Origin of the sequence: Nitrospira moscoviensis (genome assembly GCF_001273775.1) — a bacterium.
GTDB classification, from domain to species: domain Bacteria; phylum Nitrospirota; class Nitrospiria; order Nitrospirales; family Nitrospiraceae; genus Nitrospira_D; species Nitrospira_D moscoviensis.
In genome coordinates, this window is sequence record NZ_CP011801.1 from 2,224,629 (window position 1) to 2,451,021 (window position 226,393).

The window sequence follows — 226,393 nt, forward strand, 5'->3', positions numbered from 1 at the left end:
TCAACACTGCGCCGTCCGTCACCCAGGTCGGCGTGCGCACCCGCCCCGTCGGCATGAAAGCCGTCTGACTCCAATCGTGCAGCGCCTCGAACAGCGGGCGGGACTCGGGATCGATGGCGGTCCACGCTTGCCGGAGGGCGGAAAGGCCACATTCCTTCACCCGGTCATACGATCCGGCATCGATCATATAAAACAGATAAACCTTGCTGCCCGCAGCCGGGAATATGCCGAGTATGGTTTTCTTGCCGACAAAATACTTGGCCTCGGCGAGCGGTACCGGCGCATCCAGTATGGCGATCAGGTAACCCTGCGGATAGAGGTGCAGATCGGCCGGGATCGCGAGGGCCTCTCGGACTTTGGAGAAGGCTCCGTCGGCTCCAACCACCACTTTGGACTTCACCGTCACGGTATCGTGGCCCCGGGTGGCGGTCAGCCCAATGACTTGCGCGCCGTCTCGCAGCAATCCCGTAAAGCTGGTCCCATACCGCAACGACACGGACGGTTCGGTCTGGAGGGCATCGAGGATCGCGTGGTGCGCCACGTTCGGCAACGTCACGACGGCCCGATTGTAGGGCGGCGGCAGATCGCCGTAATCGACGGTGCAGAGCCGTTCGCCGCCGGCCCGGCAAAAGTGGAAGGTCCGGACGATGCGGGTCGATTCGGGAGGCAGCTTGTTCAGCAGGCCGAGGCGGTCCAGCACTTGTTGCCCGTTCGGCTGGAGAATCTCCCCGCGCAGCCCGTGGGGCGGCCCGGAGGCCTGTTCCAGCACGATCGTCCGGATGCCTTTCTGCGCGAGCGCCAGGGCCAGGACCGCTCCGCCTCCGCCGGCGCCGACAATCGCGATGTCGGTCTCTTCAACCATCAATCTCGGCCTGTTCTTGCCCGAACTCCACCGGACCCTCGGCCTTCTTCATTTCCCGCTTTTCCACTCTCCGTACCGCGTCTCGTCCTTCCACATCGACAGAAACTTGTCACGGGCTTTCACTGACACGGCGCGGTCGCGAATGATATCCACACGCTCGTCATTGTAGCGATTGCCGCTGGTCGTATGGTTCATCGAGCCGTGCATATTGATTTCATCGTCGACGACCACCTGTTTGAGGTGCATGAGGTTGTCGTGCTGATTCACCTTGACCGGGATGCCGGCCAGCCGCAAGGCGGCCAGTGCCGTCTCCTGCTTCTCGTCGGCCGCGCGTTCGCGGTCGGTCAACACCCGTACATCGACCCCGCGCTTCTTCGCTTCCACCAGCGCCTTCACCGCCATGGGAGCAGTGAGTCCATAGACCGCGACAAAAATATAACGCTTCGCGTGGCTGTAAATCTCGACCACGCGGGTGAGCGGTTCGTCCTCCGGGGCGTACCACACCTCCAGGGGCAGTCCGAATACGGGCTCGTTTCCGGTCACCGGCAGCAACACCGGACTTCCGAGGAGCAACACGAGAGCGAGGGATCTGTACGCGCAAGGAAACCGGGACTGGTTCATTCCGTTTCGAAGAGTTCGCGGAAGTGGTCTTCGGACGTCTCCCAAGCCTGAGGGGCGTGGGTTTGGAGCCAGTCGCGGAGGAAGTGCTTCTGGCCGGGGGTCAGCATCTGTTTGATCTGGTGGGATCGGCCCTGCAAGGGCTGGAGAAATCCGACGTGTTTCCGCACATCGAGCGTCGCGGTGCGGACATAGACATTGGTAAAAGTCACGGGCTTGTCCTCCTCGCCGTCGCCCTGGACCCAGACGGACAAGAACTTATCCAACGTCAGGCCGGCGCTGTCCATCGCAGGTTCGGTGTCGTGGAACAGCTCATTTTCCGATTCCGTGAGGGGCGTCGCATCGGTGGCACGGAAAAGGAAATTCTTTTTCCACATAGCCATACACTCCAAAAAGAACGGCATAGTGCGGCGTGGCCTCTGTAATGTCAAGCAAGAGCCGGATGAGGAGTGAATCCTTTGCCCGGTCTCCTGCCTCTCAGAACCACACCGGCCGTTGACAATGCAAGCACGCCTTTGCTACCTTGCAGAATTCCTTAATCTCTAGGCCAACTTGGGAGAATCCATGCAGGTCAAGATCAACGGGAAGGCGGAGGAGATCCAGGGCGGGACCGTGCTGGATTTGCTCAAGACCAAGAAGATCGAACCGCAGATGGTCGCCGTCGAGGTCAACGATAAGATGCTGGAGCGCGATCATCTGGCCACCACCCATCTCAATGATGGGGACCAGGTCGAGTTCCTCTTCTACATGGGAGGGGGCCTGTGAGCGCGATCCTCCACAAAGAGATTACCGAGCTCATCGGCAAGACTCCCCTGGTCAGACTCAATCGCCTTTCAAAGCCGGGCGCCGCGACGATCTATGGCAAGGTCGAGTTTTTCAACCCCGGCGGCAGCGTGAAGGACCGTATCTGCCTCAACATGATCAACGAGGCGGAGCGGCAGGGCAAACTGAAGCCGGGCGGCACGATCGTGGAGCCGACCAGCGGCAACACCGGCATCGGACTCGCGCTCGTCGCCGCGGTGCGCGGCTACAAGCTGATCCTCGTCATGCCGGAGAGCATGAGCATGGAACGGGCAAGCCTGCTCTCCTCCTACGGCGCGCAACTGGTCTTGACGCCCGCCTGGGAAGGCATGAAGGGCTCGATCAAAGAAGCGGAAAGCATCCTGGCGCAAAATCCGTCGTATTTCATGCCTGATCAGTTTTCGAATCCGGCCAATCCGGCCATGCACCGCATGACGACCGCGCCGGAAATTTGGGACGCGTTGGAGGGCAAGATCGACGCCTTCGTCGCGGCCGTCGGCACCGGCGGTACGATCACGGGCTGCGGCGAGGTGTTCAAGGAACGAAATCCCACCATCAAGGTGATCGCGGTGGAGCCGGCCACATCGCCGGTGCTGTCGGGCGGCGATCCGGGCCCGCACAAGATCCAGGGCATCGGCGCGGGATTCATTCCGAAGGTCTTGAACCGGAAAATTCTGGACCGCGTCATGACCGTGACGGACGACGAAGCTTATCAGACGGCAAAGCAGCTCTCGAAGAAAGAAGGCCTGTTGGTCGGCATCTCGGCCGGCGCCAATGTCTTCGCCGCGCAAAAGGTCGCCGAAGAACTCGGGGCCGGCAAAAATGTCGTCACGGTATTGTGCGACACAGGCGAGCGGTATATCAGTATCGAAAAATACTTTAATATCTAGTGAACAGTGATGAGTGAAGGGTGACCAGCAAGGCCGCGAGCAATCGACTCATCACACATCACTGATCACTCATCACATCCACCATGGAATTCACCGAAGAGCAGATAAACAGATACAGCCGGCACATCTTGCTGCCCGAGGTCGGCGGCAAGGGGCAGAAGAAGATCGCCAAGGCGAAGATTCTGCTCGTCGGCGCGGGAGGCTTGGGCTCCCCGGCCGCGCTGTATTTGGCGGCGGCGGGCGTCGGCACGATCGGCCTCATCGACAGCGACGTGGTCGATCTCACCAATCTGCAGCGGCAGATCATCCACCATACGGCGGACGTGGGCCGTCCGAAAGTGCTGTCCGGCAAGGAGAAGATCCAGGCCTTGAACCCGGACGTCACCGTCTCGATGTACGAAGAGCGGCTCACCGCCGGAAACGCGTTGAAGATTTTTCAGGACTACGATGTCATCATCGACGGCGTGGACAACTTCACGGCGAAATTTTTAATCAATGACGCCTGCTTTTTCGCCGACAAGCCCCTGGTGCACGGCGGCATTCTCCGGTTCGACGGCCGCGTGACGACCATCATCCCGAAAAAGTCGGCCTGCTATCGCTGCGTGTTCAAGCAGCCGCCCCCGCCCGGCCTCGTCGCCTCCTGCCAGGAAGCGGGCGTGATCGGCGTGCTCGCGGGCATCATCGGGACGATCCAGGCGACCGAAGCCCTCAAGCTGGTGCTCGGCATCGGCCGGCCCTTGACCGACCGCCTTTTGGACTTCGACGCGAAGAAAACGCAGTTCCGTGAGATCAAAGTGAAGCGCAATCCAAGCTGCGCGCTGTGCGGCGAACATCCGACGATCACGGACCTGTTCGACGACGGAGATCCCTATGCCGGCTGTGCTGTCCGTCCTTCATTAACCTGACGTGGTGTGGCTATGAGTAAAATGAAAGCTCTGGTGTGCCGGGAGTGCGGGAAAGAGTATCCGACGAAAGCCATTCACGTCTGTGAGATGTGCTTCGGCCCCCTCGAAGTGAAGTACAACTACGAGGAGATCAAGCAGGTCATCTCCCGCAAGAAGATCGCCGACGGCCCGAACAGCATGTGGCGGTACGTCGATCTCCTGCCGGTCGAAGGGACGAACTTCGTCGGCCCCCATGCGGGCTTCACGCCGCTGGTGCGGGCCAAGAACCTCGGCGCCTATCTGGGTCTGGACGAGTTGTACATCAAGAACGACACGGTGAACCACCCCACCCTCTCGTTCAAAGATCGCGTCGTGGCCGTCGCCTTGACCCGCGCACGCGAACTGGGCTTCGAAACCGTGGCCTGCGCTTCCACCGGAAACCTGGCGAACAGCGTCTCCGCCCACGCCGCCGCCGCGAACCTCCACTGCTATGTCTTCATTCCCGGAGATTTGGAAGCGGCCAAGGTGCTCGGGAATTTGATTTACAAGCCCAACGTCGTGGAAGTGGAAGGCAACTACGACGACGTGAACCGGCTCTGCAGCGAAATCGCCGGCGAGCACGGCTGGGCCTTCGTCAACATCAACATCCGCCCGTACTATGCCGAAGGGTCGAAGACGCTGGCCTATGAGACCGTGGAGCAATTAGGCTGGCGGACACCGGACCAGGTCGTGATCCCGATGGCCTCCGGATCGTTGCTGACCAAGATCTGGAAAGGCCTGAACGAGATGCACAAGCTCGGGCTCGTGGACGAGGTACGGACCAAGATCAACGGCGCCCAGGCCGAGGGCTGCTCGCCGATCTCGACCGCGTTCAAGGCCGGGCGCGACTTCTTCAAGCCGGTGAAGCCCAAGACCATCGCCAAGTCCCTCGCGATCGGGAATCCCGCCGACGGCTACTACGCGTTGAAAGCCACGGCCGAATCCAAGGGCGCCATGGACATGGTGACGGACGACGAAGTGGTGGAAGGGATCAAGCTGCTGGCGCAGACCGAAGGGATCTTCGCGGAAACGGCCGGCGGCGTCACGATCGGCGTGCTGAAGAAACTGGTGAAGCAGGGCGTCATCAAGAAACACGAGGTGACGGTCGCCTATATCACCGGCAACGGGTTGAAGACGCAGGAGGCGGTCATCGACGCGGTCGGCCGGCCGACGCGCATTCAGCCGAGCCTGGTGAGTTTCGAGAAAACCTTCAAGATGGGAAAGAACGGTGGTGGTGACGCATGATTAAAGTCCGCATTCCGACGCCCCTGCGTCCGCTGACCAAAGGCCAGGGCGAAGTCGAAGCCAAAGCCGGCAGCATCGTGGAAATGATCGAGACGCTGAACGACGCGCATCCCGGGCTGAAAGATCGTCTGTGCGACGAGTCGGGCGAATTGCGCCGCTTCGTGAACATTTACGTCAATGAAGAAGACATCCGTTTCCTGAAGGGCAAGGAGACTTCCCTCAAGGACGGAGACGAGGTCTCCATTGTCCCTGCCATTGCAGGAGGCTGACCATGTCGAGCTTACGCTTTCATATTCGCTTCCCCGAAGACAAGATCAAGGAACCGGTCATCTATGAGATCGGCCGCGAGTACAAGGTCGTGACCAACGTCCGGCGCGCCGACGTGCGGGAAACTACGGGCTGGATGGACGTCGAATTGAGCGGCGAGACCCCGGAGATCGAACGGGCCGTCGAAGGACTCCGAAAGAAGGGCGTGCTGGTCGACCCGATCGAACTGAACGTGGTGGAGTGAGGAGCGGTGAACTTGTAATCGGCGATGAGGGCGAGGACGGACCCTTGCTCAGTTTTGACTTCAACTCATCACGCATCACTCGTCACTGATCACGAATCTTATGGAACTGACCGAACAGCAAATCGAGCGCTACAGCCGGCATATCATCCTGCAGGACGTGGGCGGCAAAGGCCAGATGAAGCTGGCCAAAGCCAAAGTCTTGTTGATCGGCGCGGGAGGGCTCGGCTCACCGGCCGCTCTGTATCTGGCCGCGGCCGGCATCGGCACGATCGGCCTGGTCGACGGCGACGTGGTCGACCTGTCGAATCTCCAGCGCCAGATCATGCATTCCACGGCCACGGTCGGCGTCCCGAAAGTCGAGTCCGGCAAGCGCACGCTCTCCGCCATCAACCCCGATATTACGATCAACACCTACCATCAGCTCGTGGACGCGGACAACATCATGGGCTTGGTGTCCCAGTACGATGTCGTCCTCGACGGGTCGGACAATTTCACTACCCGCTTTCTGGTCAACGACGCCTGCTTCTTCGCCAAGAAAACGTTGATCTCGGCCAGCATGTTCCGCTTCGAAGGACAATTGACGACGATCAAGCCGCACGAAGGCTACCCCTGCTATCGCTGCTTGTATCCGGAGCCGCCTCCCGCCGGGCTCGTGCCGAACTGCCAGGAAGCGGGCGTGCTCGGCGTGCTGGCCGGCACCATGGGCATCCTCCAGGCCTCGGAAGCGATCAAGGAGATCCTCGGCATCGGTGAAACCGTCGCCGACAAGCTCCTCATCTACGACGCGCTGGAGATGAAATTCCGGAAGGTCGGACGCCCGAAGGACCCCGCCTGCCCGCTCTGCGGTCCGAATCCCAAAATCAAGGACCTGAGCTTGGACTACACGGTCTCCTGCACCATCTAGCCGCATGAGCGCGAGCCACCCGAAAGCTCTCTCGACCTTAGCCTCAACCTCGGCCTTCCTTTCCTAACCGTGGCTGACCTCGTCATTCCTCAGCGCATTCTCGACGACATCGTCGCCCACGCCAGGGAGCTGGCGCCCCACGAATGCTGCGGGCTCCTCGCCGGCACCGATAGGACCGTCACGACCCTCTATCGGATCAAGAACATCGTCGCCACGGAAGGGGCTCAGAACCTCTCGTCCTTCGATCCGGCCAAGGTCGCCCATTTGGAGCGATTGTCGCCCGCCGAGCGGGCCGAGATCGCCTTCGTGATGGACATGCACGACTTTTCGGCGGCCAAGAAAGACATGCGGAACAAAGGGCTCGACCTCCAGGTCGTCTACCATTCCCACCCCCACGATCCGGCCCGGCCCTCCGTGACGGACATCAAGATCGCGACCGACTATGAAGAAATCTGGCCCAAGATCAACCTCCCCGCCCCCGCCTACCTGCTCGTCTCTCTCATGCACGAGAAGCCGGATGTCAATACCTACTGGATCAAAGGCGGCCGCGTCTCCAAGGCCGACGTCCGGATCGTCTGACCGGCGTTTTTGCAGTTTCCTTCTCTTCCGCGGAGTGCAATAATACCGCCCATTATTAACCCGGCCGAGGAGTCGTTATGCGCTCATCCGCTCTTCTTTTCTTGGTCGTGTGCGCCCTGGCTCTTTTCCTCCCGGCAGCCGCCCACGCCGAGGACAAGAGCTTCTACAGCCCGGTCATCTTCATCGACAAGGACCACAACCGGATCCTGATTTCCCAGCTCGGCGGCGTCTTCTATATCGAAGCGCCGGAGGCCGCGAAACCGCACATCGAAAAGCTGCCGATCTCCGGATTGGTGGACTTCGTGGTGGAGATGCGGGGCGACAGTCAAATGCCGTTGATCAAAACCTGGAAGGTCAAATCCGGCGAATCGACCTGCATGTACTTCAACGGGAAGGAGTGCAAGTAGGACGGGCGCCGCTACTCCGAGCTCCCCAGCATGTCGTCGACCAGGGGGCGGTTGATGTCGGTGCAGCCGGGGCAGATGGTGTCGAAGAGGGCTTCGTGGTTGGAGACGAAATTCCTGGAGTCGGTCAGTTTTTCGGCGATCACTTGATCGTAGCAGGTATCGCAGAGCATCATCAGCCCCCGCGCGACACCCACGGTTTTCCGTCCTGAGCTGCTCGGCATCTTAGAACCCCTGATCGGTGATGAGTGATGCGTGATGAGACGGACTGAACACGCGTGACGCCTCCAGCCGGCTATACACTCCCCTTCTGCATGGCGACGAAGAAATCCTCTGCTTCCAGGTCGATGCCGCACTGCCGGCATTCGAGCGGCTGTTCAACGGGCGGGATCGTCAGCGGCGTGCGGTCGATCCGGCCGCGGCAGACATGATAGAACCGCCCGCGGGCATGCTCGTCATCAAGGGGATCGTTTTCGTAGATCAAGACCATAGGACTGTCTCCCGAGCGAAAAGTATAGCGAGCCGCTCGCGCGATCCGCAACGTCAGCATCCGGCTACAGCTGAAACTGCGCGTCGTACAGCCCCGCGTACACCCCGCCGAGGGCCAACAACTCCTCATGCCGCCCCTCCTCCACCAATCGTCCGCCATCCAACACAAGGATGCGATCGACATCCTGAAGGGTCGATAAGCGGTGAGCGATGATGAAGGTGGTGCGGCCCTTGGTCAGCTCGTGCAACGCTTCTCTGATCTGCACCTCCGTCTCCGTGTCGATGTTCGAGGTCGCTTCATCGAACACGACGATCGGCGGGTCCTTCAACAGCACGCGGGCGATGGAGACGCGCTGCTTTTGGCCGACGGAAAGCTTCACGCCCCGCTCGCCGATCCAGGTATCGTAGCCTTCCGGCAGGGCGGCGATGAACTCGTGCGCGCGCGCCGCCCGCGCGGCTGCCTCGATGCGGGCCTGAGTGGCCGTACCGTCACCGTAGAGAAGATTATCGCGAACAGTGCCGTTGAATAAAAACGGCTCCTGCTGAACATAGCCGATCTGCTTCCGGAGATAGGCCAGCGGAACGTCCCGAATATCCGTCCCATCGATCAGAATCGCCCCTTCGGTGACGTCGTAAAACCGCATCAGTAATTTGAGCAGTGTGCTTTTGCCGGCTCCGCTCGGGCCGACGAGGGCGACGCGTTCCCCCGGTGTCACCGCAATCGTGAAGCCTTTGATCACCGGCACATCGGGCCGATAGTGGAATTGCACGGAGTCGAACACGACCGCGCCTTGTACTTTTTGGATGGGGGCGACGGCGCCGGGCCGGTCTGCGACTTCCGGGACCGCATCCAACACCTCGAACACCCGCTCGCTCGCCGCCAGCGCGTGCTGCAACATGTGGTTCACGGAATGGATTTGGTTGATCGGCACATAAAACAAGCCCAGATAGGAGAGGAACAGCACCAGTTCGCCCAGCGTGAGCCGTCCGTTCGCCACTTCGCCGGCGCCGTACCACAGGATCAACACCGTCCCCAGGCTGCCCAGGAACATCATCCCCGGCGAGTAGAGCGACCAGAGGTACATCGCTCTCAAGTTCGACTCGCTGTACTCGCGGCTCAACCGGTCAAAGCGTTTCTGCTCGGCCGCCTGCCGTCCGAATCCCATCGTCTCCCGGATACCCGACAGGGCGTCTTGCAGATAGCCGCTCAGCTCCGCCGATTTCCTCCTGATCACCTGGTAGTAGCCGTGGACGGTCCGCGTGAACCAGCCGGCGGACAGCATCAACAGAGGAATCGGCAGCAGGGCGAGCGCGGCCAACCGCCAGTTCAGGGAGAAGAGCATGATCGTGATGCCGGTGAGCGTGAGCGAGGCGGTCAGCGCGCCCTCCAGGCCGTCGATGAAGATGCGCTCCACATGTTCGGTGTCGTTCGTGACCCGCGACATGATCTCGCCGGTCGAGCGGTTTTCAAAATAGGTGATCGACAGCCGCTGCAAGGCGGCAAACAGGTGGCTGCGCAGATCGTGGACCACGGTCTGCTCCAGCCGGTTGTTGAATCGAATCCGCAGCGAGGCGAAGACGTACTTCAACCCATAGGCCGCCACCAACCCGCCCGCCACCCAGGGCAGCAACCAGAGCTGCCCGGCCTGAATGACGTCGTCGATGATGATCTTGATCACCCACGGCGGAACGAGCTCCATCGCCGTGGCGCAGGCGGCGCACAGCAACGTGGCCGTGGCGAGGCCTCGATGGGGCCGCAGGTATTGGAGCACGCGCAGGAGGGGTTTCACAGATGATGCGAGGGAGCGCCCGGGCTAGATGATCGTCGCCGGCTCCTTCTGTTCCTTCTGCCAGTATTGGGCAAACTCATGGAGCTGCGTCAGCGTCGACAAATCGGTCATGCGGTCCAGGAAGACTTTGCCGATGAGATGGTCCATTTCGTGCTGGATGCAGACGGCGTAGAGCCCGTCCGCCTCGATATCGACGGTCTTGCCGTCGCGGTCCAGTCCCTTCACCCGCACGACGGACGGCCTGGTGACCTTTCCCCTCAAGCCATCCACACTCAAGCAGCCTTCCCAGTTCTCCACCTGGTGAGGACCATAGTAGAGAATCGAGGGATTGATCAGCACGGTTTCAGGAAATCCCCCCTCCCCTTCGCATCCCATCACGACGAGTTGGATCGAACGGCTCACTTGCGGAGCCGCCAGTCCGATGCCCGGCTCGTCGTACATGGTCTCGAACATCTCGTCGATCAGCCGTTGGATCTCCGCCGACTTGATGTCGCGCGGATCCACCGGCGCGGCGATCTTGCGCAGGATCGGATTACCGAGCTTGGCGATTTTGAGAACGGCCATGACGTGCCACGCTGATGCTTTCGTGCGTATACACCTAACACAGGGCTCTACGGGCCCGCAACCGGCCTCAGGACGCCCGCCCCGAACGCTTCGGTTCCGGCACTTCGAACGTCTCCTTGTTCGCTTCCCACCACTCCACCCATTCGCTCGACCACGCCTGGCGATCCTGCTTGGTGGACGTGTCCCAGTCATGGAACTCCGTCTCGTGCCTGGTGAGAATCCAGAGCGAATGCAGCGCCGACATGGCCACGAACCGCTCGTCGTCCGAGATCATGGGGATCAAGATCGGAATCACCGCCTTGTTGCGGACGTACCGCGCCTCGAAGGCCGCCGACTTGCGCACCGAGGGATTCTGGTCCCTCGCCATCACCTCGATGGCTTCCGGAGTCTTGGCCGGATCCAGCCGGATGGCGACGCGCAGCGCATGCTCGCGCACGCGGGGCAACTCGTTCGGCTCTTTGGCCGTGACGAGCAAGGCCGGCACGGCGGAGACGCCCCGCATCATGGAGAGGGTTTCGATCGCATTGTACCGAATACGGGGGCTCGGCATCGTGAGGGCCTTCACGAGTACGGGGACCGACGACTCGCCGAGATGGACAAATTCGCCCATGGCCCAGAACTCCTGCTTGCCTTCGAGCAGCGGCAGCAACGCCTCGGCCCGCTTGAGCTCTTCCTCGCTGAGCGGCGCCGTGTTCGGCGGAATCGAGACGTCGGGGACGTCCTGATTCTTGGGAGGCGCGTCGTACGGCATCTGGACCGGAACGGCGCGCGAGCCCCCCGGAGGCCCTGCCCAGAGCGTCGAGGTCCCGCCGATCAGAGCGATCGCCAACACAAACATGCTTCGTGTGATGTGGTGTCTCATCGCGTATCCTTCAACTCCTTTTCTGCAATCAACTTCTCATTCCTCCCGTTCTTCATCCACGTCATGGCGGTGCACGATCTCATACAACACCGGCAAGACCACCAGAATCAAGAAGGCCGCGGTCAACATCCCGCCGACGACCACGCGGGCCAGCGGCTTCTGGGCCTGCGACCCGATGCCGGTGGCCAACGCCGCCGGCAGCAGCCCGATGGCCGCGGCCAACGTCGCCATGAGAATCGGCCGCATCTGCACGTCGGCGCCGCGCAAGACCGCTTCGCGAAGGTCCAAACCCGTCCGGCGGAACTCTTCGATGCGCGAAATGAGCAGCACGCCGCCGAGGATTGCCACGCCGAGCGTGGAGATCACGCCCACCGCCGCCGAGATACTGAAGTGCGTCTGGGTGGCCGCCAGGGACAGCACACCGCCCACCAGGGCGAAGGGCACCGTCACCAGCACCAGCAGCGCGTTCTTGAGCGAATCGAACGTCGTATACAGCAGGAAGAGGATGATGACCAGGCTCACCGGCACCACCTTCGCCAACCGCTGCTGCTCGTCCTTGAGTTGATCATACTGCCCGGCCCACTCCATGCGATAGCGTTCCGGCAAGGTCACCTGGGCGCCGAGTTTGGCCTGCGCCTCCTCGACGGTGCTTTGCAGATCCCGGTCGCGCACGCTGAATTTGATGGGGATGTAGCGTTCGTTGTTTTCCCGATAGATGATGAACGCGCCGGTTTGCGTCGTGATGGTGGCGAGCTGCTTCAGCGGAATTCGCGCGCCTTCCGGCGTACTGACCAGGATGTTGCCGATCGATTCGACATCCTGCCGGTACTCGGGGAGGAACCGCACCACGAGATCGAACAACCGCTCGCCCTCGTAGACCTGCGTCACCGCCTGGCCGCCGACGGCCGCCTGCACGACCGCGTTGACGTCGGCCACCTGAAGACCGTAGCGGGCGCTGGCTTCCCGGTCCACCTGGATCAGCAAATTGGGCTGCCCGACCAGCCGGAAGATGCCGAGATCCTTCACGCCGCGGATGCCTTTCATGACGCCTTCAATCTCGACCGCTTTGGCCTCCATCGTCTTGAGATCCGTGCCGAAGAGCTTGATGCTGTTCTCGCCCTTCACGCCCGACATGGCTTCCTCGACGTTGTCCTGGATGACCTGCGAGAAGTTGAAAATCACCCCGGGAATGCTCCTGAGGCGGGTTTCGATCTCTTCGATCAAATCGTCCTTGGACAAGTGTGTGCGCCATTCGGACTGCGGTTTCAGATTCGCCAGGAACTCGGCGTTGAAAAAGCTCGTCGGATCCGTGCCGTCGTCGGGACGCCCCAACTGCGACACGATCGTGTCGATTTCGGGCGACTCGCGAAAGATGCGCCGGATGTCGGTGGTGAGGCGGTCGGCCTGGTCGAACGAGATGTCGACCGGCATCGTGGCCCGCACCCACAGGTTGCCTTCTTCCAACGCCGGCATGAATTCGCCCCCCACGAATTGCAGCAGAAGGAACGTCAGGACCAACAGGCCGGCGGCGAACCCTACCACGGCGGTGCGATGGTTCAGCGCCCACGTCACCAGCGCACGGTACAGGCTCCGGATGACGCGGACGACCACCGTATCGGTCTCGCTGATCGGGCCGCGGAGGAGGAACGAACAGAGCACCGGGGCGAGCGTGAAGGCCATGAGCAGCGCGCCGACCAAGGCGAAGCCGTAGGTGATCGACATCGGCGCGAAGATCTTTCCCGGCACGCCGGTCATGGTGAACAGCGGAATGAACGCCACGACGATGATGGCGGTGGAATAGAAAATCGGCTGGCCGACCTGCCGCGCGGCGCGCACGATCTGCTGGTGAATCGTCAAGCCGTGCGTCTTGCCGTGCGCCAGGTGGTAAAAAATGCTCTCCACCATGATCAGCGTCGCATCGACGATGATGCCGAAGTCGATCGCGCCGAGCGAAATCAGATTCGCCGACTGTCCGATCAACACCATCATCGTAAAGGTGAAGAGCAACGACAGGGGAATCGTCAGGGCCACGATGAGAGCCGCCCGCAAATGCCCGAGGAACACGAAGAGAATGACGAACACCAGCACCATCCCGCTGATGAGAATGTCCGTGACGGTTTCCACCGTCGTGTGGATCAGCGCCGTGCGGTCGTAAAACGTCTTGATTTTGACGCCGGACGGCAGCTTCCATCCGTTCAGATCGGCCACCTTGGCGCGCACCCGGTCCAACACGGGCAAGGCCTTGTAGCCGCGCTGCAGGAGCACCACCCCTTCCACCACGTCGTCGCGGTCGTCGATACCGACCTTGCCGAGCCGCACGCGATGGCCCACGGCCACCTTGCCGAGCGTCTTGACGAAGATCGGCGTCCCTTCCTTCTCCGTCACCATCACGTTTTCGATGTCTTCCAGGCGGTTGATCAGTCCAAGACCCCGGATGTTGTAGCTCTGCGCGCCCACGGTCAGGTAGTTGCCCCCCACGTTGGCGTTGCTGTTGGCCAGGGCGGTCATGACCTGGGAAAGGCTGACTCCGTAGCTGATCAGCTTTCCGGGATCGATGTCGACGTGGTACTCTTTGGTGGTTCCGCCGAATGTCGTCACGTCGATCACGCCCGGCACGCGTTTGAACTCGCGCCGCACCTGCCAGTCCTGAATGGTCTTCAAGTCCGTGAGGCTCGCGTCGGGAGGGCCGGTCAGTTCGTAGCGGTAAATCTCGGCGATCGCCCACCAGGGCGACAACGTCGGCTGCGCCCCGGGCGGCAGCGTGACCGACAGCAAGCGATTGAGGACTTCCTGCCGGTCCCGAAAAATATCCGTATCGAAGTTGAAGTAAATCTTGATGTCGCTGAGCCCGAAGATCGACAGCGAGCGGATATCGGTCAAGCCGGGCATGCCGTTGAGCGCCACCTCGATGGGGATGGTGATCTGCCGTTCGATTTCCTCCGCAGACCACCCGGGATACTGGGTGATCAATTCGACCATCGGAGGGGACGGATCGGGATAGGCGACGATGTCGAGGAGATGAAAGGCGTAGAGTCCGCCGAACAGCAGGACAAAGCCGAGCGTGAGGACGAAGAACCGTTGGACCAGCGAAAACTCGACGATGCGCGCGATCATCGAGTGCGGATGTCCGACCGGTGCGGGGAAACCACGAGCGCGACCAATTACGTTCCTTTCACTTCTTGGCCCTTGATGAGCACGGCGCCCTTCGTCACGATTCGCTGCCCGCGCGTCAGCCCTTCCACCACCCGGACCTGGTCCGGCGAAATGTTGCTGACTTTGACTTCGCGTTTCACGTACCGGTCCTGATCCTCGACGACGTACACGAACTGCTTGCCGTCGACTTCGAGCACCGCTTCCCGCGGCACGGCGATGAACTGCGCCGCGTCGCCCACTTCCAGATGCAGCCGGGCGAACATTTCCGGCTTCAGCTTGTGCGCCTCGTTATTGACCCAGGCCCGGACTTTGATCGTCCGCGTGGCGGGATCCACCACGTCGCCGATGGCCGCCACCGTGGCGGGGAAATCCATACCCGGATAGGCCTCCACGTTCACCACCGCGAACTGCCCTTCTTTCACCAAGGCCAAATCCCGCTCGTAGAGATCGGCCAGCACTTGCAGCATGTCCAGATCGGCCACGGTAAAGAGGACTTGAGACGAATCGCCGCCGACCGACTGGCCGGGCGTGACGGCGCGCTCGACGACGATGCCCGTCAACGGGCTTTTCATTTCAAAACGCGACGTGATCTTTTGCTTGTCGAGCGGCTTGTTCAGCTCCTCCGGCGGGACCCGCAGGGACAGCAGGCGCTCTTTCGCCCGCCGGAACTCGGCCCGGGCTTTGACCAACTCGTTCTCCGCCTGCTTCAGATCTTTGAGCGGCATCGCCTTGTTCTCGTAGAGGTCCTTGGCGAGCTCGTGGGCCCTGGTGGCATATTGCAGCTCGGAATCCTCCTTCACGTATTCGGAGTAGGCCTGGGCGATATCGGGACTGTCGACGACCAGAAGAATGTCCCCGGCTTTGACGCGATCGCCCAAGTGCACCCGCACTTCCACGACACGCCCCTGGACCGGGGAGGAGATCCGCGAGTACCGGTCTTCGCCGTAGGCCACTTTTCCGGACAGCGTCAGCGCCTGGTGGGACGGGCTGAAATCGACGACGGTGGTTTCGACGCGCGGGTGGGTGTCGGGCTCCGCCGGAGCCTTCTTCGCCGTCGTCGGGGTGGCGGCGTCGAGGCGGGGCGGCTGCTCGCCGCGCCCGCAGGCGGCTACAACGAGGAAGGTTGAGGCGAAGGTCACGATTGAGCCGAAGCCCAATGCGGCGAGGAGCCGGCCGGCGCCCTTCATCGCACCCTCAACCTGAACCTCAGCCTGCCTCACGACGCAATCTCCTGTCCGACGGCGCTCTCCAATTGAATCACATTCCGCTGGTAACTAAACAGCGCCTCGATGAAATTCTGTTGTATCGTCCGGGAGGTGCGGGCGGCGTCCAGCAGGTCGAGAATCGTGGCGCCGCCCCGTTCATAGGCGCGCTCCACGATCGTCAAGGTGGAGCGGGCGTCGTCCAAAACGCCCCCGAGAAACGCTTCCACCAGCCGGCGGCTCTGAATCAGGTTTCGATAGGCGATATCCACCTGATTCTCTACCTGGTTCAAGGTTCGGTTCAGGTCGGCCTCCGCGGTGCGCACCGCGACCTCCGCCTGCATGATACCGCCTTGATTGCGATTGAACAATGGCAACGGCACGCCTACGTTGAGGGCGGCTTGCTGCGGGTTGTCGGGACCTTGAGGTCCCTGAATGGCATACCCGGCTCCGACGGTCACATCGGGAATCCGATACGCCTTGGCCAGTTTGAGGTCGGCCTCCCGCTGCGAATAGACCAGCCGCTTGACCCGTACATCGGGACGGGCGTCGAGCGCCACGGTCCGCAAGCGGGCGATGTCGGGATCCACACGCTTGTAATCCAACTCGGTGGTGAGCTCCAGGTGCACGGCGGGAGAGAGCCGCAGCAGCTGGCGCAGATCGGCGCGGGCCGTCTCGGCTTCCTGGATGAACTGAATGACTTGCGACTGGAAATCGATGAACTGGAGGCGGATCCGGATCAGGTCGATTTCGGCGATATACCCTTTCTTGAATCGGATGGTGTTGACTTCGAGAATCCGCGAAAAGCGGTCGCGATTTTCCTCCGCCAGGACCAGGCGCCGCTGCGCCAACTGGATGCGATAGTAGGCGTCCTTGACGGTCAAGCCGAGTTGGCGGATCGCGTCCTCAAACGCCGCTTCCGCCGACTGCGCGCCGAATCCGGCGCTTTCGATGCGGTAGCCGCGTTTGCCGGCCGTTTCGAACAATTGCTGGACCTGCGTGAAGAGCTGTCCGCTGTTTGAGATGGTGCGGCCCTGTGTGAAGGAGCTGATCGTCCCGACGGCGAGCACCGGGTTGGGGAACAGGGCGGCGGTGATCCGCTGGCCCGCGGCATAGTCGATGCCGTACTTGGTAATGACGAGATCGAGGTTGTTCCGGAGAAAGAGCCCGACCGCCTCGTCCAAGCTCAATCGGAGCGCCTGAGCCGCCGGCGCGGGAGCAGGTTTACTCGGCGTCTCCCCTCCCGCAGCCGACGCGCACGGAATACGATTCGGAAGTCCGTCACAGAGAAGAAGGACGAGGAGGAGCGCCGCGACTACAGATCCCTGGTGGAACGTGCTCACATCCCTCTCGTCTGCGGTGAGGTGCGACGCAGTGCCGGTGCACGAACGGCGCCATTATACTGGGTTTACCGGGACTTGGAAACATCCTCACGGAATCGGCGCCGGTCGGCTTCGAAAAATCCGAATGATGCGGCGGTGCGGGGGGAGATGTCTCCTCACCGAGAGACGCGGTCAATTATCGAAGCCGACTTTCGAGTTGGCTTCCCGGAGATGCTTGCGGACACGGACCTTCTCATGGTGCTTCCGGAGCAATTGCCGGCGGATGACGTCGCGATCCTCCGCGACGATGCGCACGAGGCGGTCGACGTCTTCGGCGTGCTCGCGCACGAGCTCCGACAGTTTTTGGAGCTGCCCTTCCAACCGCTCCAGGCGCCACACCATGTCGGCCAACGAGGCGGCGGATCGATTCGCCGGCCGGGCGGCCGGCTTGCTGTTGCGGCGCGGGAGCGCCGCGACGATGACATCTCGCTTCATGCTGCTTCCCTTTCTCGTGGGTGACATGGCGGCTAGTATCGTCCGCGTCGGCGGGGAAGTCAACGTTTCCACTTCCTTTCTATTTGGTACGGCTCCTGCTAAAATTCGCGTCCATGAAGAGCATTTTTACGATGGTGCTGGCCGGCGGCAAAGGCGAGCGGCTGTATCCCCTCACCGATCAGCGCGCCAAACCGGCCGTGCCCTTCGGCGGCAAATACCGGATCATCGACTTCACGCTCAGCAATTGTCTGAACTCGGGGCTCCGCAAGGTCGCCGTGCTGATTCAGTACAAGTCGCACTCGCTGGACCGCCATATCCGGGTGGGCTGGGACATCCTGAACGCCGAGCTGGGGGAATACATCGCCTCCGTCCCGCCGCAGCAGCGTATCAGCGAAGATTGGTACCGCGGCACGGCCGACGCCGTCTATCAAAACATGTTCCTCATCGACGGCGAGCAGCCCGAGTTTCTCCTGATTCTCGCCGGCGACCACATTTATAAGATGAATTACGCCGAGATGTACCATTGGCTCCTCGCCAAGAGCGCCGACGCCGTGGTCGGCGCCATCGATATCCCGATTCAGGACGCCCACCGCTTCGGGATCGTGAGCGTGGACGAGGACTACCGGATTACGCAGTTCACCGAAAAGCCCGCGGTCCCGGATTGCATTCCCGGCGATCCGGCGCACGCATTCGTGTCGATGGGCATCTATCTGTTTCGGACGAAGGTGATCCGCGAGCACCTGATCGAAGACGCCCGCGAAGGCACGGCCCACGACTTCGGCAAGAACATCATTCCCCGCATGATCAAAGACAGCCGCGTCTACGCCTTCAAATTTCAGGACGCCAACAAGAAAGCCGTGCAGTATTGGCGGGACATCGGCACGCTGGACGCCTATTGGGAAGCCAACATGGATCTCGTGGCCGTCGACCCGCAATTCAATCTGTACGACGGCAACTGGCCGATCCGGACCTATCAAGGCCAATATCCGCCGGCCAAGTTCGTCTTCGCGCAGGACTACCAGGGGGGCCGCATGGGCGTCGCGCTGGACTCCATCGTCTGCGGCGGGTGCATCGTGTCCGGAGGCCGGGTCCAGAACTCCGTGCTCTCGCCCAACGTCCGGGTGCAGGACCATGCCGACGTGCGGGAATCGATTCTCATGGAAAACGTCGTCATCGGCGAGCACGCCCGCATCCGCCGGGCCATCATCGACAAGGACGTCGTCATCCCGCCCCATACGGAAATCGGCTACAACCGGGATGCCGACGCGCAACGGTTCACGGTCACGGAGTCCGGGCTCGTCGTGATTTCAAAGGGAATGAAACTGCATGCCGCCGTCGATTCATCCGGTTGACCTCGTCGCCGCGCTCCGTCAGAAGCACCTGACCCCCGCCATCGTGTTTTTGACGTCGCGCCGCGCCTGCGACGAGGCGATGGACTCCTTCGATCACGCCGACGTCGTGCTCCCGCCGGCCCGCCAGGACCAGATCGCCGCCGCGCTGGAGCGCGTCATCGCGCAATTCCCCAGCATCGCCGAACACCCGCTGATCGACACGGTGAAACGCATCGGCGTCGCCGCGCACCATGCCGGCCACCTGCCGTCCTGGAAGATCGCGGTGGAAGAGCTCATGCGGCAAGGCTGCCTCGACGCCGTCTTCGCGACCACCACGCTGGCCGCGGGGGTGGATTTTCCCGCCCGCACCGTCGTCATTACGCAGTCGAGCATCCGCAAATCGCGCGACTTCACCGACCTCACGATCGGCGAAGTGCAGCAGATCGCCGGCCGGGCCGGCCGGCGCGGGAAAGATCAAGTCGGCTTCGCCATCATCACGCCCTCTCCCTACATCGATTTGGGCGTGCTGACCAAAGGCCTGACCGGGCACCCCGAAGCCATCGACAGCCAATTCACCATCACCTACCCGATGGTGTTGAATCTGCTCAAAGCGCATCCCCACGAACAAATTCAAGCGATCCTGGCCAAGAGCTTCGCGCAATTCCAGTTGAACCAGCGGGCCGAGCTGCTGGAGCGCAAGCTGGATGACATCCATGCGCAGCTCGAACCGTATGGACCGCGCGTCTGCACGGATTGGATCACGCAGTGGCAGACCTTCGACCAGGCCCGCCGGCAAAAATCCCCGCGCCATCAAATCCGGCGCGAGGAGGCACCGGAAGTCTCGGCGCGGTTCCATTTTCTGACGCCGGGCCGGGTGGTGGGACTCACGCGCGGCCGGGGCATCGTGCTGCGTCAATATCGCAGCAAGGGGCAAAAAAATCCGATGGTCACTGTGTTGCGGCCGGACGGCGCCGTCACGGAATGTCCGGCGACCACCGTGACCGATGTGTTCGACCGTGTCTTCGATTGCGAGGAAACGTCGACCTATCCCTGGTGTACGGCGGAGTCGTTCGACGCACTGTCGCATCAGCTCACGGAGTTGCCGGGACGTCTGCCGGTCCTGCCGATTCTGGTATCGAAGGACGCGGAACCGCTGCCCGATGCCATCGTGCAATCCCTCGGCGATTTTCCCTGTCCGACCTGTCCGTCCCGCCCCGCCTGCCAGAAGGACTTCGCCCTGGCGTCGCGGCTCCGGCAGGAGCAACAGCGGCATATGAAATCCATTCAGGCGCTCAGGACGAGTTTGTGGCATCGGTTTCAGGAGCGGGTGGAAGTGCTCCAGCAGTTCGGCTATTTGACCCCGCACGGCCAGCTGACCGCGGAAGGCGAATGGGCCAGGCTGATCCGCATCGACCACTCCCTCTTGATCACCGAGCTGATTCGCGCCGAGGCGTTTTCCGGCGCGGACCCGGCCGTCTTGACCGGCGTGATGGCCAGCATCGCGCACGACGACGACCGGCCCGGCGCCTTTCCGCGCATCAGCACGGGGCTCAGCTCGCTGCTGGGGCAGGTGCGGAAACTGGCGGAGAGCTTGTCGCCCTACGAAGATCCGCCGCTGCTGCGCGGCGACGTGGCGGCCTTGGCCGAGCGGTGGATCGCCGAGCCGGCGCTGACCTGGATCGGCCTCTGTCGGCTGACCACCATGGCGGAGGGCGATATCTACCGGCTGCTCGCCAGGACGCTGGAGTTCTTGTCGCAGATCCACACCCTCAAAGCGACGCACCCGAGCCTGGCCGAATCGGCCGCGAAAGCCATCGCCCTCATCCGCCGAGGCGTGCTCGAAGAGTTACCGTGATGAGTGATGAGAAGGCACGGTCAACAAAAGATAAGACCTCCATACCGTTCACGCATCACCCATCACCGATCACCGGAGTTCTATGACCACCGACGAACTTGAACAATTGCTCGCCCAGCAGCCGGTCGCGGTGCTGCACCGGCTGGCGCGCGGGCGCGTGCACCGGCATTTCAGGGCCGGAAAGCGGCGACTGATCGAGCTGCTGCTGCAACATTCCAGTCAGAACCGCGCCGGGCTCGAGTCCGATCTGCAGGCTCTGATCGAAGACCGGCGGTCGCGGGCCCAGCCGCCCGCCCCTGCCGTACAGCCGGCTCGCCGCCACGGCGGACCTCCGCCGCGCAGACCGCCAGGGAGACCGGCGGAGCCGGAGACGGGACCGGCGGTCTCGCTCGCGGCGTGGCTGGAGGGCCTGGGCGTGCCGGAAGCGCAACCGTTCGTGCCGGATCCTTGGCAAGTCGAAGCGCTGGAAGCCTTGAACGAAACGGATGTCGTCGTCAGCGTGCCGACAGGCAGCGGAAAAACCTATGTGGCGGTGGAAGCCGCGCGCCGCGCGATGGAGGACAATCGCACGGTCATCTACACGTCGCCGCTGAAAGCCTTGTCCAACACCAAGTACACCGAGTTCTCGCGCATCTTCGGCGCCGAGCGCGTCGGCATCCTGACCGGCGATCGGCAGGACAACGGCCAGGCGCCCTTGCTCATCATGACGACGGAGATTCTGCGGAACCTGCTCTACGACGCCGCCAGCGGTGAGATCGACGTGCGGCTGGATACGCTGGGATTGGTCATTCTGGACGAATCGCAATACATCGCGGACCCCGAGCGCGGCGTCGTCTGGGAAGAGACGATCATCTTCTGCCCGTCCCAGGCCAAGCTGCTGCTCCTCTCCGCCTCCATCGGCAATCCGCAGGACATCGCCGACTGGCTGACCTCCATCCGCCCCACGGCCTGCCAACTCGTCCGGCACAGCCAGCGCACGGTGCCGCTGCGCGCCGGCTATCTGCATCCGAACGGCAAGCTCATCCCGCTCTTCAAAACCGCCGGCATCCCCTACGGCCATCCGAACCAGCTCCACCCCGAAGCCCGGCGGCTCTTCGCGGAATACGAAGATGAGACGCTGCCCTCCGGGCGGCCGAGACGCTAGAAGAATGCTGTGAGGCCAACCGTGGCCCCGTGGCGGAAGGTTTGAAATTCAGTAAGGGGAGCGGTTTCTGAAGAACCACTCACCGGGTGGTTTTCCCATCCGCCGGCGTAAGTCCGATTCCACCAGATCCGATAGCCGCCAGTCAGCGCAACATGTCTCGTGAACATAATCTTCAGGCCTGCTTCCGCATTCGCACTGACACCGACTCCCCACATTGTGAAACTAGGATCTTTGAGTGCGTCTTGCGCCGACACTTGACCAACTTGCCTCAAATGGTGAGTGTCTTCGTTATAGACAACGCTCACCGGACTCACAGCCACTTTTCCTTGCACACTGAGGCGCCGAGTCAGCCAATATTCGGTGTCCACGCCCACACGCACCGGAGTGATCCAGTGCGTTGTATTGGTAATGGCCAACTGTCCTTGATTTGAGGTCGTCCCAGCCGGATTACAGGCGACGCCGAACCCGGATGAGCTGCATTCGATCTGCCGCACGCTCCTCGCTTCGTACTTTGTCCTCCAGTATTGAAACCCACCGAACAGATCTAGGTATCCCCGATTGCCCGCATACTCAACTATCCGCCGACCGGCATCGAGATTCACATACCACGTGCCGTGCCCCGTCACGTCGCTATGAGTTCGCGACCATAGCCGTTGTCCGCCGACGGCCGTATAGTCGTCATCGATCAAGACACCCCGATCGAAATCAACGGAAAAACCCACGTCGCCACGCACAAACCAGCGACGCGATAAGTGGACCTTGGCGGACAGCTCTACGATATGGGTATCGTTGTCTTTATACGTCAGTTTGGATGTGGGATTCCCTAGCCTCGAATCCAGCCCTGATGCATCGTGGCTCCACTTCGTTTCTCCGCTGGTGAACATCCAGGAACGGAGCGATAGTTCCACCCGCGGTTTCTTCTCACGCTGCGCCTCACCGATTTCTTCTGCGAGACACGGAACCGCCCCCACAGTACACAGTGCCACCATCGTGCAGAGAACCCACCTTCTCATCGCCTCACGCCTCCCCGTTGGATCACGACGGTGTCGAAGCAGCGGTCGGACGTTTCCGGCATCGCGCGTTGGCAGGCGGCCCGGATGTCCTCTTCGGCGAATTTCCGTTGGAGGAACGCCGACAGCCAGACGAACCACGATCCGATCAAGAGCGCCAACACCGTCCCCGCGATCCACGGCCAGACCGACGCCCACAGACGACGGTTGGCATCCGGCATGGCCGGTGATTCCGCCTTCTCGACCGCTCTCAGATTCTGCATGCCGACTTCCATAGCGCGATATTCCGTAAGGCCAAGCTGACAATCGGCTCGATTCTACAGGAGCCGTCTCCGGCCGGATAGAAAAAATCGCCGATCCGATCGCCCACACAGCCCTGCGCGTCCGAGCGCGCCGGGCGATCACTTCACACATCGTTTACACCGGCCTTACATCGCGCTTACTCGTTGCGAGAGACGTCTTTGCAGGCGCGTGCCTACGAGTGTACGAGCGCGGCCATGCAGGCATCCGCCGACAATCCGCGATGATTGACACGAATGTGCCCGGTTTGTGTGTAGGGAGTTTCGTTGCCGCCATCGGCACAGGGGTTGCTCCACCGGCGCGCTTGTCGACCATCACACCACCAAGGAGTTTGACATGGCGCACACGCGGATCACGCCGACGACTGACAAGACGCTCTCGCTTCCTCGGCGCAGCCTCTTGCTGGCGCTCGGTCTTGCGCTCATAGGCGGCCTCGTCGCGCCGATGAACGCCCTGGCCCTCCAGTTAAGCCCTTCGTCACTAAATTTTTCGGCCACGCAGGGCGGTGGCGCGCCGTCGTCGCAAACCTTGACATTCTGGAAAAACAGCCAAGCCTCGCGTAGCTGGACGACCACCGCGCGCGTACCGTGGCTCTCGGCCAGCCCATCCTCCGGATCGCTCACGACAGAACGGGATCAAGTGCACGTGATGGTCAACCCCGCAGGGTTGGCTCCAGGAGCTTACTCGTCCAGTCTCATCATCACGACCACCGGCGCAGACGGCACCATACGCAAGACCGCGGTTCCCGTCAGTCTAACCGTCACCTCCGGCTCAAGCGGCGGCTTCACCATCACACCTCCGAGTTTGTCCTACACGGGCACGGTGAACGGGCCCAACCAGGTGGCCGGCGTGGTTGTGACCAATACCGGCTCGAGCCCTCTGACCGTCACCTGGCACGACAACATCGGCTGGCTGATCGCCACGTCCGGCGATACGGTCACCATGCCGCCCGGGGGCAGCGCGACGATCTCGCACACCGCCTCACCGAGCTTGTGGGGCGTCGGGACCTTCACCGGCGTGGCCACCATTACCGGGGGAGGAGTGACCAAACACGTGCCGGTCACGATGACGGTCACAAAGGGAAGCACGACTCCGTCGATCGGGCTCAGTCCTGCGAGCTTGGCCTACAGCGGCACCGTCGGCGGCGCCAATCCGGCGCCGCAGGTCATCAACGTCTCCAATTCCGGAGGCGGGACACTCACGTGGACGGCGACCGACAACGCCGCCTGGCTGACCGTCACTCCGGCAACCGGCACGAACAGCGGCACGCTGACCGCGTCAGTCAATCTCAGCGGACTGGCGGCCGGCACGTACCATGCGGCGGTCACCATCAGCGGTTCGGGGGTTACCGCCAAAACGGTGCCCGTGACGCTGACGGTCTCGGCGGCCGCCGCCCCCGCCATTGGCCTGAATCCGACGAGTCTGTCCTTCAGCGGCACGGTGGGAGGGGCCAATCCGGCGGCAAAGAGTATCGGCATCTCGAACGCCGGTGGGGGCACGCTGACCTGGACGGCGAGCGACAATGCCGCATGGCTGACACTCAGTCCGACGTCCGGCACGAACAGCGGGACCGTCAGCGCCTCGGTGAACCTGAGCGGACTTGCGGCGGGGACCTATAACGCCGCGGTGACGATCAGCGCGACCGGCGCCGCCGCCAAAACGGTGCCCGTCACGCTGACTGTGAACGCTCCCACGACCTCGCCGTCCATCGGATTCAGTCCCACGAGCCTGACGTTTTCAGCTACGGCCGGCGGCTCGAATCCGGCCGGCAAATCGTTCATCATTACCAATCCCGGCGGCGGCACCCTCACCTGGTCCATCAGCGACAACGCCGCCTGGTTGAGCGTGACACCGACATCCGGCACGACGACCACCGAGACCGATACGCTCACCGCGTCGGTGAATCTGAGCGGTCTGGCGGTCGGGACCTACAACGGCACGATTACGATCACAGCCGCCGGCGCTTCCAACAGTCCGCGGACCATCCCGGTGACACTCACCGTGTCCGCGGCAACGGCGGGAGGAACGGCGACCTTGTCGTGGAATGCGAACGGCGAATCGGATCTCGGGGGCTACAAGATTTACCGGGCCACGGCATCCGGCGCCTACGGCGCGCCGATCGCCACCCTGAGCAAGACGACCACGAGCTATGTGGTGACGGGTCTGCAAGCCGGCACGACGTATTTCTTCGTGATTACGGCCTACGATTCGGCGGGCCACGAAAGTGTGTTCTCGAACGAAGTGAGCAAGAGCATCTTCTAGCTGATCCACGCGGGCCCTCGGAACCGGCGCTCACGCCGGTGTCCGGGGGCCTCCCCTTGACCCCCTCTCCCCGAGAACTGTATAACGTGCTGCTATCCAGCCGGTGCTGAGAAGCTCCTGCTGAGGCAGAAGGTCCTCGCTGACCAGTTGGGAGCCCTTCTTCAACTCAGCACTAAGCCCTCAGAACTCACGATTCTTCACTGCGCCCGTAGCTCAATGGATAGAGCACCAGACTACGGATCTGGGGGTTACAGGTTCAAGTCCTGTCGGGCGCGCCACTGCTCTTCCGTTAAGGCCGAACTGACCCTTTAAAGCTAGCGGTACGATCCCTCTATGTCTACTCCCATGCACCTGTACACAGACATCGCCAGACGGTATGGCAACGTCGATCCCCACGACCAGGCCGCGGTCCGCAAGTTCTTTAGGCACACACTGCTGACTAAGCCGGACTCGGTTCGAGAAGAAATCTTCAACGAACTTCTATCCCGTGATGGAGAAGCGGCTCCTAAAGAAGACAACTCCTTGCGCACAGGCGAACTTTCGCCGGGTTCAGGCCCCAGGCTAAAGATGACTGTTTAGCGTCGGACTGAACGGATCTGCTACGATTTGACGGATCGCCTGACTGAAGGTCCATAATTGGCTAGGAGGGGTGTCATGCGAGCACGACGGAAGTGTTCAGCGGAGTACAAACGAGAAGCGGTGGCCGTGTTCGAGTTTTGGGATGAAGTCTCTTCAAAACGTCAGGACTTTGTCGGCCTCCACCACCGATTGCGCGAGCCCGCTCACGGTTCCGACTTCGACGCCCTCCACTAGTTTCAGTTCTTGGAGACCCCTCGCCTCGGCGCACGTGCCGCAGGCATGGACCGCGCCTTTCTTGCTCACCACCGCCTTCAGCATGCGCTCGATGTTAGTAGCCGTTTGGTGTCGTCCGATTGGGAAGGGCGGCCGTGACGGCATCCGCCATCAGAAAGATCCGCACTTCCGCTCCGGCATGCTCCTGCTGAAGCTTCATCGCGAGCCGGAGGGCGTTGTAGCTCTTCTCCGAGCCGTTGCGTCACCTCGCCTGCTCTGAGGACGTCTTGTTCTTTCGAATGAGGGGATATCTTCCTAACGTCCCCTGGAAGGGCAACAGAAGGGACCCCATGAGCGTCAGCCGTCGAGGCTCGCGAAACTGTTCCAACCCCATGACCATCCCCGTTTGTCCGTCTTTGGGCTCAGGGCGATACGTGCCAAACAGACGATCCCACCAGGGCAGATTAAAGCCGAAATTCGAATTGGTCTCGTTCGGAAGGATCGAATGGTGAATGCGATGCATGTCCGGCGTGACCAGAAACCATCGAAGAGCTCTGTCCAGAGCAGGCGGCAACCAGACGTTACTGTGGTTAAACATGGAGGTGGCATTCAAGAGCACCTCGAAGGCGAGGACGGCAGCCGGAGCCGGCCCAATCACTAGGACCGCGCCCAGTTTAATCCCCATGGAGAGGACGACTTCTACCGGGTGGAATCGAAGGCCGGTGGTGACGTCACAATCCAAATCGGCGTGATGCATCATATGGAAGCGCCAGAAGAGAGGAACGGCGTGGAACATCACATGTTGCCCATACAGGACAACATCCAACGCCACGATTGCCAGGAGGAACTCCAGCCAGCTCGGTCCACTGAGCTGATTGAGAACGCCCCAGCCTCGCTCGGCCGCCAGCAGGCTGGCGCCCACCGCTCCGGCGGCGAACAGGGCGCGAATCAGGAGGGCATCCAAGACCACGATAGAAAGATTGGCGGTCCAGCGGCCCACTTTCGGCCTCGACAACGCCCGTCGCGGGAACAGCAGCTCCCACGCGCTCATCAGCGCCAGCACTCCGACGAATACCGACAAGCGGATCGCGACATCCAGATTCACAAGCAGTCTCCCTGGCCTGGTTCGATGGCCTCGCTTCGTGCTGTACCGCCGGCGCTTCCTCTCAGGCCCTATTCCCGGCGCGATCCGGAATTCATTCCTCTACCGTCGCAACGACGAGGGCGGGTCGAGCTCAAGGATTGGAGAGATCAACCAAGTTCGGGCGCTTACCGGCGAAGCTGAGCGAGAACTGCCGCACTGTCCCAGTAGGCCCACAATGCTGTAATCAGGCCGGCCTCGTTAAACTCGAAGACGTCGATACCTACAACCTCGACCGGTTTTCCGTTCTTCCCGATCGCTTTGCCCCGAAACTCCACCGCCGCCCGGTTCCCCGCAGTATGAATCGTGTCGGCCTCGATCCGCACTTCTTGGAGCGCGTTCGCTATACCGGTAAAGAATTTCCGCAACGCTTCCGCCCCTTGATGAGGCGTGCTGCCGTAGGGGTCATACACGCTGGCGTCGGCAGCGAACGCGGCGACGTAGGCAGACGGATCGAGACTCGTCCAAGCGGCAAAATACCGATTGGCGGCATCTCGCATGTGCTCGTGAGAGAGTGGCATGGCTATTCGCTCCTTGGATTTCACGTCATTCGCAACTCGCCAATCCTTCGGCAGCACCTTTTAGAAGCATACCCTCTACCTCACGGTCGAGTCGCGGCGCGATTCAGCTCGGTGACCTGGCGCCGCAGGTGGACCAGCAACTGCTTCAACGGTCCGAAGATTCTCCCCGCACGCTTCCCGGAGCCCACTTCCATTTCCCAGATCCAATCTTCGTCCGGAGTCTCTCTGAACAACTCCCTCATGGGTTTCTGGTGGTTTAACTGATAGGGCACCTTCTCATAGATCTCCTCGAGGATCTCGGCCGGCGCCCTCCCGTTGACCTTTCCGTGTCTCACGATGTCGGCGGTTTTGGAGCAGTCATCGATGCGGAGATCGAGTTTCGCAATCTCCTGATCCAGCAACCGCTCCTGGCGCTCGACGTACCGCCGAAGATCGAGCCACTGGCGAATCTCGAGCTTCATGGCATCCGTATACAGCACCCCGGCGTTCACAATGAGCGTTTCGATGCGATCGCGATAGCTCTCGAGAAAATAGTGGACAAAAAAGAATTCCTCGATGGGCCACCAATGAGAACGATGCACCAAGTGAGACAGATGCTCCATAAGGCCGACCCGTGTCAATTGATAGCGGGGCGGCTTCTCTCTTCCCACCTGTCTCGCCAGCCCTTCGTTCATCATGGTCGCGAGATAGCGGGCGATCTGGGTGTTTTCCACGCTCAACGTCGGACCGTCCAACGTGGATTGCAGCCAATTGGAAAATAATTCAATCAGAAACCGGAGGTCTTTTTGTCGGAATCCCTGCTTGCCAAACCGGGCATGCGCCCCGATCGCCGCCGCATAAAACAGGATTTGATGGCGGGCGAGATACGTCTTTTTGGTGCGCTTCTTCGCACTCATGACAGTGTCACAAGATATCACCTTAGCCAAACCCTAGAAAGCACATGCGGGATTGGCGCGCTCGGCGGTCGCACGCCTTCGCGCCATGACACTGTCACGAGACAGCGCCTCCACGCTCGTCTCGGTCGAGCTAGACTCGGCGCCAGACAGTCACTTTCACCAGGAGGCTCACATGCGACTCTTCAAGCGACTCAATGCCACGATCCAATCCAACTTCAACGCGTTTCTCGACCAGATCGAAAACCACGAGGCCTTGGTGACCGAAGCGATGCACGAGGTCAAAACAGCTGCGGCGCAAGCCGGCGCCCGACTCGCCAGGCTGCAACAGGACGAAGACAAATTGGCCGCCCGCTTGAACGAGCTGCGCAAAGAGATCACGCAATGGAAGGAGCGCGCCGTCCAAGCCGGGACAGCGGATGAAGCGCGGGCGCTGGAATGTGTGCGGCGGATGGCGCGGGCCACGAGCGAAGAAGCGTCGACCGAGGCGCAATTGAACAACGCGCGCGAGCTGCGAGCACGGCTCGTCGAGGACCTTCGCGGCATTCAAGGCAAACTGGACGAACTGCAGCGGAAAAAGCACGCCCTCGCCACGCGCCAATTTCGTGCGGAAGCCATGAAAGCCATTCAATCCGACGGAGCCAGCGCGTTGGACGAGATCACCGGCATCTTTGATCGCTGGGAGACGCGGGTGACCGAGGCCGAGGGGTACGTGGCGGGACCTGCCCTCCTCACGGACGGCTTCGAGCAGGCGTACCGGCACAAAGAGGATCAGGAAGCGCTCCGGACGACGCTCCAAGCCCTGCTCGCGGAATCGAAAACGTCGGCGTAACACCCAAACGGAGGAAGATCATGGAACGCTGGATGGATATCCAAAAACTCGGACAGCTCTTACGCTGGATGGGATCCCTGTTGCTCCTGGGCGCCAGCGCCAGTTTCATGCTGGAAGGCTGGCAGGACTTCGGTTCAGAGCTCCGGTACTTCCTCTTTTTGAGCTATGTGCTCGGCTTGGCCGGCTTGGGGATCGTGCTGGGCTGGCGCGTCCGGGAGGACAAAGGCGCCCGAACTCTCTTAGGGCTTGCCGTTGTCGGCATCGCAGCCCAGTATTCCCAACTCGGGGCCATGATCCACTCCTTGGTGTCCGGCGAACAGGGCACCCTGCCCGATTCGCTGCTATTTGATGTCACCAACTGGGCCACCGTGGCCGTCAATGCCGCGGCGATCCTTGCGCTCGCCCCCGTCGCCTATCTGGGATTTTCGGCACTCAACCGGCCGCACGCGCTCCGTCTCACAGCGATGTATCTGTTCGCGTGCAGCACGCTCCTCATCCCTGTTCGACAGGGTCTCCCCCTGGCGGGCATCTTCATCGGCGCGGCACTGCTCGTCCTGTGGTTCGATTCCCGCTTTCTGGCCGGGACGACCACCGGAGGGACTGCTGAAGGAATGGCCAGCCGCCTTCTGTTGCTTGTCCCGGTCGGCATCCTGGTCGCCCGGTCGGCCTTCTATCCGCAGACTCCGCTCTTTGTAGGAGTCACCACAATCTCGGCCGGCTTGGTGTGCTTCGAAATGCTGCCGAAGTTGGTAAAAGATGACGCGGCGCGAGTGCGGGTGCAGGTCTTCGCAACCGCGCCAATCATCGCAGGTTGGTGTGTCATCACGTTCCAATACCTCCCGACCGTGTTTCGTGCGCTTCCTCCTCTCTGGACGTGGCTCCCGCTCAGCCTGATATTGACCGGCCTCTCGTTTCGAGCGTCCGGGGGAGCCCGGCTGTATCGCAACGCGGCAGCCTCTGTTGCGGTGCTCGCCGTGATGGGTCAACTCGCCGCCCAGGCCACGATCTTCACGTCATTCTTTTGTCTGGCGTTCTCCATTGCGATGGTCGTGGCGGGATTCCACTATCAGGAGCGTATCGTTTTCACGGCGGGGATCGCCGCCACAATCCTGTCCCTCGGCTATCACCTGCGGTTCGCCGCACAGCTCTATGCCTACAGTCCCTGGGGACTGCTTGCCGGCCTGGGGCTGCTCATTCTGGTGTCCGCCTCCTACATGGAGAAGCACGCGACACGACTGTTTGGCCGCCTCGTGCTCCTTCGGCAAGAGATGAAAGGCTGGCGGTAGCGAATCAGGGAGCGGCGGACCTTCCACTGGTCCGCCGCTCCTCGCCGCTCTCTCCTCTCGACCATTACCTTTGACTAGGAATTCCCCCGCTATCCCGGCGGTCGCCGACTATCCTACAATCCCCTATGGCCTTGAACCACCTGGCGCCCAAGCTGTACCGCGTGCGCGTGTTGGCGTTGCATTGTGTGAGTCTGGGAGCCGAGACGGAGCCCCTCCTGCGAATGCTCGTCCGGGTGCGGCACCACCTCAGAATGGAACAGCCGCGTGAGGCGGAGCGGCTCCTTGATGTCCTGCTGGCTCGGCTTCGACGCGCCGATGTCGCCTCGACGGTGCGACGAGACTCGGCGGCCTGAGCGCCGTGACTGCCGCGTTCGGCTGAGGGACGTATGAGGTGAGCCGTGCTGGTGCACATCGTCGCCGATTATGGACCGGGTGACTTGGCGTTCGCCGAAGTGGCACAGCGCATCAAGCTGCACCTGCCGGACGCCGAGCTTGTGCCCGTGTCGGTGCCCGCCTTTTCGACGTTGGCCGCTGGTTTCTGCATCGCTCAGCTGGGCCTCCATGCCGCCCCGCCCGGCACGTTGATCTACCACAACGTGGCGCCGCGCGAGGACGATCCGACGGCCCGGGCAGGGAACGCGGGAGAACGGTTGGCCTACGCGCGGCTGCCGACCGGCGTGCGGGTGATCGGCGTGAATGCCGGCTATGCCATGTCCTTCATCAAGGACGAGGCCGAAAAGCTGCGCTGGGCGGCGTCCCCGGCGGAAGGCAGCCAGTTCCGTTCGAGGGATGTCTTTCCTCAGGCAGCCGCCGCGATCGCGTTGGGACTGCCCGCCGCCTTGGGTGACGAGATCGCCGCTCGCACCGTGCCGGAGCCGCCCTCGTCGGTGATCGCCTATATCGACGGCTATGGCAACCTCAAGACCACCATCGCCTACGACGCCAAGAAAGTCCGGCCGGGGAAGCGCATCGGCCTGCGGATCGGCGATCGCCGGCATGAGGCGACGGTCAGTGACGGCGCGTTTGCCGTTCGCCACGGAGAATTGGCCTTTGCACCCGGCAGCAGCGGCTGGCCCACACGCCGCGGCGGCGACGTACAGTGGATGGAGATTTTCTTGCGCGGCGGCAATGCGTGGCACCTCTTCGGAGGACCGGCGATCGGCTCACCCGTGGCACTCCACTGATTCGGGAGTCTCCCCCTCTACCCCTTGTCCTCCTCATTTGGCATAATGCGCTCCGTTCCGGCCATGGCGTCCACGACTTCCCACCTGTCCGAATCCACGAGGCTGAGCCAGGCCTGGCAACAGCTCACGGCGGAAGCCCAAGCGGAGATCGAACGCAGGGCGAAGGCCAACGGTTTGCCCTTGATCGAGCAGCTGCGCTTGAGCCTCCCCGCCATGCTCGACGCCTCCGTCTCGATGCCGGAGGCGCCACCGGAGGCCCGGGCAGTGCCGCCGACCATGCGCGAACTGATGCAGGCGCTTGAGGAGTTGATCGCGCTCATGAAACGGCCACCCGGCGCGCCGTAGTCGATCACCCGGCGCCGCATCGACCAGGCGGTCTTCGGCTGTTGACTTCGCGGCCCCTCCTTTCTACACTGTCGCCGCTTTGGGCACGTGAGGAGAGTGATGGCTCCGCTGCGCTCGACTTCGATTCCTCCGGTCTCGACTCTTTTCCACGTCCTGCTGTGCTTCGTCGTCCTCATGCAGATGCTCGGCGCGCCGCTGTCACTGTGGCAGCCCGACGTTCCGAGTGATCTCGTGAAAGCCTCGCTGCTCGAAGGCTTCTCGCTCATCCCAAGTCGCTGCACGGTTCCGCCGACGATCGCGCTGTACCGGTCGCTCGAGCGTTTCATGACGCGGCCGTCGGTGCTGCTCGGTGACAGTCCTTTTCGTCCACCTCTTCCGTATCATCCCCCGATGTCCCTCGCCTGAGCCTTACGAGCGTCCGGGTCCGCTTGCCTGAGGCCTCGCGGCGCAGATCGACGTGCATGTCTCAATGGAGGGTGTGATGGCCGGTCTTCACTTCGTGTTCAGTTGCGCGGTCTGCCGGAAAATCCGAGACGATCACTGGGACGGGGCCAACGAGCAAGCTTGGTGCAGCCTGGTCGACTTCCTCAGGCGCCATCAGACGCATGCGGAGGACGTCATCCTGTCGGAATGTTACTGCCCGGACTGTACGCTTTCCTACGACCGCTTGATGCGTTACGGTCAAGCGCAGCTCGACTTCATGTGATGGGCAGGGCAGTTTCAGAAGACGCCGGTCAGCGCAGGAACAAGAGCCACATATAGAGCGAGCTCAAGAATACCGTCCCCAGCATGACCGGAAAGCCGAACCGGAAGAATTGCCAGAACGTAATGGGATAGCCGGCCTTCCGCGCCAAATCCACGATCACCACGTTGGCGCTCGCGCCGATGAGCGTCCCGTTGCCCCCTAAACAGGCTCCCAGGGCCAAGGCCCACCATAGCGGCATGATGTCCGGCTGGTGCACCAGCGTGGCATAATCGGTGATCTCTGGGTGGAGCGACCGCGCCAGATCGACGATCAACGGATTCATCGCGGCCACGTACGGGATATTGTCGACGGCCGAAGATAGCACGGCCGAGCCCCATAGGACGGCGAGCACCGCTCCGGTTTGATTGCCCCGCGTCGCCGTCACCAACTGATCGGCCACCATACTGATGGCGCCGACCTTCACCAGCCCGCCGACCAGAATGAACAAGCCGATGAAGAAGAAAATGGTCTTCCATTCCACTTCGGCCAAATAGGACAGCTCTTCCCCGTTGTGCTTGGCGCCGCGCCCGTGGCCCATCAACATAAAGAGACTCGCGCCGAGCAAGGCGATCGTGGCCGGCTCCTGATGAATCACGGAATGCAGGCAGAAACCCATGTTGACGAGGGCCAGCATCCACAGGCAGCGTCGGAGAAAGGCCCGGTCGCGGACGGCATCCCGTGGGTCCAGCGCCATCACCGCGTCCCGCAAATGGGGAGCCACCCGCATGTGCCGCCCGAAGAGCAGCCAGAGCATGCCGATAAATACGGCCATCATGACGACGACGACGGGGCCGAGGACCACCAGAAAATCCAGATAGCCGAGCTCCGCTTTGCTCGCGATCATGATGTTCGGCGGATCACCGACCAACGTCGCCGTACCGCCGATATTGGACGCCACCGCCTGGACGATCAGGAACGACACGGGGTTCAGCTCCAGCCGTTTGGTGATCGACAGGGTCACGGGCGCCATGAGCAGCACGGTCGTCACATTGTCCAGCATGGCCGACAGCGCCGCCGTGAGCAGCGCGAGCAGGACGAGCAGGCGAAACGGCTTCGCGTCGGCCCGCCGCGCCGCCCAGATCGCCAGCACCTCGAACAGGCCCGTCTCCCGGATGATGTTGATGATCACCATCATGCCGATGAGGAGAAACACCACGTTGTAGTCCACGCCGTATTCGTGGGAATAGAAGGCCTCGTCCTGCGACACGATGCCCAGCCCGATCATCAAGGCCGCGCCGAACAAGGCCACAATGGTCTTGTGGATGCGCTCCGTCATGATGACGAGGTACGCCAGACCGAAGATAAGGAGGGCGAGGGTGAAGGACGACATCAGGGCGTCGGAGGATGCTGTGGCATGGGCGGGGTCACAACGGCATTATCCGGTCGAGCCGGTGCGCAATGCAACGAAAGAACGCGTTGTGGCGGGAAACGGGGGGGCGATCGAGAGACCACGATCTCTTCAACCTCGACGAGGCGGCGTGGGGCACAAGCGACGCCGCCATCGTGCAGCAGTGGAATCGCGGCCTTGTTTAGGAGGGTTTTTTCGCGGCTGGCCTCACATCGAGCACTTTGATGTCGAAGAACAGCGTCTTGCCGGCTAAGGGATGGTTGAAATCGAGTACGATCGTGTCGGGCTTGACCTCCGCCACGCGCGGGAACATGGATTGGCCGTCGGGGCTCTTGGCTTCGAGCTGCGTGCCCACCTTCCAGGCCTGTTCGGGGATCTGGCTCTTCTTCACTTCCTGAAAGGCTTTCGGATCCACTTCGCCGTACCCGTCGGCCGGTTTCACCTCGACATGTTTCTTGTCGCCGATCGCCAGTCCCTCCATCGCCTTTTCCAGCCCCGGCACGATCTCGTGCGCGCCCTGCGTGTAGGTCATCGGCTCCTTGCCCACGTTCGACTCCAAAACCGTTTTCTTATCCAGCGTGAGGGTGTACTCCAACGAGACTTGCTTCCCGTCGGACACCCGTGGCTTGCCGCCCTTGGCCGACTCACCCGCCCATGCTCCCTGCACCAGCAGCCCGAAGGCCAGCGCGCTCATGCCGATCATTCCACCTAAGCGAGTCATCTCATCCTCCCGGGTCGGTTCGTTCAGTTGATGGCATCCAGCAGCCTACCACGACTGGTTCACAGGCGACTACGGGGAACAACACGGGCGAGGAGCACGGGCGGGCGCTTACCAACTGCGGAAGGGACCGCTATCCAAATGCACGAATTTCGAGCGGGGGTAGTAGCCGACTCCGCCGAAGCCGAGTTCGAGCGCCGCTTGCCGTATGACCTTGGGATGGACGCCGGGCATTTGTAGATCGACCGCCTGGCCCTGCATGTGCAGGCTGTTTCTGGCGGCCCGCCGTCCTGTTCGCACGAGCATGGCATTGTATTGTGGGGACCGGAAGCCAGAAATGATATGGATCTCCCGATCGCCGCCCACCCGCTTCTGTACCAAGTTGATATGCTCCAGCACTCGCACGTCGATGGCCGCCACCTCGCCCGTGTAGTGGCAGCGCAGGATATGGTTCACATCGTCCAGGGCGCCGAGATCGTACCGTCCCTGTTCGTCGCGATAGACGACGCCCAAGCGCTCATTGGTCCAGACATTCATGAAGGAGAGCCGGCCTTCCGGCAGAGACTGCGCCCAGCCGATCAAGGGACAGAGCCATCGGCCGCCGAGCCACGCAAGACCCGCGAGCGCGGTCCGCAGAACCGTTCTCCGCGTCCAGATCCCTTGGCCGACAGGAGGGGCGATCACGACAAGTACTCCACGAAGAGGGCTGCAACAGTTCGATGATTTTTTCTCGCAAACCGCCGCGGCTCGGTCAATCTGAAATCTTTCGGCCCCTGTCGGGCCGCGCAGGCATTTGGCGACTCAGGGATTGTCCTCTCGTAATAATTTCTTCCTAGACAGGTAGACACCGGCCAGGTAAGATCGTGAACATTCGTCACAGGTGGATATGGCAACCATCCTCGTCATCGACGACGAACAATCGATCAGAGGCCTGCTCAAGGAAGTGCTGGAAAAGGCGGGGCATCGTGTCCTCGAAGCGGGGGACGGCCGGGAAGGGCTTGCCGTCTATCAGCGGCAGCCGGTCGATCTCGTGATTATGGATCTGCTGATGCCGGATACCGACGGGTTGGAGGCCACGCTTCAGCTGACCCGCGAATATCTCGACGCGAAAATCATCGCCATCACCGGTGCGCAGGGAGATCGCAATTTCCTCGACGTGGCGAAACTCTTCGGCGCCCGCCGTACCTTCGAAAAGCCGTTCGACCTCAATAAGCTGCTGGAAGCGGTCAACGAAGAACTCGCCTCCTAAGCACGCTGTTCAAAAAGCCCGCCAGCTGCGTTCTCGACTCGCATGAATCCTCAACGTACCCCAGAGGGTACGCCTGCGGTCGTGCCGCGTCTGCGGCCTTGCTGACGGACTTTTTGAACAGCGTGCCACCGGCTATCTCAAGCTCCCTCATTGTTCAGCCGAGACAGGACCATGCGCGACACCAGGAAAGACCCCCGCTTCCCCGTGGACTTCGGCAGCAGTTTTTCAGGAGAGCAGGTGGCGGGACGAGGCATGATCGCCAATTTGTCGGTGGGAGGATGCCGACTCGAATCGAACGTGACGCTCGCGCCCGACACTCGGTTGGCCCTCAATATCCGTCTACCGGATTCACGTTGGCCGCTTCAGATCGACCAGGCCGTCGTACGTTGGGCTCGGCACGGCACCGTCGGAGTGGAATTTCAAACCATCAGCCGTACCGAATTGAATCGCCTCCAGCATTTGCTCCAGGACCTTGAGCAGGGCCCGCTGGTGCTCATGCAGCGCACCAAGGCCTAAGCTCAGCGTCGCCCCTCCAGCCGATTCACGTCTTTGATCCGGAGGTTACGTCCCACGGATCACGCGTCCGCTGCTCTAGCGCTTTCGGGTTATGGACAACAACGCCGGCGCGGAGGCATAATCGGGCCCGCCATGGGAGAGATCATCCGCATACTCTTTACCCCCGCTCCGCTGAGGCCCAGGCCGTTGCTGCTGTGGATGTGGGTCTTCTTCCTGGTCATCACTCCGACCTTTCCCTGGAGCGACTTTGTCGGGCATTCACATTGGGACAAGATCAACTGGATTCCCTTCCAGGACTTCGCCTTCGCTCCGCGCCTCCTCATCGACATACTCGGAAATTTCGGCTGGTTCGCCGTCTTCGGGTATCTGTTCCACTACCGGCATGAGGATCGCGCGTTCGCCTCGCTGAAGCCGGCGATTATGGTCGCCTTCGGGCTCTCGCTTCTCCTCGAAGGCTTTCAAGTGTTCTGCCACAACCGCTTTCCGTCCATGACCGACGTCACCTGCAACGTGCTCGGGGCGGCGCTCGGATCGCTCGTCGCGAGCCGGCACCAGCCTATTCCCATCCAACAGGGTCATACCCTCGTTCTCGCAGACAGCGACTGACAAACTGCTTGTAGGCTTCGCTCGGTGGGGATCGGCGGAAGAGGCCGCGGAGCAAACCGCCGGCGGCCCCGCCGGCCGCGCCGATCATCGCGCCGCGGCCCGCATGACCGACGACCGCTCCGCCGACTGCGCCCGCCGCCGATCCGATGGCCCCGCCGGCGACCGTACCGCCGGCCATTTGACCGGCCTTGCCTTGACCAGGCTTCGCACCGGCCTCTTTCGCCATATCGGAACATTGCGCGATATCCTGTTCCGCTCCGGCTTCCCCCACCTGCTGGTAATGCGTGTTGGGATAGAGAATCGGCTTCGGAGGGGCGCAGGCCGGCAAGACCAGCGCGCAGATGGCGGCAGAAAGCCATCGGAGGGGCTTCATGTGGAGAACAACGTAAACACCGGCCTCCCGTTGACCGATCATCGTCCGCCCGTGAGCTCTTTGCGCATGAGCCCGCGCATCATCGCGGGATCGTTATAGCCGACTTCGCTCAACGCGTCCATCACGTGCAATCCTTTGCTCGCCATCAGTTCTTTGGCCTTCGTGTAGTGTTTCGCGCTGAAGCGGGCCACCGCCGGCTGTCCGTTGACGATCTGGCAGGCCAGCACTTCGCCGTCGACTTCCAGTATCCCGCCCTGCTCCACCAACGTCTTGGCCTGAGCCACCGTGATGCCGTGGAGCTGCGCGAATTCTTCCAATCCACCGGTCTCGACCAATCGGCCGTCCGGCATGATGCAGAGGCGCTTGAAGTGCGGCGACCAGTCTTTACGGAAATCGATGTACTTGATGTCGCCGCCCTTGGCGACGGCCCGATCCAGCGTCCGGTAGTCGATGCCGAGATTCTTTTGCCGGAGTTTCGTCTGTAATTCCTCGGGCAACGTGCGATGAAAGACCTGAACGGCCGCGTCGAGCAGCGGCAATGCCCGCGCTCTGGCCCATTGTTCGGCTTCGGCGAACTGCACGAGGTCCAACACAAACGTCTGTTTCGGTTGTCCGCCGGCCGGATCGGCGGAACAGGCGAACAACCCTCTCGTGAGCAGGCCGCCGACGTGCGGATACACATAGACTCCGCCTTCCGCCAACAGCTTCGTCATGGTCTCCAACGGCACGTCGTAGCTCTCGGACAACACCTTGGCGTGGGCGGGAAGGTCTTCGGGAAGCGTCATGGCGCACGCCGTCACGTTCCCCGGCGCGTCGAATTCCGAATAGTCCTCGATGATGTTATAGAGGACGGCCGGCTTCTGCTTCTCGGCTTTTTTCTTGATCTTGAACATGTGTCAGGTCGTCCCTCGTATCTCGTCTACCCGTGATTCTGGTTCTGCAGGTGATGGTACGGTGGCAACGTCTGCAAGCGGCGATCTTCCACCGGACCGCCGATCGTGAAGTGATAGAGCGATTGCAGGCTCAACCCCTGGATAGCGACGATTTCGTGCACCGGGTCATCGAAGAAACAGCCGATCCCGGTCGCCCTGACGCCGGCCGCTTCCGCCTCCAGATACAACACCTGCCCCAGCAAGCCCGACTCCCAGAAGAGACGTGGATACCACCAGGCCCCCTCTTGCCGCAAGCGGCCTTCGAATTCGGCCAGCATGCCGAACGAAAAGGCGCTGTCGCCGGCAATATCCTGATGGCAACTGACCTGGGCCGCAAGTTTGCGCGCATCGCCTTCCAGCAGCCAATAGAGCGGGAGGCCGTCGGGGCATCCGGGCGGAGTGGTCCATACGAGCTCCGGATTCATCGCCTGCTGCACGAACGACAGTTTTCGGGGATCGCGGATCAAGACATACAACCCCGGCGTCAGCCCCTCGACACGATGCACGAACAACATCAAATGAACCGCCGGATCGTACGGCCAGCTGTCCCAGGGCATCGGGCGGTCTAATTGCGACCGATCGGCTTGCGGCATCACCCGCTTCAGCATGCGGAAGAAGACCGCGGCTGTGATTGAAGTCTTGCCGTCGAACGCCACGGCGCTCCGGCGCTGGCGAATGATCTGGCCGGCCGAGAGAGAGTGATGAGTGACGTGTGCCGAGTGCCGCGCATCGGAGATGTCCGGAGAATCTGTCGGCCTCGAAATGGTCCGCTGCTCGGATGGCACCTTCCAACTCGCCTCGGCCGCCTCATCGATCACCTCCCAATGTACGGCATGGTCACGACTCAAGCGATTTGCCTTGCCATGCCAAGGTCCGCCGGCCAATTCTTTGACCAGCGACGCATCGAGATACAAAGGGATTATTCCCGATTCTTGCCGCTTCACGCCTAACGCGTCACGTTTCACGTCCTCATGCGGCCAAACCACTGCCAGACAGTCCGGATGCTCCGGTTCCACGTCCTGAAAGTCGCCGGCGCGATTTGTGCCTAAAAGTACGGCGACAGTATTTTGCTCCACGCCGTCCAGCAACGCCATGTTCCAACCGAGCGTGGCCGCCGCAATGCGGGCGGTGCCGATGGCATGCCCCACGTCGTGATTGCAATATCTGAAGGCCCGTTCTCCGTACTTCCACGCTTCCCGCCAGTGAACCGACGTGAGGCCGAACAGAAACGCGTGGGGCGGAAACAGCGCAAGCAATCGAGCCGTCCGTTCGATCGGAAACTCGGCCCGCAACTCCAAGCCATGTTCTTTCGGCGCATAGTGGTAGAGGCCCGGCTTCATATCGAGTCCGCCGATGTGCGGCAGGAGGACATAGCCTTCCGTCGGGTGCAGATTACCGGACGAGGGATTGCTCCGCAGCGCCCATTCCGACTCCCCTGCCTTCTTCCAAGCCGACAGCGCCAAGGCGTATTCAAAAAAGCGGGACAGCGTCCGCACGGTCACCGGCCGACCGGGCACCGCGCCACGCTCATAGATCGCGTCATACGAGGGCGCGACCGGCTCCTCGCCGGGCGTCAGCAACGGAAGCGCCGTCAGCTCGGCGCCCGCAAACCGCCGGAACGGATCCGGTTGATTGGCCCAATCGAGAAACCCGAGCGACCGCGCGTAACGGTTGAAATGATGTTTCGTCCGGATGTGATACCGGATAACCTGATCGACCGGATCGTTCGAGAGGGATTCAGCTAATTGAGCAAAGACCGGTTTCTCGGTGTTCATCGGTGCTGCCCGGCAGTCTACAGAGCCGCAGGAAGGAAAGTAAACGGACGGCGGTCAGTCACGAACACAGGCGGAACGAATTGACCTGAGTTTCGGTTCCCTCGTATGCTGCCGTCTGAATAGGAGACGAGGAGAGGATGCAGTTCGACCCCGCCCTTGCCGCGCAGGCGGCGTTCGAGGAAGCGGAAACGGAGCTCGGCTCCGATTGGGAGACCGCCGTCGAGTTGGAAGAGACGTTCTCGTCCAATGCCGGCTCCGCGGCGCGAGACGCCTATGAAAACTTGCTCGCGCTCGCCGGTCGCCATCCGAATGCGCACTCGTTTCACGCCTTCTGCATCTACATCACCTGGCAGCAGGTGACCGAAGAAACGATCCCGCGGCATTTTGAAACCGGCCGGCGGCTGGCGGAAGCGTATCTGGCCCAGGCCGCCGGGAAAGACGAGCGGCATCTCTTGTGCGTCGCGGAGCTGCTTGGTTCATTTCGCGCCGGGCTCGGCTTGGACGAGGAAGACGAGATTCAGGTGGAATATCGGAAAGACACGCCGAAGGGCGGCGACTAGCGCCACGCGTATCTCGGGGTCCCGCCTCATCGCTTCACGCTTCACGAGATACGCTTCACACAAACATGTCCGACGACCACAAACATCGCGCGCGCATTTTTCTCCATCGCGGCGATCTCATCCAAGCGCGCGCCGCCTGGGAAGCGGCCGTCGCCGGCGACCGCGCGGCCGACAATCCCCGTGAACTGTCCGCCTCGCTCGGCAACCTCGGCAACACCTGCGCGCTGATGCAGGACTTCGAGGCCGCGGAGCGGTGCTACCGAGAGGTGCTCGCCCTCCAGCGGACGGAACACGACCCGCACGCCGTCGCCCATACGCTGGTCAATCTCGGCAATCTGCACATCGGCGCGGACCGCCCCGAGAAAGCGCGTCCCTATTATCTCGAAGCGTTGGACCTTCTGCGCGAGCTGAAGGATGACCGCGGCCTCGGCATTCTCTACAACAACCTGGCGCTGCAGGACGCACGCGAGGGACGGTGGGAACAGGCGGTCGGGTCGTTCAAGCAAGCGTTGGACTATCACCGAGCGGTCGGGAACGAAGAAGGACTGGCGGTCACGTACAGCCAGCTCGGCAAGTGCTATCTCGACCACGGCGATCTCGTCAGAGCCGAACGCTGCCTCAACAACGCCTCGGAACACTACATCAAGCTCGGCAACGAGCCGGCCGAAGCCGCGGTGCTCCGGCTGCTCGCCGGCCTGTACGAGACGCGCGCCGACGCCGTCTCCGCCCGCCGCTGCCTGGAGCGCGTGGTGGCCCTCGATCTGCGATACAAGCTGCCCGACTTGCAGACGGATTCCGCGCGCCTCGCCAAATTGACGGCCTCCGCCTAGCGCTCTCTCATCTTCTGCGTCCCCCTGATTTCGCTCCGCCGAACATCCGGGATTTTCTGGACAGTCGTTTTCTTCCTGCTACCTTGGTGAGGTCACTCCTGTTACGTCAAGTTTCACCGGCGACGAGCCGACAGGATCATGACGTGGATATCACATGCCATTGCTTGTCCGGTTGTGTGCGCTAGCGGTTCTGGGATCGGTCATGAGCGGTGCCTCCGCCTGGTCCTCCGATGTGTCGCCGGCCATCACGGTCGGCACACAGGAGGTCGGGCTTACGGCCGGCTATCTGCTGCCCCATCGCCTCACCACGGACCACACCACGAAGCAGCAGGGTCCGGCCTTCATGCCGTCGTGGATGATGACCCTCACCGATCCAGTCGGCGACGGCTGGTACCGCGGGCAGGTCCTCATCGGCGCGGAAATGGTCTATCTCCAGTTCCGCGAGCCCGTCTTGACGCACGGCGTCGGCTTTACCCCGAAGATCAAGTACATGTTCGCCGCGCTGGACCGGGTGCGCCCCTACGTCGAATTCGCCGGGGGGCCGTTCTGGACCGATCTCGGCGGCCGCATTCCGGAAGAATCGTCGCAATTCAACTTTGTCCTGACCGCCGGAGTCGGCCTGTCGTATTTCATCACGTCGCAGACTGCGCTGAACGTCGGGTATCGCTTTCACCACATTTCGAACGCGGGCACCCGCTATCCGAACCTCGGGCTCAATGCGAGCCTGCCGTTCGGCGGGTTTTCCTTTTATTTTTGACGAAAGGTTCCACGATGACGCACCGTCTGCTTCACGCCGCACTCGCGAGCGCCGCCGCATCGGTCCTCCTGACCGGCTGCGCCCGTTGGATCGAGCTCATGCCGCCGGCCGGCGCGCCTCAGGAACTCACAGCCCGATCGATTGCGGATGACGACCGTGTCCCGCTCGTCATGGAGGCGTTTCACGTCGTCCAAAATGGAGCCGCACAAAATCCTTCGGTCGAGCTCGAACGCCGCATTCTGAATCGGGTCCAGGAAACGCGGCTCTTTTCTTCGCTGGTCCCCTTCGGCGCGGCCCGCCCCGGCGGCGACAAAGCCGTCGCCGCCCGCATCGCGATCGAAGAAACGGTCGACCCTCGCGCCGGCGAAGCGGCGTGGAAGGGATTCATCATCGGCGCCTCGATGTTTCTCCTCTCGCCCGCCATCGAATTGGACTACGACTACGCCGCCCGGACGACCCTCGAGCTCGAACGGTGGGACGGCGCGGTGAAACGCTACGAGGCGCGCTCGACAGGGACCGCCCACTACAACCTGTTCGGCGCGACGCCGATCGTGCTCGACGAGCTCAGAGGACAAGTGACCGAGGCCTGCTTGACCGATCTGATGGACCAGTTGGTCCGTGATACCGGCTTCTACGTCGCCAGCGGCACGCCCCTCCCGGACGGGGCGATCCGCACCGTCACCGTGAAGGCACGGAAACCGGCTCCCGCTCCCGGCGTCCTGCCGGTGTCCAGCGTCCCCTCCCCATAGCCTCGCATTGCGCGCCCCTCTCTGGTCCAGGCGCTTCCCATAGTGCTATAGTCCCTCCATCGCAGGGACGCCGTTCGATGGACATCGAAGCATTTCGTCACATGGTCGCGAAGAATCCCAAGGGATTTCTCGGCCGCTACGGCTTGGGGAACAAGATTCTCCAAGAAGGCGGCAACATGGCGGAAGCCGTGGAGCACCTGACCGTCGCCGTTCAATTGGATCCCACCCATGTGGCGTCGCATCTGGCGCTCGGGCGCGCGCTGATCGGGCTCGGAAAGCCGGGCGAGGCGAAGCCCGTCTTGGCCGCCGGCATCGACGCGGCCCTCTCCGGCCGCTCCAACGGCGGACGGGATCTCGTGCCGGAGATGCAGCAGTTGCTCCGCACGCTGGGCTGAGAGCGAACCCGAGGAGAGGTGTGCCATGAATCTACACGAGGCGCGACAACGCATCGAGACGGCCGTGACACAATACGGCCAGCATGCCGCCCCGGCCATCGATCTCGTGCTGAACGAAGTGCGCTCCGACCTGGGCGCGCGGGCGTTCAATGAATTGGTGGAGGAGTTCGATCTGGAGCTGCTCTACAACATCGCGCCGATGGAGTCCGACCATTCGAACAGCTGACCTTGTCCGCTTTTTACCTTTTCCATTGTCCTGTTTCTTTTCGAGCTCATGCCGCTGATCTGGGCTGCGATTTCCGCGCACGGGTACGGACACGCGGCGCAGGTCGTGCCGGTGCTCAACGCCCTCGGGCGGCTCATCCCGAACGTGCGCGCGCTGCTGCGCACGACCGTCTCCGCCTCCTTCTTCAAAGACCGCCTCCTCGTGCCTTGGGAGTTGAGTCCGGTCCAACAGGACATCGGCTGCATCCAGGACGGGCCGCTGACCATCGACGTGGAGGCCACGTGGCGGGAGCACCTCCGGCTGCACGAGCACTGGCAGGAGCGGATCAAGGCGGAAGCCGCCGTCATGCAGGCGATACGTCCGGACGTGATCCTGGCCGACACCCCCTATCTCCCATTGGAAGCGGCGCGGGTCGCGGGACGTCCCTCCGTCGCGCTAGTCAGTTTCACGTGGGATCTTATTCTCTCCGGCTTGGCGCCTCCGTCCGACATCTCCCGCGAGCCTCTCTTGGCCGGCATCCGGGCGGCGTATGCACAGACCGACCTCGCCCTGCGTATCACACCGGCGCCCCGTATGGACCAGTTCCGGCGGATCGTCGATATCGGACCGATCACCGAACCGGCGGCTCCGGCCCGCGATGAACTGGCCAACGTTCTCCACTTGGCACCCGGTGAACGGACGGTCCTGGTCGGATTCGGCGGCATCCCGTTGACCTCGCTGCCGTTTGAGGCGGTCGAACGGCTCACCGGTTATCGTTTTCTGTTCGACGGCGCGATTCCGACCGGCAGCCGAAACGTAGTATCCACCCAGTCGTTGCCGTTTTCGTTCAAGACTCTCATGGCGTCGGTGGATCTCATCATGACGAAGCCCGGCTATGCCACGCTCGTGGAGGCGGTGGCCCTGCAGGTCCCGCTCATCTATGTGCGCCGCTACAATTTCGCCGACGAGCAGCCCTTGGTGGACTACCTCCATCGGCATGGCCGCGGAGTTGAATTGTCGCGGAAGGATTTCTTCGCGGCCGATTGGGACGCCGCCTTGCGGAAGGCGTCGGAGCTGCCCGCACCCGCAACGCCGCCGCCTCCGGCGACCGGCGCGGCAGAGGCGGCCGACATCCTGACGCCTTATCTCGACACGTAATGAGACTCCCATGTCTTGGATCGGTCATCTGTGCCGCCACATCGCGCAAGGCCTTCAATGGATCAGCACGGCGGCGCACCGCGGCGGCCATTTCGCCGGGCACTTCGTGCCATTGTTTCTCTCGCCCGGCCAGCTCAACGCCCAGCACCGGGCCTACTATGAGCGGTGGTATGCCGGCCGCGTGTCGATAGATGGCATCGCCGCGGAGGACTGCAGGCTGGAACCATGGGAGCGGGCGTTCGTGGAGCAATACGGGTCACCTCAAAGCCGGTGGCTGGTGTTAGGCTGCGGGTGGGGTCGCGAGGCCTTGCCTATCGCTCAAGCCGGAATGACGGTGATCGGGGTGGATCTCAACCGGAAGGCGCTGGTGGCCGCGCAACGTTGCGCCGACCAGGTGCGCGCCAGCGCAGTTTTTCACCAGGCGGACTTCTTCAAGTTGCCGTACGCGGCGGCGAGCTTCGACGTCGCACTGTTGACCGACGCCATGTACAGCGCCATCGCCGGGCGCGCCTCCCGCCACGCATGGCTACAAGAAGTGCGCCGCGTCGTCTCCCCCGGGGGAATGATCGCCCTCAGCTTCATACCGGACCGGTATGCGCGGACGTTCCTTCGACGAGTGTCCCGGGCATTGATCATGATGCTGCGCGGGTTACCGGGGACGAACGTGCAATGCGAGCTGGGCGACGAATATACCTCCGGGCATTTCTTCCATTTGTTCCAGGACCCGGACGAACTCCGCTCGGAGCTCGCCGCAATCGGCGCACGTCTTCATAAGCTTGACTGGCGACAGGGCGTGGTCTGGCTGTCCTTCGCGGCGAATCAGCCGGACGTCCTCGCCGACAACCCGGGGCGCCCTGTTTCTTGACAGCGCCGCATGGAGGGGGTAGAGTCGCGACCCGCAACGGCAGTGAGGGGTCTCCACTCGCTATGGCTCCCATCCTGACGCTTGATTCTCCCGTTCGACCGGCGCCCCATGTCCTGGCCGAAATCCTCGACGGTGAGCAGGTCATGCTGGACCTGAAGACGGGCATCTATTACGGACTCAATACCGTCGGCACCCGCGCTTGGACGCTCCTCGCTCAGGAACGATGCTCGGTGCGGCACATGGCAGCCGTGCTCTCGAATGAATTTGAGGTGACCGCAGAGCGCTGCTCGCAAGATCTTTTGGATCTCATTGGAACGATGCATCACAAGGGGCTCGTCGAACTCTGTGATGAACCGGATCCGTAAGCTACTGGCCTTACCGCACCACGAGCGTATTGCCTTGATCGAAGCCTGGTTGCTGCTGGGCTGGGCCGAAATCCGCCTGCGGCTTCCGCACGGCGCGCCTCCGATTCCACCGGCTCACGCCGGCACGAGCAGGCACTCTCACAGCTGTCTTTGCCGGGTACGCCGCCTGTCGGAGCTGGTGCGGCTCGCCGCCGCGCATCACGTGCTGCCTTCCAGCTGCCTCAAGGAGGCCCTGGCGCTGTCATGGCTGCTGCGCAAGCGGGGCATCAACAGTCGGCTGCGCATCGGCGTGGCCCGACAAGCGGACGGAGCGATGTGCGCGCATTCCTGGGTCGAATGTGCGGGAGCCGTGGTGATCGGCGATCCGCATCACGCCGGCTATGTCGCACTCCAATCGACCATCGAAACGTGAGACGGCATCCATGAGCGGCCTGGCAGGCATCTATCGACGTGACGGCGCCGCGGTCGACGCGCGGTCATTAGGACGGATGGCCGACACCCTGGCTCATCGCGGTCTCGCCGACTCCTGGGTCTGGCGGGACGGCGCCGTCGGCATCGCCTATCGTGCCCTCAGCCCTTCGCCCACATCAGACTTTCTCCAGGCCTATCCCTCAGCCCCTCATGTGACCATCGCCTTTGACGGCCGGCTGGATAACCGAGAGGAATTGCGCGCGCTCCTCGCCGATGAGGGAGCCCTGCCTCCGGAGAGCTCGGATGCGGCCTGCGTCGCGGCGGCGTACAGGGCGTTCGGGACGGAGTTTCCCGCGCGTCTGGTCGGGGATTTTGCCCTGGTCCTGTTCGACCGTCGAGCCCGTACGCTGCTATTGGCCCGCGATCCTCTTGGGATCCGCCCGCTCTATTACCTGGCTGTGAAGGGCGCCCTCCTCTTTGCGACGGAAATCAAGGCCCTGTTGGCCGGGGCTCCCGACGCCGCGCGACCGGATCGTGAATCTCTGGCGCGCGCCATGATCGGAACCGGGGCAGCGGCTGACGGAGAGACCTGCTTCGCCGACATCAAGTCGGTTCCGCCGGGACAGGCGGCCATCGAGACACCAGACAGTTTTGCCCTCCGCGTCTTTTGGGATTTCGACCCGGCCCACCGTGTTCATTGCTCATCGCTGGGAGACTATGCGGAAGGTTTCCGGTTTTATTTTGAGCAGGCGGTGGCGCGGCGTCTCGCCTCTACCAGACCGGTGGCCGTGGCGGTCAGCGGCGGGCTCGATTCGTCGTCGATCCTTGCCGTGGCGCATGGTCTGCATCAGGGCCGGCCGGGCTCCTTCGCGCCTGTCATCGGCCTCACCTACAGCCCCGCGGACGGCTCTCCAGCCGATGAGCAGGCCTTCCTCAAGGCGCTTGAGGCATGCGGCCCAGCCATTGCTCATTTGCCCGCGCCGCCTCCCGGCTCGCTGCACGCCGCCCGTGAAGTCGTTCGGCTGGTAGAAATGCCCCTGCTTGACCCGCTCTGGAACGCGACGCATTCAGTCCACGCGGCCGCGGCCGCGCGCGGTACCGGCACCCTGCTCACCGGTCACTGGGGAGACCAGGTGGTCGGCTCACCGGCGTACCTCATCGACCTGTTCCGCAGGTTCCGTTGGACGACCCTGCTAGGCCATCTCTTGCAGCGCGTACAATGGTCAGTGGATGTTCCACCGAGCCGGCATCTGCACGCCTTTTTCGCCGATGTCCTGCGTGCTCACGTCCCGGACTGTCTCGTCTCCCTGCTTCGGCATGTGGTTCCCACCCCGGGGTGGCAGGATCTCCCCCGATCACTGCAGAGACGGCTGCTGCTCGATGGGCGCAACGACGGCCGGCGATGTCGTTCCGGTGAGTTCGAAAGCCTCCACGCGCGAAGCCTTTACCAAGAACTGCGCTCCGCGTCGACGGTGCGATGTCTCGAATGGAACAACAAGATAGGGGCGGCCTACGGACTGGACGTCTCGTTTCCATTTCTGGACCGTGACTTCCTCGCCTTTGTCCTCGGCATCCCCGGCGACATTCTCAATACCGGTGGCACCCCGAAAGGATTGCTCAGGACTGCGCTCCGATCCTCCTTGCCGCCCTGCATCGCTCAACGCCGGTCCAAAGGGAATTATTCCCACATTGTCAATGCGGGAGCGAGCCGTGACCTGCCACAGGCGCGGACATGGCTGACGCAGCGGGCTCGATCGCCGGAACTGGGTCTTCTCGCGCCCGAGGCTCTGCGTTCCTGCCTGTCCGGCGGGCCGGACCGGACGAGCGACAACTGTCTGGCCGCTTGGCGTATCCAGCGGTTGGCGGCGGTTGAACTGTGGCTGGACGTTTTTTGCCCTGACACATCATCAGCCAAAGAAACGACGTCTGTCTCACTCGGCGAGATGGTCCCCTCGTCATAGATGTTAGGAGAACCGCTATGCCCGATCAATCCTATCCGGAACAGCCTCTCAGCGAAGAGAAGCGACCCTATGAGCCTCCGGCGTTACGCATTCATGGAGATCTCCGCACGTTGACGCAAATGATGCTCAATGCGAAGGGCGGCAACCGGAACGACGGAGGCGGGTTGCCCCGCACCAGGCTCTAACAGCTGCGATGGCTGCTCCTGCCGCTTCCTCCAGGCGTGAATTGTCCGGCATCCTGTCCGTTGACACGCCCTCTCTCTACGGTGCGGTATTGCTGGACGGCACCGTGTCCCCGAATCAAGACTCCACCGGCCCGTCCGTTCGGTTGATCGCCGCCCCTCCGAGCCTGTTCGAACAGGTGGCTCGGCGGATGGGCGCATGGGACGTCACATCTTCATGGTTTCGATATGGCGCGCTCGGAGACGGGCGCGCGTATCTTCATTGGGACCGTCTCTGCGATTTCCTCGTGTCACCGGACGGCCGAGTCATCGAGTACAATCTGATGCGCAGAGACGCTCAAGAGTCCTTCGAAAACTATCTTTTTACCCACGCCATGTCGTTCGCCCTCCTCAAACAAGGGGTGGAATCGCTGCATGCCACGACTATCTTTGTCGACGGGCATGGCATTGCCTTTCTCGGCGATTCGGGAGTGGGAAAATCGACGTTGGCCGCCGGATTTCTCCAGGCCGGCGCCCGCCTGGTCACGGACGATCTTCTGGTATTCTTCACACCGGACGGAGTGCCGTCTCCGCGCTCCTCGTTTTACGCCTGTCCCGGGCCTGCGCGCGTGAAACTTTTTCCCCACACAGCGCAGGCACTCTTGGGTCTCCCGCCGGCCGCCCCCCCGATGCATCCGGACACATCGAAGATCGTTCTCCGGCTCACGTCCGAGCAGCATTGCATAGACCCGGTGCCGGTTTCCGTACTCTATGTCATCGAACCGCCGCTTTCCCTAGGAGGCGAAGACGTGACCATAGAGCCGCTCGGTCGCGCCGACGCGTTCCTGGCAGTCCTGCGAAACACCTTCAACGCCATGGTGACCGACACAGTAAGACTGACGGGGCAATTTCGGTTCGCCTCTTCATTGGCCAGGTCACTGCCTGTCCGCAGATTGCGCTACCCCCGGACGCTTTCCCGGCTTCCCTCCGTCGTCTCAGCCGTTCGGACGAATCTTCGATGCTGATCCCTTCCTACCACCCTACCCTGGTGCAGCTTCTGCGTGACTGTTCCACCTGCACCATCCCTTCCCTACCGTCTTCGGCGGAGGAGTGGGACCGCCTGGTTTCCGCCGCTGAAAAGGAGGGGCTGTCCGCGTATCTCCTGGCTCGCCTCCCGCAACGGCAGGGCCGGACGGACATGCCCTCCACCGTGGGCGCCAGGTTGCGGGATAGTGTGAGCGCGACGACGGTCCGCTGTATACGATTTGCCGAAGAACTGCGCGCGATCCTTAAGGTCTTCGCGACGCACGATATTGCCGCGCTTCCTCTGCGCGGCCTGGCGCTGCCGCAACAGATTCCCGGCCTTCCCGCCGCCCGGCCCATGGGAGACATCGACCTCTTGGTCAAACGGCAAGACCTGGAGGCAGTGGCGCTGGCGCTGAAACGGCTTGGCTACCGTGCCATGGACCGACGCCCGGGCTTCGCTGCCTCCTTCTCATACACGTTGGAATACGTCAAAGAGGAGCACGGCTGGATCATCGTAGAGCCTCATTGGACTCTGGGGTATCCCCCTGCCGCCGGATGGTTCGATATGGACGCGGCGTGGCGGCGCGCCGAACCGCTGATGCTTCTGGGCGCGCCGACTCTCCGGCTCGCGGATTCGGACCTGTGCTTACATCTCTGCTTGCATCTCGCGCACAAGGGGCTGAGTGCGCGGCTGCTCTGGTGGTACGAATTGGATCGCTTGATCCGGTTCAAGCTTTCCGGCGACGACTGGGCTCGCTGCCGGGAGACCGCCTCGTCGAGTGGGCAAACCCGGCTGCTCGGCGGCGTGCTGTCGGCCCTGCATCGGCTCTTAGGAACGCCGCTACCCGATCTGACAGGCGGTTCGCAGGCGGAAACGTCTCTCCTGACCCGTGGCGACCGCCTGCTGACTGAGACTGACCTGGATGGCAGAGAGCCCCTCACGCAGTTCTTCCATATCAAAGGACTGACGGCAAGGCTGCGCTTCGTCTGGGGCATGGCGCTCCCGTCAAAACACTTTATGCGCTTGCAGTATCCCACTACCCATGCGCCATTGCCCCTCCTGTATTGCCTTCGGATCTCGAGTCTACTTGCACTGACCGCCATGATGATGGCCCGCATCCTGCGTCTTCGTATGATCGACACGGTACGGGCCGTAAGCGGAACCTCCCGTCGCTGACCGGCCCACCCCTTGTGCCACCTCGCTGTGTCCAAAGAGACATCTCTTTGGAGGTCTCCTCCGTAGAGTGCTATAGTTGTGGCTGGTTTGTGACCTATTCGAGACTTCACCTGGTCTGCATGGACAGTCCGTCTCAACCAGCCGCCTCGGCGATCGATCCGAAACTGCTGGCTCGCGTGGTCAAAGGTGATCAGCAGGCCTTCAGCCAACTGTACGATCAATCCAGCACGCTCCTGTACACCCTGGCCCTCCGCATCTTGGGCCATCGGGAGGAGGCTGCGGAGCTGCTGCAAGAGGTGTATCTCGAAGTCTGGAGAAAAGTCGCCCGCTACGATGTAGGCCGCGGCACGCCGGTCGCCTGGCTCATCACGCTGACACGGAGCCGCGCGATCGACCGGCTGCGCGCTCGCGGCGCCCGCGCGCAGGCCAACGAATCGCTCGATGGTCCTTCGGCCGTCCAGGTGGCGGATCGCCACCCCGGACCGTTCGAAGCGCAGGCCGATCAGGAAATGCGGCGGCTCGTCGGCCAGGCGCTGAGCAGCCTGCCTCCGGCGCAGCAGGAGGCCATCGAATTGGCCTATTATGAAGGCCTGACGCACATGGAAATCGCCGCCCGCCTGAACCAGCCGTTGGGGACGGTGAAAACCCGCATCAAGCTCGGGATGTCGAAGCTGCGCGAAACGCTGCGCGACAGTTGGGACCAGGGTGACCGCGCATGACGCACGAAGAATTGGAAGACGCCGTTCCCTTGTACGCCGTCGGTGCGCTGGAACGCGTCGAACGGCAGGCGCTCGAAGCCCATCTGCTGTCGGGCTGCGCCTCTTGCCATCAGGCCCTGAAAGAATACCAGTCCGTCGCGGCCGTCCTGCCCTTCGGGCTCAAGAGCACCGCGCCTCCCCGCGCGCTGAAGGCGAAGATCATGGCGGCTCGGACCCCGGCCTCGGTCGCCGCGGAGCCGGCTCCCAAAGCGCCGAGTTTGGAGCCGGGGGAGTGGATGAACCATCTCTTTCCGCCCGAGACGTCGGCCCGAACCCGGTCGCTCGGCTGGGCGCTCGGATTCGCGGCGCTCGCCGCCGTGGCCGTCGGCGGCTATCTCGCATGGACCTCCTACACCCGCCTGGCCGACGACACGGCCAAACTGGCGCAACTCGAAGCCCAGGCGGCCGCCGCCGGCTCCAAACTGGCCGCGCTGCAGCAGCAATTGGCCGAGCGGGACAAATCACTGCTGCAATTGCGGGATGAATTGCAGCAACGCATGTTGGAAGCGAACGAGTTGAGGGATCAGTTGATCCAGCGGGAAGCGGAGCTGGAGGACACCAGGGTTCAACTCACCCAACGCGGCGGCCGGCCGCGCACGCCGCATGACGAGCTCGCGGCGTTGCTCCGCATGCCCGACGTGAAAGCCGTCTCGCTCACCGGCACCGACATGGCCAAAGGCGCCTCCGGCGTCCTGCTCTATGACGACCGCACCCACAAAGTGTGGCTGTATTCGGTGAATCTCCCGGAATGTCCCAACGGCACGACCTATCAACTGTGGGCCATTCAGGACAAGCCCGTCAGCGTCGGCATGTTCCACATGGACAGCGGCGAAACGGCGCACCTGCTCGTGAAGCAGCTGCCCACCTTCCTCAGCGCCAAGAAATTCGCCGTGAGCCTCGAACCGCCGGGTGGACGGCCTCAGCCCACCGGCCCTCTGTATCTCGTCAGCCATTCCTAGCCAGCGTCGTCTCTGCTCCTCCTTGTGATAGCATACGACCCGCCATGGACGAACAAGCGGAACAGGATCGGCGTTACATGCAGCGGGCGCTCGAAGAAGCGGCCCGGGCTCCCGCGCTCGGGGAGATCCCGATTGCCGCCGTGCTGGTGCACCAGGACAAAGTCCTCGCCTCAGCGCATAACGTCCGCGAGATCCGCCAGGATCCGACGGCGCATGCGGAGCTGCTCGTCATCCGGCAGGCGGCCGAACGACTGGGCAGCTGGCGGCTCACCGAGACGACCCTCTATGTCACGCTGGAACCCTGCGCCATGTGCGCGGGGGCGATCGTGCTGTCCCGCATTCACCGCCTGGTCTTCGGCGCGTACGATCCCAAGGCCGGCGCCTGCGGGTCGATCTTCGACATTCCCGCCGAACGGCAGCTCAATCATCGCGTCGCGGTCATCGGAGGAGTGCTGGAACAGGACAGTCGGCGGCTGTTGCAGGAGTTTTTCCGGAGTCTGCGCGTCGAGCCGCAGCCCTGACGCGGTCCCCGCTCATGTCGGCGAAGAAGACGCCCACCGCCATTCCGTCCCTTCCGCGGCGACCGCCCCGACCCAATCGCCCGCAAGAGGGAGAAACCGCGCGGTGAAGACATCCGCCGCGCCCGCCGGCATGCATCCGGATTGAACCAGAGCCGTCTGTCCATCCGTGAATCGCAGCTCGCATTCGTGGAGCGGAACACGCAGCCCGGTCCCGCGCGCTTTGAGGATCGATTCTTTTCCGACCCAGTGCCGAAAAAATTCGCGTCGCTGCCCGTCCGGCTCCGCCGCCATGATGATCCGGCACTCGGCGGGCGAAAAAAACCGCCGGGCCAACGCGGCATAGTCCACGTTGTGCCGCATCCGCTCCAGATCAACACCTACATCGAACCCGACTGCGGCGGCCACGAGAGCCCGTCCGTGGCTGTGCGTGAGACTGAACCCGATTGACTGGGCGCCCTGCCCTTCGCCGACGAGGATCGGTTTCCCGCCGGTTCGCTCCCGAAATTCCAGGGATGCCGGCGCCTTGCCGCAATAGGCGCCGAGCAGATGGCGGAGGTAGCCGTGCGCGACCATATAACGCCCGCGGTCTTCTTCGAAGCGAAACCGCTGAGCGCGCTCGTGCTCGGCTTGTGACAGCCATTGCCCGCAACGTTGCCGCACATCGGGCGTCGTGTCGAGCATGAAGGCGTGCACCTGAATCACGCCCTCGGAGAGCCGGAACCGCGGAGAACGGTCCTCCACATCCGCAAGGGTGAGGCGGACAAATTCCAGGCTTCCAGCGCTGGATGACGGATGGCCCATCGATCAACCACTTTCCGAACCGCCGAGGTGTGCATGGACGATGCGCGGGCTCCAGGTCTTCACGATCCGTCCATCCTCGAGCTTCACCACGCGATCGCCCACATGATAGTACCGATCGTCGTGCGTGATCACCACAATGGCCTTGCCCCGGGCGCTCAGATCCGGGAGCAGCCGGTTGTAAAATACGCCCTTATAATGTGGGTCCTGGTCCGCCGCCCATTCATCGAACACGTACACCGGCCGGTCTTCCAGGTACGCCGTCAACAGGGCCAGCCGGCGCCGCTGGCCCTGAGATAGATTGACGGTCGAGAACCGGCCGTCGGCCACGGTGACTTTGCCCTCCAGTTCCAGCCAATTCAGATACTGCTGCACGACCTCGTCGGCCATGTGGCTGTCCGCAATATGCAGGCCTTCGAAGAGATGATAGTCGGAAAACACCGCGGAAAAATGCTGCCGATACCACGCGCGATTCTCATCCGTCACCGGAACTCCCCCTATGCGGACCGTTCCGCGGTCGGGCCGGTACAGTCCGGTCAAGAGCTTCACGAACGTCGATTTGCCGGAGCCGTTGCCGCCGACGATGAACACCAGCTCGCCGGGGCGAATCACAAAGTCCAGCGGTCCCAGCGTGAATCCCTGTTGGTCTCCGGTCGGCTCGTACGCGAAGGTCACGCCCTCCATCGCGATCATGGGATACGGCGCGGCAGCCGGTTGCGAGGACGCCATGCCTTTGGAATCGGCCTCATTCGCCTCCAGCGACATCCCGAGGGCTTCAATCCGCGCCAGCGCGATCCGGCCCCGTGACACGGCGGGGAACGATCCGATGATGCTCCACACCGGATTCATGAGATAGAGCATCGCAAACACAAATCCCGTCAGCGACTCGGGAGGCAACGCCAGGAAGGAGGGAAACACCACCAGGATGATGCCGATCAGAAGATAGTACAGCGATTGCGTCCAACTCTCCCCCGCCAAGTGATGCTGAAAGGCGGTCAGGTTGCAGCGCCGCAACGTCGCCATGGCATCCCGCACGTCGCGCTCGACAAAGCGGCGCGCGCGCTCCGCATTCATCAACAATTCCTTGACGCCGGACGTCAACCCCCGGAACTGCTGGAACGTTCGGCTCTTGGCGTCTCTGGAGGCGCGGATCGCCGAGAAGGACTTCCGGTGGAGCCAGTAATAGCCCGCCGCGCCCGCCGCCGTGATGCCCGCGACGCCCAGAAAGGCGCCGGGTGACAACCACAGAAGATAGACACCGCACCCGGCCACCATGGCGCCGTTCATCGCCAGATTGGGAACGCATTGCGCCGCCCAGACCACCGAACCGACGTCGTCCGTCAACGTCGTGAAGACCTCGTCGGCGCCGGCCCGCTCGAGGGCACGCAGGGACGAGCCGACGATCCGTCTGCACAACGACATGGTGACGTCCATCACCGCATCCTGCGCAAAACGGACCAGCCATAGTTGAGAGAGCAGGTTGGCCGCCACCTTCCCGGTCACCAGGCCGGCGAAACCGGCCGTCAGCAGGACCAGCTGGCCGTCGTGCGGATGCAGCAGCCGGTTGATCACCGCCACGACTGCCGCGCTGAACAGGCCCGAAAGGCCGCCGGCGGCCAAGACGAGGACGAGCACGCCGCGGTGCCGGCGCAACAGCGTGTGTAGAGACCCCAGCGAAGACGAGCCGATCATGGTGGTGTCCTGCCCACATGATTCATGGCGGTTCGTGACGAAACCGCCGAGACGCCAGGCGAGACGGGCAAGCACAGCCACGAAGGAGGGAGGCATACTTGCAACAGTATGTTGACCGACTGAGTGGCGAGCACGCCCGCCAGCATGCCCGGCAGGAGCATGTTGGCTTGTCGCAGCGGCGTATCGGCGGTTGCAGTAGAAGCGTTCATGAATAATGTGGGCTAAGCGCGATCATTCGTCACGGTGCGGTCGTGCGCGGCGGCCCGCAACGACCGCTCTTTCCGGATGTAGTCCCGCAGAAGGTCCGCCAACGCTTCGACGTGCGGCGAGACGAACAATTGACCGGAATTGCCGGCCGGTATGCCGGCCGATTCGGCGCCGCCGCGGGCGAGAAATTCCCACAGCGTCCTCGTATCCCGCGCCGGATCGTCGACCACCCGCTTCGACGCCGTGACGTTGAGCAATCTCCCCCGATATTCCTGTGGACGATACGAGGCGACGGCTTCGAGCGTCGCTCCCGCGACGCGCTGATTGCTGAACTCTTCTCCCAGAATCGGCGCGGCCGACGCCGATCCGATTCGCTCCACTCGCCGGATCAGGTTTGAGAGCCCCAGGCGCACCCGTTCCGACAGGGACAACCGGCGGGAGGAGCCCAGAAACCGCAAGGCGCGGCTCCATCCATAGAGAAGAGGCCGCGCGTACCGTTTCATCCGCAAGGCATAGCCGTTGTAGGACAGCGGGTGCCAGGATTCCAGAATCATCAGAATCACCGGTTCATGGACGGCCGACAGTTGCTGCGCCATTTCATAGGCCACCACGCCGCCGGTGCACGTGCCCGCGATGACGAAAGGGCCGTTCCGCTGAATCGTGCGGATCTCCTCCACATAGTGCGCCGCCATGTTGACGATCGACGTAAAGGGGGCTTCCCGACCGTCGAGTCCCCTGGTTTGCAAACCGTAAAACGGCTGGTCCGGTCCCAGCAATTGTGCCAACTTGGCGAATCCCAGGACGTTGCCGCCCACGCCCGGCACGGCAAAAACGGGAGGGGCCGCCCCCGCCGGCTGAATGGCGACCAGGGAACGCCACGGCGCCTCCCACTGCGAGGCGGTCAGGATATCGCTCAGCTGCGCGATGGTGGGTGCCTGGAACAGCGTCGCCAAGGGCAACTGCTTTCCGAACACCCGCTCCAAATGCGCGAACAACTGGACGGCCTTGAGCGAATGCCCTCCCAGGTCGAAAAAATTGTCGTGGATGCCGATGTCCGGCACGCCCAGCACCTGCTGCCACAAGGCCGCCAACTGGACCTGGACCGGCGTCATAGGCCGCCCGGACGGGCCGGCATGCGATCGGGGTGGCGGGTCCGGAACCGGCAGCGCCGAGACGTCGACCTTGCCATTGGCCGTCAGCGGCAACTGCGGCATGACGACGAGATGAGCGGGCACCATGTAGTCCGGCAGGCTTCGCCGCAGGAAGGTGTGCATCTCGCGCACGTCGAAACCGGCATCCTGTTTCAGGACCGCATAGGCCACGAGCTGCTTGGTGCCCGACGCATCAGGCCTGGCGCCGACCACGGCCTGGCGAACCACGGGATGCCGGAGCAACGCCGCTTCGATCTCCCCGAGTTCGATACGGAATCCTCGAATCTTGACCTGATGGTCCAATCGTCCCAAGTGCACCACGTGCCCGTCCGACCGATAGCGCACCAGATCGCCGGTCTTGTAGAGGCGCGCAGCCGGATTGAAGGGAGACGCGATGAACCGTTCGGCGGTCAAGTCCGGCCTCCGGTGATAGCCGAGCGCCAGCCCCTCCCCGCCGATGTAGAGTTCTCCCGGTACGCCGATGGGCACGGGGCGGAGAGCCGCATCGAGCACGTAGAGCTGCGTGTTGGCGATCGGCCGGCCGATGGTGATCTCCGCGTCGCCGCGCGCCACCGGCGACACCGTCGACCAGATGGTCGTTTCGGTCGGCCCGTACATATTCCAGAGCGACCCGGCCCGCTCCAGGATGCGATCGGCCAGATCTCGCGACAAGGCTTCGCCGCCGCACAATACCGTTAGGTCGGGAGTCGCCTCCCAGCCGGCGTCGATGAGCATCCGCCAGGTCGCCGGAGTGGCCTGCATGATGGTGGAGCGCGAGTTCTTCAGCAGCGCCTTCAGCGCATGGCCGTCGGTCGCGGTGCGGCGGTCGACCAATTCAACCGTTCCGCCGACGATCAGCGGCAAATACAACTCCAGCCCGGCAATGTCGAACGACAGGGTCGTGACGGCCAGCAGGCGGTCGCGTGACGAACAGCCGGGGACGGATTTCATGGACCAGAGGAAATTGACCAGCGAGCGATGGCAGATCGCCACGCCCTTCGGTTTGCCGGTCGATCCGGATGTATACAGAACATAGGCGAGGTCGGACGGCTCGGGTGCCGCCGGAGCCTGCATGGATTCCTGCTCCACAGTGCGCTGCTCACGATCGAGGCAGATCACTTCCCTGCCGGTCTCGGGCAGCCGGGACTTCAGCGCCTGCGATGTGACCACGAGGCCGGCGCCGGACTCCTCCAGCATGTAGTGGAGGCGGTCGAGCGGATATTCGGGATCGAGCGGAATATAGGCGGCCCCGCTTTTCAGGATGCCCAGGGCGCCCACGAGCAAGCTCGGCGTCCGCTCCAGGCAAATCCCCACGCAGGCGCCCGGCCGAGCCCCTCGCCGGCGCAGATAGTGCGCAAGCTGATTGGCGCGGCGCTCCAACGCCCCATACGTCAGGCGGTGCGCGCCCTGTGCAACGGCGACGGCGTCCGGCGTCCGAGCGGCCTGCGCCGTGATCAACTCGGGCAACGACAGGTTGGACGGATAGTCCGCCTCGGTTCGGTTCCATTCGATCAACAGACGCCGCCGATCGGCGGGACTCATACAGTCGTACTCGGTGATCGTCCGATGCGGGTCGGCCGCGACGGCTTCGAGCAAGGCGACATACTCCCGGACCATCCGCTCGACGGTCTCTCCTGTGAACAAGTCGGTCCGGTAACTCAGATAGACCTTCCGGGACACCTCGGTGTCGATGGTCATCGTCAGATCGAACTGAACGGTGCCTCCGTCGAATTCAAACGGCGCCCACGTCAACCCGTCGAACTCGATGCGGCCGAGGGGCGCGTTCGCCACGTTGAACAACACCTGCACCAGCGGAGAGTGGCTCAAATCGCGTCCGGGCGCCACGGCGCTCACCAGGCGCTCGAACGGCAAATCCTGATGGGCATACGCGCCGAGCGCGCTGTCCCGCACGCGGCCGACCGCTTCCGTAAACGAGGGCCGATTAGACAAATCCGTCCGCATCACCAGCGTGTTCACGAAGGTTCCGATGATGTCTTCCGTGAACCGTCGAGTGCGGTTGGCGATCGGCACCCCGACGGCGATGTCGTCCTGCCCGGAGTAGCGGCTCAAGAGAATCTGAAACGCCGCCAGCAGCCCCATGAACAGCGTGCCGCCCTGTTCGGCGCAAACCGTGCGCAGCCGCGCCAGCAACGCCTCGGGGAGCTCCATGGATCGGTACGAGCCGACAAAGCTCTGGCGTTGCGGGCGCGGATAGTCGGTCGGCAAGGTCAACACCGGCAGTCCGGCCAACTTCTCGCGCCAATAGGCCAACTGGCCGGCCAGAGCGGTGTCCGTCAATGTCCGGCGTTGCCACACCGCCACGTCGGCATACTGCAGTGCGGCGTGCTCCGAGACCGGACGGCGCCCCCGGCGATATTCATTGTACAGCCGCGCACACTCCCGACCGATGACGCCGAACGACCATTGATCTCCGATGATGTGATGCATGTTCAGCACGAGAATATGGTCCGCCTCGTCGATCCGGATGAGACTGAACCTCGCGAGCGGACCCCGGTGAAGATCGAACGGCCTCCGCGCCTCCTCGGCTACCAGGCGTGCGGCCTCCGCCACCCGGACGTCCATAGGCATGCCGCGCAGATCCACGTCGTGCACGTCGACAGGCTGCGCGCCATGAATCTGTTGTGTGGGACCGTCCGGCGTCAGGCTGAAGGTCGTCCGAAAGGCCTCGTGACGTCGCACCATGTCATGCGCGGCGGCCAGCATGGCCTCCCGGTCCAGCGGACCGAGCAGGCGCGTCGCGATCGGCATGTTGTAGGCCGTACTCTCGGGCGACAGCTGGTACATGAACCACATGCGCTGCTGAGAGAACGACAACGGCAACGGGCGATCGCGGGGGACCGGAACCACCGCCGCCCCTGCCGTCGCCGGGGCTTCCTGGCGGAGCCGATCGATCGCGTCGGCCAACTCGGCGATTGTGGGAAGCTCAAACACCGTCCGCAGGGGGCAGTCGACCCGAAACGTCTCCCGCACTCTGGACACGACTTGGGTCGCGAGCAACGAGTGCCCTCCCAATTGAAAGAAATTGTCGTCCACGCCCACCTGTGGAAGATGAAGGATCTCTTTCCATATCTGGATCAACGCCGCTTCGGTGGGGGTGCTCGGCGCGTCGGCCGGCCGGGGCCCGCTGTCCACATCGTGCGGAGCCGGTAGCCTACGCCGGTCGACCTTGCCGGCGGCCGTCCGCGGCAAGGTGTCTACGTGGATCAGCAGCGCGGGAACCATATACGAAGGCAGGCGCGACGCCGCATACGTCCGCAACGGCCCTTCCGCATCCTGCTCAAGCGCGCCGGTGTAATAGGCGACCAGCCGTTGTTGCCCCGGTGTATCCTCTCTCAACACCGCAACCGCCTCGTCGACGCCGGGGTAGGCACGGAGAACCGCGTCGATCTCCTCGAGCTCGACGCGATACCCCCGCAGTTTGACTTGATGATCGGCGCGGCCGAGGAATTCCAGATTTCCATCGGAACGAAACCGCGCCAAGTCGCCGGTCCGATAGACCTTCGCCTGCGGCTCGAATGGATGGGGCACGAATTTCGCGTCGGTCAACGCCGGTTCATTGAGATAGCCGAGAGCCAGGCCGGCGCCCGCCACGTATAGCTCACCGGGCATCCCGACAGGAACCGGCTGCAGGCGGGCATCGAGCACGTACACCTGGACGTTGGGGATGGGCTTTCCGATCGGAACACGCGCGGCGGACTCGCCGGGCGTGGTTCGATAGACCGTGCACCAGACGGTCGCTTCGGTGGGCCCATATTCGTTGTACAGGGCCGCTCCGGGCGCGACCTCATAGTGCCGGCGAACGAGCTGGGGCGACAGGGTCTCTCCCGCGGAAATCACTACGCGGAGTGAGGCCACCTTCGAAGCCGACACCCCGCGCAGGACGGCTTCATACAACGACGGGACCGCCACCAGGTGGGTGATCCGATGCCGGCCGATCAATTCGCGCAAGTGGGTCGGATCCCGGTGTGCCGCCTCGGAGGGAATCACCAGAGCGCCGCCCTGCAAGAGCGTCCAGTAGATGCCTGTCACCGAGCCGTCGAAAGCGAACGGAAACGTCAGCAGAAAACGGTCCACCGGCTCGTGGTAATACCGCACGCGGGCATCCAGCGACGACCGCAACGACCGGTGTGAAATCTGGACTCCCTTGGGCTTTCCCGTCGAACCGGAAGTATAGACCACATAGGCCACGTCATCGAGGCTGGTTCGTTCGATGGCGGGCACCGTCTGCGCATGGCTGACATCGAGCGCGTCGAGCGTGAGTACCTTTCGGCCGTAGTCTCGAACGCGTTCGCGCAGTTCCCGATGAGTGACGATGACGGACGGGTTTGCGTCTTCACACATCGAACGGATGCGCTGATCGGGCCACGTCGGATCGAGCGGCACATAGGCGGCGCCGGCCTTCAATACGCCCAACAACGCGATGATGCCGGCGGCCGAGCGTTCGCAGATCAATACCGCTCGGTGGCCCCGCCCGATTCCCATGCCGGCCAGAACGGACGCCAGTCGATCGGATTGCCGATTCAATTCGCCATAAGTGAGGGTGTCCGAACCACAGATGACCGCCGCGGCATCCGGCGTCCGTTCCGCTTGCGCCGCGATTTCAAGATGGATACAACGCATGCCGGACAAAGGCGCCTGCGTCCGGTTCCACTCCACCAGGACGGTCCGTCGCTCCTGTTCCGATAAGAGGGGCAGGGAAGACAAACGGGCATCCGGCTGTCGGATCATGCCGGCCAGCACCGTTTCCAGCTGAGCCAGCATCCGGGTCGCCGTGTCGGCCGTGAAGAGATCGGCATCGTAGGCCAGGGCCAGTTCCGTTCCTTTGGGCCCTGCCAACATCATCACGACCAGGTCGCATTCCAGTGCCGGAACCTCCACCGGCAAGGCCGTCGCCGTCACGCCCGGCAGCAGAAGCTCGGCCACGGGATCGTCTTCGAGGACGAGCATGACGTTGAACAGCGGGCGGCGCGCATCTCTCCGCATCTTCACGGCATCCAACACGGTTTCGAACGGCACATCCTGATGATCGTACGCCTCCGTGACGACCTGCTTGACGCGGCCCAACAACTCGCGACCCGTGCCTGCCTCGGCGGCATTGAGTCTGAGCGCGACGGTGTTCACGAAATAGCCGAACGCGCGTTCAAACCGGGTGCGCCGCCGATTGGCCACGACCGACCCGACCACCGCATCCTCCGCGCCGGTACAGCGCCAGAGCCACGCGGCGAGGGCGGCATATCCCACCATGAATTTCGTCACCGCATGGTCCTGGCAGAATCGATTCAACGCGGATGCCAGATCGGGCGGCAGAAGACGGTTGCGCACCTGACTGTTCCTGGGCCCCGGTCGATCCACCCGCGGATAATCGGCCGGTACTTCGACCGGCGGCGGGAGATCGGTCAATCGGCTCTTCCAGTAGGCTTCCTGCACTTCACGGTCGGGACCGGCAAGCCAAGCCTCTTGCCAGTCGACGTAGGCCGCATAGGCTTGGGCGCAGGCCGGTGGCACCGGAACGGCAATTCCCTCTCCCGCGTGATATAGCTCGGTGAATTCGCGGCAGAACAATCGAAGAGACCAGCCGTCGGCAATCAACCGATGGGCCGTCACCACCAGAAGATGGTCTGTCGGGGAACCGGTAGCGAGGAACACTCGACACAGCGGTCCTTTTTCCAAATCGAACGGTCTGGCGACCTGCTCCTTTGCCAGCCGGCTGAACAGCCTTTCGACATCCGTCGCCTCTGGCTCGACGAGGTACCGTTCGACGGCAATCATTCCATCCGGCTCGATTCTGGCCATGACCTCCCGGTCGTTCCCGATAAATCGGGCGCGCAGCATGTCATGGCGGCTGGCGAGCGCGGCCACGCAGCGCTCGAGGGCCGCCACGTCGATGGCGCCGCGCAGCCGGATGCCGACGGAAATATTGTTCATTGCCGTGCCGGGATAGATTTGCTCCAGAAACCAAATGCGCCGTTGGTTGGCCGACAACGGCCGCAGCGCACCGCAGATGAGTCCATCAGTCTCGCTGTCGCCGTGGTCCGCCGGTGGCCGCCTGCCGTGGATCACCATATGCCGGGCAAGATCCCGAACGGTCCACTCGCTCATGATCTGGGCGAACGACGGACTGACGCCGTACCGTTGCTCCAACCGGTTCCGCAGAATGCTGACCATCAGCGAATCCAGCCCGAAAGCGGCCAACGGCGCATCGGCGCGAATCTGCTCGGGGACGACCTTCAATTGTTCCGCGAGAATATCGCGGATCGACGCTTCGGCTGCCGCCGCCTCGCCGGTTTCGGGCGGGAGCGCACTGGTCGGTTCGGAAACCGCGCGCGGCTGTTCCCTCAGAACCGATCCCGGCGCTCGGCTCCTGCCGACGATCGGCAAGCGGTCTCCCAGATAAGCGTCCCGGCAGGCGCGACGTTGCACTTTTCCGCTCGAGGTTTTCGGAAGACTTCCGGCTTTGATCAGCACCACCTCGAAGACATGCAGCTCGTGCTCGTCGGCGACGTGACGCCGGATATGCGAGCAGATGTTTTCTCCATCGACGGGCTTGGCCAACCGCTGGACTTCCTGCACCACCACAAGCTGCTCACCGAGGGGACCTTCGACCGCAAAGGCCGCACCCCCGCCGGGCCTCAGCGCCGGGTGGCAGAACTCCACGGTCAACTCGATGTCCTGCGGATAGTGATTTCGTCCGTGGACGATGATGAGATCCTTCAATCGCCCGGTGATGAACAGCTGGCCGTCCTGCAGAAAGCCGAGATCGCCGGTTCTCAGGAACGGTCCCTCGCCGGTCCCGGAGATGAACGCGCGAAAGACCGCATCGGTGTCGGCCGGCCGATTCCAGTATCCCCGCGCCACGCTTCCTCCGGACAGCCACACTTCGCCCACCACATCGGGCGCACATCGCTCCCGTGTGTCCGGATTCACAATGACCACCTGCATGTCGCCGATCGGCATGCCGCAGCCGACGACCGCACGGAGGCTTCCCGCGCCCTCGGCCTTCGCAATCCGACCTTGCTGGAGACATTCCGTGTCGAGTCTGGAGACCGTGGGGGGCACGCCGTACGCCTTCAGTGACACGACCAATGTGCACTCGGCCATGCCGTAGGCGGGGCTAAAGGCCTCGGGCCGGAATCCATAAGGTCGATACGCGTCGATGAATCCGGCCATCGTCGCCTCACGGATCGGCTCCGCGCCGCAGCTCGCCACATTCCAACGGGCCAGGTTCAACGCCGTTCGCTGCGCCGGCTCGATGCCGCGCAAACAATGCTCGTAACCGAAGTTGGGCGCGCCACTGTGAGTGATGCCGTGGGCGGTCATCGCTTCGAGCCATCGGACCGGCTCTTTCAGAAACAGTAGCGCCGGCATCAGATAGGAGGGATGTCCGGCAAAGACCGGCGCCACAAGTCCATGAATCAGTCCATAATCGTGAAAGTACGGCATCCAGGTCAGGCTGCGGCTGTGTTCGGTGCTCCCCGCCGCGGCGTGAAGGTCCCGGCATTGGACGAGGAGGTTCCCGTGGGCCACCATCACGCCCTTGGGGTCCGCGGTTGAGCCGGACGTGTATTGCACAAACGCGAGATCCGTCTCCGCCGATCGATGGACGGCCATGTCACCGGCCCACTGCGGGGACACCGCGCTCGTATCGACAATCCGGCATCCCGGCGGCAACCCGAGATCTGCGGACAGCGCGCGTACATGATCGAGCGCCGCTCCGCTGCTCAAAACCAGGCAGGCGTCGCTGTCCTCGGCGATGCGTTTCAGTCTGGGAATCCGTCGCTTGAGGCTGACAGGATCGGGAGGAGGCGCCGGCACCGCGATGATGCCGGCATACAGGCAGGCCCAGAAGGCCACGGCGACATCCAATCCACCGCCATACACCAGAAGCGCCCGATCCTCCCGTCGGGCATGCCGCTGGAGCCACCCGGCCAGCACATAGGCCCGTCGATGCAGCTCGCCGTACGTCAGGCGATCATCGACTTCTATGCCTTGCTTGATGAAGAGGTAGGCGGGACGTTCCGGCTCGTGCCGGGCTCGCCATCTCACGACATCGACGAGAGTTTCACCCGGCGGCACACCGCTGAACCGGCCGGGCTGATTCGACGATCCTGGCGCACCTTCACTTATTGCCATAGCTTGAGAGCGAGAAAGGCCTGGCGGTACTCCGTATCCATCGCTGTGCGGGCACTAAACTAAGGAACACACATCCCAAATGGAATACCGCTTCCTGGACAACGTTACCCCACTAATGGGGAATAGCTTTTGATCGTCGATCCGATCCGGAAGTGCGCGCCGGACGGCGCCCGCTTGTCGCTGACCGCACTCGATTAGGTTGACGCGGACCGGAGGAATGGTCGGGGAAGAAATTCGTTTGAAAACGATTCGCCGCTCACGTTAGACTCACCACATTTTCCGCCGCACAGTGCATTCGGAGAGGTGCGAGAGCGGCCGAATCGGGCAGTCTCGAAAACTGCTGTCGGGGTAACTCGACCGTGGGTTCGAATCCCACCCTCTCCGCCAAACCACACTTCGTGCGTGCCGCCCGCTCTTTTCGCTTTTATCGAATTGCGCGGGCGGATACACACCAGCAGTGGTTTAATCACAAGACGGTTGTGTCGCGCGCAAGGCAAAAGTAAAAAGACTACAGGGAAAGGTTCCTCGCCCTCTCCCCCAGCGCTCTTCTCAATTCCACCATCGCCAACGTATCCCGCGCGCAGTACCGAAGCAACGCCTCTTTGATCGCGGCCTGCTCGATCCAGTCCGTTTCGACGAAGACCATCCGGTAGTATTCGCTCGCCGCCTGGCCCCCTTCCTGGATCGCCAGGTCGTCATAGCCCATCGAAGGGACGATGGCGGGCAGCACCGACTTGATCGAGTAGGAGCCGCCGAACGCCGGATGGTAGTAATGGTCGCGGACGATCGGGAACAAATCCCACAACCGCTTGATGATGTGATTGAACGCGGACCGATATTCCGGGAAGACCTCCACGAGCTGCTCCATGACGGACCGCTCGTAGGCCGAATAGACGCAGATGCTGCCCTGCTCCCCGAGCGATTCGATCAGAGCTTCCGCCCACCGCCTGCGGGGCTCGGTCGCCAGATCGTGCAGGAACTCCCGATGGACGAGTTCCCCGGACTCCTCCTCGATGTGGTTGGACCATTGCACCGGAATGGCCTGATAGGGCCGCGTCGACGAGAATTTCGGTACCGGCAACATCACCGTTTCAAAATCCAGGTGATGGACGGGATACCGGACCGACTGCAGAATGTCCGCCAGAGCCGGCGACACCCATTCCACATTGTCCTTGACCCGCCGCTGCGTCGGCGACAGGGCCGCGCTCGGCGGAATCTCGTCGATGAGTGTGATTCCCTGCGCCGCCCATTGGGTCACCTGATGTTTGGAACCCGGCAAGCGATAGATCCATCGCACCGGCTTGTCGGCCGTGCAGTGATTCCAGAACGGGCATTCGTAAGGAGTCCGGCACTGGAGTCCCGGGTCGATGGGCGGCGGATCCGGCTGGAGGAGCGTGGACCTCATGGCGCCGAGTCGGTCCGGGACGAGTGCCCGGCGGGCCAGTACCGCCTGGGTCACGTCTTGCAGGGTAAACAGCTGTGCGAGGTCGACCTCTCCGTCCTTATAGACATAGCTCGTGTTGATATGCATCAGGCAGACGGCCGCGAGCGACAGGCCGGCTCCCAACAGGACGTGACTTTGGATCGCAAGATCGTCGAGGTGGACGTCTTTGATCTTGGTGGAGGACTTCACCTCGATCAGTCGCCAGCGCACCGGTTCCCCGCTCTCCGCAGGAACCCGCTCCAGAACATCGACGCGAATCAACACGCCGTCGTGGAGAAACGCCGCTTCGAACAGGGCCGGCACCGCCGCGTTCCGCATCAACTCGGCGGTCTCTGTGAGCGCGGCCTCGCGCCGCCGATGGCTCGCGGCGACCAACACACCGCCGGGAAACCGCCGCCGAGCGACCGCGCCGATCTCCGTACCCATATCGAGGATCGCCTGAGTCGACAGGTCGGGCGTCGTCGCCAACTGCGGGTGGTGCATCTCCAGATACAGCCGCTTGAGACACTGCAACCCGGACACGAATTTCGACTTGGACAGCCGCGGTATGATGGCCGGCAGCGTGGCGAGCGGTTCTGCGTCCATGGTGATGCAGAACGTAACCAACCGGCCGGCGTTTGTCCAGGTGCCATGCCGCGCGATCTGTTAGGATAGGCCTTCATGGCCGGTGTCGCGCAGATCAGACGCTCCGTGATGGCGCTCGCGCTCCCCGTCACGGTGAGCAGCCTCCTCCAACGGACGGAAGGCATCGTGGCCGTGTTCCTCGTCGGAGGACTCGGAGCCGCCCCCATCGCCGCGGTGGGCTTGGGACAACTGCTCGCGTTCATCGCCACGACGCTCGTGTCCGGCCTCTCCGTCGGCGCCAACGTCATCGTCGCCCAGCTCTGGGGTGCCAGGCGCCATCGTGACGTCGGCGAAGCCGCCCGCCATTTCCTGGGACTCTCCATCCTCGTGTCCCTGGCAGTGGCTGTCCTCGGCATGACGCTCAATGATCTGGCGATGCGTGGATTGGGAGCCGAATCCGGCGTCATTGAACTGGCCCTCCCCTATTCAACGCTCATTTTTCTCGTCATGCCTTTTACGGTGCTTATCCAGGTTTTGTCGTCGATTCTCCAGGGCACCGGCGATACCCGCACGCCGATGTACGGGATGATCCTGGTCAATCTGCTGCACGTCCTGATCGCCTATCCCCTCATTTACGGGCGCTGGGGCCTCCCCGCCATGGGAGTGAAAGGCGCCGCGGTGGCAGTGGGATTGGCGGAAGCGACAGGCGTCGCCTATCTCATGATGCGCTGCGGCCGCTTGTTCAAACCGTCGATTCGTCTACGCGGCGATTTGCTCCGGATGCTCTGGGATGTCGGCGCGCCGGTCTCCGGCGAGCGCATCGTCCAACAGGCGGGCATTCTGATCTACACCAAGCTCGTGCTGCTGTATGGGACCATCTCCTACGCCGCGCATCAAGTGGGGCTGTCAATCGAGTCCCTCTCGTTCTTGCCTGGGTATGGATTTGCGATCGCCGCCGCGACGATGGTGGGACAAAGCATCGGGGCCGGCAAGTACACGCGCGCGAAGCTGGAAAACTGGGAAGCCAACCGGCTCGCCATCTACATCATGGCCAGTATGGGGATCGTCTTTTTCTTTTTCCCTTATGTGCTGCTGCGGGCCTTTACGACGGATGAGGCGGTCATCGAGCTCGGAACGGTGTTCCTGAAAATCGTCGCGCTGCTCCAAATTCCGCTGGCCCTCACGATGGTCTTGGCCGGCTCCCTGCGCGGCGCCGGCGACACGCGCTTCATCATGAGCGCCACCATGGTCGGCATGTGGGGCGTGCGCGTGCCGATCGCGCTAGTCGTGGCGCTCTGGATGGAGTGGTCGGTGTTTTACGTCTGGTCGGCGATGATCGCCGACTGGACGGTGCGGATGGCGCTCTTGCTGTGGCGCTATCAATCGGAGCGCTGGAAGGTGATCCGGGTCATTCGAGAGACCGAACAGGCGTGACCTAACAATGTGTTCGTTCTTCCGCCGTCGGCCTGGTGTCTTTCCCCGAGCCGACTCGCACCTCGATTCGTCCCACGCCCTTCACGTTGGCGCAGAGGTCGCCGAGCCCCGGGGTGATGAGGCGGAACGGGCCGCCCTTGCCGTCCGGCAGCGGCTCGCCGTTCAGCTCATAGAGCAGCAGGCCGAAATCGCGGGCCTGCTGGAGCGTCAGCGTCGCGGCATAGTTGCCGTCCAGCGAATGAAATGTCACATGGTCGGCATCAAGGGTCAATGCCGGCACGTCCAACAATCCCTTCACTTTGATCGCCCTCCCCGCCATACCAGGCATGACCGTCCCGACATCCTCTACATGATGTTCTGCGGGAAGCTGCTGCATCGCCGCTCGATCCAGTGACACCGGCTGCACCACCGCGCCATCGATCCGGACCACCCCAGGCCCGCTCTGTTCTTTCTCGGTGATCGTCTTGATCATGGCGGTCAACGCTTCATTGACGGGAGTCGGGATCCCGAGCTCGCGTCCCAACCGGACGATGTATCCGTTCAAATAGTCGATCTCGGTCCGGCGTCCAGTTTTCCAATCGTCATACATGGAGGTGTGGATGTCGCGGATTTCCTGCGTCGCCTTCACCACTCGTTCGGGCATGTTGGGCGGCAACGGAACTTTGACGGCCGCGGCGACGGCCGTGATTTCGTCCACAATCTGATGGATCACCCGCATCATCTCGGGGTGCTCCAGGGCCTTCGCGACACGATCGTCGACGAGCACGGTGATCGGATTGAAGACGCAGTTCCAGCACATCTTCTCCCACTTGCTGCGGCGGATGTCTTTGGACAGCTGGCAGGGAATGCCGGCCGACGTAAAGAGATCCCGGATCGCGAGCACCCGCTCGCTCTCGTGCCCCATCAGCTCGCCGATCGCGACGGCCCCCTTCTTATAGTGGTCGATGACACCCGGCTCGGCGATTTTCGAATAGATGAAGGCCACGCCGCCGACGACACAGTCCCGCTTCAGTCGAGCGATGAGGCGGTCTTCGGTGTCGATGCCGTTTTGTAGGGTCAGGATGACCGTGCGGGCCGTCATCACCCGCTCGATCTGAGCCATAACCTCGTCCAGGTCGTAGGCCTTCACGCCCAAAATGATCAGATCGGGCTGCGGAAGCTCGCGCGGGTCGGAGGCGGCCGGCGGCCAGACGGTAAACGTGCCGCCCGCGCTGCGCACCGTCAACCCGTTCTGTCGGACGGCAGCCAGCGTCCTTGGTCTGAGCAGGAACGAGACGTTGGGATTCGACTTCGCCAGATGCGCGCCGAAAAATCCTCCCACGGAACCGGCTCCCACCACTAAGATCTGTTTCATCCTGTCCCCCAAGTTGCGCCGACATGCGCCGTACTATAGCATGGGCCGGCAAGACGACGCAGCGCCCGGACCTTCGAATACAGCCATGCAGCCCGGCTCCGATCTGGCCATTCTCAGACGTCGAATCGCCGCCGCTCAATCCATCACCGTCCTGACGGGCGCCGGCATCTCGGCCGACAGCGGCGTGCCGACCTTCCGCGGAGCGGACGGACTCTGGCGGAATTTTCGCGCGGAGGATCTCGCGACGCCGGAAGCCTTTGAGCGGGACCCACGCCTTATTTGGGAATGGTACAACTGGCGGCGGGAGCTGATCGCGACGAAGCGGCCGAACCCGGCCCATGAAGCGGTGGCAGAACTCGAACGGCGCTGCGAGCGGTTCTGGCTGATCACGCAGAATGTGGACGGGCTCCACCGGGCGGCCGGCTCGCGGAAGCTGTCGGAGATTCACGGCAATATCTGGACGGTGCGCTGCACCGGCTGCGGCACGATCGCAGACAACCACGACGTGCCCATCGCCATCCTCCCCTTCTGCCAGTGCGGTTCGTTGCTCCGCCCGCACATCGTCTGGTTCGGCGAATCCTTATTTCCGGATGACCTCTCGCAGTGCGCGGCCGCGCTTCGACGCTGCGACGTGTTGCTGGTCATCGGCACGTCCGGCGTCGTCTATCCGGCGGCCGGGTTCGCATCGGTCGCCAAAGAGACGGGGGCATTCGTGGCGGAGATCAACCTGGATCCGACGCCGCAGTCTTCGCTCGTCGACCTGTCGCTCCAGGGGCGCGCCAAAGAGATCGTCCCGTTATTACTCGAGCCGGTCTAGGAGCGGAAGCAGCTCATCCAAAGTGCGTATGACGGCGGCGCCGCTCGCGCGCTGGAGTCCCTTGCGATCGAGCAGCGCCGCATGCAGTCCGGCTTTGGTCGCTCCCTCCACGTCGTCCCGCACGCTGTCTCCGACATGCAGCGCTTCATCCGGATCGACCGCATGTTTTTCCAGGGCGACCTGAAAGATCTTCGGAGCCGGCTTGGCCGCCTGCGCCAGACTGGAGATTGTCACCGTATCGAAGGAGTCCGCGATGCCGAGTCCGCGCATGACGGTAAACAGGCGCGAGTCGAAGTTGGAAATAATCCCGAGCTCCAATCCCCGGTGTTTCAGGCGCGCCAAGGCCTCCGCCGTCTCGGGATACAAGCGCCAGGATTGCGGGTCTTCGAACACCTGAAAAACCCGATCGAAGAAGTCGTCGAACCGCTCGAACATCCCGACCCGATAAAAGACATTGTGGACGATATCGAACCACCACAATCGCTCGCTCTGTTTGATCTGAGCCGGTTCCGTCGCGGCAAACACGGGCGGGGGGGCCTCCCGAAAGGCCCGGCTGAAGGCCTGTCTGATCGACGCGAGCGACTCGGGGGTCTTCGGAAAGCCGAAGCGGACGGCCTCTTCCAGATAAATCTCCGCCACGGATCCGTTCACATGGAACAGAGTGTCGGCCGCGTCGAAAAAGACGACCCGGATCGATCCACTCATGGTCGGATTTTCCTTTCGGGATCCCGATGTGCCGGGCTCACCGAAATACCCTCATGATAACAATCGTCTATCGACCGATTTCTTGACAAAGCATACCCCCCCTGCTAGCTTCGAAACATCCAAGAAAACCGGAGATTTCGATGCCTTCTTCCATCTTCATCGTGGACAGCAGTCCAGCCGTCAGGCGGATGGTGGAGCAGATCTCGACTCCGGAAGGGTTCGAAGTCGTCGGCTTCCAGGACGGTCCTGCGGCGCTGGAGGCCGCCCGCCGTATCAGCCCCGCGCTCATCATCGCCGATTACCATCTCGACAATATGACCTTTTCTGGCTTCTGCAAAGAGGTGCACAAGCTCGACAACTTGAGCGACACCTATGTCATCTCGCTCATCAATCCGGCCGATCGACCGGATGAAAACCATTTGCGCACCTTGGGCGTCAAGGCGTTCCTCAAGAAACCCTTCCAGTCCGAAGACCTCCTCGACGTCATCAAGTCGCTTCAGCAGAAACAACAGGGCCAGGCCGGCGGCACGGGCCTGAAACGCCGCCAGTGGCCTCCGGTGTCCACCGCGACCGATTCCGATGACGACGCCGAATCGGCGGACCGGCAGGACCTCTCGGATGAGCACGAGGACCAGTCCATGAATCACATGGATCTGCCACCAGCCCCCCCTGCAACCCGCCCTGCCGTTCCGGAACCGGAAGATGCCATGAAGGGCCTCTTCGGGCAACTGCTCCACTCCATGACCGAGCGGACCGAAAAACGATTGGCCGATCTGCTCCCGGCGGCCATCGAGCAAAAGGTCGCGACCCATATCCGTCCGATCGTGCAGCGGGAATTGGACGGCCAGCTCGGCGAGATCCTGTCGCAGGAACAGCTCGCGGCCATCCTTCAACCGCTCGTGGCGCAGGAGCTGCCCGCCCTTCTCAAAAAAGAACTGACGGCCGCGCAACCGATGATTCGCCAGGTCGTCACGGAGCTGACGGGATCGATGATCAAGGAGCGCGTGGACGCCGCCGTGCGCGAGCAGGCCGAAGCCGGCGTCCGCAAACATCTGCCGGACGTGGTCCGGGAACATCTCGGCGCGATTGATTTGATCGTGCAGGACGAGGTCCGCCAGGCGACGTTGAAGCAGGCGCCGCTGCTCGCCGATGGCATCGTCCGGGCGACCGCCGAACAAACCGTTGAACAGGCCGTGCAGCGCATCGTGCCCGAGCTCGCCGAGCAGCACATCCGAGCCGAACTGAAACGGCTCACCGAAGAGGCCGGCGACGGCCCCTCCCCCGCCTAGCTTTTCTTGCCGCGCTTGGCCGCAGCGCGCCGGGCCTTCGCCAGCGCCTTCACCCGCTTCACATTCTTCCGATGCTTCTTCCTCGTCTTGCGATCCTTCTCACGTCCTCGCGCCATGATTGCTCCCTACGGTCAGATGAGGTGAACGGTCCGTTGCGCGCGACTGTATAACATAAGCCCCACCGCCTCACAAGAAGCGCGGCACCATTTTCCGGCCCGCGGCGAACATGATAAGATGCGCGAATTCGTCACGGCACAGGATCATGGCAACGCGGCATCTGGATAAAACGTACGAGCCGAAAGCGGTCGAAGAACGCTGGTCCAAGGAATGGATCGAACGCGGCTATTTCCACGCGTCACCCGACCATCCCGGAGAACCTTATTGCATCGTGCTGCCGCCCCCGAACGTCACCGGATTTCTCCACGTCGGCCACGCCCTGAACCATTCCTTACAGGACATTCTGATCCGTTGGCGCCGGATGCAAGGCCGCAACGTGCTGTGGATGCCGGGCACCGACCACGCCGGCATCGCCACGCAAAACGTGGTGGAAAAACGGCTCATGCAGGAAGGCACCTCGCGTGAAGCACTGGGACGGGAAAAATTTCTTGAGCGCGTGTGGGAATGGAAAGCCACGTCCGGCGATACGATCGTGCGCCAACAGAAGCGCCTCGGCGAATCGTGCGACTGGGACCGCCAACGGTTCACCATGGATGAAGGCCTGTCGCAGGCGGTGCTTGAAGTCTTCGTACGCCTCTACGAAGACGGGTTGATCTATCGGGGCGAGCGGCTGATCAACTGGTGTCCCCGCTGCCTGACGGCCCTCTCCGATATCGAGGTCGAGCACGAAGAGGTGAAAGGGAAACTCTATTCCATCGACTATCCGCTGGTAGACGATCCCTCCATTCACCTCACGGTCGCCACCACGAGGCCGGAAACGCTGCTCGGCGATACGGCGGTCGCCGTGCATCCGGAGGACCCCCGCTACAACCATCTCATCGGCAAGCGGGTGTGCCTGCCCTTGACGATGCGGACTATTCCGATCGTCGGCGATGCCATCCTCGTCGATCGCGAGTTCGGCACCGGCGCAGTCAAAATTACACCGGCGCATGACTTCAACGACTATGAGGCCGGCCTACGCCATCAACTCCCGCGCCTCGCCATTTTGGATCAACAAGCCCTGCTGGATCCCGCCCGTCTTGAGCAGGCGCAAGTTGAGACGGATGTGCGGGAGCAACTGTCGGGACTGCCGGTCGCTAAAGCGCGGCCGAAAGTGGAAGAAATGCTTCGCGCGCGCGGCGCGCTGGTCGCCGTCGAAGACCACAAGATGGCCGTGGGGCGCTGCTACCGCTGCAAGACCGTGGTAGAGCCCTATCTTTCCCCCCAGTGGTTCGTCGATATCAAGCCGCTCGCCAAGCCGGCCATCGAAGCGGTGGAGACGGGCAGAATCCGCGTCATCCCCGAAGGCTGGGTCAACAACTATTTGGGCTGGATGCGGGATATCAAGGACTGGTGCATCTCGCGTCAGATTTGGTGGGGGCACCAGATTCCGGCCTGGTACTGTCTGGCCTGTAACGCCGGTCACATGATCACCGCCGGCAATCGAACGACGATTCTGCAGGGCGCTACGCCGATCGTCGCCAAAACGGCGCCGGCTCGCTGCCCGTCGTGTGGCGGCACGGAGCTGCTCCGCGACCCGGACGTGCTCGACACCTGGTTCTCCTCCGGGCTCTGGCCCTTTTCCACCTTGGGCTGGCCGGACCGGACCGTCGAGTTGAAAACCTATTATCCGACATCCACGCTCGTCACGAGTTTCGACATTCTCTTCTTTTGGGTCGCCCGCATGATCATGTTCGGCCTGAAATTCATGGGGGACGTGCCCTTCAAGGACGTCTACATCCACGCCCTCGTCCGCGACGCCGAGGGCCAGAAGATGAGCAAGTCCAAGGGCAACGTGATCGATCCGCTCCACATGATGGAGCAGTTCGGCACGGACGCGTTGCGCTTCACGCTCGCCTCGATGGCGTCGCCGGGCCGCGACATCAAGCTGGCCGAAGAACGTATCGAGGGCTACCGGAATTTCGCGAACAAGATTTGGAACGCGGCCCGCTTCGCCCATCTCTATCTCGACGGACCGAAAGAAGCGCGCCCGCCGGCTCAGCGCTCGTTCCCCGACCGCTGGATTCTGAGTCGCGTGAACCATGCGATTCGCACCGTCACGGGCGAGCTGGAGGACTACCGCTTCGATCGCGCCGCGAACGCGCTCTATCAATTCTTCTGGCATGAGTACTGCGATTGGTATTTGGAGCTGATCAAGCCCGTCCTGCAGAATCCGGATCACCCGGACGCTCCGTCCGCCCGCCGGACGTTGGAAGACACGCTGGAAATCTGGCTCCGCCTGCTGCACCCGTTCATGCCGTTCATCTCCGAAGAGATTTGGCAGACGCTGCCTCACCGTGGCGAGACCATCGTGCTGCAGCCCTACCCCGCCGTCGTACCGGACCGTCACGATCCGGAGGCGGAGGCGCGCTTCCGCCTCCTCGAAGACAGCGTCGGTCTGGTGCGCACCGCGCGCGTGCTCTTGAATTATCCGCCCGGGAAGGACGTGCGATTCTTCGTGGCCCAGGATGACTCTCACTCAGCGGGGTCGTTGGCGGCGCTGCAACCGCATCTGGCGCACCTCGGGCGAGGCCGGGCCTCGATCATGCCGGTCTCCGACTGGCCGAAAGATCGCGTCCTGCGTTTGGTGAGCGGCGGGGTGACGGTCGGCGTGGAGGTCGAAGGCGACGTGGATCTCAAGAAAGCGCTCGAGCGCCTGATCAAACAAATCGGAGAAACCGACAGGGAAACACAGCGCCTCGCGGCCAAACTGAAGAACGAAGACTTCGTCGCCAAGGCGCCGTCGGACGTCATTGCCGACCATCGACAGCGGCTCGATTCCCTCTCGGGCGACCGTACGATGCTGGCGAGCAGCGAGCGGCAGTTGCGGGCCATGCTCGGGTCCTGATCCATGGTCACCCTGCCGGCCGCCGATATCCGCCGCGCCGTCCGGCTCGGAGTGGAAGAAGACCTCGCTCAGGGAGATCTCACCACGTCCGCGCTCTTTCCGGCGCCCGTGCCGGCCAAAGCCCGTATCGTGGCGCAGCAGGAGCTCATCGTCGCAGGGATGGCCGCCGCCGTCCAAACCTTTGCCCTGGTCGATCCCTCATTGAGACTGTCGGTGTCCCGCAAGGACGGCGAACAAGCTGCTGACGGCGAGACGCTGCTCATCATCGAAGGCGACGGCCGGTCGATCTTACAGGGCGAACGAGTGGCGCTGAATTTTTTGCAATATCTGTCCGGCATCGCGACGTTCACGCAGCAGTTTTGCCGGGCGGTCTACGGCTATCCGGTGACGATCCTGGACACCAGAAAGACGCTGCCCGGTTGGCGCTCGTTGCAGAAATGGGCGGTGGCCCTCGGGGGCGGAACCAATCATCGCCGGTCGCTGGGAGACGGCATCCTCATCAAAGACAATCATTTGGCGCTGCTGGGTCGATCCAAAGACGCGGTGCGGGCGGCGTGCGACCGCGCCGGCGCCCGGGCGCCGAGCACGCTGCCGACGATTGTGGAAGTCGAGTCGCTCTCCGGCGTTCGACAAGCCTTGCAAGGACAAGCGGACATCATCCTGCTCGATAATATGACGCCGGCGATGGTCCGCCGCGCCGTCGCGCTCATCAAGGGGCGGGCGCTGGTGGAAGTCTCGGGCGGCATCACGTTGAAGAATGTGCGGGCCATGGCGGCGGCCGGAGCTGATCGGATTTCCATCGGAGCCTTGACTCATTCCGCTCCGGCGGCCGCCTTGAGTCTCGAGTTGACGGCGGTGTCCTCCCGGCGCCGGCGGCGATCATGACCTCGTCTGCCTCTCTTCCTCTCGCAGCCGACGACATTCGGAGCACTCTTGCCACGACATACCTGGGCCGGCATCTCCACCTCCATCGCGAGCTTCCCTCGACGAACGACGCAGCCATGGCGCTGGCACAGAGCGGCGCCGAGCACGGCACGGTGGTCGTGGCGGACCGGCAGACGGCCGGCCGGGGCCGGCGGGCCCGCGAGTGGTTTTCTCCCGGAGGGGTGAACCTCTATTGTTCCGTCGTGATTCGATCAGAGCCGTTGCATCTCTCCTTCAGCGACTGGCTGTCCTGGATTCCGCTCGCCTCAGCGCTCGCGATAACGGAAGCGGTCCGGACGACGGCGGGTGTCCGGCTCTTCCTCAAATGGCCCAACGACCTCCTGTGCCATGAAAAAAAAATCGGCGGCATCCTCTGCGAGAACGGTATGGATCCCAGCAAGCGCCCCTTCGTCGTCATCGGCATCGGGCTCAACGTCAACGTACCGCCTGCCGCCTTTCCCCCAGAACTGGCCGGCATCGCAGGCTCGCTCATCGAAGACACGCAGCGGCCGATCGACCGCAATCGCCTCCTCTCGCAACTGCTGATCGACCTCGAACAGGTGCTGGACGAGTTGGGCGCAGAGGGACCGCGCCGGCTCCGTCATGCCTATACACAGGCCTGCGCCACTCTCGGTAAACGGGTCCGCGTCATACTCGCCCAATCCCGGGAGCTGCTGGGCCTGGCCGAAGGCATCGGCCCCGACGGCGCGCTCCTCGTGCGCCCCTCGTCCGCGTTCGACGACACTCATGGCGACGCGGTCGAAATCCGCGCCGCGGACGTGATGCACCTCCGAGAGTAGCCAAACCGTCACCCGCACGCTAGAATACATCTGCCATGCTGCTTGCCATCGACATCGGCAACACGAATATCGTCTGGGGCCTGTATCGAGGGTCGACGCTGGTGGCCCATTGGCGCCTGGCGACGGATGCCAAGAAAACCGCCGACGAGTATGGCGTCTTGTTTTCCACCCTCTTCGCCCATGCGGGGCAGATTCCCGCGCTGGTCGACGGCGCCATTCTCTCCAGCGTGGTACCGGCCTTGACCGGGACGTTCGAGGCGATGGTCGGTACGTTCTTTCGCCAGACCCCGCTGATCGTATCCTCGGAGACTGTGACGGGTTTGACGCTCAAGTATGCCAATCTGAAAGAAATCGGGAGCGATCGGATCGTCAACGCCGCCGCTGCGTATCATAAGTACCGCCGGGATCTCATCGTGGTGGACTTCGGCACCGCCACGACCTTCTGCGTCATCACCAAGTCCGGCGAGTATCTGGGCGGCGTCATCGCGCCGGGGCTCGGCATCTCGGCCGACGCGCTGTTTGCCCGCGCCGCCAAGCTCAGCAAAGTCGAATTGACGCGGCCGAAGTCGGTCATCGGGACCGATACGGCCGGCAGTATCCAGGCCGGATTGCTCTATGGATATGCCGGGCTGGTCGATGCCCTTGTCACACGGATCGAGCGGGAGCTCGGACGTACGACCTATGTGATCGCCACCGGCGGCCTCGCGACCGTGATCGTCCCGGAGACGACGACCATCCACCAGGTCGAGCCCTTCCTCACGCTGGAAGGACTCGAATTGCTCTATCGGCTCGCGCGAGGCTCTTGTCCACCGGTCCAGGTCTGATTCCTCCCTGCTTTTCACATCCCCTATGATTTTTTTCTCTGGAAAGCCGTTGACTTCCAATGCCCTGTGGCTATCTCGCCCGTTGTGTAGGATTCACCGTGAGCGACAAAGACGAGAACCCCAATACAATTGAAGGCTTAGCCGGAGAACCTGCCGGTGCCGAGCAGGCGAACGGTGAGGTGTCGCCGGCGCAGGCGCTCGCGGCCAAAGAAGAGGAATGCAAGGCCCTGAACGACAAATACATGCGGCTGGCGGCGGAGTTCGAAAACTATAAGCGGCTGTCCCAACGCGACCAACGTGAACAGGTGCGGTACGGGAACGAGCAACTGGTCAAGGAACTTCTGCCGGTGGTGGATAACCTCGAACGGGCGATCAAGGCCGCAAGAGACAGCACGGGCAGCGGGGCCCTGGTCCAGGGAGTGGAGCTGACCTTGAAACAGCTGACCGGCACGTTGAGCAAGTTCGGCGTGCAGACGATCGATTCCGTCGGGCAACCGTTCGATCCCGCCGCGCATCAGGCCGTGACGCAGATCGCGTCGGACACGGTTCCGGCGCAGCACGTCGCGGAGGAATATCAACGGGGCTACCGGCTCCATGACCGGACGATCCGGGCCGCGATGGTGGCCGTCTCATCCGGTCCGTCCCCATCGAATGGAGAAGAAACCTCAGCGTAACGGCTGAGAAGGAAGGAGTAGACCATGGGTAAAGTCATCGGTATCGATCTCGGCACCACCAATTCCTGCGTGGCCATCATGAGCGGCGGCGACCCCGTCGTGATTGCCAATGCCGAAGGGAGCCGCACGACTCCTTCCGTCGTCGCGATCACCGACAAAGGGGAACGCCTCGTCGGTCAGATCGCCAAACGTCAGGCCATCACCAATCCCGAGAACACCATTTTCTCCGTCAAGCGGCTCATGGGCCGGAAGTACAAGAGCCGCGAAGTGCAGGAAGCGATGAAGCGCCTGCCCTACAAGGTGGTGGAAGCGGACAACGGCGACGCGCACGTGGAGCTCCGCGGCAAGCGCTACAGTCCGCCTGAGGTGTCGGCGATGATCCTCCAGAAAATGCGCCAAACGGCGGAAGACTATCTCGGCGAAAAAGTCACGGAAGCGGTCATCACCGTGCCGGCCTATTTCGACGACAGCCAGCGCCAGGCGACCAAAGACGCGGGGCAGATCGCCGGGCTGAACGTCCTGCGCATCATCAACGAGCCGACCGCAGCCTCGCTCGCGTACGGGCTCGACAAGAAGAAGGACGAGCGGATCGCCGTCTACGATTTGGGCGGCGGCACGTTCGATATCTCCATCCTCGAAATCGGGGAAGGCGTCTTCGAGGTCAAGTCCACCAACGGCGACACCTATTTGGGCGGCGACGACTTCGATCTCCGGGTGATGGACTGGCTGGTCGATGAATTCAAGAAGGACCAGGGCATCGACCTCCGGAAAGATCGGATGGCGTTGCAGCGCCTGAAAGAAGCGGCCGAACGGGCGAAGATCGAGCTGTCTTCGTCGCAGGAAACGGAAATCAACCTGCCCTTCATCACGGCGGACGCGAGCGGGCCCAAGCACATGGTCACGAAGCTCACACGCGCCAAGCTCGAGCAGCTGGTGGACGATCTGATTCAGCGGACCATCGAGCCCTGCCGGAAAGCGCTGTCCGATGCGGGCGTGACGGCCAAGGATATCCAGGAAGTCGTCATGGTCGGCGGCATGACCCGCATGCCGAAAGTGATTCAGGTGGTGAAGGACTTCTTCGGAAAGGACCCGCATCGCGGCGTGAACCCCGACGAAGTCGTCGCCATCGGCGCCGGCATCCAAGGCGGCGTGCTGAAGGGAGAAGTGAAGGACGTCCTCTTGCTCGACGTGACGCCGCTCTCGCTCGGCATCGAAACGCTGGGCGGTGTCTTCACCAAGCTGATCGAGCGCAATACGACGGTGCCGACGAAGAAGAGCCAGGTCTTTTCGACGGCGGCCGACAATCAGACAGCCGTGACGATCCGGGTTTTCCAGGGCGAGCGCGAGATGGCCAACGACAACAAGCTGCTCGGCCAGTTCGACCTCGTCGGCATTCCGCCGGCGCCCCGCGGCATGCCGCAGATCGAGGTGACCTTCGACATCGACGCCAACGGCATCGTCCACGTCTCGGCGAAGGACCTGGCGACCCAGAAAGAGCAGTCGATCAAGATCACGGCGTCCAGCGGCCTCAGCAAGGAGGAAGTCGAGAAGCTCGTGCGCGACGCTCAGGCCCACACCGAAGAGGACAAGAAGCGGCGGAAGCTCGCGGAGGCCAAGAACCAGGCGGACAACCTCATCTACCAGACCGAGAAAAACATCTCGGAATACGGAGACAAAGTCTCGCCGGAGGAGAAGACCAAGATCCAGGACGCCGTCGGCGCGTTGAAGAAGGCGCTCGAAGGCACCGACGCGGAAGCGATCGAGTCCGCGACACAGTCCCTGATGGCGGCTTCGCACAAGTTGGCCGAAGAGATGTATAAGAAAGCGGCCTCGGCCACTGGCGCGCAGGGCGCAGCGCCGGGCGGCAACGGAGCCGGCGAGACCAAGACCGACGAAAAAGTCGTGGACGCGGAATTCGAAGAAGTAGACAAAGACAAGAAGTAGCTTACAATAATCCCAGGCAGACCGAGTTTCCGTCACCACGGAGACTCGGTCTTTCTGTACTCACCTCCAACGCATGGCGGCTGTGACCAAACGCGACTACTACGACATTCTCGGCGTCGATCGAAACGTCTCGGATGACGAGCTGAAGAAGGCCTATCGGAAGATGGCGCGGCAGCACCATCCCGATTTGCAGAGCGGCGAGCATCAGAAAAAAGCGGCCGAAGAAAAGTTCAAAGAAATCAATGAAGCCTACGAGGTCCTCAGCGATCAGGACAAGCGTAAGCGGTACGACATGTTCGGTCATGCCGGCGCCCAGCAGGGGGCGGGCTTCGAGGGTTTCGGCGGCTTCGGCGGCGCGGGCTTCGGTGACGTCTTCAACGACATCTTCGAGGATTTTTTCGGGCAGACCCGGGGAGGATCTCGCGCCGAACGCGGCAACGACCTCCAGTACAATCTCGAGCTGTCGTTCGAAGAGGCGGTCTACGGCAAAGACGCCAAGCTCAAAATCCCGCGATGGGAGATGTGCACCGATTGCAAAGGGACCGGCGCCAAGTCCGCGTCGGCCATCAAGACCTGCCCCAGTTGCAAAGGCGCCGGCCAGCTTCGGTTCCAGCAAGGCTTCTTCAGCGTCAGCCGGCCCTGCGGCCAATGCGAGGGCGCGGGCCATATCATCACGGAACCCTGCCCAACCTGCCAAGGCCGCCAGCGCGTGTACAAAGAGCGGACCATTGCAGTGCACATTCCGGCCGGCATCGAAACCGGCATGCGGCTCCGTCTGGCGAACGAAGGCGAGCACGGCTCGAACGCCGGCCCGCCCGGAGACCTCTATGTCGCCATCACGGTCAAGCCCCATCCGATTTTCCAACGGAAAGGGTTGGACATCCTGTGCGACGTTCCGGTCAATTTGGTCACCGCCATCTTGGGCGGCAAAGTCGAAGTCCCGACCCTGAAAGGGAACACGGTCATTAAAATTCCGCCGGGAACTCAGCACGACAAGGTGCTCCGGCTCAAAGGGCTCGGCATTCCAAGCCTGAAGGGCGGACAGACCGGCGATCATCTCTACACCATAAAAGTCCAGATCCCGACCAAGTTGACGGCGCGCCAGAAAGAGCTGCTGATGGAATTCGCCAAAGAGGGCGGCATGTCGATGGAGCCGGACGGGGACGGGTTCTTCGACAAGATGAAGACGTTCTTCGAGTGACGGACCGCCGTCCGACGGCACGGTGGCCATGCCGGTTTTTTTTCTGCCCCCCGAGCAGCTGACGACCTCCACCCTTTCGATCTCCGGCCCCCTCCTCGACCATTTCCGCAGCCTTCGAATAAAAGTCGGCGAGGAGATCGTCGTTGCCGATGGGCTCGGCTCCCGCCATCATGTCACCGTCACCGCCCTGTCCGGCCGCGTCCTCCAAGGCCGGATTCTCAGCTCAGAGCGCCAGCCCGCCCGCGCCGCTCCCTCTGTCGTGTTGTGCCAGGCCCTCCTCAAAGGCGAAAAGTTGGATTGGGTGATTCAGAAGGCGACCGAGCTGGGCGTGGACCGGATCGTGCCGTTGGTCACTCGCCACAGTGTCGTACGGCCACAGCCGTCCCGCATGGAACATCAGCGCTCCCGCTGGCAACGCATCGCATTGGAAGCGGCGCAGCAGTCCGAACGTTGGACTGTTCCCACGGTTGACGAACCGGTCGATTGTACCGAGGTGTCGGCTGTTTCCGCCTCTGCGATGAAACTCGCCTTGGTCGAACGGTCGGCAAAGACATCGCTGGCCGCTGTGCCGCTGCCCGTGGAAGCAGATCACACGGTGTTACTTCTGATTGGTCCGGAAGGAGGATGGGACGAGGAAGAACTGCGCTTTATGGCGGCGCAGGGCTACAACACGGTCACGTTGGGATCGAGAATTCTCCGAGCCGAAACCGCCGCCATCGCGGCGCTGAGCATCCTTCAATCAAGATTGGGAAACCTCGGATGAACCACGGGTATCCTGGATGGACAGGAGCCAGGACCGTTACCGTCCCGCGTCGATGCGCACGATGGTCCCGTTCTCGCCGCTGGCCCACCCCCGATGAGGAGTGGGGAAACTGAGACCGAAGAGCGAAACCTTTGCGACCGACCGGCCTTCGCTCCAGGAGAATCCGGCATCCGTCGTCCGATAGACCATGCCGCGCTCGCCGGCAATCCAGCCCGCTTGCGGGCTTGTGAAGCGGACTTTCAGCAAATCGATGAGCTTGGTACAGGTTTTTCCGCAAGGCAACGTCCGATCGATCCACCGACTGCCGCCGTCGGTGGTCTGAAACAACGCACCGGCATTGCCGACGGCCCAGCCGTTGGATTGATCGGTGAAAAACACATCGAACAACGTGACCGCCCCTTGAGTTTCCTGGGCGACCCACGTCGCGCCGCCGTCCTCGGTCGCAAGCACCGTGCCCAATGCGCCGACCGCCGTGCCCCGGCGCTCGTTCACGAAATGCACCGAGTAGAGCGCCGCGTTCGTCCCGCTGGCCTGCTCGTCCCACCGTTCGCCGCCGTCGTTCGTATGCAGAATCGTCCCCCCTCCGCCGACCACCCAGCCGATCCGCGGTGAGGAGAAAAAGACGTTGTAGAGCGGCTGTTGCGTCTCGACGGATTTTGCCGACCAGCTGTCGCCCCCGTTCGTCGTCCGGCGCAACGTGCCGGCCGCCCCGGTGATCCAACCGTGTTTCTGGTCGACGAAAAATACGGAGGTCAGCAGAGTCGAGCTACCGGCGGAGACTTTCTTCCATTGACCGCCGCCGTCGGTGGTTTTGAGGACGGTCCCGCCCGCCCCGACCGCCCAACCCGTCGTGGCATCGAGGAACTGGATGGCCATCAAGGTCGCTTCCGTGGCGCTCTTCTGCGCGCGCACCACGAGAGACGCTTCGGCGCGACCGGCGGTTGGGACAAGCCCCACGAACAGGAGAACGAGCGCCGGCAGCATCGTGAGAGGCCGGCACAGGGACACGCCCGCGAACATGCGCCCCATTATTGATTGGTGCTCGCGTCCGGACGGTTATTGTTCCAATAGCCGGTATCCGGCAGTCCTTTGGCCTCAATGGTGAATTGCCCCGCTTCGAGGGTCAACCACCGTTTCGGCGAACAGCAGGTTCCGTCCGGCAACACGTCCCAGGAGCCGCGCCTGACGACCAGCGGGCCGGTGGCGAGATTGTCGAAGAACTCGCCTTTCTTCCCGATGCCGTACAAGTTGCGATGCGGCACCTTGACGACGATCTCGTTGTCGGTCCAGGACTGCACCAGCGCCGCCGCGCCGTTGAACAGCACCTCCGTGCGGGAGACATTGGACAGCACCGTCCCGCTCGTCTCAGGCTCGTTGATTTCCACGTCGGTCCGCCGCTTGTAGGCTTTCTGACTCAGGCCCAATTCGGTATGTTCCGCTGTTTTCAGGAACGTGCCGAAGCCCTTGCCCTTGATCGTCACCGTCGCATCCAAGCCGGCCGATTTCGGCTCGTACGATTCAATGACCGGCGTCACCAGGGTGAAGTCCCCGGCTTCCGTCGCGATCGTGCCTTTTTCCGCGCAGCAACTGCCGTCGGGGTTCGGCTTATTCGCGCTACGGTAAATGACCACCTTGCCGCTCTTCGCGCTGTAGGGCACCCAGACATCGATCCGGTCGTCGTTCCAGCGATAGATGACCGCCGGCACGCCGCCGATTTCGACCCGGTTCTCGCCCTTGTTGAAGTCCATGAAGTTGTACGGCGTCGAGCCGCTCTCGGAGTAGAAACCGAAGTGCTCGCCGTTGATCCGGACCAAGGTGCCGATGGGCGCGCTGGCGGGCGTCATCGTCGTGGCTTTCGGCGTGTGGACGGTAAAGTCGGCGACGGTCCGCTGGCGGCCCTGGCTCTTCAGCACCATCGGGCCCGATTCGGCGCCGAGGGGCACATGCACCACGATCACGTCGTCTTTCCACTGTGCCACCGTCGTCGGCTGCCCGTTGAGCAGCACCGCATCGTCCGGACCTTTGGACGCTCCGAATCCCTGGCCGAACAACACGACCTTCGTGCCGACCGGGCCGCTGACCGGATCGACGCGAACGGAGGGGATCAAGGTCAACGGGACTTTGTTGCTCACGACATATTCGACCGGGGCGCAGCAGGATCCGTCCGGCAAGGGATCGGACGAGGCCAGCCGGACGGCGACGTCCCCGCTCTGCGCATTGGCCGGAATTTCGACTTCGATCTTGTCGTCCTTCCAGCGGCGCGGCCGCACGACCACGCCGCCGACCAGCACGTCGTTCACGCCGAACATCGTATTGGGATCGCGCGAGCCGGCCGTCATGCCGAAATGCTTCCCCGCGATCTGGAGCAGCGTGCCGCGCTCCGCCTCGGTGGGCGTGACGCTCTCGATATGAGGCGTCACGATGTCGATCGCGCCGGCCGACAGCTTTTTCTTCCCGATCAGCACGTCGACCGGACCGCTGGTCGCCTTGAACGGAACCTTGACCTCGATCAGATCCGGTTCCCACCGCTGCACGAGCGCCGGGACGCCGTTCACCGTGACCTTGTTCGTCTGGACCGATTTGAACGGGCCGAAGCCTTTGCCGGTGAGCGAGAGCGTGGCGCCGGGAGTCGCAGATTTGGAGGACAATTCAATGGCCGGAGCGGCGGCCTGGGCCAGACCCAGGGCGGCGCTCAACAGGATGGCTGCCGACAGTGATACCCGCAGAGAGATCATAATCCTTCTCCTGTTTATCAAAATAAATGGTCAAGCCGGCAAAAAACATCGCACATCGCGCTGCTGAAAGTGGTCCCTGCGCGTGGCACGAGACCCCACGCACCGGACTCGGGAAGGGCAAACCGGGGGCGACGTGAAGCGAGGGACCAGCGACTATAACAAGCGATTTTTTCGAGTGTCAAGGCGGGCGGGCGCTAGGACCGCACTTCCACGATCAGCTCGATTTCCACCGGCGCCTGGCGGGGCAGCTCGGCGGCCCCGACGGCCACGCGGGCGTGGCGGCCGGCATCGCCGAAGACGGCGACGAGAAGATCGGAGGCGCCGTTGAGGACTTGCGGCTGGTCGGCGAATCCCGGCGCCGATGCGACATGGCCGACCATCTTCACGATGCGTTTCACGTGGTCCAGCGATCCCAGCTCGCTCCGGATGATCGCCAAGCCGTTCAGCAGCGCCACTCGCGCCGCCTCCATGCCCTGCTCGATGGACAGCTGTAGACCGAGTTTGCCGGTCATGACGAGCTGCCCGTCGCGTGACGGCAGGACACCCGACAAGAACACGAGATTCCCGACCCGGACGGCGGGGATGTAGGTGGCCAGCGGCTTCGGCGGCGCCGGCAGCGTGATGCCCAGCTCTTTCAGCGTATTCTCGTACGACATTCCGCCTCTCCCATTACCCCATACCCCGTTACCCCGCTATCCCTCTACCCTCACCCCGCCCGCAGCGCTTCCAAGAAACTGTCCCCCACCGGCAGCCGCTCCGCTCGGAGCGCGTCTACAACCGTCTGCCCCAGATCGGCCGCCGTGGCTCTGGTCCCCAGATTCACGCCTTGCGCGAGCTTCGGCCCGGTCACCAGCAACGGTGCATATTCCCGCGTCGGCAACTTGGCGGGCTTCGACAAGTCTCGACCATGGTCGGCCGTGATGAACACCACATCCCCGACGCGGAGCCGGTCGAACAGGTCGGGCAACCGGCGGTCGAGCGCCTGAAGACTGGCTGCGGCGTCGGCCGCCTCTTCCGGCAACGGACCGAGACTCACATAGAGCAAACCGCGAGGAACTTTATTCAACATCCCCAACGTCTCATCGAACGCGCCGGTGACGGAGGCGGCGGGAAACGACCGCGTGAATCCGCGGCCGCTGAAAAGGCCATGGACCTTGCCGACGCCCATGATGATTTGGCTGGACCGATTCAGCTGATCCGGCATGGTGACCCCAGGCGGCTCGGACACCAGATCCGTTCGACCCGCCGCACGATAGCGCCCGGCCTCGCCCGCAAACGAATGGGCGACGATCCGAATCGGCCCGCCGCTTCCCTTCAACGCTTTCTTGGCGTCCCGGCACCGCTGATACAGATCCGCCGCCGGGAGAACCGCCTCGTGAACCGCGACATGGCAGGTGCGTTCGCCATCCGTCCAGACGATCACACTGCCGGCGGCGCGATGTTCCTCGCCATACTCCGCCAGCATAGCGGCCAACGAGCTGGGGCGAGCGCCGACCGCTTTCCGCCCGAACGCCTGCTCGAGCGCGGCGATATCGTCCGGTGGGACGCCGGTGCGGTAGCGGGTCGGCCAGGCGCGCAGGATGACGCCGCTCGTTTCCCAATACCCGGCGATCGAATCTTTTCCCTGCGAGGCGAAGCCCAGGCGGCCGAAGCAGCCGTTGGGCTGGGCCATCGTGCGAACCCCCGAGATCTGTACGAGGTGTCCCAGGCCGAGCGCTTCCAGATTGGGAAGGTCCAGACCGCCGACGGCGTCGGCAAGATGCGCCAAGGAGTTCGCGCCGGCGTCGCCGTAGTCCGCTGCATCCGGCAGCGAACCGATACCCACTCCATCGATGACGAACAGAATGACCCGATTGATCATGCAGGCCTCTCCGCCTGCTTCCATTCTTCCAAGATCTTCACGCTTGCGCTCGTGCCGATACGGTCGGCGCCGGCTTCCAGCATGGCTTGCGTCGTCTTCCAATCCCTGATCCCGCCGGACGCTTTGACTTTCGCCCGCCCCGCCACCGCTTCGTTCATGAGACGGACATCCTCAACCGTGGCACCACCCGCGCCAAAGCCGGTCGATGTCTTGACGTATTCCGCGCCGGCCTCGACCACAAGCGCGCAAGCCGTCAGCTTTTCCTGCCTGGTCAAATAACAGGTCTCAAGAATCACTTTATGTTCGACGCGCGGTGTCGCGCGGACGACTTCGGCGATATCGTACCGTACGTAGTCGTGATCGCCGGACTTGAGCCGGCTGACATTGATGACCATATCCAGCACCAGCGCGCCGCGCGCCACCGCCTCGGTCGCCTCCGCCACCTTGGCCTTGGTGGTATGGCCGCCCAGCGGAAAGCCGATGGGAATGCCGACATGAATGGGAGTCCCGGCCACGGCCGCTACGGCTTCATCGATGTAACAAGGCGGCACGAAAATGACGGTCATCCCCAGCTCCTTCGCTTCGTGGCAGAGCCGAAGGACATCGGCCTTCGTGGCCTCAGGCCGCAGCACCGTGTGATCGATCAATGCAGGCAGGTTCCACTGGCTCATGAGGGATGCACCTCCTTCTCGATAACCGGCATGAGCGGCCCGCTGTCGACGTGCGAATGGCCGCCGCGGCGAAAGGGCCGCTTCTGATACTTCTCCACCGCCTTGTTGTGCTCGACGAGCGAGGAGGAGAACTGGTGCGTCCCGTCGTTTCTCGACACGAAATACAGGTAGGCCGAGGGCGCGGGATACAAGGCCGCGCGGATGGAATCGAGGCCGGGGCTCGCGATGGGGCCGGGCGGCAGGCCGGTCCAGCGATAGGTATTGTACGGGCTCGGATGCGACAAGTCCTTCTTGTGCAAATTCCCGTCGAAGTTCGTCAACCCGTAAATCACCGTGGGATCGCTTTGGAGTGGAATCCGCTTCTTCAAGCGATTGTGGAACACCGACGAAATCTGTGGCCGCTCGTTCCCCGCCCCCGTCTCTTTCTCGATGACCGAGGCGAGCGTGACGACGTGATGCACCGTCAAGTGCAACTCCTCGGCGCGCGCGCGCAGCTCGTCGCCGAAGACCTGGCCGAACCGCGCGACCATCGCGCGGGCGACCTCCTTCGCCGAGGTCGGCCGGGAAAATTTGTAGGTGTCCGGATAGAGATACCCCTCCAGCGTCTCGGCCGAGATCCCGAGCGACTGGACAAACGCCTTATCGTTCGCGAGCCGCAAAAACTCGACGCGGTCCGCAATCCGCTGCTGCGCCAGCACATCGGCGATCTGCGCCATGGTATAGCCCTCGGGGATCGTCACGGGATGGAGCACCACGCGGCCGGTCAAGAGCTTCGCCAGGATGTCTTGCGGCGCCATGGCGGCGTGCAATTCATATTCGCCCGGCAGGATCTTGCGTTCCGCGGTCTGCGCTTTTCCCAGCAATACGAAGGCGGCGCGGCTCTTGATGAGCCCTTCCCGCTCCAACAAGCCGGCGACTTGCTGAAAGGTCGCGCCTTCTGAAATGACGACGACTTTGGCGGGAGGATGGGCGCTTTCGGGAACGGCGGGCGCTTCAGCCCAGCGAATCATCTGGTAGGCGGCCAGACCGACGAGCGCGACGGCGAGGATGAGCACGGTCAGGATCAGGCGCAGTCTCATCGGATGGCTCGGTCTCGGTGGAGTAGTCCCAATCCTCGGCTCGGACTTCGGCGGCGGCCGGCGACGCCGGCTCGGCCTGCGCCTCCAGATAGCTCTGGAGGAGAATCGCGGCGGCCACCCGATCCACGACGCCCTTGCGTTTCTTGCGGCTCATGTCCGCGGCGATCAGCAGCTCTTCCGCCGCTTTGGTCGTCATCCGCTCGTCCCAGGTGATGACTGGGACGGGCAGCGAGGCCGCAAGCCGCTCTACAAACTGCCGCACCGCCTGCACCGCCGGGCCCTCTTCGCCGCTGAGCCTCAACGGCAATCCCAGCAGGACCCGCCCGACGTCGTGCGTCTGCACGAGCTCCTGTATATGGGCGATGTCCCGATCCAGCGTGCGCCGTTCGTAGGTTTCCAACGGCTGGGCCGTCCACCCGAGCTCATCGCTCAGTGCGACGCCGATCCGCTTCGTGCCGTGATCCAGGGCGAGAATGCGGCTAGCCATGAGTTTACCGCTGGAGTGACGTTTCGACCAGACCAAAAATCTTTTCAAGCGCCGCATCGAGCTTGGAAGGATCTTTGCCCCCGGCTTGCGCCATTTCTGGACGTCCGCCGCCGGTGCCGCCCACTTCGGCCGCCATGACTTTGACCAGGTCGCCGGCTTTCACCTTCGCGGCCAGATCCTTCGTGACGACGACGAGCAGGACGACTTTGCCGTCGTCGGTCGCGGCGCCGAGCGCCACCACCCCGCTCTTGAGTTTGTCGCGCAACTGATCGGCCAGCGCGCGCATGGCAGTGACGTCCAGCCCGTCCGTGCGCTGCACGTGCACCGGGACGCCCGCGATCGTTTTCGCGGTCGACGTGACCGCAGACCCGCTCGCCATCTTGAGCTTCAGCTCTTCCAGCTCCCGCTCCTTCTCCTTGAGCTGCGCCATGACCTTGCGGGTCTTGTTGATGACCTCGGACGGCCCGACTTTCAGCAACTCGGACAGCTCGCGGACCTCCGCTTCCAGCTTTTTCATCATCGCCAGCGCGCCGCTCCCCGTCTGCGCTTCGATGCGCCGGACGCCGGCCGCCACGCCGGTCTCGGACACGATGCGGAACAAGCCGATCTCGCCGGTGTGCCGGCAGTGCGTCCCGCCGCACAGTTCCTTGCTGAACGAATCGACCGTCACGACGCGCACCTGATCGCCATACTTGTCGCCGAAGAACGCGAGCGCGCCGTTCGCCACGGCATCCTGCAGGCTCATGACTTCCGCGCGCACCTGCTCGTTCCTGCGAATCTCTTCATTGACCGTCGCCTCGATATCGTCGATGTCGCGGGAGGACAGCGGGCGGAAATGCGCGAAGTCGAACCGCAGCCGGTTCGGCGCCACCAGCGACCCATATTGTTTGACGTGGGGGCCGAGCAGGTCGCGCAGAGCCGCATGGACGAGATGGGTCGCCGTATGGTTGCGCGCCGCGTCCTGCCTGGTCACGCTGTTGACCGTCAGATGCAGTTGTTCGCCTTCCCGGATCCGGCCCTTGCTCACGACGCCCTTGTGTAGGATCAGCGTCGGCGCCGGCCTGATGGTTTCCTTGATCTCGACTCGTCCCTCCGGGCCGACCAGCACGCCTTGATCGCCGACTTGGCCGCCGCCCTCGGCGTAGAACGGCGTGACGTCCAGGGCCAGCTCGACGGCATCGCCCTCCACCGCTTCCTTGACCATCCGCTCGCCTTTGAGGATGGCCTGCAGGACGCTGTCCGCTTCCAGACGGTCATAGCCCACGAACTTCGTGGCGCCGAGCCGTCCCGCCAAGTCCGCCACCGCGGGGCGGGCCGTTTCCTGCTCGAATCCGCCGGTCTTCCTGGCGCGAGTGCGCTGCTCCTCGATCGCCCGTTCGAATCCCGCTTCATCGACCGTCATCCCCTGCTCCCGGCAGGCTTCCTGGATCAGATCCATCGGGAAGCCGTAGGTATCGTAGAGCTTGAAGACCTCGGTGCCCGGCAGGATCGTTCGGCCGGCCGACTTGGTTTTCGCCATGAGGTCGGTGAGAATCGGCAAGCCTTGATCGAGCGTGGCGATGAACCGCTCTTCTTCGCCGCGCGTCGCTTCCGAAACGGTGCCGGCCGCCGCGCGCAGCTCGGAATAGGCGCTTGCCATCACCTCGACCACGACGCCGCTCAGCTCGTAGAGGAACGGCTCAGTGATCCCGAGCAGCCGTCCATGCCGGGCGGCGCGGCGCAGGATGCGCCGCAGCACGTACCCGCGGCCTTCGTTCGAGGGCAAGACGCCGTCCGCCATCAAAAAGGTGATCGCGCGCAAGTGGTCGGCGATGACGCGCATGGAGCGGTCGCCGCTCGCGTGCGCGCCGTAGCCGGTGCCGGCGCGTTTCGCGATGGCGGCCAAGATGGGAGTAAAGAGATCGCTGTCGTAATTGCTGTAAACCCCCTGTGCGACGGCCGCCAGCCGTTCCAATCCCATGCCGGTGTCGATGCTGGGCTTGGGCAGCGGATTCAACCGGCCGGAGGCGTCGCGGTTGAACTGCATGAACACGAGGTTCCAAATCTCGATGACGCGGTCGCCTTCTCCGTTGGGTGTGTCGTCGCCGGGCACGGACGGTCCCTGATCGAAATGGATTTCCGAGCAGGGGCCGCAAGGACCCGTATCGGCCATCTGCCAAAAGTTGTCCTTCTCGCCGCACCGGACGATGCGCGACGGGGACACGCCGATTTTCTTCCAGAGCCGGTCGGCTTCGTCGTCTTCCCGAAAGATCGTGACCCACATGCGGTCCTTGGCGAGCCCCACCGTCTCTGTCAGAAATTCCCAGCCGAAGCGGATCGCGTCTTCCTTGAAATAGTCGCCGAATGAAAAATTGCCCAGCATCTCGAAGAAGGTGTGGTGCCGGCGCGTGTAGCCGACGTTTTCGAGATCGTTGTGCTTGCCGCCGGCGCGGAGACATTTCTGGACGCTCACGGCGCGTGTATAGGGCCGCGTCTCTTCACCCAGAAAGACCCGTTTGAATTGATTCATGCCGGCATTGGTGAACAGCAGCGTCGGATCGGCCTGTGGAATCAACGGCGAGCTCGGAACGGCCTGATGCCCCTGCTGCTCGAAATACCGGATAAAGGCTTGGCGAAGCTCGTGCGCGCTATTCTTCATATGTCCTGTCTTTCATTCAGGTTCATCGCGGAGCTTTATTATACGGGCGATCGTCTCCTCCTCGAAACCCCACTGACGTAGGAGGCGCACGGCCTGGGCCGGCTTGTAGCGACGTCCCTTCCGCTGCTTGGTCTTCAGCGCCCGGCGCGCCAGATCTTCCTCGTCGGCCGCCTGTACGACCCGATCCGTCACTTCGTCCGCAAGCGATTCTGCAACGCCGCGGGCCCGCAGCTCGGCCTTCAGTCTGGCCCGCCCCATCGGGTGGCGGGCCAAGCGGCGCTCGATCCACCGTTCGGCGTAGGCGTGATCGTCAAGGTACCGGAGACCGGACAAGCGGCGGATGACGTGTTGGGCTTGGGTGGGCGAAGCCCCTCGATGAAGGAGAAACTGCTCGACCTGGGCGACCGTGCGGTCCCACCGGGCCAGATAGCGCACCGCCAGATCCATCCACTGATCCGGTGAAAGAGCGGCGGTCCGGCGGCGGGGGCTCACGGAAGGGAGCGCCTACTTGTGCGCCCGCTTGTCTTCCCGCTGCGGCGCCGGCTTCTCATCCTTCGCCTCGGCTTTTTTGTCGCCGCGCGCCGGCACGCCGGCCAGCTCCCGCAGCTTCGCTTCGATGTCGCGCGCCGTGGCGGGATTGTTCTTCAAGAAGTCGCGGGCCGCCTCCCGCCCCTGCCCGATCCGCTCTCCTTTATAGGAGTACCAGGCGCCCGACTTCTCGATCACCCGCTTGTCGACGCCCAAGTCCACCAGCTCACCGGTCTTCGAGATGCCTTCGGCGAACATGATGTCGAACTCCGCCTGCTTGAAGGGCGGCGCCATTTTGTTTTTCACGACCTTGACGCGAACCCGACTGCCCATCACGTCCTGGCCTTCTTTGATGGATTCGATGCGCCGGATGTCGAGGCGGACCGAGGAATAGAATTTGAGCGCGTTGCCGCCCGTGGTCGTCTCGGGATTACCGAACATCACGCCGAGCTTCATGCGGATCTGATTGATGAAGATGACCGTCGTGAGCGATTTGGAAATGGCCCCGGTCAGCTTGCGCAGGGCCTGCGACATAAGCCGCGCCTGCAAGCCCATGTGGGCGTCGCCCATCTCGCCCTCGATTTCCGCGCGCGGCGTCAGCGCGGCGACGGAATCCACGACGATCAAATCGATCGCCCCGCTGCGCACCAGCGTCTCGGCGATTTCCAGGGCCTGTTCGCCTGTATCCGGCTGCGAGACCAGCAGATCGTCGGCCTGCACGCCTAATTTGCGCGCATAGGTGAGGTCGAGCGCATGCTCCGCGTCGATGAAGGCCGCGACGCCGCCCGTCTTCTGCACTTCGGCGATACAATGGAGCGTCAACGTGGTCTTGCCCGACGCTTCAGGGCCAAAAATCTCGATGACCCGACCGCGGGGGAGGCCGCCGACGCCCAGCGCAATGTCGAGCCCCAGCGAACCGGTGGAAATCGCCGGGACGTCCGCCGGTTTCTCGTCGGCCCCCAGCTTCATGATCGCGCCCTTCCCGTACTGCTTCTCGATCTGGGACAGGGCCAAATCCAACGCGCGCTTCTTGTCGTCTTTCTCCGCCATGGGATCTCCTACCTCGATTAGGGATGGAATTTGGGCGGGGGGATTATAGCGAAGCGAGCTAGGGAAACCTAGCCTAATTTGAGGAGGTCGTCCAAACCGGCCGGCTCAGCGCCCCGCTCGCGCGGCGACGGCGAAGGGGAAAAAGTACCGCTCCAGACCGGCGAAATCGCTGTGATACTCTTTCCCGCCGAACATGGCGTCGCACAACAGCTCGCGCGCACGCGTCAACTCTTTCCGGCGGCCCTTCCACCGCGGATCGCCGATGGTGAGATCAAGGAGTTCCAGCGCCCGCACGAAGGCCTTCTCGCACTGCTGCGCGTCCTTGGCCTGCCAGCGATGGGCGCGCCCGACCTCACTGCCCACATTCGCGAGTTGCTCAACCAGCGACATCGTATACCAGCGGCCTGCCGCAAGGCCGGCATGGTGATGGGTCATGATCTAACTCGTCACCAATCTATTCACCACCGCGATCACGGCTTCTCTGATCGAAGGACTTTCGACGCAGCGTGACCGGTTCCCGCTGGACGGCCGCACAGTGATCATCGAATCGAATTCGATCCACGTCTCATCGGATTGATCAGGATAGAGGTTGATGCCCCACAAATGACGTTGGTGGGAGCCTTGGTCCAAGAGCACGGCTTCCTCGTCCGCGTGGAGATCCCCGCCGAGCGCCATCACTCCGCGTTCCACGTCAACGACCGCTTTGACCATATCGCCGAACTGACGCTCGGCCATTGCGTGCAGATCGGCTCTCGAGATCCCGGGGTCGACTACGGTGATAGGCATGGCGATAGTGGGACCGTACCCGTGTGCACGCGAAGGCCACCATAGCCCAAGAAGCCTCTGTGTTGTCAATGGAGCCGGGGAGCTTGCGGGCGACCAGGCGGGCGGCGCCTATAGCGTCTCACCTGGTTTGGGGTGATCCTCGGAAGAATGTTTGCGGGGATGTTTGAAGCGGAAATGAAAGTCGTGCCAGCCCGACTCGGGTGAATGAGAGAACCAGCCTTCGGCCTTCACGTGCTCGTCCGATTTGGACTTGCCCTTGGGATAGAGTTTCAACTCGAGACGCCCGCGCCGATCGCCTTTCGATTCTGAATCAGGCAGGGCGCCATCGATTTGGACGTGATCCTCGAGAATATCCATCGCCCGATTCAACAGCGACCGGAGCATATGGGTGCTGAGGGATTCGCGAAAGGGCTGATCGGGGTCGAACGCCGGCGCTTCGGCGGCGGCCGGACGCGCGTTGAAGACCAGAACAGAGAACAGCGCCGTGAAGACGGCGACGATCATGACCCGTGTCATGGCGTGATGGTATCCGACGAAAATCCGAGGGTCAAGGGCGGGCCGACGAGCGATGGTGAATCTTGCTCTAGCCTACCCGGCGGAGTATGATCGCGACTATGAACTCCCCTAGTTGGACCCGACGAGCGAGGGCTGGCGGCGCCGTGGTGATGGTGCTGCTCTGTCTCTGTGTGATGGTGCAGATGCTGGGCGTGCCGGCCACCCTCCTCAGTCCGGATGGCCCGTCCGACCTCCTGGGCGCCTCCGTCCTTGAAGGGTTTGCGCTTCTTCCGCCCGTCATCGACCTCGCTCCGTCGAGCGAAGCCGAAACAGCCTCCGACACCCAATATGTCCCGCTTCGTCCGCTTCTGATCACCGTTCCGTTTCATCCTCCGGTCCTTTCGATCTTCGGCTGATCCCGCGCCCCGGCCGCAACTCGGGACGAACACGAACGAGACATTCCGTTCACTCGATGTCGCGGCACGCGGGCGATGCGGCGTCGCGCCCGATTCCTCTGCCGACTTCTCCCGGATCGCCGCGGAGCAAGGGGAGCGGAGCTTCCGTGAGGTGATCTATGCGCTTGTCCCTTCGGTTCATTCTCCCGCTGGCACTCGTGCTGGCCGGGTTGGCGTACGCCGTGATCCCGCTCGTCGATACCCTGACGCTGAAGTGGTTTGTCCGCGATCTGGAAATCCGTTCCCGCCTGATCGCCAATACGATCGAAGGCCCGCTGGCCGACCTGTTGTCGACCGAATCGAAAGCGAAGCTCGTGCAGTACTTTCATCGGCTCACCCAAGACGAACGGCTCTTTGCGATCGGATTCTGCGACCGGGACAACAAGCTCCTGTACAAAACGCAAACCTACCCGGATTCCATTCCCTGCAGCGGCACCGCGACGGTCAAACCCGACCGAACGACAGTCCTCCAACTGCCGCAGGGAGCCGTCCACGTGTCGGCCGTCGAGATGCAAGCGGACGGGCGCGCGCTCGGGCGCTTGATGCTCGTGCACGACATGAGCTGGGTCCAGCGCCGCAGCAGCGACACCAAGTGGTACCTGTTCTACCTGTTCGCCGTCATCGGCGCGGTCATCTCGCTGGTCACCGTCATGGTGGCCCACTTGAGTTGGAAGGGCTGGGTCAGCGGCGTCCAGTCGATGTTGCGCGGGGAAGGTCTCTTGAGCCTGCTCGGCAATCACCGGCACGCCCCGGAGCTCCAGCCCGTCGCCAAAGACCTCCGGGCGCTGATCCATCAGCTCGAATCCGAAAAGCGCCTGCGGGACGAAAGTCAGATGACCTGGACGCCGCTGGCGCTGAAGAGGATCCTGCACGACTACCTGGCCGGCGACGAAATCATCATTCTCTCCAATCGCGAGCCCTACATTCACAATTGGAAGGAAGACCGGGTGGAAGTCCAAGTCCCGGCCAGCGGCCTCGTGACGGCGCTGGAGCCCATCATGCGGGCCTGCTCCGGCGTCTGGATCGCCCATGGGAGCGGATCGGCCGACCGTGACACCGTGGACGCGCGCGGCCATGTCCGCGTGCCGCCGGAGCGCCCGGCCTACGCCATCCGGCGCATTTGGATGAAGGCCGAAGAAGAAACCGGCTATTACTACGGCTTCGCCAACGAAGGGCTCTGGCCGCTCTGCCATCTCGCCCACGTACGCCCGGTCTTCCGGTCGCAGGATTGGCGGCACTACAAGGAGATCAACGAGCGGTTCGCGATGGCCGTCATCGAAGAGGCCAAGACGGACAACCCGGTCGTGCTGGTCCAGGATTATCACCTGGCGCTCGCGCCGAAGATCATCCGCGACCATCTGGCCAACGCCACCATCATCACCTTCTGGCACATTCCCTGGCCGAACTCCGAACGGTATGCGATTTGCCCCTGGCATCGTGAGATCCTGGAAGGGCTCTTGGGCAGCAGCATTTTGGGGTTTCACACCCGCTTCCATTGCAGCAACTTCATCGACAGCGTGGACCGCCTGCTCGAATCCCGCATCGACCGGGACACGTCGACCATTTCACACGGCGGCAAGCTGACGGCGGTGCACCACTACCCGATTTCCATCGAGTGGCCGAGCGGCCCCCTGCGCGCCCACCCCTCGGTGCCGGACTGCCGGACACAGATCCGTACCTTGCACCGACTCAAACCGGAGCATCGCATCGCCCTCGGGGTGGAGCGGCTGGACTACACGAAGGGCATTCTCGAACGGTTCCTGGCTGTCGAACGGCTCTTGGAGCTGCAACCGGAATGGATCGGCCGCTTCACGTTCATCCAGATCGCCGCGCCGAGCCGCTCGATCATCGAGCAATACCGGCGGTTCTCGGAGGAGGTCCGGGCCCTCGCCGATCGGATCAATGCGCGGTTCGGCTACACGGGCTATCAGCCGATCGTGCTCCTCGTCGAGCATCACAGTCCCGCCGATCTCATGACGTACTACCGCGGCGCGGATTGCTGCTTCGTCAGCAGCCTGCATGACGGCATGAATCTGGTGGCGAAGGAATTCGTGGCGGCGCGCGACGACGACCAGGGCGTGCTGATTTTGAGCCAATTCACCGGCGCCGCCTGCGAGTTGCCGGAAGCGCTCATCGTCAATCCTTACCACATCGACCAGTGCGCCGCCGCCCTGCACCTGGCGCTGACGATGCCGGCCGTGGAGCAGCGTGCGCGGATGCGGAGCATGCGCGGCGTCGTGCAGGAGTTCAACGTCTATCGCTGGGCCGGTCGCATGCTGATGGACGCGGCGCGCATGCGGCAGCGCGCCCGCCTGATCCGAGAAGTCGGAGAACCAGACATGCGGGTGATCACCGGAGGCAGCGCATGATCCGGCACCACGCGCTCTCGCCGGAAGGGCGGCGCAAGCTGCGCAGCCTGGTGACGCAACCCATCCTCTACGGCTTCGATTTCGACGGCACGCTGGCCGCCCTCTCGCCGGACCGCGGAGGGGTGCGCCTTTCCCACTCCGTGCATGAATGGTTGACGGAACTGAGGAAACGGGCGCCTTGCGCCGTCATTTCCGGCCGCTCGTTGAGCGATCTCAGCCCCAGGATCAACGGAGCCGTTCGGCACGTGGTCGGCAACCATGGTCTCGAAAGTCCTCTCACCACGCCGGCCGATCTCCGCCTGGCTGAGGACGCCTGTGTCGCCTGGAAGCGCGCGTTGACCGGGGACGCCGGCCCGGCTCTGGCCCATCATGGCGTGGAACTCGAAGACAAGCGCTACACCCTCACCCTGCATTATCGCGGCGCCACGAAGCCGACAGAAGTCCGGCTGGCGCTCACGGTCCTGTTGAACAGCCTGACGCCCAGGCCCCGGCTGACGTTCGGCCATGCCTGCGTCAATGCGCTGCCGGCCGCGCATGGAGGCAAGGGGGCGGCGGCATTCACGCTCATGAGACGCCTCGGCCTCACCGGCTTGTTCTATATCGGTGATGACGGAGCGGACGAGGAAGTCTTCGCGCTGCCCAGAGGCGTGATCATGGGCATCCGCGTCGGCCATGTCGCCGAGTCGCAGGCGGAGTTCTATGTGGACCATCAAGGCGAAGTCGAAGACGTCATCCGGTTTCTGGTCCATCGGATGGACCGCACGCCGGAGGCGGCCGATATCGAGCAATCGAAGAGGGCGCAGCAGACGGGTTGACAGCGGAGGACGGAGCAGGGCGTGGGCACCGGGGGCGTCGAAACCAGTTATCTGATCGTGGGTGAGGGGCGCGGCGGTCCGCCGCGCCCCTCTGGACCGGCTTACTTCCCGCCTTTGTCCTTGTGCTCGTCCTTCTTGTCGTCGCTGAACACGACGTGCCCGCCCTTGTCCTTCTTCTCGTCCTTCTTGTCATCGCTCATCTGCGCCACGACATGGCCGCCCTTCTTCTCTTCCTTCTTGTCCTCGTCCGCCATTGCGACCGTCGCCATCGCGCCGGCGCCGACGAATGCCGCCAATGCCACCATCATGCTGAACCGTTTCATGAGAGCCTCCATGAAAAATATGAAAGGGAACCGATTACCGCCGATCGTGCCCCATGCACGACCGTCCTCTGGCTTGTATCAGGAGAGGCCCCTACGAACAATGGACAAATTTGCCCTCCCCTCCGCCTCATTTGTCCAATGCGCTGCGGGGCGTTTAGGGGCACAATGATCCACGCGCGCATGATCGGCACATTGCCTAAAGCCCCGAGCACGTCTGAACAATCCGTGGCCGTGACCCGGCTGGATCGCGTCGTGACGACGGCCGAGGAATTCGATCGCGTGGTGGCGCAGGCCCTGCCGGAGCTCCTCGATCGGGCGACGAGCTATACGAAACGATTTCTTCGGGAAACCGGTCAATGGAGCGACGACGTCGCGCATGAAAAGTTCGTGCTGCGCTGGGGGGCGGAGTATCTGGAACGGTTCCTCGTCTGCGGCCGGAGCGAAGTGCCGTGCCGGCCCCTGTTCCTCTTGGACTCGCTGGTCGCCAAGCAACACAGCCAGCCGGAGCCGTTTTGCTACCATCCGGACCTGCTCACGCCGCTCGGCCGGCTGATCGACGGCCTGCTCGCCCGTGCGGCCGTCAGCCGCGACGCGCTCATCGCCCTGTACCATCACTGTTATGGACTGGGGCCCGGACAGGTCATTGCGCTGTTGGGCATGACGGGCCCGGAAAGTCAGCGCATCTACAAGAACTTCCAACGGTGGCGGGATTCCGGTTGGCAACGGACGATGGACGACCTCGGCCTCACGGCCGACGACATCGCCGAATTTCAGCGCCAGCAGGCGCATCACCGCCATCGTTTCAATCATGACGCCGAGCGCCTGATTCGCTTTGCGCAAACGCACTATCGCAAGAGCGAACCGGATCATTACCCCTGTTTGTCCGATGTAGAATGGCGCGACATGTTCGCGCAGGGGTACGGCACGGACTATCGCGTCTGGCACCTGGCGCTCTGTGTGGATTGTCTGCACGCCGCGTGGGACATCGGCGATGCCCGCGTCGCCACAATTGAGAAACCCCGGGTGGATGTTCGGATTCACCCATGAACGGAGGGTTCAACGCCATGGATCAGAACAACCTCTCGGACTATCGCTCGCATGTGCTGAAGAACGTCGAGACGGCAATCCGCCGCCCCGGACGCCGCGCCACGCATCCGCTTCACCTCTTCATCAACGAACAACGGGTCGGAGAATTGGACGGGACCGGACGCGCCGCCACGTTGCATGTGCAGCATGCCACCCGCATCCATACCGTTCAGATCCGCTCGGAGGACGGCATCTTGCTGGGAGGACTGTGCGCGCCGGAGCACGGATTTAAGACCGCCCATATTGCGCTGGGACGTGAGGCCATCGATCTCGACGTCCGCACCCATGCGGAGGGCGGCACGGTCAACGCCGTCTTCTCGCCGGCCGCGCCGCTCTGGGATAGAGTGCGCGGCTTTCTGGGCCGACGGGATCAGGATCGAGCCTGGCAGCCCGCGCCCGCGTACCTACCGGGCATGAGGACGATGGCGTTTACCCAAGCCCTGGTCGCCCTGGTGTTGGTCGGCGTGGCGACAGATCGGTGGACGGGATGGACCACCGCCGACCGGACGCCGCCCTCCCTCACGCCGGCGCAGGCTCCCTGGGTCGCGCCGCTCGCCGAAGTGGAGAAACTGGAGCACCGGCTGACCGATCTCATGCAGATGCAGGCCAAAGCGATCGACACGATGCAGACCCAGCAGCAAAACATGACGCAGTTGCAACGAACCATCGCCAAGCTGTCGGCGGCGCAGGAAAGCGTCGCGAGCGGCGTCGTGACCGTGCAGCGCGAAATCGAGAAACGGGACAAGGGGGTGGGCCGCGAGGTCGACCGCATGTCCCGCCTGTTGATCAGCCGGGCGCAAAACGCCCAGGAGGAACTGCAGGCGGAGATCCACAGTCTCACCATCGCCAACGACCGCCTCAGCAAGGAACGGCTCGATTTGGAGCGCAGCAATCAGGAGCTGAAGCAGCGGTTGAAAGCCGCCGGCATCGACGTCTCGAAAGTCACTCCGTCGAAGGCCGGCAGCGAGGACCTCGCCCAGCGCAAGGATGAGCCGCCGACCACGCAGATCGCCGAGGGCCGCCGGCCGCAGGGGGCGCAACCGCTGTTGTTCTGGGTGACGTTTCAGGAGGGTACGAGCGAAGACAGCATCGAGCGCCTGGTGCGCGAGGTGCAGGGCCGCAAGGGCACCGTGACGGACGGATGGCAAGCCGTGGAAATCGTCCATCCCGTCGAATCTCCGGACCGCTTTCTCGATAAGATCCGGCAGGCCAAAATCGTGAAGGCGGTGCGAACCGTCGAAGCTCGGTGAAGTGCTCCGATTCGGTTCCCGGTCCGGGCCGGCGACCGAGAACCGGCGCAACGTCCGACGCACCGGCCGCCGCAGACTCAGGCGAGGCGGCCCCGCGCCGGGTTTCCGGATCGTCTGGGCCGCACGAGAATCAACTGGGGCTCCAGTTCGAGACGGTCGATCCCGGACAGTCCTTCCGCAGCACCGGTTGGTGGGGTCGGCTCTGGACGCGTCTCTGCTGTCTGCGGTGGAAGTGCCCTCCCGCAGGCACACCAGCCGATGCGGCGACGGATGACGCAGTAAGCCGTTGACGGAGGAGCCGCTCTTCCGCGCATCATCGAAACGATCTCCGCACTCTTTCGCACATCGCTGGCTGGTCCTGAAGCTACGACATATCAAAGACTTCAGATTTCAGAGACAGGCATCTCGCTTGCGTAGTATCGGGTCGACTATGGCTCCTTGCCTGCCCCCAGCCATTCGGCGATGGCGATCCCGAATCAGGTCGGCCATGCTGTCATCCAGAGCCTCCGCGGGTATGCAGGGGTGCAGGCGGTGAGGACACCGGCATGCGCGAGAAGGAGCCGAAAGCACTGAAGGATCTGAAACAGATCGCGCTCGATCTGCGGACCTTCCTCCGCAAGCGTCCCGCGTTGGCGGAAAGTGAACAGTTGGCGATAGAAAATTGCCTGCTCATGCTCCAAATCGAATACGCCCGGTGGCGCAAGGAGACCCTTGAAAAGCCGCGAAGGGATCGCGCCACGAACGAGGACACACACAGTCCTCCGTGCTAGCCTCTGATGTCCGCCCGTTCTCGTACATCCTTCCATCGCCGCCAGGTACGCCCATGAAGATGCTGTTGGTCATTTTTCGGCAGTCGCTGGACGAGGATATTGGAGAATTGTTGCAGGAGCTCAATTTGAAAGCGTTCACCGAAGCGCCAAAAGTGCTCGGAATCGGCGAAGCGGGACGGGCCGCAGATACCCTCCAACAGCCGGGTTTCAACTCACTCATTCTCTCCGCGCTGGAAGACGAGCAGGCCCGGGACGTCATCGAGAGGCTCACCGTCTTTCGCGACGCCCTATCGCGCAAGCAGCATGGAGCCAAGATCCCCTTGCGCGTGTTCGTGCTTCCCTGCGAGCAGGTCATATGACATCCGAGGCCGCCAATGGCCTGTTTCTCTTGCATCGCCGGCGAGTTTTGGGAGAATCGAGTCGATGATCCAGAGCGCGCTCAAGAATCCCTATGCGGTCGTGGCGATCAGCGTCATCGTGGTGATTCTGGGGGTCGTCTCCTTCCAGAACATGGTGGTGGATGTCTTCCCGGAAATCAATTTGCCCGTGGTCGCCGTCGCGACGTTTTACAAAGGCATGGGGCCGTCCGAAATCGAGGGGGCCATCACCTTGCGCCTGGAACAGCTGTTCCTCCAAGCATCCTACGTCGAGCATATCGAGTCGAAATCGCTGCCGGGGGTGAGCCTCATCAAGGTCTATTTCCAATCCTCTTATAACGTCAACGACGCCATGGCGGAGATCACGAGCTTGACGTATTCCGCCCTGCGCTACCTGCCGCAGGGCGTCTTTCCGCCGATCATCATCAAGTTCGGAGCGGCCAGCCTGCCGATCGGCACGCTCACCGTCGACAGCGAGAGCCGCACGGAAAAGGAGGTGCGCGATCTCGCCTACTTCACCGTACGCCCGCAGCTCGGGAGCGTTCCGGGCATCTTCGTCGCGCCCAGCTTCGGCGGGACGGTCCGTCAGATCACCGTGTTTCTCGACCAGGAGCGCATGCTCGCACGCGGCCTCTCCATCAACGAAGTCGTGAGCGCGGTGAATGCGCAAAGCCTCCTGCTGCCGGCCGGAAACGTCAAAATCGGCGGCTTCGATTACAACGTCTATACCAACAGCATGATCAAGCTCGTCGAAGACATGAATCAGATCCCCATCAAAGTGGTGAACGGCGTGCCGGTCACCTTGGCGGAGGTGGGACGGGCGGTCGATTCCACCATGGTCCAGTCGAACATCGTGCGCATCAACGGCAACCGTTCCGTCTACTTGCCGATCCTCAAGCAGGCCGGGGCCAACACGCTGCAGGTGATCGACGGAGTCAAAGAGGCGCTGCCGAAATTGCTCGGCCTCCCCAAGGATCTCTCCGTCAAGCTGATCTTCGACCAATCGCTGTACGTGCGCCAGGCGATCAAGACGCTCGAACATGAGGGCTTGCTGGGCGGAGGGCTGGCCTGCCTGATGATTCTGGTGTTTCTCGGCAGTGTCCGCTACACCATCGTCATCGCGCTCGCGATTCCGATCTCAGTGCTCGCGGCGTTCGTCCTGCTCTACTTCACCGGACAGACGGTCAATCTGATGACCCTCGGCGGGCTGGCGCTGGTCATCGGCACGCTGCTCGACGACAACATCGTGGTTCTCGAGAATGTTCACCGGCATCTGGGGTTGGGGAAAACGCTGCACCAAGCGGCCGGCGACGGTGTGCGAGAAGTGGCGCTGCCCATGCTGGTCGCGATGATCAGCACCCTGATCGTCTACTTGCCGATCGTCTTTTTTACCGGGATCGTCAAGTTCCTGTTCATTCCGCTCGCGTTGGCCGTCGCCTATGCCATGATCGCGGCCTATCTCGCCTCGATGACCGTCGCCCCCGTGGCGATCGTCGCGCTGACGCCCCAATCCGCCGCCCATGCGCACCATTCGGGATCCGACGCGCGCCTGTTCGACCGCCTCTTCGCCCGATTCACAGACCGGTACGAGCGGCTCTTGCGGTGGTGTCTGCGCCATAAGATATTCGTCATGCTCGCGGTCGCCGGCATCTTCACGGGCTCCATGCTGCTCGCGCCCCGGTTGGCGACCGAATTCTTTCCGAAAGTCGATGCGGGCCAATTCATCCTCAATGTCGCCGCCCCGGAGGGCACGCGCGTCGAAAACACGGAGGCCCTCGTCGCGCAGATCGAAGACATCCTGCGTCAGGAAATCCGGGCCGGGGACCTGGATCAGATCGTCGCCAACATCGGCCTGCCCCAAGGATGGATGGTGATGTTCACGCCCGTCAACGGACCGCACCAAGCTTTCGTGATGGTCAGCTTGGCGGCCGGCCACCGGGAACGGACGGACGTGATCATCGACCGGCTGCGGAAACGGTTCCTGGAGCAATGGCCGGGACTGAAGTTTTCGTTCCAGACCGGCGGCATCGTCAGCGACGTCATCAATTTCGGCCTGCCCGCTCCGATCGACATCAAAGTCAGCGGGCCCAACCTCAAGACCGTCGCCGACGCGGCCGCGCGCATCAAAGAGGTGGCGGCCCGGGTGCCGGGCACCACCGACGTGCAGGTCAAGCAGGGCATGGAGTATCCCGAGCTGCGGCTGGAGGTCGATCGGGAAAAAGCGTCGTACATGGGCCTCAACCAGCGCCAGATCGTGACGGACTTCACCACCGGTTTGAGCTCCAATCTCCAGTTGAGCCCCGGCTACTGGATCGATCCCAAGTCCAATAACGCCTACTTCGTCGTCGCGCAGTATCCGGAACAGTCCTTGGTCACGTTCGAAGACTTTCTCAACACCCCGCTCGTAGGCACGAATGCCGATCGCGGCCTGACGGCCAATGCCGTCACGACGCTCAACCGGGGCAGTACGATGGCGCTGCAGCAAGCCCCCTTCTCCCAGCAGCCGGCGCGTCCGCAGGGCGGATCGGCGTCCGCCACGCCGATCCTGCTGCGCGAGCTGGTGGACGTCAAACGCCAGACCGGGCCGGAGGTCATCGACCACTACAATCTCCAGCGCACCGTGGATGTGCTGACCAACGTGGCCGGCAACGATCTGGGGCGCATCGCCGGGCGCATCGAATCGGCCCTCGCCGGCGTGCACCTCCCGGAGGACGTGAAGCTGCTGATGAAGGGCGAAGTGGACGGCATGCGGGCCGCGCTGAAAGGGTTTGCGGGCGTGCTGCCGCTGGCCATGGTGTTGATCTATCTCGTCATGGTCGGGCTGTTCCGCTCGTACCTCGATCCCCTCGTCATCATGTTTGCCGTGCCGCTGGGGTTCATCGGCGTGATCGCGATGTTGTTGCTCACCAATACCTCGGTGAACGTGCAGTCCCTCATCGGGACGCTGATGATGATCGGCGTCGTCGTCTCGAACAGCGTGCTGCTGGTCGATTTCGCCAATCGCCGCATGCTGGACGGCTTATCGGCCGAGGAGGCCGTCGTCGAAGCCGGTCGGCTGCGCATTCGCCCCATCATCATGACGTCGCTGGCGACGATCCTTGGCCTCACGCCGATGGCGCTCGGACTGGGAGAAGGCAGCGAGGCCAACATGCCGTTGGCCCGCGCCGTCATCGGAGGGCTCCTGGTGTCCACCGTGATGACGCTGTTTTTCATTCCGGTCCTGCACGCCGGCACGCGGCGGGGGCGACATATGGCTCCAGAGGAGGCCGCGTGACGGACCCGCGGCCATTCCTCGTCAGGCCATCGGAAGGAGGCGCACCGCTATGAAGATCATCGGTCTAACCGGAATCGGGGCAATCGGCATGGGCCTCCTGGCCTTCGTCCTCACGAGAGAACCGGACACGGAGGCCACGACGAATCATCCGGACCGCCTCCCCCACTCCACCGAGAACGCGACGGTCGTGGGTGAGCCGCACGCGGTGCAGGTCGTCAAGCCGCAACGGCGGGACATCGCAGAAACGCTGAGCCTGCCGGCCAATATTTCGCCCTGGGCGCAGGCGACACTCTACGCCAAAGTGTCGGGCTATTTGACGGCCATGAAAGCGGACAAGGGAGACCGGGTTACGAAGGGTCAACTGTTGGCGGTCATTGATGCGCCGGAAATCAAGGAGCAGTACGAACAGGCTGAGGCGCAGTATGAGATCAAGCGCGTGACGGCGCGGCGTCTTTCCAACGTCTGGAAGGAGAACGCCGACGTCATCGCCAAGCAGGATGTCGACGTGGCCGAAGCCGAAGCCAAGGCGGCCAAGCACCTGGCGGACACCCGCCGCACCATGCTCGGCTATACCAAAGTGTATGCGCCGTTTTCCGGCGTCATCACGGCGCGCTTTGCCGACCCCGGAGCGCTCATCCAATCCGCCATCAACTCGGCCACTCAAACGGCGCCGCTCTATACCATCATGGATTTGGACAGGGTGCGGGTGTATGCCAGCGTCCCGCAGGAAGCGGCGGCGTACGCCAAACCCGGCACTCCGGTGGTGTTGCATCTGAAGGATGCGCCGGACAAGGACGTCCGCGCCGCCGTCACCCGCACGACCGCCTCGATCGATCCCGCCACCCGAACGTTGCTCGTCGAGATCGATCTGCCGAACCAGGAGGACCGCTTCCAGCCGGGGATGTTCGTCAATGTCAAGATTTTCCTTCAGCACCACCCGAATGCGTTGACCCTTCCCGGTTCCGCCGTCGTGCCGGCCGCCGCCGGGCAGGGGGCCTCCGTCCTGGTGGTCGAGAACCAGGCGGTCCGCCGGGTGCCGATTAAGACGGGGCTGGACGACGGAGTCGCGGTGGAGATCGTCGAAGGCTTGACCGGCCGTGAAGACGTTGTCGTGGTCGGCAAAGCGGGCCTGGCGGACGGCACTCCCGTCAAAGCCGCGCCGTACAACTTCCCGGTCGGGACGCCGTCCAAGCAAAAGTACTGAGGGATCTGCTCTTCCCGCGCGGCCCTGGACGCCGCCGAAACCCGGCCGGCCTGTCGAGGACTTCACCCGCCCATTCCTCTTGCCGCCCCGCCCGAGGTAGGATGGTGCCTTCCATCAGTCCGGATTCAATGGTTGACCGATGAACAGGCTCAGATTGTTCAATGCCATTGTCGTATCCATGCTTATGGCCGGGATCGTTCTGGTGGCGCTGGCCCTGGCCACGGTCCACACGCTGAATCGGCGCGTCATCGAAGCCGCCGCCGCTCGGAACCGCCAGGCGGAATTCCTGCTCGCCGCCTCGGCCGTCAGCCGCAGCATCACTCGGCGCGAGGATCTGCACAATAGCCGGCGCATGAAACCGCTCCTGGCGGATATTCAGCACCTGCGGCCCGGCATTCGGGCGCTTGAGCTCATGGAGTTTGCATCGGGGACCGCAAAGTCCGTGATACGGACGGGGCACGGCGGCCCGGACCGGGAGCTGTCCGCCGGCGACATTCGACAGCTCCTCGCCAACAAGGTGTTGTCGGACTTCGAGGGAGCGGGCACGGACAGGCTCTGGGTGTTCACCGTCCCGATCGAGGCGGATGGGACGGTCGTGGGCGCGCTGCGCGGCCGTTTTTCCGTGTCGAAATACGACCAATTGATCGAGGCCCAGGAACAAGTCGCCAAGCAGGTCGCCGTCGCCGCCGTGGTCGTGACCTCGTTGACCATGCTCCTGCTCGTGCGCATTCAACTGCACCGGCCCATCGCCCGGCTGCTCGGCACGATGGAGCAGGTTCGATCCGGGCGCATCGAGCTGGAAGCGCCGATGAGCGGACCGCTGGAAATTCGCCGTCTGGCGGACAACTTCAATCAAATGATGGCGCAGCTGCGCGCCGCCATGAGCGAGAAGGAAACGCTGATGAAGGAAGTACAAGGGTGGAACGAGCATCTGGAAAAGCGGGTGGCTCAAGCCGTCCTCGAGCTGGACAGAGAAAAGGACAACGTCGCGGCCGCGCAGCTGGCGGCCCAACGGAACAGCAATCTAGCCGCGCTCGGAGAGATGTCGGCCATCATGGCCCATGAGCTCGGCAATCCGCTGAACGCCATGTATGGCCGCCTGCAGCTCATGAAGAGCTCGGCGCTGCCCGATGAAAGCGTACGCCACCTGGACGTCATCAAGGCGCAGGTCGCGCGCATGAGCGACGTAATCCAGCATATCCTCAAGTCGACGCGCGTCGACGGCCGGCCGGCTGCCGTGGATCTGAACGAGGTGGTCGGCGAGGCGGCGGCGCTGCTCCAGGCGCCGGACGTCCGGATGATCGCCTCCCTCGCGCCGGAACTCCCGCCCATTGCGGCGAACAAGACCTCCCTCCACGGACTGATCCTGAATCTGATCACGAACGCGGCGCAGGCGATGGGCTATCGCGGGGAGCTGCGGCTCACGACGGAGATGGCCGAGACGGAGGAGCGCGAGGCCCACGTGCTCGTGAAATCGGCGTCCCCGACCACTCCCATGGTACGATTGCGCGTTCAGGATTCGGGAGTCGGCATTCCCGACCACGCGATGGATAAGCTCTGCGAGCCGTTCTTTACGACGCGCCATGACGAGGGGGGAACCGGCCTCGGCCTGGCCGTCTGCCGGCGTGTGGTGGCCTCCGCGGGAGGGCGGCTCTTGGTGACCAGCGCGCCGGGCAAAGGCTCGACCTTCATCGTGGATCTTCCGGTCTGGACGGACGAACGGTAATCCATGACCCAGACGCCCGTGTCCATTCTCCTTGTCGACGACGATCGGGACAACCGTGACCTGCTCGCGGAAGCCTTGAGCAAGGCGGGCTACCGGCCGACGACGGCGATCAGCGGAGAAGAAGCCTGTGAAAAGGCGGCGGCGCAGGATTTCGGGCTCATCGTGTCCGACATCCAGATGGGGGCGATGTCGGGCCTCGAGCTGCTCAAGTGGTTTCGGAAGCAGTTTCCCGACACGCCGGTCGTGCTGCTCACCGCGTTCGGTTCGCTGGACACCGCCATTCACGCCATGAAGCACGGCGCATTCGACTATCTCACGAAGCCCATCAATCTGGAGGAGTTGCTGGTCGTCGTCGAGCGAGCGGCGGAACACGGGCGATTGGTCCGGGAGAACAAGAGGCTCAAGTCCGCCTTCGACCGCCGCGTGCGCGCCGGCTCGATCGTCGCGCAGAGCCGGGCGATGGTGGAGATTTTCAAGCTGATCGGGAAGGCGGCCCACACCCGGGCTTCGGTGTTGATCTACGGCGAGACCGGGACCGGGAAAGAGTTGATCGCCCGCGCCTTGCACGACAACAGCGGGCGGGCTGAAGGTCCGTTCGTCGCGATCAATTGCGCCGGCATCCCAGACACCCTACTGGAAAGCGAGCTCTTCGGACATGTCAGGGGCGCCTTCACGGGCGCCGAGCAGCCGCGGCGCGGCCTGCTGGAGGAATCGAGCGGCGGCACGGTATTCCTCGACGAGATCGGCGATCTGACGCCCGCCGGACAAGCCAAACTCCTCCGCGTGCTTCAAGAGGGCGAAATCAGACGGGTCGGCAGCAATACCACCATCCCGTTGGATCTGCGGGTCATCTCGGCGTCCCGTCGCAGCCTGGAAGGCATGGTCAAGGAGGGCGCCTTTCGCGAGGATCTCCTGTACCGGTTAAAGACGATCACCATCGAAGTTCCCCCGCTACGGGAACGCAAGGAAGACATCCCCTTGTTGACGGAACTGTTCCTCACCCGGTACGGCAAGGATAAGGACATCCGCGCGCTGACCGACGGGGCCTTGGCCCGACTCCGGCAGTATGACTGGCCGGGCAACGTCCGTGAGCTGGAGCATGTGATCGAACGAACCACGGCCTTGGCGAACAGCCCGATCATTTCTGAAAACGATCTACCGGACGCGCTGCGGTCTCTCGGCGCCGAGGAAGGTGCCGGGCGCGAGGACGGCTCGTTGGCCGCGGCCAGAAGAAAGGCCGCCGCCATCAGCCGAGAGCAGGTTGTCGCAGCGCTGGCACAGACTTCGGGCAACAAGAACCACACGGCGGAAACGCTCGGAATCAGCCGGTGGGCTTTGAACCGCTTATTGGAAAAATACGGCATAGAAAAGCCGGACTAGCCGAACGCAGCCGCCACGCCAGCCGTTGAGCCGCTCTTCCGCCCCGCTTCGCACCGTGCGAAGCAACCCTCCGCACATAGGTTTTCCTTACGGGGCCTTCTTTTGAGCCGTCTTCGCCCACGCCGCAGTGGTACAGGATTTGCTCGTGCAGTGCGGGCAGGTATCTGTGGGAAATCCGGACCTCTATCGGGTGGTGTCGAACGGCTCGGAGTTGGAAGAGTATGGGGCCACGCTCTTACCGCAACTCCTGGAGCGCGCCATCATTCATACCAGACAGTTCTTCCGTACCACGGGACATTGGGAAAACGACGTCGCCCATGCCAAGCTGGCGCAGCGGTGGGGATACGAATTGGTGGAGCGCTTCCTGGAAAGGGCGCGGCAGGAAGTTCCGTGCCGCCCGGTTCACCTCCTCGACAGCTTCCTCTTCAAACATTACAGCCAACCGCATTCCTGTTCGCTTCAGGAACACCTTGGGTCTCCGCTCGGCCGATTCCTCGATCGACTGCTGTCGCGCGCCGTGCACAGCCGGGATGCCATGACCGCCCTCTTCTACCATCTCTACGGAATGGGGCAGATTCACGTCTCAAAAATCCTGGCATTGGGTCCGGCGGAGAGCCAGCGCGTCTACAAAAACTACATGCGATGGCGCACCAACGGCTGGTCCGTAATGATCGAAGAAGAGGGGCTCAAGGAAGAGGACCTGGAGGACATCGCCGAGCAACAGCGGCGCCATCCCGCGCGCTTCGAACAAGACGCCGCGCAGCTCCTGCACAGATTGCAGACGCACTACAGAAAAAGCGAACCGCCGCACTATCCCTGTCTGTCCCGCGCCGAGTGGCACACGCTGTATGACGGCGACTCCGGCCGCGATTATCGGGACTGGCATTTGTCCTTCTGCCGGCCGTGCCTCAAAGAAGTATGGGATCTGCGCCGGCCCGTCCTCGACGGCGGACCCGGCCCCCGGTTGAATCTGCATGTGCGCCCATTGGACAAAGCCGCCGTCCCTGAATGCGAGTAAGCCGACGACCAATGCCCTCTCGCACGCCCGGCGCTTCGCCCCGTACGACAGGCTCACGGCTCATCGCCGCGGTCCTCGTCTGCGTCGCGACACAGCTCGTCTCCGCATGTTCCGAGCAGGACGCCGTCAAGACGCCCACGCGGCTTCAGGGCCAGGCCACCATGGTGACAGCGGACCTAGTTGTCGTGGAGGCATCCGACGGCACAAGCACGTTGTTCTCCCTCAACAAAGGGACCGTGGTGGTGGATCCCCTGCTGAAACCCGGAGATCAAGTGGAGGTGGTCCTGTCTTCCACAGATCAGGCTGCAACGATCCGGAAACGAGCGCCCGAGCGCGGAGAACGGGGCCACATCCCTGAAACCACACTGCCCGTCAGCATGTCTACCTCACCGTGTCGGCTCCGAGGCGTCCGCCGCCGCGTTCGTACGAGCACGCCGTTCGCATGCAGCTGTTCCAGCACCATCGTAGTCGGTGGGGCCAAGGTCCGGAGTCTACGGCGCCTCCGGCAAGTCCGTCGTCCTGAAGGTGAAGAAAAAGAACACCGTATACTGATTGTGGTAGGTGCTTCCCGTAACCCACGGCGTCGACCGGACGAAACGACCGGTGGACATCTCGAATAGTTCCAGATGCAACCGCACGTGGGCGAGCTGGTCCTGTTCCGCGTAGAGCGTCAACTGGGGCAGCGCAAAGGGAATGATGACGCTTTGGATGGCCGGGATGCCGAAAAACGTCTTTCCTTGATTGGTGCCCATGGCGTGGACCATCACGCGGACGAGATACGTCGCCTCCTCACCCCGCCTGCGCACACGATACCCGAGTTCGCCCAATCGGCCTGCCATCGCATCACGGACGAACCCCAGATCCCAGGAAGGACTGTCAATCACGCCGAATGACTCGTCCTGGTCGTCCAGATGCAGATGCGCGCGGTCCGTCTGCAATCCGCTCACTTCCACTCGAACCGACTCGCCTTCGGGCAACGGCACCGCGAGGTTCTCCAAAGCCCGCTCGACCGCGTGACTCAGGAGCAACTGCTCGATGGCGCTGCGCGGCGTCCTGGATACCTCCTGCGTGAGCGCACAGCCGGCGAGAAGCATAAGCGCCAGGCTGCTGACCCACCGGCCGGGCAAGCCCTCACAGGCTTGCCGCCGTGCGGGGAAACAGCCCTTTGCCCCATCAATCGCCACATAGCTCCTTGGCAGCCTAGCGGTCGGCGTTCACGATCTCGGCCAAATCCTTGGGATACAACACGATTTCGATGCGCCGATTGCTGGATTTACCCGCTTCGGTGTCATTGGATTCGACCGGTCTCGTATCGGCGTAGCCGCCCGCGGAGATCATGGTGCGATCGATCCCGCCTTCCTCGATGAGGTAGCGCACGACGCTCGTCGCCCGCGCCGTCGACAGTTCCCAGTTCGTCGCGAACTTCTCGCGCAGCTTCACGCCGATCGGCACGTTGTCGGTATGGCCTTCGATACGGATTTGCTTGTCCGCCACCTTCTTGAGCACGTCGCTGACCTGCTTCAGCACCTTGAGGCCGGCAGGCTTCACCTGGGCCTGACCGGAATCGAACAAGACCCGGTCCACCATGTTGATGGTGAGCCGGTCCCGGACCTGTTTCAGCTTGATGTCGCCCTTCGCGATTTCGTCCTGCAGCGACTTGGCCAGGTCGTCATGGGTCTTCGTCAAGCGCTGGATTTCCGCTTCCTTGGCGGCCCGTTCCTGCTCCAGTCTGGCCTTCTCCGCCTCTTCGGCCTTGAGCCGCCGCCGTGCCTCTTCCAGATTCGCCGCGAGTTGCTCCCGCTCCTGTTTCACGCGGGCCGCCTCTTCCAGCTTCGCTGCAAGCTGCTCACGCTCCTGCTTCAAGCGGGAGGCCTCCTCACCGAGCGCCGCCAACTCGTTCGTGAGCGCGGCCACGCGCTGCTTGGTTTTTTCCTGATCCTCGGCCAGCAAGGCGGCTTTGGCGGCAATGACATTCCGGTCCGCCGCCTCTTGGCGCAACGTGCCGATCAGCTGATCGCGCTCGGACAGCCGTCTTTCCAGATCCTTCGCGCGCGCCGCGTCGGTTTCCAACTCCCCCGCCCGTTTCTGCAAGCGGGCGATTTCCTCCTGAGCCGTCGTCGTCCCGCCCATCAGCCGCTGCTTGTCCTGCTGCAGCGCGGCCACCTTGTTCTGCTCGGCCTCCAGTTTGGCCGTGAGATCCCGCGCCCTATTCTCGGCGTCTGCCAAGGCCGCGGCGATCGCCGTCTTCTCTTTCTCCAGCGCGGCCATCTGCTTGTTGGCGTCGTCAACCGCTTTAGCCGCCGCCGCGGATTCCTGTCGGGCGGTCTCAAGCTTCCGCTCCAGGTCATCGGACTTGACGCGGAGCAGATCCCGTTCCCGCCGCAACTCCCCGGCCGTGATCTGAGCCTGCCGGGCTTCTTCCTCAAGCTTCTTGGCTTCTTCTTCCAGCCGGCGTTGGCCCGCCAAGGCGCGGTCCAGATTTTCGTTGGACGTCACCAAGGCCTGCCGTGTCCGGCTACCGGCCGCCTGTTCGGCGGACAATTCCTGCGCCAGCTTCGCCTTCTCGTCTTCCAGCGCCTTAACGAGCGCGTCGGCTTGCCTCTTCGCGCGCTCCAGCTCTCCCGCCGAAGATTTTTTTAAGGCCTCCAGTTCTTCGAGCGTCTTGGTATGGGTCTCCGTGCTGACGCAGCCGGAGGCCAGCAGTGAAACAAGCATCGCGGCAAGACAGATGTGGTGTCGCATCGCAATCTCCCTTCAGGTTTGATGACAGCTCACCGCAGGCGCAGGTCGGCTGGGAACAAGGACATCCGGGGCTGCACCGAGCGCGATGACTTGAGCCGGAACAATGGAACTTAACGGACGAGCATGGCAAGCCTCCTTCGTCGATGACCCGCCGCCCGCATCGGCGGTGCCAAGAGTCAGGCAATCGTCCGCGAGAAGCAAGAGGAAAACCTGAGCGGACCCTGAGCCTGCAATAGCGGAGCAACTCTTTCTCCCGTCTGGTCTTTGCCGCCCTTCGCGACCGATCCGCCCTTGGTGACCGAGCGCCTTGCCCCGGCGTACAAACACCACAGGTGTTGGCCTAAGAACACAGCCGCGGCCTTCCCCCTTCTCAGGGAGCCAGGGGCTCCAGCAACTTCTGCGGAAGCGTGACCGCGTTCATCAACACGTCGACGGCCAGGCGCGGGTAGCCGGTCAACCCCGCGGCGATCGATTCAATGGGCAGGTACCGCACGTCGGGATCGTTCCGGGGTCCTTTGACCTCGAAGAGAGCGGTGGTCAGGCCCGGCCGGTCTCCGGCGAACAGCGTCCCGAACAACGGTATGTTCTCCACCAGATCGGCATAGGCCTCGAGCGGGCTCACGGCGAGCGCGAGATCCAATTCATCGGCGGCCATATCCAACGTACCGGCTGCACTGATTTCGACCACGGGACTGTCGAACACGATATTCTCCGAGCGCAGGAGACCATTCTCCGCCGTCACGGTGGCGGACACCCGATCGAACGGAATGCCGCCATGATCCAGATCCACGCGGTCCTTGAGCAAGGCCGGGAGATTGAGAACCTTCAGCACCTTGGGCAGCACCGTTCCATGGATGACCCGACCTTCGTCGATGCGAAGACGCAGCGGATCGAGCGTTCGCAAAGTCTTCACCGGAGAGGAATCACCGCCGACCGTTACGGACAGCGCTCCCTTGACCGCCAACAGCCCGCGGACAGGGTCGGCGTCCGGATCGACGAGCGCCGTCAGGTGATGGACCGGGACGCCGTTCACATCCAGCTCCCCGCGGAGATCCATGGCGCCGGCCGGGGATATGTCGGCTCGCAGGTGTCCCTTGAGCAGGCCTTTCGGCGTTTCCCCAACCAGGTGCGCCAATTCCAGTCGCCCCCCGCCTGCCGTCAGGCGCCCTGACAAAGCGCGCAACGTCAGCCGCCGGTAATGGGCTTGGCCGATCATCATGGTCACGTCCGCCCGGCCGAGTTCGGTCCACCGCCTGATCCGTTTGAAGGCCGCCGATCCTCCCCTTTCGTCGCCGCCCTCCATCCGAAGCAGCCTGGTCAGATCGAGTTTCGAAGATTCGACCGTGAGCCTCGCCGACGGCGCGCGCAACCACTCCTCCACCAGGCCGCGCACCCTCACGTCGCTCTCGCCAATCTTGAAGGCCAGCCGCTCGATCATGGCGTTGCGCCCGTCCAGCAGCAGGCGAAAGGACACCGCGCGTAACGGATCTCGTAGCCCCTCGACCGTGAGGCTGCCGTGCTTCAGTTCGATCCAACCGGAACCCGTCCATCGGCGCCAATTCAGCCCCCGCCCTCTGAGGGAGAACGAGGCGCGCAGCAATCCGTCCGTGACGTGCGCGCCGGACGCGGCGTCGGTCAATCCGGTGAGCGCCGTCGGTTCCATTCCGACGGACGCCGTGAATCGGGGCTCTGCGCCCAGCCGGATATCGGCATGGCTCTCGACAAGCACGGACGGCAACCGGACCGCAAACCGGTGCACCGATATCCGCGTACGCCCGGCTATCCGGCCCTCGAACTCCACGGTGGCGGCGACGCCTCGGCGCTTTTCGACGACAGGCGGCAGTCGAACTTCCGCTTGTCCGAGATCCATATACCCATTCCACCTCAGATCCTGTGCAGGGCCGGACAGCCGGACCGACGACCGAACCGGACCGTCGAGGGTGAGACCGGACAGACTCGTCGAGAGGGACTGGCGCTCGAAGAGAAACGCGGCCAAGGCGGCTCCGTCTGACGACAGGTTCACGGTCACATCGTCGAGGCGCGGCGCAGCGCTGCGTTCGACGGGACCCTGGACATCGAAGACGATCGGACCGATCCGGCCCCGCACCTGCTTGAGCTCGACAAATCCCGGCGTCACCTCCACCGCCCCCTCCACCTGTTCGACAGCGAGATTCCAGCCAGGCAGGCGGCCGCCGAGATCATGCCCTTTCACCTCCGCCTTGACGAGCTGTATGTGCCCATCCGGCGCCAGTGGGCCGGCAACATGGACCCCAAACTGCACCTCGCCCTTCAGGTCCCGCAGCGCCTCCATACCGGCCCCGCCGAAGGTCTGGACGAGCGAAAGCAGCGTCTCGGTCCGGCCCGTCCCGCTCATCCGAAGGTCAAGAGTCGGCGCCAGATTCATGTGAGACAAAACGAACCCACCGTCTGCCACCGCCACGTCGGCGACACGGCCGGCCAGGTTCATGGCCTCGACGTGCACGGGGTCGAAGAAGAGGGTGCCGGACGCCTTCTGCAACGGGATTCTCGCCGGTCCGAATACCCCCTGCCCTCCAGAGAATTTCGCGACTCCATTCCACTCCATCTCCCTCAGCGAATCCGATCGGCCGCGCACCGTCGCCGACACCAGTTCAAGAGTTCCGTCCAGTTCATGTTCCTCCACCGACGACCGGATGTTTGGCGGAACCCAACCGGCCGGGACGCGCCGGAGCAGAGTGTGCAGACCGACCGGAGAACTGGAGCCGGTGACGGTGTAGGTCGCCGGCTCCGGGCCATGCCGGCGGACAGCCGCCTGTCCACGCAGTACGACCCAGCCCAATCCGGCTTCGATGCGGGAGACCGTGGCATCGTACCCCGCGGGCCCCCAGTGAATGACTGTCTCCGCGGAGAGATCGATCGGATCCGGCCGGGACGCGCCTGCGAAGCTCGCCGGAGACCCCCTGAGCCAGGACGGGAAATCAAAGCGGCTGAGGCGGAGCGACCCTTCGAATTGCGCGTGCGGCGTCTGTCGGACAGGCGAAGATCCGATCGAAACGCGGGCGAGCGCCAGCGTGCCGAACACGTCGAGTCTACCTCCGTTGCCGACATGCGCCGTCATCAAGACCTCGGCTTCGGTGCGGAACAGGTCCGTCTGGATGGTCGCCATAACTTCCGTGATCTCGGCTGTGGGGGGCTGCGCACTCTCCGTTTCGGCCACGAAGTGCACGATGCCTCGGTGGATCTGAAGATCGGGAAGCCGCCAATCCCATGTAAAGGCGCCGGTCCCGGACTGCGGCTGGGTCGCGGAGGCCAGGGGAATCCGCCACTCCCCGCTTGCCTCCTGCACGACGATCAGATGAGGCTCCTCCAACACCGCCTTGACGATCGCCAGCCGTCTCTTGAACATCGGCCACCAGCGCACGGTGAAGGACCCGTACCGGCTACGAAACACCGCCGGTCCGCCCTGCCGTGGCCGCACGGCCATATCCCAGAACTCGACGGTCAGCCTGGGAAACACATGGAGGCGGGCCGCCGCCACTTCGACGCCTGTATCGACCTTGAGCCTGTTTAGAATCAGTGGTTGGACGGCTGAATAGTTGACGACGAGCGTCAGGGCGGGCATGAACACGATCAGCACGCCGGCCGCCAGAAACCACCGTGGGACGAGGCGAGCTTGTTGTGATCGTGGTCTCATAGAATCTCGGGACGGCGGCGGACCCGGATGCGACCGCCTCGCGTCTCGACCGTACAACCGTTCTCCACACGCGTTCGTACCATGGGCTCACTTCTGGGGTACCAAAACGCCTCCCCCTAAACACTGGACAAAGTCGCCCATCTTTTCCCGGATTTGTCCACTATCCTTACGGCCGGGCCTCTGTTTCAATGCATCCCATGCATCAGTCCAGAGCCATCCGGCCCGCACTGGACATATCGCGATCGTAGCCGAGCGTTTTGTCCGTTGTCTCCTACGCCGCAGCCCGATATCGTGTGGCCGGAAAGAGATCGATCATGTTTGACGGAAAGGACCATCGATGAACATCGCGCAAGTCGCTCCATTGTGGGAAAGCGTGCCGCCGAAGCTGTACGGAGGAACGGAACGCATCGTGTCCTATGTCACGGAGGAACTGGTCCGCATGGGCCACGACGTGACGCTTTTTGCGAGCGGCGATTCGCACACGGAGGCTCGGCTGGAAGCGGTCTGTCCGCAGGCCCTGCGCCTCAACACGGGCATCTTCAACCGGGATGCGCCGCTCATCATGTTGCAGGAACGCGCGCTGGGCGCCGGGACGGATTTCGACATCATTCATTCTCATCTGGATTTTCTCGGATTCCCCCTCGGGCGGAGAAATCCGACGCCCGTCGTCACGACATTGCACGGGCGGCTCGATCTGCCGGAGCTGGCATCCGTCTTCGAGGAATATGACGAGATGCCGTTGGTGTCCATCTCCGACGCCCAGCGCCGGCCGATTCCCTGGGCGAACTGGCAGGCTACGGTGCACCATGGATTGCCCCGCGATCTGTACGGTTTTCATCCGCGCTCCGACGGCTATCTCGCGTTCCTGGGCCGCATCGCGACCGAGAAGCGGCCGGACCATGCCGTCGAGATCGCGAAGCGCACCGGCTTCCCGCTGCGCATCGCGGCAAAAGTCGATCCGGCGGATCAACAGTACTACCGCTCCACGATCGAACCGCTCCTCGACCATCCGCTGATCGAATTCATCGGTGAAATTTCGGACGCCGAAAAAGACGACTTCATCGGCCACGCCGCCGCCTTGGTGTGCCCCTACGACTGGCCCGAACCGTTCGGGCTGGTGCTGATCGAGGCCTTGGCCTGCGGCACGCCGGTGATCGCCTACCGGCGGGGGTCCATCCCGGAAATCATCGAGCACGGCGTCACGGGGTTCGTCTGTGAGTCGCTGTCCGAGATGGCGGACGCCGTCCAGCGGATTCCGACCATCGACCGACGCAGGTGCCGCGCCGCGTTCGATGCGCGCTTTACCGCGGACCGGATGGCGCGCGATTACGTCGCCTTGTACGAACGCATCATCGAGGAGCGGACGGTCCGCATCAGGCCCCGGCCTCGCGCCGACCGATCCCGGCTGTCCCATCGTCCCGCCTTCGGGTGAGGTGATAACCGTGCGCGACGCATCGGAGGGAGGCGCCATGCTCATATCATCCGAAGACAAGACAATGGGGGCCCCGCAGGCGGCCAAGTCCCGCGGATGGGACTTGCTCACAACCAAGGATTTCGGCCTGCTGTTCGCCGGGCAAACCGTGTCCCAGATCGGCGACAGCTTGAATAAAGTCGCCCTGTTGTGGTTCGTGTACGAGTTGACCGGCTCGGCCATGAAGATGGCGATGGTGGGACTCCTCCAGACGCTCCCTCCCCTGTTGTTCGGCCCCCTCATCGGCGTCTATCTGGATCGGTTTCGAAAGAAACCGGTCATGATCGTCGTGGACCTCGTGCGCACCCTGGCGGTTCTGCTGATTCCTCTCCTCTATCTGTTCGACGCCTTGACGCTGGAACGCCTGTACGTCCTCGTGTTCATCACCGCCGTGGTGTCGACTATTTTCGGTCCAGCGCTTGCGTCTGCCGTGCCCTTGATTGCGCCGAAGGACCGACTCATCGCGGCCAACGCCTTGATGCAATCGACCACGAACGTCGGCCTCCTCGTCGGCCCCGCGGCGAGCGGGATCGGCATTGCGCTGATCGGCGCTCAGAACGTGCTCTACGTCGATGCGGCCACCTTCCTCCTGTCCGCCCTCTGCCTGGTCCCCATTCGCATGCGCGAAACGCCCCCACCGGCGGGGGCCGGGTGGACCACGGGGATCGGGCGGGATCTGCTGGCCGGATTTCGCTTCGTGTTCGTCGAACACAAGACGGTGTTCCTGTTGATGGTCACCGCTACGCTCTACAGCCTGGGAATCAGCGCGTTCGTCTTTCTGCTGCCGGTGTTCGCCAAAGACGTCCTGGACGTCGGTCCGATCCAACTGGGCTGGTTGTGGTCGTCGCTTGGAATCGGCATGCTGATCGCCTCCCTTGGCCTGGCCACGATCAGGCAGGGCGACGTCTCCCAAAGGCTGCGCCTGATCTCAGCCGCCCTGGCCGTCGGCGGCCTCTGCGTCGGTGGATTGGGTTTTCTGCAGGCTCCGCTGGCGGCGGGCGCGATGATCGCGCTCATCGGCGGCAGCACGGCCCTGTTCACCCCGCTGGTCTGGGCGATGCTTCAGGAATTGACGCCGGCCCATCTGCTCGGCCGGGTGTTCACCAGCTTCGCGACCGGCGGCATGGCCTCGTCCATGGCGGGCATGGCGGGGTTCGGATGGGCCGCCGACGCCATCGGTCCCGGCGCCAGTCTCGGAGGCATCAGCCTGATTCTCCTGCTGACCGCCGTCGCGGCAGGACTGATGAGCCGAGCAAGGCCTCATCCGCCGGCTCCGGTACGCGCGGCCTCCCCGGCCTATTATTCCGCCGGACCGGCGATCGTTCATTCCTAGGAGAGCCGGCGTGGCCGGTCATCCGGGTATCCACACGAAGACGCATGGAATCTCTCTCGGTCTCAAGAATCCGGCTCGTTCTGGCCCTGTCGCTTCTGTGGACCGGTTCCGTGGCGGCCGCCGCGGACTCCCAGGAGAAGGGACAGGCGTCGAGCCCTATGCCGAAGCTCTCCGCCGAACCGAAGCCTTCAGCTGAACCGAAGCTGTCCACGGAACCGAAGCCACCCGCTGAGCCAAAACCGTCCACCGAACTGAAGCCATCCATTGAGCTGAAGCCATCCACGGACGCGAAACCGTCCGCCGAGCCCAAGCCGTCCGGGGAACCGACGCCCAAGCCTCAGCCGGCGCCACAGCCCAAACCAGACCTCTCGCCGGAGAAAGAGGCCGCCAGGAAACCGATGGGTTCCCTGATCCTGACCGTCAAGCTCGCCTTACTCGCCGACCCCCGGCTCTTTCAGTACGACCTGGAGGTCGATGCGGATGAACAGACCGTCACGCTGGCGGGGCGCGTCGCGCATGAGGAGGACATTGGGGACGCCGCAGCGGTCGCACGCGCGGTTCCGGGGGTCCAGTCCGTCGTCACCAAGCTTCACATCGATAAGACGCTGGCGCAGGCGTTGTTGAAAAGGCAGGACGAACACATCACCGCCTTGATCAAAGAGCGGTTCGCCAGAAGCGCCACGCTGAAAGCGGCCAACTTCGACGTGAAGACGGAGGGCGGCATCGTCTGGCTCAGCGGCTCGGTACGGTTCCAGGTGTTCGCGCTCGAAGCGGCCGAAGCGGCGCGGCACGTGCCGGGCGTGCGCGCCGTCAAGACCGATCAGGTCCGGCTGGAGGGCGAGAGCTAATGCACGGCCCGCCGGGCCGCCCGTCATGTTCTCCCGCCATCGCGGATGCCACGGAACGGTACACGGAGAGTCGCGGAGAGGCGGCACCCCGCCCGTTGCTGCTGACCCGTGATTTCGGGCTCGTCTGGTCCGGACAGCTCATCTCCCAGATTGGAGACGGCATCTCGAAACTCGCTCTCCTCTGGTTCGTATACGCCATCACCGGCTCCCCGCTCAAAACCTCGGTGATCGGGCTCCTTCAGACCATTCCCCCGATCGTGCTGGGTCCCATCATCGGCGTCTACGTCGACCGGCTGCCGAAAAAGCTCCTGCTCGTCGTCAGCGACGTGCTGCGCGCCGTAACGATCGGCTTGATACCCTGCCTGATCCCCGTGGAATGGTTCACCGTGTCCGTGCTCTACGGCCTCGTCCTCCTGCATGCGGTCTCGACGGCCGTGTTCGGACCGGCGCTCACCGCCGCAGTCCCCGCCATCGTGCCGCCTCGTCACTTCACCGCCGCCAACGGACTGCTGCAGGCGACGACCAGTCTCGGGATCGTGTTCGGTCCCGCGCTGAGCGGGCTGGGAATCGCCGCCTACGGCTCGCAGGAAGTGTTGTGCCTCAACGCGGCCACCTATCTGGCGTCGGCCGCCTGCCTCATGCTCGCACGGTTCGCCGACCCGGCCGCGGCCGGTGTCCGAGCGGCGGCGCGCTCGTCACTCTGGCGCGATCTGCTCGAGGGCCTGCGCCATGGGATCGCACGCCAACCCGTAATATTACTGTTGACCGGCACGGCCGCGCTGTATACGGTCGGCACCAGCGCCCTTACGGCCTTGTTTCCGGTCTTCGCCAGGAAACTGCTGGACCTGGGGCCGGTGGAGATCGGGTACTTATGGTCGGCGATGGGCATCGGCTTGCTGCTGACCTCCATCGGGCTCCAATGGGTTACGGATTGGCCTCTCCACGAGCGGGCGCGCCTGGTCGTGAGTACCAGCTTGTTGAGCAGCGCGGCCGCCGTCGGATTGATCTGGACGTCCGATCCCTACATCGCCGGCGTGCTGATGGCGCTGATCGGCGCGGGCATGGGCGCGTTCACTCCGATCGCCTGGGGCATTCTTCAGGAGTCGGTGCCGCGCCGCATGATCGGCCGCGCGCTGGGATTGTACGGCACGGCGGCCATGACGGCGGCCATCATCAGCATCAGCCTGTTCGGCTGGATCACCGAGCGATTCGGTCCGCAAACCGCCTTGCTCGGCGTCGGGCTGGCGCTCGGCCTCACCGGACTGCTGGCCGGTAGAATGAAACGGACGGCCGCCGGCTAAGATACCCCGGCGTGCGTGCCCGCACGAGAGTCCGCGATGGACGACGTCATCCGCTGGAACGATCAATATTATATTCTCGCGACCTCCACGATGGCCGACGACCGCGTGGAAGTGCTCAAGCAGGGAGAGACGTTCGGCGTCTTCGATCGGTACGGCGACGTTCATCCGATCCTGCCCAGCCCGTTGGGGCTCTACCACGAGGGCACGCGGTTCCTCTCGCGGTTCGAGTTGCTCATCGGGAGCCAACGCCCTCTGCTGTTGAGCGCGACGGTGAAGGAGGACAATACGCTCCTCACGGTCGATCTCACCAACCCCGACATGCTGTCGGACGGTCACGTGGCGGTGCCCCGCGACGTGCTGCACCTGTGCCGCACGCGGTTCCTCTGGAGAGGCGCCTGCTTCGAGCGCATCCGGGTCTACAACTACGGCCACGACAACATTCCGTTGAATCTGTCCTTGGCCGTGGGGGCGGACTACGCGGATCTGTTCGAAGCCAGAGGCCACGAACGGGCCCGCCGCGGCTCCCGTCTGGCGACGATCCCGTGCGAGGATGGACTGATCCTGGGCTACGAAGGACTCGATCGGGCTACGCGCCGCACGCATGTGCGCTGCCGTCCGGCTCCATCCGGCGTCGGCACGGATTGCCTCCGGCTTGAAACCGTGATGCGGCCCCACACCGACATCACGTGGGACGTGACCGTCGCCTGCGAGATCGATCGGCCCGCCCCGCATGTCTTCATCGCCTATGACCGGGCGCACGCCGAATCCCAGGAGACGCTGGAGGCCGGCAAGGCCGGCGACTGCCACGTGTACACTTCGAACGAACAGTTCAACCACTGGCTGAACCGCTCGGCCGCCGATCTGCACATGATGATTTCGGAGACGCCGCAGGGGCCCTATCCCTACGCCGGCGTGCCCTGGTTCAGCGCGCCGTTCGGCCGGGACGGCATTATCACCGCCCTCGAGCTCCTCTGGGTGAATCCCGCGGTCGCGCGCGGCGTGTTGGCGTTTTTGGCCGCCACGCAAGCCACGGAGACGGTGCCCCATCAGGATGCCCAGCCCGGCAAAATCCTTCATGAGATGCGCCGCGGAGAAATGGCCGCGCTGGGAGAGATCCCGTTCGGCCGTTACTACGGCACCGTGGATGCGACCCCGCTGTTCGTCATGCTGGCGGGCGCCTATTACAAGCGGAGCGGGGATCGTGCGTTCATCGAAGCCCTCTGGCCCAACATCGAACGGGCCTTGCGTTGGATCGACCGCTTCGGCGATCCGGCCGGCACCGGCTTTGTCACATACGCCCGCCAGTCCAAGAACGGGCTCGTGCACCAGGGATGGAAGGATTCGCACGATGCGATCTTCCACGCCGACGGCAGCGCCGCGCCCGGACCGATCGCCTTATGCGAAGTCCAAGCGTACGTGTATCAGGCCAAACAGACGGCGGGCGACTTGGCCGAGCTTCTAGGACATGTCGCCCGGGCGCAGGAACTCCGCCGGGAGGCTGATGCCCTCCGCGAACGGTTCGAGCGGGCGTTCTGGTGCGAAGACCTCGGCACCTATGCGCTGGCGCTGGACGGCGCCGGCCGCTCCTGCCGGGTCCGCGCGTCCAACGCCGGCCATTGCCTCTGGGCCGGCATTGCCGATCCCGAGCGCGCGGCGCGCACGGCGCGCCTGCTGTTGAGCCCCGCCTGCTTCAGCGGTTGGGGCGTGCGCACGATCGCGACCTCGGAAATCCGCTACAACCCCATGTCGTATCACAACGGGTCGGTCTGGCCGCATGATAATGCCCTGATCGCGGCGGGCATGGCGCGGTACGGCCATCACGAGGGCGCGCTCCGGATCCTGGCCGGCCTCTTCGACGCCAGTCTCTTCCTCGACCTCCATCGTCTGCCCGAATTATGGTGCGGCTTTCCCCGGCGCCCCGGCGAAAGTCCGACGCTCTATCCGACCGCCTGCGCGCCGCAGGCCTGGGCCGCCGGGGCCGGCTTCCTGCTGCTGCAATCCTGTCTCGGCCTGGAGATCGACGCGCCGCGCCGGCGCGTCGCATTCACCCGCCCCGTCCTGCCGCCCTTTCTCCGGCGGGTCGAGCTCCGCAATCTCGCGATCGGAGCCGCGCGCGTCGATGTGGCGCTGGATCGCCGGCCGGATCATGTTGAATTGAGCGTGAGCCGCGGCAGCGCCGGCGTGGAAATCGTCATGGTCGGCTAGCGGGCGTCGGGGATTGCGTCTTGTCCAAGAAAACGCGCACGTGGTAGATGGTATACGAGACGGGCAGAACGGGAGCGACCGCGACGTGTCGACAGCATGTGGAGAAACCCCATCGACGTGAGGAGGACGACATGATGATCGGATTGACTGGAGCACGAGGCGCCGCAGCGGCTCTCGCGATCGGGACAGCAGCGGCCGGAGTCGCTCATGCCTATGAACCCGTCACCGTCACCGACGGCGGCACGATCGCCGGTCTCGTGCGCTTGGAGGGCTCCGTTCCCAAGCCCAAAGGCTACAATCTCACGACACTCCCGGATCAGGTCTATTGCGGCCGCATTTCCGACGGCCAAGGTTGGCGTCTGCTGCAGCCGTTCGACGTCGATGCCGACGGAGCGTTCCGCGGCGTGGTCGTGTACCTGGAATCGATCGAGAAAGGAAAGCCGTTCCCGGAAACGCCGCCGCCGCGCATCGAAGCGAAAGACTGCCGGTTCCTGCCGTTCGTCAACCTCGTCCGCGATCACCACGATGTCGTCGTCGTCAACATGGATCCCGCCATGCACGACATCCAAGCCTACGAGACCTCGCACCTCGGCCCGCGGGTCCTGTTCAACGTGCCGCTGCCGATCAGCGCGAAGTATCCGCAGCAGGCCGGATTGAGCGCGCATTTCCATAAGCACTATGAGGGCACGCCGATCACCCAGACGGTCCATATGACCAAGGGACGGCGTGTCTTCACGATGCAGTGCGGCTTTCATGCCTATATGGAAAGCTGGGCGCTCGTGCAGGAGCATCCCTACTATACGGTGACGAACGAGCACGGGCGATTCCAATTGACCGGCGTGCCGCCGGGGACTTACCGTGTCAAGGTCTGGCATCCGTACGTCCATGACGACATCGGCGAATCCGTGACGATCGAACCGAACGCCGAAGCCGAGGTCTCCCTGGCGGTGCCGGCCCCGACCGGACGCCTGTACGCCAATCAAATGGTCGAGAACCCCTACAACCGCTACAAAATCACCGAAGACGACCAAAGCCAGATCGTGCCGACACTCGAGAAGCAACGGTATTGAGATCGCGCCGGCCCGATCGGGTGACAAGACGACCTGCGGCGCCGCCGCACCAGCGTTGTGCGCGCCGAACCGCCGGGCGGGGGAATTGATGTGCGCGCATGCCTCTGATTGAAACTCTGACCATCCTCATCTGTCTCGCCGCCCTGTTCAGTTACGTCAACCATCGCTGGCTCCAGCTCCCGATGACCATCGGGCTGATGGCGGTGGCGCTGGTCTTCTCGCTCATCCTGATCGGATTGGGAAAACTGGGCATGGGCGTCGAGGCGGAGGCGGCGCGGTTCATCGGCGCCATCGATTTCAACGAGGCGTTGATGCACGGGATGTTGGGCTTCCTGCTGTTCGCGGGCGCCCTGCACGTCAAGCTCGACGAATTGCTCGACCTGAAATGGGTCATCGGCACATTGGCGGTGGTCGGGACCATCCTCTCCAGTCTGATCACCGGCCTCCTGGGCTATTGGCTGTTCGACCTGGTCGGCCTGCCCCTGCCCTTTCTCTATTGCCTGCTGTTCGGTGCGCTCATCGCGCCCACCGACCCCATCGCGGTCATGGGCGTGCTGCGCCAGGCGCGCCTGCCCAAAGCGCTGGAGCTCAAGATCGTCGGTGAATCACTGTTCAACGACGGCGTCGGCGTCGTCATTTTTCTGGTGGTGCTGAACCTGCTGCCGAAACCGGCGGTCCATCCGACCGACGTGGCGGCGCTGTTCCTCACCGAGGCGGTCGGCGGCGCGGCGCTCGGTCTGGCGCTGGGCTATCTCGCCTATCGCATGTTGAAGTCGGTCGACAACTACCAGGTGGAGATTCTGATCACGTTGGCATTGGTCATGGGCAGCTTCCTGCTCGCCGATTGGCTCCATACCTCGGGACCCATCGCCGTCGTGGTCGCCGGGCTCCTGATCGGCAACCACGGGCGCCAGTGGGCGATGTCGGCTTCCACCCGGGAGCATCTGGACAACTTCTGGGAGTTGCTCGATGAGCTGCTCAACGCCGTCCTGTTCGTCCTGATCGGGCTGGAAGTCCTGGTCTTGAGCTTTCAACGCCCCTACTTGCTGGCCGGCCTCGTCGCGATTCCGCTGGTTCTGTTCGCCCGCTGGATCAGCATCGTGGCGCAGGTCAAGGCCTTCAGCCTCGTGCGAGCATTCACCGATCGCACGATCACCATCTTGACCTGGGGCGGCCTCAGAGGAGGCATCTCGGTCGCGCTGGCGCTGTCGCTGCCGCCCGGCTCAAGCCGGGACGCCGTCGTCACGATCACGTACATCGTCGTGGTCTTTTCCATTCTCGGACAAGGGCTCACACTGAGCCGTGTCCTGAATACGGAGGCCGCGTCACGGCCCGCCGGCGCCCCCGTCCCCGTGGAATGACGGCGGATCGGACTCCGTGCGCTTTCTATCCGACGACGGCCGTGATGACGACATTCGTTGCCTTCGGTCCGGCACACCGACGCGGAGCTGAGTGAAAGGAGGGACTTCTCGCCATGCTATCTTCGTTTGCCTCTGACACGCCGAGCGGCGACCGCTGGCATCCGATCGCGAGGTGTCCTATGAATGGGCCGAGCAGAACGTGGATCCCCGTGATGCTCCTCGGGGCTCTGCTGTCGGGCTGCCTTTCCCCGCTCGCGATGCATCGGGCGGTCCTGCAGTATGACGAAACCGTGCGCCAAGTCGAAGCGGAAATGCTGTTGCTGAACATCGCCCGGGCCAGGCACGGTTTGCCGATCCACTTCACCGGGGTGTCGAGCGTCGCGGCGACGTTCGACTTCCGGACCCAGGCCGGCTTCGGGGCTCAGCTCTTTGAAAACGGAGGTCCCGTCTTTGCGAAAAACTTCTATACCTTGAATCTCGGCGCCAGTGTCGCGGAAAACCCGACGATCGGCATCGTGCCGATCCAAGGCGAAGAGTTTACCAAGCGCATTCTCACGCCGATTGACGAGGCCAAGTTCGACTTTCTCATGACCCAGGGGATCGAGCCGGCGATCATCGTCCGTCTGCTCGCGCGGGGAATCGCCGTGGAGGAGGGCGAGCGGCGCGCCTTCTTTCTCAATCTTCCCCATCGGCGCAACGAGTACGCGGAGTTCCGGCGCCGCGTGCTGCACCTCTCCGCGCTGAATCTCGCCCGGCACCTGCATGTGGGACCCATCGAATACGAGGAGCCGTGGCCGCTCCCGTTGGATCATCCCCTCACGACGCAGGCGTTCGCGAAAGGGTACCGCTGGATCACCGACGAGGCCGGCGGAGCCTCGCAACTCAGCAGGCGGGTGATCGGCCGGATCGCCGTCACCAATTATCCGCTGTCGTCGCTCTCGAACGAGGAGCGGCAACGTCTTCAGCAGAAGGCCGAGCGCCATGCCGGGAATTATGTGCTGGTCGATGTCCGGCCCGGACACCCGGGGGGCGACTATCCCTGGCACGGACAGATCAAACTGAGAAGCTTCAACGCCATCGTCCATTTCGTGGCGCGCGGGATTGCGGACGAACCTGAGTTCGAGGTGAACCGGCATTCGCGAACCGGCCCGGTTTTGCGGAACCCTGACACGACGCTGAAGGTCTACGAGTCGTCGTCTCCGCAGTTCCCAGCGGCCTTTTCGATCACGCTCGAAGACCGCTGGTATGCCGTCGGACGCAACGGGACCCCGCCGGAGGAGGAATCGGAGCGGGCCTGGAACCGGGAAGCCTTCGCCGTGCTCGCGCAGCTCTATCAAATGACCGTCACCGACGTCGGCCGCGTCCTCACGCCGCCGATCACCATCGCCAAATGAGCCGCGGATCTTGTTCAGTCCGTCCCGACCCCGTACCGCGGCGCCGGCTTCGCGCTTATCGCGCGGCGTATCGCCCGGCTCAGTGCCCGCCAGGTTTGCGGCCCGACGACGCCGTCGGGATCGAGCCCGTGCCGGCGCTGAAATTTCGTGATCGCCACGTCGGTTTCCGGGCCGTACCGCCCGTCGACCGCCACGCGATGCCCGGCGCGCCGGAGCGCGCGTTGAATGAACCGGACGTCGTCCCCCGTCACCGGAGGCCGTTGCAACCATACTTGCCGGGCCAACACCACCCGCGGAGATTTTCGTCGAAGCGCGGCGTAGGTCGCGGGCCCCACGATCCCGTCGACCGTCAGCCGGTGAGCCCGTTGGAACGACCGGACCGCCGCCGCCGTTTCGGCGCCATAGACACCGTCGAGCCGAACCGGCATGCGATGGCCTCGGAGCATCCGTTGCAGTTTCAGGACCGCCGGTCCCGTACGCGGTGGATGCTCCAGAGAGAGCGGCGGCGCCGCCCCCTTCACGATGTGGTGGCGCGGCGGCGCCGTTGGCCTCGAGGAGACCGGCTCCGTCTCGCTCCGCCCTTCCGATGGAGTGAGACTCGGCATGGCGGCGAGACCGCCCACCGCCTCTGCCCCTGGGCTGGCCGGCATCTGCGCCTTCAGCGCGACCAGCTCCTCGTAGACCTTGGCGTGCTCGTCCAAGGCATCGTTCAGTTGGCTGCGCAACTGTTCGATTTCCGCCCGGAGCGCCGGCGGCCAATAGTCGCACCCGCTCAGACTCATCAAGGACAACAGGATCACTATGATGACGACCCCCACCACATACTTCTGTTCCGTTTCCATGCGCTCTCCCTCCGTGGTTTCGCTCCTCCCTTCCGCGCCGCCGACGGCGGGCGTGAGGGACGCCCTCACCCCACGGCCCATTGCGCGGCACGGTCGCGGGGGATCGCGAAACGAATACTGGCCGATCCGATGATCGAGTGAGGCGATTAACGAAGAACGCGTGCGGGGGGAGGATCGTACCCGTGCCTGAAATCGAATACGAGCACTTGCCGCGGACGCCGAAACCCGAACGACGACCGAACCGTGGTGCGGGGGATTGCGTTCAGCGGGCTCATCCTGTCCTCAATGACTGAACGCCTCTATAGCAAGATCGCGCCCCTTGTGCAACCGCGTTGGTTGATGGACGGTTCGGGCAACGGATCGGCTTATTCGGCGGGATCCGCCCGGCGTGGAGGAGGATTCCCGAGCGGCAGAATGCGGAAGGCCGGCGCCTGGTACCCCTTCGGCAGGTATTGGTCGGGAATCGTGGTGCGGTTGCCGTCCCGCACCTGCGTATAGTGCGGCGACATGATCTCGACGCCGGCCTCGTTGAACCGGTCCTGAATATGCTGGTGCAGCTCCGCGTAGATCGCCGCCATCAGGTTGGGCTGGTCGGTGTAGGCGTTGAGCTCGTACGTCACGTAAAAGTCGTCGAGACTGGTCTGATACACGAAGGGCTCCGGCGTCCGCAGAATATGAGTCGTCGCGCGGGCCGCGGCGATCAACAGCTCATGCACGGTCTGCCAGGGTGCGTCATAGCCGATGGTGACGCTGGTGTGCAGGATCAGCCCGTGCTCGTGCGCCGCGGAGCTGAAATTGATGATATGGCTCCCCAGCACCATCCCGTTCGGAATCGTGATGTCCACGTTCTTGATCGTCCGGATCCGGGTCACCAGCAGGGTTTTCTCCGTCACGTCGCCGACCGTGTCCGCGATCTTCACGCGGTCGCCGACCCGAAAGGGGCGCATGTAGGTCAGGACGACGCCGGCGACGATGTTGCCGATCGCGGCGGCCGATCCGAGCGAAATGAGCAGGCCGAGGAACACCGAGATCCCCCGGAAGCCCTCCGACTTCGAGCCGGGAATGTAGGGGAAACAGGCGATCGCGGCGAACACGATGACGAGAAACCGGACGATCTTATACGTCGGCTCGGCCCAGTCCCGGTGAAAGCCGGCGAAGGAAATCGCGCCGCGTTCGATGCCCGTGAAAATCAGCGCGATCAATTTGATGATATAGCGGGTGACGACCACGATCACGGCGATGGCGACGACATCCGGCACGTAGGTGGCGAAGGCCGCGCCGATGGCGCGCAGGGTCGAAAAGACGGCGTCGAACAGCGAGGCCGAAATACCCCGCGTCCACGGAAGGATCCCGAGGACGGTGGTCATGTAGGCATAGACGAGGAGGAGCACGGCGGCGACATGGACCGCCTTGGTCAATCCGACGAGCGCTCCGGCGATCTGGTGGGAGGACAAGACCTCCACGCGTTGCAACTTGATCGGCCGGATGACCGTCCCCCGCCAGCCTTCGATTTTGCTTTGCAGTTTGGGGAACAGCTTGTGAAACACGATCAGCAGGGTGACGAAGATCGCGGTGTCGAGCAACGCCAGCAGCGCGTCGATCGTCAGGGCTTTGAAGGTGACCTCCTCGCGCGACCGGGCCAGCGCCGCTTCCGCCACGCCGGCGTAGGCGTTGGCGGCCTCCGTGCGCGAGAGCCCTGTGGGCGCGGCGTCGCGGTCCGTGACGGTCATGAGGACCGTGTCGCCGTACAGCAGCTCGCTGGTCACCTCCCGATCCGCCGCGGTGACGTGATGGACGCCGGTGAACGGATCGTTCGCCAGCTTCGCCAGCCGCTCGGCGACGCTCCGCGCCCGTTCCTCCGGTGTAAAGGCGCCGATCCGATCGTAGAGGACGAAGAGCGTCTGGCCTTCGAACACCACCGGCGCACCCTGCGGAGGCGCTTGGGTGATGGCCGGGGCGGCCGTTTGCCCCGCCGCAAAGAGAGGCAGCGCCAGCAGGACAGTCAGGACAATCAAGGCAGCAGCCATCATCGAAACGTGAGAAACCGGCTCCACTCGGGGAACCGCCCGACGGAAGGGCGAGCCGGCAGCCGGCCTGAGGAGGCTCATGTCGGAGGGTGAGACCCGTGAACCCGTCAAGCCCGATGTCGTCCGGGACCTGGGACGGACCATCTGCCTCGGCGCGCTCATTCCCTGGGCGATGTCCGCATTCATGCCGTTCCAGCCTCTCTTTTTCTTCGGTTGCCTCGCGGCCTTCGTCTTGCCGCGGTTCGTCTTCCGCAAACTGCGGGCGCCCGTAGTCGTCCACTGGTCCCGCCGGGATTCGATCTGGGTCCTGGTCGCCGTCGCCGTCACCATCGCCTATTTTTCCGCCCTCATCCCGTCGCGACTCGCGTCGTGGCTCGGGCTCTAACGGGCTTTCTTGCGCGCTGTTCTATAGCATTCCCGACGCCGCGACTCAATCCTCAGCCCGGACGACATGGGGCCTGTCAGGGGCTTGGCACGCGCGGGAGGATCCCAGACCACTGCGGCAAATCGGCCGTTCCAGTTGCAGGGCGGAAGAAGCAGATCAACAGAGGGAGGGGGCGCGTGGATGACGACGGCGGGCCGCCGAGGCTTCATTGCGGCGCTGGTAACTGAAGTGCTACACTCCCTCCATGGTTGACGATACCCACACCTCCTCGACGGACCCCGTCATCGAACTCTACAAACGCGACATTGATCGTACATTGTTGAGGGAGAACTTGAAGCTTACTGTCGAACAAAGATTCCGTCAGCTCCAAGAGCTCCAGCGTTTTGCAGCCGCATTGAGAAACGCGCCTCGGTCGCACAAAGAATGACCGATTTTGAAGGTCTCATCCGGGTCTTAGTTGAAGGTCAAGTCGAGTTCATTCTCGTGGGAGGCGCCGCCGCCACCGCCCATGGTTCATCCCGTCTCACGACCGATTTGGATGTTGTGTATGGCCGGTCAAAACAGAATCTGGACCGGCTCGCCTCTTGTCTTGCGCCACACCATCCCTATCTCCGCGGCGCACCAGAAGGATTGCCCTTTCAGTTCGATGCGCGGACGCTGAGAAGCGGTCTTAATTTCACTCTTATTACGGACTTAGGCGCCCTGGATTTGCTGGGAGAGATTCCCGGAGGGGGCCGGTACGAAGACCTGCTTCCTCATACCATTGAGCTCGACCTTTTCGGCGTGTCGTGCCGGTGCGTGACTTTGTCCAGATTGATAGACGTCAAGCGCGCCGCCGGCCGTCCTAAAGATTTCGATGCACTTGCCGAGTTGGAAGCCATCCGCGAAGAACAGGACTCCGGCGGCACGCAGTGAGCACCCTCCCGCCAGAGCACGACACGCCCCACAGTGAGGCCTGTTCTCGGGCTCATCACTGTTCGGAATGACTCGCCCTTCCGTCCCTCGTCACTGTTTCGCCACCGCCGCTTGAATCGCGCCATGTAAGTGTTCAACCGCGGCTTCTTTCGTCAACAGCCCTGCGGCGCCGGCTTGCAGCATGGCGGTCTGGTTGTCCCCGTCGGCGTTCACCGATAAGCCGATGACGATGGTGCCGGGATGGCGGGCCTTGATCTCGGCCGTCGCTTCGATGCCGTTTTTCTTCGGCATGTTGATGTCCATCACCACCACATCCGGGCGCAAGTCGTGGACGGCCGCCACGGCCTCGTCCCCGTTCCAGGCTTCGCCCGCCACTTCCACGTCGGCGTATCCGTCCAACACGGAACGGAGTCCCTGCCGCATCATGGCGTGATCGTCCACCAGCAACACGCGAATGCGATGAGGAAGGGCCGAGGTACGAGGGCCGAGCGCCGAGTTCGGATGATCCCATTTGGCGCTGAACTCCGGCTGACTCATCACGGCGGTCGCTCGACCCTCGGCCCTCGGCCCTCGGCACTCGCCGCCGCCCAGCGGCAAGACGAGCGTCGCCGTGGTGCCCTTGCCCGGCGCAGATTGAATGTCGAACGTTCCCCCCAACGCCCGCATCCGTTCGCGGATACTGAAGAGGCCGAACTTGGAGGAAATGCCGCCGTTAGGGTTGGTATCGGCAGCAGCAGCAGCAGCAGCAGCAGCAGCAGCAGCAAGATCGAAGCCGGCGCCTTTATCCTGCACTTCTATCCGCAAGTATCCATCATGCGGTTCGAGCGTCACCGTCACTTCGCCGGTCCCGGCATGCTTCCAAGAATTGATCAACAGCTCGCGGACGGACTGAAAGAGCAAGACGACTTGATCTTCAGGCAGCTTGAAATCCACCTGCTCCGGGACATTGACGGTGACGTTGAGATCGTGCTTTTTCATATAGTCGCCGAGCCACTTGAGGCCCGCCGGCAATCCATGATCCCGCAACACGGGCGGACTCAGATCCGCGACCAGCGACCGGGTGTACTGAAGCGCCTCCGTCAGCACGTCATCCAACTGCTTCATCGTCTCGATGCAGGCCGGCACGGCTTGCGCCGCGCGCTTTCCTTGGCCTACCTTCAACTTTCCTAAAACCAACGTCTGCTGGAGATGGTCGTGCAGCTCCGTCGCCAGCCGTTGCCGCTCGCGCTGCTCCGTCAGATTCAGCTCGGTGGCCAGCGCGCGCAGCCGTTCCTGCGACGCGAGCAACTCCCCGGTTCGTTCGGCCACCTGGCGCTCCAATTCCTGCGTAAACGTCGCCAGCCGAGCTTCGGTTTCTTTCCGCTCGGTAATGTCTATGGCGATGCCGATCGCACGCACCAGGCAGCCGGTCGCATCCCGTAAGATGGCCCCCTGCGACGCGATCCAGCGAACGGTCCCATTCTTCCACACGACGCGGAATTCGGTGTCATAGTCTCGCTCTCCGCGCAACGCCGCTTCGAATTGAGCCAGCACACGCGGCCGGTCTTCGGGATGAAGCTGGTCGGCCCAGGCTTCCATGTTGGGATGCGTGAATCCTTCCGGCTCACCGAACATCGGCCCGATGTACTTAGAATAGACCAGCCGTTGGCGCACCCGTTCGGACGCATCCAGACTGACGTCCCAGGTCCCCAGGTGGGCCGCCTCCATGGCCAGCCGGAGCCGTTTCTCACTTTCCCGTAGTGCCTCGTCGGCCCGCTTGCGCTCCGTGATGTCGTTGAAAATGATGGCGACCTTACGCTCGTCCGGGGCGCCGAGACGATACGCGTATCCTTCATACCAACGATGCAGCTGCGCCGCCGGATATTCGAACCGCCTGGGTTCGCCCGTCCGGGCGACGGCGCCGTACAGTTCAAACCAATGCGATTCGTGATCGAGGGCGATGTCCCGCATGCGCCTCCCGCGCGCCTGCTCGATGCCCGTTTGCCGTTCGAACGCCGGATTGACTTCGAGGAAGACGTAATCGACCGGCTTCATGTCGCTGTCGAACAATACCTGGATGACACAAAAACCTTCATCAATCGACTCGTAGAGGTGGCGGTAGCGCTCCTCGGAGCGCCACAGCTCCTCCTCCGCTAGTTTGCGATCGGTGATGTCCGTAAAGATATTGATGGCGCCAAGAATGGCGCCGTCTTCGCCTGCGACGGGATCGATATTGACGAGGGCATGCCGGCGGGAGCCGTCGGGCCGCTCGATGACGACCTCTTGGCCGCGATAGTGCGTTCCGTTGTGAATGGCATCGGCCATGGGATTGCACGTGTGCGGCATCGGAGTGCCGTCCGGCAAATAGAGTTTGAATGCTCCGCAAAATTTCTCGTCTTCCTCGCCGACTTTAGGACTGCGCCCCCAGAGCTCTGCGGCTCGCTCGTTGTAGAACGTAATCCGACCCTGCCGGTCGCACGTATACATCGCGGCCGGCATCATCAAGACAAGATTCCTATATTGTCGCTCGCTTTCGCGTACGGACGCTTCCGCGTCGCGCCGTACCCGGGCCAGATCGAGATGCGCCTGGACGCGGGCGAGCAATTCGCGGGCGCTGAACGGCTTGATGAGATAGTCGTCGGCGCCGTGCTCCAACCCTTCCACACGAGCCTCTTCACCCGCCCGGGCGGACAGCAGGATGACCGGGATGGTCCGCAACTGTGGGTCGGTCCGCAGCGCCTGCAACAAACCGAAGCCGTCGAGCACCGGCATCATGACATCACTCAAGACAAGATCCGGCTTCCGTTTGCGCGCCGACGCCAGCGCGGCATCGCCGTGCGGAGCCGTGTCGACGGCATAGCGCTCAGACAGCAGCCGCGCAATGTACTCCCGCATGTCGGCATTGTCGTCCACGACAAGCACCAAGCGCCGGCGGGCCTGCGCATCATCGGCGGACGCCGGGCAGGGCACGGGCAACAAATCATGCCGGGGCAACTCCTCGATGGTGCCGGGTGTCGCGTCCGGCAGCCACCGCAGCGCCTCTTCGACAAACGGGCTTGCGCCGAGCGCCGTGGAGGAACTGCGGCCCACTCCGATTTGGTCCGGCGGGAGATGCGACCGTCCCAGCGGAACCTTCACGATAAAGCTCGTGCCCTCACCCAATTGGCTTTCCGCTCGCACGCTCCCCCCGTGGAGCTTCACCAGTTCCTGCACCAAGGCCAGCCCGATACCGCTGCCTTCATGCGTGCGGCTTCGCACATTATGGACCCGGTAGAACCGCTCGAACAGCCGCGGCATCTCTTCGGCGGGAATGCCGACGCCGGTGTCTTTGACGCGCAATGTGACGCTGCGCATGGGCGAGTTTCGCGAGACTGGCGAGGAATGCGCGACTTGAGCGGAACTTGTCTCGCTTGTCGCGCGAGTCTCGCTCGTCTCGCTGAGACTCACCTCGATCTCTCCTTCGAACGTAAATTTGAAGGCGTTCGAAAGTAGATTGAGGACGATCTGCTCCCACATATCGCGATCGACGTAGACCGGCTCGGAGAGCGGCGGGCAATCTACTACCAGCTTCAATCCGGCGCGTTCCGTCGCCGAACGGAAGCAACTCGCCAACTCGGCGGTGAAGGCGGAAAGGTCCGTGGGCTCATACCGGGCTTGGACGCGCCCGGCTTCGATGCGGGAAAAATCGAGCAGAGTGTTGACCAGACGCAGCAGCCGGATCCCGTTGCGATTGACGATTTCCAACTGGCCTTTGGCGGCGGGAGGCAACTCGCTGTGGCTCTTGGCCAGCAACTCTTCGACCGGGCCCAGCATCAACGTGAGCGGCGTGCGAAATTCATGGCTGACGTTGGAGAAAAATATCGTCTTCGCGCGGTCTAGCTGGGCCAACGCCTCGGCGCGGCTGCGCTCGGCCTCGAAGGCTTCGGCGCCGGCCATCGCCGCGGTGACGTGGCCGGCGAGCGACTGGAAAAAGGCGCGGTACTCGTCGTCGAGCGCGCGCCGCGGGCTCACGCCCGCCACCAGCAGCATGCACGGCGCCGTTCGACCGGGCGCGGCGACCGGGAGCACGAGCGCTTCGCTCACCGGCTCGGGCCAGCCGCCGGCGCGAATCTCGCCAAAGCGGGCGGCGACATCCGCGACGTGCTGCGGGCGGCCGCTTGCGGCGGCTTCGGCGAGCGGCCAGGCGGCGGCAGCGGTGGCCGGGCCTTCGGTCAAGCCGACCGCGCGGGCGAGCGAGGCGCTCCCGACGCCGTGCGCCGTGCGATATAAGAGCGCAAACGGCACGTCGAGCTGCGCGCCGGCCAGCGCCCCGGCGGCGGATTCGATCACCTCCTCCATCGTCTTGGCGGACCCGAGACGCGCGGCGATTTCGCGCAGCAGGCCTGTGCGCCTCGCGTTCACGACGCGGTAGGTCGTCTCGATGACGACGTTGAAAATCCCGGCGACCCGACCGCCGGCTTCGCGAATTGGGTTGAACGTGTAGTCGAAGTAGCACTCCTCGACGTAGCCGTGACGGCGCATCGCCAGCAGGCTGTCGTGGTTGAACACGCCGACGCCGGTTTGCATCACTTTTTTGAACATCGGCTGAATCGATTCCCAAATTTCCGGCCAGACCTCTACCGCGGGTCGCCCGAGCGCCCAGGCATGCTTGCCGCCGAGAATGGGGCGCCAGGCGTCGTTGTAGAGCAGCGCAAGCTGCGGCCCCCAGTAGATCGCGATCGGAAAGGCGGAATCGAGGCACAAGCCGAGCGTGGAGCGCAAGCTCTCCGGCCAGCCGTGCGGCGGCCCGAGCGGCGTCGCGGAGAAGTCGAACCCGCGCATCCGCTCGCCCATCTCGCCCCCGCCGTTCAGAAAGTCCAGCGCCCGCTGTGTGCTCTCTCTCATTGATGCACCTCGACACAAGCTGCGCTGGTTTAATCGGCAACCAGTCGGCTCATGTTGACTCTTGAATCGTCACCGCGGTCCGTCTATCCACCATCTCCCGAATCGCCCCATACAACTGCTCGACCGCCGCTTCCTTCGTCAGCAAGAGCTCGCGCCGCGTTCAGCATGGCGGTCTGGGTGAGGCGACGAGTATAAGACAGGTAATCTCACCGGATACTAGGGTAACCCCTAGTCTTCTGATTCACGTTGAACCCCCCACAATTTCGTATAGACCGACCCCGTCGGGCGCAGCTCGCTCTTCATGAGGACGAGCGACGTCACCGCCAAGATGCCGAGCGCCATCGGCTGATCCAGGATACCGCTCGCCGCGATGGCCTGCCCGACCTGTCGTTCGCCCGCCTTGATCCGCGCCAGCGTGAAGTGTGGACTCCAAGGCCGGCCTTCCGGCTCGAACCCGAAGGACCGGCAACAGTCTTCCACCTTCCGATGAAACTCGGCCAGGCGGCCGGCATCCTCGCCCTGTTCCCACTCGGCCGACGGACCCGCCCAGAGCACACGCGGCTGCTCCACCCTGGGAAAGATTCCCAGCCGTTCCAGCGGCAGCGATATCGGAAGAGACTGCGCCACGATCGGTTCCAGCGCGGCCCGCAACGGCTCGATCAAGCGTTCCTCCGTCTCACCGAGAAACCTCACGGTCAGATGGATTGAAGCCGGCTGGACCCACGAGAGGCGGGCGCCTTTGGGCAAGTCGCGAGTGAGCTGCTGCTTGAGCTCTCGTTGAATCGCGCCGAGCCGCGCCCGCAGTTCCTCGGTGAGCTCGACGGCCAGAAACGCCCGGATCATCCGGCCTCCCGGCGCAACGCCCACCGGCGCAGCAGATCCAACGCCGCCTGCGACGCCCGTTGTTTGATGGTCGAGCGATCGCCGTGAAAACGATGTTCGTGTGTGATGATGGTTCCGTCCCCGGCGTTCAGCCCGATGTAGACCAGCCCCACCGGTTTGGTGGGGGTGGCGCCGCCCGGCCCGGCGATCCCGGTGACGCTTACGCCGACGGAGACGCCGGCCCTTGTGCGGACGCCGTCCGCCATCGCCGCCGCGACTTCCGCGCTGACGGCTCCATGTGTTTCGATCAGCGCAGGCGGCACGCCGAGGAGCTCGGTTTTTGCCCGATTGCTGTAGCAGATGACGCCGCGATCCAGATAGGCCGACGAGCCCGGCACCTGCGTGAGCCGGTGCCCGATCAAGCCGCCGGTGCAGGACTCCGCCGTCGCAACCGTCAGTTGTCGCTTCGCCAAGAGCCGGCCCACGACTTCCTCCATCGTCTCGCGCCCTTCGGCATAGAGCCACTCGCCCAGCCGCGCGCGGACACCGTCCGCGAGCGTCGCGAGGTCGTCGGGAAGCACCCGACTGCGCGGATTGGTCGTGAGCGACACGAGCACGCCGAGCGGAGAGGCGAGCAGCCCGAGATCGACGTTCCATCGCGCCGGGACGAGGCCGGCAAGCTTGGCATCGACATCGGCTTCCGGCAGTCCCCAGGTATGAAAGACGAGGCGCGCCATCGGACGAGGTCCGCCGGCCGCGCCCTGTCTGCGCGACCGGAGGAGCGGTACGACGGAGGACTCGAGCATCGCTTCCATCTCGCGCGGCACGCCGGGCAGCGCGACGATAATCGCCCCTGTCCAGGTCAGCCAAAAGCCGGGCGCCGACCCGACCGGATTGGGGACGACCGCGGCGCCGGACGGGATCAAGGCTTGCCGGAGCTGGCCCTTGTTGGGGCTGCGGCCCCACTGGGCCAATCGCGCCTGCATGCCGTCGAGCGCCTCCTTGCGCCTGGCCAGCCGGCGGCCGGTCACGACCGCCACCGCTTCGCGCGTGCAATCGTCGACGGTCGGGCCCAGCCCGCCGGTCATGATGACGACGGCCGCGCGCGCCACGGCGGTCTTGACCGCAGCCATAATATCGGCCCGATCATCGCCGACGATGGATTTGAACCGCAGCTCGATTCCCAGCGCGCCCAGCGCTTCGGCGATGTGCAAGGAGTTGCTGTCGGAGCGGCCCCCGATCAAGAGCTCCGATCCGATGGCGATGGTTTCCGCGGTGAAGGACCGATCTGGATGGGCGCGGCGAGGCATGCGACAGGATCGCTACTTGATCTGCGCGAAGTCGAGCGGGAACGTGACCTCGCCCCCGTTGGCCGGAAAGACCGTGACGGTGGTCTTGGCCTGCGGATCGAAGTCGGCGTAGTTGAACGAGGCGACCACCTTGGCCTTGAACCGCGGCGCCTCGGGCCAAGCCGCGCTCCGGTTCGCCTGTCCGTCGAATCGCACCGTCGCCGGCTTGATCGTCTTGCCGCCTTGGTCGAGCACCATGTAGCTGTCCACCGCGAACCGCGGGTGATTGCCGAAGATCGCCGTGCTGATCAGCATGGTCGGCGTGCCGAGCACTTGCGCGATGTCAGCCTCGCTCGGTTCGAGCCCGCGCAGAGCCATGTGCGCCGCCATGACCGAGAGGGCGGCGAGCTTCGTGATCAGAAAGCCGTTGGGATGGAGATCGTCGGCGGCGCCGAACCGCTCATACAAGCTGTCGGGAGACTGATGGTGGTGGGCCGCTTCCCGCCCGCGCGCCAGCGCCTGCGCGATCTCCTCCCGGCCGGGCTGGACCTCGATGGCGCCGCAAAGCGATGCGGTTCCCATCGTCCCGAAGGCCGCGGCCAGAAGAGCTGTGCGCAGGAGCCACGCGCGCATACCATGCCACTAGCAGATCGCGGTTTTTGCTGTCAACGAACGGTTGTCCGCGGTTGCTCCCCGTTGACAAAACAAAAGCCGAAGTGCTACAGAATGCAGTCCTTATTAGAGCGCATTATCAAGACGTTATACGGAGGAGTCCATGTCAGCCCCCGAGCAAACGCCAGCTCCGCAGCCCGCCAAACGCCAGTATGTGAATTTCGTCTTTTACAAGGTCGATCCGGCCTGGCGGCGACTTCCCGAAGACGAACGGACCAGAGGGAAGCAGGAATTCATCCGCGCCGTCGAAGACTATGCGGGCAAGGTGCTGGTCATCGCCTATTCGGCGGTCGGCATCCGCGGCGATTGCGACATCATGCTCTGGCGCATCAGCTACGAGCTGGAACTGTTCCAGGAGATGAGCACGAAGATCCTCGCCTCTGGGCTCGGCAAGTATCTCACCACGCCCTATTCCTACCTCTCGATGACGAAGCGGTCCATCTATGTGGATCACCACTCGCATGAAGGCCAGGAAAGCAAGCGGCTGACGGTCATTCCCGGCAAGAGCAAATACATTTTCGTCTATCCCTTCCTCAAGACCCGCGAGTGGTTCCTGCTGACGAAGGCCGCGCGGCAAGGCATGATGGACGAGCACATCGAAGTGGGCCACCGCTTTCCGTCGGTGAAGTTGAACACGACCTACTCGTTCGGATTGGACGATCAGGAATGGGTCGTGGCCTTCGAAAGCGACAAGCCGGAAGACTTTCTGGATCTCGTCATGGCGCTGCGCGAAACGGAAGGCTCCCGCTATACTCTGCGCGACACGCCGATCTTCACCTGCATCCGTCGCAGTCTGAAAGAGACCCTCGACACGCTGGGCGGGTAACCGCCTCTCGGACAGCGGTGAGAGAGGACTACGGCCTTCGGTCAGAGATCGAAGGCCGTGGTATTTGATATGCCCGCCGCCGACTCCCGCGCCGCCTTCTTCTCCGCGCTGATTCCGGGCTTGGGCCAATGGATCCAGCGCCGCCGGCCGGCGGCCGCCACGGCGTTTGCCCTCACGATGCTCCTGGTCGGAGTCAGCGCCTGGTTGGGGCGCGTCACGGACCGGGCGGTCGAAGTGCTCGTCTTTATGGTGCTGGCGCTCCCCTGCTGGGTCCTGCAAAGCTACGATGCCTATTTAGGAGAGCCGGCGGCGGGGCCGGATTGGCTGCGCACATGGCGGCGGGTATGGCAACAGGGCCACGACGTCCGGTTTCTCGGTCTGCTGCTCCTCATCAGCGCATTGAACGACACCTGGATCATCCTGAAGAATCTCGATTATCTCCTGCCGTTCTATTGCACGAAGCCGGGCGGCATTCCCGGGTTTGCAGCCAAAGCGATCTCGCCCATCCTCCATATAATGGTAGGGTACGGGTTTCTCCGCCTCAGACGGTGGGGCCTGCTCGTGTACCTTGTCTATGCCGCGTATGGGTTAACCAACGGCCTCGTCAATCTGGCCTGCTTCGGACCAGGCCGTATCCGCAATACGCTCCTCGGCGCGATCGTATTGTCCACGGCCTACATCCTTTGGCGGCGGCGGGTGCTGCTCGGGGACAGTCACCCTTCCCACCGGTGACTGTCCCCCTTCCTAGCTGCCAACGGGGACAGGCACCGCTGGTGCGGAGCCAGTCCCCTTACTTTGACAGCCGGACGGAGGCTGTGTTACCTCTACTACGTCCATTTTTCTATCGAGGACATCCACGTGGCCGATACCACCGCCTTATACGCCCTCCGGTTTCCCGACGGCTCGGTCAGTTTGTACATCGACGAACACTACGCCAAAGATCGTGGAGTCGATCCGTCCCGTTTGGTGCGTGTCGAAATCCCACGGGAATTATTTCAAACCGGCACCGTCCAGGAAATGCGGGAATACGTGGCTCTTTATTTGGAAACCCATCAACAACAAACCGGGACCGCGTAACAGGATGCTGAAAAAGTCTGCCAGCGGCGAAGGATACGGGGCGCTCACCATCTCGCGCCCGTGCGCAGACGTGACGCTCGTTATTCCTCGCGTCGCGCACCTTGCTGGACAACCATTTTGAGCATCCTGTAAGAATTCTGAGACACACATGACACTAGCCGTCGCCACTTCTCCCCTGACCGCCGAGTTGATTCAGGAGGTCATCGCCGGCCTGCCTATTCAAGGCCGGATCATGCTGCGGCTCCTGCTGATCCAACATCTGGACGTCACGCACGACGAGATCCTCTTCATGGTGTCCGACCGTCCGGATCCCCGCTGTGTGTCCGGTACGAAGCCGATCACCACCATGACCCAGGAATCCATTGCGGCCATGACCAGCCGGCGCGACGAATATCGACGGCGCGCCCGCTTGCGCCGCGAGCGAACCTGGCTGCAGTGCGTCGCCTTGAAAAAGCTCGCCGAAACGGCGGAAGCGATGGCCGACCGGGCCGCAGCCCTGCTGAGCGATCGCGGAGTGTCCGCCGGGACGCTGAAGGAATTGAAGGAGCAGGCCCGCGTGGCCGTCCCGCGGCCGGCGCTGCGCGTGCTGGAAGAGCGGTGGGACAAAGAGGAGATCTCGGCGGAGGACTATCAAAAGCACCGGCTCGCCATCGAGATGCAAACCCTGTTGCGCTTCGCCGAGCGGTTCAGGAAGCGGCTGGATCTGGCCGAGCGTGAACGGCAGACATCGGATCAAACGGTCCTTCAGGACCATGAGATCGGCCACATTTGGGGCATCCCGGCCGGCACGTTGGCCGCCCGGAAAGTGAAATTCCTATCCCAGTACCTGCATGCGCTGCAGGCCAAGCTCACCGGAGCGGCGGTCAACCCCGCGCAGGCGCCGCCCCTCGATCTCTGGAAAGAGACCTTGGCGGTGCTCGCCCGCACGCCGGTCGAGCGGTCGATCGCGACGTACGACGGATTGGAACAGACCGAGACGGCCTTGATCGAAAAACTGACCGCCTACGCGCTGATCGGCATTCCCGAACAGACGGAGGTGAAATTTTGGAACTCGCTGGTCTTCGGCGCGAGCTCCAACGCGATGCACAGCGAAAGCACGCGCACGTTGTTCGGGCTCCAGCGGCTCGTGGCCATCCAACAGGACACCGACACCGGCCCGGACGCGCTGGACGAGGAACTGCTGAAACGGACGGCCCCGAAACCGAAAGCGGAAGCCGGCGCGATCGAGGGACCGGCCGAAGCCGGCAAGCCGGAGATCACCGAGCTGCAAAAACAGATTTTGCACAATTTCATCGGCGAAGATGTCAGCGGCCGGGCCTCGGACAAGTGGTAAGAAAAAATCCAGGCTTGCCATCCCCGCGGTTTGCGGTATAATCGCCCCGTCATGCCCATGCACTCGGTGATCCGGTCATTTGCCAGCCTGCTGACCCTGCTGTTTTTTCTTTCCGCATTTCTTTCCAACGTGCTGAGCGGCCTGCCCGCCGAAGCGGGGCTCATCGAGATCGCCGAATTGCTGGCGCATCCCGAGCAATACGATCATCAGGATGTCGTCGTGAGCGGCAAGGTGACGAACGTCCAGCTGGCCACCAATCGCCAAGGACAACCGGCCTACGGCTTCCTCCTTCAGGATCATGCCGGCACCTTGAAAGTCGTCAGCCTCGGGCAGGCCGAAGTCCGCGAAGGCGATCAAGTCATCGTCGAAGGCATCTTCAACCGCCTGCGCCAAGCCGGCCGGACCATCGTCTACAACGAGATCAAAGCCCTTTCGGTGCGGCCTCTCAATCGTCTGAATCCCGACCTGGTCGGGTGATCTTCCTGCCCGTGGCCTTTTCCCTTTCGGGACTGCAAGAGGCGCAAGGAGCACACACGGCGTTGAGCAAGACAGCGTTGAGCTTTGAGGTTTTGACGCTCACCGCTTTGCCGCTCAATGTCGTTCATACCCTTCACTCCCGCGCCATGTCCGCCGCCCTTCATCGCATCGCGGGCTTGTGCCTGCTCGCCGCCTTCGGCTGCGCGGGACCGGCCGTGGTCGGACAGTACTCCAATCAACAGCGCCTGATCGGGCAATCGAAGGCGGCGGTGCTCGCCTGCGCCGGCGCCCCCAGGAGAGAGCAGGCCCACGACGGCGTCACGCTCCTGTACTACTATCGCGAAGCGCCGGTGCTCGAGGCGTCGCCTCCGGTCGGGAAAGGGACTTTTTCAGCGATCCGCCACGGCTGCTGGGCGACCGTGGTCGTGGCCGAGGAACGGGTGACGGACGTCGTGTACCGGTTTGAGCCCCCCGCCATTGACGCGTCGAACGACTGCGAAGCCATTTTCGATCTCTGCATTTCGCAACGGTAGCGCCGCGTTTTCCCCCCTGGCTGACCAGTGCGAATCATGATACTCCTAGCGCTATGAGTGGTCGGCGTCTCTGGAGGCTGGTCTGGGCGCAGGCGCTGCTCCTGGTCTGCGCGGACCCGTCTCAGGCCCTCGAAAAATACGGCCGGCCGCTCCCTTCCCTGGAAGAGGCGGCCGGCGGCGTGCGGGAGGCTGAAGAGAGCCTCTTCGGCGGCTATTTCCTCACGGCGGCGTTCGTGTCCAATCCGTCGTTTGCCGCCCGGCCCGACAATACGGGCTTGGTGGGTCTGCGCCACATGCTGCATCTGGAAACCGATCTCTATCGCCACTATCTCAGCTTTTACACCGATCAAAACTTTTTCTCCGACCGCACGAAAGGCTGGATCACGCTCACCGAGTGGGACGGCACCTACGCCTTCACCGGCGCCGTCGATCGTATCGGGTGGCGCCTGCAATACGAGCGCGACGCGCCCCTCGACCGCAGCGGCTTGAAACAGGCCTACGCCGACGTGCTGGTCACGGCCCAGCTCAGCTCGGCGCAAGACATGGCCTGGTGGCGCCGGCTCTGGCCGAACCAGGCGCTCACGATGTATGCGGGCGCCGGCTGGCTCTTTCACAACAGCAGTTACTTCGCGCGGCCGGACAATACCGGCCGCGCGCTCTTCCGGTACGTCGCGCACGCCGACCTGGATCTTTACAAGAACCGAGTGGTGCTCTACGGCGACGTCAACATGTTCACGGATCGCGAATCGAGCAATCAGGCGAAGCCGACCGAATTGGATTGGATCATCGGGCTGGCCGTGCGCTGGCGCAACATGGAATTGGCCGTCTACCGGGAGCAGGACCTGCCCTTGGATCGCGACAGCCTCGTTCAGCAATACGTCGCCGTGCAACTGCGCTTCGCGTTCGATGTGTCGAAACAGGACCTGGGGTTCGGCGGTCCGCGGGGGACGCCGATTCCGATTCAATGAGGAAGGTTCAAGACCGCCACGAGCAGCTTGTCGGCGAGCCGAACCGGCAACAGTGTCGCCATGAGCGCCCGCACCTTCGCATCCCAGCCGACGAGGTAGCGCGACTTCGGCCGCGGCGCCGTCAAGGCATGGACGACGGCCTCGACGACCGCGTCCGGCGCGATCGCCCTCCGCGCGGCCTTGTCCACCGCGCGCCGCACCGACGCGGCGGCGTCCGCATAAAGACGCGCCGTCTCCGGCGGGACGGAAGCCTCCAACGCCGCGGCGTCGCGGCCCGACTTGTCCCAGATCGGCGTGGCGATCGCTCCCGGCTCGATGATCGCCACGCGGATGCCCCAGGGCAGCAGTTCCAGCCGTAGCGCGTCGGTGATCGCCTCCAACGCATACTTCGACGCCGAGTACGGCCCCATCAGCGGCATGGCCGCGCGCCCGGCGATCGACCCCATGTTGACGATCCGTCCCCGCCCCGCGCGCAGCAGGGGCAGAAAGGTCTGAGTCACCGCCACCGGGCCGAGGACGTTCACCTCCAGTTGCCGGCGCCATCCGGCGAGCGGCACCGCCTCCAACGGACCGGCGACCGCGATGCCGGCATTGTTGACCAGTCCCGCGAGCCCGGCCGGCCCGACCGAGGATTGCACGAATGCTGTCGCCGCCGCGATCGAGTGCGCGTCCGTCACGTCGAGCGGCACCGGCGTCAATCGTGTGGAGCAGCGAAGGCGAAGCTGCTCCCCGTCCTCCATCCGCCTTACGCCGGCGAACACCCGCCACCCGAGTCGATCGAGGCCGGCGGCGCACGCGGCGCCGATGCCGGTCGATGCGCCGGTGATGACGACTGTGGCCGATTCGTTCTCCGCCATGCCTTCCGCCTCCGGATCAAAACCGGCGGCAGCATAGCAGATTTCCCACGCCGTACAAGGCCGGTGAGCCTGTGATCGCCGTGGCGATCACAGGCCCGGGCCATGGCTTGGGCTCAGCGCCCTCTAGAACTTCGTCGTGCCGATCCCGTTGGCGCCGGCCCCGGCTGGAACCGTACCGGCGGGAGCCAGCGTCCCGTCTTGATTGATCGTGAACCGCGACACCTGATTCGGTATGGCGTCCGCGGTGTACAGAGTCGTCAGGTTCGGATGGACGATCACGTAATTCGGATTGTTTCCGGTCGGCTCCGTTTCTATAGAAGTGAGGGATCCAGTGTTCGGATCCACGCGGTACACACTAATCGACGCATCGGCGATATTCGCAACGTAGAGGAACCGCCCGTTGGGATGGATGGTGAGCGCGTGCGGCCCGTTGCCGGTGGAGACGGTGCGCGGAGGGGAGAATCGCGTCAATGAGCCGTCGGCGCCGATCTCGAGCACCTCCACTACGTTCGGATACGAGGCATAGACGAATCGGCTCTGTGGATCGACCGTCACGGCCTGTACGCCGGGCAGCCCGGACGTCACTCCCCGCGGCGTCAATAATCCGGTGGTTGTATCTCGGCTGAACGCATGCACTTCGCCCGAGCCCTCGCTCGCCGTGTACAGGAACAGATTGTTTGGCGACAGAGTCATGTTATGCGCATGCACGCCCACAGGGAAACTGCCGCCGGCTGCGGTGAGCGCCGTGAGATTCCCCAACGTGGGTCCGGGGGTGGTGTCGATACGATAGGCCCTCAAGGTACTGGCCGCGGTTTCCGGTCCGGCAATCACATAGAGAAACTGTCCGGTCTCATCAATCACCGAGGAATGAGACCCAGCCTCACCTGGAAGAGTTCCGGTCACGGGAGACCCGACTCCCGAATTCATGGGAGCGAGCGTCCCGTCTTGATTGATCCGATAGCCGGAGAGGAATGTGCTCGAGTGGTTGGACACATACACGAACCGTCCCCGCGGATCGACTCTCACATGGTGGGGGAAGTCTCCCGTTGCGAGCGGTGTGGGAGGTGTGCCGATGGGTGTCAACGTCCCGTCGGGGTCCGATCGATAGGCCTGAATGGTATCGGCACCCGAATTGATCACATAGGCGAATTGGGTCGCCGTGCTCCCCCCGGAGGGAGGATTATTCCCCCCGCCACCGCCGCCACCCCCGCCGCCGTCGTCCCCCCCGCCGCAAGAGACCATGGCCAGCGGCAGTGCGATCAATGCACTGCGTACGAGACCGTGAAGAATGGAGCCCCCTCGCGCGCGCGACCTTCCAGGCACGCTGACACGGTTCATAACACACCTCTCCTTTCAGATGATCCGTCCCGCGGCTCCGCAGCTGTTGCCGAGCGCCCATCCGCGGGACCTTCCATCAGGAAGACGCGCAGACCTGCTCTGCCGTCTCGCACAGCTGATGAGCGCGGCCGACGCTTCAGCAAGAACCGCACCGCTTGGCGGTTGGAGATCCGGCGCCGCTTTTCAAGGGAAAATTCCAGGGAGCGGGAATCGCTTCACGGACAAGCTGTCCGGAAATCAGCGAAGGCGAGACACATTGTCCGAACGGTGATGGGATGAACGGGAGAAACCCCGAAAACGACGGCGGGAAACACCTGAGGACGCATCAAGGAAATCTCCGCGCGCACCAGGCGAACCCTGGCGCCATGCGGCCGAGGTCCCAGAGCGAGATCACGGTCCCGGCCACTTCCACTCGGTGATGTCCGCCGGATCTTTTCCTTTTTCCCGGATGTACCGGCGATGCTCCGCCAGGCGGCGCTCGTACTTCACGATGAGCGCCTCCGCGAGGGCGGCGCGCTCGGGATGCCGGGCCGCCACTTTCTGCGCCGCTTGAATCACCAGATGGTAACGGCTGCACCGGTTCTGCACCAACATGTCGAACGGCGTGGTGGTCGTCCCCTCCTCCCGATAGCCGTTCAAATCGAACCGGTCGTTGCGCGGCCGCTCCCACAACAATTGCTTGATCGCCGCGGTATAGCCGTGGAAGTTGTAGACGACGGGACAGCCGAGCGGAAACAGGCGCTGAAAGTGCGCTTCGTCCAGCCCGCGCGGATACTTTTGCGGAATGCCGAGCACCAGCAGATCCGTCACGCTCACCAGCCGCACCCGCCACTCGGGCGCCTCGGCTTTCAGAATCGACACGGCGGCGAGCGATTCCAGCGTCAGGTTGTCGCCCGAGCAGGCGAACAGAATATCCGGATCCTCGCCGTGATGCATGCTGGCCCACCGCCAGATGGAGGCGCCGACGCGGCAGTGATCCACCGCCTCGTCGTACGTCAGCCATTGCGGCATCGGCTGCTTGCCGGAGACGATGAGATTGATGGAATCCGTCGCCTGGAGGCACCGCTCCATCGTCACGAGCAGTGTGTTGGCGTCGGGCGGCAGATAAATGCGATAGATGTACCCCTTCTTGGTCAGCAAATTGTTGATGAACCCCGGCCCTTGATGGGAGTACCCGTTGTGCTCCTGCCGCCACGCCTCCGACGTCAGCAGATAATTCAGCGACGAAATCGGTTTCCGCCACGGCACTTCGAGCGAGGATTTCAGAAACTTGGCGTACTGATTCATCATGCCGTCGACGATATGCACGAAAGCCTCGTAGCAGGGGAACAGGCCGTGCCGGCCGGTCAGCAGATAGCCCTGCAGCCACCCTTGACAGTTGTGCTCGCTCAACACTTCCATGACGCGGCCTTCGCGGCTGGTTTGCTCCGTGCCGTCCGGAAGAGGCCAGACATATTGGCGGTCCGTGACCTCGAGTACCGCGCCCAGACGGTTGGATTCCAGTTCGTCGGGGCACATGATACGGAAGTTTTTCGCCGCGCGATTGAGCCGCAGCAGGTCCCGCAGATAGAGGCCGAGTTGCCCGACGTTGCTCCGGACGACGTGCCCCCGCGTCGTCACATCGACCGCCAGGTCCGGCAGCGACGGCAAGACAAGCGGCCGGCGCATGGCGCCACCGTCCGCGTGCGGATTCATCGCCATCCGGCGGTCGCCGCGCGGGCAGGCGGCGCGCAGATCCTCGGCCGGCCGGCCTTCCGCATCGAACAGCTCCCATGGGCGATAGGACCGCAGCCAGGATTCGATCACCCGCAGATGCTTCGGATTCTTCTTGGCGTCCTTCGCCGGAACTTGATGGGCGTGGAACGTGCCTTCGATGCGGATGCCGTCGATGTCGGACGGACCGGTCCAGCCCTTCGGCGTGCGCAGAATCAGCAGGGGCCACCGCGGCCGGTCGACGATCTCGCCTCCCCGCGCCCGCTGCTGCAGCGCCCGGATGTCCTGATAGGCCCAGGCCATCGCGCGCGCCAGATCCTCGTCGATCCGCCCGCCGAGCGACACGATGCGGGGCGCGTAGCCGTAGCCGGCGAACAACGCCGTCAACTCGTCGTCGTTCATCGAAGCGAAAATGGTCGGATTGGCGATCTTGAAGTCGTTCAGGTGCAGAATGGGCAGCACCGCGCCGTCGGTCGCGGGATTGATGAACTTGCTGCTGTGCCAGGCTCCGGCCGTCGGGCCCGTTTCCGCCTCCCCGTCGCCGACGATGCAGGCCACGATGAGATCCGGATTGTCCAGGACGGCGCCGAAAGCGGTAGCCAACGCATAGCCCAATTCCCCGCCCTCGTGGATCACGCCGGGGTACAGCGGCGACAAGTGGCTGGGAAACCGATCGGGCCACGAAAACCAAGTGACGAAGCGCGTGAGGCCGGCGAGGTCCTGCGTGAGCTCGGGAAAATACTCCGTCAACGTCCCTTCGAGATACATGTTCGCCAGATTCGCCGCCGCGCCGTGTCCCGGCCCGGTGACGAGCAGGATACTCGCGTCCGTTTTGACGATCAGCCGGTTCAGGTGCTGGTAGATCACGTTGATGCCGGGCGCGGTGCCCCAATGGCCCAGCAGCCGGTCCTTGATGTGCTCGGGACGCAGCGGTTCTTCCAAGAGAGGATTGGCGCACAGGTAGATTTGCGCCGCGGACAGATAATTGGCGGCGCGCCGATAGCGCTCCATCGCCGCCGTGTCCTCGCGCGTCAATGTCTCCAATCCGCCGGCCACCGCATCCGTTCCCGTATCACGTGCCATCGAGCGCCTCCTTCCTTTACATGAGCGTTGAGTAAGAAAGCGTTGAGCGTTGGGCTTTCGTCCTTTACCTCAATGCTCAATGCTTTGCCGCTCAACGCTTCTCACTCAGCGCCCGCCAGGTGTCGCGCGCGATCTCGCGTTCTTCATCGACGCCCGCGACGTACACGGCGATACGAGACGACTCTCGGCCGATCATGACCATGTCCCCCGCCGCGACGGAGACGGCGGCGCGGTTGCGCGCGTCGTCCAACGTCACGCCGCACCATTCCATTTCCGCGCAGATCTTCGCCCGCACCGACGACGACCGTTCTCCGATGCCGCCGCCGAAGATGACGGCGTCCGCGCCGCCCAACGCGGCGAGATAGGCGCCGACATATTTTTTGGCCCGATAGCAGAAGACGTCGATGGCGAAGGCCGCCTGGGCGTGACCTTGCGCCGCCGCGGATTCCAGCACGTCCATGTGGCTCGACAGCTCGGACAGGCCCAGCAGGCCGGAGCGTTCGTTCAGCAGCCGTTCGACGTCCTGCACGTCCATCCCTTCGCGCCGCGCCAGATAGGCGACGAGCGCCGGATCCACGTCGCCGGACCGCGTGCCCATCACCAGGCCTTCGAGCGGCGTGAAGCCCATCGAGGTGTCCACCGATCGGCCCTCGCGGACGGCCGTCACCGAACAGCCGTGCCCCAACTGCAGCGTGACGGCGCGGACGGTGTCCTGCGCCCTCGCCTGCGCCTCGGCATACAGGCGCACCATCGACGCATGGGCGATGCCGTGGAAGCCGTACCGCCTGATGTCGTGTTTCGCCGCCAGCGGCCGAGGCAGCGCGTAGGCGGCCGCGCGGGCCGGCAGCGAGCGATGAAAGGCCGTGTCGAACGACGCCGCCATGGGCACGGCGTCTCCCAGCCACGTCCGAGTCGCCTCGATCGCGTCGAGCGCCGGCGGATTGTGCAGCGGCGCGAGGTCCGACAGGCGCCGGAGGTCCGCCCGCACCGCCGGCGTGAGGATCGTGGTGTCGGTGAAACGGCGGCCGCCGTGTACGACACGATGCCCCACCGCGTCGATCGGACGGCCGCCCCACTCGTCCGCGAGCCACGCCACGGCCTCGCGCATGTCGCGCACGGCGCGCGTCTCGCCGCCGCGGGGCGCCGCCCCGGAGCGGTCGGTCCATCGCGCCTCGGCGCCGATGCCATCGATCCGGCCGGCGCGGGCGACCCGGACCGCCGGCGTCGCGGAGGCCGCGATCTCGGCGTCGCACCATTTCATCGACGAACTGCCGCAGTTCAACACCAGAATTCGCATCCGCTCCGCTCCTCCAGCATGGCGTACAAAGCCCGCCGTTCAACTAGGGCATCCCCTAGCGCAAAAAAATATCGACCCGTTGTATCTTGCGTCTTGAGTCTGCCCGACGAACTCAGTACACTTTCACTAAACGCAAGGCAAACGGTTTCTCTCCTCCGTCACCGATACAACCAAAGCTTGAAATAGGAAATCCGATGTCTGACATATGCCGTGTTCTCTTGGCGGATGATCACGTGCTCGTCGCCGAAGGCATTCAGAAACTGCTGGAGCCGGAGTTTGAACTGGTCGGGATCGTGGCCGACGGGCGGTCCCTGGTCGCCGCCGCGGCAAAATTGCAGCCCGACATCGCGGTCGTCGACATCTCGCTGCCGCTGTTGAACGGACTCGACGCGTCGCAGCACGTGAAGAAGACGAATCCCAACATCAAGATCATCATCCTCACCATGCACTCCGAGCCCAACTTCGTGACGCAGGCGTTTCGCGTCGGCGTGTCGGGCTACGTGCTGAAGCAGTCGGTCGGCTCCGAACTGGTGCAGGCGATCCGGGAAGTGATGAAGGGACGCACCTTCGTGTCGCCGATGGTCACGCAGAGTCTCGTCGATCAAGCGGTGAATCCGTCAGGGTCGGGCGAGGCCAACGGGTTCGCGCAAACGCTCAGCTCCCGCCAGCGCGAAGTGCTGCAGTTGGTCGCCGAAGGGAAGGCGACGAAAGAGATCGCGTCGATCCTCAACGTGTCGATCAAAACCGTCGAGTTTCACAAGACGCGCATCATGAAAGAGCTCCGCCTGCGCACCGCGGCGGAGCTGACCAAGTACGCCATCTCCGCGGGATTGACTTCGATCCACTGAGAACAGCATTGAGCGTTGAGAATGCACCCGTGCGCCTCTCAATGCTCAAAGCTCTCTTGCTCAATGCTGACCTTCTACAGCGACGTGATGCCCTGGGCCAGGGCGAACTTGATGAGGTCGGAGGTGGTGTGGACGCCGAGCTTGCGGGTGATGTTCGCTTTGTGGAATTCCACCGTCTTCATGGAAATGTTCAGCTGCTGGGCGATGTCCTTCGTCGAGCGTCCGTCCGCCAGCAGCACGAGAATCTCGCGCTGGCGTCCGGTCAGATCGCTGGAATAGCCCTCCGGCCTGAACCATTCATGCTCGACGGCCTCCCGCACGTCGGCGTCGATTTTGCGCGACACGAACCGCCGGTTCGCCATCACCGCATCGATCGCCGCATGCAACTCATCCGACGCCGACTGCTTCAGCACATAGCCCGAGGCGCCGGCGCGAAACGCTTCGCTCACCGAAATCGCTTCGGTCAACATCGTCACCAGAATGATCTTGACGGAGGGGAGGAGAATCTTCAGTTGCCGCGCGGCGTCGAAGCCGCTCAGACCGGGCAGCATCGCGTCGAGCAACACCACGTCGGGGTGCAGCTCCTTGGCGAGGCTCAGCAGCTCTTGGGCGTCGTGCGCGGACCCGACGACCGTGAACTGCGGCTCGAGCAACTGCCGGAGACTGTCCAACACCAAGGGATGATCGTCGACAAGCAGGACGTTCGCTCTAGACATCGCCGTATCGGTTCCTGAGGCATAACGAGCCCCTACCGCAGTTCAGGTGCTCGACCCCATCATTATCTATCTGTGTCCGCGAATTCAACCGGAGAAAAACGGCCAGCACCGCGGCTCCGCGCCCATCATCGAATACTCTATCAATAACCCCGGCGACCGAGAAACTGGGTGGGACCCTTGGCGGCCGCGCCAAATAGGCTGGGGGTGTCCCGAGTACGCCGTGCGCCGGCCGCCGGGGTACGCTCATCTATGGAGAGGACAGGCCCACGCCGGCGCCCGAGCGGCCTCTACCTCGAATCGACGCCGGATGAACGGTACGGCGTGTTGCCGGGGGAAGACCGGCCGGTGCGGGATGTCATGACCCGCCGCATCGTGACGATCAGTCCGGAGACGTCGGTCCGGGAAGCGGCGCAGCTCATGCGCGATCATCGGACGGACGCGCTCGTCGTCGCCGACGGCTCCCGGCTCCTCGGGATCGTGACGGAGCACGACGTGGCCACGCAGGGAGCGACGCAACAGACCCATCCGGAGCATATCCCGGTACGGCAGGTGCTGCCGTCGGGGGAGCCCCTCGCGTGCAGCGAGGAGGCGATCCTGGCCGACGCGGCCCGCCTGATGGCGGCGCGCCGCCGGCGCGCCGTCCCGGTCTTGGATGACCGCGGCGCCGTGGCGGGCGTCCTGTCGCTGCTCGATGTCGCCGGCGCCGTCATGCCGGGCGCCGCCGCGACGTGGCTGGCGGAGATACGAGAACAGGGAAAGTAAAGCAATGGAGCCGAGCAAGACAGGGCCGAGGAACGAGCACCGATACGGCTCCGCCTGTCTTTCGCTCGAACCTCGGCCCTCGGCACTGTCCCACTTGACTACCAGAGAGGAGAACTACCATGAGAGACGGATCGTTCACCATGGACGTCCAGGCCATTCGCGACCGGGCCCGGCAGCAAATTCAGGACGGCGCGGTCACCGCCGGCTACAAAGGCAAGCCCGAGGTCGTGCTCCGGCTGCTCAACGAAGCACTCGCCACCGAATTGGTCTGCACGCTGCGCTACCGGCGCCACTACTTCATGGCCAAGGGCATCCACTCCGACAGCGTGAAAAGCGAGTTCCTGCAGCACGCGCAGGAAGAACAGGCGCACGCCGACGCGCTCGCCGAACGCATCGTGCAGTTGGGCGGCGAGCCGAATTTCTCTCCGGCCGGCATTCTCGACCGCAGCCATTCGGAATACGCCGAAGGCACGACGCTGGAGGACATGATCAAAGAGGACCTGATCGCCGAGCGGATCGCCATCGACAGCTATCGGGAGATGATCGAGTACATCGGCGGGGACGATCCCACCACCCGCCGTCTGCTGGAAGAGGTGACGGCCAAGGAAGAGGAGCACGCCGAGGACTTGGCGAGCCTCTTGGCCAAGCAATAGCGGGCCGGATGCCATGAGCCGGCTGATGTCCAGACCGGGCCACCCTTACCCGCTGGGAGCGACCTGGGACGGAGAAGGGGTCAACTTCGCCCTGTTCTCCGAAAACGCCACGGCGGTCGAGCTGTGCCTCTTCGACCGGGCGGACCAGGAAAAGGAAACCCACGTCATCCGCCTCGAGGAACGGACGAACCAGGTCTGGCACATCTTCCTCCCGGAAGTCCGCCCCGGCCAGTTGTACGGATTCCGCGTGCACGGCCCGTACGAGCCCCGGGCCGGTCATCGCTTCAATCCGAACAAGCTGTTGATCGATCCGTACGCCAAAGCGCTGCAGGGCCGCGTGCAGTGGTCCGACGCCATGTTCGGCTACCGCATCGGCGATCCCGACGCCGACCTCTCGTTCGACGACCGCAACAACGCGCCCCACGTTCCGAAGTCCGTCGTGATCGAACAGGCGTTCACGTGGGGGGACGACCGTCCGCTCCGCCGGCCCTGGAGCGAAACCGTCATCTATGAAGCGCATGTGCGGGGCTTCACCATGCGGCATCCGCTCGTGCCGGACGCCTTGCGCGGCACCTATGCCGGTCTGGCGACGCGCCCCGTCATCGAATATCTCCAACGGCTCGGCGTGAGCGCGATCGAGTTGCTCCCCGTGCACGCCCTCGTCGACGATCAGCACCTGCTGGACAAGGGGCTCACGAATTACTGGGGCTACAACTCCATCGGCTACTTCGCGCCCGAGCCGCGGTACGCGGCCCAGCCGGAGCTCGTCGTCAATCAATTCAAAACGATGGTGAAAACGCTCCACAGCGCCGGCATCGAAGTCATTCTGGACGTGGTGTACAACCACACGGCGGAGGGCAATCACCTCGGACCCACCCTCTGCTTTCGCGGCATCGACAACGCCGCCTATTACCGGTTGAAGCCCGACGAGCCGCGCTACTACATGGACTATACCGGCACCGGCAACACGTTGAACGTCCGGCATCAGCGGACCTTGCAGCTCATCATGGACAGCTTGCGGTATTGGACGCTGGAGATGCACGTGGACGGATTTCGCTTCGACCTCGCCGCCGCGCTCGCGCGCGAGCTCCACGACGTGGACCGCCTCGGCGGCTTCTTCGACATCATCCAGCAGGACCCGGTCCTGTCGCAGGTCAAACTGATCGCCGAGCCCTGGGACATCGGCGAAGGGGGCTATCAGGTCGGCAACTTCCCCGCCGGATGGGCCGAATGGAACGGCCGCTACCGCGACACGATCCGGCGCTACTGGAAGGGCGACGGCGGGCAGGTAAGCGAGCTCGGCTACCGCCTGTCGGGCAGCAGCGATTTGTACGAGGCCAGCGGCCGCCGGCCCTTCGCCAGCATCAACTTCGTCACCGCGCACGACGGGTTCACGCTGCATGACTTGGTGTCCTACAACCACAAACACAACGAGGCCAACCGCGAAGACAACCAGGACGGATGGGACGACAATCAAAGCTGGAATTGCGGCGTCGAAGGCCCTACCGACGATCCGGCGATCCTCCAACTGCGGTGGAGGCAGAAGCGGAACATCTTGGCCACGCTGCTGCTGTCGCAGGGCGTCCCCATGATCTGCGGCGGCGACGAACTCGGACGGACCCAGCAGGGGAACAACAACGCGTACTGCCAGGACAACGCGATCAGCTGGATCGACTGGGCGCGCTCGCCGGACGACGAGGCGTTCCTGCGGTTCACCACGGCGCTCCTGATGCTGCGGGCCGCGCATCCCGTGTTCCGGCGCCGGCAGTTCTTTCAAGGACGCAGCATCTACGGCGCCGACATCAAGGACCTGTCATGGTTCCGTCCCGACGGCCACGAAATGACGCCGAAGGACTGGCAGCAGGGCTATGTCCGCTGTCTCGGCGTGCAATTGGCCGGCGACCGGATCGAGGAGCGGGACCATCTCGGCAATCCCATCCGCGACGATACGTTCCTGCTCCTGATGAACGCCCATCACGAAACGATCCCCTTTCAACTGCCCGCGCATCCCGAACCGAGGCCGTGGCAACTGGTGGTGGACACCATGCAGCCGGTGATTCCCGCCCGCGCCCCCCTGCGCGCCGAAGGCGACCGCTACGATCTCCACGGGCGCTCGCTGGCGCTCCTCCAGATGGATACGTCCGTCCCCGGCCCGCGTCTCCGGCCGCGGACGTGATCGCGACCCCGCCCGGTCCGCCGACTCGGGCCCGCTTCCCCTCTCCCCTAGGGACACGGACAGTCGTTCCGCGCGTGGAGGCGCGTTAGAACAATAGCAGGACGCATTACGGCCAACTGACTAACTCACGATGAAAGAGGAGGCACACATGAGACGATTCACCATCGTAACCGGCATGATCCTCGCCGTGGCGGCGAGCCCGGCCTGGGCGCTCTTCGAGACCAACAAGGAATTGATCTCCAACGCCAAGATCAACCTGGAAGACGCCATCCGGAATGCGGTCAAGGAAGTGCCCGGACGGGCCGCCGAAGCGGACCTCGGGAAAAACGACGGGAAGACCGTCTGGAAGATCGAAATCATCGACAAGAACAACAAGAGCCAAACGGTCTACGTCGACGCGCAGACCGGCATGGCCAAGCTGGAGAAGTAACAGGCTTGCCGGGGGCGAGCACCGGAGGGCCGGGGACTCGTACCTCGGCCCTCGTTCCTCGGCCCTGAAATGGAAAGGAGGACCATGTTCTGCCGTTTGCAACTGCGATACATCGCGATGGTCGCCGGCTGGGTGGGCGCGATGACGGTCCTGCCGGCCGCATGGGTTTCGGCCGATCACCGAACCGATCACGATGAGGGCTTGTTCCATCAGGTGGACATCGGACCGCTGATGCTCGGAGGCCGGGCGACCTATTTCAACCCGAAAGACGGTGAAGACAATTGGTTCGGCGGAGCCCAGTTGCGCGTGTATCCTTCCCGCTATTTTGCGATCGAGGGATCGGCCGACTACCGCCGCAACGACTTTAACGGAACGCGGGTTCACTCCTATCCGGTCCAAGTGTCGGCCCTGATCTATCCGTTGGGCACCACCCGGCTCGCGCCGTTCATCCTCGGCGGCGGCGGATGGTACTACACCACCGTGAAAGGACCGGGAGGGTTCGACGACACCCAAAATCGGTTCGGCCTGCACGCCGGCGGCGGACTGCAGCTCTTTCTCAATCGACATTGGTCCGTCGACGGCACGTACCGGTACATCTGGCTGGAAAAAGTGGAGTCACGGGACCAGAACATCGTCGACAAGAAGTTCGACGACAACGGCCACATGATCACCATCGGTCTCAACTTCCACTTCTAGGCCGGAAAGGGCCGGGGGCCGAGGACACTCGTTCATGTCGTTGACTCGGCGCTCGGCCCTTGCCGCTTTCTTCCTCGCCCTTGCCCTGGTTTGGCCCGCCGCCGCCCTCACCTCCGACGAATTCATCGCGGGCTATGCGACGGGCATCCTGCAACACGAGTTCAACGTTACGGACGCCGTCGTGGAAGTCCGCAACGGACGGGTTATCGTCACCGGCAAGGCGTACGGAAACGTCGATCGCCGGAAAGTCGAGTCGGCGCTGCAACAGATTCCGGGGGTCACGCGCGTAGAGGTGCGGGAAGCCGACCCCGCCAAGGCGCCCGCAGCGCCGGACGCCGTGCAGACCACCATCCCCTCACAGGAATCGAACTGGCTGCCGCATGGGCTCCTCTTTTCGCCCCTGCACGCCGATCCCCGGTGGCCGCACTTCTCCATCGCGTACCGCAACTTCACGGAAGGGCTGAACCTGTCCAAGACCTTCGCCGCCAATTTCGGAGAAACCCTTTCCATCTACCGTAACCGGTCGTTCTTCGGCGGCGAATGGGAGTTCGGCGTCCAAGCCGGCGTCTTCAGCCTCTTCGATATCGACTCGGCCTCCATCGATCTCGTGAACGCCGACTATCGGGTCGGCTTCCTGAGCAGCTATCGTCGCGGGCCGCTGTCCGGATTCATCCGGGTCCAGCACCAGAGCTCGCACTTGGGGGACGAGTTCATCCTCAACAATCCGCAGGTCACGCGGGTCAACCTGAGTTACGAGGAAGTCGATATGAAGCTGTCCTATAACGTGTTCGCCTGGCTGCGGCTCTACGGAGGAGCGGGGTACATCGTTCACCGCCAGCCGGCGGACCTGGGACGCGGCACGACGCAGTGGGGCGTGGAGTTGATGAGCCCGCGGACCTATTGGGGCGGCCGCCTGCGCCCGGTGGCCTACGCCGACTTCCAATGCCACGAGCGGATGAACTGGACGATCAATCGGTCGATCCTCGCCGGCGTGCAATTCGAAAACGCCCGCATCGGCGACCGGCAAATCCAACTGCTGGCCGAATATTACGACGGCCGCTCCCCCGACGGACAGTTCTACACCCGAGCGGTCAGCTGGTACGGCGTCGGCCTGCATCTGTACTTCTGACCCGAAGCGTTGAGCACGATGGTGTTGCGCATCGAGTTTCCGGGAACGGCACTCGCTCAAGGCTCAACGCTTTTCCCCTCAATGCTTCGCGCCTAGGGCCGCGCCCGCCGAAATCACGGACTGCCCCTAGTCGAGCGAGGACGCCTCCCGCAGTACAGTGAAGACATGGGGGAAATAGACGACCATGAGGAGCTCCGGCAGGCGGTGCTCATCTGCGCCTCCTGCTGGAAGATCCAGCCGCCGTACGATCACTTGATGTTTGAATTCGATCAGTGGGTCGATCCCACCACGTTTTTAGCCTGGTCCGACGGCGGGACCGATGATTATTTGTTGGTCGACGGGTTTTGCGACAGCTGCCTGTCGGACATGGCCCGGCAGACTGCGCTGTCGCACCACCGGCAGAGCGTGGAACGTCTGAACGCTTGAGAGGCGCGCCATGACCACCGTACTGTCCGCCCTTCTGTGGATCCTGCTCATCGGCCTGTGGCCGTCCGGCGAGGCCTTCTCCCAGGAAACGCTTTGGAACACGTGGCGCAGCGGCGGGCTCCAGGCGTTGCAGGAAGGCCGGTTGGCGGACGCCGAGCGGCTGCTGATCGCCGCGCTGGAACAGGCCGAAAAGTACGGGACCGAGGACCTCCGGGTCGCCGACGCGGCCAACGATTTGGCGGTCGTCTACGCGACGGCGGGACGCAATGCCGAAGCCGAATTGCTCTTCAGCCGGGCGCTGATGATCGGCGAAAAAGGTCTCGGCGCCGACCATCCCGGCGTCGGCGCCACCGTGCAGAACCTCGGCATTCTCTACGCCACCCAACAGAAATATCGCGAGGCCGAACCGCTCTTGAAGCGGGCCCTCGAAATCAATTTGAAGCGCTTCGGAGTCAACCACACCCGCACCGCGCTGACACTGAAAACTCTGTCCAGCTTCTATGCCATTCAAGGGCAGCTCACGGAGGCGGAGCACTTCATCCAGAAATCGCTCGCCATCCTCGAAGCGGCCCGCGTCGCGAAGACCGATCCGCAAATGACGGCCACCCTGGAAGTCTTTGCGGCGATCCTGCGCAACACCAACCGGGAACGCGAAGCCCAGGAGGTCGAGCGGCGCCTGCAGGCGGCCGCCCAGGAGGAGACGCGGTTTCACTAAGAAGCATTGAGCGAGACAGCGTTGAGCGTTGAGCTGAAGCCCAAAACCCGACCCCCAACGCTCAACGCTGTCCGACTCAACGCTTTCCGTTGAAAGGAGCCACCATGCTGAGTTGGGCGGTCACATTTTTGATCGTCGCGATCGTCGCCGGGCTCCTCGGCCTGACCGGGGTCGCTGGTACGGCGACGCAAATCGCCTACGTGCTGTTCATCGTGTTTCTGATCTTCGCGGCGGTGAGCTTCATCATGGGCCGCAGGCCGCCGGTGACGTGAGGGAAAAAGAAGCGGTGAGTCAGAAAGCGTTGAGCGTTGAGGCTGGGACTTCGGAGTCCCGGTTTCGCTCAAAGCTCAATGCTGTCCTGCTCAACGCTAAAAAAGGAGCCGTCTTCATGGGCTACGTAACGACCGGCACGGTCCGCGTTTGGCTGTGCGCGCTGGCGGCGTTTACCCTGATCGGTTTTGGGAGCCCCCTGGACGGGCTGGCCGAAACCTGGACGCCGGGAGGCGCCACACCGGGCCAGTGGATGTTCGGCGGACGCATCGGGCCTTCGACGCTGACTCAACAGCTCAGCCCCAACATCGACAGCGCGACGGGGCCGGCGTTGAACTTTCAGGGCATGTACGCGGTGACGAACATGATTATGTTCGGCCTCATGCTCGAATGGGAGCGGCGCCCTGTCGACCGCGAGCAGCCGCGGCTCGACTTGGGCTCCATGGACACGGTGTCGTTCCTGCCCACGATCGAAGTACGCCCGGGCCATTGGGGCCCCGTCTACCCCTACGGCTCGGCCGGGATCGGGGTGAACTTCAACAGCTTTTCCGAGGACGGCGGCATCGGTTCCACCCGCATTTCGCCCAGCAACAACTTCGCGTTTCGTCTCGCGGCGGGCGCCGACTATTTCATCACCAAAACGCTCGCCCTGAACACGGAACTGGCGTGGAAGCGCAATGACGGGCATGCGCATATCACGGGTCCTCCCATCGGAGGTCTCAATCCGAACGAATGGAACGCCTCGTCGTTCAACTTTCTCGTCGGCGTCCGCTGGTTTTACTAGCAGCCTCGGAGACCGACACTCTTCCCCGCGTCTCGGGGACTGACACCCTTCTCCGCGTCTGCGCGTGGTGTCTGTCCCCGTCCGAACAGGACGGGCACCGTCGCGGACGACGGAGCCGGTCCCCGAACGGCCCCTGCACCATGATGGAGGTGACGATGATGATGTTGTTGTCCGGGCTGGCGTTCGTCCTGGGGAGCCTCTTGTTCACCCCCCCGCCCGCCTCAGCCGGCCCGAAAGACCCGAAACACTTTATCGTGGATATCGTGTCGATCAACGGCGAGGAATACATCGTGCGCGACGAAGCGGGCGCCGAGGGAAAGATTCACGTCGGGGCCGACACCGAGAAATACGGGCATTTCCAACCGGGCGACCGCATCGACGCCTGGGTCTATCCCAACGGCGACGCGAAAACCATCATCATCCTCCGCAGCGCGGCGACCATTCAGGAGGACCAGCGGCAGCGAGCCGCCCAACAACAGGAGCAGCGAGCCCAGCGTTGAGGCCGGTCGACATGACGCAATGCTCAACGCTCTCCCGCTCAAAGCTGCTCCAATGCCATGCCGGTGACCGATGACACGTACAGCGACGATGACGGCGCTCACAGCGGTCGGCTTACTATATGCCGCGCTGAGCCTGGCCGCCGTGGCCCCGCAAGGGCAGGTGGAAGGCGAAGTGATGCAAGTCTTCTCCACGATGATCGTCATCAAGAACGAGCAAGGCCATGCGACGATCTTGCAACTGACTCCCCGCACGCAACTGGGCGCGCAGTTCAAGCCTGGCGACAAGGTCGTGGCCTACGTCACGCCCTACGGGGTCTCGTCGGTGCAGTTGAAGGCGAATACGGCGCAGATCCCGTAAGTAAGAAGGGCCGAGCACGAAAGGGCCGCGCCGAGCAAGACAGGGCCGAGGGCCTAGTCGGAGACACTCGGCCCTCATACCTCGGCACTCGGCACTTGTTACTCTCCGATGTTACCCTCCGAACGGCAGCGTTTCCTGCTCGGACTCGCGGGGGAAGTCCGACTTGGCGACGGCCGTCTTGATGGCTTGGTACAGAAACTCCGCGGCGGATTCCTTCGTCAGCAACGTCACCGCGCCGGCGTCCCGCATGGCCTCTTTGACCTGCTTGGACGCGTTCACCGAGAGCCCGATGACGATGATGCTGGGATGCTCCTGGGTCATGCGGCGCGTGGCTTCGATCCCGTCGACCGTCGGCATATTCACATCCATCACGACGATGTGCGGCGACAGGCGTCGCGCCAACTCGATGCCCTCCTCCCCGTTCCCGGCCTCGCCGACCACTTCGATGTCCGGATAGCCCGACAGCACGCTTTTCAACCCCTCGCGCACCATCGCGTGGTCGTCCACGAGCAGCACGCGAATCTTCGCCCCGCGTAGCTTTGAGCCAGAAAGCGTTGGGCGTTGAGGTACAGCAGTCAGAGTTCCGGCGTCTCTTACTTCATTCTCAAGCTCAACGCTCAACGCTTTCCCACTCAATGCTGCCTCGCCGCGCAGCGGGAGCGTGAGCGTCGCCATAGTACCCTGCCCCTCGGCCGATTCGACGGCGAAGGAGCCGCCCAGGGCTTGCATGCGCTCCCGAATGCTGAACAGCCCGAACTTGTCGCGGGCCACCTGCGCCACCGCGGGATCGAAGCCGGCCCCGCGGTCGGTCACCGTCACGACGAGCGGCTGCTCGTCCCCGAACGTCACCGTAACGGCTGCCTGCGTCGTCTGAGAATGTTTCATCACGTTCATGAGTAATTCGCGCGTCGATTGGTACAGGAGCGCCGCCTGGTCGATGGACAAGGGCGGCGCCTCCCGCGGCACGTCCACCTCCACCGTCAAACCCCGGCGGCGCATTTCCTCGCCCAGCCACAGCAGGGCGGCGGACAGGCCGAACTGCTCCAGCACCGGCGGCACGAGCTGCGCCACCAGCGAGCGGGTGTAGGTCAGCGAGCGGTCGAAGATCTCGTCCGCTTCCTGGATCGGCTCCCGCGGCGCGCCCGGCCCCAGCTTCTGCAGGGCCTGGCTCAGCTTGAGTCGGCCGACCACCAACATTTGGGCCAGATAATCGTGCAACTCGGCGGCGAGACGCCGCCGTTCGCGCTGCTCCGCCACATTCAGCTCGGTGGTCAGCGCCCGCAAGCGCTCTTGAGAGTCGGCGAGGTCTCTGGTGCGCTCGGCGACGCGCCGCTCCAATTCGCCGGTCAGGTTCAACAACGCGGTTTCCGCCTCTTTGCGCTCGGTAATGTCTTCGACCGCGGCGATGGTGCGCAAGGGGCGCTGGGCCTGATCGCGGATGAGCCGCGCCGAGACACGGACCCAGCGGATCGTGCCCTGCTTCGTCACGTACCGCTTTTCGTTGTGGAACTCCTCGCTCTCGCCGCGCAGAATGCGCTCGATTTCCGGATCCTCGGCCGGGCGATCGTCGGGGTGGGTGAGATCGCGCGGCCGCATCTGCAGCAAGGCGTCCCGCTCGTACCCGGTGATGGCGCAAAACCGGTCGTTCACCCGGATGAAGAGCCCGGTGTTCGCGTCCACCTGCGCCTGCCCGACGGCGGCCATCTCGAAATTGGCCCGGAATTGCTCCTCGCTTCCCAGCAACGCCGCTTCATTGCGCCGCGCCCGGACCAACAAGAGCGCGACGATCCAGACCAACAGGATGCCGATGCCGCGATTCACGCCGGAAATCCACGTGGGCGCGCCCGCCGGCGAAAAGAAGAACGATGTCGCGACCAGCCCCATCGTCGTGACCGCCCCGGCAAACACGAGCCGATGGTCGAACGGGACGACGCGCGAGGAGAGCCAGATCGGCACGAGGTACAGAAGCCACAACGCCAGCCCCAGCGGCAGATTGAAATCCAGCCAGCCGACGACGGCGAAGATGGCGGCCAGGCCCGCATAGGCGACCGGCCCCCGTGGGATGCCGACGGGCTGCTGAGGAGGAGATTGCGACTGGATGTCCGTCATGGGCTGTTCAAGGGATCACGACAGCGTTGAGCAAGAAAGCGTTGAGCATTGAGGTAGCGCTCCAAAGGCTCTCATACCTGCTCAAGCCTTCTTCACAGCATCCCGTTGCCCGGCAACTGTCTTCCTGAGCGCGCCGACGATTCGGCTCACCTCTTCCGCCTGATTCAGCAGTCGTCCGAACTTCGCCTTGTCAAGATAGTCGGCATCGTAGGCCACATACAGATGAGAGCGAACTTCAGCACAAGAAGATTTAGCCACGGAGAGAAACTGATGGAATTCGGTACGTCTGTTCCTCTCGAATCCTTCGGCGATATTAGACATGACGGACACGGCGGCTCGTTGAATCTGTGACGCAAGTCCGTAGTCCTTGGTAAGAGCGCCATGGCGACTCTCCATGTAGATAGCTTTCGTCAGCCCTCTCGCTTTCTGCCAGGCGATCAGCTCTTCAAAACTTCTCATGCCCCCTCCTCAGAACGTTGAGTGTGAACGCTTTGAGCATTGAGAGAGGAAGGGATGGCGCGCTTTTACTCAACGCTCAACGCTGTCCTGCTCAATGCTGACCTGCGGCAGCACGACCGTCACGGTGGTCCCCCGGCCCGGCGCCGACTCTATTTCCAACCGTCCGCCCAGCGCCTCCATCCGTTCGCGCACGGCGAACAGGCCCAAATGGCCCGGTTCGGCGGCGCGGGACAGGGCGTCCGCGTCCATGCCCTTGCCCCGGTCCTCGACGGCCACCCGGACGTCCCCGCCCTCAACGGCGCAGCGCAGCGTGGCTTCGCTCACGCCCGCGTGCTTCAGGACGTTGAACAGCAGCTCCCGCACGCACTGAAACACCAGCACGGCCTGCTCCTCGGACAGCGGCACCTGCGCGCAGGTGGCCTGCACCTGCACCCACAGCCCGTCTTTTTCCATCCGCTCGCCCAGCCACTTCAGCGCCGCCAAGAGCCCATAGTCGCGGAAGGAGGGCGGGCTCAGCTCGGCGATCAACGTGCGCGTGTAGGTCAAGGCCTGCTGGAAGACGGCGTCGATATCCTGGAGCACGGCGGCGCTCGCGGGCGACAGGTCCGGCTGCTTTTTAGCCAGACTCATTTTCATCCGCCCCACGGCGAGCATCTGGGCCAGATAGTCGTGGAGGTCCCGGGCCAGTTTCTGACGTTCGCGCTGTTCGGTCACGGCCAATTGCGAGCCCAGCGCCCGCAGCCGCTCCTGCGACGCCTGCAACTCCTGCGTCCGCTCCAGCACGCGCACTTCCAATTCATCCTTCCACCGGCGCAGCTCTTCCTCTTGCTGCTTGCGTTCGGTGATGTCGGTGGCGATGCCGCAGAGGGCGTAGGGCGCGCCGTCCGGGTCGCGCAACAAAAACTTGTGAGAGACGAAGGTGTGGACGCCGTCGGCCTGTGGGATTTGCTCTTCGAGACTGTGGGCCTGGCCGGATTCCCAGACGACCTGATCGTTGGTTCTGAACTGGTCGGCCAGCGCCGGTGGAAACAGCTCATATTCGGTCTTGCCCGAGGTTCGATCCCGTTCGAAGCCGAACACGCGGGCGCACTCCTCGTTCATGAACAGGCTGCGGCCGTCTCGATCCTTGATGAAGATCGCCGCGGGCGCGCGGTCCAAGATGGCGCGCAGCCGTGCTTCGCTCTCCTGCAGCGCGTCCTGGGCCTGCCGTATCGCGGTGGATTCATAAAAATAGCAGACGACTCCGAACCGGCCGCCGGGCAGCGCCACGCGGTGGATCTGCCACTCGTACGATTCGACCTCGTCCGAGTCCTGACGCCGGTGGGTTAGGCTGGGTGCGATGTATGATTCGCCGGTCGCCAGCGTGCGCCGGAAATGCCCGATCGCCTCGGTCGCGAAGGGCTCCGGCCAGATGATCCGCAAGGCTTCCGCGAAGTCCCGCCCGATCAACGGCCGCACGTTGGTGAACACTTTCTGCGCGCCGGCGTTGACTTGATGTATCCGAAATTCCTGATCGATCACATAGACGCCGAAAGGCGCGTCCTGCACGAGGTCGAAAAACGCGTCCCGGCTGCGGCGCAACTCTGCTTCCGCGCGCATACGCTCCTCGGTGCGTTCGATCGTATCCGCGACCAGCCGCAGCCGTTCCATCGCCGCCGCCGCGTAGCGACACATCGTGCGCATGAAGACGATGTCATCGGCGGAAAAGCGGTCGCGGCCCTTGCTGGCGAACGACAGCGTGCCGAGCAGTCGCTCCCCGACCATCAAGGGATGACAAACATAGGCCCGCACGCCGAGAGACTTGACCAATTGAGCGGCCGGTTCGTCCGACTCGTGCAGCCGTTCCCGCACCGTCGCTGACCGGAGCCGGGCGGCCGAGCCGCAGAGGGCCTGCCCGAAGACCAGCTGTTGCACGGCGGGGAGCACGTCTTCCGGCACGCCGGCACAGGACACGAGATGCAGACTGGTTCCCTCCGCGTCTGCGCGGTAGTGGAAGTAGCCGTCCAAATTCAAGTGCCGCCGCACGGTCTCGAACACGGCCGGCATCAGTGCGCGGGGATCGGACGTGGTCAGCAATTGCTCCGCCGCCTGCGCGAGCAGCCGGTTGCGTTCCGCTTCGATCCGCTGCCGCGCTTCCGCCTCCTTGCGCGCCGTGATGTCCTGCACGACGCCGGTCATGCGGACGGCCTGACCGGCGTCGTCATAAAAGAACCGGCCGACGGCCGCCATCCAATGAACGCCGCCGTCCGGATGGACGAAGCGATATTCGTCGGCGAAGCGCTCGTCGCGGCGCGCCATCGAGTCCCGGAGCCGTCCCCACACCCGGGCGCGGTCGTCGGGATGGAGGATCTGCGTGAAGACGTCGATTTTGCCGCTGAAGCTCCCCGGCTGCATGCCGGCCAACCGTTCGTGCGCGCCAAACCATTGCAGGGCGCCCGACTGAATGTCCCAGTCCCACAAGCCGCAGTCCGCCGCTTCCGTCGCTTCGACGAACTGCCGCTCCGACTGGCTCACCCGGCGGATGAGCCGGAGATTGTCCTCCTGGCGATCGGCCAGACGGAGGAGCGCCCGGACGGTGGCAAGCAATTCGAGCGGCTCGATCGGCTCGGTGAGGTACGCGTCCGCGCCGCCCTCCAGGCCGGCCACCACGTCGAGCGTCGTACTGCGCGCGGACGAGACTTGCAGCACCATCACATGATCCGTGTCGGGATCGGCTTTCAGCCGTTTGCAGACTTCGAGCCCGTCGATGCCGGGCAAACGCACGTCCAGAACCACCAGCGAGGGACGGAGCGTCGCCGCCATGAGGAGAGTCTCTTCCCCGCTGGACGCTTCGAGCACCCGGTATCCGGCCTGCGCCAGCGTCCGGCCCCGCGCATAGCGGATCGCGGCGTTGTCGTCGACGTTGAGGATCAGGCACGGCGCGGATGTGGATTGGGGGGATGGCGGCATGATGGCTATCCGGGATTGAACACGGTGTCACGGTCCAACGTCATCGCCCGGAATGTCGCGAGCGTACTCTTGAGCGGCGTTCAGACACAAGGGTCAAGATCCCGCGTTACAGCCATCCCGGCTGCCGCTTCTCCGCCGACGAGATCCTGGCTTAACAGTCCCGGCCACTGCGTCCGTTCACCTTACCCCCTCTATCCCGCTACCCCGCTATCCCGCTACCCCTGACCCATGACCCATGACTCTCATCCCTTACTCCCGACCGCTTCGATGACCGCTTCGTACAACTGATCCGCGGCCGACTCTTTGGTCATGAACCCGGCGGCGCCGGCGGCGCGCATGGCGTCGCGGATGTGGGCCGCGCTGTTCACGGACAACCCGATGACGAGCGTGTCCGGCCGTTCCCGGACGATCCGGGCGGTCGCTTCCAGGCCGTCCATCAGGGGCATGTTGATGTCCATCAACACCACGTCGGGGCGGAGCTCGCGCGCGAGCGCGACGGCTTCTTCACCGTTGCCCGCTTCACCGACGACGATCACGTCCGTATATCCGTCCAACAGGCTGCGCAATCCCTGCCGGACGACCACGTGGTCGTCCGCCAGCAGCACGCGAATGGGCGCGCAACGGAGCTTTGAGTCAGAAAGCGTTGAGCATTGAGGTACAGCGATTTGAGTTCCGGCGTCTCTTACTTCATTCTCAAGCTCACTGCTCAACGCTTTCCCACTCAATGCTGCCTCGCCGCCGAGCGGCAGCGCCAGCCGCACCGTCGTGCCGGCGCCGGGCCGCGCGTCGATTTCCATCCGGCCGCCCACCGCTTCCATCCGCTCGTGGAGGCTGAACAGTCCGAAATGCTCCGGCCCGCCTCCGCGCCCGAGACCGCCGGGATCGAACCCCTTGCCGTCATCCCGCACCGTGAGAACCAGCCGGTCCCCGGCCTCCACGGCGAGCGTCACGCGGGCGCGATCCACGCCGGCATGCTTGGCCACGTTGAGCAGCAGTTCGCGCGCGGACTGAAACAGCATGACGCGCAGGTCTTCGGTGGCGCGGGCTGCGGCGGCGGCCGCCTCCGGTTCGTGCTCCACCGTGACGTGCAGCCCGTGGCGCCCCATTTGCTGGCCCAGCCACTCCAGTCCCACCGCCAGACCGAGGTCGTGCAGGACCGGCGGGCTCAGCTCGGCCATGGCCGTGCGTGTATACGCCAAGGCCCGATCGAGAATGTCCTGAAGATCGCTCAGCGGCTCGGTGCCGGCCGGCACCCGGCCCAACAGCCGGCGGGCGTGCCCCAACTTGATCCGCCCGAGCGCCAGCAGTTGCGCCAGATAATCGTGCAGCTCGGTGGCGAGCCGATGCCGCGCCCGCTGCTCCGCCATCGCGAGTTGCGACGCCAAGGCCCGCAGCCGGTCCTGCGAGCGCACCAGATCCGACGTCCGTTCCCGCACCCGGCGCTCCAGATCGGTGGCGAGCAGTTGCAGATCCTCGGCGGCTTGGCGTTCCTTGGTGATGTCCTGCACTTCGATGACGGTCCCGATCGACGCGCCCTCTTTGACGATGGGCCGGGCGGCGCAGCGCACCGGATAGAACCGCCCGTCCTTGTGCACGAAGACATCCTCATACCCCTGGATGGATGCCTGCAGCGGCAACGCCCGATCGATCGGACACTCGTCGATCGGAAACGGCGCGCCGTCCGGGCGCGTATGATGGATGACGTTGTGCAGGACGCGCCCCTGGAGCTCGTCCAGGCGGTAGCCGGTCATCTGCTCCGCGGCGGGGTTCGCGAAGGTCGCGCGCCCGTGCGGGTCCATCATGAACAGGGCCGAGGTGGCGTTGTCCGTGATCGTCTTAACCAGATTGAGCTGATCGTGGAGCGCGTCTTCGGCGCGCCGGCGTTCCGCGACGTGGCGCCGCTGCTGCTCGGCACGGGCGGCGTCGATCGCGGCCAGCGCTTCGGCCCGCACGCGGGCCCGGCGCCAGCGTTCCGCCGTGAGGATCATCCCGGCGTTGGCGATGAGAAAGAGCCCCAGCGCGGCCGCATGCGACGCTCCGGCCGCGCCGGACGGCATGAAGAGCCAAAAGGAGAGCAGCGCCGACAGGCCCGTCGCCGCCGCACCGGCCCGCCACCCTCCGACCCACAGACTGAACACGATCGCGGGGAAATACGACATGAAGCTGTAGTCGGACCCCCATAGGGGCGTGAGCGCGGCGCGCAGCGCGGTCGCGACGGCCAGGGCCAGCCCGCTCAGGACGTAGGGATGTGCGAAGAGTGTCGCCATATTTCATGGGACGCGTTGAGCCTGAGCGCATTGAGCGTTGAGCTTACGATCCGGCATCCATGTCGCCCTCAACGCTCGGCGCTCTCTCGCTCAACGCTTCGTTTCGCCGTCTCCACGATCGTCCGGTAGATCTGTTCGCCGGCGGCGCCCTTCGACAGGAAGGCATCGGCCCCCGACGCGCGCATGGCGTCCTCCACCTGCGGCGACGAGTTCACCGACAAGCCGACGACGGCGATCGACCGAAACGCGGCCTTGATCCGGCGCGTCGCTTCCAGGCCGTCCATCCGCGGCATGTTCACATCCATGATGATCACGTCGGGACGCAGACGATCCGCAAAGGCGACCGCCTCTTCGCCGTCCCACGCCTCGCCGACCACTTCCACGTCGGCGTGCTCCGTGAGCAGTCCGCGCAGCCCTTCCCGAACCATGGCATGGTCGTCCACGAGCAGCACGCGAATCCTTTCGAGTGACCCGTGGAGGGCCGAGGAGCGAGGGCCGAGGGCCGAGGAGAATGTTGAACGGTCTTGCTCGGCCCTCGGCGCTCGGCACTCGGCACTCCCCAGCAGCAGCGCGAGCGTCGCCGTCGTGCCGCGGCCCGGAACGGACTCGAAGTCGAACCGGCCGCCGATCGCGAGCATCCGTTCCCGGATGCTGAACAACCCGAACTTCGACGAGGCGGCCGTCGGTCCGTCCCGCGTCGGCTGCGGCGCGGCGCCGCCGACGCCTTCGTCCTGCACACCGATCACCAACTCGCCCTGCCGTTCGTCGATCGTCACCACCGCCCGGTGGGTGCGGGCGTGCTTGCGGACGTTCACCAGCAGCTCGCGCACGGATTGGAACAGCAACACCGCCTGGTCTTCCGGCAGCTCCAGACGATCGGGCACCGACTGCCGCACCTCGACGCTCAACTCTTGCCGCACCATCTGCTCGGCCAGCCACTGGAGCGCCACCGGCAAGCCGAATTCATGCAACACCGGCGGGCTGAGCTGCGTGACCAGCGTGCGGGTATACGTCAAGGCCTCGTTCACGACTTGCTCCGTCTCCGCGAGCAGCTCCGGCTGCCCGTGGGCCGGCACACGCTTCAGTTGGCCCAGCTTCATCCGCACGAGGGCCAGCAACTGCGCCAGATAGTCGTGCAGGTCCGTCGCCAGCCGCTTCCGCTCCCGTTGCTCCGTCAAATTCAGCTCCGTCGCCAACGCCCGCAGCCGGTCGTGCGACTGCACCAACTCCCTCGTCCGCTCGGCCACCCGCCATTCCAGCTCCAACGTGAACGACCGCAGCCGTTCTTCGATGCGCTTCCGCTGCGTCACGTCGTAGTTCACACCGACGATCCGAAGCGGCCGGCCCCGCTCGTCCTTCATCACCTGCCCCCGCGCCGCGAGCCACCGCAGTTGGCCGTCGGGATGCACGACGCGAAACTCATAGTCCATGTCGCCGGCCTCCGCCACGGCCCGTTCCACCGCCTGCTGGATCAGCGCCCGATCGTCGGGATGGACGCACGCGTAAAACGCGTCGCGCGACGGGGTCGTCTCGCCCTCCCGCAGGCCCAGCAACGCATACTCGTGGGCGTCCCAGCGGGTCCGCTCGGTCGCGAGATCCACGTCCCACGTGCCCATCTGTCCGGCGGAGAGGGCCAGACGGAGTCGCTCTTCGCTCTCGCGCAAGGCTTCGTCCGCCGCCAGCCGGTGGGAGATGTCGACGATCGCGCCGACGACCCGCGCGGCCTTCCCGTGGCGGTCGAGAAGCACCTCGCGGGAGGATTGCACCCACATCCACGATCCGGAGGCGTGTTTCAGGCGGAACGACGCCTTCATGACCCCGCCCTGTTCCATCTGCCGGTTCAGCTGAGCCAGATAACCGGGGAGATCGTCGGGATGGATGCGGGACTTCCACCACTCGAGCTCGAACCGGATCTCCTCGCGCGTCAAGCCGGCCAGCCGGTCCATGCCGTGCACGATCGCCTGCTCGGGATGCGCGAGATCGATGTCGTACACGACCGCGCCGGCGGAATCCGCGGCGCGCCGGAACCGCTCTTCGCTGGCGCGCACGGCCTCCTGCGCCCGCCGCCGGTCGGTGACATCGCTCAGCACGACGACGGCGCCTGTGACCCGCCCGTCTTCTTGAATCGGCGAGCTGGTGAACGACACCGGCAGCGGCGCGCCGTCTTTCCGCCAGAAGAGTTGGTCATCCCCGCGGTGCGCGCGCCCGTCCCGCAGCACGGCCTCGATCGGACAGTCTTCATGCGCATAGGGACGGCCGTCCGGATGCGCATAGTGGAGCAGCTCGTGCAGATTGCGGCCGAGCAGTTCTTCCTGCCGATAGCCGAACATCGCCGCGCCGGCCTGATTGATGAAGGTGGCCCGCCCCTCCGCATCCAGGCCGTAGATCCCCTCGCCGGCGGCCTCCAGTATGACGGACAGCTGATCTTTGACGCGCGCCAGCTCTTGCTCCGCGCGCTTGTCATGCACGATATGCAGCATGATTGGATCGATCACGGTCTCTCTGGCAGTGCCGAGGGCTGAGGTTCGAGGGCCGAGACGGGCCGGCGCGTCTCGCTCGGCCGTCGGCCCTTTCGCGCTCGGCGCTGTCAGCTTCGCGCGCCGGCGACGGCGGTTTCGATGGTTTCGTACAATTGATCCGCGGCGCTTTCCTTGGTGAGAAACGCGGCGGCGCCCGCCTCCCGCATGGCCCGCACGACGTGCTCCGCCTGATTGACGGAGAGCCCCACGACGACGGTCTGGGGATGCGCGCGGCGGATGCGCTTGGTCGCTTCGATGCCGTCAAGCCGCGGCAGATTCACGTCCATGACGACGAGATCCGGCTTCAGCAGACCGGCCAACGTCACGGCTTCCTCGCCGTCGCCCGCTTCGGCGATGATGTCGAGATCAGCGTACCCGTCGAGCAGGCTGCGCAAGCCCTGCCGCACCATGGCGTGGTCGTCCACGAGCAGCACGCGAACCGGCGCTGAGGAACGTGAGGCGTGATCCGCGAGGCGTGATGCGCTTGCGGACACACCGCTCGGCTCTTCTACGCGTACCGCTTCACGCTTCACGCTGAACGTCTCTGCGGCTCCGCCGCCGAGCGTCGCCAGGCTCACGCCCAGCGTGACGATCGTCCCGGCGCCGGGCCTGGACTCCATCTGCATCCATCCGTCGACCGCTTCCATGCGCTCGCGGATGCTGAAGAGCCCGAAGGTGGTCGTTTTCTTATCCAGCACGACGGCGGGATCGCATCCCCGCCCCCGGTCCCGCACGCTGATCTGGAGCCGCCCCGGCGGGTCTTCCCGCATCGCCACCGAGGCGCGGTTCACGCCCGCATGCTTCAGCACGTTGAACAACAGCTCGCGCACGCATTGGTACAGCATGCGCGTCAGGTCTTCCGACATCGGCGGCGTGGCCGCAGGCACATCCACCTCCACCTCCAGCCCTTGCGCCGCCATCGTTTCCCCGAGCCACCGCAGCCCGCCCGCCAGGCCGAATTGCCGGAGCGTCGGCGGCATCAGCTCGGCGACGAGCGTGCGCGTGTACGTGAGGCACTGGTCGATCAGGTCGTCGGCGTCGCGCAGCACGCCGGCGGCGGGATCGGGCGCGATCGTCTGGGTCGCCTGGTTGAGCTTGAGGCGGGTCACCACGAGCATCTGCGCCAGATAGTCGTGCAGCTCGCTCGCGATGCGCTGCCGCTCCCGCTGCTCCGTCAGCGTCAATTCCTGCGCGAGGCCGCGCAGCCGATCGTGCGTGTGGACCAACTCCTTCGTACGCTCGGCGATGCGCCGCTCCAGCTCCTTCGTCCATTCCACCCGCTGCGCTTCGGCTTCTTTGCGCCCCGTCACGTCGAAGGTGACGCCCACGAACCGGGCCGGCCGTCCGGCCTCGTCGTAATGGATCCGCCCGTAGGGCGCGAGCCAGCGCACCTCGCCGGTGTCCGCGCGCCGGATGCGATGCTCGGCATGATACAGTCCCCCGCCCGCCGTGGCCGCGTCCATCGCCTGCCGCACCGCCTCCCGATCGTCTTCGTGCACCGCCCGCCACCACAGATCGGCGGACGCGTCCACCGTGTGCGGCTCATAGCCCAGCAACAGGAAATTCTCCCGATTCCAGACGGCCCGCCCGGTGGCCATGTCGACGTCCCACGTGCCCATGGCCGCTCCCTCCACCGCGAGGCGCAGCCGCTCCTCGCTCTCGGTCAGTTGCGCGGCCCGCCGCCGCGATTCCTGCAGGAGGCGGCGGCGCTCCTTCGCCATCGCGACGTACGAGGCCACGGCTTCCATCAGCTCGATCTCGTCCGCTTCGAACGACGTCCGCCGGCTGCTGGCCAGCGCCAGCGTGCCGAGCAGCCGATCGCCCACGACGAGCGGGAACGACACGTAGGCGGTGGACCCGATGGCCTGGAGGCGGGCCGCGCGCGGATCCGTCGCGTCCTGCAGCCGTTCCACGACGACCGGCCGCCGCGTTTGCGCCGATGCCCCGCCCAGCGTCTCGCCGAATTTCAGGAAGGACAACGGCGGCAGCGCCTCCTCCGGCACGCCGGCCCAGCCGGTGAGCACGATCCCCGTCTGGTCGCCCGCCACGTCGTAATCCAAGAACGTGTCCAGCGAGAAGGCGGCCTTGAGCGACACGAAGAGGTCCTGCATGATCTCCGCCGGATCCTCCACGCGCAGCAGCTTGTCCATCGTGTCGCTCAGCAGCTGCTGCCAGAGCACGTGATTGTGCAGATCGAATTCGGCCCGCTTGCGGGCGTCGATGTCCTCGACGACGCCGATCAGCGACTGAATCCGGCCGCCGGCATCCCATTGGATCGACAGGGTGACGGTCACCCAGACCGCGTCGCCGTCGGGGCGCAGCAGCCGTTGATCGAGCGACACCTCCGGGAGGCCGCCCAGCAACAGTTTGCCGACCAGCGCCTCGTGCTCGGCGCGGTCCTCGGGATGGGATAATTCGCGCAGCTCGTATTTCAGCAGCTCGTCCGCGGGGCGCCCCGCGATCGCGCACAGCTTGTCGTTCACGCGGAGCAGGCGGCCGTCCGGTCCCACGACGCACATGCCGACCGCCGCCTGTTCGAAGAGGCCGCGGAACTGCTCTTCGCTGCGGCGCAGCCGCTCCACCAGCTGCTGGTTTTCCTGCTGGCGCGCGCGCAGCCGCAGCAACGACGCGACGGCGGACACCAATTCTTCCGGCTCGAACGGCTCGACCAGGTAGCCGTCCGATCCGACGTCCAGGCCCAAGGCCCGTTCGCTCGACACATGCGCCGCCGAAATATGGAGCACCAGCACGTCCGCATGCTCGGGCAGGCTTTTGATGCGCTGGCACAGCTCCAGCCCGTTGATGTCCGGCATCTGCACTTTGAGCAACACGAGCGCCGGATGCGCCTCGTCCAGCACCCGCAGCGCCCCGCGCCCCGTGCCCGCGTCGACGACTTCATAGCCCGCCCGCTCCAAGATCGCCCGCTTCGCGGCCCGCCGGTCTTCCCGGTCGTCGACATTCAAAATCATCGATGTGTGTGCGCTCATTCCGCCCCTCCCTGGTGCCGAAGCGCGTATGACAATGTGGCCCTGACTCCTCCTCCCGCCCGAGACTTGCGCCAAAGGCGAGTCACCTTAGGGGCAAGCGCTCGACTTTCCTACTAGGGGGAACCCTAGTCGGTCCGGCTCGGCGCGCCACAGGGGTCGACCGAGGGCGACACACGATGAACGGCATTGTGAACAGGTCGTGTCGTGGAGCGGGAAAAAACAAATCTGGGACCCCCGCGAGCGCCCGGGGACCGAATCCTTCGCCCCGTCTCCGCGTGGTGTCTGTCCCTCCGAACCGGGCGAGCGCCTCAGGACGACGGAGCCGGTCCCCGAGATCGGCCGCGGACTCCCTGTCGTTCACGGCGCCGGCGGAGGCGGCGGCGGTTCATGCACTTCGGCGGGCATCGCTTCGATCACTTTGACGGTCCGCCCGGCTTCGTCGAGCTGCATCGTCACGCGGTCTCCGATGGAGAGGCGGGCAAACTGCTCGGGACGGGCCACATCGAAGAAAATCGGTTTTCCCAAATCCGTCTTCAGCATGCCTTTCCCGGCGGACAAATCCAGCATGGTGAGCGTGCCGGTCACGGTATGCGCCGGCACGGTGGATTCCGTCGCGGTGTCCGCGGTCGGCGCCCCGCTGAGGAATCCTGCCGCGATGAAGCAGCCGGTAAGCAGCATCCGGCCCACGGCGCCGCCGTGCGCACGGCTCCGGTTACCAGACATAGATGAGATGGCGCTTCGCGCGCCGCTCCCTGACGGGCATCGATACGGTCAACGCCTCCTCGGACGTCTGCACGACCGCTTGATCGACCAGGGCGTCCGGCGGCAGCGGCACCCATCTCGAGACCGGTCCGCTGCGGACCCTCAACGCGCCCGGCGCCAGATCGACCGTCACCTCGCGCCGCTGCGACGGCGGCAGCGGCGCGGTGAGCCGGAATGTTCCGTCGCCGTCGATCACCCGGATGGCGGACAGCACCGTCTCCGATGCGCCGCCGGTTTCCGCCGCCGGCGCGTCGAGCCGCCGCAGCGCATGGTCACAATCCTCCTGTGTGACGATCATAGGCCACTCCTTCCGGTCTTCATCGTGATGCCGTTCGGCGTCGATCCGTATACCGAGCGCACACACTAGTCGCCTCGCGCAGACGCCACCACTAGGCGTTCCCCCGGTCGCCCGCCGGAGAAGCGTTGAGCAGGACAGCGTTGAGCATTGAGATTGCTGGTGTTGATTAGGATGCGTTCCACCTCAACGCTCAATGCTGCTGCCGTGCCGCCCCGTAACTGGGGACCTGACCAATTCATGTCTCGCCGGGAACCGGATACCATAACGCCATTCGAACGCCATCGCTCAACCCCCGTCGCTCAATGCTCTCTCGCTTTCAACTGACGGCCGCCGGCCCGGCGCTCATCGCGGTGTGTGCCGCCTGCTCCGTGAATCCCTACACGCAGCGCATGCAGCTCGTGCTGGTCTCGCCGTCCTACGAAGCGAAGCTCGGCGCGGCCGCCTATCGGAAGATGCTCGACGAGAATCCCGTGCGCACCGATCCGGCGGCGGTCATTCCCGTGCAGCGCGTGATGGGCCGCTTGATCGCCGCCGCGCGGCAGTCGAAGTACGCCGACATCGCCCGGTCGTTCGAGTGGGACATCTCGGTGATCGAGGATCCCCACATGCGCAACGCCGTCGCGTTGCCGGGCGGCAAGTTGCTCGTCTACACCGGCTTGTTGCCGGTGGCGCAACATGAGGCGGGGCTGGCCGCGGTGCTCAGCCACGAAATCGTGCATGCGCTCGCGCGACACAGCGTGGAGCAGCTGACGTACGACGCGCTCCGCGTGACGCGGGAATCCGCGCGGCTGCCGTTCAGTCGCAATCACGAATTGGAAGCGGATTACATCGGCCTGCTGCTGATGGCGGCCGCCGGATACGATCCGCGTGAAGCAGTGGGACTGTGGGAGCGGATGAAGGCCAGCGGCGATGAGCTGCCGCCCGAATATCTCTCCAGCCATCCGTCCTACGAGCGGCGCATCGAAGCGCTCCACGCGCACATGCCGGAGGCGTGGGAGATGTATGAACAGATTCGATCACAGGACAGGGCCGAGACGCGAGTACCGAGGGCCGAGTAAAAACGTTCCAGGGCTCCGCCCTCTCGCTCGGCTCGGCACTCGGCCCTTTCTCGCTCGGCCCTCTCGTTCGGCCCGGCCCTCGGCCCTTTCTTGCTTGACCCTCTTGTTTACGCCGCGGCCAGCCGCACGGCATAGACTCCCGGCCCCCGGGGAACCAGCCGCAGCTCGCCGCTTCTGGTCAACCGATCGACCTCGAGAAACACCTGATTCCAGGTGCAGCACGAACAGTTCCGTACCAACTCCTCCATGTCGCATTCATGCCTTCCCCGGAGCGCGTCGAGAATCGTGGCGCGGACATCGGCGCCGCCCGCCAACGGCACGCACGTCCCGGCCCCGGCACTCAGCCGTTCGGTATTCATAGGTCCTCCTGTGTCACTCTACACTCAAGGCTTTTTTGCTCAACGCCGCTTCAGACCAGTGCGACCCTACTCATTCAGCCTTCCCGAGGCCACTAGGAGAATCCCTGGCAGACGGTCTATTTGGTCTGTCTCGTTCATTTGGTCTATCTCGTTTGAGTTGTTCGCTCTAGACAGACCAGACAGACAGCGCACCAGAGAGACCACATCGTTGGGGCTTTGCCCAGTAGGCGGGGAGATGATCGAGTGAGTAGAGTGCCTTTATGTTGATGCGGTTGGCTCTCGGGATGCTGATCTGGTCGATCCTGCGGTCGGCCGCGCCGGCGGAGGCCGCCGCGCCTCCCGCCCGGCAACAGTTGATTACGTTTCTCGGCGTGACGATGGAACGCCGCATGGGGGAAGAGCCGAAGGGTGCGGTGGGACAACTGGTCGTCGAATGGACGCCCCGCTCGGATCACGACGGGATGACCGTCACCTGCTCGCAGGGCTTCAGCCCCTATACGATGACCTCGATCGTATCGGCGATCGAGCGCGTGGCCCGGATGGCCGGCATGGAGAGCAGTTCCTGGAACGTCGTCATCCGCCGGCACGACGAGGGCCAACCGTACGGCACCGTCTACGGCGACAGCCTCTCGGCCATGGTCGGCTTGACGGTCCTCGCGCTGGCGAAGGGCGATCAGGTGCTGCCCGACCGGGTCTTGACGGGCACGATCACGGCGGACGGCCGGCTCGGCCCGGTGAGCGCGGTGAACTCCAAGATCGCCGCGGCGCATGCGCGCCATTTCCGGCGAGTAATCGTGCCGGACAGTTTGGACCCGACGGACCGCGATTGGCACACGCCGTTTCTGATGCAGGTGTCTCCCATCCAGTCCGTCTCGGCCGCCTATCAGGCGCTAACTGACCGGCAAATGGCTCTCCGCTAGGGGACAGGACAGCCATGGCCCTCCTGATCCAGCAACGGGTCGAGCGAACCGGCGCCGCCGAGCGGCCGCCGGCGCGGCGCGCGTTCGAGTCCGCCGCGGTATGCGTGGACTGCGTGGTCTGCGGATCGGCGCGATCGCGGCTCGTGTGTCCGGCGGCGGAGATGGCCGCGCAGCGGCGGTATCTCACGGCGTTCTACCGGCGGCGGTGGCGCGCGCACAACGCCGAAACCGCGGCCGATCGTCTCTCCTTCACGCAGGACTACACGACCGATATCGTCCGGTGCGCGGACTGCGGCCTGGTGTATCGCAATCCGCGCCCGCGGACCGACGCGATCATGCAGGCCTATCGCCGCGATCGCTACGACGACGCGTATCTCCGTGCGGAATTCGCCAACCAGCGCGCCTGGGCGCGGCGGAAGCTGCCCGAATTGGCGCGGCATCTCCGGCCGCTCCCCGGTCGCCGGCCGCGCGTGCTGGAGGTCGGCAGCTTCGTCGGCGGCTTGCTGGCGGAAGGCCGGGAGCGCGGATGGGAGATGTTCGGCGTCGATCCGGGGGACGAGGTGACGTCCTTCTGCCGCGCCAACGGTCTGCCCGTCTTTCACGGCACCCTGGAGCAGGCGGACCTGCAGCGGGACAGCTTCGACGCGGTGGTGGTCTGGAATACGTTCGACCAACTCCCCGATCCGCATCCCACCCTGGAGGCGGCCGTCGGCCTGTTGCGCGACGGCGGGGCGCTCGCGATCCGCATCCCCAACGGCGCCTGTTTTTCGTGGACCATGGAGATGCTGCCCCGTCTCCCGCGCGGCCTGCGCGCGGGACTGTATACCGCCCTCGCGTGGAACAACCTATTGACGTTCCCATACGTGCACGGCTATACGCGCGAAGCGATCACGGCCCTGGCCGCCGCGTACGGATTCCGCCGGAGGGCCTGCCTGCCAGATACGCTCCTGCCGCCTCCGCGGGACCACGTGAAGCGATGGGCGCGCCTGGAAGCCCGCTGCTACGCATGGCTGTTCCGAGCCGGGTGGCAGGCCGCCGCGACGGAACGTTTCGCCTGCGCGCCGTGGCTGGATCTCTATTTCGAACGGGCCGCCGCCGAACACCCGCCCGCACCCGCCGCGGCCGACTCGGGACTAGGGCTCATCCCAGTGTACGCCCCCCTGGCATTGCGTCAGACTGGTTTGGATCGCCCGGCATGAGAGAAGGAGGCTGACGATGAAGGACACCCCTATCCCGCTGATGCCGAATCTCATTGCGAAACTCCTGAGCGGCGGCGCGCTGTGGCGCGCCGACTCGCGTCAGGCTCCGGGCGCTCCGGTCAAACGGGTGGAATCATGGTTGTCCCTCGGGTGGGCTCGCGTGAGCCGGACCCGCAGGTAGGACGGCGCCGGTTTGGCGGTTCTTCGGCCTGAGCCGCCGGGCCGCCCGCTCGGACGGACGGTAGGCCGGTACGATCATTCGCATATCGGTGATCGCGCCGCAGTTGATGCAGCGGAACCCGTCACAGGGCGATGTGCCGTAGAAGTAGTCGAACACTTTGAAACCGCCGCATCGTTCACAGCTCATGCTGGCATCTCCTTGGTTGAAAGCTCACTGCGCGGTGGACGTTTCCGGCGGGGATGACCGTGACCGGGGGCCCTCGTCATCGCGGCCATCGGTACTCCCTCCGGCATGGTAGGAGCCAGAAGCACAAAGACTGCCAGATGCAACGGCCGGAACAAACTCGCTGAAAAAGGGACTGAAACCAGCCGGGGGGCCCGGGTGGTCCTCCGGCATGGGAAGGACAAGTTGTCCCGTGACGTGACAAGAGATGTTTAAGGCGCCGCTCCACTCCGCTTTCGAGCCGACGGGATCGCGGTCCATCGTGACGGTGGCCGTGCTGATCGCCATTACCGTGGCGACCTTTGCGGCGGACCGGCTGACTCCGCTCGGCATCGTCGTCTGGGTGCTGTACCTCGTCCCCCTGGTCCTGACCACGCAATTGTTGCCGCAGTGGACCGGGGCGGCGCTCGCGATCGGCAGCGGCATGCTGCTGTTCGGCATGCTGGAAACCAAACCGGGCACCTCCTACGAGGTCGCGGTCCTCAATCGCGCGCTCGGGCTGGTCGTCTTCATCTTTACGGGGCTGTTTCTCCTTCAGCACCGGCGGACGGTCGAGGCGCTGCGGGCCAGCGAAGACCGCTATCGGCTCCTGCTGGAGCAGCACAGCCGCGCTCGGGCGGAAGCCGCGCTGCAGGAGGTGCAGGAGCGGTTCAAGAGCATCTTCCATTCGTCGCACGATGCGATCGCCTACGCCACGCTGGACGGGACGCTGCTGGAAATCAACGACGCCTTCGTCCGCTTGACCGGCCGCTCGCGCGAAGAGCTGCTGCGGCCCGACTCGGCGGCCTTGTGGTCCTCCCTGCAATTGTCGCCCGACCAGTTCCAACAGTTGCGCGAAACCGGCGTCCCGCTGGTCTATGAGACCTACTACCGCCGCGACAACGGCGCCTCCGCCCACCTGAACGTCCATGCCTTCGTGGTGCAGGGATCCGACGGCCAGAAATCCGGCTTGGCCATGGTGATCCGCAACATCACCGATTTGAGGCGCGCGGAGGCGGAGCTGCGGCGGACGAGCGAGGAGCTGCGGGCCAAGAACGAGGCGCTGGCGCGGACGAACGAGCTCCTGTCGGCCGCGCAGCGGACGGCGACGCGGGCGCAGCGGCTGTCGGCCATCGGGCAGTTCGCGGCCACCGTCGCGCACAAGATCGGGACGCCGCTGACCGCGCTGTCGGGCCACGTGCAGCTGCTCATGGAAGACCTCACGCTGCCGCCGAAAGTGCGCGGGCGCCTCCAGACCGTGGAGGCGCAAATCGAGCGAACGTCGCGGATCATCCAGGATCTGCTGCTCTACACCCGGCGCGCGGCGCCCGTTCGGGCGCGCATCGACGTCAACGAATGCCTGCAAGATTGCCTGGCCTTGTTCCGCACCGAGTGCGACCGCCAGCATGTCGCCTGTATCGCCGATCTGCACCCGGAGCTGCCTCCGGTCGACGCGGACCGCCAGCACCTGCAGGAAGCCTTCAATCACCTCATCGAGAACGCGCTGCAGGCCATGCCGACCGGCGGCTCGCTGTGCGTGCGGTCGTTCATCGTGGATCAGCCCACGCCCGGCCTGGGCGAGCGGGGCGCCGGGACGATCGGCGTCGAGGTGGTCGACACCGGCTGCGGAATCAACCCCGACCACCTGGCACAGATTTTCCAACCCTTCTTCACCACCAAACAGGCCGGGCGCGGCACCGGCTTGGGACTGGCCATCGTCCAGGAGACCGTGCGCGCCCACGGCGGCCGCATCACGGTGGAGAGCGAACCGGGCAAAGGCACAAGCTTTACGATTCATTTGCCGATGGCGGAGCGGACGGACTAGATGGACGATCAGTCGCATGTCTTAGTGGTCGACGACGACACCGAGACGCTGACCCTGCTGCGGGAAATTCTGTCCAAGGAAGGCTACGACGTGGGCACCGCGATGGACGGAAAGAGCGCGCTCGACCACATCAACAACCGGGTCCCCGATCTCGTGATGTCCGACATTCACATGCCGGATCTCGACGGCATGGCCCTGCTCGCGGAGCTGCGGCACCGGCATCAGGATGTACCGGTGATCCTCATGACGGCGTACGGCTCCCTGAAAACGGCCGTGGACGGCCTCCGCTCCGGCGCGTTCGACTATCTGAGCAAGCCCTTCATCGTCGACGACATCCGGCTGGTCGTGCGCCGCGCCTTGGAGCACAAGAATCTTTCCCGCCAGAACCAGGCGCTGAAAGAACAGCTCCGCAGCCGGTATCGGTTCGACAACCTGGTGGGCAGCAGCCCCGGCATCGTGTCGGTGTACAAATCGATCGCCCGGGTCGCGCACACCGACAGCACGGTGCTGCTGCAAGGGGAAAGCGGCACGGGGAAGGAATTGATCGCGCGCGCCATTCACGCCAACAGCGCCCGCAGCGCCGGTCCCTTCGTCGCCGTCGACGGCGGGTCGTTGGCGGAGACGCTGCTCGAATCCGAGCTGTTCGGCCACGAGCGGGGCTCGTTCACCGGAGCGGTGGCCACGAAAAAGGGCCTGCTGGAAAAGGCGCACATGGGCACCTGTTTTCTCGACGAAGTGGCCGACCTGACGCCGGCCCTGCAAGGCAAACTGCTGCGGGTGATTCAGGAGCGGGAGATCCGGCGCGTCGGCAGCACCTCTCCGATGACGGTCGACGTGCGGATCATCGCCGCATCCAAAAAGGATTTGGATCAGTTGGTGCGCGCCGGCACGTTCCGCGAAGACTTGTTCTACCGATTGAACGTCGTCACCATCAACATTCCGCCGTTGCGCGAACGGGTCGAGGACATCCCGCTGCTCACCCAATATTTCGTTCAGATGTACGGCGGGAAAAAGTCTCCGCCGGTCACGGGCATCGCGCCGGAAGCCATGGCGCTGCTGACGCGCTATTGGTGGCCGGGCAACATCCGGGAGCTCGAGCATGCGATCGAGCGCGCCATCGCGCTCACTCCGCACCCCGTGATTTTCCCGGAGGATCTTCCCCAGTCGATCCAAACGGCCACCGTGCAGGCCGCCGCCCAGGCCCGCGGCTGGGTCACGCTGGCCGAGCTGGAGAAGGACCATATTCTCCGCGTGCTCGAAGCGCATAACCAGGATCTCGGGCGCGCGTCGGCCATTCTGGGCATCCATCGCAAGACGTTGCTGCGGAAGCTGCGGCACTTCGGATTTCCGTGTTGACAGTACGATTGGGTGATTGCGTGATGCGGCGAAGTGAAGACCTGACGAAAGTATGACGTGACGATCCGGCGATTCGGCGAAGTACAAGAACGCATCCGAAACTTTCCAGCAGACTTCACCAAATCACCGATCCATCGCCCAATCACCCCAATGACCAAATTCTTCGTACGGGACAACTTGTCCGCATCCGGACAGACCGTCCTCTGAATATCAGGTACGGTCGCATTCTCAGGGCGAAACCCATCCACAAACAGTCTCAGCGAGACGATCGGTGGCGGGTCCGAACCTTGCTTCATTCCCACTGAGCGCGAACGAACACGACTGTCACAAGGAGGTGTGCGCTGTGGACGGATACGGAAAGCGGGTGCTCGTCGTGGAAGACGACCAGGATGTTCGCGGAATGATTTGCCTGACGCTCAGCGACGCCGGCTACAACGTGTATGAAGCGAGCGACGGGCTGGAAGCCGTGGATGCGCTGAAGCGACGCCGTTACGACGCGGTGCTGACGGACTATCACATGCCGCGGATGGACGGCCTCGAATTGCTTGATCTGGCCACCGCCATGTGGCCCGGCACGCCGGTGATCCTGGCTTCCAGCGACACGCTGTTGACGAGCCAGACGGACGGCGCGCTGCTCGCTCCCGCATACGCCGTGCTGGAAAAGCCGTTTGAGCCGTCACAGTTGCTCAACGCCGTCCGCTCCGCCGCGGAGGGCGCGCCGAAATCCATGCCGCCGCCTCGTGAAGGATCCGACGCCTATCACGCCGTGGCATGACTCCCGACGCGACGACGCGGGTGACCGCCGAACCAAGCTGGCTCGTCCCGCCGCGTCCGATCACAGGGCGGCGGAGCGGGTACCGTGCCCCGGCCGTTCCATGTCCGGTTTGTCGCAGCGGCGCATCGGCGGTTGCAGGAGAAGAAGCGTTCATGATGAGCGGGAGTGATACTCGCACCGACATGCGGCGCGCACCGCGCCTGACCTGAGGAGGATCATGTTATGGAAGTGGAACGGACGTTCGAACAATGGTCGCTGGGCAGTCCGCGGATCAAGTGGAGCGCGGTCTTCGCCGGTTGGGCGGTGGGCTTGGCGGTGCAGATGCTGCTGACGCTGCTGGGGCTCGGCTTCGGCGCCTGGGCGATCGATCTGCAGGACACCAATCAAGGAGTTCCGGTCGGCGCCGGAATCTGGACGGGTCTCTCGATGCTCATCGCCGCTTTCACCGGCGGGTATGTGACCGCGCGGATGTCGGGCACGTATCTCCCCTCCGACGGCATGTGGCACGGCGTCGTCGTGTGGGGCGTGAATTGGCTGATCTTCGCATGGCTCACGACGACGGCGATGTCGGCGATGATCGGCGGAGTCTTTTCCGTGTTCGGGACCACGCTGCAAACGTTGGGGCAGAGCGTCTCCGGCATCGCCTCCACCGCCGCCGGCCAGATCGGCAGCCGGATGGGTCAACTCAATATTTCCGGAGAGGAGATCCGCCGGCAGATCGAGTCGGTCTTGGCCGCGACGGGGAAGCCCGAGCTCCAACCCGGCGAAGTGCGCGGGGACGCGGAACGCGTGGCCGGCGCGGCGCGCGGCGGACGCCCGCTGAACGAAGTGTCCGAGTCCGCCTGGACGGAGCTGCAGCAAAAGCTCGTCGCGCTCGACCGGGATGCGGCGATCAACGTCATGGTGAACAAGTTCGGCATGTCGGAGACGCAAGCCAAGCAGGTCGTGCAATCGACCATCGGCGTGCTCGAACCGATCCGACAGACGGTCCAGGAAGCGGTCGGCACGGTGCGCGAGCAGTCGAATCAAGCCTTGGACCGGCTGGGGACGATCGCGCTGTGGCTGTCGGTCCTGGCCCTCATCACATTGGGCCTGTCGGCCTGGGGCGGGATGGTGGGCACGCCGGATGAATCCACGGTCGCGGCGCACGCGGCGTCGGAATCCTTCCGCACCGACATGCGGCGCGCCGGCTAGGTGAGCGCATTGAGCGAGAGAGCATGGCGCGTTGAAGGAGTCGAATCCAACTCAAAGCGCCACGCGTTCCCGCTCAACGCTTCCCAGCGGATCGTTCTCACATTTTGTTGGCTCGGCATCTGGTGGGGCCTCGTCCTGTGGCTCGGTGTCACGATCTTGATCGACAGGCCGGCTCGGCCCCAAGCCTTGACAGCGGCGGACCCGCAGCCGATTCCGCCGGCGCCGTCTCCCAAGCCGCCTGGGAAACCGATTCCGCCCGCGCCCACTCCTCCGCCGGACCCGCAGCCGATTCCGCCGGCACCGGCCCCCTCTCCTTAATCTTAATCCTCTCCCCCGCTTCGGGGGAGAGGCGAAGGTGAGGGGTCACTTCACGACCTTGCCCGTTTCCGCGTCGATCGCCACGGTTTTGAGTTGATTGCCGGTGTCGAGCACCTGGACTTCGTACACCACATGTTTGCCGGTATACAGCAACTCCACTTTCACGGCGCGCCCGGGGACCTGCCGTTCGGCGAGACTCGCCGCTTGCGCCAGCGACACGCTGGCGTGCCGGATGAGATAGCTCTTTCCCTGCTCCGATCCGCCGCATCCGACGCTCAGCGCCAATAGCGCGGCGACGCCGATCACCCCGCCCCCCTTGCTCATGACACCCCCTCGTGAAGAACGTCTGATTGAGTGATGTGGTGATGTGGCGATGTGGAGACGTGTCGGAGTCTTCACGTCACACACTCACCACATCGCTAAATCGTACTTTCGGATGCCGGCAGCGTGTACCGTTCTTCGATCGCCTGGGCGACCAGCCGGCGACTCTCGTCCGCCGACAGCGACCCCTGCCCTTCTATGCGGCGCACCGCCTCGGCCAACCAGGGATCCTTGATCGCCTGTTCCATCCAGCGCGCGTAATCCCCTTGCCGCAAATGATGCAGCCACGTCGCGTCGTCCACGCCCGCCGCCAGCTGTCGGAATAACATGAGGTTTTGCGCGCGAAGATTCAAGAGGCCGTCCGGTCCCCGGAAATAAAAGCTGCGGTCCGGCGGAAGCTCCCCCTCGGCATATTTCCGTCGATGGCGGCGGCGGTCTCCTTCAGACGGCGCCATGCGAAAGACCGTCGGCGGCTCGCCGGACCGCGCCCTCCAGATCACCGCTTCTCCCGCGTCCAGTGCCACGGGCGCGGTGTGGGGAAAGGGCAGCTCCGCCCGCTCCGCGAACGTCCGCAGGGTGCGCTCCGGCCGCTCGCCGAGCGCGACCGCGACGGTGACGGCCCGCAACGCCGACGGCGCCACGGAGTCCGGATGCACGGTGACGAAGATCATGCCGGTGAGTTGCGGCGCCCAGACGGTCGGCGCCGGCTGCCGGTCGGGCGACAACAGATGATGGGTTTCATCGACCAGAATGCGGTGCGGGCGGCCCGTCCTGGCGCGCCATTCCTGCAGCCGCGGCAGGAGCCCGAGAAAAAACGCGGGCCGGTCCTGGAGCGGCATACCGACCAGATTGACCACGATCTGCGCGTCGGGACGTTCCAGCGCGCTGAGGATTTCCGGCACGGTCGGGGCGCGCTGCGCGTTGCCGAAGACGATCGCGCCGGCGAACGACTCGTAGTCCCCTTCCGGGTCGATGACGCACAATTGATAGCCCCGTTGCGCGAGCCGTTCCAGAATCCCGACGGCCAACGTCGATTTTCCGCTTCCCGAGGAGCCCGCGATCAGCAGATTCTCCCCTTGCGCCGGAATCGAGACGGATGAACCGCCGGCGGCCTGCCCCATTTCGATGCGGTGGCGCGCAGGCGCCGCGGCCAGGTCGTCGCGCAGCACCTCGTGAATCAGCTCGGCCGTACCCGCTCCGGCGCTCGCGGCCGTCACCTGATCGGCGATGTCTTTGAGCGTGGGAACCGCATTAGCGACGGCCACGGCCCATTCTCCCGCCTGCAACAGCGCATGGTCGTTCTCCGAATCGCCGACCGCGACGACGTTGTGCGGCGACAGACGCAGCTCCGCCAACGCGGCCCTGAGACCCGTGGCCTTGTCGACACCCGGCGGCAGCACCATCACCGACTCCCGATTGAACACGACGTGATGCTCCAGGCCGAGATCTCTGATCGCCTCAAGCGCCGTGATTTCATGCGGGCGCACCGTCGCGATGATCGATTCTCCGACGTCCAACGGCTGCACACCCTTGTCGGCAAGGGCGCGCACCAGGGGCTCGGGGGGAGGACTGCCGAGCCGCATCCGTTCACGCGTCGCCGGCCGATACAGCACCGCGCCGTTTTCCGCGACCACCGCACTGCAAAGACCCGCCTCCGGGAAGACCGCCAAGAGATCGCTCAGAATCCGGCCCGTGACCAGAATAAAGGCCCGTCCGGACGCGATCAGCCGCTCAATGGCCGAAACGGTGGACGGACTCACTTTCCCGCCTTCGGCCAGCGTGCCGTCATAATCGGCTGCCACGGCTATCACATGCATCGCTTCACCTATCATGTTTAACATATTGACAGACAATATATATTTATAAAATATGGCGCCATAACCGTACATCTATATAGAGAGTCCCAGCTCGTCAATGGCGAGAGGAACAGCGGTGTCCATTCCTGACCGGAGAGGTTGAGTCGGATGACGGCGAAGCGGTCGCGCCGCCCCAGCTCGACAAGGCTCGCATGCCTCGCGTCCTCGTCAGCCGGTCACGCGCGTGCCGGACCAGAATGTGTATGGAAGGAATCCATGCGGAAAGGTCGACAGGTATGGCCACGCAAGCGGAGCCACCGGCCAAGCGCTGATCTGAGGGTCCCACCTCGTCAGGTCCTGAATCACGATGGTCGGATACACATACTCGCCGTGATCCAGCGAGCCGGAGACGGGGGACTGCACCTCGCCGACGATCGTCACCCGCGTCCCTTCTTCCAGGGTTGCAGGATCCAGCATCGGGCTCCGTTGATCAAAGGCGATGAACCGGCCTTGCGAGGACGAGCGATTCATCCCGGGCACCAAGTCGGAGGATAACGGCAACTGTAACACTTCGATCTTGGTGCGGTCCGCCAGTCTTACGGCCCGCAACACTTCTCCTCCGACGAGAATCGTCTCGCCCTGATACCGCGCCGGGTCCCGCTTGATGTCCTCGAACGTCAGCTGCCGATTCACCTTCGCTTGCAGCTGAGTGGGAATGACCTGGTATCGATGGCACCCGGCGAGCCCACCCACCGATACCGTTACCGCCAGCAGCCCCCAGCAGACGGCCGCCTTCCTCATGCGCGCTCCCGCGGCCTTACGCCGCCAACGGCCAGTTCAACGTCAATTCATCCTGTACGTCGTCCGCTCCCGCGTCGATCGCGAGTTCGATCGCCAACGCGCGGTCCCGATTCGTCGTGACACGCCCCCGGAGAATCGCCACCCCGTCGCGCACGCTGACCGAGACATCGCGCAAGGAGATCCGCCGGCTGTACCATTCGACCAACGTTTCGCAAATCATCTCGTCGTGATCGACGGCCCGCGCCACAAAGCCTTCATTGACCAGTTGTAACATGCACTCCTCCTCTGTGTTCCATGCAGCCTGCCCGAGGGCGCTCCCCGGAACGGCCGGTGTTGCCTTACGCTCAGTAGAACAAAATCGCCGCTGCGTCGGTATTGCCCAAACCCCTAGCGGTCGCCGGACTCGGCCCTAGTCGCGCATGCCGGGCCGCCGCTCGAGATCGCTGGAGCTTTTCTCCGCATTTCTCTCCATGGACATCTGGCTGCCGCCGACTTGAATCGTGCCGGGGATGTTGATCTCCCCGCTCGGGGTATTCGAATCCGCGCGCACCACGTACTTCACCTGCCCCGAATTCTTGAAGCACACGCTGGCCGAATCGTTCTGGCCCAAGTTGGCGGTGTATTGATTCTTGTCGCTTCCCATGAGCCCGCCGAAATTGCGCTGGCAGGCCAGCTGTTCCATCACGGGATCCAGAAAGATGACGCGCGCCGGGCCCTGCCGCTTGTTGATCCATCGGATCTCGTCGCCCGGGTTCACGGAGACCATCGACGGCGAGACATCCTCCCGGATGACGATGTCCTTCACCATGCCGGTTCTCGTGACCGTCGGCATCTTGTCCCCCCCCATGCCCATGCTCTGGCAGCCGGTGAGGATCAGCAGCGCCGTTCCCACCATCATGTGTTGTGCTTTCATCGCAGTGCCTCCTTGGTTGGTATGGTTATCGCTTCTACGGGAGTATCTGACGATCTTTCAGGCCCGGCGGGCCTTCGATCACCCGATCACGGGTCTCCTCGTTCACGCGCGCGTCCGGTTCGACGGCCGGAGGGTCCATGTCGGATTGAACAAGGATCTTATTGTGAACCGCGATCACGTCCGGCACCGTACTGGCCGCCTTTTCCGCAAATCCCCGCTCTTCGTTGGACTTCACGATGCCGTACAGAGTGACCTCGCCGTCTTTGGCTTCGACCTTCAGTTCATCCCAGCGAATACGGCCTTCCATGCGCAGCCGCCGTTCAACCGTGGATTCCAGTGTTTCATCGGCGATGGTCGGTTCGGGACCCGGCGCCGAGCGGGACGGACCCGGACAGGCGAGCACCGCCAACAGAACGGCTACCCCGGTTACCACGGCGCGCCCCGTGCGCATCGACTGTTGCTGACTCAGCATAATCTTCCCCAGTCTCCTCTGGAGTTCCGCCTTGCCATCACTCTCGAATCTTCACCAGTGCAAGAGACGAACCGCGCGGACCGCGTGTAAACGCTTGCAGATGAACAGTCGCCGGCGGCGGAGATCGAGCCTGGAGACATTTTGTTCCGGCGACAGGACAGATGATTCCCGCCCGGGCCATCGGCGAGAACACGGGCGGAACAAGAACCGGCGGGCATGCCGGGCGAATGGGAAACGACGGGAGGCGCTCGAACAGCCGATCGGCGGACGGGGGCGTAGAAGTGTGACCCTGGCGGCGTGGACGCGCTGCCCGTTGTTGAACACGGCAACGCGCTCCGCGCCCTCGTGATGGGGGGATACCCGGATGGCGCTAAAAGTCGAACAGCCGGCTGGTCCGCGCGTTCTCGTACAGCTGTTCCGCTTCGTAGCTCTGCCGGCCGACGGAAGCCGGGTCCGTTCCCGCGGACGCGCGCTCCGACGACTGCAGATCGTAATAATCGTAGAACCAGTCGTCGTCGGCGAACCCATCGTCGAAGTAGCCGCCGCTGTAGGCGGCGATCCGGCCCGGCGCGCCGCCCGACGGACTCTGACGCTTCATGTCACGGGTGAAGCCCCCGCGCGGAGCCATCTGCAGATCGGCCGACTGCGACAGCTTCATGATGGCCCGCTTGATATGCTCCACCGCATCTTCGGTGTCGTGCTCGGCATGTTCGATCGCGTCTCCCAACGCATAGACACCGTCGTTCAATTGTTCGTTGTGACCGGCACGTTGTCCTTCTTTGGCCTTCTCCAACGCTTTACGGGCGTGCTTCTTGAGGCCCCGCCCGTCGCCCTGCGCACCGGCGGCGTCGGCTTCATACGCATGGTGCAACGCCTCTTCGATCACGGCCTTGAAGTCCCGGCTGCTCATCGTGGCGCCGCCGGGCGGCGGCTGGTCCGCGAAGGCCGCCCCGGACAGGACGACAAGCACCGCCGCCGGAAGTATCGTCTTCATCCTCTGAATCATGCTCCCTCTCCTTGGTTGGTATGCAGGAGGCCGGTCGCGCTACCGTGTCCGGGGCGCGTCCGTCCCCTTGAGCGCCTCCGACGCCTCCTGTCTCTCAAGCGCCAACACGGTTCCATCGGGCTTGACCTGGGCCGTCACGCGGTCTCCGATACGCAATCCCTTCTTTTCCACCTCCGGCGTCACGACCAGATAGGTCTCCTGACCCGCCTCGTCACGCACCACGTAGAATCCATCCCGGTCGGCTCGGTAGAGCTCCCCGCGCACGATCACTTCCCCCTGGATGGCTTGTTCGCCGGCCTGTTGTTGCGCCGCCGCAGGCGGCGGACCGGGCGCCATGACCGGCATGACGGAGCGGATGTCCCGATCGATGCGGACCGTCGCGCCGTCCGCCGAGACCTGCCGGGCTAGAATCAACGGCTTGCCGTTCACCTGAATGGTCGGGCCGGTCACCGTGAGAGAGCGACCCGGCTCCAGCGGGATGCGGTCGAGGTCTTGCGGTGCGCCCAGATCGGTGAGGATCGTGCGGCCGTCCTGCGTCTTCACACGCGCCACCATATGTTGCCGGTCGACGCCGCGTAATCGCAGCGGTTGAGCGTGCTCGATCTGACCCGTCACCGCCGTGTCGGTGCCCCGGGCATCGCCGCGGTCCAGCTGCCGGGGATCCATCGTTCGATCCCGCTTGACCTTCACCATCTCGCCGTTGATGAACGCCCGCTGCGCCATCAGGACCTTCCGGTCACTGATCCAACTGATCGGCCCGCGGACGACGATCTCGTCGCCGGTCATCACCGGTACGTCCCGGTATTGTTTGGCCAGCCCGAGATCGACGACCATCCGGCGGCCCATGCCGCCTGCGACCAACGCGACCAGATGCTCCCCTTCCGGACCGCCGCGGAGAGCGACCCGCTTCACCCGCTCGACGTCGCCGCGCAGGTTCTTCCACCCGCTGCGCGTCTGTTCGGGACCCGGCGCCGTGTCGGGCGACCGGGCCTGTTCCCGCGCCTGGGCTCCCTGCACTTCCGGCTCGCTGGACGGCCGCACTTGCTGTTCGGCCAGCGCTGCGGATCCGATCGCCAGGACCGCGCCTATCGCCCCACCGGCCACTGTCGCTCTCCACGTCATGGCGTCCCTCCCGCGGGTTATCCCTTCGTCGTCAATTTGCTGATGACTTGCCGGGCGCCAGCGTCGTACGCGTTTTCGATCACGCTGTCGATCTGTTCCGGCTTGTCGACCTGGCCGTTCAACGTGACGATGCCGTCACGCACCGATACGGACACCTTGTCCGGGTCCACCGAGGGGCTCCACATGAGCTCGTTCTCGACGTCCCGCTTCAACTGTTGATCACTTTTGGAGGCGGCGCCCATGGTGCGCCGGTTCCGATCCATGCGCTGGTCCCGGCGCTCCTCCCGATACAGGCGCTCGTCATCCTGATACCGATCCTCGCTGCGCGCCTGCTGGTCCTGTTTCCGGAAGCGCTCGGGATGGCGCTGTTTGCGTTGTTCCCACTGCTCCTCGCTCCGCGCCCAAGGCGCCGACGCGCCGGGCGGATAGGTTTGATAGGACCGGCCGACATACTCGTATTCGTCGAAATACCACGAATCGCCCCCGCGCTGCGTCCAATCCATATCGATGTTCTGATACTCGTAGACGTCTTTGTCGCGCAACGGCGTGCCCCAGATATGGCCCTTTTCAAAGGCGGGATCGCGCGAGATTTCGATGGTCTTGCCGTCGTTGATTTGGGCGGCGTCGGCCAGCACGACCGGCATTTCATTGATCCGGGCGGTGTTGCCCCAGATCATGATGTGGTCGCCTTTGGACAACCGCTTGAATTCTCGGTTGGTTCCCAGATCGACCGGTCGGCCGTAGGTTCCCCGTCCCTTCCCCTTTTCAGGCTCCAACAGAACGACGGTGTGTTCTTTTCCGCTGTCCGCCAGCGGCACCTGTTTGATCTTCTTCACTTTCCCCGAGAACTCAATCGGCACCCAGGACTTTTGCCGGTAATAGTAGGCTTCGCGGTCTGCCGCACCGGCCCGCGCCGGGGGCTGGTCCCAGAGCAGCGGCGCGCAGCCTGCGAGCAGTATGAGGCTTGTTCGAAATATCCGTTGGCAGTTCATACAGGCCCTCCAATATTCAGCTGAAAACAGTTTATTTATTCTTCTGTCCTTCCCCTTCGAATCCCGGTGCCCGGCCCGGAGGCGCCCCACGCGGACCCAGATCGCCCGCCGCCTTGCTTTCGCCCATCGGCCCCGTGGAAGGCTCGGGCCGATTGGTTCCGCGCTCGCCCGAACCGACCTTCGGCTTCGACTCGGACCGTTTCTGCTCGATCTCGTCCATGAACATCGCGAGATCCGGCGACATGTCTTTCGTGTCGGTGCGGTTGATGCTCGGCAACAAATCGTCCTTCTTCATGTTCAGGATCAGTTTGTCGCCCTGCTGCTGGAACTCGCTCCACCGCATCGGACGGGCGTGCTGCGCGTCCTCGACATGCAAGAACACATATTCGATGTCCTGCGTTTTTTCGTCCTTCAGCACTTTCGTCACCTTGCCGAGTTGCTCGCCCTGTTTGTTGGTGACGGTCCGGTTCAACCATTTGCTGTCCTTCACTTCCCGCAACGAGCCCTGCCGGACCGGCGTGGTCTCATACTCGTCCGGCACGCCCTTGCCCCCCTCGGTCAAATCCGTCCGCGGATCTTGAGGGATACGATCGGGCGTCGGCATGTTGCCGCCGACGTTGCCGCCGGCGCCGGCCGACGCATCCGCGCGCGCGAGCGTCGGTGCGCCGAACGCGCAAACCGTTGCTGCGAATATCATGATGGTGAGTGTTCGTGTGGCCATAGTCATCCTCCTGATTTTTTGATCCTTGTGTGGACGGCGGTTCCTGTGAGCGTACCCGGCGCCTTCGCGCGGGCTCGGCATCGCCCTGGTATTTGGCGTTTGTGCAAACGGCAGGCCGCGCGCACGGGACGCGTGCGTGCGGCGGCATGTGAATAATTTCAGCGGCCACAAGAAGGCGCCCCGCGTAACCGTCGCGCGCGCGGCCATTCCATTCAGACAACTTGTCTTGACTCAGGACAGATGATGCCGGTCGAACGAGGGGGTCAGGCACCATTTGTCGGAAACGACCCGCAGGGCGCTGCGCGCAAATGGTGCCTGACCCCTCCCGTGCCTCCCCTTCTCTTTGACGGCACTCGCTTTGCAGCCCTTCAATCCCAGACGCGAGCAGGGCGCGAGAGAAGGATGCAAACAATGGAGCCGATCGGTCGCAAACGCTGGGCGGTCGCCGAGGGGTACATTCCTCCTTCGAGCAACGGTCCCGTCCCGCAGATGATCAGTCATGAGACCATTTGCCTGCTCAATGCGGGGCCGCGCGATGCCCATGTGGAGGTCACCATTTTCTATGCGGACCGGGAGCCGGTTGGCCCGTATCGGATCATCGTCCCGGCCAGACGCACGCAACACGTCCGATTCAACAACTTGACGGATCCCGAGCCGATCCCGCTCGATACGGATTTTTCCAGCGTCATCGAATCCGATGTGCCGATCGTGGTGCAGCATACGAGGCTCGATTCGCGCCAGGCGGAGAACGCCCTCTTGAGCACGATCGCCTTCGCGGGAAGCGACTGACCATGGCGGCACCGCGGCGCAGGCCCGTCTCGACGAGCGACGAGGCGCAGCCGGCGGCCCCGCCCGGATGGTCGTATAACCCCAGTGCATGGTCTCAACGCTGGTGGATCGCCGGGGTGGCGGGGCTCGGATGTCTGGTCGCCGGCTATCTCGCTCTGTATCAGTTCGACATGATCGGCTCCGTGTGGGAGCCATGGTTCGGAGCGGGCAGCAAGATCGTCCTGCGCTCGCCGCTCTCGCGGGTCCTGCCGATCCCCGACGCCGCGCTCGGCGCGCTGGCCTACCTGCTGGACCTCGTCACAGGGCTGATCGGCGGACCGGATCGCTGGCGGACCATGCCCTGGATGGTCATTCTGTTCGGCATCGCGGTCGGTCCGCTGGGCGCGGTGAGCGTCCTTCTGGTCATCGCGCAGCCGGTGCTCTTGAATGCCTGGTGCTCGCTGTGCCTGTTCTCGGCGTTGCTGTCGCTCATCATGATCGGGCCGGCGATGGATGAAGTCTTGGCGAGCCTGCAGCACCTCCGGCGCGTCTCCGAGCGGCGCGAATCGGTGTGGACCGCATTGTGGCACGGAACCGGTTGTTAATTTCTGGTTTCGTATTGCTGTGACACTCGGCACGAGCAAAGATGTGGAACCAGCTTCTCGTCATCCTCCTCGGACTGTGGCTGACGGCGTCGCCCGGCGTCATGCAGTACGAGGGGCCGGAGCGCACGAACAACCATATCGTCGGTCCGCTCGTGGTGAGCGCGGCCATCATCGCCCTCGCCGAGGCCACACGCGCGATGCGGTGGGTGAACGTCACATTGGGGGCATGGCTCATCGTAGCTCCGGCGCTGCTGGGATACGATCCGCTGCATATCGGCGTCCGCAGCAGCCTCGTCGGCGCCGCGATCCTCGCGCTCTCCCTCATCGAAGGGCCGCGCCGGGCTCGGATGGGCGGCGGATGGCCCCGCCTGTGGCGGACGCCGCCCGAGGAGGCCGAAGACGGCCGGGAGTGGAGAAAGACCGGATGAGACGCGCCGATCGGAGGGACCCCGCATGACCACGCTGCTGGCCGGCATCCTGCTGCTCGCCCTCATCGTGCTGGCGCTGTATGTGTTCGGCGTGTTCGGCACGCCGTACCTGAATGCCTTCCGATGGGTGTTTTACCTGCTGCTGGTCCTCTTCGCGCTTGTGGTGGGAGCCGGCTTGATGGAGCACCGCTACGAAGGCTACGACCCGACGGTCGGAGCGAGATGAGGGAGGAATCATGTCGGCGAGCCATAACGGCAAACATCGGCCGGAAGTCGTCGTGGTGACGGGGGCTTCGGCCGGAGTGGGCCGCGCCATCGTGCGGGAATTCGCCCGGCATGGCGCCGCCGTCGGACTGCTCGCCCGCGGCCGCGACGGCTTGGAAGGCGCGCGGCGGGAAGTGGAACAGGCCGGCGGCAAAGCCCTGGTCGTGCCGACCGACATGGCGGACGACGGTCAAGTCGAACAGGCGGCCGACATGGTCGAGCGGCACTTGGGACCGATCGATATCTGGATCAACAACGCCATGGTCTCGGTCCTCTCGCCCGCCAAAGAGATGACCGCCGCCGAGTACCGGCGCGTCACCGAGGTGACGTACTTGGGCTACGTCCACGGCACCTTGGCGGCGCTGCGCCGCATGCTGCCGCGCGACCGCGGCGTGATCGTACAGATCGGCTCGGCGCTCGCCTATCGCGCGATTCCCCTGCAGTCCGCCTATTGCGCCGCCAAGCACGCGGTGCAGGGGTTCACCGAATCGCTCCGCTCCGAATTGATCCACGACCACAGCCGCGTCCACCTCACCATCGTGCAGCTGCCGGCCGTCAATACCCCGCAGTTTTCCTGGATCAAGACGCGCATGCCCCGCCATCCGCAGCCGGTCCCGCCCATCTATCAGCCGGAGGTCATCGCCCGATCGGTCTACTGGGCGGCCCATCATCGGCGCCGGGAATTTTCCGTGGGCTATCCGACGGTGCAGGCGATCATCGGCGACAAGTTCATTCCCGGCCTCCTCGATCGCTACCTGGCGCGCGTCGGCTATGAACGCCAGCAAACGGACGAGCCCGTCGATCCCGATCGGCCGAACAACCTGTACGACCCGCTGCCGGGCGATCACGGCGCGCACGGCCGATTCGACCAGGACGCCATCACGTTCAGTCCGCAATCCTGGCTCAATCGCTATCGCGGCTGGCTCGGCGCGGCGGGGCTGCTGGCGGGCCTGTGGGCCGTCAGAAGGTATGATTTAGTGAAGTGACGGGACGCCGTCAGAACGTATGATTCGGTGAAGGACCGAGTTTTTTACTTCACGCAATCACTAAATCACACAATCGTACTTGCTTATGTCCGATCTTCTCGCCGCGCGTTCGCAGATGGCCATGTCGCTGGCCTTCCACATCGTCTTCGCCGCGCTGGGCATCGCCATGCCCGCGCTCATGGCGGTCGCCGAGTGGCGCTGGATGCGGACCGGGGACGCCCGCTTTTTGACGCTGGCCCAACGATGGTCGAAGGGCACGGCCATCCTGTTCGCCGTGGGCGCCGTCTCCGGAACGGTCCTATCGTTCGAGCTGGGGCTCCTGTGGCCTTCGTTCATGGAGCGGGCCGGGCCGCTGGTGGGCCCGCTCTTCGCCCTCGAAGGGTTCGCCTTCTTCACCGAGGCCATCTTTCTCGGCATCTATTTGTACGGCTGGTCGCGCATCTCTCCGCGCGCGCACTTCTCCGCCGGGCTCATCGTCGCCGCGAGCGGGATCCTGTCCGCGGTCTTCGTCGTGGCGGCGAACGCGTGGATGAATGCGCCGACCGGATTCGAGCTGGAGCACGGCCGGTTCACGCGCGTCGATCCCTGGGCCCCCTTCCGGCATCCCGTCGCGTGGAACCAGATCGTGCACATGCTGCTCGCCGCCTTCGCCGCCACCGGCTTCCTCGTCGCCGGCATTCACGCCTTCCTGCTCCTCCGGCGCCCGGACCGCTTCTTCCATCGCGAGGCGCTTCAGACCGCACTCCTCATCGGGGGACTGCCGGCGCTGCTGCAGCCGATCAGCGGGGATCTCATCGCGAAGTCGGTGGCGGTCCATCAGCCGGCGAAACTGGCGGCCATGGAGGCGCTGTTCCACACGGAAGCGGGCGCGCCCTTCGTCCTCGGAGGGCTGCCGGACGAGGACCGGCGGACGGTGCGCTACGGCCTGTTCATTCCCGGCGGGCTCAGTGTCCTCTTGCACTATGACCCGCAGGCCGTCGTCCCCGGCCTGGACGCCGTTCCCCGGGAAGACTGGCCCCCGGTGGCCGTGGTCCATCTCGCCTTTCAGCTCATGGTCGCCTGCGGGCTCGTCCTGGCGGCCTTGGCCGCCTGGAGCGGGTGGCATTGGATCAGGGGCCGTTCGTTGGCATCCGACCGATGGCTGCTGCGCGGTCTGGTGGCGGCGGCGCCGCTCGGTTTCGTCGCCATCGAAGCGGGGTGGGTGGTGACCGAAGTCGGGCGGCAACCGTGGATCATCGACCATGTGGTGCGGACGGCGGATGCCGTCACGCCGATGCCCGGCCTCTGGCTCCCCATGACGACGTTCACGCTCTTGTATCTCGTCCTGTCCGCCGTGGTCGTCTGGGCGATCCACCGTCACGTGGCGGCCACCGATCGCCGGACGCTGGAGCCGATGCATGAAGCGGCGGCGTGAAGGGTCGTCTATCTGGTGCGCAGTCTGTCTCGTCTATCTGGTCTATCTCGTGCAGAGCGTGCAGAGATTGACGGCACCAGACAGACCAGATAGACCAGACAGACCAAATAGACCGGATAGGCCGTTCCTATGACCCTCGAACTCATTCTCGGCGCGATGTTGGTCGGGGCGTTGACGTTCTACCTGCTGTTCGGCGGGGCGGATTTCGGCGCGGGCATCTGGACCGCGTTCGCCACGGGCCCCGACGGGCAGCGCCAGCGGGCGCTGGTCGATCGCGCGATCGGCCCGATCTGGGAAGCGAATCACGTCTGGCTCATCATCGCGGTCACGATTTTATTCACCGCCTTTCCCCCCGCCTTCGCCGTCATCTCGACCAGGCTCCACATCCCGTTGACCGCGATGCTGATCGGCATCGTCCTGCGCGGGACGGCCTTCGCGATCCGCACCCACGATATCTCGTCGCGACCGGACGGTTTTACCAACGCCCCCCGCGTGTGGCACGGGGTATTCGCGCTGTCCAGCCTCTTCACGCCGATCATGCTGGGCCTGGTGCTGGGCGCCGTCGCGTCGGGGCGGGCGGCCGGGCCTTCCGCCACCTTTCTGGAGACTTTCGTCGCGCCCTGGCTGGCGCTGTTCCCCGCCGCGGTGGGTCTGCTGGCGGCCGCGCTGGTCGCCTATCTGGCCGCCGTCTATCTGACCATCGAAAGCGACGACCCCGCGCTGCGCCGGCTCTTCCGCCGCCGGGCCGTCGCGAGTTGGTTCCTCGTGGTCGGGCTGGGCGGCGCGGCGCTGGCTCTCTCCAAAACAGGCGCGCCCGAAATCTACCGGGGGCTGCTCGGCACCGGGGCCGGCCGGTCGGCGGTGGCCGTCACGGCCGGCCTCCTCCTGGCGGGTCTGTGGTCGCTGCTGCGCCGGCGGGATTACCTGGCCCGCCTGTTCGCGGCCGCCGGCGCCGTCGCAGTCTTGTGGGGCTGGGCGCTCTCCCAGTTTCCGTATCTCGTCGAGCCGTCCGTCACGATCTATGATGCGGCGCCGCCCGTCACGCTCCGAATCCTCTTGGGCAGTTTGCTCGGAGGATCGGTCCTGCTGTTCCCCTTCCTGTCCTATCTCTACCGCCTGTTCAAAGGCGAGTTCCTCACGCACCGGGGTGTGTGAGTCGCCAGCCAAGGAGGTCTCCATGCCGCTCGTCAAAGGTCTCGCGCTGTGGTCCGGCCTGCTCCTCGTCGGTCTGCTCGCCGTATTTTCGTGGGTCTCCGACCGCCGGCCGCCGGCCCAGGCCCAAGAGCCCAAACGTTATCTCTATCGAGTCATCGAGGTGCCCGCGGACACCTTCGCCATGCAACAGGTCTTGAACGAGCACGGAGCCGCGGGATGGGAGCTGATCGTCGTCGAGATGGCGGAGATGGCGACGCCCCGCATGATCTTCAAGAAATGAGGGGCTCGGAGGGACAGGCTGTCCCGGCTCGGACAGATTGCCGGGCGATGTCCGACCGCCGTGCAGATGTCACGCACAGGACGACGGCATCATGCTGAATTTGCGCCCGCCTGCGTGCCGGGTGAGGCCGCCGGTCCGGATCGTCCGGGTGCATAGTTTGCAAGTTGTGAGAACGCGAGTCGAAACAAAGGAGCGCCCATGCCACATGTGAAAGATGTCATGACGCCGCAAGCGGAGGTGGTATCCCCCGACGCCACGGCGGAAGACGCGGCGGTGACGATGAAGGCCTTGGATATCGGCGTGCTCCCGGTGTGCGATGAGGAGGGGTTGGTCGGCATTCTGACGGACCGGGACCTCGTGGTCCGCGTGCTCGCGGAACGCCGCGATCCCAAAGCCGTGCGCGTCGGCGAAGCCATGACACCGAACATCGTGTACTGCTTCGAGGACGACGATATCAGCCGCGCGGCGCAGCTGCTGGCCGACCATCAAATCCGCCGATTGCCCGTGCTGAGCCGCGAGCGGTCTCTCGTCGGCATCGTCTCGCTCGGCGACCTGGCCGTCCACGACGAGAGCGGCCGGATGACCGGCGAGGTGCTGGAGGACATTTCCCAGCCCAGCCGTCCGCGCCGCGCCGCATAATCGAGCCGGCAAGAAAGCGTTGAGTGAGAAAGCGTTGAGACCACCGCCGAGAATCCGCACCTCAACGCTCAATGCTTTCCCGCTCAAAGCGATTTCGGACATCGACCCCCGGAATGATCCCATGCACGGTGAGAGGCCTGACTATTGGGAAGCGGTGAGCATCGGCTGGAGCATCCTCTGGCGAGGCGTCGGCAGTTTTCTGTTGCTCCTCTTCGTCGCCAACCTCGCCATCTTCGCGCTGCTGCCCGAGCTGACGCGCACCGGGCCGTCGGTCTGGGCGCTGCTGCTGCCGCTGCTCATCGTCACCGCCTTCTCCGCCGCGTTTATCATGCCGCTCGTGGTGCGTACACTCCTGTCGAAGCCGTTCCGGCACTTCCGCCTGGAGTTCGTGCGCAACGGCTCGGCCGCGATCGGGTCCCCCTCGGCGTCACCTTTTCACGACCGGAGGTCCGATCATGATGCAGATCCTCGGAACGGCGATCCTCGCGCTGGCGGTCTGGTGCAGCCTCCCGACGCACGCGGCGCCGGCCGCCGCGCCGGATGAGCCGATCGTGCTGTCCGGCACCGTCACGCAGCTCGACCTGAGCCGCCTGCGCGGACTGCTCATCACCGACCTCGGCAAACCGGTGTTCTTCGACGTGCCGAACGCGTATCTGTTCGAGAACGTGACGGTCGGCGCGCGAATCACCCTGCAGCTGGACGACTACGGACGCGCCGTGAAAGTCATGGACACGGCGCTGCCGGACCTCTTGTCGCTTCCGGCATCCGGCGGCGCGTCCCTCTCCCTTACCCTCTCCCCGCAGGGGAGAGGGGAGGGTGAGGGGGAGACGCCCACTCGATCACCGCCTTGAGCGGCAAGTGATCGGATGCGCGGGCGGAGAGTCGCGTGCGGTGGACGGACATCCGCAGGCGCATCGCCCGCGGGCGGACCCAAATGCGGTCCAGCGGCAGCAGGGGCCGAAAGGACGGAAAAGTCCGCAGGGCGGGCGTATGGCCGAACATCGCCTTGATCCACCGCAGCGGCCCTCCCCAGAGCATCCATTCGTTGAGATCGCCCATCAGTACGCAATTCGGCCCCACGCGTTTCAGCAACCGCCGCACTTGCAGCCGACGCTCCCACGGAAACAGCCCCAGATGCGTGGCGATCAGCTGGACCAGCGTGCCGTCGCAGGTCACGTCCATGTCGATCGCCCCCCGCGGCTCGTACCCGGGCAGACTCAGGTCGACGAGACGGATGTCCCCGTAGGCGCAGCGCGTCAGCACCGCATTGCCGTGATGGCCGCGGCGCTCGAGGAGCGTCGGACCCGCCACGACCTTGAGCTTCGATTCCGCGCCGAGCCACTGCGCCAGCTCCAATCCGTGGCGATCCGGCGAGTCCACCTCCTGCAGAGCGACGATGTCGGCGTCGAGCTCGTGAATCACGTCCCGGATGCGGCCGGGATCGTACCGCCCGTCCCAGCCGACGCAGCGATGGATGTTGTACGTCGCCAGCACGAGCCGCACGATCAGCTCCGCCGGCGGCCGGCCGCCTCCGCCTCGTCGCGCGCCGGCTCCGCCTGGAGCCACCGGCGCAGGCCCGCCGCGCCCAGCAGGATGATCCCGGCGAGCACGGCCAGCATGGCGATGCTGCCGGCACCCGGATGCCGGATGGTCTCATTGATCTGATCGACGAACAGCGCGAGGCTCAGCAGCCCGGGAAGCTCTCCGATCACGGTGCCGACGAGAAAATCCTTCGTGGTGATGTGCGATGCGCCCGCCACGGCGTTGATGATCGAAAAGGGGGCCACCGGAATGACGCGGAGCGTGATCACGGCCAGGAGCCCTTTCGACTTCAGCAGGCGGTTGATCCGCTCCAACCGGACGCCCGCGAGGCGGTCCACGAGACCCCGGCCGACCACGCGCCCGAGGCCGAACGTGAGCAGCGCGCTCGCCGTCATGCCGAGCAAAGCATACAGGAAGCCCCACCAGGGTCCGAAGGCGAGAATCGTCACGGCGATCAGCAAGAGGACGGGCACGACGAGGACACCGCCGACGAGAAACGCCGCGAGGGTGACGAACGGGGCCGCGGGCCCTCGGGCCCACCCGTGCAGCTGGTCCGCCAGTTGCGCCGCGTCGATCTGCTCGCGGACCGGCGTCCACTGCCAGAACGCGGCCAGCAGCACCAGCGCCAGCAGGCCGAGGCTGCCCATGACCAGCTGCCGGCGCGCCGGCGGGCGGTGCTCCGTCGGAATGAGCTGGGCGTCGTAGGGGCGGCTCGGATCGATCAGCTCGGCATCGGGCACCACGTCGTCCACGTCGGCCGACACGCGCCCGTCGAAGATCTCCAGCGACCGGCCGCCGCTCCGCAATCGCTCGATCGCGCCGATCAGCGAGTCGGCCCGCGCGCAGCAGGCGTCCACCGCCTCCGGGCTCACCCCCAGGTGCTCGGCAAGGAGCCGGGAGCGGAACCCGGCGATGCCCCGCCGCAGCTCGGGATCACCGCCCGCCTCGACGGCCAAGTCGCATTCCGTATCGAACCCCATCGAGCGGTTGCTCAGGTTCGCCGATCCCACCCGCGCGAGCTCGTCGTCGACGATGCAGACCTTGCTGTGCATGCTGATGCACTGTCCCGCGAGGTCGGGAATCCGGGGGTAGTAGAGCCGCAGGCGGTGAAAACGGTCGAGCGCGCGCAGCCGTTTCAACACGCGGCCGCGGAGCACGTCCATCGTGTGCTGCTCCAACCAGCCGTCGCTGTTCGGGTGGAGAATCATCACGATCTCCGGCCCGTTCGGATCTTGCAGGCGGTCCGCAAGAGCGTCGGCCACTGTCTGCGAGGTGAGATATTGCGTTTCGATGTACACCTGGCGCCGCGCGGCGGCGAGCGACTCGGCATACAGCGCTTCGATTTCCTGCACACCCGGTTGGCCGTCGTAGTCGGGCATGGTCCGCGCGATCGCGACCGGCGCGCCGCGGAGATCGGGTTGGACGAACCGGGGCCAGGGGTCCTCGACGGGCCGGGGTACGGGCGGCGCGATCGCCCGGCCCGTCGCGCGGAGCCAGCGGGCCCGCACCAGTTCGCCGACGGCGGAGGCCGCCGCCCCATCGACCATCATCTGCACGTCATGAAAAGGCCGGCACGGCGCGCCGTCGGCGAACAGCCGCCGGTCGGGGTGGCGCGGGCGGTGCGCGGGCGAGTCCCAGCGGCATTGCGCGAAATCCAAGCCGCCGACGAAGGCCAGGCCGCCGTCGATCACCACGGCTTTCTGATGGTGCGAGGCGCCGAGCGGATGCGCGGCGTCTTTCAGGAAATGCAGCCGCCGGTGCGCCGCCAGCTTGGCCGGCAGCCACCACTCGCGCTCCTTCCAATAGATCATATGGAAATCCCAGGTGAGCACGTAGATGCGCAGCGTGCGCCGCCGGATCAGCAGGCTGTGGAGGAACTCGCCGAGTCGCTCGGGCCACCCGTCCGGTTCGCGGTCGACCAGCAGCCGGACGCGGCTGTCGAAGTCCCACCCCACGATGACGATCACCTCGCGGGCTTGCTTCGCCGCCTCGCGGAAGGCGCGGAAATAGGCGTCGCCGTCGACGAGGAACGCGGCCCGCTCGGCTCGTTCGACGCGCCAGCAATTGTGCCCGGGCCGGAAGATCGAGGCTCGGCGAGCGGCCTCGGCCGGCCAGCCGGCCACGGCCGCGCCCGGCTTCGCCGGCCCGGTCGATACACGGTTTCCTCCCGACTCCCGATGCCCGCCGTTCGCCATCCGCCGGCTCCCGTCGCCTCGCGTCTCGGTCGTTCCGGGGAAAGGATGCAAACGAAGTGCCTTTTGCAGTGTCTGGACCGGTGACGAGGTGCAGGCTGACCAGGCGGGACCAGCGGCCTGCACGCCCGTAGCCTGTCGGCCCTCCGTGGCCGACTGGATGAACTGTCCGCGGCAAGACATCCTGTCCGGCGCCCGAGACCCGCGCGGCACCCGGGACGCCGATCATCGACCATTGAACATTGATAATTGAACCATTCCCTCTCTTCCGCCGTATCGGTCCGCGTTTTGCAAAATTCTTCCTTCAACAACAACGTGCGCCGTCGCGAGATCGGTCGAACCGCCGCCGCTTCAGGGAGGAAGGTCATGGGCAGACAGCCGCCGAAGCGATCGTCATCGGCGAAGCATGCCCCGAAACCGGTCGATGCCGTGCAGATGTTGAAAGCCGACCACAAACAGGTGCAGGACATGTTCGAGCAGTGGCGGAGCGCGCCCGGGAGCGAGCAAGGGCGTCTGGCCAAACAGCTGTTCGCGGAGTTGGAGATCCATACGAAACTGGAAGAGGAATTGTTTTACCCGGCGCTGCGCAGCACGCTGGCCGGCGCGGACTACGACGTGGAAGGCGGCGACGGCCTCGATGTCGTGGACACGGACGAGGACGCCGGCTTTGGAGACGCATCGCTGAACGGCATGGAGGCGGAAGAAGAAGAGGAGACGGACGAGGCCCTGATCACCGTGGCCTACGAAGAACATCAAGCGATGAAGGAGCTCATCGAGCAGCTGCGCACGCTCGATCCCAAAGGCGCCGACTTTCGCGATGTCTTGTCGGAATTGGAAGAGGCCGTGCTCGCGCACGTGGCGGAAGAAGAGGATGTCCTCTTGCCGATGGCGAGCGCGGAACTCGACATCCGCGCGCTCGGCGCCAGGATGCAGCGGCGGCGGGAGGAGCTCTCATCGCCGCGCGCGGCGTAACCCAAGCTCGAGGTTCTCACGTTCGAGGTTCGAAGTTCACAATTCGGGGTTGAAGATCTGGCCTCTCACTTCGAACCTCGAACTGCTCCTGAGGAGGAACGTTGTCTCCCAGCGCGACAGGACCCGCGCCAGGATAGGAACCCGGACGTGCCCCCGTCCGGCCTTCCGTCATAGAGTGAGATGAGAGTCGCCCACTCTCGTTTTCTGTGGCCATCCTCGCGGGAATCCGGAGTTGGAAGACAACCGAGGCAGAGGAGAGGAATCTCCTCTGCCTCCACCTACAACTCGGGGTAACGGGGTATGGGATAACGGGGTAACCGAACCCTTACCCCTTTTACCCCGTTACCCCCCTATCCCCTTCTTATACGATGATTGGATGGATCATCTTCGGACTCTTCGTCGGCTTGGCCGCGAAGCTCCTCGTCCCCGGACGCGATCCGGGCGGCGTCATCGTCACGATTCTGATCGGCATCGTCGGCGGACTTGTGGGCGGCTTCATCGGGCGCAGCCTCGGCTGGTACCAGGAGGGCGATCCGGTCGGATTCGTCATGGCGGTGCTGGGGGCCGTCATTCTGCTGGTCGGCTATCGTACGCTGCTCCGCCCGTCCACCGTGTAAACCGCCGCGCCCGCTCCCTGGCATGGCACCCATTGAATCTGCTCGACCGTTCCATGAATTGACGATTTCCGCGGGCCCCGGCGGCGTGGAGGTCCGGCACTACGACGCGCCCGGTGCCGAGTGCGGCATCGTGTGGGTGGGCGGCATCGGCGGATTTTGGGACGATCCGGCGGGCGATCTCTATCCGCATCTCTGCGACGCCCTGCGCCGCGAAGGCATCGGCTCATTGCGGATCAATGTCCGCCATCCGACCGACCTCGACGCCTGCGTGGCCGATACATTGGCCGGCATCGCGTTTCTTCGCGACCGCGGCATCACGCGCCTGGCGCTCGTCGGTCACGCATTCGCGGGCGCCGTGGCGATCCGGGCGGCGGTGTACTCCACCGTGCCGGAGACCGTCGTCGCGCTGGCGGCGCAAAGCCAAGGCGCCGAGCTCGTCAGCCGACTGCCGATCCATTGCTCGCTCTTCCTGCTGCACGGCACGGCCGACGAAGTCGTGCACGTCTCGAACTCCGAATACCTCGCAGCCCTGGCGCATCCGCCGAAGCGATTGCTGTTGCTGGAGGGCGCCCGGCACCGGCTCGACGAGGCCGCGCTCACGGTCCATCGTGAAGTCGGCGCCTGGCTGCGCGACCGCCTGCACCCGTCGCAGCGGCTCGTCCTCCCGCAGGCCGGCTGACGTTGACGAGTTGTCCGCCGAAAAGACAAGTCTTCCCGCGGTGGGGACGGTCCACCATGCCGCCCTCGCACGACACCGGCCTCTGAAGGGCCGGCGGGCCGATTCGCGGCGCCGGCCCGACTGGCCTTGCATTTGCAAAACGAACCTCCACCATTATCCACCACCTTCAACCGCACGCGAGGAGCCTTATGCCCGACGATATCGTGAAGGACACACGGCCCGACACACTCCGTCATCTGCTGCTCGAACGCCGGCACCAGCTCCAGAAGCAAATCGATCAGTTGCTGGCGCAGCATCGCGACATCCACAGCCACTTCCGCGAGAATTCGGTCCTCGACACCGAAGACATGTCGATGCGCGACAGCACCGGCGCGCAGCAGATCGCCCTGCTCGAAGCCCGCACCCGGCAGCGCAACCAGCTCGACGAAGCGCTGCGGCGTCTCGACGAAGGCACCTACGGCATGTGCGAGGACTGCGACCAGCCGATCGCGCCGGCGCGGCTTCGGGCCATGCCGTTCGCCCGCCGCTGCATCAAGTGCCAGGAACAGGCCGAACTGTTCGAGCAGGTGATTCAACGCGAAGACCGTGAAGAAGTCGCGCCGCGGGGCGGGTCGCTCAGCGAAACAATGCTGTGAAGGCGCTCGGAAGCTTTGAGCGGGAGAGCGTTGAGGGCAGGGCCTTTCCTCAATGCTCAACGCTTTCTTACTCAAGGCTCTCTTTATGGACGGCCATGCACGTGTCTGAAGTCTTACTCTGGGGCCTGCTCGCGACCGGTCTGCTCACGACGCTGCTGCGCGCCGGCCACGCGCTCCATCTCACGCGGATGGACACGACGCTCTTGTTGGGCACGATGGTCACGCCCAACCGGGACCACGCCAAGGTCATCGGATTCGCCATCCACTTTTTCAACGGCTGGTGGATCGCCCTGATCTATGCGGCCTTCTTCCACGGCTTCGGCTGGACCACCTGGTGGCTGGGCGCGCTGATGGGCGCCGCCCATACCGCCTTCATCCTCGTCGCCGTCCTCCCGTTGCTGCCCGGCGTCCACCCGCGCATGGCGTCGGACTGCACCGGACCCGAACCCACGCGCCTGTTGGAACCGCCCGGCTTTCTCGCGCTGAACTACGGCTACCGCACGCCCCTCGCGGTGCTCATCGCGCACATCGCCTACGGCGCCGTCCTCGGCGGGTTCTATGAGGTCTGAATGAGTGGTGAGGAGCGCGGCGCAGCACGACGACACTCTCATGGGGCCTGTTTCAGGCGTTGCTGGATCGCGGTCCAGATGTCTTGCAGCCCTAACCGCTCGGCCCACTCCGAGATGTAGACTGAATCGATCTCGTATCCGCTGATCTTCAGCATACCGGTGATATCGCGGAGATGTTTGTCCGATCCTCCTTCCCGATAGTATTCCATCTTCTTGATGATGACGTCTTCGGGCGAGGCGAAGAACGCGGTATAGGAGTCGGTCGGACGGAGTGAACGGGCGCGCGCAAATCGGCTGCGATCGAACGGCGTGTCCTTGCGGACCATCACGTCGACTTTCAGTCCGGACTGGGGGTGAATGACGTTGAACTGCGTCTGGTGACGGATCGCATCTCGGATGGCGTCTTCACTCACATAATAGGCATCGGGTGGAAACGCGGCCAATAATCCTGCGACGTGCTCGAGCCGCACCCCCGCCACCAGATCGATGTCGTTGGTCAATCTCGGCTCGCCATAGCTCATCGACGCAACCGATCCCGTCACGAAGTAGGGAATCGCGAGCCGATCGAAGACGCCGACGACCTGTTCCAACAGTTCATACAGCTCCATGCGACAGCCTCCGGGCCACTTCCCGATCCAACCGCTCAGAATCCCAGTCCGGATGCCGAGCCTCCAGTTGGCCGCGCAGGATGACCCGTGCGGATCGCCATAAGCCGAAGCCGATGGCCAAGCGCTCCGCCGGCGTTTTGCGCCTCAGCACATCGGCCATAACATCGTCAATCACTTCGATACGGTGCACATCGATCGCCATAGCGCGAGAGAATAGCCGGTCCCAGAAGCGGAGACAAGAGAAGAGAACGGCCGGCAGCGCGCTCCCCAGGGTGCTCATCGCGCACATCGCCTACGGCGCCGTCCTCGGCGGGTTCTATCGGCTCTAAGAAAGGTTCGAGGTTCGAGGTTGCGGGTTCGAGATTGGCGTTGTCGCATCTCGGATGAACCGACAGGGATGCTCGAAAAGCCCGCTACGAGCCCGAGAACGCAGCCTGGTGAAAGGCGCGTCTCGGCGCGCCGGGGTGGGCGGGTGGAATGGGTGGCTTTTCAGCATCCTGCTAACCGCAGACGGGCGCTGAGATGCGCGACATGCGTGAGCGCCAGCGGGTAATTGCCCATCGCGGCGCCGTCGTCAGGCCGCCGCTCCTCCGCATAGAGGCCCACGTCGTTGGCCGTCTCTTCCGCCTGGTCGATCAGCGCCAACGCGTCGTCGCGCCGGCCCGCCGTCGCCAGCGCCTCGGCCATCCAAAAACTGCACGGGAGAAAGGCGCCTTCCTGCGGCCCCGCGTCTTTTCCCATGATATAGCGGTACACCAGCGGGCCCTTGGCCAAGATCCGCTGGACGGCCGCGATGGTCGACGTCATTCTCGGATCCTTGCCGTCGATGAATCCGCCGGGCGAAAACGTCAGCGCGGCGGCATCCAAGCGGGAGCCCCCCAACACCTGGACGAAACTCCGCCTCGTCGTGGAATAGCCCGTCTTCAGCACGACGCGGCTGATCGCCTCGCGAGCCTGCGCCCAAGCGCCCGTCGAGGCCCGGATTCCCATCCGCCGGACGAGCTGTTCGGCGCGATCCAGCGCGATCCAACACCAGACTTTCGAATGGACGTAATGCCGCCGCTCGCCCCGCACTTCCCAGATGCCGTGGTCGGGCTGCGTCCATTGTTCGGCCACGAGGTCGGCCATCCGGACAATCCACCGTTGCGTGCCGCGATCGAGCCGGTGGCCGGCGTCGACGTAGGCCGCGACGCCGTCCAGTAGTTCGCCGTACACGTCGAGTTGGAACTGGGACGAGGCGGCGTTGCCTGTCCGCACGGGACGCGAGCGGCGATAGCCGTCCAGGCGGTCGACCGTGGATTCCGGCAGCGACGTCTCCCCGTGCACGTCGTACATCACTTGCAGCCGCGGATAGGTCAACGTAGTCGCATGGGTGAGCCACTGCATGAAGGCCGCCGCCTCCGCATGAAAGCCCAGCCGGAAGAAGACCCGCGCGCTCATCGAGGCGTCGCGGAGCCAGCAATAGCGATAATCCCAATTGAGCCCGCCGCCGACGCGCTCCGGCAGCGACGTGGTCGGCGCGGCGACGATCGCGCCGGAGGGCGCGTAGCTCAGGAGCTTCAACGTCATCGCGCTGCGCACGACCCGCTCGCGCTGCGGCCCGGCATAGCGGCATTGCCGCGCCCATCCCGTCCAATAGCGCAGCGTGTCGTCGATCGCCACGTCGGCCAGCGCCGGACAGGGGTAGACGGACGGCGCCTCTTCGGCATAGGCCAGCCACAATACCAGCCGCTCACCCTTCGAGAGCCGGAGCCGCCCGGCGAGGGCGCCGTTCTGGAGGAACAACGGCATCTCGGTCGCGACCAGGAACACCCGGCTGCCGAGGTCCGCGCAATAGCCGACGTGCCGCCGCGCTTCGAAGCGGGGCGTCACCCGCCCATCGTCCGGTCTGAGCTTCAGCGTCACATCGAGATCCACGACCCCGTCGAGGCACTCGACGCGTCTCAGCACGTGACGAGCCGGCCACAGGCGCGCCGCGCGGTCTTCTTCGGACACCACCGGCATGAGATCCGTGAGACGGACCCGCCCGCGTTCCGCATGGAACTCGGTGACGAGAATCGGCGATTCCCCCTGGTACCATCGTTGAGTGGTAAAGGGCCCGGCGGGTGTCAGCGAACAGTACCCGCCCCGTTCCCAATCGAGCAGACGATTGAAACAGGAGGGGCTGTCGAACTTCGGCAGGCACAGCCAGTCGATCGAGCCGTGGCGGGACACCAGCGCCGCCGTCCGGCAGTCGCCGATGAGCGCGTAGTCCTGGATGGGCGGATAGCCGCAGAGCAGTGCCGAGTCAGAAAGGGCCGAGGGCCGAGTTGCCAGTTCCATCTTCCGCGCTCCACTCGTCGCTCGGCACTGACGTAGAGCAGCGCCGAATCAGAAAGATGCGAGGGCCGAGTTTTCACATGCTCAATTCCAACCGGGTCTGGAGCAAGTGCAGAATATGACGCCGCGACAACACGCCTTCGATCCGGCCGTCCGACATGACCGGCAGCTGATTGACGTCCTCTTTCCCCATGGTCTCCAGCGCGTCGACGACCGGCGTGTCGGGCGACACTGCCCGCAGTTGATGCAAGGGCCGCTTGAGCAGGCGCACGGGCGTGTCCGGCCAGCGGGCGCGGTCCACCTGCTTGAGATCCGAGGGCGTGATCAAGCCGGTCGCCGTGCCCTCCTCTTCCACCACGTAGCAGCGCTCGCCTGTGCGCAGGACGTAGTCGTCGGCAAACCGCTGCGCCGAGGTGTCGGCCGGCACGCGCGCGCATTCGCTCGACATGACGTCGCCGACCCGCAGGCCCCGGAGCCCGGCCACGACCTCGACCTGCGCGTGGCTCGCCGTGGCCGCGTCCAGGAGAAACCAGCCGAGCAGCGCCAGCCAAACGCCGCCGATTCCGTCCACCGCCAGGAATTGCCAGACGCCGAACGCGAACAACGCCAAGGCCACTCCTTGGCCCACGCGGGCCGACAGGCGGGTCGCGCGGTCGCTGTTGCCGGTGACCCACCAGACGGCCGCCCGCAGCACGCGGCCGCCGTCGAGCGGAAATCCCGGAATCAGGTTGAAGATCGCCAGCATGAAATTGAGCGAGCTCAACGAGACCAGCACCGCCACCGGCGGGCTCATCAAGGCCGGCACGGCCTGCCGCCCCCACGACGACGCCAGCGCGGCCGCGGCCCAGCCGATCGCGCCGCTCATGACGGGACCGGCCACGCCCATCCAGAATTCCGCCTTCGGGGTCGCGGCGTCGCGCTCGATGTTCGCGACGCCGCCGAGCGCAAACAGGGTGATCGTCCGCACCGGGATGCCGACCGCCTTGGCGACCAGCGCGTGCGCCAGCTCATGCAGCACGATCGAGCCGAAGAACAGCAGCGTGATGACGATCGCCGCGGACCAGATCACGCGCGGCTGCCAATTGGGATTGCTCTCGTAGAAATAGCCGACGAACGAGCCGGCCAGGAGCACCGCGATCAGAATCCAGCTGTAGTGCAGCCCGATGTGGATGCCCGCGATGCGGCCGATGATGAGCGAAGGCTGCATCTTCTCCCTTGCCGTCCGGGGACGGGCCCGGCGGCGCGCTTCATCGATTGATCACCTTCTTCATCGCCGGCCGATCGGAGACCGGCGCCCGTTCGGTCCGCTCCAGACCTGCGTCCATGCTCAAGCCGCCCGCCCCGTACACCGCGACGTACAGCAGCCCGCCGATCATCGACAGGTTCTTGAGGAAATGGATCATCTGATTCTGGTCGCCCAAGTTCGCATGGAAGATGAGCGTGGTCGGGATCATGAAGGCGATCAGGAGCCACGCGCCGATTCGGGCCCGGTAGCCCAGCAGCAACGAGAGCCCGCCCCCGACCTCGACGAGGATCGCGCCGACGTAGAAGAGCCCGGTGAGCCAGGTCATCCCCATCGACGCCATGTATTGCTGGGTGCCCTGCGGATCGGCGATCTTGTTGATCCCCGAGAGGAGAAAGATGGCGGCCAGCAGAATCCGCCCGATGAGACTGAGCCACGAAGTCTGTATCGTCATGATCGGCCCCCTGTCGGTTCGGACCACCGGTGTTCCCGCGCGGCCTCGATCGCTTCCGGCAGCGCGAGCGCGCAGGCGCCGAGGTGCGCCAGCGCATCCACGATGCAGTATCCGCACCACGCCTGTTCGACCACCGGCATCTGGTGAAAAAGATATTTGGCCGCCACCCCGGCGCCCGCCGCCGCTTTGCCGGCGGCCAGCAGCGGAATCCACGGCGCCCGCCGCGCGCGCCCCGCGCCGCCGAGGCCGGCCAGCACGGCGTTCAGCGCATGGGCCGCCAGGGACAACGGACCGTCCGGCACCCCGTAGTGGTACGCGGTGGAGGAGGCGTTCACCTTGTCGGAATGGAACCGGCGGCTCGGCGGATCGGGCAGATGGCGGATCACCCCCATTTGAAACAGCGACACGATCGCCATGCTCGCCATCCCGACGAGCGACAGCACGGTGATCGCCCGCCGGCGCCGCATGTGGGGCGAGCGGTCGTCGCGGAGGTCGGCCCGCAGCCGCTGCGGATCGCGCCCCTCCGTCGCGTGGCCGAACGCCATCGAGGCCAACTCCACCGAACGCCGCACCGAGTCGTTGCTCAGGCCCTCGGCGTTCCACGGCATCACCCAGATCGACGACGCCCCCGACCGATCAGGCGGCATGGGCTTCCCCTGGGTCATAGTGCGGCTCCGCCTCCCGCGCATCCCGTCCGTCGCCCGCGCCGTTTTTCTGCGGGTCCCCCTCCGCCTGTTCCCGCCCGAGCACGGCGGTGACATGGGCCGTGTCGTCCGGATTCAGGCTGCCGCGCGGCGCGAGCCGCGCGTCTTCGTACTCGCCGCGCTCGATGTGCACGAGATACTGCGACCAGGACAACAGCGTGCCCTGGCAGACCCGCCGGTCGGCGGGCAGGCTCAGCATGTCCTGCTCCATCCGCCGCAGCATTTCCCGCATGAACCAATCCGGCACCCGCAGCCGCTGATCCGGATAGATGAATCCGAACAAGACCACGTGGCTGAACAACACCCGCCAATGCCGATTGAACCGGGACAGCAGCCGGGGCCAGTCCAGCCATCGCGCGCGGGCGCGCAGCAGATGCGCGATATCCCCGCCGTCGTACCGGTTCCGTTCCATGACGAAGGCCTTCGACCAAATCGTTTCCTCGGCGGGCGTGAGCGCCACGTCGAGGCCCAGCACCACCGCCGGCGGCGCATGGGTGAACCAGCCGTCATCCACCGTGCAGAGGCCGTTGCCCGAGCTGAAGATGACGTCGATGCTGGCGTCCTCTTTCCACGCCTTCCCCAACCAATGTGGAAACCGCAGCTCCGTCCGGTAGCCCGCCTGCGCCAAGGTCCGGAGCAGCCGTTCGCTGTCGCGCGGGCGCACGAACAGATCGAGGTCTTTGGTCTGCCGGACGATGCCGGTGTAGCTCTCGAAGGCGAAGGCGCCGCCGATGAGGGCCGGCACACCGGCCTCGCGCAAGACCGTCAGCGCGTCGCGGTACACGGGATGCGCGGAATCCTGAGCGGCGCCGACCGATTCCACTTCCCTCCTCCTTGTGCCTCCTCCTTACCTCCCCACCGGGGCGGGCAGGTCGAGCAGCCGGATGGGCCGCCGGCCGGGGCACGACTGCCGCAGCAGCGGCAATGCCACGTTGTACACGGGCACGCCGCCTCTGGTCCGGCCTTCCAGCGCCCCGTGATGCGCATGGCCGTGGCACACCATCGTCACCCCATAGCGATTCACCGGCTCTTCGAGACGGCTGGACCCGAGGAACGGAATGATTTCCTGCGGCTCGCCCCGCACCGTGTCGAGGATCGGGGAATAATGCGTCAGCACCACGCGGGACGCGGTCCGCAGCTTCGCGAGCGCGTACTCCAGCTTGAGCGCTTCCTCCATCGACTCGCGCGCGAACTGCTTCAGGATCATTTCCCCCCAGGGCTGCAACGCCCGTTCGCCGAAGCCGCCGCAGAAGCCTTTCACGCCGGCAAAGCCGATCCCGTTCAACTCGACCGCCGTGCCGTCGAGCACGATGACCCCGCTGCCCGCCAGGATGTCGGCCACCTCGGCATGCTGGCCCGACTCATATTCGTGATTGCCGAGCACCGCCACCACCGGCATCCGGCGCAGATCCGCGAGATGTTGGGCGAGCTGCCGCGCCTCATCCGCTTTGCCGTAATCCGTCAGATCGCCGCACAGCAACAAGACGTCGGCCTCCTGATCCAGATCCTTGAACAGCGCGTGCAGCTCGTCGCTGGAGGTGCGCGGGCAATGCAGATCGCCGATCGCCGCAAGCCGCATCCGTCCGTTCTCTTGCACCATACGCAGCTCAGGGGGAAGAGTCGAGGAACGAGCGCCGAGTGCCGAGCGAAGCTACAACCCGGAACTCGGCTTTCAGCCCGTTCTCGCTCGGTCCTTTCCCGACGTCACCCGGCCGGCTCGCAGACCCGCAGCGCATGGTGGGCCAGATTCTCCTCGAAGAGGTCCCGGTTGATGGCTTGCCCCGCGGTCGCGCCCTGTCCGGCGGCGATGATCATCTGGCAATTGGCCGGGGTCACGCATCCGGCGGCGTACAGTCCGCCGACCGACGTCCGCATCTCCGCATCCACCGCCAATTGCCCTTCCGCGTCTTCCCTCGCGCCCAAGCCCTGGGCCAGCCTCGTGTGAAACCGATCGCCTCGGGTGGCGAACAGGGCGTCGATCGGGCGCTCTTCGCCGCCTTCGAAACGGAGGCTCCGCACGGCGCCGCCGTCATGCCGGAGCGCCGCCACGCGCTCGTGCCGCACGGGCACGCCGTATTCCGCGAGCCGATCCCGCCAGAGCCGACTCCAAGCGGGCGGCTCCCCGTGCGTGGCGATCAACACCGAGGGGGAAAAGGCCAGCATGGCCAACGCGTACTGCGCGGCCTCGTCGCGCGAGCCGACGATGACGATGCGCCGGCCCTGCACCCGAAAGCCGTCGCAGTCTTTGCAGAAGAACACGCTCTTCCCGAGGCAGTCCCGGGAGCCGGCGATGTCGGGCAGCTCGTGCGTCAGCCCGGTCGCGAGCAGCACCCGCCGACCCCTGTACGTCTGCGCGCGGCCCTGCAGCGTGAAGGCGCTATGATCGTCATCGTCGCGCGCGATCGTCAGCACTTCGTCATGGACGAGAACGGCGCCGAATTGCCGGGCATGCCGGCGGCTGCGCTCAAGCAGCTCGGTCCCGCTGACGCCGTCCGGAAATCCGAGATAGTTTTCGACCATCTCCTCCCACGTCGCCATGGAGTGGCCGTGATCGAGGACGAGCGTGCGGCGCCGGCTGCGTCCGAGATAGACGGCGGCCGACAATCCGGCCAGCCCGCCGCCGACGATCACGGCCTCCCACAGCTGTGAGGCGGAACGGTCCGTCATTCCACGTGCCGGTTGCCGGCCGATCCCACGCGCCGGTTGTCGGCCGATCCTCGCCGGACCTGCAGACTGTTGTGCACCGCTTGGACGCCGTCGACCTGACGGGCCAATTCCTCGGCGCGGGACTTCTCTTCCGGCGAGGGGACCACGCCGGTCAGATGGACGATGCCGCCCTGCGACTCCACATCCACGCGGGCGAAGTTCGACGTGCGATCGCCGGTCAATTTCATCTGCACCGCCGCCGACACGGAGGCGTCGCGCATGGACTGCGCGGCCGTCTGCTCGCTCGTGGCTTGACAGCCGGCGAGGGCCGCGAGCCAGATGACCAGCGCCCACACCGTCGCGGCGGGCATGCCGACCTCCTTCGTGCAACGATCAGCCGCGGGGCTTCGACGCTTCCCGTCCCGTATTGGCCGCTTCCCGCATGGTTTCCTTGCCGCTCTGCGCGAATTCACGCGCGGATCGGCCGGCTTCCTGCACAACTTCCTGGCCCTTCTCGTAATACTCTTTGCCCCGTTCCACCGCCTGGTCCCAGGCGGCCCGGCCGCGCTCCACCGCTTCGTCCTTGGCCCGTGATGCATAATTCCGCAGCATGCCGCGCAGCTCGGACCCCGTTTGCGGCGCGAACAGCAGCGCGATCCCCGCCCCGATCAACGCGCCGGCCATGAACGCCGACCACCCCATCGACTCTTCATAGTACTCATACTCTCCGTTTCGCATCACAGAACCTCCTTTTATCGCATGAGAGTTTGACAACACGCATTGTGGAGACCTGTGCAAGCCGCGGACCGTGCCGACGCAGAGGCGGGCATGACGAACTCCTCCACGTGATCAAGCAAATACACTTCGGGCGGATTTCTCCGCCCGCGCCATCAGACAGAATGTCCGCTAGCTCGGACATCCTGTCTCAGCAAGCCGGCTTCGGAAGCCTGTTGCCGGGCACGGTACGAGAATCCTCGCCGATTATTTACATCATTTTTACCCGGCCCTTTCTTCCGGCCGTTGATCCGCTTCGTCCTCCTGATTAGGATGCCGTCCGCAATAACCGACGCGTCATCATCCGACTCCATGCCGCAACACCATCGCTCCGTACCCGAGCTCTTCCGCCAGCTGTGGACCTTCCTCCGGCCCTTCCGGTGGAAGCTCTTCGGCCTGTGGCTCATCGCCATGCTGTCGATCCCGCTCAACATGTTGACGCCGCTGCCGCTGACCATCGCCGTCGACAGCATCATCGGATCGCGCCCGCTGCCGGCCTGGCTCCGGGCGCTGGCGCCCGCGTTTCTGCAATCGGACACCGCGGCGCTCCTGACCCTGGTGCTCGCCGGCTACATCGGAGTGGCCCTCGCGGCGCAACTGCAGGGGCTGGCCCTGTGGCGGATCTCTTCCTACGTCGGCGAGCGGATGATCTTCGCGTTTCGCGGGCGGCTCTTCGAGCATCTCCAGCACATCTGCGCCTCCTATCATGACCAACAGGGGCCGATGGATTCCGTGTACCGGCTGCAGCACGACGCCGCGTCGGTGAAGCAGATCCCGATCGACGCGGTGATCCCGTTCATGCGGGCCCTGTGCATGTTGCTCGGGCTCGGCCTCCTCATGCTCGTCATCGATTGGCAGTTCGCCCTCGTGGCGCTCGGCATGCTGCCCGTCTTGTTCGTCCTCACCCGGCAATGCGGCCGGCGCCTGCGCGCCACGTGGTCGGAGGTGAAGTCGACGGAAAGCGCGACGATCGCCTGCGCGCAGGAAGTCCTCGGCGCCAGCCGCATCGTGAAGGCGTTCGGCCGGGAAACGCACGAGCACCGGCGCTTCCTCGGCCATGCGGAGAATTGGGTACGGACGCACAACTCCCTCGCCTCCGTGGGCAGCGGCTTCGATTTCCTGTTCGGCATGGCGGTCGCCTGCGGCACGGCCGTCGCCCTCGTCGTGGGTCTCGGGCACGTGAAATCCGGCCGCCTGTCCATGGGCGATTTCCTGCTCCTCATGGCCTACATGGCCCAGCTGGCCGGCCCGCTCGACATGGCGACGAAGAAGATGGCCGAGTTGCAGTCGTGCCTCGTCGGTTTCCGTCGCGCGCTGGCGATTCTGGACATCCCGCCCGTGATCGCCGACCGGCCGGAGGCCCGACCCTTGGCGCGCGCCCGCGGCGGCGTCGTCTTCAAGGGTGTGTCCTTCGCCTACCCGGGTTCCGCGCCGGTGCTCCGCAGCGTCTCGTTCGCCGTCCCGCCCGGCACCAAAGTCGGCATCATGGGCACGAGCGGAGCCGGCAAATCCACGTTGCTGAATCTGCTGACGCGGTTCGCGGATCCCGATGACGGCGCCATCCTGCTGGATGGCGTCGATCTCCGCGATTACCGCCTCACGGACCTGCGCCGGCAGTTCGCGATCGTGCCGCAGGACCCGATCCTCTTTTCCACCACGATCGGCGAGAATATCCGCTACGGCAATCTGGAGGCGACGCAAGCCGAGATCGAAGCCGCCGCGCGCGCCGCGCACGCGCACGCGTTCATTCGGCAGCGGCCGCTGGGCTACGACACGCCCGTGGGCGAGCGGGGCGCGCGCCTGTCCGGCGGCGAGCGGCAGCGCATCGCGCTGGCCCGCGCCTTCCTCCGCGACGCGCCCATCGTCATTCTCGACGAGCCGACCAGCGCGCTCGACGCCCGTACCGAAGCGGATCTAATCGAGGTGTTGGAGGAGCTGACCCGGGGACGCACGACGTTCCTGATCACTCACCGACCGGGCACGCTCAAGGCCTGCGACATTCAGCTGGTCTTGAAGCAGGGCCGCGTCTCGCTGCACGCGCTCGACCTCGATCAGCCGACCCCGCCGACCGTCTTGGAGCCCGTCACCGTGTGACTCCTACCCCGTTATCCCGTTACCCCACTACCCCGTTACTCCGTTACCCCGTTACCCCTTGATTTCGCGCTCGGCTTCCAGCCAGTGGTCCAACGCCTGTTCTTGCGGATAGCCGCGGGATTCGAAGATCAGATAGGCCCGTTCTTGTATCCGCACGTGCAGGTCCGGCTCCGGCGCGCGCGCGACCTCAGCAGTTTCAGAGGAGGCGGCGGGCGCCGGCTGCGCCTCCTCATCCGTATCCGTTTCGCGCGGTGCCTCCGCCGGAGGCGCGGGGGCCAGACGCCCAGACGTGTTCCGGGATCCGGTCCGCGCCGTCGACGTGGCTCTCGTTCGCTTCGGCTTGCGTGCTTTCTCGGCCATCGCGCACCGGGCGGTTACGGCTGCGGTTCGTCCGAGCGTCCGGCGATCTTCGACCGTTCCTCACCCGACAAGGCCTTCACCGTGGTGGCGGTGCCCATGTCGGAGGCTTCGACTCGGACGTGATCCCCCACCTTGAATCGGCAGCCGGACGATCCGCCGACGATGAAGCCGGAGCCGCGGGCGACATCCTGATTGGCTTTCGGATCGGTGGAGCCGACCACGTCCTTCAGTGTCGAGGGATCTTTGGTGGGCGGACCCATCTGATGCTCCGCCTGCTGTCGATTGGGATCGTTCAACGCTTGCCGCTGTCCCTCGCTCCCCTTCTGTCGCTGCTCGCCGGCCGCGGTCGGCGGAATCTCTTTCCGCTCCTTTACGCCTTCACGACTGGTCGAGAATGTGGTTCCTTGCGCGTCGTCGCAAACTATGTTGGTGTCTTTGGTGACCTGCAAGTGAATCGATTGGCCTCGATCGCCTTCAATGACGAACTGATCCCCTTCGACGGACGCGATGCGGCCGATGATGATCTCCGGTCCGCCGAGAATCACGTTCGATGAACCGGACCCCGGTACCCCGAGGCCCTGCTGGCTCTGCTGCTGCGAGGTCTCGCCTTGCGCCACGCCCGGCTTCTTGGACTCCGAAGCCGCGGCCGCCTGGGCGGCTGCGCCGGCGATGAGAATCGAGAGCCCCGTCATGATGATGCGGTGGTGAATCATGCTGGTCCTCCTATTGGGCGAATGAGTAGTACATCGGTGGGCCACGAGAGCCGTCGCTCATAATCATCTCGCAAAATTCAGACCTCCACCCGGTGAGCGATCCACGCGCGGAAAGCCATGCACCGGACCTTGGAACGCCTCTTCGCCGTGCAGGCACAGCGCGGGCGCCGGTCCAAGCTGTCTTCGCGCCAGACAAAACGTCCGCAGAGAAACGGCCGCCGGCAAGGGTTTTCCCCGCTGGAACCTGGTAGGCTCCCTAGTGGACGGATTGCCCTTCGATGATAGGGAGTAGTATCTTTTCCTTGTGCGGTACAATCCACGGAACAATGCCGGGATGAAAAGCCGAATCACAGCCTGGTTGTGTGTCTTGACGCTGGCAGCAGGCCTCAGCGTGGCTCCCCCCGTCCTGGCGGAAACCGACACGGCCTATACCCTGCCGGATATCATCGCCTTGAGCCTCACCCGACACCCCTCCGTAGCCTCCGCCGAGGGCGTGGTGGATCAGCGCGTCGGCCAGCGGGTCGCCGCCGGCGCCTATCCCAATCCCTCGTTCAGCGGAGCCGGCGGCCACGGCATCCTGCGGGACGGCGGACGGCAAGACCTGCTCGCCGCAGCCCAGCAACGATTGGAGCTCTCCGAGTACAACGTGAGCATCGGGCAGCCGCTGGAGTGGCCGGCCAAACGGGCGGCGCGCAAGAGCGCGGCCGAGGCGGCGCTGGCCGGATCGTCCTTCGGCCTCGTCGAGACGCGGCTCAATCTGACCACCGACGTGAAAGTCGCCTTTTTCGACTTGCTCCTCGCCCTCCGCGATCTGGAGCTGTCGAAGCAGAACGTGACCATCGTCGAGGACGTCCGCCGGATCGTGGGCGTCCGCGTGCGATTGGGCGAAGCGCCGCAGTTCGACCTCATTAAAGCGGACGTGGAAGTCCTGAAGGCCAACCAAGCCGTGACCCGCGCGGAAAACACCGTGCGCGTCAATCGCGTGATCCTCGACACCCTGACCGGCGGCGCCTTGGGATCGACCTATCAGGTCCGCGGCGATTTCCTGATCTATCCGGGCGGCCTCAACACCGAGCAGTTGGTAGCGCGCGCGGCGACCGAACACCCGGCGGTGCTCCGTCTGCAGAAATTCGTGGAACAGGCCGATCGCAGCATCGAGTTCCAGCGGCAGAACCGCGTGCCGAATCTGACGGTGAACGGCAGCTATTTCCGTGAAATCGGCCGCGAAGCGTATGTCGCGGGCTTTACGGTGCCGACTCCGCTGTGGTACCAGCAACAGGGTGAAATCGCGGCGTCGTTGGGCGCCAAGCGCACGGAAGAAGCGGAGCTGCTGCGCACCCGCAACGAGCTGTTCCGTCAGGTCAACCAGTTCTATCAGGAAGCGCAGACGGCTCAGAAGCTGATCGAGGTATTGGAGAAGGGGCTCTTGAAACAGGCCGAGGAGGCGCTGCGCATCGCCAAGTTCAGCTTTCAGCAGGGGGCCGCCAGCTTGCTCGAAGTCTTGGACGCGCAGCGGGTCCAGCGCCAGATTCTCTTCGACTACGCGGAAGCCCGCTACCAATTGTCCGTCGCCCTGTCCCGCCTCGAACGCGCGGTGGGAGGCACGTTGTGAACGGTCTATCTGGTGCGCGGTCTGTCCGGTCTATCTGGTGCGACAACCAAACAAACGAAACAAACCAGACAAACCAGATAGACCGAATAGACCAGATAGACCAAACAAACGATACTGATGGTCATCGTGTGACGACGAAACCTGTACACTCCCTGATCGCCCTCGCCCTGCTCAGCCTGACTCTCGCCTGCAACAACGGCACCGCCGGAGAGGCGGCCGACAAGAAGCCGGAGCGGCCGAGCAGCGCCAGCGGCATCGTGCGGTTGACGGCCGAAGAGATCAAGACGGGCGACATCGTCGTGCAGCCCGCCGCCCGCGGCGACTTCACGACGCACCGGGATTTTCCCGCCACCGTCGTACCCGACCACCATTCGACCGCCGACATCACCGCGCTGGTCCGGGGCCGCGTCGTGGACGTGTATGCCGACCTGGGCCAGCAGGTCAAAGGCGGGGATCTCCTGGCGATGCTCTACAGCAGCGAGCTCGGCATCGCGCAGTCCGCCTATCTAAAGGCGCTGGCGAAGCTCTACGTGGCCGAACGCTCCTACGAGCGCGCCCAGATGCTGCTTCAGGAAAAGGTCATCGGGCTCGCGGAATCGCAGCGCCGGCAGGGCGAGATGTTGAGCCTACAGGCCGAAATGCGCGAAGCCCAAGATCGGCTCCGGCTCTTCGGGATGAATGACGACCAAATCCGCCAGCTGGATCGGGACAAGAAGATCCATTCGTACGTGCCCATCACCGCGCCGTTCGACAGCCGCGTCATCGCGCGCAACCTCACCAAGGGGGAAGTCGTCGAAGTGACCGAGAAGTTGTTCACGGTCGCCGATCTGTCGGAGGTCTGGGTGATCGCCAACATTCCGGAAAAAGACATCCCGTTCATCCGGGCCGATATCGGGGGGGCGAACAAATCCAGCGTGGAGCAGAAGGTCGACGTACTGCTGACCGCCTATCCCGGCGAGGTGTTTCACGGGAAGGTAACCTATATCGGGGACGTGCTCGACCCGGCGACCCGCACCATGAGCCTGCGGCTTGAGCTGCCCAATCCGGAACGGAAGCTCAAGCCGCAGATGTACGCGACGATCCGCGTCCATTCGATGCCGGAACGGAACGTCCTCATGCTGCCGGAACATGCCGTCCAGCGGGAACGCGACCGGCGCTTCGTGTTCATCCAGCGCGACGCGACCACGTTCGAAGCGCGGGACGTCCTCATCGGCGAAGGCAACGGCGACGTGGTCCGCATTCTCGACGGGCTCCGCGAGGGCGAACCGGTCGTGGTCAGAGGCGCCTTCATTCTCAAATCTGAACTCTTCGGGGACGAGATTTAGCCAGACCGTGCGAAACCCGCAACCTCCGCCAACCTGTCGCCTCACGCTTCACGCGTCATGCGTCACGCACCATGTCGTCCTTCATTGACTTGGCTCTCCGGCAGCGCGTGCTGGTGATCGCCCTGGCGCTCATCCTGGCCGCCGGCGGTCTGTATGCGTTCCGCACGATCGCAATCGACGCCTTTCCCGACGTGACGACGGTGCTCGTGCAGGTCGTCACCGAGGCGCAAGGGCTCTCGCCGGCTGAAATCGAACGTTTCGTCACCTTCCCGTTGGAATTGCAGTTGACCGGCGCGCCCGGGCTGACCGATATCCGCTCGCTCTCGAAGGTCGGCCTCTCGATGATCACCTTGGTGTTCCGCGACGACATCGACATCTATCTGGCCCGCCAGGTCGTGCTGGAGCGGATCCTCGAAGTCCAGGATAATCTGCCGCCGGGCGCCGTGTCGCAACTCGTGCCGAATTCGACCGCGCTCGGGGAGGTCTATCAGTTCTATCTGGAAGGGCCGCACGACGAGGATCCGGACTTCGTCATGACGGACGCCGAGCTGATGGAACGGCGCACGTTCGAAGATTGGGTCGTCCGCCCGCTGCTCAAGGGCCTCCCCGATGTCGTGGATGTGAACTCGATCGGCGGCTTCGTCAAGCAGTATCAGGTCATGGTCGAGCCGGGCCTCCTGCGCAAGTACGACCTGGCCCTGCACGACGTGTTCGAGGCCGTGGCCAAAAACAACGCCAACGCCGGCGGCAACATTCTGGAAAAGGGCGCGGAGAAGTACATCATCCGCGGCGTCGGCCTCATCAAGACACTGCACGACGTCGAGAACATCGTTGTCAAGGAAGCCCACGGCACGCCGGTCTACGTGCGCGACGTGGCCGAAGTGCAGATCGGCCACGCCGTGCGGCACGGCGCCGCCGTGCTCAACGGCAAGCGCGAAGTCGTGGCCGGCATCGTCCTGATGCTGCGGGGCGGCAACGCCCGCGAGGTCGTCCAGAGCGTGAAGGACAAGATCCAGGAGATCCACGAGAAAAAGATTCTGCCCAGGGGGCTCCGGATCGTGCCGTTCTACGACCGCATCGAGCTCATCGTGGCGGCCCTGAACACCGTCTACAAGGCGTTGCTGGAAGGGATCGTCCTGGTCATCGTCGTCCTCTTCCTGTTCCTCGGGAACGTGCGCAGCGCCCTCATCGTCACGGCCACGCTCATCGTCGCGCCGCTCACGACCTTCATCGTCATGGGCGAGGTCGGCTTGACGGCCAACCTCATGTCCCTGGGGGGCCTGGTCATCGCGATCGGCATGATGGTGGACGGCTCGGTCGTAGTCGTGGAAAACGTCTACCGCCACTTGGCCGAACACCCCACCACGCCGGCGAATCGCGCGGCGGTCGTCTTGCGCGCGACGGCGGAGGTGGCCCAGCCGGTCCTCTTCGGCATTCTGATCATCATCCTGGTCTTTCTCCCGATCCTGACGCTCGAAGGCATGGAGGGCAAGATGTTCAAGCCCCTCGCCTACACGATCATGATCGCCCTCCTGGTGTCCCTCTTCCTATCCCTGACGCTCTCGCCGGCCCTCTGCTCGCTGGCGCTCAAAGACGCGCGGGAAGAAGACACGTGGATCCTGCGCTGGGCCAAGCGCGCCTATACGCCGGTGCTCCATTGGGCGCTCGGGCACCGCCGCGCCGTCGTGGCGGGCGCGGCAGCGCTCCTCGCGGGCAGCCTCGCCCTGTTTCCTTTTCTGGGCGGCGAATTCATCCCCATTCTCAATGAAGCCGCCATCACGCCGCAGATGATCCGCCTGCCCAACATCTCGCTGGAGAAATCGATCGAGATCGAAAAGGAAATGCAGCGCGCGGTGCTCGAGTTCCCGGAGGTCCGCATGGTCGTCTCGAAAATCGGCCGCTCCGAGCTGGGCAACGACCCGCAGGAGCCGAACGCCAGCGATCCCGTCGTCTTGCTGAAACCGATGGACGAATGGACCACCGCCGGCACGAAGCCCGAACTGGACGACGCGATCCGGAAGCGGATCGAGAAGGTGCCCGGCGCGAACTTTCTGATGAGCCAGCCCATCCAACAGCGGGTGGACGAACTGTTGTCGGGCGTGCGGTCCGAGGCGACCGTCAAAGTGATCGGCGAGGATCTTGAAACGCTGCGGAAGCTCGCCGACCAGATCCAAGGCATCATGACCGGCATTACCGGCGTCCGCGACGTCCGGGTGGAGCAGCTCTTCGGACAGGCCTATCTCACCATCCATATCGATCGCGGCAAGATCGCCCGGCACGGCATCAACGTGGCGCACATCCGCGAGATCATCTCCACTGCGATCGGGGCGGAGGCGGCCACGCGGGTGTACGAAGGCCAGAAGCGGTTCGATCTGATCCTCCGCTACCCCGAGCGCTACCGGAACAGCGTGGATACCATCGGCCATATTCTGCTGACCACCGCGTCCGGCGCGCTCGTCCCGCTCGGCGATCTGGCGAAGATCGAGCTGCAGGAAGGGCCCGCCCTGATCAGCCGCGAGGGGCTTCAGCGGCGGATCTACGTGGGCTTCAACACGTTCGGCCGCGACATCGAAAGCATCGTAGAAGAAGCGCAGCGGAAGATCGGACGGCAGGTGCAGCTGCCGCAGGGCTATCATCTCGTGTGGGGCGGCTCGTTCGAAAACATGCAGCGGGCGATGGCGCGGCTGCAGATCATCGTGCCGATCACCATCGGGCTCATCTATTTGCTCTTGTACGCCTCCTTCAATTCCGTGCGGCACGCCTCACTCATTATCGTGAATCTGCCGCTGGCGCTGATCGGCGGCATCGTGGCGCTCTGGGCGACGGGCGAATATCTGAGCGTGCCGGCCTCGGTCGGCTTCATCAACCTGTTCGGGATCGCGGTCCTGAACGGCATCGTGCTCGTCTCGTATATCAATCAACTCCGGGCGGAAGGCGTCTCCACGGAAGCGGCGGTCGTCCGCGGCTGCCTGCTGCGGCTCAGGCCGGTGC

Annotated in this window: 214 protein-coding genes and 2 tRNA genes (2 of these 216 only partly in view); 123 read left to right on the plus strand and 93 right to left on the minus strand. The window is 64.1% G+C overall.

Annotated features, from left to right (window positions below; all coding sequences use genetic code 11):
• The 3 genes in view from NITMOv2_RS11035 to NITMOv2_RS11045 are tightly spaced (at most 48 nt apart) and all read right to left on the minus strand, a layout consistent with a single transcriptional unit that may run on beyond the window.
• On the minus strand, positions 1 to 862 hold the 5' portion of the coding sequence (locus NITMOv2_RS11035) for an FAD-dependent oxidoreductase (RefSeq protein WP_053379912.1). It extends 410 nt beyond the left edge of the window; only the first 862 of its 1,272 coding nucleotides appear in the window; it begins with the start codon at positions 860 to 862; its stop codon lies beyond the left edge, outside the window.
• Between the two features lie 48 nt (positions 863 to 910).
• The gene (locus NITMOv2_RS11040; protein WP_238590513.1) at positions 911 to 1,438 is read right to left on the minus strand and encodes a phospholipase D-like domain-containing protein; all 528 of its coding nucleotides are present in this window, start codon (positions 1,436 to 1,438) and stop codon (positions 911 to 913) included.
• A gap of 41 nt (positions 1,439 to 1,479) precedes the next feature.
• Positions 1,480 to 1,863 carry a hypothetical protein gene (locus tag NITMOv2_RS11045; RefSeq protein ID WP_238590514.1) on the minus strand — a complete coding sequence of 128 codons (384 nt, stop codon included), beginning with the start codon at positions 1,861 to 1,863 and terminating at the stop codon, positions 1,480 to 1,482.
• A 181-nt stretch (positions 1,864 to 2,044) separates the two neighbouring features.
• Between NITMOv2_RS11045 and thiS the strand changes: the two genes are divergently transcribed.
• The 9 genes from thiS to NITMOv2_RS11090 all read left to right on the plus strand — a co-directional run bounded on the left by thiS (position 2,045) and on the right by NITMOv2_RS11090 (position 7,740).
• Positions 2,045 to 2,245 carry a sulfur carrier protein ThiS gene (thiS, locus tag NITMOv2_RS11050; RefSeq protein WP_053379915.1) on the plus strand — a complete coding sequence of 67 codons (201 nt, stop codon included), beginning with the start codon at positions 2,045 to 2,047 and terminating at the stop codon, positions 2,243 to 2,245.
• Positions 2,242 to 3,171, plus strand: coding sequence for a cysteine synthase A (gene cysK, locus NITMOv2_RS11055; protein WP_053379916.1), 930 nt, complete (start codon positions 2,242 to 2,244; stop codon positions 3,169 to 3,171). The genes thiS and cysK overlap by 4 nt, the downstream gene beginning before the upstream one ends.
• A gap of 83 nt (positions 3,172 to 3,254) precedes the next feature.
• Positions 3,255 to 4,076, plus strand: a complete 822-nt coding sequence (locus NITMOv2_RS11060) for a HesA/MoeB/ThiF family protein (RefSeq protein WP_053379917.1) — start codon at positions 3,255 to 3,257, stop codon at positions 4,074 to 4,076.
• A gap of 12 nt (positions 4,077 to 4,088) precedes the next feature.
• Positions 4,089 to 5,339 carry a threonine synthase gene (gene thrC, locus NITMOv2_RS11065; RefSeq protein ID WP_053379918.1) on the plus strand — a complete coding sequence of 417 codons (1,251 nt, stop codon included), beginning with the start codon at positions 4,089 to 4,091 and terminating at the stop codon, positions 5,337 to 5,339.
• Positions 5,336 to 5,608, plus strand: a complete 273-nt coding sequence (locus tag NITMOv2_RS11070) for a MoaD/ThiS family protein (protein WP_053379919.1) — start codon at positions 5,336 to 5,338, stop codon at positions 5,606 to 5,608. The genes thrC and NITMOv2_RS11070 overlap by 4 nt, the downstream gene beginning before the upstream one ends.
• A gap of 2 nt (positions 5,609 to 5,610) precedes the next feature.
• On the plus strand, positions 5,611 to 5,850 hold the full coding sequence (locus tag NITMOv2_RS11075) for an NIL domain-containing protein (RefSeq protein ID WP_053379920.1): 240 nt from the start codon (positions 5,611 to 5,613) through the stop codon (positions 5,848 to 5,850).
• A 100-nt stretch (positions 5,851 to 5,950) separates the two neighbouring features.
• Complete coding sequence (moeB, locus tag NITMOv2_RS11080) at positions 5,951 to 6,754, plus strand: molybdopterin-synthase adenylyltransferase MoeB (protein ID WP_053379921.1); 804 nt, start codon at positions 5,951 to 5,953, stop codon at positions 6,752 to 6,754.
• A 69-nt stretch (positions 6,755 to 6,823) separates the two neighbouring features.
• Positions 6,824 to 7,333, plus strand: coding sequence for a M67 family metallopeptidase (locus NITMOv2_RS11085; RefSeq protein ID WP_053379922.1), 510 nt, complete (start codon positions 6,824 to 6,826; stop codon positions 7,331 to 7,333).
• A gap of 77 nt (positions 7,334 to 7,410) precedes the next feature.
• The gene (locus tag NITMOv2_RS11090) at positions 7,411 to 7,740 is read left to right on the plus strand and encodes a hypothetical protein (protein ID WP_053379923.1); all 330 of its coding nucleotides are present in this window, start codon (positions 7,411 to 7,413) and stop codon (positions 7,738 to 7,740) included.
• A gap of 11 nt (positions 7,741 to 7,751) precedes the next feature.
• On the opposite strand, the gene NITMOv2_RS11095 is transcribed toward NITMOv2_RS11090, so the two are convergent.
• From NITMOv2_RS11095 to NITMOv2_RS11135, 9 genes are all read right to left on the minus strand, one after another.
• Positions 7,752 to 7,961, minus strand: coding sequence for a hypothetical protein (locus NITMOv2_RS11095; RefSeq protein WP_145976281.1), 210 nt, complete (start codon positions 7,959 to 7,961; stop codon positions 7,752 to 7,754).
• A 71-nt stretch (positions 7,962 to 8,032) separates the two neighbouring features.
• Entirely contained in the window at positions 8,033 to 8,227 is a 195-nt protein-coding gene (locus NITMOv2_RS11100) for a hypothetical protein (RefSeq protein ID WP_053379925.1), read from the minus strand.
• 64 nt (positions 8,228 to 8,291) lie between these two features.
• Complete coding sequence (locus tag NITMOv2_RS11105; protein ID WP_053379926.1) at positions 8,292 to 10,016, minus strand: ABC transporter ATP-binding protein; 1,725 nt, start codon at positions 10,014 to 10,016, stop codon at positions 8,292 to 8,294.
• Between the two features lie 24 nt (positions 10,017 to 10,040).
• The gene (gene def / locus NITMOv2_RS11110) at positions 10,041 to 10,580 is read right to left on the minus strand and encodes a peptide deformylase (RefSeq protein ID WP_053379927.1); all 540 of its coding nucleotides are present in this window, start codon (positions 10,578 to 10,580) and stop codon (positions 10,041 to 10,043) included.
• Positions 10,581 to 10,647: 67 nt separating this feature from the next.
• Complete coding sequence (locus NITMOv2_RS11115) at positions 10,648 to 11,442, minus strand: HEAT repeat domain-containing protein (RefSeq protein WP_053379928.1); 795 nt, start codon at positions 11,440 to 11,442, stop codon at positions 10,648 to 10,650.
• Between the two features lie 36 nt (positions 11,443 to 11,478).
• Positions 11,479 to 14,556 carry an efflux RND transporter permease subunit gene (locus tag NITMOv2_RS11120; RefSeq protein WP_053379929.1) on the minus strand — a complete coding sequence of 1,026 codons (3,078 nt, stop codon included), beginning with the start codon at positions 14,554 to 14,556 and terminating at the stop codon, positions 11,479 to 11,481.
• A 47-nt stretch (positions 14,557 to 14,603) separates the two neighbouring features.
• On the minus strand, positions 14,604 to 15,815 hold the full coding sequence (locus NITMOv2_RS11125) for an efflux RND transporter periplasmic adaptor subunit (protein WP_238590515.1): 1,212 nt from the start codon (positions 15,813 to 15,815) through the stop codon (positions 14,604 to 14,606).
• On the minus strand, positions 15,812 to 17,140 hold the full coding sequence (locus NITMOv2_RS11130; RefSeq protein WP_083447944.1) for a TolC family protein: 1,329 nt from the start codon (positions 17,138 to 17,140) through the stop codon (positions 15,812 to 15,814). Before NITMOv2_RS11130 ends, NITMOv2_RS11125 begins: the two co-directional genes overlap by 4 nt.
• 171 nt (positions 17,141 to 17,311) lie before the next feature.
• Positions 17,312 to 17,614 carry a hypothetical protein gene (locus NITMOv2_RS11135; RefSeq protein WP_053379932.1) on the minus strand — a complete coding sequence of 101 codons (303 nt, stop codon included), beginning with the start codon at positions 17,612 to 17,614 and terminating at the stop codon, positions 17,312 to 17,314.
• 113 nt (positions 17,615 to 17,727) lie between these two features.
• Here NITMOv2_RS11135 and glgC point away from each other — a divergent pair, with 113 nt between their 5' ends.
• The 3 genes from glgC (at position 17,728) to NITMOv2_RS11150 (ending at position 21,944) form a co-directional block, all read left to right on the plus strand.
• A complete protein-coding gene (gene glgC / locus NITMOv2_RS11140) occupies positions 17,728 to 18,966 on the plus strand; it encodes a glucose-1-phosphate adenylyltransferase (RefSeq protein ID WP_053379933.1) in 1,239 nt (412 codons plus the stop codon).
• The gene (locus NITMOv2_RS11145) at positions 18,941 to 20,800 is read left to right on the plus strand and encodes a helicase-related protein (RefSeq protein ID WP_053379934.1); all 1,860 of its coding nucleotides are present in this window, start codon (positions 18,941 to 18,943) and stop codon (positions 20,798 to 20,800) included. The genes glgC and NITMOv2_RS11145 overlap by 26 nt, the downstream gene beginning before the upstream one ends.
• 82 nt (positions 20,801 to 20,882) lie before the next feature.
• Complete coding sequence (locus NITMOv2_RS11150) at positions 20,883 to 21,944, plus strand: DEAD/DEAH box helicase (protein ID WP_053379935.1); 1,062 nt, start codon at positions 20,883 to 20,885, stop codon at positions 21,942 to 21,944.
• Here the strand turns inward: NITMOv2_RS11150 and NITMOv2_RS11155 are convergent.
• Both NITMOv2_RS11155 and NITMOv2_RS11160 read right to left on the minus strand, forming a co-directional pair.
• The gene (locus NITMOv2_RS11155; protein WP_145976282.1) at positions 21,941 to 22,933 is read right to left on the minus strand and encodes a hypothetical protein; all 993 of its coding nucleotides are present in this window, start codon (positions 22,931 to 22,933) and stop codon (positions 21,941 to 21,943) included. The two genes, NITMOv2_RS11150 and NITMOv2_RS11155, sit on opposite strands and share 4 nt — an antisense overlap.
• 20 nt (positions 22,934 to 22,953) lie before the next feature.
• Complete coding sequence (locus NITMOv2_RS11160) at positions 22,954 to 23,217, minus strand: hypothetical protein (protein ID WP_145976283.1); 264 nt, start codon at positions 23,215 to 23,217, stop codon at positions 22,954 to 22,956.
• A 373-nt stretch (positions 23,218 to 23,590) separates the two neighbouring features.
• Here NITMOv2_RS11160 and NITMOv2_RS11165 point away from each other — a divergent pair, with 373 nt between their 5' ends.
• Positions 23,591 to 25,516 carry a beta strand repeat-containing protein gene (locus NITMOv2_RS11165; RefSeq protein ID WP_053379938.1) on the plus strand — a complete coding sequence of 642 codons (1,926 nt, stop codon included), beginning with the start codon at positions 23,591 to 23,593 and terminating at the stop codon, positions 25,514 to 25,516.
• Positions 25,517 to 25,718: 202 nt separating this feature from the next.
• Positions 25,719 to 25,794: transfer RNA gene (locus NITMOv2_RS11170), tRNA-Arg, on the plus strand.
• A gap of 454 nt (positions 25,795 to 26,248) precedes the next feature.
• Here the strand turns inward: NITMOv2_RS11170 and NITMOv2_RS24235 are convergent.
• The 4 genes from NITMOv2_RS24235 to NITMOv2_RS11190 form a co-directional block, all read right to left on the minus strand.
• Positions 26,249 to 26,413 carry a DsrE family protein gene (locus NITMOv2_RS24235; protein WP_202967356.1) on the minus strand — a complete coding sequence of 55 codons (165 nt, stop codon included), beginning with the start codon at positions 26,411 to 26,413 and terminating at the stop codon, positions 26,249 to 26,251.
• 157 nt (positions 26,414 to 26,570) lie between these two features.
• Entirely contained in the window at positions 26,571 to 27,413 is an 843-nt protein-coding gene (locus NITMOv2_RS11180; protein WP_202967357.1) for a sterol desaturase family protein, read from the minus strand.
• A gap of 164 nt (positions 27,414 to 27,577) precedes the next feature.
• A complete protein-coding gene (locus tag NITMOv2_RS11185) occupies positions 27,578 to 27,970 on the minus strand; it encodes a nuclear transport factor 2 family protein (protein WP_053379940.1) in 393 nt (130 codons plus the stop codon).
• Positions 27,971 to 28,050: 80 nt separating this feature from the next.
• The gene (locus NITMOv2_RS11190; protein WP_053379941.1) at positions 28,051 to 28,866 is read right to left on the minus strand and encodes a hypothetical protein; all 816 of its coding nucleotides are present in this window, start codon (positions 28,864 to 28,866) and stop codon (positions 28,051 to 28,053) included.
• A gap of 172 nt (positions 28,867 to 29,038) precedes the next feature.
• Here NITMOv2_RS11190 and NITMOv2_RS11195 point away from each other — a divergent pair, with 172 nt between their 5' ends.
• The 7 genes from NITMOv2_RS11195 to NITMOv2_RS11225 all read left to right on the plus strand — a co-directional run bounded on the left by NITMOv2_RS11195 (position 29,039) and on the right by NITMOv2_RS11225 (position 33,216).
• Positions 29,039 to 29,695 carry a PspA/IM30 family protein gene (locus tag NITMOv2_RS11195; RefSeq protein ID WP_053379942.1) on the plus strand — a complete coding sequence of 219 codons (657 nt, stop codon included), beginning with the start codon at positions 29,039 to 29,041 and terminating at the stop codon, positions 29,693 to 29,695.
• 20 nt (positions 29,696 to 29,715) lie between these two features.
• On the plus strand, positions 29,716 to 30,981 hold the full coding sequence (locus NITMOv2_RS11200; protein ID WP_053379943.1) for a hypothetical protein: 1,266 nt from the start codon (positions 29,716 to 29,718) through the stop codon (positions 30,979 to 30,981).
• Positions 30,982 to 31,106: 125 nt separating this feature from the next.
• On the plus strand, positions 31,107 to 31,334 hold the full coding sequence (locus NITMOv2_RS11205) for a hypothetical protein (RefSeq protein ID WP_053379944.1): 228 nt from the start codon (positions 31,107 to 31,109) through the stop codon (positions 31,332 to 31,334).
• A 45-nt stretch (positions 31,335 to 31,379) separates the two neighbouring features.
• Positions 31,380 to 32,165, plus strand: a complete 786-nt coding sequence (locus tag NITMOv2_RS11210; RefSeq protein WP_053379945.1) for an SAM hydrolase/SAM-dependent halogenase family protein — start codon at positions 31,380 to 31,382, stop codon at positions 32,163 to 32,165.
• Positions 32,166 to 32,228: 63 nt separating this feature from the next.
• A complete protein-coding gene (locus NITMOv2_RS11215; protein WP_053379946.1) occupies positions 32,229 to 32,510 on the plus strand; it encodes a hypothetical protein in 282 nt (93 codons plus the stop codon).
• Positions 32,511 to 32,609: 99 nt separating this feature from the next.
• The gene (locus tag NITMOv2_RS11220; RefSeq protein WP_053379947.1) at positions 32,610 to 32,915 is read left to right on the plus strand and encodes a hypothetical protein; all 306 of its coding nucleotides are present in this window, start codon (positions 32,610 to 32,612) and stop codon (positions 32,913 to 32,915) included.
• A gap of 76 nt (positions 32,916 to 32,991) precedes the next feature.
• The gene (locus NITMOv2_RS11225) at positions 32,992 to 33,216 is read left to right on the plus strand and encodes a hypothetical protein (RefSeq protein ID WP_053379948.1); all 225 of its coding nucleotides are present in this window, start codon (positions 32,992 to 32,994) and stop codon (positions 33,214 to 33,216) included.
• Between the two features lie 28 nt (positions 33,217 to 33,244).
• Here NITMOv2_RS11225 and NITMOv2_RS11230 read toward each other — a convergent pair whose 3' ends face one another.
• Positions 33,245 to 34,585 carry an ArsB/NhaD family transporter gene (locus NITMOv2_RS11230; RefSeq protein ID WP_053379949.1) on the minus strand — a complete coding sequence of 447 codons (1,341 nt, stop codon included), beginning with the start codon at positions 34,583 to 34,585 and terminating at the stop codon, positions 33,245 to 33,247.
• Between the two features lie 68 nt (positions 34,586 to 34,653).
• Between NITMOv2_RS11230 and NITMOv2_RS24675 the strand changes: the two genes are divergently transcribed.
• Positions 34,654 to 34,788 carry a hypothetical protein gene (locus NITMOv2_RS24675; protein ID WP_274519520.1) on the plus strand — a complete coding sequence of 45 codons (135 nt, stop codon included), beginning with the start codon at positions 34,654 to 34,656 and terminating at the stop codon, positions 34,786 to 34,788.
• Here NITMOv2_RS24675 and NITMOv2_RS11240 read toward each other — a convergent pair.
• Together NITMOv2_RS11240 and NITMOv2_RS11245 are read right to left on the minus strand one after the other, a co-directional pair.
• A complete protein-coding gene (locus NITMOv2_RS11240) occupies positions 34,785 to 35,324 on the minus strand; it encodes an FKBP-type peptidyl-prolyl cis-trans isomerase (RefSeq protein WP_202967358.1) in 540 nt (179 codons plus the stop codon). The two genes, NITMOv2_RS24675 and NITMOv2_RS11240, sit on opposite strands and share 4 nt — an antisense overlap.
• Positions 35,325 to 35,432: 108 nt before the next feature.
• Positions 35,433 to 36,005: a YcbK family protein gene (locus NITMOv2_RS11245; RefSeq protein WP_053379951.1), complete on the minus strand. Its 573-nt coding sequence runs from the start codon at positions 36,003 to 36,005 to the stop codon at positions 35,433 to 35,435.
• Between the two features lie 202 nt (positions 36,006 to 36,207).
• Between NITMOv2_RS11245 and NITMOv2_RS11250 the strand changes: the two genes are divergently transcribed.
• The 3 genes from NITMOv2_RS11250 (at position 36,208) to NITMOv2_RS11260 (ending at position 37,692) form a co-directional block, all read left to right on the plus strand.
• A complete protein-coding gene (locus NITMOv2_RS11250) occupies positions 36,208 to 36,570 on the plus strand; it encodes a response regulator (RefSeq protein ID WP_053379952.1) in 363 nt (120 codons plus the stop codon).
• Positions 36,571 to 36,741: 171 nt separating this feature from the next.
• Positions 36,742 to 37,086, plus strand: a complete 345-nt coding sequence (locus NITMOv2_RS11255; RefSeq protein ID WP_083447946.1) for a PilZ domain-containing protein — start codon at positions 36,742 to 36,744, stop codon at positions 37,084 to 37,086.
• A 132-nt stretch (positions 37,087 to 37,218) separates the two neighbouring features.
• Positions 37,219 to 37,692 carry a VanZ family protein gene (locus tag NITMOv2_RS11260; RefSeq protein ID WP_053379954.1) on the plus strand — a complete coding sequence of 158 codons (474 nt, stop codon included), beginning with the start codon at positions 37,219 to 37,221 and terminating at the stop codon, positions 37,690 to 37,692.
• On the opposite strand, the gene NITMOv2_RS11265 is transcribed toward NITMOv2_RS11260, so the two are convergent.
• From NITMOv2_RS11265 to NITMOv2_RS11275, 3 genes are read right to left on the minus strand one after another with little or no spacing between them, the layout of a single operon-like run.
• On the minus strand, positions 37,643 to 38,065 hold the full coding sequence (locus NITMOv2_RS11265) for a glycine zipper family protein (protein ID WP_053382068.1): 423 nt from the start codon (positions 38,063 to 38,065) through the stop codon (positions 37,643 to 37,645). The genes NITMOv2_RS11260 and NITMOv2_RS11265 overlap by 50 nt on opposite strands.
• 38 nt (positions 38,066 to 38,103) lie before the next feature.
• Positions 38,104 to 38,958, minus strand: a complete 855-nt coding sequence (locus NITMOv2_RS11270) for a hypothetical protein (protein WP_053379955.1) — start codon at positions 38,956 to 38,958, stop codon at positions 38,104 to 38,106.
• A gap of 26 nt (positions 38,959 to 38,984) precedes the next feature.
• The gene (locus tag NITMOv2_RS11275; protein ID WP_083447947.1) at positions 38,985 to 40,772 is read right to left on the minus strand and encodes a SagB/ThcOx family dehydrogenase; all 1,788 of its coding nucleotides are present in this window, start codon (positions 40,770 to 40,772) and stop codon (positions 38,985 to 38,987) included.
• Between the two features lie 137 nt (positions 40,773 to 40,909).
• On the opposite strand from NITMOv2_RS11275, the gene NITMOv2_RS11280 reads away from it, so the two are divergent.
• From NITMOv2_RS11280 to tadA, 17 genes are all read left to right on the plus strand, one after another.
• Positions 40,910 to 41,332 (plus strand): hypothetical protein, encoded by a 423-nt coding sequence (locus NITMOv2_RS11280; RefSeq protein WP_053379956.1) that lies wholly within the window; start codon positions 40,910 to 40,912, stop codon positions 41,330 to 41,332.
• Positions 41,333 to 41,397: 65 nt separating this feature from the next.
• The gene (locus tag NITMOv2_RS11285; protein WP_053379957.1) at positions 41,398 to 42,162 is read left to right on the plus strand and encodes a tetratricopeptide repeat protein; all 765 of its coding nucleotides are present in this window, start codon (positions 41,398 to 41,400) and stop codon (positions 42,160 to 42,162) included.
• A 202-nt stretch (positions 42,163 to 42,364) separates the two neighbouring features.
• Positions 42,365 to 42,919, plus strand: a complete 555-nt coding sequence (locus NITMOv2_RS11290) for an acyloxyacyl hydrolase (RefSeq protein ID WP_053379958.1) — start codon at positions 42,365 to 42,367, stop codon at positions 42,917 to 42,919.
• Between the two features lie 14 nt (positions 42,920 to 42,933).
• Entirely contained in the window at positions 42,934 to 43,668 is a 735-nt protein-coding gene (locus NITMOv2_RS11295; RefSeq protein WP_053379959.1) for a hypothetical protein, read from the plus strand.
• A gap of 77 nt (positions 43,669 to 43,745) precedes the next feature.
• Positions 43,746 to 44,063 (plus strand): tetratricopeptide repeat protein, encoded by a 318-nt coding sequence (locus NITMOv2_RS11300; protein WP_053379960.1) that lies wholly within the window; start codon positions 43,746 to 43,748, stop codon positions 44,061 to 44,063.
• A 25-nt stretch (positions 44,064 to 44,088) separates the two neighbouring features.
• The gene (locus NITMOv2_RS11305) at positions 44,089 to 44,289 is read left to right on the plus strand and encodes a hypothetical protein (protein ID WP_053379961.1); all 201 of its coding nucleotides are present in this window, start codon (positions 44,089 to 44,091) and stop codon (positions 44,287 to 44,289) included.
• Between the two features lie 48 nt (positions 44,290 to 44,337).
• Entirely contained in the window at positions 44,338 to 45,426 is a 1,089-nt protein-coding gene (locus tag NITMOv2_RS11310; protein ID WP_053379962.1) for a glycosyltransferase family protein, read from the plus strand.
• Between the two features lie 10 nt (positions 45,427 to 45,436).
• Positions 45,437 to 46,291, plus strand: coding sequence for a class I SAM-dependent methyltransferase (locus tag NITMOv2_RS11315; RefSeq protein ID WP_053379963.1), 855 nt, complete (start codon positions 45,437 to 45,439; stop codon positions 46,289 to 46,291).
• A 62-nt stretch (positions 46,292 to 46,353) separates the two neighbouring features.
• The gene (locus NITMOv2_RS11320) at positions 46,354 to 46,656 is read left to right on the plus strand and encodes a PqqD family peptide modification chaperone (RefSeq protein WP_053379964.1); all 303 of its coding nucleotides are present in this window, start codon (positions 46,354 to 46,356) and stop codon (positions 46,654 to 46,656) included.
• Positions 46,640 to 47,068, plus strand: a complete 429-nt coding sequence (locus NITMOv2_RS11325; protein WP_083447949.1) for a lasso peptide biosynthesis B2 protein — start codon at positions 46,640 to 46,642, stop codon at positions 47,066 to 47,068. Before NITMOv2_RS11320 ends, NITMOv2_RS11325 begins: the two co-directional genes overlap by 17 nt.
• 10 nt (positions 47,069 to 47,078) lie before the next feature.
• Positions 47,079 to 49,028, plus strand: a complete 1,950-nt coding sequence (locus NITMOv2_RS11330; RefSeq protein ID WP_053379966.1) for an asparagine synthetase B family protein — start codon at positions 47,079 to 47,081, stop codon at positions 49,026 to 49,028.
• A gap of 17 nt (positions 49,029 to 49,045) precedes the next feature.
• Entirely contained in the window at positions 49,046 to 49,213 is a 168-nt protein-coding gene (locus NITMOv2_RS23480; protein ID WP_145976284.1) for a lasso RiPP family leader peptide-containing protein, read from the plus strand.
• Positions 49,214 to 49,221: 8 nt separating this feature from the next.
• On the plus strand, positions 49,222 to 50,214 hold the full coding sequence (locus NITMOv2_RS23915; RefSeq protein WP_187299438.1) for a hypothetical protein: 993 nt from the start codon (positions 49,222 to 49,224) through the stop codon (positions 50,212 to 50,214).
• Positions 50,208 to 51,392 carry a nucleotidyltransferase family protein gene (locus tag NITMOv2_RS23920; RefSeq protein ID WP_053379968.1) on the plus strand — a complete coding sequence of 395 codons (1,185 nt, stop codon included), beginning with the start codon at positions 50,208 to 50,210 and terminating at the stop codon, positions 51,390 to 51,392. The genes NITMOv2_RS23915 and NITMOv2_RS23920 overlap by 7 nt, the downstream gene beginning before the upstream one ends.
• Positions 51,393 to 51,511: 119 nt before the next feature.
• A complete protein-coding gene (locus tag NITMOv2_RS11345) occupies positions 51,512 to 52,111 on the plus strand; it encodes a sigma-70 family RNA polymerase sigma factor (protein WP_053379969.1) in 600 nt (199 codons plus the stop codon).
• On the plus strand, positions 52,108 to 53,109 hold the full coding sequence (locus NITMOv2_RS11350) for an anti-sigma factor domain-containing protein (protein ID WP_053379970.1): 1,002 nt from the start codon (positions 52,108 to 52,110) through the stop codon (positions 53,107 to 53,109). Before NITMOv2_RS11345 ends, NITMOv2_RS11350 begins: the two co-directional genes overlap by 4 nt.
• A gap of 44 nt (positions 53,110 to 53,153) precedes the next feature.
• The gene (gene tadA / locus NITMOv2_RS11355; protein ID WP_053379971.1) at positions 53,154 to 53,630 is read left to right on the plus strand and encodes a tRNA adenosine(34) deaminase TadA; all 477 of its coding nucleotides are present in this window, start codon (positions 53,154 to 53,156) and stop codon (positions 53,628 to 53,630) included.
• 12 nt (positions 53,631 to 53,642) lie between these two features.
• Here the strand turns inward: tadA and NITMOv2_RS11360 are convergent, their stop codons facing one another.
• The 3 genes from NITMOv2_RS11360 to NITMOv2_RS11370 all read right to left on the minus strand — a co-directional run bounded on the left by NITMOv2_RS11360 (position 53,643) and on the right by NITMOv2_RS11370 (position 65,542).
• Entirely contained in the window at positions 53,643 to 54,431 is a 789-nt protein-coding gene (locus NITMOv2_RS11360; RefSeq protein WP_053379972.1) for a 4'-phosphopantetheinyl transferase family protein, read from the minus strand.
• A 3-nt stretch (positions 54,432 to 54,434) separates the two neighbouring features.
• Positions 54,435 to 56,120 (minus strand): cyclic peptide export ABC transporter, encoded by a 1,686-nt coding sequence (locus NITMOv2_RS11365; protein WP_053379973.1) that lies wholly within the window; start codon positions 56,118 to 56,120, stop codon positions 54,435 to 54,437.
• Positions 56,121 to 56,341: 221 nt separating this feature from the next.
• Positions 56,342 to 65,542 (minus strand): non-ribosomal peptide synthetase, encoded by a 9,201-nt coding sequence (locus tag NITMOv2_RS11370; protein ID WP_187299439.1) that lies wholly within the window; start codon positions 65,540 to 65,542, stop codon positions 56,342 to 56,344.
• A 384-nt stretch (positions 65,543 to 65,926) separates the two neighbouring features.
• Between NITMOv2_RS11370 and NITMOv2_RS11375 the strand changes: the two genes are divergently transcribed.
• A tRNA-Ser gene (locus NITMOv2_RS11375) sits at positions 65,927 to 66,016 on the plus strand.
• 121 nt (positions 66,017 to 66,137) lie between these two features.
• Here the strand turns inward: NITMOv2_RS11375 and NITMOv2_RS11380 are convergent.
• Entirely contained in the window at positions 66,138 to 67,658 is a 1,521-nt protein-coding gene (locus tag NITMOv2_RS11380) for a DUF2779 domain-containing protein (protein ID WP_053379975.1), read from the minus strand.
• Between the two features lie 75 nt (positions 67,659 to 67,733).
• On the opposite strand from NITMOv2_RS11380, the gene NITMOv2_RS11385 reads away from it, so the two are divergent.
• Positions 67,734 to 69,071, plus strand: coding sequence for an MATE family efflux transporter (locus NITMOv2_RS11385; protein WP_053379976.1), 1,338 nt, complete (start codon positions 67,734 to 67,736; stop codon positions 69,069 to 69,071).
• 1 nt (position 69,072) lies between these two features.
• Here the strand turns inward: NITMOv2_RS11385 and NITMOv2_RS11390 are convergent, their stop codons facing one another.
• Positions 69,073 to 70,425, minus strand: a complete 1,353-nt coding sequence (locus NITMOv2_RS11390) for a 2-dehydropantoate 2-reductase (protein WP_053379977.1) — start codon at positions 70,423 to 70,425, stop codon at positions 69,073 to 69,075.
• Positions 70,426 to 70,510: 85 nt separating this feature from the next.
• On the opposite strand from NITMOv2_RS11390, the gene NITMOv2_RS11395 reads away from it, so the two are divergent.
• Positions 70,511 to 71,242 carry an SIR2 family NAD-dependent protein deacylase gene (locus NITMOv2_RS11395; RefSeq protein ID WP_053379978.1) on the plus strand — a complete coding sequence of 244 codons (732 nt, stop codon included), beginning with the start codon at positions 70,511 to 70,513 and terminating at the stop codon, positions 71,240 to 71,242.
• Here NITMOv2_RS11395 and NITMOv2_RS11400 read toward each other — a convergent pair.
• A complete protein-coding gene (locus NITMOv2_RS11400) occupies positions 71,225 to 71,947 on the minus strand; it encodes an HAD-IA family hydrolase (RefSeq protein WP_053379979.1) in 723 nt (240 codons plus the stop codon). The two genes, NITMOv2_RS11395 and NITMOv2_RS11400, sit on opposite strands and share 18 nt — an antisense overlap.
• Before the next feature lie 140 nt (positions 71,948 to 72,087).
• Here NITMOv2_RS11400 and NITMOv2_RS11405 point away from each other — a divergent pair, with 140 nt between their 5' ends.
• The 9 genes from NITMOv2_RS11405 to NITMOv2_RS11445 all read left to right on the plus strand — a co-directional run bounded on the left by NITMOv2_RS11405 (position 72,088) and on the right by NITMOv2_RS11445 (position 83,370).
• The gene (locus NITMOv2_RS11405) at positions 72,088 to 73,236 is read left to right on the plus strand and encodes a response regulator (RefSeq protein WP_053379980.1); all 1,149 of its coding nucleotides are present in this window, start codon (positions 72,088 to 72,090) and stop codon (positions 73,234 to 73,236) included.
• Positions 73,237 to 73,498: 262 nt separating this feature from the next.
• On the plus strand, positions 73,499 to 76,240 hold the full coding sequence (locus tag NITMOv2_RS11410; protein WP_053379981.1) for a valine--tRNA ligase: 2,742 nt from the start codon (positions 73,499 to 73,501) through the stop codon (positions 76,238 to 76,240).
• 3 nt (positions 76,241 to 76,243) lie between these two features.
• Positions 76,244 to 77,125, plus strand: coding sequence for a carboxylating nicotinate-nucleotide diphosphorylase (gene nadC, locus NITMOv2_RS11415; protein WP_053379982.1), 882 nt, complete (start codon positions 76,244 to 76,246; stop codon positions 77,123 to 77,125).
• Positions 77,122 to 77,964, plus strand: coding sequence for a biotin--[acetyl-CoA-carboxylase] ligase (locus NITMOv2_RS11420; RefSeq protein ID WP_083447954.1), 843 nt, complete (start codon positions 77,122 to 77,124; stop codon positions 77,962 to 77,964). The genes nadC and NITMOv2_RS11420 overlap by 4 nt, the downstream gene beginning before the upstream one ends.
• Positions 77,965 to 77,999: 35 nt before the next feature.
• The gene (locus NITMOv2_RS11425) at positions 78,000 to 78,788 is read left to right on the plus strand and encodes a type III pantothenate kinase (RefSeq protein ID WP_053379984.1); all 789 of its coding nucleotides are present in this window, start codon (positions 78,000 to 78,002) and stop codon (positions 78,786 to 78,788) included.
• Between the two features lie 98 nt (positions 78,789 to 78,886).
• Entirely contained in the window at positions 78,887 to 79,462 is a 576-nt protein-coding gene (grpE, locus tag NITMOv2_RS11430) for a nucleotide exchange factor GrpE (RefSeq protein WP_053379985.1), read from the plus strand.
• A 24-nt stretch (positions 79,463 to 79,486) separates the two neighbouring features.
• Entirely contained in the window at positions 79,487 to 81,406 is a 1,920-nt protein-coding gene (gene dnaK / locus NITMOv2_RS11435) for a molecular chaperone DnaK (protein ID WP_053379986.1), read from the plus strand.
• A 73-nt stretch (positions 81,407 to 81,479) separates the two neighbouring features.
• Complete coding sequence (gene dnaJ, locus NITMOv2_RS11440) at positions 81,480 to 82,607, plus strand: molecular chaperone DnaJ (RefSeq protein ID WP_053379987.1); 1,128 nt, start codon at positions 81,480 to 81,482, stop codon at positions 82,605 to 82,607.
• A 28-nt stretch (positions 82,608 to 82,635) separates the two neighbouring features.
• Positions 82,636 to 83,370, plus strand: coding sequence for a 16S rRNA (uracil(1498)-N(3))-methyltransferase (locus NITMOv2_RS11445; protein ID WP_053379988.1), 735 nt, complete (start codon positions 82,636 to 82,638; stop codon positions 83,368 to 83,370).
• Between the two features lie 36 nt (positions 83,371 to 83,406).
• Here NITMOv2_RS11445 and NITMOv2_RS11450 read toward each other — a convergent pair whose 3' ends face one another.
• From NITMOv2_RS11450 to NITMOv2_RS11510, 13 genes are all read right to left on the minus strand, one after another.
• Positions 83,407 to 84,399, minus strand: a complete 993-nt coding sequence (locus NITMOv2_RS11450; RefSeq protein WP_053379989.1) for a YCF48-related protein — start codon at positions 84,397 to 84,399, stop codon at positions 83,407 to 83,409.
• Positions 84,399 to 86,105: an IPT/TIG domain-containing protein gene (locus NITMOv2_RS11455; protein WP_053379990.1), complete on the minus strand. Its 1,707-nt coding sequence runs from the start codon at positions 86,103 to 86,105 to the stop codon at positions 84,399 to 84,401. The genes NITMOv2_RS11450 and NITMOv2_RS11455 overlap by 1 nt, the downstream gene beginning before the upstream one ends.
• 194 nt (positions 86,106 to 86,299) lie before the next feature.
• Positions 86,300 to 86,761, minus strand: coding sequence for a RidA family protein (locus NITMOv2_RS11460; RefSeq protein ID WP_053379991.1), 462 nt, complete (start codon positions 86,759 to 86,761; stop codon positions 86,300 to 86,302).
• A gap of 50 nt (positions 86,762 to 86,811) precedes the next feature.
• Positions 86,812 to 87,966 (minus strand): phosphopentomutase, encoded by a 1,155-nt coding sequence (locus NITMOv2_RS11465; protein ID WP_053379992.1) that lies wholly within the window; start codon positions 87,964 to 87,966, stop codon positions 86,812 to 86,814.
• Positions 87,963 to 88,637, minus strand: a complete 675-nt coding sequence (gene deoC, locus NITMOv2_RS11470) for a deoxyribose-phosphate aldolase (RefSeq protein WP_053379993.1) — start codon at positions 88,635 to 88,637, stop codon at positions 87,963 to 87,965. Before deoC ends, NITMOv2_RS11465 begins: the two co-directional genes overlap by 4 nt.
• A complete protein-coding gene (mltG, locus tag NITMOv2_RS11475; protein WP_083447957.1) occupies positions 88,634 to 89,716 on the minus strand; it encodes an endolytic transglycosylase MltG in 1,083 nt (360 codons plus the stop codon). Before mltG ends, deoC begins: the two co-directional genes overlap by 4 nt.
• Complete coding sequence (gene ruvX / locus NITMOv2_RS11480; RefSeq protein ID WP_083447958.1) at positions 89,631 to 90,203, minus strand: Holliday junction resolvase RuvX; 573 nt, start codon at positions 90,201 to 90,203, stop codon at positions 89,631 to 89,633. Before ruvX ends, mltG begins: the two co-directional genes overlap by 86 nt.
• A gap of 4 nt (positions 90,204 to 90,207) precedes the next feature.
• Entirely contained in the window at positions 90,208 to 92,841 is a 2,634-nt protein-coding gene (alaS, locus tag NITMOv2_RS11485) for an alanine--tRNA ligase (RefSeq protein WP_053379994.1), read from the minus strand.
• A 12-nt stretch (positions 92,842 to 92,853) separates the two neighbouring features.
• Positions 92,854 to 93,333 carry a regulatory protein RecX gene (locus NITMOv2_RS11490; protein ID WP_145976285.1) on the minus strand — a complete coding sequence of 160 codons (480 nt, stop codon included), beginning with the start codon at positions 93,331 to 93,333 and terminating at the stop codon, positions 92,854 to 92,856.
• A 12-nt stretch (positions 93,334 to 93,345) separates the two neighbouring features.
• A complete protein-coding gene (recA, locus tag NITMOv2_RS11495; protein WP_053379996.1) occupies positions 93,346 to 94,419 on the minus strand; it encodes a recombinase RecA in 1,074 nt (357 codons plus the stop codon).
• 105 nt (positions 94,420 to 94,524) lie between these two features.
• Complete coding sequence (locus NITMOv2_RS11500; RefSeq protein WP_053379997.1) at positions 94,525 to 94,854, minus strand: hypothetical protein; 330 nt, start codon at positions 94,852 to 94,854, stop codon at positions 94,525 to 94,527.
• 3 nt (positions 94,855 to 94,857) lie between these two features.
• Positions 94,858 to 95,205, minus strand: a complete 348-nt coding sequence (locus NITMOv2_RS11505) for a DUF5674 family protein (protein WP_274519462.1) — start codon at positions 95,203 to 95,205, stop codon at positions 94,858 to 94,860.
• 108 nt (positions 95,206 to 95,313) lie between these two features.
• Positions 95,314 to 95,721, minus strand: coding sequence for a hypothetical protein (locus tag NITMOv2_RS11510; RefSeq protein ID WP_145976286.1), 408 nt, complete (start codon positions 95,719 to 95,721; stop codon positions 95,314 to 95,316).
• A gap of 98 nt (positions 95,722 to 95,819) precedes the next feature.
• Here NITMOv2_RS11510 and NITMOv2_RS11515 point away from each other — a divergent pair, with 98 nt between their 5' ends.
• The 3 genes from NITMOv2_RS11515 (at position 95,820) to NITMOv2_RS11525 (ending at position 99,339) form a co-directional block, all read left to right on the plus strand.
• A complete protein-coding gene (locus NITMOv2_RS11515) occupies positions 95,820 to 96,116 on the plus strand; it encodes a hypothetical protein (protein WP_145976287.1) in 297 nt (98 codons plus the stop codon).
• Positions 96,117 to 96,274: 158 nt separating this feature from the next.
• On the plus strand, positions 96,275 to 98,524 hold the full coding sequence (locus NITMOv2_RS11520) for an alpha,alpha-trehalose-phosphate synthase (UDP-forming) (RefSeq protein ID WP_053380001.1): 2,250 nt from the start codon (positions 96,275 to 96,277) through the stop codon (positions 98,522 to 98,524).
• Complete coding sequence (locus tag NITMOv2_RS11525; RefSeq protein ID WP_053380002.1) at positions 98,521 to 99,339, plus strand: trehalose-phosphatase; 819 nt, start codon at positions 98,521 to 98,523, stop codon at positions 99,337 to 99,339. The genes NITMOv2_RS11520 and NITMOv2_RS11525 overlap by 4 nt, the downstream gene beginning before the upstream one ends.
• A gap of 101 nt (positions 99,340 to 99,440) precedes the next feature.
• Here the strand turns inward: NITMOv2_RS11525 and NITMOv2_RS11530 are convergent, their stop codons facing one another.
• Complete coding sequence (locus NITMOv2_RS11530; protein WP_053380003.1) at positions 99,441 to 99,662, minus strand: hypothetical protein; 222 nt, start codon at positions 99,660 to 99,662, stop codon at positions 99,441 to 99,443.
• 180 nt (positions 99,663 to 99,842) lie between these two features.
• On the opposite strand from NITMOv2_RS11530, the gene NITMOv2_RS11535 reads away from it, so the two are divergent.
• The 9 genes from NITMOv2_RS11535 (at position 99,843) to NITMOv2_RS11575 (ending at position 111,747) form a co-directional block, all read left to right on the plus strand.
• On the plus strand, positions 99,843 to 100,709 hold the full coding sequence (locus NITMOv2_RS11535) for a hypothetical protein (RefSeq protein ID WP_053380004.1): 867 nt from the start codon (positions 99,843 to 99,845) through the stop codon (positions 100,707 to 100,709).
• On the plus strand, positions 100,706 to 101,998 hold the full coding sequence (locus NITMOv2_RS11540) for a hypothetical protein (protein WP_053380005.1): 1,293 nt from the start codon (positions 100,706 to 100,708) through the stop codon (positions 101,996 to 101,998). The genes NITMOv2_RS11535 and NITMOv2_RS11540 overlap by 4 nt, the downstream gene beginning before the upstream one ends.
• 545 nt (positions 101,999 to 102,543) lie before the next feature.
• Positions 102,544 to 102,768, plus strand: a complete 225-nt coding sequence (locus NITMOv2_RS11545) for a hypothetical protein (RefSeq protein WP_053380006.1) — start codon at positions 102,544 to 102,546, stop codon at positions 102,766 to 102,768.
• 53 nt (positions 102,769 to 102,821) lie between these two features.
• Positions 102,822 to 103,127 (plus strand): PG0541 family transporter-associated protein, encoded by a 306-nt coding sequence (locus NITMOv2_RS11550; RefSeq protein WP_145976288.1) that lies wholly within the window; start codon positions 102,822 to 102,824, stop codon positions 103,125 to 103,127.
• 64 nt (positions 103,128 to 103,191) lie between these two features.
• The gene (locus tag NITMOv2_RS11555; RefSeq protein WP_053380008.1) at positions 103,192 to 106,419 is read left to right on the plus strand and encodes an efflux RND transporter permease subunit; all 3,228 of its coding nucleotides are present in this window, start codon (positions 103,192 to 103,194) and stop codon (positions 106,417 to 106,419) included.
• 49 nt (positions 106,420 to 106,468) lie between these two features.
• Positions 106,469 to 107,623, plus strand: a complete 1,155-nt coding sequence (locus tag NITMOv2_RS11560) for an efflux RND transporter periplasmic adaptor subunit (RefSeq protein WP_053380009.1) — start codon at positions 106,469 to 106,471, stop codon at positions 107,621 to 107,623.
• Positions 107,624 to 107,762: 139 nt separating this feature from the next.
• On the plus strand, positions 107,763 to 109,349 hold the full coding sequence (locus tag NITMOv2_RS11565) for a sensor histidine kinase (protein ID WP_053380010.1): 1,587 nt from the start codon (positions 107,763 to 107,765) through the stop codon (positions 109,347 to 109,349).
• A gap of 3 nt (positions 109,350 to 109,352) precedes the next feature.
• Positions 109,353 to 110,729 (plus strand): sigma-54-dependent transcriptional regulator, encoded by a 1,377-nt coding sequence (locus tag NITMOv2_RS11570; protein WP_053380011.1) that lies wholly within the window; start codon positions 109,353 to 109,355, stop codon positions 110,727 to 110,729.
• 166 nt (positions 110,730 to 110,895) lie between these two features.
• Entirely contained in the window at positions 110,896 to 111,747 is an 852-nt protein-coding gene (locus NITMOv2_RS11575) for a hypothetical protein (protein ID WP_053380012.1), read from the plus strand.
• A gap of 491 nt (positions 111,748 to 112,238) precedes the next feature.
• On the opposite strand, the gene NITMOv2_RS11580 is transcribed toward NITMOv2_RS11575, so the two are convergent.
• The 3 genes from NITMOv2_RS11580 to NITMOv2_RS11590 all read right to left on the minus strand — a co-directional run bounded on the left by NITMOv2_RS11580 (position 112,239) and on the right by NITMOv2_RS11590 (position 118,162).
• Positions 112,239 to 112,931, minus strand: a complete 693-nt coding sequence (locus tag NITMOv2_RS11580) for a hypothetical protein (RefSeq protein ID WP_145976289.1) — start codon at positions 112,929 to 112,931, stop codon at positions 112,239 to 112,241.
• Positions 112,932 to 112,947: 16 nt separating this feature from the next.
• On the minus strand, positions 112,948 to 114,489 hold the full coding sequence (locus NITMOv2_RS11585; protein ID WP_053380014.1) for an OmpA family protein: 1,542 nt from the start codon (positions 114,487 to 114,489) through the stop codon (positions 112,948 to 112,950).
• Positions 114,490 to 114,859: 370 nt separating this feature from the next.
• Positions 114,860 to 118,162 carry an AsmA-like C-terminal domain-containing protein gene (locus NITMOv2_RS11590; RefSeq protein WP_145976290.1) on the minus strand — a complete coding sequence of 1,101 codons (3,303 nt, stop codon included), beginning with the start codon at positions 118,160 to 118,162 and terminating at the stop codon, positions 114,860 to 114,862.
• A 337-nt stretch (positions 118,163 to 118,499) separates the two neighbouring features.
• Here NITMOv2_RS11590 and NITMOv2_RS11595 point away from each other — a divergent pair, with 337 nt between their 5' ends.
• The 8 genes from NITMOv2_RS11595 to NITMOv2_RS11630 all read left to right on the plus strand — a co-directional run bounded on the left by NITMOv2_RS11595 (position 118,500) and on the right by NITMOv2_RS11630 (position 129,145).
• Complete coding sequence (locus NITMOv2_RS11595; protein ID WP_053380016.1) at positions 118,500 to 119,594, plus strand: glycosyltransferase family 4 protein; 1,095 nt, start codon at positions 118,500 to 118,502, stop codon at positions 119,592 to 119,594.
• Between the two features lie 37 nt (positions 119,595 to 119,631).
• Positions 119,632 to 120,966 (plus strand): MFS transporter, encoded by a 1,335-nt coding sequence (locus NITMOv2_RS11600; protein ID WP_053380017.1) that lies wholly within the window; start codon positions 119,632 to 119,634, stop codon positions 120,964 to 120,966.
• 44 nt (positions 120,967 to 121,010) lie between these two features.
• Entirely contained in the window at positions 121,011 to 121,814 is an 804-nt protein-coding gene (locus tag NITMOv2_RS11605) for a BON domain-containing protein (protein WP_053380018.1), read from the plus strand.
• Positions 121,814 to 123,115, plus strand: a complete 1,302-nt coding sequence (locus NITMOv2_RS11610) for an MFS transporter (protein WP_053380019.1) — start codon at positions 121,814 to 121,816, stop codon at positions 123,113 to 123,115. The genes NITMOv2_RS11605 and NITMOv2_RS11610 overlap by 1 nt, the downstream gene beginning before the upstream one ends.
• A gap of 36 nt (positions 123,116 to 123,151) precedes the next feature.
• Positions 123,152 to 125,320 (plus strand): amylo-alpha-1,6-glucosidase, encoded by a 2,169-nt coding sequence (locus NITMOv2_RS11615; protein ID WP_053380020.1) that lies wholly within the window; start codon positions 123,152 to 123,154, stop codon positions 125,318 to 125,320.
• Between the two features lie 131 nt (positions 125,321 to 125,451).
• The gene (locus NITMOv2_RS11620; RefSeq protein ID WP_238590345.1) at positions 125,452 to 126,390 is read left to right on the plus strand and encodes a carboxypeptidase-like regulatory domain-containing protein; all 939 of its coding nucleotides are present in this window, start codon (positions 125,452 to 125,454) and stop codon (positions 126,388 to 126,390) included.
• Positions 126,391 to 126,488: 98 nt separating this feature from the next.
• Entirely contained in the window at positions 126,489 to 127,751 is a 1,263-nt protein-coding gene (locus tag NITMOv2_RS11625) for a cation:proton antiporter (protein WP_053380021.1), read from the plus strand.
• Positions 127,752 to 127,963: 212 nt separating this feature from the next.
• Positions 127,964 to 129,145 (plus strand): hypothetical protein, encoded by a 1,182-nt coding sequence (locus NITMOv2_RS11630; RefSeq protein ID WP_053380022.1) that lies wholly within the window; start codon positions 127,964 to 127,966, stop codon positions 129,143 to 129,145.
• A gap of 14 nt (positions 129,146 to 129,159) precedes the next feature.
• Here the strand turns inward: NITMOv2_RS11630 and NITMOv2_RS11635 are convergent, their stop codons facing one another.
• Positions 129,160 to 129,987 (minus strand): peptidoglycan-binding domain-containing protein, encoded by an 828-nt coding sequence (locus tag NITMOv2_RS11635; protein WP_053380023.1) that lies wholly within the window; start codon positions 129,985 to 129,987, stop codon positions 129,160 to 129,162.
• Positions 129,988 to 130,352: 365 nt separating this feature from the next.
• Positions 130,353 to 132,002, minus strand: coding sequence for a mechanosensitive ion channel family protein (locus NITMOv2_RS11640; protein ID WP_187299187.1), 1,650 nt, complete (start codon positions 132,000 to 132,002; stop codon positions 130,353 to 130,355).
• Positions 132,003 to 132,093: 91 nt separating this feature from the next.
• Between NITMOv2_RS11640 and NITMOv2_RS23925 the strand changes: the two genes are divergently transcribed.
• Together NITMOv2_RS23925 and NITMOv2_RS11655 are read left to right on the plus strand one after the other, a co-directional pair.
• A complete protein-coding gene (locus NITMOv2_RS23925) occupies positions 132,094 to 132,399 on the plus strand; it encodes a hypothetical protein (protein ID WP_053380025.1) in 306 nt (101 codons plus the stop codon).
• Between the two features lie 423 nt (positions 132,400 to 132,822).
• Positions 132,823 to 133,314 (plus strand): hypothetical protein, encoded by a 492-nt coding sequence (locus NITMOv2_RS11655; protein WP_053380027.1) that lies wholly within the window; start codon positions 132,823 to 132,825, stop codon positions 133,312 to 133,314.
• A gap of 90 nt (positions 133,315 to 133,404) precedes the next feature.
• Here the strand turns inward: NITMOv2_RS11655 and NITMOv2_RS11660 are convergent, their stop codons facing one another.
• The 4 genes from NITMOv2_RS11660 to NITMOv2_RS11675 all read right to left on the minus strand — a co-directional run bounded on the left by NITMOv2_RS11660 (position 133,405) and on the right by NITMOv2_RS11675 (position 140,921).
• Complete coding sequence (locus NITMOv2_RS11660; RefSeq protein ID WP_053380028.1) at positions 133,405 to 138,177, minus strand: response regulator; 4,773 nt, start codon at positions 138,175 to 138,177, stop codon at positions 133,405 to 133,407.
• 228 nt (positions 138,178 to 138,405) lie between these two features.
• Positions 138,406 to 139,020 carry an RNA 2',3'-cyclic phosphodiesterase gene (gene thpR / locus NITMOv2_RS11665; RefSeq protein ID WP_053380029.1) on the minus strand — a complete coding sequence of 205 codons (615 nt, stop codon included), beginning with the start codon at positions 139,018 to 139,020 and terminating at the stop codon, positions 138,406 to 138,408.
• Positions 139,017 to 140,309 (minus strand): competence/damage-inducible protein A, encoded by a 1,293-nt coding sequence (locus tag NITMOv2_RS11670; protein ID WP_053380030.1) that lies wholly within the window; start codon positions 140,307 to 140,309, stop codon positions 139,017 to 139,019. The genes thpR and NITMOv2_RS11670 overlap by 4 nt, the downstream gene beginning before the upstream one ends.
• Positions 140,310 to 140,321: 12 nt before the next feature.
• Positions 140,322 to 140,921, minus strand: coding sequence for a hypothetical protein (locus NITMOv2_RS11675; protein ID WP_053380031.1), 600 nt, complete (start codon positions 140,919 to 140,921; stop codon positions 140,322 to 140,324).
• Positions 140,922 to 141,063: 142 nt separating this feature from the next.
• On the opposite strand from NITMOv2_RS11675, the gene NITMOv2_RS11680 reads away from it, so the two are divergent.
• The 7 genes from NITMOv2_RS11680 to NITMOv2_RS11710 all read left to right on the plus strand — a co-directional run bounded on the left by NITMOv2_RS11680 (position 141,064) and on the right by NITMOv2_RS11710 (position 146,174).
• Complete coding sequence (locus tag NITMOv2_RS11680; protein WP_053380032.1) at positions 141,064 to 141,786, plus strand: chlorite dismutase family protein; 723 nt, start codon at positions 141,064 to 141,066, stop codon at positions 141,784 to 141,786.
• 69 nt (positions 141,787 to 141,855) lie between these two features.
• A complete protein-coding gene (locus NITMOv2_RS11685; RefSeq protein WP_053380033.1) occupies positions 141,856 to 142,518 on the plus strand; it encodes a hypothetical protein in 663 nt (220 codons plus the stop codon).
• A 126-nt stretch (positions 142,519 to 142,644) separates the two neighbouring features.
• Positions 142,645 to 142,863, plus strand: coding sequence for a hypothetical protein (locus NITMOv2_RS11690; RefSeq protein WP_053380034.1), 219 nt, complete (start codon positions 142,645 to 142,647; stop codon positions 142,861 to 142,863).
• Between the two features lie 148 nt (positions 142,864 to 143,011).
• Positions 143,012 to 144,196, plus strand: a complete 1,185-nt coding sequence (locus NITMOv2_RS11695) for a hypothetical protein (RefSeq protein ID WP_053380035.1) — start codon at positions 143,012 to 143,014, stop codon at positions 144,194 to 144,196.
• A 51-nt stretch (positions 144,197 to 144,247) separates the two neighbouring features.
• The gene (locus NITMOv2_RS11700; RefSeq protein WP_145976294.1) at positions 144,248 to 144,673 is read left to right on the plus strand and encodes a hypothetical protein; all 426 of its coding nucleotides are present in this window, start codon (positions 144,248 to 144,250) and stop codon (positions 144,671 to 144,673) included.
• Between the two features lie 62 nt (positions 144,674 to 144,735).
• The gene (locus NITMOv2_RS11705; protein ID WP_145976295.1) at positions 144,736 to 145,206 is read left to right on the plus strand and encodes a hypothetical protein; all 471 of its coding nucleotides are present in this window, start codon (positions 144,736 to 144,738) and stop codon (positions 145,204 to 145,206) included.
• Between the two features lie 53 nt (positions 145,207 to 145,259).
• Positions 145,260 to 146,174, plus strand: a complete 915-nt coding sequence (locus tag NITMOv2_RS11710) for a hypothetical protein (protein WP_053380038.1) — start codon at positions 145,260 to 145,262, stop codon at positions 146,172 to 146,174.
• Here the strand turns inward: NITMOv2_RS11710 and NITMOv2_RS11715 are convergent.
• The 4 genes from NITMOv2_RS11715 to NITMOv2_RS11730 all read right to left on the minus strand — a co-directional run bounded on the left by NITMOv2_RS11715 (position 146,168) and on the right by NITMOv2_RS11730 (position 152,462).
• Positions 146,168 to 147,031, minus strand: a complete 864-nt coding sequence (locus NITMOv2_RS11715; RefSeq protein ID WP_053380039.1) for an SDR family oxidoreductase — start codon at positions 147,029 to 147,031, stop codon at positions 146,168 to 146,170. The two genes, NITMOv2_RS11710 and NITMOv2_RS11715, sit on opposite strands and share 7 nt — an antisense overlap.
• Positions 147,032 to 147,154: 123 nt before the next feature.
• Positions 147,155 to 148,369, minus strand: coding sequence for a lactonase family protein (locus tag NITMOv2_RS11720; protein WP_053380040.1), 1,215 nt, complete (start codon positions 148,367 to 148,369; stop codon positions 147,155 to 147,157).
• 390 nt (positions 148,370 to 148,759) lie between these two features.
• Entirely contained in the window at positions 148,760 to 151,165 is a 2,406-nt protein-coding gene (locus NITMOv2_RS11725; protein WP_053380041.1) for a phosphoketolase family protein, read from the minus strand.
• Between the two features lie 91 nt (positions 151,166 to 151,256).
• A complete protein-coding gene (locus tag NITMOv2_RS11730) occupies positions 151,257 to 152,462 on the minus strand; it encodes an acetate/propionate family kinase (protein WP_053380042.1) in 1,206 nt (401 codons plus the stop codon).
• A gap of 194 nt (positions 152,463 to 152,656) precedes the next feature.
• Between NITMOv2_RS11730 and NITMOv2_RS11735 the strand changes: the two genes are divergently transcribed.
• Positions 152,657 to 153,310: a response regulator gene (locus tag NITMOv2_RS11735; protein WP_053380043.1), complete on the plus strand. Its 654-nt coding sequence runs from the start codon at positions 152,657 to 152,659 to the stop codon at positions 153,308 to 153,310.
• Between the two features lie 74 nt (positions 153,311 to 153,384).
• On the opposite strand, the gene NITMOv2_RS11740 is transcribed toward NITMOv2_RS11735, so the two are convergent.
• Positions 153,385 to 154,026: a response regulator gene (locus NITMOv2_RS11740; RefSeq protein WP_053380044.1), complete on the minus strand. Its 642-nt coding sequence runs from the start codon at positions 154,024 to 154,026 to the stop codon at positions 153,385 to 153,387.
• 249 nt (positions 154,027 to 154,275) lie between these two features.
• On the opposite strand from NITMOv2_RS11740, the gene NITMOv2_RS11745 reads away from it, so the two are divergent.
• From NITMOv2_RS11745 to NITMOv2_RS11795, 12 genes are all read left to right on the plus strand, one after another.
• Positions 154,276 to 154,788 (plus strand): CBS domain-containing protein, encoded by a 513-nt coding sequence (locus NITMOv2_RS11745; RefSeq protein WP_083447962.1) that lies wholly within the window; start codon positions 154,276 to 154,278, stop codon positions 154,786 to 154,788.
• 119 nt (positions 154,789 to 154,907) lie between these two features.
• Positions 154,908 to 155,441, plus strand: a complete 534-nt coding sequence (locus NITMOv2_RS11750) for a ferritin-like domain-containing protein (protein ID WP_053380046.1) — start codon at positions 154,908 to 154,910, stop codon at positions 155,439 to 155,441.
• A 25-nt stretch (positions 155,442 to 155,466) separates the two neighbouring features.
• Positions 155,467 to 157,617, plus strand: coding sequence for a glycogen debranching protein GlgX (gene glgX, locus NITMOv2_RS11755; protein ID WP_202967209.1), 2,151 nt, complete (start codon positions 155,467 to 155,469; stop codon positions 157,615 to 157,617).
• Between the two features lie 148 nt (positions 157,618 to 157,765).
• Positions 157,766 to 158,047: a PepSY domain-containing protein gene (locus tag NITMOv2_RS11760; RefSeq protein ID WP_053380048.1), complete on the plus strand. Its 282-nt coding sequence runs from the start codon at positions 157,766 to 157,768 to the stop codon at positions 158,045 to 158,047.
• Positions 158,048 to 158,131: 84 nt separating this feature from the next.
• Positions 158,132 to 158,743 (plus strand): outer membrane protein, encoded by a 612-nt coding sequence (locus tag NITMOv2_RS11765; RefSeq protein ID WP_053380049.1) that lies wholly within the window; start codon positions 158,132 to 158,134, stop codon positions 158,741 to 158,743.
• A gap of 34 nt (positions 158,744 to 158,777) precedes the next feature.
• Complete coding sequence (locus NITMOv2_RS11770) at positions 158,778 to 159,872, plus strand: DUF1207 domain-containing protein (protein WP_053380050.1); 1,095 nt, start codon at positions 158,778 to 158,780, stop codon at positions 159,870 to 159,872.
• A gap of 165 nt (positions 159,873 to 160,037) precedes the next feature.
• Positions 160,038 to 160,298, plus strand: coding sequence for a hypothetical protein (locus NITMOv2_RS11775; RefSeq protein WP_053380051.1), 261 nt, complete (start codon positions 160,038 to 160,040; stop codon positions 160,296 to 160,298).
• Positions 160,299 to 160,308: 10 nt separating this feature from the next.
• Positions 160,309 to 161,013, plus strand: a complete 705-nt coding sequence (locus NITMOv2_RS11780; protein ID WP_053380052.1) for a tetratricopeptide repeat protein — start codon at positions 160,309 to 160,311, stop codon at positions 161,011 to 161,013.
• 104 nt (positions 161,014 to 161,117) lie between these two features.
• Positions 161,118 to 161,285, plus strand: a complete 168-nt coding sequence (locus NITMOv2_RS22755) for a DUF1328 domain-containing protein (RefSeq protein ID WP_083447965.1) — start codon at positions 161,118 to 161,120, stop codon at positions 161,283 to 161,285.
• Between the two features lie 116 nt (positions 161,286 to 161,401).
• Entirely contained in the window at positions 161,402 to 162,067 is a 666-nt protein-coding gene (locus NITMOv2_RS11785; protein ID WP_053380053.1) for an outer membrane beta-barrel protein, read from the plus strand.
• Positions 162,068 to 162,222: 155 nt separating this feature from the next.
• Positions 162,223 to 162,567 carry a hypothetical protein gene (locus tag NITMOv2_RS11790; RefSeq protein WP_145976296.1) on the plus strand — a complete coding sequence of 115 codons (345 nt, stop codon included), beginning with the start codon at positions 162,223 to 162,225 and terminating at the stop codon, positions 162,565 to 162,567.
• Between the two features lie 70 nt (positions 162,568 to 162,637).
• The gene (locus tag NITMOv2_RS11795) at positions 162,638 to 162,925 is read left to right on the plus strand and encodes a hypothetical protein (protein ID WP_145976297.1); all 288 of its coding nucleotides are present in this window, start codon (positions 162,638 to 162,640) and stop codon (positions 162,923 to 162,925) included.
• Positions 162,926 to 163,036: 111 nt separating this feature from the next.
• Here NITMOv2_RS11795 and NITMOv2_RS11800 read toward each other — a convergent pair whose 3' ends face one another.
• The 8 genes from NITMOv2_RS11800 to NITMOv2_RS11835 all read right to left on the minus strand — a co-directional run bounded on the left by NITMOv2_RS11800 (position 163,037) and on the right by NITMOv2_RS11835 (position 177,275).
• The gene (locus NITMOv2_RS11800) at positions 163,037 to 165,034 is read right to left on the minus strand and encodes an ATP-binding response regulator (protein ID WP_053380056.1); all 1,998 of its coding nucleotides are present in this window, start codon (positions 165,032 to 165,034) and stop codon (positions 163,037 to 163,039) included.
• A gap of 81 nt (positions 165,035 to 165,115) precedes the next feature.
• The gene (locus tag NITMOv2_RS11805; protein ID WP_053380057.1) at positions 165,116 to 165,493 is read right to left on the minus strand and encodes a four helix bundle protein; all 378 of its coding nucleotides are present in this window, start codon (positions 165,491 to 165,493) and stop codon (positions 165,116 to 165,118) included.
• A 69-nt stretch (positions 165,494 to 165,562) separates the two neighbouring features.
• Complete coding sequence (locus NITMOv2_RS11810) at positions 165,563 to 168,442, minus strand: PAS domain-containing protein (RefSeq protein ID WP_053380058.1); 2,880 nt, start codon at positions 168,440 to 168,442, stop codon at positions 165,563 to 165,565.
• Positions 168,443 to 168,684: 242 nt separating this feature from the next.
• Entirely contained in the window at positions 168,685 to 170,709 is a 2,025-nt protein-coding gene (locus tag NITMOv2_RS11815; RefSeq protein ID WP_053380059.1) for a response regulator, read from the minus strand.
• Between the two features lie 68 nt (positions 170,710 to 170,777).
• Positions 170,778 to 173,204 carry a PAS domain-containing protein gene (locus NITMOv2_RS11820; protein WP_187299188.1) on the minus strand — a complete coding sequence of 809 codons (2,427 nt, stop codon included), beginning with the start codon at positions 173,202 to 173,204 and terminating at the stop codon, positions 170,778 to 170,780.
• Positions 173,205 to 173,296: 92 nt separating this feature from the next.
• Positions 173,297 to 176,215 carry a response regulator gene (locus NITMOv2_RS11825; RefSeq protein ID WP_083447966.1) on the minus strand — a complete coding sequence of 973 codons (2,919 nt, stop codon included), beginning with the start codon at positions 176,213 to 176,215 and terminating at the stop codon, positions 173,297 to 173,299.
• Positions 176,216 to 176,572: 357 nt separating this feature from the next.
• Positions 176,573 to 176,938, minus strand: coding sequence for a hypothetical protein (locus tag NITMOv2_RS11830; protein WP_145976298.1), 366 nt, complete (start codon positions 176,936 to 176,938; stop codon positions 176,573 to 176,575).
• Positions 176,928 to 177,275, minus strand: coding sequence for a hypothetical protein (locus NITMOv2_RS11835; RefSeq protein WP_053380063.1), 348 nt, complete (start codon positions 177,273 to 177,275; stop codon positions 176,928 to 176,930). The genes NITMOv2_RS11830 and NITMOv2_RS11835 overlap by 11 nt, the downstream gene beginning before the upstream one ends.
• 302 nt (positions 177,276 to 177,577) lie before the next feature.
• On the opposite strand from NITMOv2_RS11835, the gene NITMOv2_RS11840 reads away from it, so the two are divergent.
• Positions 177,578 to 178,333 (plus strand): M48 family metallopeptidase, encoded by a 756-nt coding sequence (locus NITMOv2_RS11840; RefSeq protein WP_053380064.1) that lies wholly within the window; start codon positions 177,578 to 177,580, stop codon positions 178,331 to 178,333.
• A gap of 107 nt (positions 178,334 to 178,440) precedes the next feature.
• On the opposite strand, the gene NITMOv2_RS11845 is transcribed toward NITMOv2_RS11840, so the two are convergent.
• A complete protein-coding gene (locus NITMOv2_RS11845) occupies positions 178,441 to 178,692 on the minus strand; it encodes a hypothetical protein (protein ID WP_053380065.1) in 252 nt (83 codons plus the stop codon).
• Positions 178,693 to 178,952: 260 nt separating this feature from the next.
• On the opposite strand from NITMOv2_RS11845, the gene NITMOv2_RS11850 reads away from it, so the two are divergent.
• Both NITMOv2_RS11850 and NITMOv2_RS11855 read left to right on the plus strand, forming a co-directional pair.
• Positions 178,953 to 179,612, plus strand: coding sequence for a S16 family serine protease (locus tag NITMOv2_RS11850; protein ID WP_053380066.1), 660 nt, complete (start codon positions 178,953 to 178,955; stop codon positions 179,610 to 179,612).
• Between the two features lie 14 nt (positions 179,613 to 179,626).
• A complete protein-coding gene (locus NITMOv2_RS11855; protein WP_053380067.1) occupies positions 179,627 to 180,811 on the plus strand; it encodes a class I SAM-dependent methyltransferase in 1,185 nt (394 codons plus the stop codon).
• 133 nt (positions 180,812 to 180,944) lie between these two features.
• Here the strand turns inward: NITMOv2_RS11855 and NITMOv2_RS24465 are convergent, their stop codons facing one another.
• Positions 180,945 to 181,178, minus strand: a complete 234-nt coding sequence (locus NITMOv2_RS24465; protein ID WP_145976299.1) for a hypothetical protein — start codon at positions 181,176 to 181,178, stop codon at positions 180,945 to 180,947.
• A 244-nt stretch (positions 181,179 to 181,422) separates the two neighbouring features.
• On the opposite strand from NITMOv2_RS24465, the gene NITMOv2_RS11860 reads away from it, so the two are divergent.
• The 4 genes from NITMOv2_RS11860 to NITMOv2_RS11875 all read left to right on the plus strand — a co-directional run bounded on the left by NITMOv2_RS11860 (position 181,423) and on the right by NITMOv2_RS11875 (position 186,343).
• Positions 181,423 to 183,018: a two-component system sensor histidine kinase NtrB gene (locus tag NITMOv2_RS11860; RefSeq protein WP_053380068.1), complete on the plus strand. Its 1,596-nt coding sequence runs from the start codon at positions 181,423 to 181,425 to the stop codon at positions 183,016 to 183,018.
• Positions 183,019 to 184,374 (plus strand): sigma-54-dependent transcriptional regulator, encoded by a 1,356-nt coding sequence (locus NITMOv2_RS11865; protein ID WP_053380069.1) that lies wholly within the window; start codon positions 183,019 to 183,021, stop codon positions 184,372 to 184,374.
• A 343-nt stretch (positions 184,375 to 184,717) separates the two neighbouring features.
• Positions 184,718 to 185,149, plus strand: a complete 432-nt coding sequence (locus NITMOv2_RS11870; protein WP_053380070.1) for a response regulator — start codon at positions 184,718 to 184,720, stop codon at positions 185,147 to 185,149.
• Positions 185,150 to 185,371: 222 nt separating this feature from the next.
• A complete protein-coding gene (locus tag NITMOv2_RS11875) occupies positions 185,372 to 186,343 on the plus strand; it encodes a hypothetical protein (protein ID WP_053380071.1) in 972 nt (323 codons plus the stop codon).
• Positions 186,344 to 186,706: 363 nt separating this feature from the next.
• Here the strand turns inward: NITMOv2_RS11875 and NITMOv2_RS11885 are convergent, their stop codons facing one another.
• From NITMOv2_RS11885 to NITMOv2_RS11930, 10 genes are all read right to left on the minus strand, one after another.
• Positions 186,707 to 186,985: a PepSY domain-containing protein gene (locus tag NITMOv2_RS11885; RefSeq protein WP_053380073.1), complete on the minus strand. Its 279-nt coding sequence runs from the start codon at positions 186,983 to 186,985 to the stop codon at positions 186,707 to 186,709.
• A 95-nt stretch (positions 186,986 to 187,080) separates the two neighbouring features.
• Positions 187,081 to 188,799 carry an HAD-IIB family hydrolase gene (locus NITMOv2_RS11890; protein ID WP_053380074.1) on the minus strand — a complete coding sequence of 573 codons (1,719 nt, stop codon included), beginning with the start codon at positions 188,797 to 188,799 and terminating at the stop codon, positions 187,081 to 187,083.
• Positions 188,800 to 189,006: 207 nt separating this feature from the next.
• A complete protein-coding gene (locus NITMOv2_RS11895) occupies positions 189,007 to 189,579 on the minus strand; it encodes a Slp family lipoprotein (RefSeq protein WP_053380075.1) in 573 nt (190 codons plus the stop codon).
• 16 nt (positions 189,580 to 189,595) lie between these two features.
• Positions 189,596 to 189,853 carry a BON domain-containing protein gene (locus tag NITMOv2_RS11900; protein ID WP_053380076.1) on the minus strand — a complete coding sequence of 86 codons (258 nt, stop codon included), beginning with the start codon at positions 189,851 to 189,853 and terminating at the stop codon, positions 189,596 to 189,598.
• Positions 189,854 to 189,988: 135 nt separating this feature from the next.
• Positions 189,989 to 190,492, minus strand: a complete 504-nt coding sequence (locus NITMOv2_RS11905; protein WP_053380077.1) for a hypothetical protein — start codon at positions 190,490 to 190,492, stop codon at positions 189,989 to 189,991.
• 34 nt (positions 190,493 to 190,526) lie between these two features.
• Complete coding sequence (locus NITMOv2_RS11910; protein WP_053380078.1) at positions 190,527 to 190,964, minus strand: BON domain-containing protein; 438 nt, start codon at positions 190,962 to 190,964, stop codon at positions 190,527 to 190,529.
• A 370-nt stretch (positions 190,965 to 191,334) separates the two neighbouring features.
• Positions 191,335 to 191,970 carry a small metal-binding protein SmbP gene (gene smbP, locus NITMOv2_RS11915; protein WP_053380079.1) on the minus strand — a complete coding sequence of 212 codons (636 nt, stop codon included), beginning with the start codon at positions 191,968 to 191,970 and terminating at the stop codon, positions 191,335 to 191,337.
• A 39-nt stretch (positions 191,971 to 192,009) separates the two neighbouring features.
• Complete coding sequence (locus NITMOv2_RS11920; RefSeq protein WP_145976301.1) at positions 192,010 to 193,092, minus strand: hypothetical protein; 1,083 nt, start codon at positions 193,090 to 193,092, stop codon at positions 192,010 to 192,012.
• A gap of 17 nt (positions 193,093 to 193,109) precedes the next feature.
• Positions 193,110 to 194,084 carry a BON domain-containing protein gene (locus NITMOv2_RS24240; RefSeq protein WP_053380081.1) on the minus strand — a complete coding sequence of 325 codons (975 nt, stop codon included), beginning with the start codon at positions 194,082 to 194,084 and terminating at the stop codon, positions 193,110 to 193,112.
• 31 nt (positions 194,085 to 194,115) lie between these two features.
• Positions 194,116 to 194,805 carry a PRC-barrel domain-containing protein gene (locus tag NITMOv2_RS11930; protein WP_053380082.1) on the minus strand — a complete coding sequence of 230 codons (690 nt, stop codon included), beginning with the start codon at positions 194,803 to 194,805 and terminating at the stop codon, positions 194,116 to 194,118.
• Positions 194,806 to 195,216: 411 nt separating this feature from the next.
• Here NITMOv2_RS11930 and NITMOv2_RS11935 point away from each other — a divergent pair, with 411 nt between their 5' ends.
• The 11 genes from NITMOv2_RS11935 (at position 195,217) to NITMOv2_RS11985 (ending at position 202,195) form a co-directional block, all read left to right on the plus strand.
• Positions 195,217 to 195,594, plus strand: a complete 378-nt coding sequence (locus NITMOv2_RS11935) for a sensory rhodopsin transducer (RefSeq protein ID WP_053380083.1) — start codon at positions 195,217 to 195,219, stop codon at positions 195,592 to 195,594.
• Between the two features lie 2 nt (positions 195,595 to 195,596).
• The gene (locus NITMOv2_RS11940; protein ID WP_053380084.1) at positions 195,597 to 196,178 is read left to right on the plus strand and encodes a vitamin K epoxide reductase family protein; all 582 of its coding nucleotides are present in this window, start codon (positions 195,597 to 195,599) and stop codon (positions 196,176 to 196,178) included.
• 41 nt (positions 196,179 to 196,219) lie between these two features.
• Positions 196,220 to 196,606 carry an SPW repeat domain-containing protein gene (locus tag NITMOv2_RS11945; protein WP_053380085.1) on the plus strand — a complete coding sequence of 129 codons (387 nt, stop codon included), beginning with the start codon at positions 196,220 to 196,222 and terminating at the stop codon, positions 196,604 to 196,606.
• A 25-nt stretch (positions 196,607 to 196,631) separates the two neighbouring features.
• Positions 196,632 to 196,832, plus strand: a complete 201-nt coding sequence (locus tag NITMOv2_RS11950) for a hypothetical protein (protein WP_053380086.1) — start codon at positions 196,632 to 196,634, stop codon at positions 196,830 to 196,832.
• A gap of 10 nt (positions 196,833 to 196,842) precedes the next feature.
• Entirely contained in the window at positions 196,843 to 197,856 is a 1,014-nt protein-coding gene (locus tag NITMOv2_RS11955) for an SDR family oxidoreductase (RefSeq protein WP_053380087.1), read from the plus strand.
• Between the two features lie 85 nt (positions 197,857 to 197,941).
• On the plus strand, positions 197,942 to 199,270 hold the full coding sequence (locus NITMOv2_RS11960; RefSeq protein WP_053380088.1) for a cytochrome ubiquinol oxidase subunit I: 1,329 nt from the start codon (positions 197,942 to 197,944) through the stop codon (positions 199,268 to 199,270).
• A gap of 129 nt (positions 199,271 to 199,399) precedes the next feature.
• The gene (locus NITMOv2_RS11965; protein ID WP_053380089.1) at positions 199,400 to 200,425 is read left to right on the plus strand and encodes a cytochrome d ubiquinol oxidase subunit II; all 1,026 of its coding nucleotides are present in this window, start codon (positions 199,400 to 199,402) and stop codon (positions 200,423 to 200,425) included.
• Between the two features lie 22 nt (positions 200,426 to 200,447).
• Complete coding sequence (locus NITMOv2_RS11970; RefSeq protein ID WP_053380090.1) at positions 200,448 to 200,705, plus strand: DUF4177 domain-containing protein; 258 nt, start codon at positions 200,448 to 200,450, stop codon at positions 200,703 to 200,705.
• Positions 200,706 to 200,903: 198 nt separating this feature from the next.
• Positions 200,904 to 201,344 (plus strand): CBS domain-containing protein, encoded by a 441-nt coding sequence (locus NITMOv2_RS11975; protein ID WP_053380091.1) that lies wholly within the window; start codon positions 200,904 to 200,906, stop codon positions 201,342 to 201,344.
• A gap of 121 nt (positions 201,345 to 201,465) precedes the next feature.
• Entirely contained in the window at positions 201,466 to 201,888 is a 423-nt protein-coding gene (locus tag NITMOv2_RS11980; protein ID WP_053380092.1) for a hypothetical protein, read from the plus strand.
• Positions 201,800 to 202,195, plus strand: coding sequence for a hypothetical protein (locus NITMOv2_RS11985; RefSeq protein WP_145976303.1), 396 nt, complete (start codon positions 201,800 to 201,802; stop codon positions 202,193 to 202,195). The genes NITMOv2_RS11980 and NITMOv2_RS11985 overlap by 89 nt, the downstream gene beginning before the upstream one ends.
• Here the strand turns inward: NITMOv2_RS11985 and NITMOv2_RS11990 are convergent.
• A complete protein-coding gene (locus NITMOv2_RS11990) occupies positions 202,131 to 202,910 on the minus strand; it encodes an endonuclease/exonuclease/phosphatase family protein (protein WP_238590346.1) in 780 nt (259 codons plus the stop codon). The genes NITMOv2_RS11985 and NITMOv2_RS11990 overlap by 65 nt on opposite strands.
• Positions 202,850 to 205,081 (minus strand): VTT domain-containing protein, encoded by a 2,232-nt coding sequence (locus NITMOv2_RS11995; RefSeq protein ID WP_083447967.1) that lies wholly within the window; start codon positions 205,079 to 205,081, stop codon positions 202,850 to 202,852. Before NITMOv2_RS11995 ends, NITMOv2_RS11990 begins: the two co-directional genes overlap by 61 nt.
• 363 nt (positions 205,082 to 205,444) lie before the next feature.
• Here NITMOv2_RS11995 and NITMOv2_RS12000 point away from each other — a divergent pair, with 363 nt between their 5' ends.
• From NITMOv2_RS12000 to NITMOv2_RS12020, 5 genes are all read left to right on the plus strand, one after another.
• The gene (locus NITMOv2_RS12000) at positions 205,445 to 206,050 is read left to right on the plus strand and encodes a hemerythrin domain-containing protein (protein ID WP_053380094.1); all 606 of its coding nucleotides are present in this window, start codon (positions 205,445 to 205,447) and stop codon (positions 206,048 to 206,050) included.
• A 368-nt stretch (positions 206,051 to 206,418) separates the two neighbouring features.
• The gene (locus tag NITMOv2_RS12005) at positions 206,419 to 206,667 is read left to right on the plus strand and encodes a GlsB/YeaQ/YmgE family stress response membrane protein (protein ID WP_053380095.1); all 249 of its coding nucleotides are present in this window, start codon (positions 206,419 to 206,421) and stop codon (positions 206,665 to 206,667) included.
• 22 nt (positions 206,668 to 206,689) lie between these two features.
• Positions 206,690 to 207,346, plus strand: coding sequence for an alpha/beta hydrolase (locus NITMOv2_RS12010; protein ID WP_145976304.1), 657 nt, complete (start codon positions 206,690 to 206,692; stop codon positions 207,344 to 207,346).
• A 188-nt stretch (positions 207,347 to 207,534) separates the two neighbouring features.
• Positions 207,535 to 207,981: a TraR/DksA family transcriptional regulator gene (locus NITMOv2_RS24245; RefSeq protein WP_053380097.1), complete on the plus strand. Its 447-nt coding sequence runs from the start codon at positions 207,535 to 207,537 to the stop codon at positions 207,979 to 207,981.
• A 95-nt stretch (positions 207,982 to 208,076) separates the two neighbouring features.
• Complete coding sequence (locus NITMOv2_RS12020) at positions 208,077 to 208,550, plus strand: hypothetical protein (protein ID WP_053380098.1); 474 nt, start codon at positions 208,077 to 208,079, stop codon at positions 208,548 to 208,550.
• Between the two features lie 38 nt (positions 208,551 to 208,588).
• On the opposite strand, the gene NITMOv2_RS12025 is transcribed toward NITMOv2_RS12020, so the two are convergent.
• The 11 genes from NITMOv2_RS12025 to NITMOv2_RS12075 all read right to left on the minus strand — a co-directional run bounded on the left by NITMOv2_RS12025 (position 208,589) and on the right by NITMOv2_RS12075 (position 217,262).
• Positions 208,589 to 209,158 (minus strand): hypothetical protein, encoded by a 570-nt coding sequence (locus tag NITMOv2_RS12025; protein ID WP_053380099.1) that lies wholly within the window; start codon positions 209,156 to 209,158, stop codon positions 208,589 to 208,591.
• Positions 209,145 to 209,438 (minus strand): hypothetical protein, encoded by a 294-nt coding sequence (locus NITMOv2_RS12030; RefSeq protein WP_202967211.1) that lies wholly within the window; start codon positions 209,436 to 209,438, stop codon positions 209,145 to 209,147. Before NITMOv2_RS12030 ends, NITMOv2_RS12025 begins: the two co-directional genes overlap by 14 nt.
• 209 nt (positions 209,439 to 209,647) lie before the next feature.
• Positions 209,648 to 211,480: a glycoside hydrolase family 15 protein gene (locus NITMOv2_RS12035; RefSeq protein WP_053380101.1), complete on the minus strand. Its 1,833-nt coding sequence runs from the start codon at positions 211,478 to 211,480 to the stop codon at positions 209,648 to 209,650.
• 73 nt (positions 211,481 to 211,553) lie between these two features.
• A complete protein-coding gene (locus NITMOv2_RS12040) occupies positions 211,554 to 212,684 on the minus strand; it encodes a site-2 protease family protein (RefSeq protein WP_053380102.1) in 1,131 nt (376 codons plus the stop codon).
• A gap of 40 nt (positions 212,685 to 212,724) precedes the next feature.
• Positions 212,725 to 213,174, minus strand: coding sequence for a DoxX family protein (locus tag NITMOv2_RS12045; RefSeq protein ID WP_053380103.1), 450 nt, complete (start codon positions 213,172 to 213,174; stop codon positions 212,725 to 212,727).
• Positions 213,171 to 213,821 (minus strand): vitamin K epoxide reductase family protein, encoded by a 651-nt coding sequence (locus NITMOv2_RS12050; protein WP_202967212.1) that lies wholly within the window; start codon positions 213,819 to 213,821, stop codon positions 213,171 to 213,173. Before NITMOv2_RS12050 ends, NITMOv2_RS12045 begins: the two co-directional genes overlap by 4 nt.
• Entirely contained in the window at positions 213,811 to 214,701 is an 891-nt protein-coding gene (locus NITMOv2_RS12055) for a nucleotidyltransferase domain-containing protein (protein WP_145976305.1), read from the minus strand. The genes NITMOv2_RS12050 and NITMOv2_RS12055 overlap by 11 nt, the downstream gene beginning before the upstream one ends.
• Positions 214,702 to 214,725: 24 nt before the next feature.
• Complete coding sequence (locus tag NITMOv2_RS12060) at positions 214,726 to 215,478, minus strand: metallophosphoesterase family protein (protein ID WP_053380104.1); 753 nt, start codon at positions 215,476 to 215,478, stop codon at positions 214,726 to 214,728.
• A 104-nt stretch (positions 215,479 to 215,582) separates the two neighbouring features.
• Positions 215,583 to 216,545, minus strand: a complete 963-nt coding sequence (locus tag NITMOv2_RS12065) for an NAD(P)/FAD-dependent oxidoreductase (protein WP_053380105.1) — start codon at positions 216,543 to 216,545, stop codon at positions 215,583 to 215,585.
• Entirely contained in the window at positions 216,542 to 216,895 is a 354-nt protein-coding gene (locus NITMOv2_RS12070; RefSeq protein ID WP_053380106.1) for a BON domain-containing protein, read from the minus strand. The genes NITMOv2_RS12065 and NITMOv2_RS12070 overlap by 4 nt, the downstream gene beginning before the upstream one ends.
• Positions 216,896 to 216,917: 22 nt before the next feature.
• Positions 216,918 to 217,262, minus strand: coding sequence for a YtxH domain-containing protein (locus tag NITMOv2_RS12075; RefSeq protein WP_053380107.1), 345 nt, complete (start codon positions 217,260 to 217,262; stop codon positions 216,918 to 216,920).
• Between the two features lie 348 nt (positions 217,263 to 217,610).
• Here NITMOv2_RS12075 and NITMOv2_RS12080 point away from each other — a divergent pair, with 348 nt between their 5' ends.
• A complete protein-coding gene (locus NITMOv2_RS12080) occupies positions 217,611 to 219,392 on the plus strand; it encodes an ABC transporter ATP-binding protein (RefSeq protein WP_053380108.1) in 1,782 nt (593 codons plus the stop codon).
• A gap of 51 nt (positions 219,393 to 219,443) precedes the next feature.
• Here NITMOv2_RS12080 and NITMOv2_RS12085 read toward each other — a convergent pair whose 3' ends face one another.
• Both NITMOv2_RS12085 and NITMOv2_RS12090 read right to left on the minus strand, forming a co-directional pair.
• On the minus strand, positions 219,444 to 219,752 hold the full coding sequence (locus tag NITMOv2_RS12085; protein WP_053380109.1) for a DUF2934 domain-containing protein: 309 nt from the start codon (positions 219,750 to 219,752) through the stop codon (positions 219,444 to 219,446).
• 14 nt (positions 219,753 to 219,766) lie between these two features.
• On the minus strand, positions 219,767 to 220,465 hold the full coding sequence (locus tag NITMOv2_RS12090) for a hypothetical protein (RefSeq protein ID WP_053380110.1): 699 nt from the start codon (positions 220,463 to 220,465) through the stop codon (positions 219,767 to 219,769).
• Between the two features lie 391 nt (positions 220,466 to 220,856).
• On the opposite strand from NITMOv2_RS12090, the gene NITMOv2_RS12095 reads away from it, so the two are divergent.
• From NITMOv2_RS12095 to NITMOv2_RS12105, 3 genes are all read left to right on the plus strand, one after another.
• A complete protein-coding gene (locus NITMOv2_RS12095) occupies positions 220,857 to 222,077 on the plus strand; it encodes a TolC family protein (RefSeq protein WP_187299191.1) in 1,221 nt (406 codons plus the stop codon).
• A gap of 128 nt (positions 222,078 to 222,205) precedes the next feature.
• Positions 222,206 to 223,402, plus strand: coding sequence for an efflux RND transporter periplasmic adaptor subunit (locus tag NITMOv2_RS12100; protein ID WP_053380112.1), 1,197 nt, complete (start codon positions 222,206 to 222,208; stop codon positions 223,400 to 223,402).
• A gap of 71 nt (positions 223,403 to 223,473) precedes the next feature.
• Positions 223,474 to 226,393 carry the 5' portion of an efflux RND transporter permease subunit gene (locus tag NITMOv2_RS12105; RefSeq protein ID WP_053380113.1) on the plus strand. 248 nt of this gene lie beyond the right edge of the window, so the window shows 2,920 of its 3,168 coding nt (coding positions 1-2,920); its start codon is at positions 223,474 to 223,476; its stop codon lies off the right edge, out of view.

Excerpts from the sequence above, each read along its gene's own strand:
- NITMOv2_RS11045 (WP_238590514.1), bottom strand. The coding sequence starts at position 1,863 with ATGGCTATGTGGAAAAAGAATTTCCTTTTCCGTGCCACCGATGCGACG.
- thiS (WP_053379915.1), top strand. The coding sequence starts at position 2,045 with ATGCAGGTCAAGATCAACGGGAAGGCGGAGGAGATCCAGGGCGGGACC.
- NITMOv2_RS11060 (WP_053379917.1), top strand. The coding sequence starts at position 3,255 with ATGGAATTCACCGAAGAGCAGATAAACAGATACAGCCGGCACATCTTG.
- thrC (WP_053379918.1), top strand. The coding sequence starts at position 4,089 with ATGAGTAAAATGAAAGCTCTGGTGTGCCGGGAGTGCGGGAAAGAGTAT.
- NITMOv2_RS11070 (WP_053379919.1), top strand. The coding sequence starts at position 5,336 with ATGATTAAAGTCCGCATTCCGACGCCCCTGCGTCCGCTGACCAAAGGC.
- NITMOv2_RS11075 (WP_053379920.1), top strand. The coding sequence starts at position 5,611 with ATGTCGAGCTTACGCTTTCATATTCGCTTCCCCGAAGACAAGATCAAG.
- moeB (WP_053379921.1), top strand. The coding sequence starts at position 5,951 with ATGGAACTGACCGAACAGCAAATCGAGCGCTACAGCCGGCATATCATC.
- NITMOv2_RS11090 (WP_053379923.1), top strand. The coding sequence starts at position 7,411 with ATGCGCTCATCCGCTCTTCTTTTCTTGGTCGTGTGCGCCCTGGCTCTT.
- NITMOv2_RS11095 (WP_145976281.1), bottom strand. The coding sequence starts at position 7,961 with ATGCCGAGCAGCTCAGGACGGAAAACCGTGGGTGTCGCGCGGGGGCTG.
- NITMOv2_RS11100 (WP_053379925.1), bottom strand. The coding sequence starts at position 8,227 with ATGGTCTTGATCTACGAAAACGATCCCCTTGATGACGAGCATGCCCGC.
- def (WP_053379927.1), bottom strand. The coding sequence starts at position 10,580 with ATGGCCGTTCTCAAAATCGCCAAGCTCGGTAATCCGATCCTGCGCAAG.
- NITMOv2_RS11115 (WP_053379928.1), bottom strand. The coding sequence starts at position 11,442 with ATGAGACACCACATCACACGAAGCATGTTTGTGTTGGCGATCGCTCTG.
- NITMOv2_RS11120 (WP_053379929.1), bottom strand. The coding sequence starts at position 14,556 with ATGATCGCGCGCATCGTCGAGTTTTCGCTGGTCCAACGGTTCTTCGTC.
- NITMOv2_RS11135 (WP_053379932.1), bottom strand. The coding sequence starts at position 17,614 with ATGAAGCGAGATGTCATCGTCGCGGCGCTCCCGCGCCGCAACAGCAAG.
- glgC (WP_053379933.1), top strand. The coding sequence starts at position 17,728 with ATGAAGAGCATTTTTACGATGGTGCTGGCCGGCGGCAAAGGCGAGCGG.
- NITMOv2_RS11145 (WP_053379934.1), top strand. The coding sequence starts at position 18,941 with ATGCCGCCGTCGATTCATCCGGTTGACCTCGTCGCCGCGCTCCGTCAG.
- NITMOv2_RS11150 (WP_053379935.1), top strand. The coding sequence starts at position 20,883 with ATGACCACCGACGAACTTGAACAATTGCTCGCCCAGCAGCCGGTCGCG.
- NITMOv2_RS11155 (WP_145976282.1), bottom strand. The coding sequence starts at position 22,933 with ATGGTGGCACTGTGTACTGTGGGGGCGGTTCCGTGTCTCGCAGAAGAA.
- NITMOv2_RS11160 (WP_145976283.1), bottom strand. The coding sequence starts at position 23,217 with ATGCAGAATCTGAGAGCGGTCGAGAAGGCGGAATCACCGGCCATGCCG.
- NITMOv2_RS11165 (WP_053379938.1), top strand. The coding sequence starts at position 23,591 with ATGGCGCACACGCGGATCACGCCGACGACTGACAAGACGCTCTCGCTT.
- NITMOv2_RS24235 (WP_202967356.1), bottom strand. The coding sequence starts at position 26,413 with ATGCTGAAGGCGGTGGTGAGCAAGAAAGGCGCGGTCCATGCCTGCGGC.
- NITMOv2_RS11185 (WP_053379940.1), bottom strand. The coding sequence starts at position 27,970 with ATGCCACTCTCTCACGAGCACATGCGAGATGCCGCCAATCGGTATTTT.
- NITMOv2_RS11190 (WP_053379941.1), bottom strand. The coding sequence starts at position 28,866 with ATGAGTGCGAAGAAGCGCACCAAAAAGACGTATCTCGCCCGCCATCAA.
- NITMOv2_RS11195 (WP_053379942.1), top strand. The coding sequence starts at position 29,039 with ATGCGACTCTTCAAGCGACTCAATGCCACGATCCAATCCAACTTCAAC.
- NITMOv2_RS11200 (WP_053379943.1), top strand. The coding sequence starts at position 29,716 with ATGGAACGCTGGATGGATATCCAAAAACTCGGACAGCTCTTACGCTGG.
- NITMOv2_RS11205 (WP_053379944.1), top strand. The coding sequence starts at position 31,107 with ATGGCCTTGAACCACCTGGCGCCCAAGCTGTACCGCGTGCGCGTGTTG.
- NITMOv2_RS11215 (WP_053379946.1), top strand. The coding sequence starts at position 32,229 with ATGGCGTCCACGACTTCCCACCTGTCCGAATCCACGAGGCTGAGCCAG.
- NITMOv2_RS11220 (WP_053379947.1), top strand. The coding sequence starts at position 32,610 with ATGGCTCCGCTGCGCTCGACTTCGATTCCTCCGGTCTCGACTCTTTTC.
- NITMOv2_RS11225 (WP_053379948.1), top strand. The coding sequence starts at position 32,992 with ATGGCCGGTCTTCACTTCGTGTTCAGTTGCGCGGTCTGCCGGAAAATC.
- NITMOv2_RS11230 (WP_053379949.1), bottom strand. The coding sequence starts at position 34,585 with ATGTCGTCCTTCACCCTCGCCCTCCTTATCTTCGGTCTGGCGTACCTC.
- NITMOv2_RS24675 (WP_274519520.1), top strand. The coding sequence starts at position 34,654 with ATGCAACGAAAGAACGCGTTGTGGCGGGAAACGGGGGGGCGATCGAGA.
- NITMOv2_RS11240 (WP_202967358.1), bottom strand. The coding sequence starts at position 35,324 with ATGACTCGCTTAGGTGGAATGATCGGCATGAGCGCGCTGGCCTTCGGG.
- NITMOv2_RS11250 (WP_053379952.1), top strand. The coding sequence starts at position 36,208 with ATGGCAACCATCCTCGTCATCGACGACGAACAATCGATCAGAGGCCTG.
- NITMOv2_RS11255 (WP_083447946.1), top strand. The coding sequence starts at position 36,742 with ATGCGCGACACCAGGAAAGACCCCCGCTTCCCCGTGGACTTCGGCAGC.
- NITMOv2_RS11260 (WP_053379954.1), top strand. The coding sequence starts at position 37,219 with ATGGGAGAGATCATCCGCATACTCTTTACCCCCGCTCCGCTGAGGCCC.
- NITMOv2_RS11265 (WP_053382068.1), bottom strand. The coding sequence starts at position 38,065 with ATGAAGCCCCTCCGATGGCTTTCTGCCGCCATCTGCGCGCTGGTCTTG.
- NITMOv2_RS11270 (WP_053379955.1), bottom strand. The coding sequence starts at position 38,958 with ATGTTCAAGATCAAGAAAAAAGCCGAGAAGCAGAAGCCGGCCGTCCTC.
- NITMOv2_RS11275 (WP_083447947.1), bottom strand. The coding sequence starts at position 40,772 with ATGAACACCGAGAAACCGGTCTTTGCTCAATTAGCTGAATCCCTCTCG.
- NITMOv2_RS11280 (WP_053379956.1), top strand. The coding sequence starts at position 40,910 with ATGCAGTTCGACCCCGCCCTTGCCGCGCAGGCGGCGTTCGAGGAAGCG.
- NITMOv2_RS11285 (WP_053379957.1), top strand. The coding sequence starts at position 41,398 with ATGTCCGACGACCACAAACATCGCGCGCGCATTTTTCTCCATCGCGGC.
- NITMOv2_RS11290 (WP_053379958.1), top strand. The coding sequence starts at position 42,365 with ATGAGCGGTGCCTCCGCCTGGTCCTCCGATGTGTCGCCGGCCATCACG.
- NITMOv2_RS11295 (WP_053379959.1), top strand. The coding sequence starts at position 42,934 with ATGACGCACCGTCTGCTTCACGCCGCACTCGCGAGCGCCGCCGCATCG.
- NITMOv2_RS11300 (WP_053379960.1), top strand. The coding sequence starts at position 43,746 with ATGGACATCGAAGCATTTCGTCACATGGTCGCGAAGAATCCCAAGGGA.
- NITMOv2_RS11305 (WP_053379961.1), top strand. The coding sequence starts at position 44,089 with ATGAATCTACACGAGGCGCGACAACGCATCGAGACGGCCGTGACACAA.
- NITMOv2_RS11310 (WP_053379962.1), top strand. The coding sequence starts at position 44,338 with ATGCCGCTGATCTGGGCTGCGATTTCCGCGCACGGGTACGGACACGCG.
- NITMOv2_RS11315 (WP_053379963.1), top strand. The coding sequence starts at position 45,437 with ATGTCTTGGATCGGTCATCTGTGCCGCCACATCGCGCAAGGCCTTCAA.
- NITMOv2_RS11320 (WP_053379964.1), top strand. The coding sequence starts at position 46,354 with ATGGCTCCCATCCTGACGCTTGATTCTCCCGTTCGACCGGCGCCCCAT.
- NITMOv2_RS11325 (WP_083447949.1), top strand. The coding sequence starts at position 46,640 with ATGAACCGGATCCGTAAGCTACTGGCCTTACCGCACCACGAGCGTATT.
- NITMOv2_RS11330 (WP_053379966.1), top strand. The coding sequence starts at position 47,079 with ATGAGCGGCCTGGCAGGCATCTATCGACGTGACGGCGCCGCGGTCGAC.
- NITMOv2_RS23480 (WP_145976284.1), top strand. The coding sequence starts at position 49,046 with ATGCCCGATCAATCCTATCCGGAACAGCCTCTCAGCGAAGAGAAGCGA.
- NITMOv2_RS23915 (WP_187299438.1), top strand. The coding sequence starts at position 49,222 with ATGGCTGCTCCTGCCGCTTCCTCCAGGCGTGAATTGTCCGGCATCCTG.
- NITMOv2_RS23920 (WP_053379968.1), top strand. The coding sequence starts at position 50,208 with ATGCTGATCCCTTCCTACCACCCTACCCTGGTGCAGCTTCTGCGTGAC.
- NITMOv2_RS11345 (WP_053379969.1), top strand. The coding sequence starts at position 51,512 with ATGGACAGTCCGTCTCAACCAGCCGCCTCGGCGATCGATCCGAAACTG.
- NITMOv2_RS11350 (WP_053379970.1), top strand. The coding sequence starts at position 52,108 with ATGACGCACGAAGAATTGGAAGACGCCGTTCCCTTGTACGCCGTCGGT.
- tadA (WP_053379971.1), top strand. The coding sequence starts at position 53,154 with ATGGACGAACAAGCGGAACAGGATCGGCGTTACATGCAGCGGGCGCTC.
- NITMOv2_RS11360 (WP_053379972.1), bottom strand. The coding sequence starts at position 54,431 with ATGGGCCATCCGTCATCCAGCGCTGGAAGCCTGGAATTTGTCCGCCTC.
- NITMOv2_RS11365 (WP_053379973.1), bottom strand. The coding sequence starts at position 56,120 with ATGATCGGCTCGTCTTCGCTGGGGTCTCTACACACGCTGTTGCGCCGG.
- NITMOv2_RS11380 (WP_053379975.1), bottom strand. The coding sequence starts at position 67,658 with ATGGACGCAGAACCGCTCGCCACGCTGCCGGCCATCATACCGCGGCTG.
- NITMOv2_RS11385 (WP_053379976.1), top strand. The coding sequence starts at position 67,734 with ATGGCCGGTGTCGCGCAGATCAGACGCTCCGTGATGGCGCTCGCGCTC.
- NITMOv2_RS11390 (WP_053379977.1), bottom strand. The coding sequence starts at position 70,425 with ATGAAACAGATCTTAGTGGTGGGAGCCGGTTCCGTGGGAGGATTTTTC.
- NITMOv2_RS11395 (WP_053379978.1), top strand. The coding sequence starts at position 70,511 with ATGCAGCCCGGCTCCGATCTGGCCATTCTCAGACGTCGAATCGCCGCC.
- NITMOv2_RS11400 (WP_053379979.1), bottom strand. The coding sequence starts at position 71,947 with ATGAGTGGATCGATCCGGGTCGTCTTTTTCGACGCGGCCGACACTCTG.
- NITMOv2_RS11405 (WP_053379980.1), top strand. The coding sequence starts at position 72,088 with ATGCCTTCTTCCATCTTCATCGTGGACAGCAGTCCAGCCGTCAGGCGG.
- NITMOv2_RS11410 (WP_053379981.1), top strand. The coding sequence starts at position 73,499 with ATGGCAACGCGGCATCTGGATAAAACGTACGAGCCGAAAGCGGTCGAA.
- nadC (WP_053379982.1), top strand. The coding sequence starts at position 76,244 with ATGGTCACCCTGCCGGCCGCCGATATCCGCCGCGCCGTCCGGCTCGGA.
- NITMOv2_RS11420 (WP_083447954.1), top strand. The coding sequence starts at position 77,122 with ATGACCTCGTCTGCCTCTCTTCCTCTCGCAGCCGACGACATTCGGAGC.
- NITMOv2_RS11425 (WP_053379984.1), top strand. The coding sequence starts at position 78,000 with ATGCTGCTTGCCATCGACATCGGCAACACGAATATCGTCTGGGGCCTG.
- dnaK (WP_053379986.1), top strand. The coding sequence starts at position 79,487 with ATGGGTAAAGTCATCGGTATCGATCTCGGCACCACCAATTCCTGCGTG.
- dnaJ (WP_053379987.1), top strand. The coding sequence starts at position 81,480 with ATGGCGGCTGTGACCAAACGCGACTACTACGACATTCTCGGCGTCGAT.
- NITMOv2_RS11445 (WP_053379988.1), top strand. The coding sequence starts at position 82,636 with ATGCCGGTTTTTTTTCTGCCCCCCGAGCAGCTGACGACCTCCACCCTT.
- NITMOv2_RS11450 (WP_053379989.1), bottom strand. The coding sequence starts at position 84,399 with ATGGGGCGCATGTTCGCGGGCGTGTCCCTGTGCCGGCCTCTCACGATG.
- NITMOv2_RS11455 (WP_053379990.1), bottom strand. The coding sequence starts at position 86,105 with ATGATCTCTCTGCGGGTATCACTGTCGGCAGCCATCCTGTTGAGCGCC.
- NITMOv2_RS11460 (WP_053379991.1), bottom strand. The coding sequence starts at position 86,761 with ATGTCGTACGAGAATACGCTGAAAGAGCTGGGCATCACGCTGCCGGCG.
- NITMOv2_RS11465 (WP_053379992.1), bottom strand. The coding sequence starts at position 87,966 with ATGATCAATCGGGTCATTCTGTTCGTCATCGATGGAGTGGGTATCGGT.
- deoC (WP_053379993.1), bottom strand. The coding sequence starts at position 88,637 with ATGAGCCAGTGGAACCTGCCTGCATTGATCGATCACACGGTGCTGCGG.
- mltG (WP_083447957.1), bottom strand. The coding sequence starts at position 89,716 with ATGAGACTGCGCCTGATCCTGACCGTGCTCATCCTCGCCGTCGCGCTC.
- ruvX (WP_083447958.1), bottom strand. The coding sequence starts at position 90,203 with ATGGCTAGCCGCATTCTCGCCCTGGATCACGGCACGAAGCGGATCGGC.
- alaS (WP_053379994.1), bottom strand. The coding sequence starts at position 92,841 with ATGAAGAATAGCGCGCACGAGCTTCGCCAAGCCTTTATCCGGTATTTC.
- recA (WP_053379996.1), bottom strand. The coding sequence starts at position 94,419 with ATGGCGGAGAAAGACGACAAGAAGCGCGCGTTGGATTTGGCCCTGTCC.
- NITMOv2_RS11500 (WP_053379997.1), bottom strand. The coding sequence starts at position 94,854 with ATGACCCATCACCATGCCGGCCTTGCGGCAGGCCGCTGGTATACGATG.
- NITMOv2_RS11505 (WP_274519462.1), bottom strand. The coding sequence starts at position 95,205 with ATGCCTATCACCGTAGTCGACCCCGGGATCTCGAGAGCCGATCTGCAC.
- NITMOv2_RS11510 (WP_145976286.1), bottom strand. The coding sequence starts at position 95,721 with ATGACACGGGTCATGATCGTCGCCGTCTTCACGGCGCTGTTCTCTGTT.
- NITMOv2_RS11515 (WP_145976287.1), top strand. The coding sequence starts at position 95,820 with ATGAACTCCCCTAGTTGGACCCGACGAGCGAGGGCTGGCGGCGCCGTG.
- NITMOv2_RS11520 (WP_053380001.1), top strand. The coding sequence starts at position 96,275 with ATGCGCTTGTCCCTTCGGTTCATTCTCCCGCTGGCACTCGTGCTGGCC.
- NITMOv2_RS11525 (WP_053380002.1), top strand. The coding sequence starts at position 98,521 with ATGATCCGGCACCACGCGCTCTCGCCGGAAGGGCGGCGCAAGCTGCGC.
- NITMOv2_RS11530 (WP_053380003.1), bottom strand. The coding sequence starts at position 99,662 with ATGAAACGGTTCAGCATGATGGTGGCATTGGCGGCATTCGTCGGCGCC.
- NITMOv2_RS11535 (WP_053380004.1), top strand. The coding sequence starts at position 99,843 with ATGATCGGCACATTGCCTAAAGCCCCGAGCACGTCTGAACAATCCGTG.
- NITMOv2_RS11540 (WP_053380005.1), top strand. The coding sequence starts at position 100,706 with ATGAACGGAGGGTTCAACGCCATGGATCAGAACAACCTCTCGGACTAT.
- NITMOv2_RS11545 (WP_053380006.1), top strand. The coding sequence starts at position 102,544 with ATGCGCGAGAAGGAGCCGAAAGCACTGAAGGATCTGAAACAGATCGCG.
- NITMOv2_RS11550 (WP_145976288.1), top strand. The coding sequence starts at position 102,822 with ATGAAGATGCTGTTGGTCATTTTTCGGCAGTCGCTGGACGAGGATATT.
- NITMOv2_RS11555 (WP_053380008.1), top strand. The coding sequence starts at position 103,192 with ATGATCCAGAGCGCGCTCAAGAATCCCTATGCGGTCGTGGCGATCAGC.
- NITMOv2_RS11560 (WP_053380009.1), top strand. The coding sequence starts at position 106,469 with ATGAAGATCATCGGTCTAACCGGAATCGGGGCAATCGGCATGGGCCTC.
- NITMOv2_RS11565 (WP_053380010.1), top strand. The coding sequence starts at position 107,763 with ATGAACAGGCTCAGATTGTTCAATGCCATTGTCGTATCCATGCTTATG.
- NITMOv2_RS11570 (WP_053380011.1), top strand. The coding sequence starts at position 109,353 with ATGACCCAGACGCCCGTGTCCATTCTCCTTGTCGACGACGATCGGGAC.
- NITMOv2_RS11585 (WP_053380014.1), bottom strand. The coding sequence starts at position 114,489 with ATGCGACACCACATCTGTCTTGCCGCGATGCTTGTTTCACTGCTGGCC.
- NITMOv2_RS11590 (WP_145976290.1), bottom strand. The coding sequence starts at position 118,162 with ATGAGACCACGATCACAACAAGCTCGCCTCGTCCCACGGTGGTTTCTG.
- NITMOv2_RS11595 (WP_053380016.1), top strand. The coding sequence starts at position 118,500 with ATGAACATCGCGCAAGTCGCTCCATTGTGGGAAAGCGTGCCGCCGAAG.
- NITMOv2_RS11600 (WP_053380017.1), top strand. The coding sequence starts at position 119,632 with ATGCTCATATCATCCGAAGACAAGACAATGGGGGCCCCGCAGGCGGCC.
- NITMOv2_RS11605 (WP_053380018.1), top strand. The coding sequence starts at position 121,011 with ATGGAATCTCTCTCGGTCTCAAGAATCCGGCTCGTTCTGGCCCTGTCG.
- NITMOv2_RS11610 (WP_053380019.1), top strand. The coding sequence starts at position 121,814 with ATGCACGGCCCGCCGGGCCGCCCGTCATGTTCTCCCGCCATCGCGGAT.
- NITMOv2_RS11615 (WP_053380020.1), top strand. The coding sequence starts at position 123,152 with ATGGACGACGTCATCCGCTGGAACGATCAATATTATATTCTCGCGACC.
- NITMOv2_RS11620 (WP_238590345.1), top strand. The coding sequence starts at position 125,452 with ATGATGATCGGATTGACTGGAGCACGAGGCGCCGCAGCGGCTCTCGCG.
- NITMOv2_RS11625 (WP_053380021.1), top strand. The coding sequence starts at position 126,489 with ATGCCTCTGATTGAAACTCTGACCATCCTCATCTGTCTCGCCGCCCTG.
- NITMOv2_RS11630 (WP_053380022.1), top strand. The coding sequence starts at position 127,964 with ATGCTCCTCGGGGCTCTGCTGTCGGGCTGCCTTTCCCCGCTCGCGATG.
- NITMOv2_RS11635 (WP_053380023.1), bottom strand. The coding sequence starts at position 129,987 with ATGGAAACGGAACAGAAGTATGTGGTGGGGGTCGTCATCATAGTGATC.
- NITMOv2_RS23925 (WP_053380025.1), top strand. The coding sequence starts at position 132,094 with ATGTCGGAGGGTGAGACCCGTGAACCCGTCAAGCCCGATGTCGTCCGG.
- NITMOv2_RS11655 (WP_053380027.1), top strand. The coding sequence starts at position 132,823 with ATGACCGATTTTGAAGGTCTCATCCGGGTCTTAGTTGAAGGTCAAGTC.
- NITMOv2_RS11660 (WP_053380028.1), bottom strand. The coding sequence starts at position 138,177 with ATGAGAGAGAGCACACAGCGGGCGCTGGACTTTCTGAACGGCGGGGGC.
- thpR (WP_053380029.1), bottom strand. The coding sequence starts at position 139,020 with ATGATCCGGGCGTTTCTGGCCGTCGAGCTCACCGAGGAACTGCGGGCG.
- NITMOv2_RS11670 (WP_053380030.1), bottom strand. The coding sequence starts at position 140,309 with ATGCCTCGCCGCGCCCATCCAGATCGGTCCTTCACCGCGGAAACCATC.
- NITMOv2_RS11675 (WP_053380031.1), bottom strand. The coding sequence starts at position 140,921 with ATGCGCGCGTGGCTCCTGCGCACAGCTCTTCTGGCCGCGGCCTTCGGG.
- NITMOv2_RS11680 (WP_053380032.1), top strand. The coding sequence starts at position 141,064 with ATGTCAGCCCCCGAGCAAACGCCAGCTCCGCAGCCCGCCAAACGCCAG.
- NITMOv2_RS11685 (WP_053380033.1), top strand. The coding sequence starts at position 141,856 with ATGCCCGCCGCCGACTCCCGCGCCGCCTTCTTCTCCGCGCTGATTCCG.
- NITMOv2_RS11695 (WP_053380035.1), top strand. The coding sequence starts at position 143,012 with ATGACACTAGCCGTCGCCACTTCTCCCCTGACCGCCGAGTTGATTCAG.
- NITMOv2_RS11700 (WP_145976294.1), top strand. The coding sequence starts at position 144,248 with ATGCCCATGCACTCGGTGATCCGGTCATTTGCCAGCCTGCTGACCCTG.
- NITMOv2_RS11710 (WP_053380038.1), top strand. The coding sequence starts at position 145,260 with ATGAGTGGTCGGCGTCTCTGGAGGCTGGTCTGGGCGCAGGCGCTGCTC.
- NITMOv2_RS11715 (WP_053380039.1), bottom strand. The coding sequence starts at position 147,031 with ATGGCGGAGAACGAATCGGCCACAGTCGTCATCACCGGCGCATCGACC.
- NITMOv2_RS11720 (WP_053380040.1), bottom strand. The coding sequence starts at position 148,369 with ATGAACCGTGTCAGCGTGCCTGGAAGGTCGCGCGCGCGAGGGGGCTCC.
- NITMOv2_RS11725 (WP_053380041.1), bottom strand. The coding sequence starts at position 151,165 with ATGGCACGTGATACGGGAACGGATGCGGTGGCCGGCGGATTGGAGACA.
- NITMOv2_RS11730 (WP_053380042.1), bottom strand. The coding sequence starts at position 152,462 with ATGCGAATTCTGGTGTTGAACTGCGGCAGTTCGTCGATGAAATGGTGC.
- NITMOv2_RS11735 (WP_053380043.1), top strand. The coding sequence starts at position 152,657 with ATGTCTGACATATGCCGTGTTCTCTTGGCGGATGATCACGTGCTCGTC.
- NITMOv2_RS11740 (WP_053380044.1), bottom strand. The coding sequence starts at position 154,026 with ATGTCTAGAGCGAACGTCCTGCTTGTCGACGATCATCCCTTGGTGTTG.
- NITMOv2_RS11745 (WP_083447962.1), top strand. The coding sequence starts at position 154,276 with ATGGAGAGGACAGGCCCACGCCGGCGCCCGAGCGGCCTCTACCTCGAA.
- NITMOv2_RS11750 (WP_053380046.1), top strand. The coding sequence starts at position 154,908 with ATGAGAGACGGATCGTTCACCATGGACGTCCAGGCCATTCGCGACCGG.
- glgX (WP_202967209.1), top strand. The coding sequence starts at position 155,467 with ATGTCCAGACCGGGCCACCCTTACCCGCTGGGAGCGACCTGGGACGGA.
- NITMOv2_RS11760 (WP_053380048.1), top strand. The coding sequence starts at position 157,766 with ATGAGACGATTCACCATCGTAACCGGCATGATCCTCGCCGTGGCGGCG.
- NITMOv2_RS11765 (WP_053380049.1), top strand. The coding sequence starts at position 158,132 with ATGTTCTGCCGTTTGCAACTGCGATACATCGCGATGGTCGCCGGCTGG.
- NITMOv2_RS11770 (WP_053380050.1), top strand. The coding sequence starts at position 158,778 with ATGTCGTTGACTCGGCGCTCGGCCCTTGCCGCTTTCTTCCTCGCCCTT.
- NITMOv2_RS11775 (WP_053380051.1), top strand. The coding sequence starts at position 160,038 with ATGGGGGAAATAGACGACCATGAGGAGCTCCGGCAGGCGGTGCTCATC.
- NITMOv2_RS11780 (WP_053380052.1), top strand. The coding sequence starts at position 160,309 with ATGACCACCGTACTGTCCGCCCTTCTGTGGATCCTGCTCATCGGCCTG.
- NITMOv2_RS22755 (WP_083447965.1), top strand. The coding sequence starts at position 161,118 with ATGCTGAGTTGGGCGGTCACATTTTTGATCGTCGCGATCGTCGCCGGG.
- NITMOv2_RS11785 (WP_053380053.1), top strand. The coding sequence starts at position 161,402 with ATGGGCTACGTAACGACCGGCACGGTCCGCGTTTGGCTGTGCGCGCTG.
- NITMOv2_RS11790 (WP_145976296.1), top strand. The coding sequence starts at position 162,223 with ATGATGATGTTGTTGTCCGGGCTGGCGTTCGTCCTGGGGAGCCTCTTG.
- NITMOv2_RS11795 (WP_145976297.1), top strand. The coding sequence starts at position 162,638 with ATGACACGTACAGCGACGATGACGGCGCTCACAGCGGTCGGCTTACTA.
- NITMOv2_RS11800 (WP_053380056.1), bottom strand. The coding sequence starts at position 165,034 with ATGACGGACATCCAGTCGCAATCTCCTCCTCAGCAGCCCGTCGGCATC.
- NITMOv2_RS11805 (WP_053380057.1), bottom strand. The coding sequence starts at position 165,493 with ATGAGAAGTTTTGAAGAGCTGATCGCCTGGCAGAAAGCGAGAGGGCTG.
- NITMOv2_RS11810 (WP_053380058.1), bottom strand. The coding sequence starts at position 168,442 with ATGCCGCCATCCCCCCAATCCACATCCGCGCCGTGCCTGATCCTCAAC.
- NITMOv2_RS11815 (WP_053380059.1), bottom strand. The coding sequence starts at position 170,709 with ATGGCGACACTCTTCGCACATCCCTACGTCCTGAGCGGGCTGGCCCTG.
- NITMOv2_RS11825 (WP_083447966.1), bottom strand. The coding sequence starts at position 176,215 with ATGAGCGCACACACATCGATGATTTTGAATGTCGACGACCGGGAAGAC.
- NITMOv2_RS11830 (WP_145976298.1), bottom strand. The coding sequence starts at position 176,938 with ATGTCTGGTAACCGGAGCCGTGCGCACGGCGGCGCCGTGGGCCGGATG.
- NITMOv2_RS11835 (WP_053380063.1), bottom strand. The coding sequence starts at position 177,275 with ATGATCGTCACACAGGAGGATTGTGACCATGCGCTGCGGCGGCTCGAC.
- NITMOv2_RS11840 (WP_053380064.1), top strand. The coding sequence starts at position 177,578 with ATGCTCTCTCGCTTTCAACTGACGGCCGCCGGCCCGGCGCTCATCGCG.
- NITMOv2_RS11845 (WP_053380065.1), bottom strand. The coding sequence starts at position 178,692 with ATGAATACCGAACGGCTGAGTGCCGGGGCCGGGACGTGCGTGCCGTTG.
- NITMOv2_RS11850 (WP_053380066.1), top strand. The coding sequence starts at position 178,953 with ATGTTGATGCGGTTGGCTCTCGGGATGCTGATCTGGTCGATCCTGCGG.
- NITMOv2_RS11855 (WP_053380067.1), top strand. The coding sequence starts at position 179,627 with ATGGCCCTCCTGATCCAGCAACGGGTCGAGCGAACCGGCGCCGCCGAG.
- NITMOv2_RS24465 (WP_145976299.1), bottom strand. The coding sequence starts at position 181,178 with ATGAGCTGTGAACGATGCGGCGGTTTCAAAGTGTTCGACTACTTCTAC.
- NITMOv2_RS11860 (WP_053380068.1), top strand. The coding sequence starts at position 181,423 with ATGTTTAAGGCGCCGCTCCACTCCGCTTTCGAGCCGACGGGATCGCGG.
- NITMOv2_RS11865 (WP_053380069.1), top strand. The coding sequence starts at position 183,019 with ATGGACGATCAGTCGCATGTCTTAGTGGTCGACGACGACACCGAGACG.
- NITMOv2_RS11875 (WP_053380071.1), top strand. The coding sequence starts at position 185,372 with ATGGAAGTGGAACGGACGTTCGAACAATGGTCGCTGGGCAGTCCGCGG.
- NITMOv2_RS11885 (WP_053380073.1), bottom strand. The coding sequence starts at position 186,985 with ATGAGCAAGGGGGGCGGGGTGATCGGCGTCGCCGCGCTATTGGCGCTG.
- NITMOv2_RS11890 (WP_053380074.1), bottom strand. The coding sequence starts at position 188,799 with ATGCATGTGATAGCCGTGGCAGCCGATTATGACGGCACGCTGGCCGAA.
- NITMOv2_RS11895 (WP_053380075.1), bottom strand. The coding sequence starts at position 189,579 with ATGAGGAAGGCGGCCGTCTGCTGGGGGCTGCTGGCGGTAACGGTATCG.
- NITMOv2_RS11900 (WP_053380076.1), bottom strand. The coding sequence starts at position 189,853 with ATGTTACAACTGGTCAATGAAGGCTTTGTGGCGCGGGCCGTCGATCAC.
- NITMOv2_RS11905 (WP_053380077.1), bottom strand. The coding sequence starts at position 190,492 with ATGAAAGCACAACACATGATGGTGGGAACGGCGCTGCTGATCCTCACC.
- NITMOv2_RS11910 (WP_053380078.1), bottom strand. The coding sequence starts at position 190,964 with ATGCTGAGTCAGCAACAGTCGATGCGCACGGGGCGCGCCGTGGTAACC.
- smbP (WP_053380079.1), bottom strand. The coding sequence starts at position 191,970 with ATGATTCAGAGGATGAAGACGATACTTCCGGCGGCGGTGCTTGTCGTC.
- NITMOv2_RS11920 (WP_145976301.1), bottom strand. The coding sequence starts at position 193,092 with ATGACGTGGAGAGCGACAGTGGCCGGTGGGGCGATAGGCGCGGTCCTG.
- NITMOv2_RS24240 (WP_053380081.1), bottom strand. The coding sequence starts at position 194,084 with ATGAACTGCCAACGGATATTTCGAACAAGCCTCATACTGCTCGCAGGC.
- NITMOv2_RS11930 (WP_053380082.1), bottom strand. The coding sequence starts at position 194,805 with ATGGCCACACGAACACTCACCATCATGATATTCGCAGCAACGGTTTGC.
- NITMOv2_RS11935 (WP_053380083.1), top strand. The coding sequence starts at position 195,217 with ATGGAGCCGATCGGTCGCAAACGCTGGGCGGTCGCCGAGGGGTACATT.
- NITMOv2_RS11940 (WP_053380084.1), top strand. The coding sequence starts at position 195,597 with ATGGCGGCACCGCGGCGCAGGCCCGTCTCGACGAGCGACGAGGCGCAG.
- NITMOv2_RS11945 (WP_053380085.1), top strand. The coding sequence starts at position 196,220 with ATGTGGAACCAGCTTCTCGTCATCCTCCTCGGACTGTGGCTGACGGCG.
- NITMOv2_RS11950 (WP_053380086.1), top strand. The coding sequence starts at position 196,632 with ATGACCACGCTGCTGGCCGGCATCCTGCTGCTCGCCCTCATCGTGCTG.
- NITMOv2_RS11955 (WP_053380087.1), top strand. The coding sequence starts at position 196,843 with ATGTCGGCGAGCCATAACGGCAAACATCGGCCGGAAGTCGTCGTGGTG.
- NITMOv2_RS11960 (WP_053380088.1), top strand. The coding sequence starts at position 197,942 with ATGTCCGATCTTCTCGCCGCGCGTTCGCAGATGGCCATGTCGCTGGCC.
- NITMOv2_RS11965 (WP_053380089.1), top strand. The coding sequence starts at position 199,400 with ATGACCCTCGAACTCATTCTCGGCGCGATGTTGGTCGGGGCGTTGACG.
- NITMOv2_RS11970 (WP_053380090.1), top strand. The coding sequence starts at position 200,448 with ATGCCGCTCGTCAAAGGTCTCGCGCTGTGGTCCGGCCTGCTCCTCGTC.
- NITMOv2_RS11975 (WP_053380091.1), top strand. The coding sequence starts at position 200,904 with ATGCCACATGTGAAAGATGTCATGACGCCGCAAGCGGAGGTGGTATCC.
- NITMOv2_RS11980 (WP_053380092.1), top strand. The coding sequence starts at position 201,466 with ATGCACGGTGAGAGGCCTGACTATTGGGAAGCGGTGAGCATCGGCTGG.
- NITMOv2_RS11985 (WP_145976303.1), top strand. The coding sequence starts at position 201,800 with ATGATGCAGATCCTCGGAACGGCGATCCTCGCGCTGGCGGTCTGGTGC.
- NITMOv2_RS11995 (WP_083447967.1), bottom strand. The coding sequence starts at position 205,081 with ATGGCGAACGGCGGGCATCGGGAGTCGGGAGGAAACCGTGTATCGACC.
- NITMOv2_RS12000 (WP_053380094.1), top strand. The coding sequence starts at position 205,445 with ATGGGCAGACAGCCGCCGAAGCGATCGTCATCGGCGAAGCATGCCCCG.
- NITMOv2_RS12005 (WP_053380095.1), top strand. The coding sequence starts at position 206,419 with ATGATTGGATGGATCATCTTCGGACTCTTCGTCGGCTTGGCCGCGAAG.
- NITMOv2_RS12010 (WP_145976304.1), top strand. The coding sequence starts at position 206,690 with ATGGCACCCATTGAATCTGCTCGACCGTTCCATGAATTGACGATTTCC.
- NITMOv2_RS24245 (WP_053380097.1), top strand. The coding sequence starts at position 207,535 with ATGCCCGACGATATCGTGAAGGACACACGGCCCGACACACTCCGTCAT.
- NITMOv2_RS12020 (WP_053380098.1), top strand. The coding sequence starts at position 208,077 with ATGCACGTGTCTGAAGTCTTACTCTGGGGCCTGCTCGCGACCGGTCTG.
- NITMOv2_RS12025 (WP_053380099.1), bottom strand. The coding sequence starts at position 209,158 with ATGGAGCTGTATGAACTGTTGGAACAGGTCGTCGGCGTCTTCGATCGG.
- NITMOv2_RS12030 (WP_202967211.1), bottom strand. The coding sequence starts at position 209,438 with ATGAGCACCCTGGGGAGCGCGCTGCCGGCCGTTCTCTTCTCTTGTCTC.
- NITMOv2_RS12035 (WP_053380101.1), bottom strand. The coding sequence starts at position 211,480 with ATGGAACTGGCAACTCGGCCCTCGGCCCTTTCTGACTCGGCACTGCTC.
- NITMOv2_RS12040 (WP_053380102.1), bottom strand. The coding sequence starts at position 212,684 with ATGCAGCCTTCGCTCATCATCGGCCGCATCGCGGGCATCCACATCGGG.
- NITMOv2_RS12045 (WP_053380103.1), bottom strand. The coding sequence starts at position 213,174 with ATGACGATACAGACTTCGTGGCTCAGTCTCATCGGGCGGATTCTGCTG.
- NITMOv2_RS12050 (WP_202967212.1), bottom strand. The coding sequence starts at position 213,821 with ATGCCGCCTGATCGGTCGGGGGCGTCGTCGATCTGGGTGATGCCGTGG.
- NITMOv2_RS12060 (WP_053380104.1), bottom strand. The coding sequence starts at position 215,478 with ATGGTGCAAGAGAACGGACGGATGCGGCTTGCGGCGATCGGCGATCTG.
- NITMOv2_RS12065 (WP_053380105.1), bottom strand. The coding sequence starts at position 216,545 with ATGACGGACCGTTCCGCCTCACAGCTGTGGGAGGCCGTGATCGTCGGC.
- NITMOv2_RS12070 (WP_053380106.1), bottom strand. The coding sequence starts at position 216,895 with ATGCCCGCCGCGACGGTGTGGGCGCTGGTCATCTGGCTCGCGGCCCTC.
- NITMOv2_RS12075 (WP_053380107.1), bottom strand. The coding sequence starts at position 217,262 with ATGCGAAACGGAGAGTATGAGTACTATGAAGAGTCGATGGGGTGGTCG.
- NITMOv2_RS12080 (WP_053380108.1), top strand. The coding sequence starts at position 217,611 with ATGCCGCAACACCATCGCTCCGTACCCGAGCTCTTCCGCCAGCTGTGG.
- NITMOv2_RS12085 (WP_053380109.1), bottom strand. The coding sequence starts at position 219,752 with ATGGCCGAGAAAGCACGCAAGCCGAAGCGAACGAGAGCCACGTCGACG.
- NITMOv2_RS12090 (WP_053380110.1), bottom strand. The coding sequence starts at position 220,465 with ATGATTCACCACCGCATCATCATGACGGGGCTCTCGATTCTCATCGCC.